General features: G+C 48.7%; 182 protein-coding genes and 1 riboswitch (1 of these 183 cut by a window edge). Of the genes, 66 read left to right on the top strand and 116 right to left on the bottom strand.

Going from position 1 to position 230,686, the window contains the following annotated elements; translation table 11 throughout:
* Window positions 1-476: the end of a PucR family transcriptional regulator gene (locus tag CS562_RS17275; protein ID WP_099857475.1), read on the top strand. It extends 1,213 nt beyond the left edge of the window; the window shows 476 of its 1,689 coding nt (coding positions 1,214-1,689); its start codon lies off the left edge, out of view; its stop codon occupies window positions 474-476.
* A gap of 4 nt (window positions 477-480) precedes the next feature.
* Here CS562_RS17275 and CS562_RS17270 read toward each other — a convergent pair whose 3' ends face one another.
* The 11 genes from CS562_RS17270 to CS562_RS17220 all read right to left on the bottom strand — a co-directional run bounded on the left by CS562_RS17270 (window position 481) and on the right by CS562_RS17220 (window position 12,623).
* Window positions 481-708, bottom strand: coding sequence for a hypothetical protein (locus CS562_RS17270; RefSeq protein WP_076287563.1), 228 nt, complete (start codon window positions 706-708; stop codon window positions 481-483).
* Between the two features lie 5 nt (window positions 709-713).
* Window positions 714-2,153, bottom strand: coding sequence for a dihydropyrimidinase (gene hydA, locus CS562_RS17265; protein ID WP_099857473.1), 1,440 nt, complete (start codon window positions 2,151-2,153; stop codon window positions 714-716).
* A complete protein-coding gene (gene preA / locus CS562_RS17260) occupies window positions 2,150-3,445 on the bottom strand; it encodes an NAD-dependent dihydropyrimidine dehydrogenase subunit PreA (RefSeq protein WP_099857471.1) in 1,296 nt (431 codons plus the stop codon). The genes hydA and preA overlap by 4 nt, the downstream gene beginning before the upstream one ends.
* Window positions 3,446-3,712: 267 nt before the next feature.
* Window positions 3,713-5,080, bottom strand: a complete 1,368-nt coding sequence (locus tag CS562_RS17255) for an NAD(P)-dependent oxidoreductase (protein ID WP_099857694.1) — start codon at window positions 5,078-5,080, stop codon at window positions 3,713-3,715.
* Between the two features lie 60 nt (window positions 5,081-5,140).
* Window positions 5,141-6,022, bottom strand: a complete 882-nt coding sequence (locus CS562_RS17250) for a nitrilase-related carbon-nitrogen hydrolase (protein ID WP_099857469.1) — start codon at window positions 6,020-6,022, stop codon at window positions 5,141-5,143.
* 45 nt (window positions 6,023-6,067) lie between these two features.
* The gene (locus CS562_RS17245) at window positions 6,068-7,348 is read right to left on the bottom strand and encodes a M20 family metallo-hydrolase (RefSeq protein ID WP_099857467.1); all 1,281 of its coding nucleotides are present in this window, start codon (window positions 7,346-7,348) and stop codon (window positions 6,068-6,070) included.
* Window positions 7,349-7,426: 78 nt separating this feature from the next.
* Window positions 7,427-8,800 (bottom strand): aspartate aminotransferase family protein, encoded by a 1,374-nt coding sequence (locus tag CS562_RS17240; RefSeq protein WP_099857465.1) that lies wholly within the window; start codon window positions 8,798-8,800, stop codon window positions 7,427-7,429.
* 88 nt (window positions 8,801-8,888) lie between these two features.
* Complete coding sequence (locus CS562_RS17235; protein ID WP_099857463.1) at window positions 8,889-9,965, bottom strand: ABC transporter substrate-binding protein; 1,077 nt, start codon at window positions 9,963-9,965, stop codon at window positions 8,889-8,891.
* 102 nt (window positions 9,966-10,067) lie between these two features.
* Window positions 10,068-11,018 (bottom strand): ABC transporter permease, encoded by a 951-nt coding sequence (locus CS562_RS17230; RefSeq protein WP_257219519.1) that lies wholly within the window; start codon window positions 11,016-11,018, stop codon window positions 10,068-10,070.
* Complete coding sequence (locus tag CS562_RS17225) at window positions 11,015-11,827, bottom strand: ABC transporter permease (protein WP_099857461.1); 813 nt, start codon at window positions 11,825-11,827, stop codon at window positions 11,015-11,017. The genes CS562_RS17230 and CS562_RS17225 overlap by 4 nt, the downstream gene beginning before the upstream one ends.
* Complete coding sequence (locus CS562_RS17220) at window positions 11,808-12,623, bottom strand: ABC transporter ATP-binding protein (RefSeq protein ID WP_257219518.1); 816 nt, start codon at window positions 12,621-12,623, stop codon at window positions 11,808-11,810. Before CS562_RS17220 ends, CS562_RS17225 begins: the two co-directional genes overlap by 20 nt.
* A gap of 544 nt (window positions 12,624-13,167) precedes the next feature.
* On the opposite strand from CS562_RS17220, the gene CS562_RS17215 reads away from it, so the two are divergent.
* From CS562_RS17215 to CS562_RS33730, 3 genes are all read left to right on the top strand, one after another.
* Window positions 13,168-15,390, top strand: coding sequence for a methyl-accepting chemotaxis protein (locus tag CS562_RS17215; RefSeq protein ID WP_099857457.1), 2,223 nt, complete (start codon window positions 13,168-13,170; stop codon window positions 15,388-15,390).
* A 119-nt stretch (window positions 15,391-15,509) separates the two neighbouring features.
* A complete protein-coding gene (moaA, locus tag CS562_RS17210; protein ID WP_099857455.1) occupies window positions 15,510-16,511 on the top strand; it encodes a GTP 3',8-cyclase MoaA in 1,002 nt (333 codons plus the stop codon).
* Between the two features lie 323 nt (window positions 16,512-16,834).
* Window positions 16,835-17,671: a methyl-accepting chemotaxis protein gene (locus tag CS562_RS33730; RefSeq protein WP_076287553.1), complete on the top strand. Its 837-nt coding sequence runs from the start codon at window positions 16,835-16,837 to the stop codon at window positions 17,669-17,671.
* Window positions 17,672-17,758: 87 nt separating this feature from the next.
* On the opposite strand, the gene CS562_RS17200 is transcribed toward CS562_RS33730, so the two are convergent.
* Window positions 17,759-18,367, bottom strand: a complete 609-nt coding sequence (locus tag CS562_RS17200; RefSeq protein ID WP_099857453.1) for a LysE/ArgO family amino acid transporter — start codon at window positions 18,365-18,367, stop codon at window positions 17,759-17,761.
* A 157-nt stretch (window positions 18,368-18,524) separates the two neighbouring features.
* Between CS562_RS17200 and CS562_RS17195 the strand changes: the two genes are divergently transcribed.
* The gene (locus CS562_RS17195) at window positions 18,525-20,012 is read left to right on the top strand and encodes an aminotransferase-like domain-containing protein (RefSeq protein ID WP_099857451.1); all 1,488 of its coding nucleotides are present in this window, start codon (window positions 18,525-18,527) and stop codon (window positions 20,010-20,012) included.
* A 101-nt stretch (window positions 20,013-20,113) separates the two neighbouring features.
* On the opposite strand, the gene CS562_RS17190 is transcribed toward CS562_RS17195, so the two are convergent.
* From CS562_RS17190 to CS562_RS17165, 6 genes are all read right to left on the bottom strand, one after another.
* Window positions 20,114-20,941 carry a carbohydrate ABC transporter permease gene (locus CS562_RS17190; protein ID WP_076287550.1) on the bottom strand — a complete coding sequence of 276 codons (828 nt, stop codon included), beginning with the start codon at window positions 20,939-20,941 and terminating at the stop codon, window positions 20,114-20,116.
* A complete protein-coding gene (locus CS562_RS17185) occupies window positions 20,938-21,822 on the bottom strand; it encodes a carbohydrate ABC transporter permease (RefSeq protein ID WP_076287549.1) in 885 nt (294 codons plus the stop codon). The genes CS562_RS17190 and CS562_RS17185 overlap by 4 nt, the downstream gene beginning before the upstream one ends.
* 78 nt (window positions 21,823-21,900) lie before the next feature.
* Entirely contained in the window at window positions 21,901-23,181 is a 1,281-nt protein-coding gene (locus CS562_RS17180; protein ID WP_076287548.1) for an ABC transporter substrate-binding protein, read from the bottom strand.
* Between the two features lie 144 nt (window positions 23,182-23,325).
* Window positions 23,326-24,426, bottom strand: coding sequence for a response regulator (locus tag CS562_RS17175; protein WP_076287547.1), 1,101 nt, complete (start codon window positions 24,424-24,426; stop codon window positions 23,326-23,328).
* Entirely contained in the window at window positions 24,423-26,213 is a 1,791-nt protein-coding gene (locus tag CS562_RS17170; RefSeq protein ID WP_099857449.1) for a sensor histidine kinase, read from the bottom strand. The genes CS562_RS17175 and CS562_RS17170 overlap by 4 nt, the downstream gene beginning before the upstream one ends.
* Before the next feature lie 130 nt (window positions 26,214-26,343).
* Entirely contained in the window at window positions 26,344-28,347 is a 2,004-nt protein-coding gene (locus tag CS562_RS17165; RefSeq protein WP_099857447.1) for a beta-galactosidase, read from the bottom strand.
* Between the two features lie 246 nt (window positions 28,348-28,593).
* Here CS562_RS17165 and CS562_RS17160 point away from each other — a divergent pair, with 246 nt between their 5' ends.
* Window positions 28,594-29,568, top strand: a complete 975-nt coding sequence (locus CS562_RS17160; protein WP_099857446.1) for an AraC family transcriptional regulator — start codon at window positions 28,594-28,596, stop codon at window positions 29,566-29,568.
* Between the two features lie 41 nt (window positions 29,569-29,609).
* Here CS562_RS17160 and mobA read toward each other — a convergent pair whose 3' ends face one another.
* Window positions 29,610-30,206: a molybdenum cofactor guanylyltransferase gene (mobA, locus tag CS562_RS17155; protein WP_257219533.1), complete on the bottom strand. Its 597-nt coding sequence runs from the start codon at window positions 30,204-30,206 to the stop codon at window positions 29,610-29,612.
* 96 nt (window positions 30,207-30,302) lie between these two features.
* Between mobA and CS562_RS17150 the strand changes: the two genes are divergently transcribed.
* Window positions 30,303-31,529: an MFS transporter gene (locus CS562_RS17150; protein ID WP_099857691.1), complete on the top strand. Its 1,227-nt coding sequence runs from the start codon at window positions 30,303-30,305 to the stop codon at window positions 31,527-31,529.
* 517 nt (window positions 31,530-32,046) lie between these two features.
* Here the strand turns inward: CS562_RS17150 and CS562_RS17145 are convergent.
* The gene (locus tag CS562_RS17145) at window positions 32,047-33,786 is read right to left on the bottom strand and encodes a glutamine--tRNA ligase/YqeY domain fusion protein (RefSeq protein ID WP_076287543.1); all 1,740 of its coding nucleotides are present in this window, start codon (window positions 33,784-33,786) and stop codon (window positions 32,047-32,049) included.
* Between the two features lie 260 nt (window positions 33,787-34,046).
* Between CS562_RS17145 and CS562_RS17140 the strand changes: the two genes are divergently transcribed.
* Complete coding sequence (locus tag CS562_RS17140) at window positions 34,047-34,304, top strand: DUF2164 domain-containing protein (protein WP_090808970.1); 258 nt, start codon at window positions 34,047-34,049, stop codon at window positions 34,302-34,304.
* Window positions 34,305-34,334: 30 nt separating this feature from the next.
* Complete coding sequence (locus CS562_RS17135; protein ID WP_076287542.1) at window positions 34,335-34,883, top strand: GNAT family N-acetyltransferase; 549 nt, start codon at window positions 34,335-34,337, stop codon at window positions 34,881-34,883.
* Between the two features lie 186 nt (window positions 34,884-35,069).
* Here CS562_RS17135 and CS562_RS17130 read toward each other — a convergent pair whose 3' ends face one another.
* The gene (locus CS562_RS17130; RefSeq protein WP_099857441.1) at window positions 35,070-35,858 is read right to left on the bottom strand and encodes an SDR family oxidoreductase; all 789 of its coding nucleotides are present in this window, start codon (window positions 35,856-35,858) and stop codon (window positions 35,070-35,072) included.
* A gap of 24 nt (window positions 35,859-35,882) precedes the next feature.
* Window positions 35,883-36,386 (bottom strand): GNAT family N-acetyltransferase, encoded by a 504-nt coding sequence (locus CS562_RS17125; RefSeq protein WP_099857439.1) that lies wholly within the window; start codon window positions 36,384-36,386, stop codon window positions 35,883-35,885.
* Window positions 36,387-36,623: 237 nt separating this feature from the next.
* Between CS562_RS17125 and CS562_RS17120 the strand changes: the two genes are divergently transcribed.
* Window positions 36,624-37,895, top strand: a complete 1,272-nt coding sequence (locus CS562_RS17120) for a methyltransferase domain-containing protein (protein WP_099857437.1) — start codon at window positions 36,624-36,626, stop codon at window positions 37,893-37,895.
* Window positions 37,896-38,022: 127 nt separating this feature from the next.
* Here the strand turns inward: CS562_RS17120 and CS562_RS17115 are convergent, their stop codons facing one another.
* Together CS562_RS17115 and CS562_RS17110 are read right to left on the bottom strand one after the other, a co-directional pair.
* Window positions 38,023-41,424, bottom strand: a complete 3,402-nt coding sequence (locus CS562_RS17115) for a GH36-type glycosyl hydrolase domain-containing protein (RefSeq protein WP_099857435.1) — start codon at window positions 41,422-41,424, stop codon at window positions 38,023-38,025.
* A gap of 258 nt (window positions 41,425-41,682) precedes the next feature.
* Window positions 41,683-42,699: a LacI family DNA-binding transcriptional regulator gene (locus CS562_RS17110; RefSeq protein ID WP_076287537.1), complete on the bottom strand. Its 1,017-nt coding sequence runs from the start codon at window positions 42,697-42,699 to the stop codon at window positions 41,683-41,685.
* A gap of 457 nt (window positions 42,700-43,156) precedes the next feature.
* Between CS562_RS17110 and CS562_RS17105 the strand changes: the two genes are divergently transcribed.
* The 3 genes from CS562_RS17105 to CS562_RS17095 all read left to right on the top strand — a co-directional run bounded on the left by CS562_RS17105 (window position 43,157) and on the right by CS562_RS17095 (window position 47,700).
* Window positions 43,157-44,806 (top strand): AraC family transcriptional regulator, encoded by a 1,650-nt coding sequence (locus tag CS562_RS17105; RefSeq protein ID WP_099857433.1) that lies wholly within the window; start codon window positions 43,157-43,159, stop codon window positions 44,804-44,806.
* 96 nt (window positions 44,807-44,902) lie between these two features.
* Window positions 44,903-45,910, top strand: a complete 1,008-nt coding sequence (locus tag CS562_RS17100; protein ID WP_099857431.1) for an ABC transporter substrate-binding protein — start codon at window positions 44,903-44,905, stop codon at window positions 45,908-45,910.
* A 77-nt stretch (window positions 45,911-45,987) separates the two neighbouring features.
* Window positions 45,988-47,700 carry an ABC transporter ATP-binding protein gene (locus tag CS562_RS17095; protein WP_099857429.1) on the top strand — a complete coding sequence of 571 codons (1,713 nt, stop codon included), beginning with the start codon at window positions 45,988-45,990 and terminating at the stop codon, window positions 47,698-47,700.
* A gap of 230 nt (window positions 47,701-47,930) precedes the next feature.
* Here the strand turns inward: CS562_RS17095 and CS562_RS17090 are convergent, their stop codons facing one another.
* The 16 genes from CS562_RS17090 to CS562_RS17015 form a co-directional block, all read right to left on the bottom strand.
* On the bottom strand, window positions 47,931-48,845 hold the full coding sequence (locus tag CS562_RS17090; protein ID WP_099857427.1) for a class I SAM-dependent methyltransferase: 915 nt from the start codon (window positions 48,843-48,845) through the stop codon (window positions 47,931-47,933).
* A gap of 210 nt (window positions 48,846-49,055) precedes the next feature.
* On the bottom strand, window positions 49,056-50,279 hold the full coding sequence (locus CS562_RS17085) for an MFS transporter (protein ID WP_076287726.1): 1,224 nt from the start codon (window positions 50,277-50,279) through the stop codon (window positions 49,056-49,058).
* Window positions 50,280-50,490: 211 nt separating this feature from the next.
* Window positions 50,491-52,554: a molybdopterin-containing oxidoreductase family protein gene (locus CS562_RS17080; RefSeq protein WP_099857425.1), complete on the bottom strand. Its 2,064-nt coding sequence runs from the start codon at window positions 52,552-52,554 to the stop codon at window positions 50,491-50,493.
* 473 nt (window positions 52,555-53,027) lie between these two features.
* The gene (locus CS562_RS17075; RefSeq protein WP_099857423.1) at window positions 53,028-53,882 is read right to left on the bottom strand and encodes a formate/nitrite transporter family protein; all 855 of its coding nucleotides are present in this window, start codon (window positions 53,880-53,882) and stop codon (window positions 53,028-53,030) included.
* Between the two features lie 171 nt (window positions 53,883-54,053).
* Complete coding sequence (locus tag CS562_RS17070) at window positions 54,054-54,545, bottom strand: DinB family protein (protein ID WP_076287523.1); 492 nt, start codon at window positions 54,543-54,545, stop codon at window positions 54,054-54,056.
* Between the two features lie 134 nt (window positions 54,546-54,679).
* Window positions 54,680-56,041 (bottom strand): FAD-dependent oxidoreductase, encoded by a 1,362-nt coding sequence (locus tag CS562_RS17065; RefSeq protein WP_099857421.1) that lies wholly within the window; start codon window positions 56,039-56,041, stop codon window positions 54,680-54,682.
* Window positions 56,042-56,415: 374 nt separating this feature from the next.
* Complete coding sequence (locus tag CS562_RS17060) at window positions 56,416-56,898, bottom strand: glutathione peroxidase (RefSeq protein ID WP_076287522.1); 483 nt, start codon at window positions 56,896-56,898, stop codon at window positions 56,416-56,418.
* A 186-nt stretch (window positions 56,899-57,084) separates the two neighbouring features.
* Window positions 57,085-57,897, bottom strand: a complete 813-nt coding sequence (locus CS562_RS17055; RefSeq protein WP_099857419.1) for a ferric iron reductase — start codon at window positions 57,895-57,897, stop codon at window positions 57,085-57,087.
* 90 nt (window positions 57,898-57,987) lie between these two features.
* Window positions 57,988-58,875 carry an ABC transporter ATP-binding protein gene (locus CS562_RS17050; RefSeq protein WP_063566910.1) on the bottom strand — a complete coding sequence of 296 codons (888 nt, stop codon included), beginning with the start codon at window positions 58,873-58,875 and terminating at the stop codon, window positions 57,988-57,990.
* A 439-nt stretch (window positions 58,876-59,314) separates the two neighbouring features.
* Complete coding sequence (locus CS562_RS17045) at window positions 59,315-62,488, bottom strand: GAP1-N2 domain-containing protein (protein ID WP_099857417.1); 3,174 nt, start codon at window positions 62,486-62,488, stop codon at window positions 59,315-59,317.
* Window positions 62,485-63,744: a TRAFAC clade GTPase domain-containing protein gene (locus CS562_RS17040; RefSeq protein WP_024632789.1), complete on the bottom strand. Its 1,260-nt coding sequence runs from the start codon at window positions 63,742-63,744 to the stop codon at window positions 62,485-62,487. The genes CS562_RS17045 and CS562_RS17040 overlap by 4 nt, the downstream gene beginning before the upstream one ends.
* Before the next feature lie 44 nt (window positions 63,745-63,788).
* Window positions 63,789-64,436, bottom strand: a complete 648-nt coding sequence (locus CS562_RS17035) for a beta-mannanase (protein ID WP_099857415.1) — start codon at window positions 64,434-64,436, stop codon at window positions 63,789-63,791.
* A gap of 20 nt (window positions 64,437-64,456) precedes the next feature.
* Complete coding sequence (locus CS562_RS17030) at window positions 64,457-65,740, bottom strand: vWA domain-containing protein (protein ID WP_099857413.1); 1,284 nt, start codon at window positions 65,738-65,740, stop codon at window positions 64,457-64,459.
* A gap of 226 nt (window positions 65,741-65,966) precedes the next feature.
* Window positions 65,967-68,498, bottom strand: a complete 2,532-nt coding sequence (locus CS562_RS17025; RefSeq protein WP_099857411.1) for a transcription initiation factor TFIID — start codon at window positions 68,496-68,498, stop codon at window positions 65,967-65,969.
* 1 nt (window position 68,499) lies between these two features.
* Window positions 68,500-71,889, bottom strand: a complete 3,390-nt coding sequence (locus tag CS562_RS17020) for a tubulin-like doman-containing protein (protein WP_099857409.1) — start codon at window positions 71,887-71,889, stop codon at window positions 68,500-68,502.
* A 277-nt stretch (window positions 71,890-72,166) separates the two neighbouring features.
* Complete coding sequence (locus CS562_RS17015) at window positions 72,167-73,960, bottom strand: vWA domain-containing protein (RefSeq protein WP_099857407.1); 1,794 nt, start codon at window positions 73,958-73,960, stop codon at window positions 72,167-72,169.
* Between the two features lie 287 nt (window positions 73,961-74,247).
* Here CS562_RS17015 and CS562_RS32985 point away from each other — a divergent pair, with 287 nt between their 5' ends.
* Both CS562_RS32985 and CS562_RS17010 read left to right on the top strand, forming a co-directional pair.
* Window positions 74,248-74,391, top strand: coding sequence for a hypothetical protein (locus CS562_RS32985; protein ID WP_180287164.1), 144 nt, complete (start codon window positions 74,248-74,250; stop codon window positions 74,389-74,391).
* Window positions 74,392-74,393: 2 nt separating this feature from the next.
* Entirely contained in the window at window positions 74,394-75,326 is a 933-nt protein-coding gene (locus CS562_RS17010; protein WP_099857405.1) for a hypothetical protein, read from the top strand.
* Between the two features lie 236 nt (window positions 75,327-75,562).
* Here the strand turns inward: CS562_RS17010 and CS562_RS17005 are convergent, their stop codons facing one another.
* The 23 genes from CS562_RS17005 to CS562_RS16895 form a co-directional block, all read right to left on the bottom strand.
* Entirely contained in the window at window positions 75,563-77,119 is a 1,557-nt protein-coding gene (locus CS562_RS17005; protein WP_099857403.1) for a DEAD/DEAH box helicase, read from the bottom strand.
* 566 nt (window positions 77,120-77,685) lie between these two features.
* On the bottom strand, window positions 77,686-79,137 hold the full coding sequence (locus CS562_RS17000; RefSeq protein WP_099857401.1) for a SulP family inorganic anion transporter: 1,452 nt from the start codon (window positions 79,135-79,137) through the stop codon (window positions 77,686-77,688).
* 749 nt (window positions 79,138-79,886) lie between these two features.
* A complete protein-coding gene (locus tag CS562_RS16995; protein WP_076287511.1) occupies window positions 79,887-81,557 on the bottom strand; it encodes an ABC1 kinase family protein in 1,671 nt (556 codons plus the stop codon).
* A complete protein-coding gene (locus CS562_RS16990) occupies window positions 81,558-81,935 on the bottom strand; it encodes a phasin family protein (RefSeq protein ID WP_053782782.1) in 378 nt (125 codons plus the stop codon).
* Between the two features lie 72 nt (window positions 81,936-82,007).
* Window positions 82,008-82,646: a ThuA domain-containing protein gene (locus CS562_RS16985; protein ID WP_099857399.1), complete on the bottom strand. Its 639-nt coding sequence runs from the start codon at window positions 82,644-82,646 to the stop codon at window positions 82,008-82,010.
* A 35-nt stretch (window positions 82,647-82,681) separates the two neighbouring features.
* On the bottom strand, window positions 82,682-83,404 hold the full coding sequence (locus CS562_RS16980; protein ID WP_256716713.1) for an SDR family oxidoreductase: 723 nt from the start codon (window positions 83,402-83,404) through the stop codon (window positions 82,682-82,684).
* 274 nt (window positions 83,405-83,678) lie between these two features.
* Window positions 83,679-84,515, bottom strand: coding sequence for a uroporphyrinogen-III synthase (locus CS562_RS16975; protein ID WP_076287509.1), 837 nt, complete (start codon window positions 84,513-84,515; stop codon window positions 83,679-83,681).
* 129 nt (window positions 84,516-84,644) lie between these two features.
* A complete protein-coding gene (locus tag CS562_RS16970) occupies window positions 84,645-85,850 on the bottom strand; it encodes a GerAB/ArcD/ProY family transporter (RefSeq protein WP_076287508.1) in 1,206 nt (401 codons plus the stop codon).
* Window positions 85,851-85,895: 45 nt separating this feature from the next.
* Window positions 85,896-86,117, bottom strand: coding sequence for a hypothetical protein (locus tag CS562_RS16965; protein WP_076287507.1), 222 nt, complete (start codon window positions 86,115-86,117; stop codon window positions 85,896-85,898).
* Window positions 86,110-87,357 (bottom strand): Ger(x)C family spore germination protein, encoded by a 1,248-nt coding sequence (locus tag CS562_RS16960; RefSeq protein WP_083678742.1) that lies wholly within the window; start codon window positions 87,355-87,357, stop codon window positions 86,110-86,112. The genes CS562_RS16965 and CS562_RS16960 overlap by 8 nt, the downstream gene beginning before the upstream one ends.
* Entirely contained in the window at window positions 87,314-88,774 is a 1,461-nt protein-coding gene (locus tag CS562_RS16955; RefSeq protein ID WP_373561748.1) for a spore germination protein, read from the bottom strand. The genes CS562_RS16960 and CS562_RS16955 overlap by 44 nt, the downstream gene beginning before the upstream one ends.
* A 302-nt stretch (window positions 88,775-89,076) precedes the next feature.
* The gene (locus CS562_RS16950) at window positions 89,077-90,063 is read right to left on the bottom strand and encodes a siderophore ABC transporter substrate-binding protein (protein WP_076287504.1); all 987 of its coding nucleotides are present in this window, start codon (window positions 90,061-90,063) and stop codon (window positions 89,077-89,079) included.
* Window positions 90,064-90,101: 38 nt separating this feature from the next.
* Window positions 90,102-90,860 (bottom strand): iron ABC transporter ATP-binding protein, encoded by a 759-nt coding sequence (locus tag CS562_RS16945; protein WP_099857397.1) that lies wholly within the window; start codon window positions 90,858-90,860, stop codon window positions 90,102-90,104.
* Window positions 90,854-91,822, bottom strand: a complete 969-nt coding sequence (locus tag CS562_RS16940) for an iron chelate uptake ABC transporter family permease subunit (RefSeq protein ID WP_306554330.1) — start codon at window positions 91,820-91,822, stop codon at window positions 90,854-90,856. Before CS562_RS16940 ends, CS562_RS16945 begins: the two co-directional genes overlap by 7 nt.
* The gene (locus CS562_RS16935; protein WP_099857395.1) at window positions 91,819-92,772 is read right to left on the bottom strand and encodes an ABC transporter permease; all 954 of its coding nucleotides are present in this window, start codon (window positions 92,770-92,772) and stop codon (window positions 91,819-91,821) included. Before CS562_RS16935 ends, CS562_RS16940 begins: the two co-directional genes overlap by 4 nt.
* A gap of 241 nt (window positions 92,773-93,013) precedes the next feature.
* Window positions 93,014-93,349, bottom strand: a complete 336-nt coding sequence (locus tag CS562_RS16930) for a hypothetical protein (protein WP_099857394.1) — start codon at window positions 93,347-93,349, stop codon at window positions 93,014-93,016.
* Window positions 93,350-93,397: 48 nt separating this feature from the next.
* Window positions 93,398-94,099, bottom strand: coding sequence for a pirin family protein (locus CS562_RS16925; protein ID WP_099857392.1), 702 nt, complete (start codon window positions 94,097-94,099; stop codon window positions 93,398-93,400).
* A gap of 225 nt (window positions 94,100-94,324) precedes the next feature.
* Window positions 94,325-94,735, bottom strand: a complete 411-nt coding sequence (locus CS562_RS16920) for a DoxX family protein (RefSeq protein ID WP_099857390.1) — start codon at window positions 94,733-94,735, stop codon at window positions 94,325-94,327.
* 40 nt (window positions 94,736-94,775) lie between these two features.
* Window positions 94,776-95,636 (bottom strand): M56 family metallopeptidase, encoded by an 861-nt coding sequence (locus CS562_RS16915; protein WP_099857388.1) that lies wholly within the window; start codon window positions 95,634-95,636, stop codon window positions 94,776-94,778.
* 1 nt (window position 95,637) lies between these two features.
* Window positions 95,638-96,054 (bottom strand): BlaI/MecI/CopY family transcriptional regulator, encoded by a 417-nt coding sequence (locus tag CS562_RS16910; protein ID WP_076287498.1) that lies wholly within the window; start codon window positions 96,052-96,054, stop codon window positions 95,638-95,640.
* A 242-nt stretch (window positions 96,055-96,296) separates the two neighbouring features.
* The gene (locus CS562_RS16905) at window positions 96,297-97,760 is read right to left on the bottom strand and encodes a catalase (protein ID WP_099857386.1); all 1,464 of its coding nucleotides are present in this window, start codon (window positions 97,758-97,760) and stop codon (window positions 96,297-96,299) included.
* 314 nt (window positions 97,761-98,074) lie between these two features.
* Window positions 98,075-98,881 (bottom strand): winged helix-turn-helix transcriptional regulator, encoded by an 807-nt coding sequence (locus CS562_RS16900; protein WP_099857384.1) that lies wholly within the window; start codon window positions 98,879-98,881, stop codon window positions 98,075-98,077.
* On the bottom strand, window positions 98,857-99,252 hold the full coding sequence (locus CS562_RS16895) for a Fur family transcriptional regulator (RefSeq protein ID WP_076287495.1): 396 nt from the start codon (window positions 99,250-99,252) through the stop codon (window positions 98,857-98,859). Before CS562_RS16895 ends, CS562_RS16900 begins: the two co-directional genes overlap by 25 nt.
* 276 nt (window positions 99,253-99,528) lie before the next feature.
* On the opposite strand from CS562_RS16895, the gene CS562_RS16890 reads away from it, so the two are divergent.
* Window positions 99,529-100,656, top strand: coding sequence for a GGDEF domain-containing protein (locus tag CS562_RS16890; protein WP_076287494.1), 1,128 nt, complete (start codon window positions 99,529-99,531; stop codon window positions 100,654-100,656).
* Window positions 100,657-100,787: 131 nt separating this feature from the next.
* On the opposite strand, the gene CS562_RS16885 is transcribed toward CS562_RS16890, so the two are convergent.
* Both CS562_RS16885 and CS562_RS16880 read right to left on the bottom strand, forming a co-directional pair.
* Complete coding sequence (locus CS562_RS16885) at window positions 100,788-101,726, bottom strand: aldo/keto reductase family protein (RefSeq protein ID WP_063567219.1); 939 nt, start codon at window positions 101,724-101,726, stop codon at window positions 100,788-100,790.
* A 205-nt stretch (window positions 101,727-101,931) separates the two neighbouring features.
* A complete protein-coding gene (locus tag CS562_RS16880) occupies window positions 101,932-103,578 on the bottom strand; it encodes a cellulase family glycosylhydrolase (RefSeq protein WP_099857382.1) in 1,647 nt (548 codons plus the stop codon).
* Between the two features lie 303 nt (window positions 103,579-103,881).
* Here CS562_RS16880 and CS562_RS16875 point away from each other — a divergent pair, with 303 nt between their 5' ends.
* Window positions 103,882-104,895 carry a LacI family DNA-binding transcriptional regulator gene (locus CS562_RS16875; RefSeq protein WP_076287493.1) on the top strand — a complete coding sequence of 338 codons (1,014 nt, stop codon included), beginning with the start codon at window positions 103,882-103,884 and terminating at the stop codon, window positions 104,893-104,895.
* A gap of 49 nt (window positions 104,896-104,944) precedes the next feature.
* On the opposite strand, the gene CS562_RS16870 is transcribed toward CS562_RS16875, so the two are convergent.
* On the bottom strand, window positions 104,945-106,585 hold the full coding sequence (locus tag CS562_RS16870; protein WP_099857381.1) for a hybrid sensor histidine kinase/response regulator: 1,641 nt from the start codon (window positions 106,583-106,585) through the stop codon (window positions 104,945-104,947).
* A 373-nt stretch (window positions 106,586-106,958) separates the two neighbouring features.
* Here CS562_RS16870 and CS562_RS16865 point away from each other — a divergent pair, with 373 nt between their 5' ends.
* The 3 genes from CS562_RS16865 to metE all read left to right on the top strand — a co-directional run bounded on the left by CS562_RS16865 (window position 106,959) and on the right by metE (window position 112,447).
* Window positions 106,959-108,920 (top strand): anaerobic ribonucleoside triphosphate reductase, encoded by a 1,962-nt coding sequence (locus tag CS562_RS16865; protein WP_099857379.1) that lies wholly within the window; start codon window positions 106,959-106,961, stop codon window positions 108,918-108,920.
* Window positions 108,917-109,426 carry an anaerobic ribonucleoside-triphosphate reductase activating protein gene (nrdG, locus tag CS562_RS16860; protein ID WP_099857377.1) on the top strand — a complete coding sequence of 170 codons (510 nt, stop codon included), beginning with the start codon at window positions 108,917-108,919 and terminating at the stop codon, window positions 109,424-109,426. Before CS562_RS16865 ends, nrdG begins: the two co-directional genes overlap by 4 nt.
* A gap of 254 nt (window positions 109,427-109,680) precedes the next feature.
* Window positions 109,681-109,878, top strand: a riboswitch (cobalamin riboswitch).
* Window positions 109,879-110,098: 220 nt separating this feature from the next.
* Window positions 110,099-112,447: a 5-methyltetrahydropteroyltriglutamate--homocysteine S-methyltransferase gene (metE, locus tag CS562_RS16855; protein ID WP_099857375.1), complete on the top strand. Its 2,349-nt coding sequence runs from the start codon at window positions 110,099-110,101 to the stop codon at window positions 112,445-112,447.
* 101 nt (window positions 112,448-112,548) lie between these two features.
* On the opposite strand, the gene CS562_RS16850 is transcribed toward metE, so the two are convergent.
* Window positions 112,549-115,368, bottom strand: coding sequence for a glycoside hydrolase family 3 C-terminal domain-containing protein (locus tag CS562_RS16850; protein WP_099857373.1), 2,820 nt, complete (start codon window positions 115,366-115,368; stop codon window positions 112,549-112,551).
* Window positions 115,369-115,749: 381 nt separating this feature from the next.
* Here CS562_RS16850 and CS562_RS16845 point away from each other — a divergent pair, with 381 nt between their 5' ends.
* The 5 genes from CS562_RS16845 (at window position 115,750) to CS562_RS16825 (ending at window position 120,190) form a co-directional block, all read left to right on the top strand.
* Window positions 115,750-117,294: an FAD-dependent oxidoreductase gene (locus tag CS562_RS16845; protein WP_099857371.1), complete on the top strand. Its 1,545-nt coding sequence runs from the start codon at window positions 115,750-115,752 to the stop codon at window positions 117,292-117,294.
* A gap of 274 nt (window positions 117,295-117,568) precedes the next feature.
* Complete coding sequence (locus CS562_RS16840) at window positions 117,569-117,898, top strand: PadR family transcriptional regulator (protein ID WP_076287486.1); 330 nt, start codon at window positions 117,569-117,571, stop codon at window positions 117,896-117,898.
* Window positions 117,891-118,481 (top strand): HAAS signaling domain-containing protein, encoded by a 591-nt coding sequence (locus CS562_RS16835; RefSeq protein WP_076287485.1) that lies wholly within the window; start codon window positions 117,891-117,893, stop codon window positions 118,479-118,481. The genes CS562_RS16840 and CS562_RS16835 overlap by 8 nt, the downstream gene beginning before the upstream one ends.
* Window positions 118,482-118,483: 2 nt before the next feature.
* Window positions 118,484-119,389, top strand: coding sequence for a DUF4097 family beta strand repeat-containing protein (locus tag CS562_RS16830; protein ID WP_180287163.1), 906 nt, complete (start codon window positions 118,484-118,486; stop codon window positions 119,387-119,389).
* A gap of 81 nt (window positions 119,390-119,470) precedes the next feature.
* Entirely contained in the window at window positions 119,471-120,190 is a 720-nt protein-coding gene (locus tag CS562_RS16825) for a 3-ketoacyl-ACP reductase (RefSeq protein WP_064641804.1), read from the top strand.
* Window positions 120,191-120,409: 219 nt separating this feature from the next.
* Here CS562_RS16825 and CS562_RS16820 read toward each other — a convergent pair whose 3' ends face one another.
* Both CS562_RS16820 and CS562_RS16815 read right to left on the bottom strand, forming a co-directional pair.
* Entirely contained in the window at window positions 120,410-120,958 is a 549-nt protein-coding gene (locus CS562_RS16820; protein ID WP_064641803.1) for a helix-turn-helix domain-containing protein, read from the bottom strand.
* 56 nt (window positions 120,959-121,014) lie between these two features.
* Window positions 121,015-121,380, bottom strand: a complete 366-nt coding sequence (locus tag CS562_RS16815; protein ID WP_179087120.1) for a glyoxalase superfamily protein — start codon at window positions 121,378-121,380, stop codon at window positions 121,015-121,017.
* 224 nt (window positions 121,381-121,604) lie between these two features.
* Here CS562_RS16815 and CS562_RS16810 point away from each other — a divergent pair, with 224 nt between their 5' ends.
* The 4 genes from CS562_RS16810 to CS562_RS16795 all read left to right on the top strand — a co-directional run bounded on the left by CS562_RS16810 (window position 121,605) and on the right by CS562_RS16795 (window position 125,155).
* Window positions 121,605-122,279, top strand: a complete 675-nt coding sequence (locus CS562_RS16810) for an alpha/beta hydrolase (protein WP_099857366.1) — start codon at window positions 121,605-121,607, stop codon at window positions 122,277-122,279.
* Window positions 122,279-123,049, top strand: a complete 771-nt coding sequence (locus tag CS562_RS16805) for a DODA-type extradiol aromatic ring-opening family dioxygenase (protein ID WP_099857363.1) — start codon at window positions 122,279-122,281, stop codon at window positions 123,047-123,049. The genes CS562_RS16810 and CS562_RS16805 overlap by 1 nt, the downstream gene beginning before the upstream one ends.
* Window positions 123,050-123,248: 199 nt before the next feature.
* Window positions 123,249-124,250 (top strand): cation diffusion facilitator family transporter, encoded by a 1,002-nt coding sequence (locus CS562_RS16800; protein WP_099857361.1) that lies wholly within the window; start codon window positions 123,249-123,251, stop codon window positions 124,248-124,250.
* 404 nt (window positions 124,251-124,654) lie between these two features.
* Window positions 124,655-125,155, top strand: coding sequence for an NfeD family protein (locus CS562_RS16795; RefSeq protein ID WP_076287481.1), 501 nt, complete (start codon window positions 124,655-124,657; stop codon window positions 125,153-125,155).
* Window positions 125,156-125,512: 357 nt separating this feature from the next.
* Here CS562_RS16795 and CS562_RS16790 read toward each other — a convergent pair whose 3' ends face one another.
* Genes CS562_RS16790 through CS562_RS16775 form a run of 4 tightly spaced genes read right to left on the bottom strand, consistent with a single transcriptional unit; the run spans window position 125,513 to window position 129,296 of the window.
* The gene (locus CS562_RS16790) at window positions 125,513-126,586 is read right to left on the bottom strand and encodes an ABC transporter substrate-binding protein (protein WP_076287478.1); all 1,074 of its coding nucleotides are present in this window, start codon (window positions 126,584-126,586) and stop codon (window positions 125,513-125,515) included.
* Complete coding sequence (locus tag CS562_RS16785; RefSeq protein ID WP_064641797.1) at window positions 126,583-127,389, bottom strand: ABC transporter permease; 807 nt, start codon at window positions 127,387-127,389, stop codon at window positions 126,583-126,585. Before CS562_RS16785 ends, CS562_RS16790 begins: the two co-directional genes overlap by 4 nt.
* The gene (locus CS562_RS16780; protein WP_099857359.1) at window positions 127,364-128,197 is read right to left on the bottom strand and encodes an ABC transporter permease; all 834 of its coding nucleotides are present in this window, start codon (window positions 128,195-128,197) and stop codon (window positions 127,364-127,366) included. The genes CS562_RS16785 and CS562_RS16780 overlap by 26 nt, the downstream gene beginning before the upstream one ends.
* Window positions 128,187-129,296, bottom strand: coding sequence for an ABC transporter ATP-binding protein (locus CS562_RS16775; protein ID WP_099857357.1), 1,110 nt, complete (start codon window positions 129,294-129,296; stop codon window positions 128,187-128,189). Before CS562_RS16775 ends, CS562_RS16780 begins: the two co-directional genes overlap by 11 nt.
* 257 nt (window positions 129,297-129,553) lie before the next feature.
* Here CS562_RS16775 and CS562_RS16770 point away from each other — a divergent pair, with 257 nt between their 5' ends.
* The gene (locus CS562_RS16770) at window positions 129,554-130,825 is read left to right on the top strand and encodes an MFS transporter (protein WP_175381476.1); all 1,272 of its coding nucleotides are present in this window, start codon (window positions 129,554-129,556) and stop codon (window positions 130,823-130,825) included.
* Between the two features lie 37 nt (window positions 130,826-130,862).
* Here the strand turns inward: CS562_RS16770 and CS562_RS16765 are convergent, their stop codons facing one another.
* The 18 genes from CS562_RS16765 to CS562_RS16675 form a co-directional block, all read right to left on the bottom strand.
* Window positions 130,863-131,330 (bottom strand): NUDIX hydrolase, encoded by a 468-nt coding sequence (locus CS562_RS16765; RefSeq protein WP_076287476.1) that lies wholly within the window; start codon window positions 131,328-131,330, stop codon window positions 130,863-130,865.
* 144 nt (window positions 131,331-131,474) lie between these two features.
* Window positions 131,475-132,680: a nitric oxide synthase oxygenase gene (locus tag CS562_RS16760; protein ID WP_099857353.1), complete on the bottom strand. Its 1,206-nt coding sequence runs from the start codon at window positions 132,678-132,680 to the stop codon at window positions 131,475-131,477.
* Window positions 132,681-132,808: 128 nt separating this feature from the next.
* Complete coding sequence (locus tag CS562_RS16755; protein ID WP_099857351.1) at window positions 132,809-133,288, bottom strand: Dps family protein; 480 nt, start codon at window positions 133,286-133,288, stop codon at window positions 132,809-132,811.
* Between the two features lie 342 nt (window positions 133,289-133,630).
* Complete coding sequence (locus CS562_RS16750; RefSeq protein ID WP_099857349.1) at window positions 133,631-134,368, bottom strand: HAD family hydrolase; 738 nt, start codon at window positions 134,366-134,368, stop codon at window positions 133,631-133,633.
* 224 nt (window positions 134,369-134,592) lie between these two features.
* Window positions 134,593-135,090 (bottom strand): hypothetical protein, encoded by a 498-nt coding sequence (locus CS562_RS16745; RefSeq protein ID WP_099857347.1) that lies wholly within the window; start codon window positions 135,088-135,090, stop codon window positions 134,593-134,595.
* A 192-nt stretch (window positions 135,091-135,282) separates the two neighbouring features.
* Window positions 135,283-137,049, bottom strand: a complete 1,767-nt coding sequence (locus tag CS562_RS16740) for an adenine deaminase (RefSeq protein ID WP_099857345.1) — start codon at window positions 137,047-137,049, stop codon at window positions 135,283-135,285.
* A 119-nt stretch (window positions 137,050-137,168) separates the two neighbouring features.
* Window positions 137,169-138,227, bottom strand: a complete 1,059-nt coding sequence (locus CS562_RS16735) for an ABC transporter ATP-binding protein (protein ID WP_063567191.1) — start codon at window positions 138,225-138,227, stop codon at window positions 137,169-137,171.
* A gap of 18 nt (window positions 138,228-138,245) precedes the next feature.
* The gene (locus tag CS562_RS16730; protein ID WP_024632851.1) at window positions 138,246-139,037 is read right to left on the bottom strand and encodes an ABC transporter permease; all 792 of its coding nucleotides are present in this window, start codon (window positions 139,035-139,037) and stop codon (window positions 138,246-138,248) included.
* Window positions 139,038-139,041: 4 nt separating this feature from the next.
* A complete protein-coding gene (locus CS562_RS16725; RefSeq protein WP_063567190.1) occupies window positions 139,042-139,860 on the bottom strand; it encodes an ABC transporter permease in 819 nt (272 codons plus the stop codon).
* A gap of 199 nt (window positions 139,861-140,059) precedes the next feature.
* On the bottom strand, window positions 140,060-140,998 hold the full coding sequence (locus CS562_RS16720) for a nucleoside hydrolase (protein ID WP_099857343.1): 939 nt from the start codon (window positions 140,996-140,998) through the stop codon (window positions 140,060-140,062).
* A gap of 107 nt (window positions 140,999-141,105) precedes the next feature.
* A complete protein-coding gene (locus tag CS562_RS16715) occupies window positions 141,106-142,176 on the bottom strand; it encodes an ABC transporter substrate-binding protein (RefSeq protein ID WP_076287717.1) in 1,071 nt (356 codons plus the stop codon).
* Between the two features lie 506 nt (window positions 142,177-142,682).
* Complete coding sequence (locus tag CS562_RS16705; protein WP_024632855.1) at window positions 142,683-143,027, bottom strand: Na-translocating system protein MpsC family protein; 345 nt, start codon at window positions 143,025-143,027, stop codon at window positions 142,683-142,685.
* 204 nt (window positions 143,028-143,231) lie between these two features.
* Window positions 143,232-147,062 carry a GH32 C-terminal domain-containing protein gene (locus CS562_RS16700; RefSeq protein WP_180287162.1) on the bottom strand — a complete coding sequence of 1,277 codons (3,831 nt, stop codon included), beginning with the start codon at window positions 147,060-147,062 and terminating at the stop codon, window positions 143,232-143,234.
* Between the two features lie 116 nt (window positions 147,063-147,178).
* Complete coding sequence (locus tag CS562_RS16695; RefSeq protein WP_099857340.1) at window positions 147,179-148,069, bottom strand: ROK family protein; 891 nt, start codon at window positions 148,067-148,069, stop codon at window positions 147,179-147,181.
* A gap of 19 nt (window positions 148,070-148,088) precedes the next feature.
* Window positions 148,089-149,570, bottom strand: coding sequence for a glycoside hydrolase family 32 protein (locus CS562_RS16690; RefSeq protein WP_099857338.1), 1,482 nt, complete (start codon window positions 149,568-149,570; stop codon window positions 148,089-148,091).
* 98 nt (window positions 149,571-149,668) lie between these two features.
* Window positions 149,669-151,276: an ABC transporter substrate-binding protein gene (locus CS562_RS16685; RefSeq protein ID WP_076287466.1), complete on the bottom strand. Its 1,608-nt coding sequence runs from the start codon at window positions 151,274-151,276 to the stop codon at window positions 149,669-149,671.
* Between the two features lie 56 nt (window positions 151,277-151,332).
* Window positions 151,333-152,214 (bottom strand): carbohydrate ABC transporter permease, encoded by an 882-nt coding sequence (locus CS562_RS16680; RefSeq protein WP_024632860.1) that lies wholly within the window; start codon window positions 152,212-152,214, stop codon window positions 151,333-151,335.
* 16 nt (window positions 152,215-152,230) lie between these two features.
* Window positions 152,231-153,124 carry an ABC transporter permease gene (locus CS562_RS16675; protein WP_246318009.1) on the bottom strand — a complete coding sequence of 298 codons (894 nt, stop codon included), beginning with the start codon at window positions 153,122-153,124 and terminating at the stop codon, window positions 152,231-152,233.
* A 506-nt stretch (window positions 153,125-153,630) separates the two neighbouring features.
* On the opposite strand from CS562_RS16675, the gene CS562_RS16670 reads away from it, so the two are divergent.
* A complete protein-coding gene (locus CS562_RS16670) occupies window positions 153,631-154,692 on the top strand; it encodes a LacI family DNA-binding transcriptional regulator (RefSeq protein WP_099857334.1) in 1,062 nt (353 codons plus the stop codon).
* Window positions 154,693-154,857: 165 nt separating this feature from the next.
* Here the strand turns inward: CS562_RS16670 and CS562_RS16665 are convergent, their stop codons facing one another.
* Genes CS562_RS16665 through efeO form a run of 3 tightly spaced genes read right to left on the bottom strand, consistent with a single transcriptional unit; the run spans window position 154,858 to window position 158,946 of the window.
* Window positions 154,858-156,756 carry an FTR1 family iron permease gene (locus tag CS562_RS16665; protein WP_257219517.1) on the bottom strand — a complete coding sequence of 633 codons (1,899 nt, stop codon included), beginning with the start codon at window positions 156,754-156,756 and terminating at the stop codon, window positions 154,858-154,860.
* 14 nt (window positions 156,757-156,770) lie between these two features.
* Window positions 156,771-158,045 carry an iron uptake transporter deferrochelatase/peroxidase subunit gene (efeB, locus tag CS562_RS16660; protein ID WP_099857330.1) on the bottom strand — a complete coding sequence of 425 codons (1,275 nt, stop codon included), beginning with the start codon at window positions 158,043-158,045 and terminating at the stop codon, window positions 156,771-156,773.
* A 4-nt stretch (window positions 158,046-158,049) separates the two neighbouring features.
* Window positions 158,050-158,946, bottom strand: coding sequence for an iron uptake system protein EfeO (gene efeO / locus CS562_RS16655; protein ID WP_099857328.1), 897 nt, complete (start codon window positions 158,944-158,946; stop codon window positions 158,050-158,052).
* A 303-nt stretch (window positions 158,947-159,249) separates the two neighbouring features.
* Here efeO and CS562_RS16650 point away from each other — a divergent pair, with 303 nt between their 5' ends.
* From CS562_RS16650 to CS562_RS16640, 3 genes are all read left to right on the top strand, one after another.
* Window positions 159,250-160,173 carry a zinc ribbon domain-containing protein gene (locus CS562_RS16650; RefSeq protein WP_099857326.1) on the top strand — a complete coding sequence of 308 codons (924 nt, stop codon included), beginning with the start codon at window positions 159,250-159,252 and terminating at the stop codon, window positions 160,171-160,173.
* Between the two features lie 262 nt (window positions 160,174-160,435).
* Window positions 160,436-161,179, top strand: a complete 744-nt coding sequence (locus CS562_RS16645) for a thioredoxin-like domain-containing protein (RefSeq protein ID WP_099857324.1) — start codon at window positions 160,436-160,438, stop codon at window positions 161,177-161,179.
* Between the two features lie 275 nt (window positions 161,180-161,454).
* On the top strand, window positions 161,455-163,173 hold the full coding sequence (locus CS562_RS16640; protein WP_099857323.1) for a methyl-accepting chemotaxis protein: 1,719 nt from the start codon (window positions 161,455-161,457) through the stop codon (window positions 163,171-163,173).
* A gap of 161 nt (window positions 163,174-163,334) precedes the next feature.
* On the opposite strand, the gene CS562_RS16635 is transcribed toward CS562_RS16640, so the two are convergent.
* The gene (locus CS562_RS16635; protein ID WP_099857321.1) at window positions 163,335-164,288 is read right to left on the bottom strand and encodes a nucleoside hydrolase; all 954 of its coding nucleotides are present in this window, start codon (window positions 164,286-164,288) and stop codon (window positions 163,335-163,337) included.
* Window positions 164,289-164,564: 276 nt separating this feature from the next.
* On the bottom strand, window positions 164,565-166,796 hold the full coding sequence (locus CS562_RS16625) for an MMPL family transporter (protein ID WP_099857317.1): 2,232 nt from the start codon (window positions 166,794-166,796) through the stop codon (window positions 164,565-164,567).
* Between the two features lie 180 nt (window positions 166,797-166,976).
* On the opposite strand from CS562_RS16625, the gene CS562_RS16620 reads away from it, so the two are divergent.
* Both CS562_RS16620 and CS562_RS16615 read left to right on the top strand, forming a co-directional pair.
* Window positions 166,977-167,600, top strand: coding sequence for a TetR/AcrR family transcriptional regulator (locus CS562_RS16620; RefSeq protein WP_099857315.1), 624 nt, complete (start codon window positions 166,977-166,979; stop codon window positions 167,598-167,600).
* An 84-nt stretch (window positions 167,601-167,684) separates the two neighbouring features.
* Window positions 167,685-168,266, top strand: coding sequence for a GNAT family N-acetyltransferase (locus CS562_RS16615; protein WP_099857313.1), 582 nt, complete (start codon window positions 167,685-167,687; stop codon window positions 168,264-168,266).
* A 13-nt stretch (window positions 168,267-168,279) separates the two neighbouring features.
* Here CS562_RS16615 and CS562_RS16610 read toward each other — a convergent pair whose 3' ends face one another.
* The gene (locus CS562_RS16610; RefSeq protein ID WP_180287160.1) at window positions 168,280-169,491 is read right to left on the bottom strand and encodes a serpin family protein; all 1,212 of its coding nucleotides are present in this window, start codon (window positions 169,489-169,491) and stop codon (window positions 168,280-168,282) included.
* 289 nt (window positions 169,492-169,780) lie between these two features.
* On the opposite strand from CS562_RS16610, the gene CS562_RS16605 reads away from it, so the two are divergent.
* Window positions 169,781-170,371 carry a hypothetical protein gene (locus CS562_RS16605; protein WP_099857309.1) on the top strand — a complete coding sequence of 197 codons (591 nt, stop codon included), beginning with the start codon at window positions 169,781-169,783 and terminating at the stop codon, window positions 170,369-170,371.
* A gap of 99 nt (window positions 170,372-170,470) precedes the next feature.
* On the opposite strand, the gene CS562_RS16600 is transcribed toward CS562_RS16605, so the two are convergent.
* The 4 genes from CS562_RS16600 to uxaC all read right to left on the bottom strand — a co-directional run bounded on the left by CS562_RS16600 (window position 170,471) and on the right by uxaC (window position 176,259).
* Window positions 170,471-172,351, bottom strand: coding sequence for an ABC transporter ATP-binding protein (locus CS562_RS16600; RefSeq protein WP_076287452.1), 1,881 nt, complete (start codon window positions 172,349-172,351; stop codon window positions 170,471-170,473).
* Entirely contained in the window at window positions 172,348-174,075 is a 1,728-nt protein-coding gene (locus CS562_RS16595; protein ID WP_099857307.1) for an ABC transporter ATP-binding protein, read from the bottom strand. Before CS562_RS16595 ends, CS562_RS16600 begins: the two co-directional genes overlap by 4 nt.
* Window positions 174,072-174,614: a MarR family winged helix-turn-helix transcriptional regulator gene (locus CS562_RS16590; protein WP_099857305.1), complete on the bottom strand. Its 543-nt coding sequence runs from the start codon at window positions 174,612-174,614 to the stop codon at window positions 174,072-174,074. The genes CS562_RS16595 and CS562_RS16590 overlap by 4 nt, the downstream gene beginning before the upstream one ends.
* 202 nt (window positions 174,615-174,816) lie before the next feature.
* Window positions 174,817-176,259, bottom strand: coding sequence for a glucuronate isomerase (gene uxaC / locus CS562_RS16585; protein WP_099857303.1), 1,443 nt, complete (start codon window positions 176,257-176,259; stop codon window positions 174,817-174,819).
* Window positions 176,260-176,463: 204 nt separating this feature from the next.
* Between uxaC and CS562_RS16580 the strand changes: the two genes are divergently transcribed.
* Together CS562_RS16580 and CS562_RS16575 are read left to right on the top strand one after the other, a co-directional pair.
* Entirely contained in the window at window positions 176,464-177,213 is a 750-nt protein-coding gene (locus CS562_RS16580) for an MBL fold metallo-hydrolase (protein WP_180287159.1), read from the top strand.
* Between the two features lie 57 nt (window positions 177,214-177,270).
* Window positions 177,271-177,552 (top strand): hypothetical protein, encoded by a 282-nt coding sequence (locus CS562_RS16575; RefSeq protein ID WP_076287447.1) that lies wholly within the window; start codon window positions 177,271-177,273, stop codon window positions 177,550-177,552.
* 575 nt (window positions 177,553-178,127) lie between these two features.
* Here CS562_RS16575 and CS562_RS16570 read toward each other — a convergent pair.
* Window positions 178,128-179,609 (bottom strand): alpha-amylase, encoded by a 1,482-nt coding sequence (locus CS562_RS16570; protein WP_099857299.1) that lies wholly within the window; start codon window positions 179,607-179,609, stop codon window positions 178,128-178,130.
* 166 nt (window positions 179,610-179,775) lie between these two features.
* Complete coding sequence (locus CS562_RS16565) at window positions 179,776-182,097, bottom strand: helicase C-terminal domain-containing protein (protein ID WP_099857297.1); 2,322 nt, start codon at window positions 182,095-182,097, stop codon at window positions 179,776-179,778.
* A gap of 138 nt (window positions 182,098-182,235) precedes the next feature.
* On the opposite strand from CS562_RS16565, the gene CS562_RS33725 reads away from it, so the two are divergent.
* The 12 genes from CS562_RS33725 (at window position 182,236) to gcvPB (ending at window position 200,318) form a co-directional block, all read left to right on the top strand.
* Window positions 182,236-182,733: an antibiotic biosynthesis monooxygenase family protein gene (locus CS562_RS33725; RefSeq protein WP_099857295.1), complete on the top strand. Its 498-nt coding sequence runs from the start codon at window positions 182,236-182,238 to the stop codon at window positions 182,731-182,733.
* Window positions 182,734-183,100: 367 nt separating this feature from the next.
* Window positions 183,101-185,029, top strand: a complete 1,929-nt coding sequence (locus CS562_RS16555) for an LTA synthase family protein (protein ID WP_099857685.1) — start codon at window positions 183,101-183,103, stop codon at window positions 185,027-185,029.
* 284 nt (window positions 185,030-185,313) lie between these two features.
* Window positions 185,314-187,020, top strand: coding sequence for an amylo-alpha-1,6-glucosidase (locus CS562_RS16550; RefSeq protein ID WP_099857293.1), 1,707 nt, complete (start codon window positions 185,314-185,316; stop codon window positions 187,018-187,020).
* 193 nt (window positions 187,021-187,213) lie between these two features.
* Window positions 187,214-188,959: a sensor histidine kinase gene (locus CS562_RS16545; RefSeq protein WP_099857291.1), complete on the top strand. Its 1,746-nt coding sequence runs from the start codon at window positions 187,214-187,216 to the stop codon at window positions 188,957-188,959.
* Window positions 188,937-190,121 (top strand): response regulator transcription factor, encoded by a 1,185-nt coding sequence (locus CS562_RS16540; protein WP_099857289.1) that lies wholly within the window; start codon window positions 188,937-188,939, stop codon window positions 190,119-190,121. The genes CS562_RS16545 and CS562_RS16540 overlap by 23 nt, the downstream gene beginning before the upstream one ends.
* Window positions 190,122-190,250: 129 nt before the next feature.
* Window positions 190,251-191,513, top strand: a complete 1,263-nt coding sequence (locus tag CS562_RS16535; RefSeq protein WP_099857287.1) for an ABC transporter substrate-binding protein — start codon at window positions 190,251-190,253, stop codon at window positions 191,511-191,513.
* Between the two features lie 24 nt (window positions 191,514-191,537).
* Window positions 191,538-192,524 (top strand): carbohydrate ABC transporter permease, encoded by a 987-nt coding sequence (locus CS562_RS16530; protein ID WP_063567326.1) that lies wholly within the window; start codon window positions 191,538-191,540, stop codon window positions 192,522-192,524.
* Window positions 192,524-193,336 (top strand): carbohydrate ABC transporter permease, encoded by an 813-nt coding sequence (locus tag CS562_RS16525; RefSeq protein WP_076287438.1) that lies wholly within the window; start codon window positions 192,524-192,526, stop codon window positions 193,334-193,336. Before CS562_RS16530 ends, CS562_RS16525 begins: the two co-directional genes overlap by 1 nt.
* Before the next feature lie 31 nt (window positions 193,337-193,367).
* On the top strand, window positions 193,368-196,499 hold the full coding sequence (gene lacZ / locus CS562_RS16520; RefSeq protein WP_099857683.1) for a beta-galactosidase, LacZ type: 3,132 nt from the start codon (window positions 193,368-193,370) through the stop codon (window positions 196,497-196,499).
* The gene (locus CS562_RS16515; RefSeq protein ID WP_099857285.1) at window positions 196,492-197,274 is read left to right on the top strand and encodes an SDR family NAD(P)-dependent oxidoreductase; all 783 of its coding nucleotides are present in this window, start codon (window positions 196,492-196,494) and stop codon (window positions 197,272-197,274) included. Before lacZ ends, CS562_RS16515 begins: the two co-directional genes overlap by 8 nt.
* A gap of 47 nt (window positions 197,275-197,321) precedes the next feature.
* Window positions 197,322-198,722, top strand: a complete 1,401-nt coding sequence (gene gcvPA, locus CS562_RS16510; RefSeq protein ID WP_099857283.1) for an aminomethyl-transferring glycine dehydrogenase subunit GcvPA — start codon at window positions 197,322-197,324, stop codon at window positions 198,720-198,722.
* Window positions 198,723-198,749: 27 nt separating this feature from the next.
* Window positions 198,750-200,318 (top strand): aminomethyl-transferring glycine dehydrogenase subunit GcvPB, encoded by a 1,569-nt coding sequence (gene gcvPB / locus CS562_RS16505; protein ID WP_099857281.1) that lies wholly within the window; start codon window positions 198,750-198,752, stop codon window positions 200,316-200,318.
* Window positions 200,319-200,510: 192 nt separating this feature from the next.
* Here gcvPB and cidR read toward each other — a convergent pair whose 3' ends face one another.
* A complete protein-coding gene (gene cidR / locus CS562_RS16500; protein ID WP_076287434.1) occupies window positions 200,511-201,395 on the bottom strand; it encodes a cidABC operon transcriptional activator CidR in 885 nt (294 codons plus the stop codon).
* A 157-nt stretch (window positions 201,396-201,552) separates the two neighbouring features.
* On the opposite strand from cidR, the gene CS562_RS16495 reads away from it, so the two are divergent.
* From CS562_RS16495 to CS562_RS16485, 3 genes are all read left to right on the top strand, one after another.
* Window positions 201,553-201,924, top strand: coding sequence for a CidA/LrgA family protein (locus CS562_RS16495; protein ID WP_063567332.1), 372 nt, complete (start codon window positions 201,553-201,555; stop codon window positions 201,922-201,924).
* Window positions 201,921-202,601 carry a CidB/LrgB family autolysis modulator gene (locus CS562_RS16490; RefSeq protein ID WP_063567333.1) on the top strand — a complete coding sequence of 227 codons (681 nt, stop codon included), beginning with the start codon at window positions 201,921-201,923 and terminating at the stop codon, window positions 202,599-202,601. The genes CS562_RS16495 and CS562_RS16490 overlap by 4 nt, the downstream gene beginning before the upstream one ends.
* 105 nt (window positions 202,602-202,706) lie before the next feature.
* Window positions 202,707-203,225, top strand: a complete 519-nt coding sequence (locus CS562_RS16485; protein WP_099857280.1) for an AbrB/MazE/SpoVT family DNA-binding domain-containing protein — start codon at window positions 202,707-202,709, stop codon at window positions 203,223-203,225.
* A 179-nt stretch (window positions 203,226-203,404) separates the two neighbouring features.
* Here the strand turns inward: CS562_RS16485 and CS562_RS16480 are convergent, their stop codons facing one another.
* Window positions 203,405-203,791, bottom strand: a complete 387-nt coding sequence (locus CS562_RS16480; RefSeq protein WP_076287432.1) for a DoxX family protein — start codon at window positions 203,789-203,791, stop codon at window positions 203,405-203,407.
* A 424-nt stretch (window positions 203,792-204,215) separates the two neighbouring features.
* Between CS562_RS16480 and CS562_RS16475 the strand changes: the two genes are divergently transcribed.
* Window positions 204,216-204,503 (top strand): winged helix-turn-helix transcriptional regulator, encoded by a 288-nt coding sequence (locus CS562_RS16475; RefSeq protein ID WP_062321783.1) that lies wholly within the window; start codon window positions 204,216-204,218, stop codon window positions 204,501-204,503.
* 115 nt (window positions 204,504-204,618) lie between these two features.
* On the opposite strand, the gene CS562_RS16470 is transcribed toward CS562_RS16475, so the two are convergent.
* From CS562_RS16470 to CS562_RS16450, 5 genes are all read right to left on the bottom strand, one after another.
* Entirely contained in the window at window positions 204,619-205,623 is a 1,005-nt protein-coding gene (locus CS562_RS16470; protein WP_076287431.1) for a Gfo/Idh/MocA family protein, read from the bottom strand.
* 68 nt (window positions 205,624-205,691) lie between these two features.
* A complete protein-coding gene (locus tag CS562_RS16465; protein WP_099857278.1) occupies window positions 205,692-207,350 on the bottom strand; it encodes a glycerol-3-phosphate dehydrogenase/oxidase in 1,659 nt (552 codons plus the stop codon).
* Between the two features lie 392 nt (window positions 207,351-207,742).
* Window positions 207,743-209,230 carry a glycerol kinase GlpK gene (glpK, locus tag CS562_RS16460; RefSeq protein ID WP_099857276.1) on the bottom strand — a complete coding sequence of 496 codons (1,488 nt, stop codon included), beginning with the start codon at window positions 209,228-209,230 and terminating at the stop codon, window positions 207,743-207,745.
* A gap of 23 nt (window positions 209,231-209,253) precedes the next feature.
* Entirely contained in the window at window positions 209,254-209,832 is a 579-nt protein-coding gene (locus CS562_RS16455) for a glycerol-3-phosphate responsive antiterminator (protein WP_076287428.1), read from the bottom strand.
* Between the two features lie 259 nt (window positions 209,833-210,091).
* Window positions 210,092-210,859 (bottom strand): GTP cyclohydrolase II, encoded by a 768-nt coding sequence (locus CS562_RS16450; RefSeq protein ID WP_099857274.1) that lies wholly within the window; start codon window positions 210,857-210,859, stop codon window positions 210,092-210,094.
* A 322-nt stretch (window positions 210,860-211,181) separates the two neighbouring features.
* On the opposite strand from CS562_RS16450, the gene CS562_RS16445 reads away from it, so the two are divergent.
* The 4 genes from CS562_RS16445 (at window position 211,182) to gntK (ending at window position 215,981) form a co-directional block, all read left to right on the top strand.
* Entirely contained in the window at window positions 211,182-212,456 is a 1,275-nt protein-coding gene (locus CS562_RS16445) for an ABC transporter substrate-binding protein (RefSeq protein ID WP_063567341.1), read from the top strand.
* A 129-nt stretch (window positions 212,457-212,585) separates the two neighbouring features.
* Complete coding sequence (locus CS562_RS16440; RefSeq protein WP_076287712.1) at window positions 212,586-213,452, top strand: carbohydrate ABC transporter permease; 867 nt, start codon at window positions 212,586-212,588, stop codon at window positions 213,450-213,452.
* Between the two features lie 21 nt (window positions 213,453-213,473).
* Entirely contained in the window at window positions 213,474-214,301 is an 828-nt protein-coding gene (locus CS562_RS16435) for a carbohydrate ABC transporter permease (RefSeq protein ID WP_099857272.1), read from the top strand.
* A 129-nt stretch (window positions 214,302-214,430) separates the two neighbouring features.
* Window positions 214,431-215,981 (top strand): gluconokinase, encoded by a 1,551-nt coding sequence (gntK, locus tag CS562_RS16430; protein WP_099857270.1) that lies wholly within the window; start codon window positions 214,431-214,433, stop codon window positions 215,979-215,981.
* Between the two features lie 232 nt (window positions 215,982-216,213).
* Here gntK and CS562_RS16425 read toward each other — a convergent pair whose 3' ends face one another.
* Complete coding sequence (locus tag CS562_RS16425; RefSeq protein ID WP_099857269.1) at window positions 216,214-216,588, bottom strand: polyketide cyclase; 375 nt, start codon at window positions 216,586-216,588, stop codon at window positions 216,214-216,216.
* Between the two features lie 125 nt (window positions 216,589-216,713).
* Between CS562_RS16425 and CS562_RS16420 the strand changes: the two genes are divergently transcribed.
* The 3 genes from CS562_RS16420 (at window position 216,714) to CS562_RS16410 (ending at window position 219,026) form a co-directional block, all read left to right on the top strand.
* Window positions 216,714-217,067 carry an ArsR/SmtB family transcription factor gene (locus tag CS562_RS16420; protein WP_373561742.1) on the top strand — a complete coding sequence of 118 codons (354 nt, stop codon included), beginning with the start codon at window positions 216,714-216,716 and terminating at the stop codon, window positions 217,065-217,067.
* A gap of 62 nt (window positions 217,068-217,129) precedes the next feature.
* Complete coding sequence (locus CS562_RS16415) at window positions 217,130-217,948, top strand: hypothetical protein (protein WP_099857267.1); 819 nt, start codon at window positions 217,130-217,132, stop codon at window positions 217,946-217,948.
* 118 nt (window positions 217,949-218,066) lie between these two features.
* Entirely contained in the window at window positions 218,067-219,026 is a 960-nt protein-coding gene (locus CS562_RS16410; protein ID WP_099857265.1) for an MraY family glycosyltransferase, read from the top strand.
* Between the two features lie 187 nt (window positions 219,027-219,213).
* Here CS562_RS16410 and cydC read toward each other — a convergent pair whose 3' ends face one another.
* Genes cydC through CS562_RS16390 form a run of 4 tightly spaced genes read right to left on the bottom strand, consistent with a single transcriptional unit; the run spans window position 219,214 to window position 225,456 of the window.
* Window positions 219,214-221,163: a thiol reductant ABC exporter subunit CydC gene (cydC, locus tag CS562_RS16405; protein ID WP_099857263.1), complete on the bottom strand. Its 1,950-nt coding sequence runs from the start codon at window positions 221,161-221,163 to the stop codon at window positions 219,214-219,216.
* Window position 221,164: 1 nt separating this feature from the next.
* Window positions 221,165-223,039, bottom strand: a complete 1,875-nt coding sequence (gene cydD / locus CS562_RS16400) for a thiol reductant ABC exporter subunit CydD (protein WP_099857262.1) — start codon at window positions 223,037-223,039, stop codon at window positions 221,165-221,167.
* Between the two features lies 1 nt (window position 223,040).
* The gene (gene cydB, locus CS562_RS16395; RefSeq protein ID WP_099857679.1) at window positions 223,041-224,057 is read right to left on the bottom strand and encodes a cytochrome d ubiquinol oxidase subunit II; all 1,017 of its coding nucleotides are present in this window, start codon (window positions 224,055-224,057) and stop codon (window positions 223,041-223,043) included.
* Window positions 224,041-225,456, bottom strand: coding sequence for a cytochrome ubiquinol oxidase subunit I (locus CS562_RS16390; RefSeq protein ID WP_099857260.1), 1,416 nt, complete (start codon window positions 225,454-225,456; stop codon window positions 224,041-224,043). Before CS562_RS16390 ends, cydB begins: the two co-directional genes overlap by 17 nt.
* A 428-nt stretch (window positions 225,457-225,884) precedes the next feature.
* Here CS562_RS16390 and CS562_RS16385 point away from each other — a divergent pair, with 428 nt between their 5' ends.
* From CS562_RS16385 to CS562_RS16370, 4 genes are read left to right on the top strand one after another with little or no spacing between them, the layout of a single operon-like run.
* Window positions 225,885-227,183 carry a hypothetical protein gene (locus CS562_RS16385; RefSeq protein WP_099857258.1) on the top strand — a complete coding sequence of 433 codons (1,299 nt, stop codon included), beginning with the start codon at window positions 225,885-225,887 and terminating at the stop codon, window positions 227,181-227,183.
* The gene (locus CS562_RS16380; RefSeq protein ID WP_099857255.1) at window positions 227,183-228,094 is read left to right on the top strand and encodes a glycosyltransferase; all 912 of its coding nucleotides are present in this window, start codon (window positions 227,183-227,185) and stop codon (window positions 228,092-228,094) included. Before CS562_RS16385 ends, CS562_RS16380 begins: the two co-directional genes overlap by 1 nt.
* A gap of 1 nt (window position 228,095) precedes the next feature.
* The gene (locus CS562_RS16375; RefSeq protein WP_099857253.1) at window positions 228,096-229,529 is read left to right on the top strand and encodes a glycosyltransferase family 4 protein; all 1,434 of its coding nucleotides are present in this window, start codon (window positions 228,096-228,098) and stop codon (window positions 229,527-229,529) included.
* Window positions 229,526-230,197, top strand: a complete 672-nt coding sequence (locus CS562_RS16370) for a class I SAM-dependent methyltransferase (protein WP_076287412.1) — start codon at window positions 229,526-229,528, stop codon at window positions 230,195-230,197. The genes CS562_RS16375 and CS562_RS16370 overlap by 4 nt, the downstream gene beginning before the upstream one ends.
* An 83-nt stretch (window positions 230,198-230,280) precedes the next feature.
* Here the strand turns inward: CS562_RS16370 and CS562_RS32980 are convergent.
* Window positions 230,281-230,686 (bottom strand): hypothetical protein (locus CS562_RS32980; protein WP_218966741.1); only part of this gene is annotated, 406 nt, incomplete at its 5' end.

Below are 230,686 nucleotides of genomic sequence, written 5' to 3'. Positions count from 1 at the left end.
ATGAGCAGGAACAGACCCATCGCCTCTTCTCGGGTCTGTTCGGCATCGGTCACAGCTGCTCTGATCTATCACGTCTGAAAGACAGTCTTGAGGCAGCAAAGGATACCCTGCGCATTCAGAAGGACATCGGTGTGATGCAGCAGCCCTTTTACAGCAATCTTCACTGTTATCGCATTATTGCCAGCATGAAGCAGAGCGGCAGTCTGGATGATTTCATTGAGGAATATCTCGGGCCAGTCATTCGTTATGATGCCGAAAAAGGCGGTCAGTTGTTACGTACGCTTAAACAATATTTTATTCTATGCTGCTCCAAGCAGGAGACGGCCACGGCTTTGTTTATTGTCCGACAGACGCTTTATCACAGATTGCACAAAATTGAGACACTGCTGGGTGATGACTACACCCTCCCCGAGAAACGTGTCGCCATCGAACTGGCTATCTATGCATACGAATACGTTCATGGACCACTCGCGTGACCTTCTACGCTCCTTTTTGCTCCTGAAGCTGCCTGATCAGGATATGACTGAACCACTTCCGCCCAGACGCCGTACCCACATATTGCTCCTGTTTTTCTCCGGGAAGGTCGGGGTGCCCCCACACGACATGAGCACCCTCCAGATGTTCCCGAACGGCATAAATGCGATAACCCTGTGCCACCATTCGTTCAATCGCTATCTTTTCCGCTTCAAATACTTCATGATCAGACATCAGCTTCACCCTCCATTCACTGCCGTCACAGGCTGTTTTACAGGTAATGGTGCATCGGCATCATATTTGTCACGCTTCACATAGCGACCCGCGCCTGCCACTCCGGCAAACTGCCGGTCCCGAATCACATATTCCCCGCGGCATAACACCGTCACTGGACATCCCTGAACCTGCATGCCCTCAAAGGCGCTATAGTCCACATTCATATGGTGGGTAGCTGCCGAAATCACCCTTGAGATCGATGGGTCAAAAATAACGATATCCGCATCTGTCCCCACAGCAAGGGTTCCTTTCTGCGGAAATAACCCAAATAACTTGCTTGCCCGTGTAGAGCATAAATCCACCCACTGATTAAGCGAAATCCGCCCCTTCACTACCCCTTCGGAATATAAAATGCTGAGCCGATCCTCAATGACAGGTCCGCCATTTGGAATTTTGCTGAAATCATCCCGTCCTAGATCCTTCTGTCCCTTGAAGTTAAACGAACAATGATCCGAGCCAATCGTCTGCAACTGACCGCTCTTGAGTGCATTCCACAGCACTTCCTGATGATGGGCTTCACGCAGCGGTGGGGACCAGACATACTTCGCGCCTTCAAAATCCGGTTGATCCATCTTCGATTGATCCAGGGTTAAGTACTGCGGACAGGTCTCGCCCCAGATTCGATAACCCATGTCTCGCATACGCGCGATCTGCTCCACGGCTTCAGCACAGGTGACGTGCACCACATAGAGCTGTGAATCGGCAAGTGCTGCCAATCGGGCCGCACGCCCTGTAGCCTCTCCTTCCAACACGGAAGGTCGGGTAAGTGCATGGTGGATCGGCTCGGTTCTTCCATCCGCCAGCGCCTGCCGGACCAGCAGATCAATAACATCGCCATTCTCAGCGTGCACCATGACGAGTGCACCGTACTCTTTGGCTTTTTGCAGCGTCTGAAAGAGAATGCCGTCATCGGCCTGGAACTGGTTTTTGTACGCCATGAACACCTTGAAGGAAGACACACCCTCTTCTTCAATGATCTGTGGCAGTTCCTCCAGCACCTGATCATTCATCTCGCCAATCATCAAATGAAACCCATAATCAATGGCGGCTTTGCCCTCGGCTTTGGTATGCCATTCCTGTAGGGATTCAAGCAAAGGTCGGCCTTTTTGCGTCAAACAGAAATCAATGACTGTCGTTGTGCCGCCGAAGGCAGCAGCTGCGGTTCCTGTTGCAAAATCATCCGCCGTCACCGTTCCGCCGAACGGCATATCCAGATGAGTATGCGGATCAATCCCGCCAGGGATGACATAACAGCCAGATGCATCCACAACCTCCGTTCGTTCATCCGGCACAAGTCCCATGCCAATCTGCACGATCTTTCCGTTTTCAATGTAGATATCCGCTTCAAACGTATCCGACGCTGTGACCAACATTCCATTACGAATCAATTTGCGGGTACTCATGATATCGCCTCCTTGGTGGATTGATCTCTGGTCGATTGCAGCAGGGCAATCGCAGACTGACGGTCATTCCAGGTTAACGGTTCCTGTTCATGTGCGATCTCTACCATCTCAATTGCGCCGTCCACCGGACAGACAATCGAGCACAGATTACATCCGACGCAATCTTCCTCAACTACCTCCAGATAGGAGCCAAAGGGATCAGACAGCATATCAATACATTGATGCGAGGTGTCTTCGCAGGCGATATGGCATTTGTTGCAGTTGATGCAGACATCGCGGTTGATGCGGGCTACCACTTTGTAATTCAAATCGAGATTGCCCCAATCGGAATAACGCGGAACCGTTTGGCCAATCAATTCAGATACACTTCGCAGACCTTTCTCATCCAAATAATCGTTCAAGCCATCGATCATGTCCTCCACGATACGGAAGCCATGATGCATGGCTGCAGTACATACCTGGACCCCCGTCGCGCCCATAAGTAAAAATTCTGCGGTATCCCGCCAATCGGATATGCCTCCGATACCGGAGATGGGCACACCAACTGCAGGATTGCGCGCACACTCAGCAACCATGTTCAGCGCAATCGGCTTCACGGCCGGACCGCAATAGCCGCCATGCGCCCCTTTACCACCTACATGCGGCACGGTATTCCAGGAATCGAGATCCACACCCGCCAAGGAGTTGATCGTATTAATCAGGGAAATAGCATCCGCACCGCCGCGCACGGCCGCCCGGGCAGTCGCCGTAATATCGGTGATATTAGGCGTTAGCTTCACAATGACAGGTGTGGTCGCCACTTCCTTCACCCACATCGTCTGCAATTCGACCAGATCCGGTTGCTGACCAGACGCTGCTCCCATACCACGCTCAGCCATGCCGTGCGGACACCCAAAGTTCAGCTCCAGCCCGTCTACGCCGACAGCTTCGACTTTCTTCACAATCTCATGCCACTTCTCCCGTTTCGGTTCAACCATGAGTGAAGCAACCACTGCCCGATCCGGGAAACGCCTTTTGGTCTCGGCAATTTCCCGCAGATTCACCTCGAGCGGACGGTCGGATATTAACTCAATATTGTTAAAACCCGCGACGCGCTGTCCGCCAAAATGAACGGCTGCAAATCGCGAAGAGGTATTAATGATCGGCTCGCCCAACGTCTTCCAGACGGCACCACCCCAACCTGCTTCAAAGGCGCGCTGAACCTGGTATCCGGTATTCGTTGGCGGCGCCGAGGCCAGCCAGAATGGATTGGGCGATCGAATACCTGCCAGATTAATAGATAAGTCAGCCATAACGATCCCTCCTTGGTGTGGTTTGAACTCACAATGGTGTTTGTTTGAACTTCACAAGATAGACTGGAATCTCTCGTATGACCCAGGAATCCTGCTTGATCAGGGTTAGTATGAGTGATTGGTGTTGCCAACCTGCTGTTATAAACTGTTGGTGTACATTCTAACGAACCGTGCACCTTCTGTTTGGTGCACATGCGGTAGGTGAGCGTTTTAACGAATCGTAGAAGGCTTGGTGCATAAGATTCGTTAGCTATAACTAAATATATCTCATGCCGTCTCTTCCACCTGTCCGGGCAACGCCTTCATCACCGATGCAGCCGCCAGCTTGCCCTGCTGTGCAGCGGAGACCACCATCGCTTCGCCCTGCCCCTGTCCGAAGATAACATCTCCTGCCGCGTAGATCTGTGGATGGGACGTACGGTACGTCTGTGGTTCCACTTCAACAACGCCCCAGTGATGACGCAGGCCAAATGCCTCAATTAATGGCAGCAAACGGTTCTGTCCAATGGCTCGAACAACAGTGTCACATTCAAGCATGAACTCCGATCCCTCTATCGGCACAGGCAGTGCCCGACCACCTCCAGGTGGAGTAACCAACTTCATTTTCACACACTCTATAGCCTGAACTCGCCCATTCTCGTCTCCAATAATGCGCTTCGGCATAGTGAACCAGCGAAATCCCACACCTTCCTGCTTCGCAAATGTATATTCAAAGGCATAAGCTGTCATCTGGCTCTCCCCGCGTCGATAAAGCATCTGCACACGCTCGGCCCCCAGGCGTACCGAACAGGTCGCTGCATCCACTGCCGTATTGCCCGCACCAATAATGGCAACCTTCAGACCGTTCAGCGCCGGAGGCACACCCTGCTTCGTGGATTCCACTAGCTCAATGGCATCATAGACACCTTCCAGCGTCTCTCCTTCAATGCCAAGCATCGGAACAGCGCCCATCCCGCAAGCCAGAATAACGGCTTCGTGCTGTTCCAATAACTCTTCAGCGGACACATCCACCCCAATACGCACACCATACCGAATCTGCACACCCAGTGCCTGCACCTGTTCGACTTCCCATAAAGCTACGGATTCTGGCAGGCGAAAGGACACGATACCATACGTGTTCAGCCCTCCGCCTTTCGCTTTGGCTTCATAGATCGTCACCTCATACCCTGCACGCCCCAACTCTCTGGCCGCAGACAGTCCCGCTGGCCCTGCGCCTACAACTGCAACACTTCTTCCGTTGGCAGGCGCTGCCTTGAATAACGGTTCATTCTTCGTCCGTGCCCAGTCTGTTGCATATCGCTGCAAATCACCGATTCGAATCGGCTTGGATGACTCATTCAGTACACAAGCTCCTTCACACAGTTCCTCTGTGGGGCAGACCCGTGCACAGCTAGCACCAACCGGGTTGGCTTCCATAATGGTCCGAGCCGAGCCTTTGAGGTGACCTGTCGAGATTTTTTTGATAAACGAAGGAATATTAATGTCGGTTGGACACGCCTTGATACACGGTGCATCATAACAGTACAGACATCGGTTCGATTCCTCCATCGCTTCCTTGCCTGTCATTGCAGGCTTCATTTCGGTAAAACGACTCTCCCATCCGTAATCGGACAACGTTGCTCCTGTGCTGTTCATCATGTCTTACACCTCCAAGGTTGATCTCTGTTATCCCCAAATTTTCATTCCAGGCCACTGCTACAGGTTAACGAGATGTTCGTAGGTCTCAGGCCGTCGATCGCGGTAAAATTGCCACACATTGCGTACTTCCAGAATCAACTCCGTATCCATCACACCAATGATAACCTCATCCTGATCCCTGCTGCCCATGGCAACCATCCTGCCTCGCGGGTCCACCAGATACGACTGACCATAAAACTCACCCATATTCCATGGCGTTTCCACTCCCACTCGGTTAATGGCAGCCACATAATAGCCATTAGCTACCGCATGGGCAGGCTGCTCCAGCTTCCACAAATATTCCGATGTTCCGGCTACCGTTGCGGAAGGGTTGAATACAATCTCCGCACCAGCCAGCCCAAGAAGTCGTGCTCCCTCCGGAAAATGACGATCATAACAGATGTACACACCCACTCTGGCGTAGGCTGTATCAAATACCGGATAGCCCAGATTACCGGGTCTGAAATAATATTTTTCCCAGAATCCATTCGTGCCTTCGCCTGCTTCCACATGCGGAATATGATGTTTGCGGTATTTCCCCAGGTAGGAGCCATCCGCATCTATAACAGCCGCCGTATTGTAGTACGTAGCAATTCCTTCTACCTCATATACAGGCAAGATGATGACTACCCCGAGCTCCTTCGCAAGCTCCTGAAAACGCCTAGTCGTCGGTCCTTCCGGCACCTGCTCGGCAGATGCATACCACTTGGGGCTCTGCTCCGTGCAGAAGTATGGTCCGTAGAACACTTCCTGCAAGCCAATAATTTGTGCTCCTCGAGCAGCCGCTTCACGTACCAGCGCAATGTGTTTCTGAATGGCGGCCTCCTTATGCACTTCAACTGGGGCCGAGCCTTCAACCTCGTGCGAAGCCTGAATCAATCCGATACTGATTTTACCCATAATGTCACATCGCCTCCCTGGGAAATGGTTTGATATGAACAGCTTTTACACGTCCGTCCCGTTACTCGCAATTTCCGGGCTGCACATTTGCCTGATCGTGCGGTACAACACTTCTGTACCGAGAGCAATGTCCTCGGGCGAAGAATACTCACTTGGATGATGGCTGACCCCATCCTTGCTGCGAACAAAGATCATGCCATAGTCACACACGTAAGAAAGGGCAAGTGCATCATGGAACGGACCACTCATCAGCTCTGGTAAAGGCAGGCCGATCTCTTCGGCAGACGAGCGAATGGCATTTTTGATTCGTTCTGCACAATATCGCGGTTCACTGTTGGTATCTTCGGTCAAGGAGTAGGTCAGCCCATATTCCGAGCTAATGTCATCCAAGAGGCTCATTAACCTTCCTTCAAGCCGATTTCTGCGTTCCATCTCCATATCTCGCAAATCAACCGTAAAGCTGACTTGTTCAGGAATGATGTTGCGTGAGTCCGGGAAGACACTGAGGCTCCCCACGGTCCCTACTGTCGGAGCTTCCGGTTCTTCTCTGACCATATCGTCAAAAGCCGCAATGACCTTGGCGCTGCCCACCAGCGCATCATGACGCATCCCCATCGGTACGGAACCGGCATGCCCTGCCATGCCTTTCATTGTCACCGTGAGCCACAGCGGGCCAGAGATGCCAGTCACCAGACCTAACGGGGCGGCCAGCGATTCGAGAACAGGTCCTTGCTCAATATGCAGTTCCAGATAACTGCCAATAGAGCCAGCCGGATAGATCGCTTCGGCAAATTGTTCTGGTGCACAGCCAAAGGCCTCCAATGCCTCTCGTCGGGTCACCCCATTTTTGTCCTTTCGCTCCAATTCTCCCTCTTCCAACTGTCCGGTTATGCCACGTGAGCCAAATAATCCTTTGTTAAAACGCGAGCCCTCTTCATCACAAAAAGCAATGACCTCAATGGGCATCCGAGGGCGAATGTCTTGTTCCATCAGACACTGTACAGCTTCCAGCGCGCCAAGGACGCCGATGGCCCCATCATACCGACCGCCGTACGGCTGGGAATCGATATGTGAACCGATCATGAGGATCGGCAGGGACGAATCTGTACCTTCAAGGCGACCAATCAGATTGCCAAACGGATCAAGCCGAGTCACAAGCCCGGCCTCTTCCATCCAGAGGCGAACCTGGATAATGCCCTCCATATCTTCCGGAGTCAACGCGAGTCGGCAGACACCCGTCTCCACAATTCGGCCAATACAAGACAACTGTTCAATTCGATCATCCAGACGCAGCTGATTGATGATTTTCCCGGTAGTGGTCTGCAACCTCCATCGCCTCCTTACGCATATTCATAAGCACTATATAAATGAAGATCCTGCCTAGATTCCACTTCTCCTCCATCACTACCCTGCATCCAGACTGCGTAGTGCAGCCAGCAAACTATCAGCGATCAGGTCCAATTCTTCCTCAGTGGTGACGAACGGCGGTGAGATGGTCAAAATATTCGCAAATCCCGGCACGGTATCGCCGTTCTTGCCAATCAGGACACCGTCCTGTTTGCAGCTTGCCAGTACTTTCATGACCTTATCCGCATGAGCAGGCGAACCATCGGCTTCAATCAGCTCCACCCCGCAGGCAAAGCCAAATGTGCGGATATCTCCAACCACCGATAACTCCAGCAGCGGCTCCAGCTTATCCCGAAGCAGGTATCCAAGTTCATCAGCACGGCTGACCAGATTCTCTCGTTCCAGAATTTCGAGATTCGCCAGTGCCACGCGGCAGGATACAGGGTTGCCCCCGAATGTATTCACATGACGAAAATGTGAATCGGGTCCGGGTTCTCTGAACGTGTCATACAGATCCGCTCGAACGGCTGTCGCCGATAGTGGAGCGTACGCACTCGTCATGCCCTTTGCCATCGTGACGATATCGGGCTGCACGCCATAATTCTGATGACCGAATTTTTGCCCGGAGCGGCCAAATCCGCAGATGACCTCATCCACAATGAACAGCACCCCATAACGCTCACAAATCTCCTGCACGATACGCATGTACGCCGGAGGCGGGACAATCATGCCACCTCCTGTAATGACCGGTTCCATAATGACCGCAGCTACCGTCTCCGGCCCTTCCCAGCGAATAACCTCTTCATAGATAGTGGCGCATTCCAGTCCGCATCCCTCCTTGTTTCGTCCAAATGGACAGCGGTAGCAATAAGGAGGTGGTACATGAGAAAAGCCTACACCTAGCGGCTCGTATTTGATTTTACGGGCGGCTTGCCCGGTAGCGCCCAGTGCGCCCATGGAGTTACCGTGGTAGGCGCGGTGACGGGAGATGAATTTGTGACGGGTGGGCTCACCATTCTGGTGATGAAATTGACGGGCTATTTTGAACGCCACTTCATTGGCATCTGAACCCGAGTTGGAGAAGAAAATGCGATACTCCCCCTCCAGCCAGTCGTTTAGCTTCTCTGCCAGCAGAATCGCCGGCTCATGACTCTGGGTCATGGGCACGTACGCGAGAGCTTTCATCTGCTCATAGGCACTTCGAGCAATTTCCTCGCGTCCATGCCCGACGTTCACACACCACAGTCCCGACATCGCATCCAGATACCGTGTGCCATCCTGATCCGTGATCCAGCTGCCTTCCCCGCTAACGGCAATCATCGGATGATCATTATGAGGCGAGATGTGATGCCACACATATTTGCGATCCTTTTCCAGCCACTCTTCCTTTGTACCACCAATCGGTTGGGGTTGCTGATCCACTGAGCTCATTCGTCATCCTCCTCTCTAACCTGAACCTATGGACTTTACACTTGACCACTCCGATTGCAGTGCCCCATTCCGAACGCTCCACGCTTATTTATTTCGTCACATCCTTCACCGCTTCTTCATAGACGCTTTTCTCCAGTGCTTCGTCCAGGTTAGCGGCTTTCTTGATCAGGCCATACTTCAGGGCAATATCCGCAGTCCGGGTAAACGATTCATCCACAAAACTGCCCACCTGTTTATCCGTAAACCCTTCCGGGCGAATCAGCTTCGCAATCTCTTCCAGCATGGTCACCTGATGTTCACGGGTCGTACTGCCGTCCGTTACGTTCTTCATCACGATATCTACCGTTTCACTCTGATTGTCGATGGCGTAGTTCCAGCCTTTCAGAACGGCACGGGTCACTTTCACCGCGAGCTCTTTATTACTGTCCACCCAATCCTTCTTGGCGATCAGCGTATCCTCCAGCATGCCTACCCCGGCATCCTCAATGTTGAATACATCCAGGTCGGACTCCTTCGTCCCACTTTCAAGTACCACGTGATATTCGTTATAGATCGTTGCCGTGGCGACATCCACCTGATCGTTGAAGAACTGATCCATCGTGAAGCCCTGCTTCACCAGTTCAATATCCTTCTTTGGATCAAGGCCGTTCTTCTCCATAAAAGCGAGAACCTGAAACTGCTGACTGCCGAACCATGTGCTCACTTTCTTGCCTTTCATCTGGGCGGGATCGGTAATACCCACGGACTTCTTCGCAATCAATCGATAACTGCTCTTCTGCGAAATCTGGGCGAGGGAGACAAGCGGAAGACCGTTATCCCGGCTGACCAGCAAACTGTCCACCCCGGTGATACCCACATCGGCTGCGCCGTTAACCACCTGCTGTTCGATCACGATATCCGGGCCACCCGGAATGATCTCGGCATCAATACCTTCATCTGCAAAGAAACCTTTCTCCTTAGCGGCGTATATCCCGGCGAACTGAGCCTGAGGCACCCATTTGAGCTGAATCTTCACTTTGATTAAGGGCTGATCTGACCCTTCCGCTCCCTCCGAGCTGGCAGCAGCAGGGGTGACGGACGGCTCTGATTTTGCGGAGCACGCTCCCAGCATCGCAACGACCAACAGTACCAACACCAGAAAACCCGGTTTTAACGTTTTGTACATATACAGAACAACCCCCTGTTTATATAAGGATCTTCAATCAGGTACTGTGAAGCCTGCTTCACGAGTCAATCGATCTGTGGAAGGTTGGCATCTTAATGAGCTTTAAGGATCTGTATGTGCACGATTCCACGGGGTCAGCCGTTTCTCGGCCAGAACGACGGCTTCATACAACACAATACCGAGCACGGCGGCGATAACAATACAGGACCAGGCAAGTGGCATGTTTGCCAGTCGGATCTGATCTGAGAGCAAGTAACCCAGCCCCTGGGAGGCGATGAAAAATTCACCCACAATGGCGCCAATAATGCTGGTCGACATATTAATTTTCAGACCTGCGAAGAGGGAAGGTAGCGCATGTGGCCAGCGTAGCTTCAAGAAAAACTGCATCCTACTGGCGGCAAGACCACCCATCAGATCACTGTATTGCGGCTGAATCGAGGTCAACCCCTTGAATAAACTCACAGCCATGGCAGCCATCGTAATTACAGCCACGACGGCAATTCGGGACCAGATACCATCCCCAAACCAGTTGTTCATAATCGGGGCCAGCGCAACAATCGGAACGGCGTTCAGTGCTGACATCACGGCAACCGCCGCCCTGCCGCTCGTCGGGAAGAAGGATGCACCCGCAGCGGCCAAGGCTCCCAGCAAGGAGCCGAGCAAAAAGCCACCCAGCATCTCGGTTCCGCTATACATTGCGTATCGGAAAAGCATCTCTGCATTTTCCCTGATGGACGCTGCAATCGCTGACGGAACAGGCAATTGGTAACTTTCAAGCGAGAATAACTGATGGAACAATCGAAGCTGCCACAGGGTTAGAAATAAGGCTCCGGCAAGCCACGGCAGTAGGCCCAATCCAATTGATCTTTTGCGAACACTGCTGCCCAGCGGCCTCTGTCCGGCTTGTCCCTGATGTCCATCGATATCCGTACTTGAAGCAGATGGTACCCTAACCGAATCCGCGATAGACTCCCCAATAGATGCCGTGCTTGAGACAGCTGCCGTCGCACCCTCCTCACCTTTGCGGCTTACCATCACACGTTCATTCATCATGCAGAATGCCCTCCCTTGGCCCTGAATTCAGGCTGCCATGGGGTTAGCCAGCGCTCAGCAAGGCTGATGGCAAGATACGAGATGAGTCCAATGCCAATGCTGAGCATGATGGTTGCCCAGAACATGCCGATTTGGGCACTGCCGTAATACAAGGAGCTGACCATCAGTACGCCAAGTCCATCCGGCGCTCCCATTAGTTCCACCACAATGGAAGAAGTGACTGCAAGTGGAGCAGCTATTTTCATACCGGAAAACAGACCCGGTAGCGCAGAAGGCAGCAAACATTTGATATAACGAGCAGGCAGGGAAGCTCCACAGGAACGCATAAGCTCCAGATGCTCCGGCGCTGCACTTTTTAATCCTTTGAGTGTGTGGATGATAATCGGGAAGAACGTAACGTAAGCCGCCATTATAATTCGGGCCCACTCGGCGTTATGGATAATGCCATAGACAATGGGCGCAAGACCGATTACGGGCACCATCTGGGAAGAGATGACATACGGAGATAAGGTACGCTCCACCCAAACCGCCACACTCATGAGCAGGGCCAGCAACAGGCCTAACACAGTTCCACCGGCAAAACCAATTGCTGCATTCCCAAACGTTACGGCCCCCTGTTCAGCCAATGTGCCTGAGTAACGAAACAAGGCTGCTAGAACCTCGTGCAGATAAGGAAGACGGGATGCTGCCTGCTGGGGTGACAAGAACAAGTGGAGAATCCAGGCGATACCTTCCCACAGCAGCAATACGGACAAAATCCAGATCACTACCCAGGAGCGAAAACCCAGCTTATTGGTGTGCAGGAACATGGATTGGATCACGCTCCTCATAGAAACAATTGCGGATGGTGGTCATCATGCGGTAAAAGGCTTCGGTTTCCCTCAGCTCTCGATCCCGCTCGGCTGGCAGGTTGACGGAATGAATGGAGTGCACCTGACCGGGGTGTGCGGAAAGGACGATGATGCGGTCAGATAGAAATACGGCTTCGGGGATGCTGTGTGTAACAAAAAGGAATGTCTTGCCTGTAGATCGCTTAATATCAAGTAGTTCCAGTTGCAGCTTCTCCTTCGTGAATTCATCCAATGCGGAGAAAGGTTCATCCATAAGCAGCAATGGCGGATCAAGCGCGAGTGCACGTGCAATGGAAACGCGCTGCTGCATGCCCCCACTGAGCTGCCACGGATAATGGTCAGCAAAGCGGGTCAGCCCGACCATTTCAAGCAGTTCACCACTTATGCGGCGGCACTCCTTCCGGCTTGTGCCGAGCAGCTCCAGAGGAAGCTCCACATTGTGGCGTACCGTGCGCCAATCGAACAGAGCTGGAGTCTGGAAGACAATACCGAACTGGCGCTGCAACCGCGCCCGCTCTGGTTCTTCCCCGGCAACCCAGATACTGCCTGTCGTTGGCTGGAGCAAATCGGCTACGAGTCGCAGCAGTGTGGACTTGCCACACCCCGAGGGGCCAAGCAGAGAGACAAATTCATTGGAATGGATTTGAAACGAAACGTCGGACAGGGCGGTAACTTGTTGCGCTCCACTGCCAAATACAACGGACACGTGATCCAGCTCAATATGGCAGGTGTCGGGGACGATGATTGAGGACATGGGCATTCTCCTTTTCGCGGGAAGCTCGCAATCTTTTCACACCAAGGCTGAATGGAAGGTTTATATACACGAACGTAACAGGTTTTGCTTGTTAGGTAATACTATATATCTTTGGGCGGGGATTACATTATACAGACTGTTTTGAGTATGGGCCTGTTCATGTTACACATTGTAAAATGATACCGATTCTCAGTCCTAAACATGTCAATGTCCGTGTATGTTATCTTACATCTGCTTCACTCACACAGAACTCTTGTAATATCCAAGTAAAGGCGCATAATCATTTGTATTTATTGAATAAATATTCGGAAAATATGACATATACCCTCGTATTCTTGTTGATTTTCTTGTATAAACATTGATAACAGCATTTTGCAAAATGCTCATATAGAAGGACGTGAAATCTCGCCCCGATACGGTGTCTGGTTCTGGGATCATGAAGGCGGTGTCATTGATTCCCGTCCACCACCCATAGTGGCTGGATAATCGCGTTTCCGAACAGTCTCGCAAAAGATTTTTAAAATCAGAAATCGGGGTGGTCCGTATGTTTGATTGGCTGGGATGGAGAAAAGGGTGGCCGCTGTGGCGGTCGTATCGGTTGAATGAAAATATGAAGCAAGACGTAGAGGAAATCTTTGAGGGCATCGCCGAGACCCGGCGGCAGCTCTTGATGGATTGGGCTGAGGAGCAGTGGAATCATCTGGATCGATTGCTTCAGCAGGTACGAGCTGTTCATCCGCAAGGTATGTTACAAGGCACAGAAGATGTACACGGATTGGAGGTATGGTTCTCAGCAAGTTATGTACGCGCTACGGATTGTACTGAGCTTTTTATGCTTAACGAGCAAAATCAGGTTGTATTTTCTACATATAAGAAACATATTGGACAAGTCTACGAAGATGGAAATGCTTTGATCGGGCCAGGATTAAGGTATACCCAAGCGGATATCAACGGACAAAAGTGCCTGTTTGGACCTTATTCTGATCCGCTCACACTAGAAATTGGACCACGTTCTTCCACGTTTCACGATGATGTAACCTTGACGTTTATCGTACCGATCATGGAAAACGGCCGTTACATCGGTTCCCTGTGCAGTCGTGTGCCTAATGATGTATTGGGCGATCTGATCCAGCGTGAATCAGGCCACATCTACCCTGATTCGGGGGATAATTATCTTTTTATGGCTGAATCAAAACTGCGGCCCACGCTTCAACCCGGGACTGCCCTGTCCCGCAGCCGCTTCGAGGATCATACATTCACCCATGGGGAGAATCTGAAAGACGGCGTAACCACCGAATGGGGCGTTGTATCTGTTAAAGAACATACCGAATTGGAACTGATGTTTACCGATCCTTCCACCAACGAACTTCATCCTGGTGTAGCGAATACCATTCGCAATGGCTCCAATCTGTTTGTGGCTTTTCCAGGTTATTCGGACTATCGTCATATTTCAGTTATTGGTAAAGGCATCACGTTCCAGCTCCCCCATTGTCCGGATCTGTGGGGCATGATGTGTGAAGGCGATCTGGAGGAAGTTTATCGTATACGCAGCATTGGCTGGCGCCAATTCAAGCAGCACAGCTTATACATCCTGTTGTCAGGCATTGCAGGAGCAGCACTTGTATATGGGCTGACTGGAAGTGCATGGAGCGCAGCAGCCATCGCTGCCTTTAATATCATCTATGGATTTCTGACCGCAAACCAGCTGCAACGGAAACATGTTCAACGGGTCCATGAGGATTTGCGCCGCATTAGCCGATTTATTCGAATTAACGCAGAAGGCAAGGGCGATCTGACCCAGCGTCTGGATACGTCGGCTTTTGCCCAGGATGAATCAGGTGAACTGGCGAAATGGATCAACAATATGATTGACTCTCTGGAAGGAATTATGCTCAAAGTACAGCTTGCCACCGTGGATGTGATGAACAACCAGCACCAAATGCGGACGTCAACGGAAACTACACAGGGAACAACCGAACGTGTAAATCTCAAACTTGGCTCCATGATTCAGGGGATACGCAAGCAGCTTGAGGATCTGGATCAGGCCAAAGTAGCCGCCGACGAAATGCGCCTCACCCTTCAGCAGCTTGAAGTGTCTGCCACCGAGCAGATTGACGTTGCCCGTCAGGAAGTGGAGCGTATCGGAGACAAAATGACCCAGATCTCGGGAGCCGTGTCCGACACCAACCATACGATTTTATCCTTTATGGCGACCATGCAGGATATCTACCGCGCACTTGCTGTCATTGATGAAATTTCGGCACAGACCAATCTACTCGCACTGAATGCTTCCATTGAAGCAGCTCATGTTGGCGAACACGGACGTGGATTTGCCGTCGTTGCTGGTGAGATCCGCAAGCTGGCCGAATTATCCCGTTCCTCCACGGAAGATATTCATCAGATTCTGGATAATATCTCTGTAGCGGCAGGAGCAGCCTCGCAATCCATCAAGGAAGGCGATCAGGTGCTGGCTGAAGGCACCACGCTTGTTCAGGCTGCTTCGCAGTTACTCCAAAGTGCGACGGCTGAAGAACCTCAAAGAACACAGGTTGTGGATCAGGTCGTGGTATTGATGGAGAATATCGCTGCCATCAGCCACAAAAATCGTTCCACGTCTTCGGAGGTGGAAGCCGAGATGGTCGAGCTTATTAACGACATGCTGCACGTTCAGCATTCATCGCACAATGTGGAAGCCATCACGGTCTTCTTGCAGCAGCTTGTCGGACAATTCCAACTGACCCATCCCGATAAAAACGCGATTATCTGAGGTCATCATTGACGCGGATTGGAGAAATAGCTAAAATTTGATGCAACTGTTCGTTTAGATATTGTCGGTTCATTTCATATAGAAGCTTACCAATTTGAATCAATGAAAGGGTGGTCTGCATGGAAATGCTCCAGGATTCTTTTGGCAGAATACATGACTACATCCGTATTTCTGTTACGGACCGCTGTAATTTGCGTTGTGTGTACTGTATGCCCGAAGAAGGCATGGAATTTGCCCCGCATGACCAAATTATGAGCTACGAGGAAATCGCACAGGTACTCAAAGTGCTAGCTCCAATGGGAATGCGCAAAGTCCGTCTGACCGGAGGCGAGCCTCTGGTACGGAAAGATCTGCATCAACTCGTAAGTATGATCTCGGCCATTGACGGGATTGAAGATATTGCGTTAACTACCAATGCATTGCTGCTGGACAAACAGGCTCAGGCCCTTAAGGACGCCGGACTGAACCGGATTAACATCAGTCTGGATTCCCTGCAAGCGAGCCGTTTCTCCATGATTACTCGCGGCGGGGATGTAAATAAGGTGCTGAAAGGCATTGAAGCCGCCACGGCAGTTGGACTTGCTCCGATCAAGCTGAATGTCGTCTTAATGAAGGGCATCAATGATGATGAGATCAAAGATTTCATTGCCATGACCATAGATCAGCCACTGCATGTGCGCTTCATTGAATATATGCCGATTGGGCAGGCTTCAGATTCATGGCGCAAATCGTATTTGCCGCTGGAAGCAGTCACCGATGTATGCGCGGAGGCTGGCTGGACGGTGGAAAGTACGGCAGGTCCGGCAGGTAATGGTCCATCACGAAACATGAAGATTGCCGGTTCACAAGGAACATTTGGATTGATCCATCCGGTCAGTGATCACTTCTGTGATAACTGCAACCGACTCCGCCTGACAGCAGACGGGCATATCAAAGCTTGTCTGTACTGGTCGGATGAATACAATGTTCGCCGCTTCGTAGATGCCCCCGATGCTATGGCAGCTCTTTTCCTCAAGGCTCTTGGCACCAAACCGAAGAATCATGAAATGGCGCTTGCTCTGGAGAAAAAAATGCAAAGTCATACACCGACGGTACGACGCATGTCCCAGATTGGCGGATAGGCAAGCGTTATCTGGTGGGTAACACATCCATATTTATGTGCATCAGAGCAGGCAGATATAACAAACGTAAGCACCCGATATACTTCACAAAATACAGCCATTATCGATGTACTAAAAGCTGCTGAGGTCAGATGATCCTCAGCAGCTTTTTTATCATGTATTCTTCTTTTGTCTAACCTTGTTGATCAATTTTCCTGATCCCAAAATTAAAATAAAATTAATCTGCTATTTGCCCTCTTTAGGCCTTCAAGAATGACGCAATTCTGACGATGAATATACAATACATCACGATCATACGCACACATATATAGGAGTTGATCCAATTGAATATTGTTGAAGCACTTGTTGCAGCAAGCCCGTATTTTAAAATCATGCTCAAGGAAAATGATTTGATGATTGCTGTTACCGATATGGAGCAGTTCCGGTATTACGTACGGAGCGAAGATCTTGATCTGGGTATCAAGGCTGGAGATCCGATCTCGCTTGAAGATCCTACACTACGCCGGGCACTTATCCATGGTGAGACTTCAGCCAATCGTATTGAAGCGCATCATTACGGGACTCCCATTAACTCTGCGGCTACCCCGCTTCGCGATGAAGCAGGCCAGATCGTAGGCGCATTGGCCATTGGATTTTCACTCAAAAACGAGGAAAAACTGGGGCACTTCACCGAATTGATCGGGGAAATCAGCGGTAAGTTAACCGATATGGTTCAGACCGTAGCGGCTCAATCCCAGCAACTGACCGCTTCATCTTCACAGATTTTGGACAACACACGGATGGCGGTGCAAAATTCCAGTGAAGTCACCAAGGTCGCTTCATTCATTCGTGAAATTTCGGAGCAGACGAACCTGTTGGGTCTGAATGCTGCCATTGAGGCAGCACGAGCAGGAGAAGCTGGAGCCGGCTTTGGCGTTGTTGCTACCGAAGTACGCAAATTATCCACCGGAACCAAAGAAGCTACAGTGAACATTGAACGCTCCTTGAAGGAAGTACAGCATTCCATTCGTCAGATGGAACAGGAGATTACATCCATCGCCCAATCCAGCAACCAGCAGGCCGAACTCGTCACCGAGTTCAGCGAGGTGATTGATCAACTGAACAATGCATCTCAGGATCTCAAAGCTTTTATTGAATCCATGCTATTGAAGGCAGAATAAGATAGAATACTCATTTGGCGCATTAACTATAAGGCCAGCATATAAACAATCCCCACACGTTTACCGTGAGGGGATTCTTTTCTATTTTTACGATACGATCAGCTTCCACAGCATCATGCCTGCCATTCCGACCATGACTACAGCAGACAATCGATTGAAGAAAATACTGATCCGGCCTGTACGATCTGTTCTACCTACTAGCCTGCCTGCACCTGCCAGTCCCAGAAACCATACCCATGATACCACTGCCGCCGTTATTGCAAAATAAAAGCGTGCCACCCCCTCGTATTGAAGTGAACTGGTGCCGATTACGGCTACCGTGTCCAGCAGGGCATGTGGGTTAAGTAAGGAAACGGAAGCAGCAAAGGCAATCTGTCTTCCCGCAGACAGCACTGCTGCTGAACTATTCGCAGGCCCGGAAGACTTCCAAATGCTCCATGCCATATAGAGCAAAAACACACTCCCTCCTGCATACAATACATTCGCCAGCACCGGCCATTGCAGTAAAATGAGGGACACCCCTCCGACGGCTGCTCCAATCAACAACGTATCACTGAGTCCTGCGGTTACTATCGCTGGCAGCGCCCGTGCATAACTTCGCTGACTCATGCCCTGATTAAAAATAAACACATTTTGTACACCGAGTGGCAAAATCAGGCCAAACGCCAGCACCACCGCGTGAATAATTACCCCCATCGTTCATCCCCCTTAGATATGTCTCCATAGTAGTAGAGATAACGTCAGGCGTAACCAACCACTTGGATGGCACTGGACCCAACCAAATGATATAGTGTTCAAAATAAGAGAAAACATAAATCCCATCACTCATTCTATAAAGGAGGCAAACCTGCCCATGAATCGTTCTGATTCTCGACAGGGGGGCAGCTGGAAGCCGGACCCCTCCCATTCCCTACCTCTGTACCGACAGATTGAAGTCTATATCAGCGAGAAAATTACTGCCGGCGAATGGACAGCAGGGTATCGGCTTCCTTCCCAACGAACATTGGCTCAATCCATGGGTGTGAACCGCAGTACGCTGGTCACTGCATTGGAAAATCTGGCCGCCGCAGGCATGATTGAAGGCAGACATGGAGGCGGAACATATGTCTGTGGCTCTGGCTGGCATGCGCTGGCTCACGGAGCCCTGCCCAACTGGGAGGAAGCCATCGAAGAAGGCTGGTATTACCCCAATCTGCCAGAGGTACAGCAGATTAACCGGGCTGAGTTCCAGCCAGGCATCATCAGGCTTGGTACAGGTGAGCTTGCACCTGAGCTGATGCCCCAGGAGGCTTTTAACGACATCCTCCATGCTCTATCCAGTCGTTCTCGTACACTAAACTACCTCGAACCTCAGGGTAGTCTGGAGCTCCGTCTGGCATTGTCCGTTTACTTGCAAGCAAGAGGCATCCAAGCCTCCCCTGACTCCATTCTGATCGTATCCGGCTCTCTCCAGGCACTGCACCTTATTTCAGTTGGGCTTCTGCCCCGCGGATCGGCAGTCCTGCTGGAAAAACCATCTTATCTGTACTCCATTCATGCCTTCCAATCGGCAGGATTGAAAATGAGTGGCATTCCGATGGATGCCGAAGGAATACACACTCCGCGTCTGGAAGATGCCGTACAGAACAATGCAAACAGGGACAGCATCTCGCTGCTCTACACGATTCCGAGCTTCCACAATCCTACCGGCTCCGTCATGAGTGACAGCCGCCGGGAAGAACTGCTCGCCACAGCGCGGAACACCGGCATCTCCATATTGGAGGATGCCGCCTACAGCGACCTGTGGCTGGACGAGCCCCCGCCGCCATCGCTGAAGGCGCGTGATAAAGAAGGACGGGTGCTGCACATGGGCACCTTGTCCAAGGCGGTCAGCCCCGGTCTGCGCCTCGGCTGGCTAGTTGGGCCGGAGCCGGTCATCCGTCGCCTCGCAGACATCAAGATGCAGACGGATTATGGCACTAGTTCCCTCGCTCAGGAGGCTGCTGCACTCTGGTTTGCCGATGGATACCACGAGCAGCATATGGATCGCCTGCGGCCAGAACTGCGCAGACGCAGAGACTTTATGCTTGAACTTCTGCAACGCGATTTCAGTGAACTCGCCGAGTGGAGCGTACCTGCCGGAGGCTTTTATATCTGGCTCCGATTCACCACCAGTCCTCTCTCCATTCGCGAACTGTTCCATGCCTGTCTGGAGAACCATGTGCTGATTCATCCGGGTTATCTCTATGACCGTCTGGATGCAGAGCACATTCGTCTGTCCTATGCCTATGCTTCACCGGATGAGATGGAGCGTGGTCTGCACTTGCTGGTACAGGCAGTCAAGAAACTGATGTCATCATAAAATGAAAGAACCGCCTTGATCGGAAGGAATGACATCCCTCAGATCAAGGCGGTTCTTTTGAGTTTTTGTATTAATAAGTCTAGATCGCAGGCGGGTTTTCCTTACCCTTTTACCGCACCTTCTGCAATACCCTCCATGATGAACTTTTGGAAGAACGCATAGATGAGAACCACCGGAATCGCGGTAAGTACTAGGGAGGACAGAATCAACGGCCATTCCTTATTGTACTCGCCAAACAGCATGTTCGTGGACAGAATCAGCGTATAACGATTCACATCCGTCAGCATGAGCAGCGGCAACAGGAAGTCATTCCAGATCCATAGGAAGTCCAAGATGGCGATGGTGACCGTAATTGGCAGCAACAGTGGGAAGATGATCTGGAAGAACGTCTGGAACTCATTACATCCATCCATCTGTGCCGATTCTTCCAATTCACGCGGGATGGACTTAACAAACCCGTGATACAGGAAGATCGCCATGTTCACACCAAGTCCGATATAGATCAGGGCCAATCCGTATGTGCTTCCTTGGACATGAAGTCCTTTGGCAACCCGTGTCAGCGGAATCATGATCGAGTGAAATGGAACGAGCATGGATGCCACGAACAGGAAGAAAATCAGGTTGCTCAATCTGCCTGAAGTACGCGACAGCTTGTAGCCGGCCAATGAAGCGCAGAATACAATACCGCCAATCCCCAGGAAGGATACAATCGCCGAGTTCAAGGAGCTGCCCAGTAGATTGATTTTGTGAAATGCATCCGAGTAGTTTTCCCAATGAAATGTTGTTGGGAGAGCTATAAAGGACTGGAACATTTCGCCTTGTGTTTTGAATGAGTTCACAATCGCCATGTAGATTGGCAGCATTGCGACGAGGGAGCCCAGCACCAGCAGCAGTCGAATAAGGTAGCTGTTAATTCGTTGCATCCTCATGCTTCCACCTCTTTCTTCTTCATCACCGTAATCTGAATGAGCGTGAAGATGAGCACGATGACGAATAACACAACCGACTTGGCACTGGCATATCCGTATCTAAAATTGTTGGAGAATGCCTCTTCATAGATATTCATCGTAATGACCTGAGTGGCTCTGCCTGGACCGCCACCTGTCAGACCGTACACAACTTCAAATACTTTGAAGGCACCGTTCAGTGTCAGGAAGAAACAGATTGTAACGGCATGAGTAATCATTGGCAATACGACATTACGCAGTACCTGGAACGCGTTGGCTCCATCAATAACAGCCGCTTCCTTCAGACTCTTCGGCACACCCTGGAGTGCAGCCAGATAGATGATCATCATGTACCCCACACCATTCCAAAGCGATACGATCAGGATGGAGTAGAATGAAAATTTCGGATCACCCAGCCACTGTTGGTCCAAAAAGGAGACCGCCAACTTCTCGGCCAGCTGCGGCAGCACCTGGGAGAAAATGAATGTCCACATAAAGGCGCTGATGATCGTACTGATCATGTTCGGCATGAAAAACAGGGTCCGGAATAACCCCTTGCTGCGCGTCCGTGTCTCAATGAACACGGCGAGCAGCAAGGCAATTCCATTTTGCAGAATCAGCATAAACACCACATATTTTAACGTGAACCATAGGGAATTCAGAAAGTCGGGATCTTCCTTGAACAGCTCCACGAAGTTTCCCAAACCGATAAAACTATAATCCCGGTTCAGACCATTCCAGTCCGTCAAGCTGTAGAACAAGCCGCTAAATGTAGGATACAGCAGGAAAATGGCATAGATGATAAAGGCAGGCGCAGTGAACGCTAGCAGCGACAGATACTTCTTGAATACATTCGTAGCCATTGGTTCTCCCCCTTTTCACTATAAGCAGACTCGCGGAAACGGGGGAACGAAGACCGTTCTGCCAGCCGTTTCATCTGCTTACTTGTTGACTTTGTTGTAGGATTTCCACGCCTTGTCGAGCGCATCAATCACCTGCTGCTGATCCAGTTGTCCGGAGTAGTAACCTTGCAGCGCTTTGCCTGATTCATCCTTAACCGCTTGAGGAATGGATGGATCCTGATACGCTTTGCCTTCATTAACATATTTCAGGGCATCGTCTACCCAAGGGAAACTTTTGAAGTCATGAATTTTGGCAACCGGATTGAATTTCAGTGCTTCGTAGAATGCACTTGAATCCTTGTCATCGAGAACATAGTTTACGAAGTCGAGTGCCACTTCCTTGTTTTTGCTGGAGGAAGATACGGCCAGTGAAGTCGATGTGCTCAGGTTGATTTTGGTATCATCCGGGTTGTCATTGATCGGCAGTGGAGCTACGCCGAAGTTGATATCCGGATTGGACTTCAGGATGGTTTCTGCGAACCAAGGTCCTTGAATCCACATTGCTGCTTTGCCTGTTGCAAAGGCTGCCGATCCATCATCGCCGCCCACTTCGAGTGCTTTCTCCGTTCCATTGGCATTGACGAGATCGAAGATGTCGAACAAGGATTTCATATCCGAGAAAGAACCTTGATCCTGATTCATCTTATCCAAGAAGTCTTTATGTTCTGACTGAGTCAGTGCACCTACTGTAAGTGGCAAGAAGAGTTGTGGAATCCAGGCCTCTTTGTAGGACAGTTCAAACGGTGTGATGTTGGCTGCTTTCAGCTTTTCTACGACCGCTTTCATTTCCGTCAAGGTGGTAGGAACCTCTAGCCCCTGCTCTTTGAAAATATCCTTATTGTACAGGTATCCCCAAGACAACGTTTCCAAAGGAACGGCCACGACTTTACCCGACGCATCCGTTACGGAAGGCTTAACGGAATCCAGTAATTTATCGACAAAAGGTTGACCCGACAGATCTTCCAGATAACCCGCTTTGCTGAACGGTGGGATTTCATTGACCGCATGAAGTGCGAACACGTCCGGTGCATCATTGGAGGCAAGTCGTGTTTTCAGAATCTGCGGCGCATTATCTGCTGGCGGCATCTCCAGTTGTACATTAACCTCAATATTCTTTTCGGCTTTCTCCTTGGCTTTGAACTGTTCTATATATTTATCGTAATGTTCTTTCAGCCGCGGCTGTGCAATGAATACTTTGAGGGACACCGTACTGCCCGATGCAGTCCCCTCCTCCTTACCATCCGTACCCGCATTGGAACCGCAGCCTGCGAGCAGAACACTCACAAGTACCGCACTTGCTACGCTTTTCCATACTTTCATCTCTTATGACCTCCCGGTGTAACTGGTTTGTCTTTCATAGGATCATTATATATCACGAAATGAAAGCGCTTCATTGGACATTATTAGACTCGTTTATTGGATTATTTTAAACCTTAATCCAATAGTAAACTCTCTGTGAATGAATTATTTAGGGCTGTTACCTGATATTCGAGGTTGTCCCTTTCGCATCTCTCCAGGTGAAACCCCGAAGTGTTTCTTGAACACCCGGTAAAAGTACGATACATCCTCATAACCCGTCATCTCGGCAATATGTTTGAATGGAATCTGATCATCGAGCACCCATTCCTTGGCTCTTGCCATGCGTAACTGGACAATATAGTCGGTCACATTCACGTTATATTCTTTTTTGAACACCTTGCTGAGATATTCTTTGCTGACAAAAAAGATCTGAGCAAGCTGCTCCAGCGTAATCATCTCCATGCAATGCTGCTCGATGTATTGCTTCACCTCATCCAGGTTCAGCTTGTTCTTGAATTTGCGCTGCGCAATCAGCTGCTCCAACGAAGTATAATAAGGCGCTGATATCCAGTCCACTGCCGATGTGATGGACGCCAGAGCAGTTGGCGGCGGGAGTACAGCTGCTACAGGTTGCTCGCATAAGCCGTTGGAAACACAAAGCTCGCCCAGCAGCGTCTGCAATTCATATGCGATCCGCCCCAGCTGTTGCGGTCTTCGGATATCACTGGTATCAAGTCGGTGCTCCAGCTGCCCGAACAGCTCATGCAATCCCTGAACGTTCAAGTCGTTAAAACGTAGGCGTGCCTGCTGCTGGAACAACGAGAACTCGCCAGAAAAAGCGGAAGGATAAGGTTCCCATGACTCCGGCCCGGACTCGGTCTTTTCCAATTCACGTTTACACTTGGCCAGAACGTTATTCAATTCATCGGGATTTACCGGCTTGAGCAGATAATCAGCGGCACGGTGACGAATCGCATGTTTCGCATAATTGAAATCATCATATCCACTAACCACAATCACTTTGATATGCGGATATTGTGCACTTAGCGTCTGGAGCAGTTCCACCCCGTCTTTACCCGGCATACGCATGTCTGTAATGATAATATGGGGCTGATGCTGCTCGACCAACCGGATCGCCTCTCCGCCATCCTCTGCCTCACCTGTTACCACCATGCCAAGCTCATCCCACGTGCCCAAATTGCGCAAAATATCTCTGTTCCATGGCTCATCGTCCACTAATAGCACTCTATAATGATCTTTGTTCACGTGATCTCGCCTCCTGTATGGCAAGGAATTCGAACAGTGACACTCGTTCCCTGTCCTTCCCCACTCTCCATGTTCATACCGTATGCAGGCCCAAAGTGCATCACGATGCGTGATGCGGCATTGACCAGGCCAATGCTGGTGCTCGAGCTCCATACTCTGTCTCCTTGCTGGGACAGCTTGGACAGTCTCGATTGCATCTCGGCCAACCTTTCTTGATCCATGCCCACCCCATTATCGGAAATGCGGATGGTTACCTCATGATCTAGCCGGACAACTTGAATGTTCAATTTCCACTCTCCCTGCTTTTTCTCCAGACCATGGACAAATGCATTCTCCACAATCGGTTGCAGGGACAACTTCGGAATGTAGCAGTCACTGAGCCCGCCTTCAATCTCCAGTTTATATTCAAGTCTGCTGCCAAAACGCTGCTTCTGGATGAGCATATAATGCTCCAGTTGGTCCAATTCGGACGGCAATGGCACGAGACCATCCGGCGCTCTGACAATATAACGGAACATCTCACTCAATGCACGAATAACTTTGTAACTGTCTGCCGGCTTCTGTGAGTACACCATACCTCCGATCATCTGCAGCGTATTTTGCAGAAAATGCGGATGAATCTGAGACTGAAGCGCTTTGAGCTCGGCCGTCTGTTTCTCAAGATTCATGAGGTAGTTATCCCGGATATGCTCCCGAATGCGACTTGCCATACCATGCAGATTTTTCTCCAGCAGGCCAATCTCATCCACCCGACCACTGCGGACCACTTCCTTGTCCTTGATCAACTGGATTCCTTTCATGGAATTCGCCAGTCTGACAATCGGTTTAGATGTTCGCCAAGCCACAAATGCTGCCAACAACACCGAAACCACGGTAGCCAGCCCACCTACAACAAGACCATATTTCATCGTTTCCAGTGCACTCTCATTGATAACATGGGAAGGAACAATTTTGATCAGACGCATCCCTGACGGATCAATGGCATGATAGAATACATATTCCTTGGCTGTTCGAATGAAGCCGGAACTGTCCTTCGTAGCTGCAAGCTTTTCCAGTGCCTCTGCTGAAGGCTGTATCTCCTTGTTTGGCTGATAAACCGGGCTTCCTGTACTATCCGCGATGTACACCGCATAATCGCCCCGGCTGTCCAGCAATTCCAGCGTTTGATTGAATTCGGCCCACTTGACTTCCAGACTGATTGCGCCGATCTGCGCCTGATCCTCAAAACGGTTCATGCTGCGGGTCATATGAAACTTTTCCGGATCATTCGAATCATTAATAATCGTAAAGTCCTTATGCTGCTCAAAAAGTTCATGGTATGCCGCAGGAATGTCCGGGACCGATCGAATTCGGCTTTCCATTGAGTTGAAGGTGAACAGCGTGTCCAGTTCCTTCAGGTATAATTCCACGCCAAAAACATAGTTACCAGCTGAATAATATACACTGTTCAGCATGTTGAACATAGCCTTCTGCTCATCGAATCGACTGGCAGCTGGAGCATCCTGATTCAATGCCAAATACTGATGCAGCTCATCACTGATCTGAATGGAATAGATGAGATTGTTCATCCGCGCGAATTGTTCACCCAAATAGATGGAGGCCCAATTCATATTCGCACGGTTGGTCTCCATGACCTCTTCTTCCATGGAAGAACGGGTATTTTCGGCTGCTACAACTGTCATGGCAATTACGGGCAGAATGGCCAGAAACGTCATGGTGAGGATTAATTTGTTGCGAATGCTGCGTTTGAACGGATCAGTAAGCTTCCGATATAATTCGGTAAACACGAGGCATCCACTCCTGAGCTATGAGCTAAAATAAGATAAACGCCCCAGCATGAAGCCGAGGGCGCTTTGGTCTTGGTATTCTTTTTATAATCATTGAAAACAGACTTGTCAATTCATTTATGATTTCCCATTATTGCTCAATAATGCAGAACCCCCATGGTTCAAGCACCATATTCTGCCCTCCGGACACCGCTGTTCCTGCCAAAAGTTCCGTTCCGTCCCCGTAAGCATATACGAACGAAGTCGCCTGATCGGAGTAGTTAAAGAAATACCGAATCGTATTCCCTTGCTCATTCACTCCGTTCTTAACGATAATTGGAAAAGCCAATTCCTGATCGGTTCCCCACAGTCCGGCTTCCTTCATGACACGCTCCAACACGTTGCGGATCACCGCGGAGCTGGTATAACATCCAACGTACGTTGCTTTGCCCTTGCCATAGGCATTCTGGGTAATTGCCGCATATTCTCCCCAATGAGGATGATCATACCAGGCCAGCACTTCTGCAGTTGTTGGTGTAATCAGTTCCATCCAGGTGTGAATCTGATTCTGTTCCTCTCCAACCTCGAACGGATCATCTCGAAGCGACACATTTTTCGGCTCAACGAACAGGTTGTAACTGATGCCACAAGCCTCACTGATCAGTCCAGGCTGGCGGGTAGAGCGGACCTTAATATGCTCATTGGCGAATCCGCTCTTGAAGGAGTAAACGACATGCCCACCATCCTGTACAAATTGGTTCAGCCTCTCAAGCAAGGCATCAGAAGCTGCGTACAAAGCAGGCACAACGATCACATCATAGCCTTCATAACTCTCCACGGACGGATCAATCAGATCACAGCCAATATTCATTTTGTATAATTCGTCATACATCCAGCGGATAACGTCGTTGTATTTTTTGTCACTCGTAAAATTAAATCCGAACCACTTGATCGACGTCAACGCCTCATTGCTGAACAGCACAGCTACCCGATTCGTTTTCTTCAAATTCACCAGTTGCGGGCTAAGTCTGGCAAAATCCCTACCGATTGTTTTGGCCTCATTGTAGACCGGATTCGGTTCAAAATCATGGCTCAGCAACCCTTTCCAATACGTCTCGAACGAATTATGCAAGGAATGCCAGTGCCAGTAAGCAACCATGTTTGCTCCCGAGGCCAGGTGGCTAAACGCCTGAAGGCGAAGCTGTCCCGGATAGGGAACCCAATGCCAGAAAGCCTGCGCTTCCGTCTCCAGTACAAGATAGTTCGATTGTTTGGTGGAACGTGCCACGTCACCGCCGAATGAAATCTCAATGCCGGTCAGATCATCCTGCGACGGATGGTAGATGTCCACACTAGTGATATCAAAAGGTTTGGATGCGGCAAAATGGTCCACATCCCCCTGAATGCCGTACGAGTATCCACGCCAGTCGAAGTCAAAGTTCTGGGTGACAAACTGACCTTCCTGTTTGTACTCGTTTACAATTCCGACCTGCCACGCCAGAAAGTTGGTTACCAGTTGGCGCTGGAATTTGGCAAATTCAGCTCCCAGACTGCCGTTGATTGTACCAACAACAGACGGGAAGTCCTCCCAGCTATTGATACGGTTACTCCAATAGTCGAGACCAAATTCCTTGTTCAGATCATCCAATGAGCTGAACTTGTTACGCATATATTTGACGAATTGCAATTGTACATTATCTCCGGCAGTGTTGTAATGCTTCGTTTCGTTATCCGTCTGATAGCCAATCACGGCAGGGTGTTTGCTGACACGGGAGATCAGCTTGCGAATGATGCGTTCCGCGTAGAACAGATATGTTGGATGTGTGATATCCATGATCTGCCGTGCTCCATATTTTCCCGGTCCCTGTGCCGTTGTTGCCAGAACATCTGGGTGCTCCTTGACCATCCACGTCGGAACAGCATACGTAGGTGTACCCACAATAACCTGAATGCCCGCTGCATGCATGGCATCCAGTACACGATCTACTGAGGAGAAGTCGAATACGCCATTCTGTGGTTCATGCGTACTCCAGGTTGATTCCGCAATCCGCACCACGTTGATGCCTGCATCTTTCATCATCTGAATATCCTTGTCCAATCGCTCATAAGGCATATATTCGTCATAGTAGGCTACCCCGTACAATAACTTGTCCATGTTAAAATCCCCTTTTCATCCGGAAGTATGAAGCTCTTGGCATTTATACAAAATGAAATGATGCAATTGAAAAATGATAACGTTTACATTATTATCTATTGAAGTACATCAGAGACTTAGCAATCTGTCGAACGCTCTCCTGTTCTGCGATTTTCAATGTTGGCGTTAAACTGATTATAATGAAGTATACTATGCGTGCCGATTGTACAAGGCGAGTTGTTTTTACCCTTTTCCGAGGTGAATGTCATGGATATCCGATCGCAGCTTCGAGAAATGCCACATCATACATTGGCTCACTGGCTGCCTATTATCGACTGTAACATTAAATTCTATGGAGCGCACAGCCAACAAGTTCCATACGGTTGGGCGATGCCGGAAGAATGCCATCCGGGCTTTGAAATTATGCTGATTATAAAGGGGACTCAGGAGAGTGTAATTCACGGGTATACCTATACGGTTGAGGAAGGTTCGATTCTGCTGATTCCACCAGGATTCAAACATACAAACCAATGTGTATCATCAGAGGGCATGACATATTTCAGTGCTCATTTCAATGTGGATGATCCCGTATTTACCCTGAAGCTGATGTCACATCACAGCCGAATCTATGAGGCAGGCACCACAGATAACATGCAAATGCGCCCTGTCCTGGAGAACTGGATGAACATGATCAGAACATCAGAGGCATACACTTCCACAGACAAATTTATCATGCAGGCACGCATGTTTGAATTGTTTGCCCTGCTGTCCCAGGCAGCTGACCGTGAACCGCTGCCTACCCGATCTGATGCTTCGCCTAATGCTCCAGCTCCCGCAGCCATGCATTATGCAGGGGCCATCGCAGAAGCCATCAAACAGGCGTTCCATACGCAGCTCCGAATCAAAGAGGGCAATGTATCCACCGTCAAAGTGGAGCAGATCATATCCTCATTTGGTATCAGTCCGGGATATGGGCTGCAGATCTTCCGCAGGGTGTACGGACAATCTCCACGGGCCTATTTATCCAGCCTGAAGCTGCAGGAAGCCAAAGTGCTGATCGAACAGCCGCAGCTCTCTTTGGGGGAAATCGCATGGAAGCTGGGTTACACCCATCTGTCGCACTTCAGTCGGCAATTCAAGCGATGGACTGGCCAGAGTCCAATTCAATATCGTAACGCCGTTCAGGATCTATCCAACGAATCGGGTCCAGTGGACCAGAGTTGGGAGATCAAACCGGACTGAGAAAGGTATGAGATAATGAATGAACTGATGGGCTGGCCGGATTATCGGTTACGAATATGCTCGTACTCTTCCGGGGTATTCATATTACTAAGCTGAATGGCCACATCGTGGACACCAGCGCTTTCCAACTCATCGACGTCGACATATCGGCAACCGATCTCTTCAAGCCATTGGGTTACTTTCAATTTATTATCTATTAAGCGCTGTTCAAGTTGGGGAAGAACACGTCTATGATATGCACCTGCAAGCGGATGAACATGCCCTGCCAGTCGCGGAACGATCGCGTGATGCTCTTGACCTGATTCAACGAGCCACTTCATACCTTTGAAAAAGGATGAATCTAGCAGTGGCATATCACAGGCGCAGATGAGGTTCCAGTCTGTTCCCGAGGCTCCCAGCGCGGCATGCAGCCCTGCGAGCGGCCCTTTTCCGGGGTAATCATCCTGAACGCAGTCGTAGGGCAATGCGTTGTATGCAGCTGTGTTGGTTCCTGCGGAAACGATAATACCATTCACAGCTGGTGCCATCGCTTGGATGACCTGCTCCAGCACGCTGTAACCATTCCATTCCAACAATGCCTTATTAGAACCCATACGGCGGGATAAACCTCCAGCCAATATAATACCTGTCCATTCCATCGTGCTCACGGTAATCCTCCTCGTTCAATAAACTTATTCTATACATTGAATACCCTTTCAACAAATGATACATTGAAGAATATGATTCTGAAAGGAATGGCTCTATTGGATAGATATGCACCCGGAAGAGGCAATCCCTCTTTGGTTTCGCTGAAACTATATAACTTTTTCATTTATGGAGCCATTTCAATCTTCGCCGGTTTTCTTCAGTTGTATTTGCAGGAAATCGGGATGACCAAATTGGAGATTGGCAGTCTGATGGCGATTGGTCCGTTTGTATCCTTGTTTGCTAATCCGTTCTGGGGCTTCTGGAGCGATAAATCACGCAATATTCGCATTATTCTGATGATGATGATGGGTGGCACCTTTGTACTTGCTCAGGCCGTATTCTATGCGCCTACGTATGCCTGGATCTATGCAGCCATGATCTTTTTTTATTTTTTTCAAAGTCCGTTGTTTGCCCAAACCAACAGCCTGATTCTCGGTTATATCGATGGCACGAATCAGAAATTCGGTACGTTTCGGCTCTGGGGGTCGCTGGGTTGGGCTCTGACTGCTGCGGCTGCCGGACCGCTGATTGACCGCTTGGGAGCAGGCAGTGTATCGATTGTATTTGCATTCATGATTGTCATTGCCTTTGTCTTTGCCTTGTTTCTACCTAGACAGCCGATCGCTTCAGATACACCTGTTGTGAGCTTTCGACGTTTCGGCAAGGTGATGTTCAATCCGTACTTTATGATCTTTATCGGGCTTGGGGTACTCGTTTCCGTACCCAACGCCATGAACAGTACATTTATGTCATTATACATCGTGGAAATGGGGGGCGATAAACAGATGGTTGGCTGGGCCATCTTCACATCATCCATCCTTGAAGTGGGTGTATTCTTGCTCCTGGACCGTTTTCTCAAACGCAAAATGGGCATGCTTCTCTCGTCGCTCATCCTGATCAGTCTGCTGTTCGCCATCCGCTGGCAGCTCATGGCCCTGGCGAACAATCCGTTAGAGATTGTGTTCATTCAGCTCATGCACTCCATTACGTTCGGCGGGTATTTCTATGTAGGGACTCAACTGACGATGCTGTTCATTCCAAGGCCTTACCGTTCCTCTGGTCAGGCCGTGTATACGATGGCCTGGGGCGGCCTCTCTGGTGTCATTGCCGGTCTGTTCGGCGGCTGGCTGTTCCAGAGCTTTGGTGCTGAAGTGATGTATAACATCGGGGTATTCTTCTCCCTGATCGGTGCTGTTGGCTTTGCAATCATGTGGTTATCGAACCGCCGCAATGGCTATCAGCCAACAGTGCTGACGGAAATGGGTGAAAGATAATCTTTTGTTGGCAAAGGTTGAACCTTTCAAGATTTACACTGGAGCACAACGAGGACAGAACAATCTTTCGATCGCTGTTATCCCCGGATTTTTTTGGTTTCCCTTTTTCAAAGGGTAAAATCCAGGGATAAAGGCGAACGCTACGCTTCTCCAGCTTTANTTACACTGGAGCACAACGAGGACAGAACAATCTTTCGATCGCTGTTATCCCCGGATTTTTTTGGTTTCCCTTTTTCAAAGGGTAAAATCCAGGGATAAAGGCGAACGCTACGCTTCTCCAGCTTTATTCTGTCCTCTCCGTTATGGTGTAAATAAAGTTCAAACAATCAAACAAAAGATTAAGAATAGTAGTAGTAAAAAGAAAGGCGTCTCCATTGGCTTATTGCCCTGGAGACGCCTTTTACGTTTATTGATTGAAGTTTATTGATTGAAGTTTACAGCTTAGGCGTATAACCCTAACTTGTTTTCTCACCCTAAACCTCTAACTTCACCTATTGTTCTACCTCTATGCTTTACCTTAAGCTTTTGGCAGTTGGAACGAGCTTTTCAGGGATACAACCCGGTTAAATACCGGACGGCCTGGCTCGGAATGTTTCGGATCAACGCTGAAGTAACCGTGACGGAAGAACTGGAATTTATCCTGTGCTTTCGCTTCCTTCATCTCTTGCTCCACAAACCCTTGAACGACTTCAAGAGAGTTTGGATTCAATTGATCCAGGAACGTTTTCTCCGGTTGCTCTTCCACAACCTCCACCTCAGCGCCTGCCACGGCAGCTTCTGGCTCGATATCGGCTTCCGGTGCTTCTGCGGCGATCAGAGGTTCATACAGACGGAATTCAGCAGGCACCGCTTGAGTCGCTTCTACCCAGTGGATTGTACCTTTAACTTTACGGCCTGTGAATCCACTGCCGCTCTTCGTTTCCACATCATAGGTACAATGGATTTCAGTCACATTGCCTTCTGCGTCCTTAATGACATCGTTACATTTGATGAAATACGCATGTTTCAGACGAACTTCGTTGCCAGGGAACAAACGGAAATATTTGTTCGGCGGATTCTCCATGAAATCGTCTTGTTCAATATAAATCTCACGAGAGAACGGAATTTGGCGATTACCCATCTCAGGGTTCTCCACATTGTTCTCTGCTTCGAGCCATTCCACTTGCCCTTCAGGGTAGTTGGTAATGACCACTTTGAGCGGGTGCAGGACAGCCATTGTGCGCGGAGCTTTCAGTTTCAAGTCTTCACGTACAAAGTGCTCCAGCGTTTGCAGGTCTATAACGCCTTGGCTTTTGGAAATGCCTGTTTCGAATACGAAATCACGAATGGCTTCCGGTGTATATCCCCGACGGCGCAGACCCGAAATCGTTGGCATGCGCGGATCATCCCATCCATCCACATGTCCTTCATCCACGAGCAGTTTCAGCTTCCGTTTACTTGTCACCATTTGCGACAGGTTCAGGCGGCCAAACTCATATTGATGTGGTTGGTTCTCCATCTCACATTCGGCAATAACCCAATCATAGAATGGACGTTGGTCCTCAAACTCCAGGGAGCAGAGGGAGTGGGTTACTCCTTCAATTGCATCTTCAAGTGGATGTGCGAATGCGTACATCGGATAGATGCACCATTTGTCACCCGTATTATGATGATGTGCATGAGCAATACGGTAAATGACCGGATCACGCAGATTGATGTTCGGTGAAGCCATATCAATCTTGGCACGCAGCACTTTCTCACCGTTCTGGAACTCGCCTGCACGCATCCGTGTGAACAGGTCCAGATTCTCTTCTACAGTGCGGTCACGATACGGGCTGTTCTTGCCCGGCTCGGTGAGCGTTCCGCGCATTGCACGGATTTCGTCAGCGCTTTGGTCGTCGATATAAGCTTTGCCTTTTTGAATCAGCAAGACCGCGCGGCTGTACATTTCATCAAAATAATCGGAAGCAAAACGTTTCTCGCTCCACTCATAGCCGAGCCATTTCACGTCTTCCTGAATCGATTGAACATACTCTACATCTTCCTTGACCGGATTCGTGTCATCGAAGCGCAGATTTGTTTTGCCGCCAAATTCGCCACCCAGTGCAAAGTTAATCCAGATCGCTTTGGCATGGCCGATATGCAGATAACCGTTCGGTTCCGGAGGAAAACGGGTAATGACTTCCTGGACTTTCCCTGACCGGAGATCTTCGGTAATAATATTTTTGATAAAGTTAGGTGGGGTTGTACGATTGTCCACAGGTATCAAACCTTTCATGAATTGATTGGAGCTTTCAGGAATTGCAGCAATTCCGGCTAAAATTCCTTTATAACGAAGTCATTTCCTGAAAAAATCTATTTTCTTGGAAAGTTTCGTACGCGTTTCATTTAAATATACCTTTAACGAGGGAGGAGTTCAATAAATAACGCCCCAAAATCAGGATCAGTTAAACACAAGATAGGCCCAAAACCATTTTGACGGGTTCGCACGAATCATGTAGCATGATAGAAAAACAGAATTTAAGGGAGGGTTTCCCATTGAACGCGCTAAAACTGTCCAAAGAACAACAGGATGAAGCCATACGTACCATCCAGTCGTATTTCGAAGAGGAACGCGGCGAAGAACTGGGCGATCTGGCAGCTTGGGGTGTGCTGGATCTTTTCATGACCCAGTTGGCTCCCTTCATATATAATCAGGCACTGGGTGACGCCCGTACTACGGTGAATCAACGCATGGCCTCGATGGAAGAAGACCTGTTTGCATTGGAGCGCAAGCTACCGAAGAATTCCCGATAATCATTATTTCAAAGAAAGAAGGTTGCACTCATGTTTACCTATTCATTGGATGAATATACCGAACTCCGCCCACTTGCCATGGAGCACACCAAACCGTTGTTCGAACTCACGGACCGCTCGCGGGATCAGTTGAGGCATTGGTTACCGTGGGTGGACAACGTGACCGAGATTGAGCATACTTCGAATTTTATCAGCAATGCATTGAAACAGGGCGCTGACAACGGCGGGTTCACCGCAGGTGTCTGGCTGAAAGGCGATCTTGCAGGCATCATCGGCTTCCACGAAATCAACTGGACCAACCGCTCGGTAAGCATCGGATACTGGCTTGGCAAAGGTTTTGAAGGTCAAGGCTTGATGACCAGCGCATGCCGTGTTCTGGTCGACTACGCTCTCGTCACCCTGGATCTGAACCGTGTCGAGATTCGTTCAGCAACCAACAACAAGCGGAGCCGGGCCATCCCTGAACGGCTTGGATTCGTCCTTGAAGGCGTTATTCGCCAGGCTGAGAAACTGCCTAAGGGCTATGTTAACCATGCGGTGTATGGCATGCTGCAGCATGAATGGGAACTTTTACGCTAAATTAGACTTACATAATTTGAATGGTTGGAGGACTAGCTTCCATTACGAATGACGGCCCTCCACAATGCATACATCAACCCTTAAAGCCCCTCCTACTCCACAACATGTGGAGAATAAGGAGGGGCTTATCTTATTTTGCGCATTTATGCATCCATATAAATTCGAATCTCTAGATCCGACTTCTTCTTAGAGCGCACGTACCATGCCACCATCCACCACAAGGGATGTACCTGTAATGTACGTATTCGCTCCTGATAAGAGGAAGACAACCGCTTTGGCAAACTCCTCGGGTTGACCATAACGTCCCAGAGGAATTTCCTTACGAAATTGTTCGGCAACCTCTTCCTCACTTATTCCGTTCTGCTCTGCACGCGCAGCATCCAGTTCATGTATCCGATCCGTTCCAATTCTACCCGGCGCAACCGTATTGATCAGAATGCCATATGGCGCAAGTTCCTGTGACAAGGTCTTGGCCAATCCGAACACACCCGTACGGAACGTATTGGACAGAATCAGACCGGGAATCGGCTGCTTCACAGAGGTGGAGGCAATGTTCACGATATGTCCGCCATTCTCCTTCATGTAAGGAAGCGCACCGCGAATCAGTCTGACGTAGCTAAGTACATTTAATTCAAATGCACGTTCCCAATCTTCATCCGTCAATGACTCGAATGTTCCTGAAGGCGGGCCACCTGAATTGTTCACCAAAATATCAATCTGCCCAAACTGTTCGCCTGTCTTGCGAATCAGGGCATCAATATCTTCCTTGCTTGTCACATCGGTTGCACAATATTCGATACGTCCGCCGCCACCCAGCGCCAACAGCTCCTGCTTCACCGCTGCAAGCTTCTCTTCGCTCCGGCTGGCGAGCATGACATCAGCGCCTTCTGCCGCCAATTGAGCGGCTACAGCTTTGCCCAGTCCTCGACTGGATGCAAGCACCAGCGCCTTTTTACCCCGAAGTCCCATGTCCATTGTTGTTCCTCCTTCTACTCTGTTCTATCCGTTGGGCTGGATGAAATAACTCATAAGAATATCGTCCACATATTTGCCTGCAATATAAAATTCCGACACCAGTCTGCCTTCCGTCACAAATCCGCACTGTGTATAAAAAGCAATCGCCCCTGGATTGCTTGATAACACCCGCAACCTAAGTTTGATGATGCCTTGTTCAAAGGCATGCTGCTTCATGGCATCCATCAGGGCTGTAGCAATACCACAGCGTCGATCATGGGGATGAACAGCGATGTTAATCTCGTATACATGGCGGTTAACAGGCATTCCTGTCGGCAGATAAAAGCCTACATAACCACATACCCGCTCTCCCTGAACGGCAATCAGCTGACTGCCTGGCGGACAATGCTGCAAATATTGTTGTCTGGATCGCCACTGAAACGGGGCCGGAGAGGTATGCTTATCCCATACCAATGCATCCAGTTCCATCAATTGGGCGGCATCCTTGATCTCGGATGGTCGAATGGTATACGTATGGCTGATAAGCATAAAAATTCAACCTTTCGTGCAATAGTCGATAACACTGCGCACAGCAGCGTTAGAAAAAATGTCTTATACCTTATTCATTTCAACATTTTGCAATTGAATACGATGCAAAATGCTCCTTTGCTTTATATTGTAGCATAGCCTCAGACTTGACTAAAATTTCACCCAGTGGAAAGAAATGAACACTTAACCTTGCCGTAACGTCATCGTTTATACTGAATTGATAAGGAGGTGCGCGTGATGAACATCAAAGAAGCCGCGGACAGACTCGGCATATCGGCAAGAGCCATTCGCTTTTACGAGGAAAAAGGACTGATCTCCCCCGTCAAACAGACAAGTAACGGATACCGTACATACACCGAGAATGACATCTGGCGGCTGCAAACCATTGCAGCTCTGCGCGAAATTGGGATGTCACTTCAGGATATCACCCAAGCGCTCGGAGAGATTGACCAGGGTAATCAGCAGCGGCTGGAAGAATATCTGGAGCTGCAGCAGGCGGTCATGTATGCCCAGTGGGTCGAGCTAAAGCGCATGCTGGATACAACCCAGCGCATGATTGATCTCAACCGCCAGGACGGGCCACTGGATGTCAGCCATCTGCATGATCTTGCAGACAGTTCGCGCCGCCTCAGAGAAGCTCGGCAGAACTGGCATGACCGCTGGAATTACGATATGCAAGCAGCCATCCACGATCAGCGCGTACAGGCGGCGAATGACCGTCTGCCGAGACAAACTGACTCAAACATCAGCATTGATTCGGGACCTGAAGCCATGCAAGCAACGGTTGAGTCGGATCGAAAAGACGGACCAGATCATAACGGCGATGAAGTTCGCAGCCAGAAGAATAGCCGGACAGCACACAGGCCAAACAGCGATACAACGTATCCAGCAGATGCCGGGTCAAGATCGAAAGATTTGAGAGTAGGTGCAGGACCGTTCAATATATATGACAACTATGATGAGGCGCTGGAGCAGACAGCAAGCTGGATATCTCCTGTTGCTGGCGAAAAAGGACTTGATATCGGTACAGGCACGGGAAATTTGGCTGGCAGACTGTTAGAGCGCGGCGCAGCGATGACTGCCATCGATCAATCCCGGGAGATGCTGCGTACATGCCGCACCAAATATCCCGAGATGCATGTGAAGCTTGGCAACTTTCTGGCGTTGCCTTTCGCTGACCAGTCCTTCGATTTTGTCGTATCCAGCTTCGCCTTCCATCATCTGAGCCCAGACCAGCAGCAGTTGGCGTTACAGGAAATGCAGCGGGTGTTAACTGCACGTGGACGGATCTGCCTGACAGACCTCATGTTTGTTGATGCAGCTCACCGCAAGACGTATATCCAACAGGCTGAGGCAGCAGGTCATGAGGACCAGTTACAAACAATAAAGGAACGTCATTTCCCGCTGCTGGACGGCCTGTGCGGCTCGCTGGAGGACGCAGGCTATGTGACGAAACATATACGCCATAATGCGCTTCTGCACACGTTGCTGGCCGTTCCATTGCGTTAGAATGATCATCGTATCGTAACGAGTTCCCCCTGATCTGCCAATAAACCTTCTCAAATAAAAAAAGGTCACCCTGCCTGTTAAGGAGGATGACCTTCCACTCTAGTGAAACATCGAGCTTGTATTGAATTTACATATAAATTTCAACAATCGTGCGCTCCGAAGCATTACGCGCTTGTTTGAACTCATCCAGCGCGATACGAGCTCCACCTTGACGGTAACGGTTCGCCGTTTGCTCGGTGCGGATGTCCTTGCCATTTACCGTTACACGGTTAACCGAACCTTCGTTCAGATGGTAGATAAATGTTACTGGCTCTCCTGCATATTCGAATTCGAATTGCATGCCATTCAGCTCAGCCGGCAGTACCGGGTCAATAACCAAATCTCCGCCTTCCTGACGAATGCCAAGTGCGTTGGAGATCAGTTGGTTCATGTAGATTCCAGGGCCGCTGGAGTAGATTCTCCATCCACCTTTCACCTGTACTGTTCCTTTGCGTAGTTGGTCAAAGTGCTCCTGCGCCTCGTAGCGCGTGTTGAACTTGCCGTCGGAACTGCTGAAATACGCGTTCGCCTGACGAATCTCGGCATTAGGTACAACTTCGCCGATGCCAACCGGGTTGATCATGGCAAGACCATTCCACACCTGATCCGTCTTACCGAGCTTCGCCATCGCTTCAACGTAACGGATATGAGCGTGTACATACTGCAAACCGATCTCGCGACCGAAGTTGGACGCTTGCTCTGCCCGTTTGAAGTGAGTGCTCACACCACCTGCATATTGAGCTGGACGATTCATCAGACGTACCCCGTCCGGGCACAGGAACTGTTCACGAATCAGCGCATAATGCGATTCTGCCTGTCCTGCATTCAGCAATTCACCGATCATGCTGCGCGTCATCGGCAGAAGACGATATTGAATGCCTGTCTCCGTATCTGTTGGGTGAAGCATCAGCTTCGCCTGATCCGCTTCTTCCATGTATACGAAACCTGGGATCACATCTGTACCCAACATGTAACGATTAAAGTCTTCACGGATGCCTTGAGCCAGAACATCCAGTTCTTGTGCAAATCCAGCATCTTTATGCTGCAGCGCCTGTGCGAGCACATTTACGGACTGATAAGTCAAAGCAACGGTCCAGCTGCTCACCATATATTGTTTGAGCTGTGCATTGGCTGGCTGGAGCGTATCATCCCAGTCCCCATCACCGTAAGAAGACAGGAATGTGTCGTGCAGGAAGTGTGAGCGGATATATTCGATCTCTTTTTTCGCGTGATCCAATACAGTCGCTGTTTCTTCCGTGAACCCGAAGCTATGCTTAACGGTATACGGTACTTTCTCATCCAGAATCGCATAGTCACGAGTCGCTGTCAGGTAGTCCGCCAGCACTTTCAGCGGCCATACGATGATATCACCGTGGCTCTCTTCCTGCTGAATTGCAAAGTATTTATCAAACATGAACCATTGCGGCCAGTTGCCATCATCTTCATATTGGTGGGTATATACCATTTTGATGATATCGCGAACCTGCTCATATTTTTGCGTTGCCATGAAGTATTCAACCGGACCTTGGCATACATCCCGAGTACCCCATGCTGCGCCGCCGTACTGCTCCAATCCGTGAGGTACGGAGTAGTGAACCAACATGTTGTGTGTGTACCACCAAGCCAGTGCGTTCACTTTGAACAGATCCTCTGCACTTTGGCCTTCCCCACGAGACAAACGGAAACCGTTCATTACGCCTGCGAAGAATTCGCGGTACGCCTGAACTTCCTCTTCAAAAGTAAGGTTGGATCCTACTGCTACAGAACCGGCTGCTTCATTAGCTTGACCTTCCAATACGCCTTGTACCTTCAGCGTCCATTCTGCACTCTCTTCCAGACTAAGTGTAACCAGCGATGCAGATCCACTGCGGATGCCACTCGCCAGCAACGTTTCGTCCCCAACATTTACGGCTGCTCCATCCACCGACATGCGGTATTGCAGGTCAGGATACGTTCCAGCACTAATCGCTTGCGGATCAGCCTTGAAGATCAGCGTGTTGCCATCTTGCGTCATATGCAGCGGATACTCGTATTCATTTACATTCATCGTAATTTGGTTGGTTACCAGGTAACGATATGCTTTGCCACTTGTCGAGCGTACGTTCATGCTCACTTCAGTGGTGTGTGCTCCAGTGTAGTTGGTCACGATAATGGTATCCGATTCGGTTTTGTAGATCCAACGTACATAGTTGAAGCCAATCTCGAACAGGGAAGGCATCGTCAGCAGACGATATTGTCCATCCATTTCCACATAAATGCGTTGTCCAGCCGTCTTCGGCACGTTCAATGCGTTGCGGGCATTACTGATCATTTTATTAAAATTGGTGTTACCAATAACGAGTTGTGAGTTGAAAATACCGTACATATACGATGTCGTCGTAATAACCTGCGCACCAAGCTGTACATTGCCACCACTCATCAGGATATGGCCGTGCGGACGCTCTACGAGCAATTCTTTCGCTTTCAGGACGATGTGTTCATAACTGCCCGTGAAGAAGGATAACAGCGAATCACCGCTACGCTCTTCCTGATGGCGATCAGGGAACAGATCATTAATCTCATCTTGTGTCAAATCAAGCGCAGCAAGTGGTTCACCCAAGAAGGATGACAGTTTCACCTGTTCCAACGTCTCGCCTTGCTCCACAGTCAATGCTTGTACTTCGTTCCATGCTGCAGTCACTTCATCCCCGAATTCCAGTGCGGAGATTCCGGACGGATGATCTGCTTTGGCCAGCCCGTAGAAGACCACTTGGGCTTCACCGTCCAAGCTTACGCGCTCCGATTGCAATGCTGTGTAAGCAAATTCATACTGGTACGTCTCATTTGCCAATGTATTATGGCTCAGGCTTTCAGGCTGGTTTGTTTCCTTGTAGGACAGACCGAAGAATTGGAATCCATCTGTCGAGTAACCAACTGCCTTAGTCAGAGAACCTTGTTGCATGTAAGGGAAAGCACCGCCCTGAGGCTGGTTTTGACGCGAACATACCACATATCCCTTCGCTTCATCTTCGAACACCGTATGGTCAATATATTGTGACAGATAGGCTTCATTGCTACGTACTGCACCTGGATCAGCAAGACCTACATCTTGTCCATATACCACGTCAACGTTATGTTGTTGTCCTGTGAGCTTCACATCCCAGAACCAGACGCCTTGCGTTGTGGCTGTAAACACAACCTGATAGCCAATGCCTTGTTCTTTGCCTTCAAGCTGTACTGTACCTTCCCAGATCAGTTGATTGCCGGATTGCGCTTTGCTTGTAATCACTTTGCTGTTCGAATGCACACCCAGCAGTGGGAACGAGCTGATTTTCTCTCCCTCGTGTACACGCAGATACAGGTTATTCAAAGATCCATCAATCTGGTTGCTAAGCAATTGATTCAACATGGTCGTACCAGATTTAGCTTGGTACAGGTCCCCACTGTTCAAAAAGGTAAAGGATAAATCCCCGGCAGTCAGCCGGATTGGTTCATTAATCATCGTTGTCATACTATTCACTCCTTCAATTAGTATAAAATCGAAACGTTTCGATAAATCTGAAAAAGAATAGGGGACCTCTGCGAAATGACCTTTGTCGGGCCAATTCGGACGGTGATCCCCATCATTCAACTCTTAATTCAAAGAGGGCCAATCCCTTTTACAACCACGCGAGTTAAAAAAGAACAACTTCACAAATCTATACAGACCGGATATGGTATGACTTCTGTAAGCAGTATCCAAACCATATCCCATCAGACGAGTTACTTCCTAGGCCGGCTGAATTCCTGACTCAACCTGTACCGATCGTACAGACTCGCGTTCAACCAGATCAATGGTTAACGTATACGATGTATTCACAGCTTCACCGTTCAGCATCTGGAAGAGCAAATGCCCTGCCAATGAACCTGCTTCATGCTTGGGCTGCCGCACCGTCGTAAGCGGAGGATGAACATATTCGGACAGTTGAATATCATCAAATCCGATGACCGAAATGTCATTTGGTACCGAAATGCCGCTCTCTTCAAATGCTTTCAATCCACCAATCGCCATTTCATCATTCCCGTAAAATACAGCAGATGGAAGCTCGCCCTGCATAACCATCATCTTGGTTGCACTATATCCACCCTCACGTACAAAGTTACCGCTTAGACGCCATTTGGACTTCTCTTCAAGGCCCGCCTCCTGCATTGCTCGCAAATATCCTTGATAACGCAGAGCATTATCATAAGAATTGGATGGCCCGCTGATATAGGCGATGGTCTTATGCCCCTTCTGAATGAGGTGACGTGTAGCGAGGTAACCACCTTGCTCCCCGTCCACCAGCACGTTGACCAGATGGCTACTCGACAGCTGCCGATCCATCACAATGATAGGGAAACGTTCACCTGCAGATTCCACCAGGATATCATCATGGATGTTATGGGCCAGGATGATAGCGCCATCCACTCTTTTTTCCCGCAAGAAACGAACCGCTGTGGAGTCACGTCCTCCCATAGAGCTGCAAGCAATCAGATCATATCCGTTAGCCAGCGCTACGTCCTGTACGCTGCGAATCAATTCGGAGTAATACGGACCCGACAGATCAGTAAGAATCAACGCAATCGTGTTCGTCCGGCTCCGTTTCAGGTCCATGGCAAAGCCGTTTTTGCGATAATTCAGTTCCCGTGCTGCCGCCAGCACTTTTGCCTTGGTCTTGGCACTTACCTTGCTGTCCCCATTCAGTGCATAGGAAGCGGTCGAGAGCGCCACGCCTGCCAGCTTTGCCACATCCTTAATCGTTGCCATTCCACGTTCGCTCCTTCTAACTTTCTTGTTACCTATCATTTTATACTGTAAATGGTTGCAACAACCACACATTCCTATGCATTATCCATTAGAAATGGCATCAATTCTCATTTATCGAAACGTTTCGAAGTGTTTTCAAAAAAAATTTCTCTTCACGTCTTTTAAGCATCACTGCTGAATCATATACCTTTTTATTGTACATATAGCTTAGTCGATTGACAACATTCCAATATTAGACAAGAGGAAGAATTCATTATAAATCACAATGAACACGCCTGTAAACCATAGATTGAAACGTTTCGACATTTTCATTATAGTCGGTGTTGATAGCGATTTCAACCTCTTTATCCATTTTTCACAGAAATATGTGAAGTGAATGATTCGAAGGGTCCTCATTACACCTTTGTGGTATTATACTGCTTATTAGTCCAATCCTCTATAAGGAGTCCATTATGTTATGAGCAATCTGGATCTAAGCTTTCATAAATCATCCGTGAACAATCCCGGCCTCTTGCAGCAAATCACAACCGTGCCTCCCGCAATGTTCAAACTGTGTCATCTGGTGCAGCTCCATGATCGGGAAGCCTTCTCCCGTATCGATGAACTGTGGAGCAGCAAGCACGTTCTTTATGTCATCACCTCTGGTCAAGCAAGACTGATCAGTTCGAATGGTCAACTGATGGTAAATACCGGATCAGCTGTCGTTCGCCAAGCTGGAACTCTGCTTCAGCATGAAAGCAAGCGTGGCTCCCTTTCCCCGGTTCAGGGTATTGCAATAGCCTTTGATTTTGCAGATAACGAACAAAGGCTCTGGCCATTCGGACATCCTGTTCCCGTTACAAGCCGCCTTATTGCCGAGCTGATCTCCGAATTGGTTCAGTCCAGCTCCAAACGCGATGAGTCGGGACCATTCAAACCTCATATGCTGTTTTATCAGCTGCTGGATACGTTGCGAGATCACGCTGTGCGTTTGGCTCATGAAGATCATTCCTGGCTGGACATTGTCCTCGCGCGTATCCATGAAAGAGTTACTCATTCTTTTACACGTGAGCAATTAGCGAGAGAGGTTAATGTGAGTCCAGAGCATTTTTCACGAGAATTCAAGAAATACACCGGCTTTACATTCGTGGAGTATGTTACCCGGTTAAGAATTCGAATTGCCCAGGAGCACCTGCTGTTTGCCAATCCCACATTGCAAGAGCTTGCGCAGTTGACGGGATACAGGGATACCTTTTATTTAAGTCGAAAATTTAAACAAACGGTAGGTTGTGCACCGACTCTCTATCGGAAAACGCCAAAAAAAATTGCAAGTCTTACATACAACTATACCGCTTCCTTGCTCGCACTGGGCCACATCCCGCATCTGGGTGCCGTTGCAGAATGGATGAAAAGTAGACTTATTGAAAATGGACAAGACCAATTTGATCAGTGCTATGAGCATGATCTTATTAATCATCCGGATCTAATCGCAGACGCTCATCCCGATGTCATCCTTGGTTATGCACCTCATTCCGGCATGGATGAATTACGGCAGATTGCACCAACGATTTTGATGCCTTTTGAAGAACTTGACTGGCAGGAGCAACTCATTCATTTGGGACGCATCACAGGCCTGGAAGCCAAAGCTCGTGCGCTGTTAGACCAATATGATACGCTTCAGCAAGAGGCCAATCGTACACTTGATCAAATGATGGGTGTGCGTGGATCAGCAGTATGCATATTCATGATTGGTGAGAGTGGAGCGTACATCTATGGTCACGGATGGGGTAGAGCTTCTCATATTTTGTATCACTCGCTTGGCTTCGCCCCTCCTGCAAGAATGGAAAAGGATGGTCAGCTGCTCACAGGTTACATCCATGTTCCGCTAAATGAAATTCATTTGTACGCTGCAGATCATATTTTTATTGACTATGCCAGGGAGCCATCGGAGCAAGATGCTGTGGACAAGCTGTTCGCTCAGGAGTCCTGGAACAACTTGAGTGCGGTCCGAGAAGGGCGACTGTACGAGATTGAAGCGAATATGTTTTATGGATTCGACCCCATCTCGATTATGGAGCAATTACAGCACATCATGCACAAACTGACATCACATCTGTCCATGCATTAGTCATCATAGATGTCCATGTACAAATGATACGTCATCCTCTATGTTAGTAATGAGAATAATAATCATTATTGATTAAATAACAGGGGGAACAATTATATGTTTGCTGCAAAAAAACGCTTTTCGGGCTTGCTGCTCATGCTCGCCATCATCATGATCCTGGCTGCCTGTAACAGTGGTACGGGTTCCGGCACAACGGAACCAACAGCGGCGGGTTCAGAATCGACAACAGCTTCGACCGAAACAAATAACGACTCTTCCGGTGCTACGCGGATCTACAAGTCATTAAGTGGAGATGTGGAAATTCCGGCTGAACCGAAACGGATTGTTACGGATATGTACGTAAGTGATCTGCTCGCACTCGGTATAAAGCCTGTTGGCGCTGTTCAATATTATCTGGAAAACCCGTTCTATGCAGATCAGGTGGAGGGCATTGAAAGTATCGGTGATCGGGCAGCGGTCTCGATGGAGAAGGTCATTGCCATGAACCCGGATCTGATCATTACCTACTCCGACCAGGCCAGCGAAATTGAGAGTTATCAAAAGATCGCACCTACCGTAGTGATTCCTTATGGTACATTCACCAATGTACATGACGAAATTCGGGGATTCGGAGAGCTGATGAACAAATCCGAAGCAGCCGAAGCTTGGCTGAAAACGTACGACGAACGGATTGAAGCCGCTCGTGCTAAGGTGAAAACCGTCATCAAACCGGAGGAAACCTTCTCCATCCTTGAAGTATCCGACAAGAGTTATTATGGATATGGAGATAATTTTGGTCGAGGAGGACAAGCGGTCTACAGTGCTTTGCAACTTGCCCCACTCGAGATCACCAAAAAAGAACTGATGGGTGATACCCAGTGGAAAGAGATTTCGCGTGAAGTTGTTGGTGATTATGCAGGGGATCATATCTTCTTGACCGTTGGGGAGAACAATAAAAATTATCAAGGCGACTCCATCTGGCAATCCCTGCCGGCAGTGAAAAACAATCAGGTGTACGAATTGCTGGAAGACCGTTATTGGTACTTTGACCCGATTGCAATTCAAGGTCAGGCTGAAGAATTCGCTGATATGATCGTAGAACGTGCACAGCAAAATCGTAAATAACATATGAAAGATGCAAGTGTCTGGTCAGGCTATGGAACCTGTCCGGGCATTTGCGTTATATGGAGGAGGACTTACATATGCTTCGCCGTTTCATGGCCTATTATCGTCCTTATCGGGGACTCTTTATATTGGACTTCTCCTGTGCCATTCTGGCTGCACTGCTGGAGCTTGCGTTTCCCTTGGCTGTAAACAAAGTTGTCGATCAGCTGCTTCCCGCAGGCAACTGGTCCATGATTTTATCAGCCTGTGCCGGATTGCTGGGCATCTATCTGCTCAGTTCCTTTTTCCATTATGCAGTCACCTACTGGGGGCATAAGCTGGGTATTAACATCGAATCCGATATGCGGCGGGAACTGTTCCAGCGTGTGCAGAAGCAATCCTTCCGCTTTTTCGATAACAACAAGACTGGGCACCTCGTCTCTCGCATGACCAACGATCTGATGGATATTGGTGAGATTGCCCATCATGGACCCGAGGATCTGTTCATTGCCCTGATGACGCTGGCCGGAGCCTTCGGCATAATGCTTGGTATCAACTGGCAACTGGCTGTCATGACCTTCATCATCGTACCGCTAATGATCTTCCTGTCTCTCTATTTCAGCCGCAAAATGTCCAAAGCGTTCAAGCGTATGTTTGCGGATATTGCAGACTATAACGCACGCGTAGAGAACAATGTGAGCGGAATTCGTGTAGTACAGGCTTTTGCCAATGAAAAGCATGAAGTGAAACGTTTTGTCGAAAATAATGAACGCTTCCGTCTTACCAAACTGATCACCTACCGGATTATGGCATGGAATTCCTCGCTCAGCTTCATTCTGATGAAATTTGTCTCGCTGTTTGTACTGGTGTGCGGTACGTGGTTTGTCATTCAGGGCAGCATGACCTACGGAGAATTTATCGCCTTTGTCATGTTATCCAATGTGTTTCTTGGACCGATTCAACAGATTAATTCCGTCATCGAAACCTATCCCAAAGGCATTGCCGGATTCAAAAGATATCTGGAGCTGCTGGAAGCCGAGCCCGATGTGGATGATACACCACAAGCCAAATCCATCCCACATGTGAAAGGCGACATCGCCTTCCATGACGTTTCATTTGCTTATGGGGAACACAAGCCAACCTTGGATCAGGTCAATCTGGAGATTCAGGCAGGACAAACGGTAGCGCTGGTTGGACCTTCGGGTGCAGGCAAATCTACGCTGTGCAGTCTTATTCCACGCTTTTACGATGTGGATGCGGGGCATATCTCTATTGATGGGATTCCGGTAAAAGATATGACACTGGAGTCACTTCGCTCCCATATCGGGATTGTACAGCAGGATATTTTCCTGTTTGATGGGTCAATCCGTGAAAATATTGCCTACGGCAAACTGGATGCACCTGATGAAGAAATCTGGCAAGCCATTCGCAGGGCCCAACTGGAAGAGCTGGTACAATCTCAACCGGAAGGGCTCGATACTCTAATTGGTGAACGGGGCGTCAAATTATCTGGCGGACAAAAGCAACGTCTATCCATTGCTCGCATGATTTTGAAAAATCCGCCGATCCTCATTCTGGATGAAGCGACCTCCGCACTGGATACCGAAACGGAAGCCGCCATTCAGTTGGCTTTATCCGAGCTGGCACAAGGACGTACAACGCTAATCATCGCCCATCGACTGGCAACGATCAGACACGCCGATCGTATTGTGGTAGTGGAAAATGGCGGCGTAGCCGAGCAAGGCAGCCATGATGAACTTCTGGCACGTCAGGGCTCATATAGCCGATTGCATCAAGCGCAATTTGGATAGGTTGCGAATTATTGTGGATTATAAAGTTTAACGAAATACAGTCACGTTATTCCCGCAAAACCAGCGGCAGGATCGCCTAACTGTGGAAATTGGCGCTAAAAATACGCGCTCGGTTCGTTAAACAGTACTAATGCTAAAAAGGGATGTCCCCGTCATGTTCAATGACTTTTGGGACATCCCTTTCTTTTTCAGATCCTAAATTCTGTGATAATCACAGCAGGAATAGGATTTTATTTTTTGACCGCATGGATGAAATGGTTTGTTTCGAAGGCAGATAAGTCATCTGTACGATTGCTAAAATACCGATCCTGTATATCTTCTGGCGATAGATGCTCATATATGAGAAGTCCCACATCCGCCAATAACCGCTCCATCTCCTCGTAAGTGAAGCAGGATTGCATCGGCTCGCCCCCCATTGCAGCCATCTTAACCATATTTTCAACCCGGTTAAACCTTCCTTCTTCCTCAAAGAGATGCTCATCTGCATAATCCAACACAATAGAGCTCCCTGTTGGAAGATCCGAAAATATATGCCGCAGCAAAATGGACAGGTCTTCTTTGGTCAAATAATACGAAACGCCTAATAGAGTAACCATCGTCTTTAGCTTCTTCAAGCCTTCATTAGTCAAACGTTCATACGAAGGCTCATGGGTAAAATCCATTGGCACTAGATGAAGATTGTCCGGAATGATCAGATCGGCCTGATGCAGCCGCTCCCGCTTGAATTGCTGTGTTGCCGGATAGTCCACTTCAAATAGTTCCAAAGTGTCCTTCAATTCCGGATGCCTCAAAGCAAATGTATCCATCCCCGCGCCAAGAATGACAACCTGCTTCAATCCCAACACAACTTCATGCAACACTACATGCTCACAATAGGCAGCCCGAGCCAATGTTATTGGAGATAACTGTACCTGCGTAATCCATTTTAAAATCGTATCCGGGTCGTCCTTGATCAGCTGAGCCATGTCCGGGTTGAAAAAATGGATGCCTTGAATCATATTCTCGCGAATACCCGCAAACTCTTGAGGAGTGATAAGCTCTTTGGCTATATAATCATCGAAAATAAGAGGTGTGTCGTATTGGCAGTGGTAGGCTCGGCCAAAAGCCGAAATCAAGGATGTGATGCTGGACTCATTTTGCTTCATATTTCATCCTCCCGTACAAACAAAAATAAGATTCCCCCTGGCCAGGAGAACCTTAGTATATACGGAATATTTTTATATGTAAATTATAGCATAAAAAGATTTTTTTGTCAATCTAAATCTACAGGATGATCCGACAGATTCAAGTGGCATTCTTTGTCCCTCCACTCCAATCTGCCCTCTTCCTCCTTCATACCACTCAACCCGAAAAGGCTAAGCGTCCAATCCGTACTCCTTCACTTCACGGTTGCGGTTCAGCACCGCATGCAGTACAAAACCAAGCACCGCAATAACCGCCGTGCCAGTCGCCAGCCACGCTACAGGGATCAGTCCCTGTTTGTCGTACATGACCCCCATTGCATACGGCCCGATAACCCGTCCAACCGCACCGATCCCACCGGAGATCCCGATGTAGAAAGGTGCCGCTCTTCCGGCATGCTCTGAGATGAATGCCGGCGTAGCAGGTGAGATCAACATTTCCCCAAAGGTAGCCAGTACCATTGCAAGCACCATACCCGGATAGCTATACATGGTGATCATGACGATGTAAGCCATGCCATAAAACACCGCACTTGCAGTCATCTGAGCGGTCGATGTACGGGCCATCGTACGCTTAACCCAGCTAGTAAAGGGTTGTCCCACAAAGATCAGCACCCCATTTAGGGTCCAGAGCAGACCGTACATTCTTTTCTCCATACCCTCGGAAATAATATACGGAGACACACCCGTATTCCAGATGGAATTACCGAACAGCAGGAACAGCACGCCCAGGCTCATGAACAGATATAATCTGGTGTTTCCTAGCAGCGCCCAGACGCCCGGCCCATCGGGAACCGTTTTGCGCTTGGTCAGATGTACTTCGCCCTGATCGGGTTCCGCCCGCGACAGATAATACCAGAAGAAAATCGCAAACCCGGCAGAGGTCACCCCGTTCAGTACAAAGCTGAGATGATAGGAAAAGTCAGCCAAGAAACCACTGAGCGCCGTACCAATCGCCACACCGATATTGTTGGCGACATAGATCACATTGAACAATTCCCCGCGTCTCTCCGCAAACCGGAAGCCAATAAAGGCTTGAATCGCTGGTAACGACAATGAACTGAATAGACCGATCCAGCCCATGGCACATATAAATACAACCCAATACGCGCTAATCCACGGCAGAGCAAACAGCCCTACCGCATTTAACGCCAGCGATCCGATGATCAGCTTCTTGACGCCCACCCTGTGGTACAATGCACCGCCGAGCAATTGCCCGAAGATGCCGCCCAGCGACTGAATCAGAATAACAAACCCCGCGTTCGCCATCGTGCGTCCAAGCTCGTCAAATACATACATCGTGGTCAGCGGCCACATCAAGGCACTACCTGTCGCATTGACCAAACTTGCCAGCAAAAATATTTTCACTTCTTTTGGATACGTATCCAGCCATCTCATCATCTTGTTTATTCTCCTTAGTACCTTCAAAAAGCATATTGCCATAAAAAATAGACCCTTGCCCTGACGGCATAATTAGCCAGAGCGAAGGCCACTTGAATTTAGAAATTTAGAATGTAGTACTTTGAATTCCGAATTTTGCTCTTTATCATTCTGCTTACGATCTATCCTTTGTTCATCTTACCTGAAAAGATCCGATCTGCAAGCACATTCATTGACGCTTCACTTCGACAGTGGCCGAGAAGAATGTGGCCCCGTTCCCCATGTCAGACAGACGATTGGACGTGAGCGAATTCGCCCGCTGTTTTTTGCCATTGCCATCCCACCATAAGCCTTGACTGATCACCGTTCCTGGCAGCATGGATTCACTCACCTTGGCGGTTAGCTCGATCCGGCCACGGTCGTTCCATACGACCACCGCATCTCCGTCTTTCACCTGTCTGCGGGCTGCGTCCTCCGGATGCATTTGCAATAATGGTATCTTCTCCAATCGTTGATGTTTGGCCGAATTGGCAAAGGTGGAATTCAGGAAATTATGGTTTGGCGGCGACAGAAACATCAGCGGATAGACATCCGCAGGTCCAGCCGGGTTTTCCCCGTCATACCCCTCAACGAGAGCACTATACGTAGGTAAAGGAGGCAATCCCTTCTGTGCCATCGTTTCCGAATACAGCTCAATTTTCCCCGAAGGCGTGGGCAACTGATCCAAATAGGAGTCATGTGCAGACATATCCAGCTTGACGAAATGATGCTGCTTCAGCCCCTCCAAGGTTACTCCGTTCATGTAGGGATTACCCGTATCCTGGAGTGCTTCCTCAATCATCTGTTCCGGTGTCTCCCCGAAAATCTCCGGGTCATACCCCATCGCCTGTCCAAGCAAAGAGAACAATTCAACATTGCTCTTGCTCTCACCCAAAGGCGCAATGACTGGCTCTTGCAAATGAACATACTGATGCCAGTAGGACGTATACAGATCCGTCGTTTCAAATGAAGACGTCGCAGGCAGCACAATATCTGCGTATTTCGCCGTATCCGTCATGAATAGGTCATGGACTACCGTAAACAGATCTTCCCGTGCAAAACCTCGCTCCACCCGCTCGGTATCTGGTGCCACCACCAGTGGATTGCTGCAGTAGACCATCAACGCCCGGATCTGCTGCTCCGCTTCCAGTAGCGCTTCGCCAATCCGGTTCATGTTCACCACGCGCGGCTCCGGGTTCTGCCGCAGCTCAGGACGCTCGAGCGCATCGCTATTCGTGCTCGCGTAGCTGTTGGTACGAATAGCGCCCCCGCCGCGCTTCAGCCACTGCCCTGTAATGGCAGGCAGACAGGCTACGCTGCGGACGTTCATGCCACCGTTGTCGTGATGCTGGAGGCCATTGCCGATATGAATATGGGCTGCCTGTGCGTTGCCATACAGCTCAGCCAGCTTCACGATGTCCGCCTCCGGCACGCCTGTAATACGTGCAACGCGCTCCGGGGTGTAGCTGCGGACATGATCACGCAGTGCCTCATGGCCCACGGTATATTTTTGCATAAAAGCCTCATCCGTCAGTCCCTGCTCGAACAATACATGCATTAATCCGAGTGCCAATGCACTGTCTGTTCCGGGGTAGAGTGGAATGAACCAGTCTGCCCATTGGGCGGTCCGATTGCGATGGACATCAATAACGACGATTTGGGCGCCCTTTTTGCGGGCTTTCTCGGCCAGAACAACCTGATGCATATTGGTGCTGACGATGTTGCCTCCCCACACCAGAATGACATCCGCATGCTCTGTATCCTCGGGCAAGGTTCCCCGGTTCGCACCCATCGTATATTTCCAGCCGGTATTTCCCGCTGCATTACAGATAGTCTGTTCCAGCTTGCTCGCACCTAGCGCATTGAAAAATCGACGATCCATGCCATCCACACCAAGAATGCCCATGTTTCCATAGAAGCTGTAGGGCAGGATGCTCTCCGGTCCGTAGGTATCTGCCAGCGAACTAAATCTCGCCGTAATCTCGCCGATGGCTTCGTCCCAACTGATTCGCTCGAACTGGCCTTCGCCCTTGGCTCCGATGCGTCGCATCGGATATTGCAGCCGCTCGGGGTGATACACCCGCTCCGTCATATTTCGGACTTTGTTACAGATGGCGCCTTTTGTAATCGGATGGTCCGGATTGCCCACGACCTTCACGATCTTACCGTTCTCCTTATGAAGCAGCAGGCCGCAAGTATCCGGACAATCGAGCGGGCAAACTGCCGGGAATACGCCATTCTCCTGATCGATCATATACAAGTTCCTCCCCCTTCAAAGTTATCCTCATATCATATCTTCTTCATGGTAATCGCGTAAAGAGAACAGTCTTTTTTACTGCCACAACCGCTCCAATTTTTTTTCAAAAAAAATCTTTTTCCCCTTGATTCAATCTCGAAATTCAAGGGTAAATTAAAAATAAGGCATTAGGCTAGTGTTTCCCCACTTCCTCCTCATGCCATATCATGGACCACTCCCGAAATTCGCCATGAACAGGTTTCGTTCCCCCGAACCTTGTCATGGCGAATTTATTTTGCGTGCATACTTTTACATAAAAAAAAGCGACTCCTCTCCCGCCCATCACAGCAGACAGCCATGACTTGAACGAGATTAGATTCGCCAATTTCTGTTGCTATTTTGTTTAACTTCCCTGTTCCTGTTTAACTTCGCACTCGTCTTTGCAGGCTTATCGTGGTTACAACGCTACTCGATTACTCGAAAAAATGTCGCTACGCCTGCTTGCTCCACATCGGTCTGGCTTCTGTCTCCACAGGCTGGGCCACCGCCATTGCCACCTCAGGCTTCACTTCCGGCTCATGCTTGCGCAGGTACACCATCCAGTAAGCAGCCGCCACAAATAGCGCCCCTCCCGTCAGGTTGCCAAGCCATACCGGAATGAAATTCATGATGTATTGCCCCCACGAATAATGCCCTTCGAAGATCGCCGCAGGAATCAGGAACATGTTGGCGACAACGTGCTGGAATCCAATAGCCACAAAGGCCATCGTTGGGAACCAAATGCCCAGTACTTTTCCACTCATCGTATCCGATGCGTAGGACAACCATACTGCGAGAGCTACCAGCCAGTTACACCCGATCCCGGATATAAAAGCCTGAAGGAAGCTGTCGTCCAGCTTGTGTCCAGCCATATCCACTACTTTGGTCAAATAGGCACCTTCTGCCGTCAGACCGAGCACATGCCCAAATGCATAGGCCACAAAGAGCGCTCCAAGGAAATTACCTATCGTCACTAAGGTGAGATTCTTCAACATGTTGCCCGCGGACAGTTTACGTGCAATCGTCGCAAGTGGGACGGCCATCATATTACCTGTCAGCAGTTCCCCACCGCCAATCAGCACCAATATTAATCCTACCGGGAACACTGCTGCACCAATCAGATTAACCAAGCTGCCCCACTCGGTCGGAGCAGAGGCAATAACCCGAATATCCAGCAGAAATCCGAGCGCAATAAAAGCTCCTGCCAGAAAACTGAGTATCAATACGGAGGACACCGGATTTTGAGCTTTCTTCATCCCCGTATGCGCCGTATATTGTGCAACCTCAAGAGGTGTTTTTGCTGCCATAACGATCCTCTCCTTCACAGTTCATGAACATCATAATTCAACCTGTTTTGTTGATATGTTCATTGTATCGCGAAGGTTTCAAGAGGTTTGTTACTTTTATCACAAAGTCTGAAAACTACATTTTCACGTTTCGTTCTAGTTTACTTGATGTGCGATCGATGAGGTGGTTACTTACGCCGTCCCCAGATCCTCATGCTCACCGAAAATTTGCTGCAAATGATGTTCCAGATGCTCAACGTAATCTTGTGCCAGCCATTCTAGCGTTACCACACTTCCATCAGAGAGGATACATGTTTGCGATTGACCCATCTCTACCGAGACGGAGAGAACACGAATAACGGACTGGTTCAGACTAATCCAGAGATTTAATACATCTTCAATTGGTGCGCTCTTGTACTGTTGGCTCTCCACCCACTGCTCCTGCTGATACGAAGTTATACTAAAAGGTTCGGTCTGGTGCTGCATCTGTACAAATCTGCTGACATTATGCAGAGCCGAATCGCATAAATGCCCCAAAATTTGAAGACGGGACCATTTTCCTTCCATTCGTGGTGGAACAATCTCGTCCGGATTCATTGCAAGGAACTCCTGAGGTACCGATTGCAAGAGAACGTTCAACCGGGATACGGATTCTGTAAGCACGCCTGCGCCACTCTCCTTCATTTCAACTCCATTGCGTTTATAACGTTACAGTTGATAATATAGCACCATTTCCCAGCCCTAACTACCTCCGATTATTTTAAAAAACAAAAAAGAACTGCCGCATAATGAATGCGGCAGTTCTCAGATATTTATGGTTAGACCATCGCTGGTGTTTTTACTTCTACTGGAGGCAACGCCTGAAGACCAGCCGAGTTCAGGAAGTTCCATGGTTTGTTGTAATGTGGTTGGAAGAAGAAGTCGATGAAGGCCAGCTCATCTACCGTCATGTTGTTCTGGATGCAGACAGAGATCGTATTGATCGACTGTGTCAGATCAGCTTGTGACATGACCTGCGCACCAACAATGCGGCGCGTAGCCTGTTCATAGATTACTTTGAGCAGCAGCTTCTCTGCTGTTGGCATGAACTCTGGACGGTAAGCATCTTCAAGCGTTACAGCTTCAACCACCAAACCCTCATCCGCAGCAGATGCTTCCGTCAGACCTGTACCTGCAATATTTTGCTCATAAATTTTAATACCTGATGTGCCTTGTGTACCCATGTACCGTGTCGTAGGACGAACCAGGTTCCGTGCTACGAGTGTACCCATCCGCACCGCGTTGGTTGCCAGTGGAATGTACGCATCCTTGCCGGTTGGATTGTAATGAATTGCAGAGCTGTCTCCAGCAGCGAAGACGTCTTTTTGGCTGGTTTGCATATATTTATCCACGATGATTGCGCCGTTTGGCAGCATATCCACTTGGCCTTTGAGCAGCTCCGTATTCGGACGGAAACCAATGCACAGAATAACGAGGTCTGTTTCGAACTCTCCTTTGGATGTAATGACCTTGTTCACTTTGCCATTCTCTCCGGTAAACTTCTGAACCGTTTGGCCCAGTGCCAGCTTGATGCCGTGTCCAGTCAACGTTTCTTCAATGGCATCCGTGAACTCGGGGTCGAGATATTTATTCAAAATTCGATCCACGCTATCGATCAGTGTAACTTCCTTGCCGTTCATTTGGAAAGCCTCTACCAGTTCAATGCCGATATAACCTGCTCCTACCACGGTAATACGTTTGGCATGTTTGGCTTTCTCAATAATCGTGTTGGAATGGTTGTAGTTTTTGCAAAGTAAAATGTTGTCCATCTCGATGCCTTCCAGCTTCGGTACGACAGGCCATGAACCCGTGGTCACAATCAGCTTGTCGAAGGTATCTTCGAATTCTTCCCCTGTTTTCAAGTTTTTAGCCTGAAGTTTGTGACCAGCAGCATCTACTGACGTCACTTCATGAAGCATTTTGGTAACGACACCGAGCTCGGCCAGTTGGTTTGGCGAAGAATAGAACAGTCCGTCTGGATCTTTCACCACGCCACCTACATAAAGCGCAATGCCACATGATAAGAAGGAGATGTTGTCATTGCGCTCATACACTGTAATGGTAGCATCCGGATACAATTTGGCGGTGTTAACGATGGCTGCGGTTCCTGCGTGTGTACATCCGATAACTGCGATTTTCATGATAAGGTTCCCCCTTGGAGTATATAAATAAAAAATTGAATATAACGTCATTGTGGTTGTGAAATATTTCACTTCTAAACGAACAGCGCTTATGTGATTTATTTCACTTTGTACACTTATTATAATGTGATATTTTTCACATTGCAATAGGTTAATCAAAATAAATTCGTCGGATGTGGTTTTCTTTACGATCAGGCGAGTCATCGACTCATCTTCATTGACTTCAGTTTTCCCTGCTTATGGCTGGTTTATGCTCAAAATAAGCGTAGTAACTACCGCGGAGACACGTATATGGAGAGGATGTTTCGTACTAAAAATTGTATCAAAAAAAGCCTGTCCTCCAATCTGGAGGCAGGCTTCTTCGTTCATTCATTTTATACGCCAAGCAGCTTTTCAATCTCTGCAGTCATGGCTTCAGGGGATTCTTTTGGTTCAACACGCCCTACAACTTCACCTTCACGATTCACGAGGAACTTGGTGAAATTCCATTGGATGCTATTGTCTTCGCCAACACCAGGTTGCTGCTCACGCAGATACTTGAACAAAGGATGTGCATCTTCACCATTTACGTCGACCTTGGCAAACACCGGGAAATTAACACCATAGTTGATTTGACAGAAGGATTCTGCTTCCTCACTGGTACCCGGCTCCTGGCCGCCAAACTGGTTACAAGGGAAACCCAGTACAACCAAGCCTTGATCACGATAGCGATCATAGAGCTTCTGCAATTCACCGTATTGTGGAGTCAGTCCACACTTGCTAGCAGTATTGGCAATCACCAACACTTTGCCTTGATACAGATCGAGTGGAACTTCCTGATTGGCGGTCGTTACCGCCTGATACGAATATACGGACATGACTGATTCCTCCCATGATTATGATGTAGGTTGGGCTGCTGTATATATGTACCCAATGACCATGCGGCACACAGCCTGTCTCTATATTATAGACCTGAGGCGATTAATTACCAAATCTGTGATTAAACCCTGACCGAGTTCATTGGTAGAAGTACTCTTCATCCATCAACTTGGACATATTCCCTTTTAGCCTGACTTCGCCGCCATAATAGCATCATAACGCTCTTGCCGCTCTGCCTTTGTCAGTTTGGGACAACTGTAGCAATAGTTCTGACCGCCATACACCTGATGGTGTAAGCAGCAGACTGGTTTCATCAGCATGGTTTCTCCAGGTTGATGCGGATTATCAATCTCCACCGGTTTGAAGGTTAGCAGGTTCTTCTTCAACCCCAGAATCTCTGGAGACATTGCGATTACATGCTCATACCCTTGTATAACCGCTTCACGTTCCGTCTCCGTGATGTTCATCTGAAACGCTGTCGTTTTGAACCATCTCAGCATGGATGCGAGTTGTGCCCACATCTGGCCTGGATTTGCTCCTCCAGCAACAGCCACGCTTTCAATCAGTGGACGCAGCTGCTCACCGTAATATGCGGTTAATACATCATTACGCCAGGAGGATGGAACGACTTGAGATCCGTCCATCAGATTTGGATGTGATTGCTCGATTGCATTGTTCAGTTGAAAACCAATCACCGGACGGCCATCCTTTAACTCCAGCTTCATATCTGTATTCTCCAGAGACAGATCCAGATAGGTGTCACATAACGCCGTCATGTAGTGAACCCCAATCATCAGGCCACGAACCGAATGCATAAAATATACTGCCGCTGAGCGAAGAGAATCGGCCCGAAGATGCTCATTATAAGCTTCCAGCATAAGTTTGGCCTGCTTCGGATGTTTCAATGCCGTCAAAGGCATGCCAAAGACCGATTCATCGATCGTCCCGGTTGTTATTCGTCCATATTGCTGTAACCAGGTGTAGTTGATTGCTCCCATTCCTGTAGACCTCCTAGAATGCGAATGAGCCGCGTGCATAACGCACAGCGGCTTCATTCTATAGTTTAGGACCACATATGGCCCGTTTCATTAACTTCCTGTCGCGTGACGAACGCGTTGCTCTGTCCGTCCTCCAGCATGAACCATTGCACTGTTCATGAGCACTTGTTCTGGAGGTGCTGATTGCTGACGTTCACCCGCAAGGGCGTAAGGCAAGCAGAGCGGTACACCGGAACGAGGATCAATCACGATATCAGCTTCAATGTTAAATACTTCGCGCAGCACATCGGAGTTCATAACCTCTACAGGTGAACCTGTAGCGATGGCTTTACCTTTTTTAATACCAATCATGTGATGCGCATAACGGGAAGCATGGTTCAAGTCATGCACAACCATAACGATGGTACGGTTTGCTGTGGCATTCAGTTGCTCCAGCAATTGCAGTACTTCAAGTTGGTGAGCCATATCCAGGAACGTTGTTGGCTCGTCCAGGAACAGAATGTCTGTCTCTTGTGCAAGAGCCATGGCAATCCAGGCACGTTGACGCTGTCCACCGGACAGTTGATCGATTGGACGATCATGGAACTCCGTCATGCCTGTTACTTCGATAGCCCATTCAATCATGCGTTTGTCTTCAGCACGCATCGAACCAAAACCTTTTTGATAAGGGAACCGTCCGTAGGACACAAGTTCGGTTACAGTAAGTCCTTCAGGAGCTGTTGGATTTTGTGGCAAAATCGCAAGCTGCTTGGCTACTTCACGCGTGGACTGCTTATGGATGGACTTCCCGTCGAGCAATACACTACCTGCTTTTGGATTCATGATCCGTGCCATTGTTTTCAGGATGGTAGACTTTCCTGAACCATTGGCTCCAACAAGTGCTGTAATTTTTCCTTGGGGAATTTGAATATTCAGATCTTCAACAATCAGTCTTTCCTCATAAGCGATATCCAACTTGGACGTCTCCAGACGAAACATGCGATCATCCCTCTCTCATTTATCCCGGTTATGTAATTCCGGCTATGACAACGAAAACGAAATTATAGTTCAGCGTATTTCCGGCGCAACAAGATCTTATACTCTAAAGATACTGATAATCATTATCATTTGTCAACAGTAAATACCAAATTCCATGACGATTAAGAGCTATTTTTGAAATGTTTTACTAGAAATCGGTCAGATTGTCCGCACTTTATGTGAGAGCTTTTCTCATCGTGTACGTGCATTTCATCGCTTTGCGTATGTTCATCCTTGCCCAACATCTGAATAATGTGTCCGAATTGTGAAAAATAGACCTGTATTGATTCATTTTTATATTTGTCATTCTCCATCGCTTGAACAAAAACAAAAATACAGCCCCTACGAAATTCTTCGAGGTGGCTGTATTCGAATTAATAACATATTCAATTAATGCCACTTAGAGCTTCGGTTCCGGGACTAGGTTGATCACAGTCGTTCCACTCTGGACACTCACGATGTCCTTCAGATCAAAATCGGCCGGAAGCGCCACTTGGTGCCCATAAGGATACAGACGATCTGCTTCGGCAACAGTCAGGTTTTCCACTGAAGATGAATCTGCTCCCGTAGACTGAGATGGATCTGAAGCCGTGCCATCTGCATCTCCCTGTCCTGTGCCTTCATCCGTAGTGTCAGAGGCGGTGCCAGTACCTGCATCCGTCGTGCTCCCTGCTGCTGGGTCTGAAGTGTTGCCCTCCGTTGAGGCTGAATCTGCCCCCTGCTCGGCTTCTCCGCTCTGCTGAGTATCGTCCACATTATCGGTAGAAGAACCTGCTGAGCTTCCTTCAGGCGTACCCTCTGAGCTGTCACCAGCTGTACCTTCGCCATCCGGCTCCTCATTTCGGTTGAAACTCTCCCATTCACCCTCAGCATTGAGCTTCTGTGTAGTACCATCTTTCAAGTTCCATTGGAGAGTGTCCGTTTGCAAAGCATTGCTGTCCGTTTCGTTTCTGTAACGTATCATCAACTGGGCAGGCGTCTTTGAACCGTCGTCCGCTTCGGATGCAGGAACGAGGTAGGCGATCTGTTCAGCGAGCTCCACCACCGGTTCAGCGGGAACAACGGGCTCCTGTGTTGGTGGAGGTGATGCCGCAGGTGTCCCCGCCTTATCGCTCATCAAAGCGTACGTGCCTCCAGCTATACCAAGAATCAGGATGACAATGACCGATCCTAGAAAAAGGTTCTTCCTTTTACCTGTCAGCATGCGCACCAGTGGGGAAGCCAACTCTGTTTTGGCGCGGTCGTAGGCCGGCTTCATCGTCTTGCTTGCTCTGGCATAATAGGGTTTGAAAGCTGACTTTGACTTGAAAGCTTCGCGATCATGGGACTTGAAATAAGCCACGATTGCATCCGAGTATCCCTTATGTGCGTTGGAGCCGCGAATAAACAAACGTTGATTCCCCGACCACTCCATAAATTGATACAACACTTCTGTACGTCCTGAACTACTGTAGATAAATTCAATCAGGCCTGGATAATCGAGTCTGTTGCTGCCGCTACCACCGCGATAGAAAGCCAGTGGCAGTGCTTCAAATGAAGCCGTATCCGGGCGCTCGCGAAGCTCTCCGGCAAGCCAGCGACGCGTCCAGCGCTGGAGCTCATTACGTTCGGCCAAAGAGAGGGATTCCAGTTCCTCTTCCTCACGCCCTTCACCGCTAAGCCATGCTCTCGCTGCCAGCATCATGTTTGTACGCGCAGATACATCTGAGCCTTGGCGAGCAGCCCAGTCCCGAACCTCGTTTCCGTGCAACAAAATATCAATGCTTAACAGCTGTTCACGGTTAACCCGCTCCAGATCGAGATCCTGGATCATAAACAAGTTAATAACGTAAGCCAGCTTATCTGCGAGCCGGGTTAAATCCTCCTGATACGCTGGTGGTTGGACAGCGGACCCAGGTCCACCTTTCCGGTTAGGGCGAACTGAAGCTCCAGACTGCCCAATTCGGGCGGTAATACCCGTGTCTAGGGAGCCTGCAACTGGTAAACGATCCAATACACTAACCCGCTTAAGTGCCTCATTAGCAGACTGAACAGGGTTGGGTGCAGAACACAAACGTTCACGCAACTCGGTAGCAGTCCGTTCCAGCAAGAAACTATTGTGGATGGCAGACGGGTGAGATGTAATCCATCTCTGGATCACTTCCACAACATCGGTAGCTGATTCTGTGCGTTTCAGCTGATTATCCAGATAGGGCTCGAACAACAGTTTGGTCAGTGATTCGTTCGCGAGCACTTTGTCGAAGAAAGCACGGCTTAACAGGCTGTCCCGATCCAGCAAGCCGTACAGTTCCTGCACGGCACGCATACGTTTCTGCGAACGGGCGTTATTAATGCCATAGATGAAATAATCCACAATTCGGGACTGTACGACTGGCGCAGCGACCTGAAAATACTCCCCGATGCGTGCTGCAACTGATTCATCAGGTACATTCTCCCGTTTGACGCTGTCCAGCTCACGACTAAGCAACGTCAGGAACAACTCATTCAAGCGTGAACGTTGATGCGCTCCGCCTTCCGGTTTCAAGTAGGTGAGCAATCCACTTAGGACATCGCTTTTGTTATCCAGGTACAACTCTTCCATCCCCTGCTCCAGACGATAGAACATAGAAAGTTCCCCGTATGCTTCAATGGAGAGCTCCCGTCCAGGTTCCATTCCAGTTAGCATCTCATCCGCAAAAGCATAAAATGAATCGGCTGCCCCAGGTTCGTACAGCAATGACCCAGCGAATTCCGCATATGGAAGCTTCGCCACAGATGCATCTGCATGGGTAACTCTGCCCGATACCAGATCAAAGGTGAAATCCTTCTCCGTATTCCGATCTTTCGGACGCAACGTACCCCGCTCTACAAACTGAAAGTGAATGCCTTTCTTGGCCTGCGGCTCCTTGGCAAACGTCATGAATCCCAACTGCCGCCGGAATGCGTATGGTAAAGCCGTGTACAGCAAACGTAGCAATCCTTTGGCCCCTGCGGTGACTTCCTCTGCGGGAAGGTCCAGCGCAATGTATACTTTTCTGCGTGTCGCTACAGACTGCATTACGGCGTAGAGCAAGCGCTTGAATACCACCTCGTCCATTTTCAGAGCACTAAGAATCTGGCTTGGGGAGCTTTGTCCAACACCAGCTGCACGTGGCAATTCAGTAAGCGCAGGCAGTACTGTGCCTTGTTCGATGTCATAGGACGTGGCGAACACAGCATCCAGCCAGCCGCCTTGCTTCATCTGCTCTTCCGAGCGTTCAGGAGACAAGACATAGTTATGAGCGAAAAAGGCGCTGCGCAGCCCGGTGAAATCAGCGGACTGGTACACATTTTGCCCAAGAATCGTCTCACCGCTCTCCAGATGCAGCAGATGAATGGACGGCGGGAATTTCGTCTCATCCTTCTCACTCCGCCCAGTCAGCTCCGCTGGAGCGTCATAGACGCAGTAGGGATGAAGCACTTTTTTGATAAAAGAAGGGTCCAGTCCCGGCGATGCGGCAACCGTATCGAACCCCTCCGTTGTGCGGAACACCCCGCGCCGCTCTCGAGTATACAGCTGTTGTTCAATTGGCGGGGTTACGGAAGAACGCATCATCCCACTCTCCCCTCAATGTACTTCAGCTTGTACAACAGCCAGAGGAATGGCTCATCGACACGGATTGGGCTAACCACGCCTTGCAGCTTCATATCCACCGGATTGCTTCCCAGCGCAGACACCGCAAAGTAAGCTGTATCCTTAAAGTACACATCCATCGTGCCTTTAAACGGACGGTCCACCTTCTCGATAAACCGCCGGATCTCCCCGTCGATATTCTCGAATTCGGTCAGGTCAAACCAATCGCGATGCACCATGTTGCGGAACACATTACTGTTGGATTTGATATAATCGCCCTCTTCGTCCTTGAGGGAATGAAGCATGTCACTTTTCGTGAGTACAACAGCTGTCGGAATATTCGTCTTGGCTTTGTCCTGGTACGCGATAAAGTCACCGAACATCGTTAACACCACATCACGCGGCTCATCGTATCTTGGCGTCCACTCGCCTGGCTCGTTGCCGAGGTTGATGCGGATTTTGTCCCGAATGGAACGAATCTGAAGCGGGTCCACCATGAACAGAATACCTGCGGAGTTCTTGATATGCTGCCCGTGAAGTCCCAGATAGTCCTGCTCCACCATACCTTCACCAGCGACGTCAAAGAACACCAGTGTCAGCGGAGCTTTATCTTCATCCTTGAAAACAAATTGGAAAATAAACGGCTCCTGCAGTTTCTCCTTCTGCGTTGAATCCAGCAAATCGCCCCGCTCGAATAGCGGTTCTTCATAATCGGCTCGGAATCGGCGGCTAATCTCCGCGTTCAGCGGCATGCAGGCCGCATCAAAATGATCGGCTGTGTAATGCTGCAATGTATGAATCAATGAAGTCATGTAGACGGATTTACCCACCTGGGATGCCCCGATAATGGAAATGATATTGCTTGGTGCTTTGCCTGCTGTGACAGGCAGCTCGTTATGGCACTGTGGGCACAGCCGACGCCGTGTAACCACACCGTAACGATCGTTCAATCCCATCACAATGTTATCCGAATAAATGCGATGTTCCTCAGGTACATCATGCGGAGCCAGCACGGCCTCCATATCAAACACTGTATCCAGTCCAAACCGTTCGCGATATCGATTGAGCTTCGCATCTTCCCCAAGTGCGTAGTCCTCATCGTCGTCGCGATGATGCGCAGCCCGGAACACAACCTCCTCCGGTGAAAACTTGCTGAAACAATACGGACATACGATATCGTAAAACAACGGCCGCTCTTCCGGCTGCTGTCTCTTCAAAAACCGACTAAAAAAGCTCATAGCCACTCCCCTCCCCTGATCAGTTAGACTATAAGCCTAACCATCTAGTCTGATATAAGCCTAAAGGCGGCTCCATACTTTGGTCCGTCCGTGAAGAATAGCCTCACGTAATCGTCCTTGGCTACCTCGACGGGTGGCATTTCATTTCTCCCGGGAGCAAAATCACTCACAAAAGGGTACACCGTGCCATCTTCCTTATTCAACGGAACTCCGCCTTGCTTGCGAACATAACAGAGCGCCTCCTTCGGAACAGGTGCTTCCGTTGTAACGGTCATCAATACACTTTTTCGTTTCTGAAAAAAACCGCTCTTGTATCGGATCGAAAAGTGAATATCCGCCTTGCCTGCACTGGCAACTACCGTGTTGTCTCCATCACGCTGACGCACCAGAACTGGCCCTTCCTCCTCCATCTGACACACATACACTGTATAACGGATGGCACCAAAACCCGTGATTCGATCCATATATCCATTGCTCGCCTTATATTCTTCTTTTGTGTATAACTTCAGCTTGCCCTGTGCAGCCTGCTCCCCGGTACGATCATCACCCATCATATCGAGCTCCAGCCGTTCAACATATACAGCTTCCACGCTCTCTGGCCAGAGCCAGCGAAGTGTACACTGGCTCTCATCCACTGCAAGTGTCAGTCTGCGAATCAGGGGCGCTGAAGGGTCTGCATCCGTAAAACGCATCTATCGCCTACCTCCAGACGTTAAAATCCTTTGCTGCGCGAATCTCTTGCCCGCTGACCGAATCCTTCCACCGAATTGGTTCCTCCACCAGCATCGCGGCGTCCACGCGTCTTCCGCGGTGTATTTTCCTTGATCGGAATGATCCAGCTGAACAGGGTTAACACACCAGATAAGATGAGCATCGCTCCGAATCTTACAAATGTATCGCCAACCGTTGATCCGTCCAGGCCCCATTCGAGCAGAAGTCCTGCCAATAAACCAGACACGGCCCCACCAATTCCGAAACTGAGTGCGAGATGACGGTTATCGAATACAAGTCCGAGCGACACGCCCAGTGCGACACCAATCAACAGTAAGGCAGCCACTCGGAAAATAGCCAGATACGTACTGTGCTCCATCATGCCTGTACGTTCGGTCACCAGCGTTCGTTCATCAATCGTATCGTAAATTTGCTGGAATGCCAGATTCAGTCCCCCGGAATCCGGTACATCATAGTACATACCGCCCGTTTGCTGTGCGATATGACGAAGCAAGTCGGTTCCGGAAGGGTCCACCAGACTCAGACCTACCGTATTAACGGCAATCTGTTCATTCGCATACTCAGACAAAATGCCGGATGTGTCTGCATCACTGAATCCATCGGATAACAGGATTGCTACCGTTCCGCGTTTCGGGTCCTGTTTGCCCTTAATCTGCTCCATCGCTTCCCGCAGTACTGCATCGAAATTAGTCCCGCCCGAGGTCGTCACGATGCTGTCTATTTTGCTGTACACCTCTTTTTTGGCAGCTTCGCTGTCCAACGGGGTGAACGACTGAAGCAGCTCGGGTTGATCATCAAAGGTAATCACAGCCACCTGTTTATCGCTTTCCATTTGGCTGATCAGTGTTTTGGCCGCTTCAAAGCGACCGTTATCCGGGTCTGTCTCACTCATACTGCCTGAGTTATCGATCATCAGCACGATATCCTTGACTTGCTTCACACCGCCTGGGTTAATCTGATACAGCAATTGCAGGGCAAGTCCGACGACAAACAACAGCGCCAGCGTTGCTGGAACAAGCAGTTTCCAAGATAGTCCCAGATATCGCAGCTTCCAGGAAGCTCCGTTCAGCTTTGGCGAGATCATCTCTGCGAGTAAACAGAATAATCCGACGCTAAGCGCCAACACGCCAAAGTATAGTCCCATCAGCAATAGACGGGGCATTTCCCCGAGCCATTGACGCAGCATGATTTCTCCAGCCGCAAAGCCCACAGCTCCGCCAATTAGGCTGAACAGGACCAGGAGAAGATTAATTTTTCGCTGCATGTTTGCATGCATCCTTTCCAAACCAGCCGATGAACGGCTGAATTAATACGAAACCGGATGAAGAAAAACAAGAAATTTTATGTTCATGAACGGAAAACAGATCGACGACGTCAAGCCACTCCCGGATACAGCGAGCCAATAAGATGCACTTTGCCCGGCTTCAGGCCCCTGGTTCCGTCATCCATCTGTACCTCCCTTCCGTCCATATAAGATACAGCCTTATGTTTTAACGCATGGGTGACAGCTTCTCGGCCAGATCGGAGGGATGGAGCTCGTAACCATTCTCCGTATACGAATCGTAATACACCCGACCATTGCGATACACCATCAGGTCTTCCAGATGGAAGCCTCCCATCAGATTCAGCTTCTCCACACCACTGCTCCGTTCTTCGTATACCACACCCAGCTTATAGATCCGTGACGTTTCTTCGGCATGCGCCGCATAGTCCATGAAGGCACTATGATGATCACCAAAGAAATATTTTTCTTCATAACGATGTTCCTGCGTATAGTCGAATACTCTTACCCGAACGACTGCCTGTTCCTCCAGTGTGCGATACAATCGGCGGAACAGATCATCACGGGTCAGTACATTTTTGTCGCCATACGTAATGGTAACATTCGCCCGTAACAGCAATTCTTCTTCGAAAGGTACCCGGAGCGGTTCTGCTGTAAGCAGCATCACATGACATACCTCCATCAGGCGTTGAAGGAGTCGCTCGTTTCCTTCTGTGGCAAGCCGGTTCATGTCCCCCATATAGCGGTCCTCGAACCAGACATCCCGTCCACGCTTCGCTTCCAAATCTGCGATTAACACTTCCGTCACTTTGCCATAGTACTCCATTACGTTCTGACCGATATATTCATCTGCAGCCGCTATGCTCTCTACCGCTGTCTCACGCAAAACACGCTCCAGCGTTGCCAGAGTATCCGTCACGCTGCGGCTGAACGTATGCAGCTGTTCCATCTCTGTGTCATAGACACGAAGCAGCTGCAATTCATTCTCCAGGCGCAGCAATTCAACTTTGGGCACATACACGCGCTCCAGCAAACAATCGATTAAGTTGCGCACGTTCTGTTTGTCACGGAACAAGGCCCGTTTGAACGATTGATCCTCTACCCGCTCCTGCTGACGCTGCTCAAGCAAGGCACGTACAGATTCAAGCTGCACCGATTTATCACGAATCAGTCCAAGCAAAGCCTCACGCACGCTGCCGAACCCATTGTCACTCCAGGCGGCCCACTGAAAATAGCCAACCTCAGGATGCTCCGTACGTGATTGCTCAGCTTTACGACGAAGGGAGTCTTCTGTGCTGCGCTGACGTACTCGTTCCTCGGCAAGACGGACCACGTTATCACGGAAATACGCCTCTGCGCCTTGCCCAAACAGTGCTCTCTCCGCTTCACGCAGCGAGAGCGGCTTCAGATCGGAGAAGCTGACGTTATGCGTCATAATGCCGCTCATGCCGCTCACCAGATCCTCATCGGTAAGAATCCCTTCCACTTTGCGCTCTACCGAAGCCCCATCCAGTCCGAAAAAGGCGAGCTTGTCCTTGATGCTCCACTCAGGTTCTTGCTGCATCCGCTCAAGCAAATAACGATACAGATGATACAACACCGCGAGTGCAATAGGTTTGTTCGGCCGTCTAATCTCGGCAAAACCTGCACTGGCATAACCATGCTGATCCGAGGTCGTACGAATGTTATTTTTGAACGATGTATTGTTATACGTGTTGGCCCCTGTGCTTGTCACTGAACCAGAGTTATCTCCATCCTGCTTCCGGTTCTTGAGCAGGCAGATTCGGCAGATGATCTCAGCATTTTCGATCCACCCGCCAGGTACGCCAGTTCCCCGCTCGTTTTTGTCTGACAAAATATATACGAGATCGAATAGCGGAGAAGCGGGATGTACAACCGGAATGGAGATACCGTCCTCCGTAACCAGCAGATTGCCACTGAACGTATAGTCCAGCCCCTGCATGTAATCCAGTTCCCGCAGAAAAGCGAGTCCCGCCGCGCTTGCATATCCAAAGGAATCGACCTGCTCCATCTCGCTGACCAGCACATGCAAATCGGTCTGTACCGACTTGAAGGATTGAGCCAGTATCGTCTCAGTTAGCTTGGTAAGCTCCGGCAACAATACATTCAATGGATCATCTGCTCTGGTCACAACGGTCACGTAGATTCGATCGAACGATGAATATAGGCGTCCATATTCGGCAATACGATTACTCACCCGCCGCAAGGTACGATTCAGACCAAAGAGTGCCTGATCTGAATCGTGAAAACTGCGATGCACATCCTTGCGAAGCGTTTTGGAAGGTCGATCTGTCTGTATGGTGGACAAGGGAAGCACGTGACGTGTCACCTGACCATCATCCGAAGTGCTGCCATTCCTTGCATCACTTAAGCCGTTAACACGCGCATATCCTGAATGAGCACCCGCACTGTAATGGTCATGCTTCGTTTGTGCGGGGTCATGGTCACGATGTTGGGCATGCTCCTGATTTTCCGTTCCAATCTGTACATAGACTACACCTTCTCCGTTATCCCACTTCAGCCGGTTGATTTCCTGGACAGCAGACACTGCCGGAGCGACCTGGTCACCCACAAACAGGAACAACGCGGGGTAATGGATGCTGCTGCGACCATCACCCAGGCTGCCTTGACGCTCCTGCTCAGTTGCATACTGTGCTGCATACTTCTCCAGATTGCGTTTCAGAGCATTGTTCGAGCTGAACTCCATCCCGGCCGCCATCTTACTTCAGCCTTCTGCGAATGTCATTCAGTTTCGATGACATCGTTCTGTAGAACTGGTAGATATCTTCCCCGTTCGCCAGTTCCACTCGCTCGTATTCCAGACGATCACGGGACTCCATGAACAATGCAGCCAGATCATCCAATTTCGTAAGCAGTGGCGTGATATCTTCGGAAGCGGTCAGGTCGTTATCGCGGCGGGACGCTTTGCGCAGCAATGTGCTGCGATCCTTCTCTGCCAATCCACGGAAGTTGCCAAACACTTCATATTCGGCAAAGTTGCGGCTCTTCATCAGGTTCGCAAACGGCTCCCACGCGTCTTCTTCCGGATCACGATCATAGACGTACAGCGCGCCTTTCTTCACGATGGTATCGGTGTATAGTGCTTCGATGAAGCGGTCATACCACTGCTCCTCGTCCTGATGCTGGGCGAGAATGCCTTCCAGCTCGGCGACTTTGGCCGAGATGGCGTTCATCTTCGCCAGTTCTTCACGTACCCGCGCGATCAGCTGCGGGGAACGCACAAGGTTTTCTTTGGCCATATCTTCATTAACACTTCCGAAAATGTCCTTCACCGACACCCGTGGCAATCCTTCGGATTGCAGGCGTTTCAATTCCATGACTGCCCGCTTCACTTCACCCAGGTTCGGGGTGGTGGACGTCAGGCGCATGTCGTAGGCACCCAGCTTCGCAGACAGGTCAAACGGTTCCGTTGTCACAATTGCATAGCGGTTGCTTGTATTCTCATCAATGGATTTGGCTGTCACAATGTTGTATCCAAGCGCCTGCTCGAATTCGGTACGTACACGGGCATTGTACTGCTTCACCCGGGCGTTCTCGTACACATCTCCCCATGACTTTTCTGGAATTGGCGACGGCAGATAGGTCCAGTTATTCTTTTCGGTTTGCACCAGATGGCGTCCGATACCTTCTTTGTCCAAAATGGTACGTTCATAACTTTCCTCATATACTTTGAGTGGTGTGTACACAAACAATGGTACCCCGTTGCGAGTGTTCAGCCAGAAGATCCGGTTGCGCACTTCACTTTCCTTAACGGTAAAATGAGATTTGCCCACCGCATTATTCTGATAATTGCGAATCCCTCTCAGAATGCCCGGCGCCTGTGCCGGCACCGATACGAATCCCCAGGATGGGAAATGCAGACTGCCTGTGCTGTTGCTCAGATTGAACACCGGAACTGCCTCATCATCCAGTTTGCCTGCAATGAAGCGTTCCACGAATTTCTCGACCGACTCGTCCTGTCCATATTTGATAACCAGGAAGTCCTCCATCGAGCGGGTAATCAGATCTCCGAACTTCTCGGTCAGGAAATCAGAGATGGAGCTGACGATATCGATCTCGTTTTCTTTCACCCACTGGCTGGAGTTCTCCAGCAATTCACGCGAGAAATCACGGATCAGATCATCCGTATCGCGCTTGTCCAGCAGTCCATCCACCACACTGACGATATCCGGCACACTTACAACGTTCCAGTAATACGTTTTGTTGCCTTTGTGATCGGACTGTTCTTCGCCGCGTGTCAGGATATCCCCGTTTTTGGAGAAGATCGAGCTAAGTGCGTTCAGCGTTTCAGTAAATACGTTATAAATGCGGCTGTTCTCCTGGTTCAGCAATTCGTACAGGTCCTCGTAGAATTCGATCATCTGATCATTGCGTTCCACATCGGCGTGCAGCCAGTACTCATGAATTTTTGCTTCAATATAAGCATTCTTCTTCTTCTCTTTGGAGACAAACGCACTCTTCGCATCGCCCAGCTTCTCTTCGGACTGCTCCTGAGCGGCCTCAATGTCACGCGGAATGCGGAAGGCATTTTCACGCAGGGTTTCAATGTATGACTGAATCATCTTCAGCACACAGAAGCCTTTTTCCGTGTAGATCAGACGGGAGACATAGAATGGACCCTGTTCAGGATGCAAAAACATACGCCGGATCTGTTCGGTGAACTGACCCGCAATTTCTCCCGGCAGTTGCTTCTTCGCCTTGATATATTCTTCACGGGCACGAGCCAGGAAGTTCTGCTCCAGTTCGGTGTCCATGTTCACGACCTGTGATTTCACCACATTGCCATAGGAGAGACGCTCACTGTTCTGATAACCTGGCAGCGGCTCCGGCACACGGGCTTCAAAGGACTTGACCACACTTTCGAGATCAATGCCCAGCTTGCGGGCAAACTTCTCGGTATCCTCCTGGTTCGGTGCTTTGGAGAACATGGTGTTCATTTTGTCGAACATGCGGTAAGCCAGATAAGTCGTCATTTCTTCAATCGGTAGTACCGCTGAGGATGCACCGATAATGTTGTAATCATAGTTGGCCGGATAGGCTTTGTTCATCTGTGCAATGTTCGTGCGAATGTTGCTAATATAATCGTGGATGGCAAACTCCTCGCCGGATTGCTTTTCCTCACTCGCCATAAAGTTAGTGATGTTCTCGGCGGTGACGTTCATGCAGTAATCATAGGCGTTCTCCAGCAGTTTGCCTTCCGTGTTGGTTGCGGAAATCAGATGACACAAGTTGAACGGTGGCAGCGGTGAATTCACCGTCAGAATGTTGCCGTATTTCTGAGAGAAACGCTCCCCCCGGCTATCCACGTTCATCCAATAATCCAGTTCCTTGAGCGCAGCGTATCCATTCTTGCGGATGTACTCACGAGTGTGCTCACTCAAGCTTTTATTGGACAGGTTCACGTCTGGGGTGAACAGATATCCAAGCGTGTTCACACGGTCAATCCCGGCAGAGCCGTGATCGCGTTCGATAATCCCGCGCACAATATAGGAAATATCGAGGAAGCAACCACTTCCCGTACCGCCGGAAAGACCTGTCAGCAGGAACACCATCAGTTTCTTGTTGGTGCCTACAGATAATGTTTTGATCTTTTTGTCGATCGCCTGCACGACCTGGTTAATCTTCGTGAAAAGCAGCAGTCGTCCAGCCTGGCGCACCCCTGCAGCGCCGTTCATGCCATCGGTGATGCTCAGCTCCGGAGACAGCCAGTCCGTAATATACGGCTCCAATACGCTGCGGTTCTGAAGCAATCCACCAATCTCGGCATTGGACAGCAATACGAATTCATTAATTGGATCGAGTCCGATGCCTTTATACTTTTTGGCGCGATCCTGTTCGTTGGTTTCAAAAGCAAGAAACTCCACGTTGGACGGTTTGTCCATTTTTTTCTTGGATACAGGGTCCTGTGGCAACTTGAAACGTCGGTTAATCTGGTATTTAAGACGCAACAGCGCATCAATACCTGTTCCTCCAAGACCGATAATCAGAATCGGGTTATCAATCGTATCGACTCTGATTTTCTCACTGACAATCCCTCCGCCAAGCGATACATCCAGTTGCTGAATATGTTCTCTAACAATCGGTTTCATTCGTTGTCCTCCTTAGATTAACGCAGTCGGAACTACAACATAATTACACTTGCTACTCCGATGACAGAACAACCTTCCGATCGCTGTTATCCCCTGATTTTTTGATTTATTTTACAAAGGTGAAAATCTGGGGATAAAGGCGCAGCATATGCTTACGAAGCAGCTTTCTTTCAGAAAGCTTTTAGCTCCGCTTCTTCAGGTTATTTCTGTCCTCTACGTTCTTGTGTAAATGGTTAGATCAAATTATATAGCTTACATTCACTTAGGCCATAATTCTTCACACCAGATACTCAATTAAAATGGTCTTATCCGCCTGTTGCAGCGGGATGCTCAGTCGGTCACCGTTCTTCAGTTCAACGCCTGAGCTTGCATCAACGGCACGGCCGGATTTCTCCAGCGTTCCGCCTGCGGTGTTGCGGATTATAATTCGATCCCCATTGCTGGGCGTAAATACATATTTCTCGGTTTCCTTCAATTCAGGGTCCAGCTGTAACAGCTGGTGCAGATGGAATCTGCCCCGGAAGGATGCCAGCTTTTTATATTGCGGGTACGACTTGTCCCCGGTATTCTCATCGCGAATTTCGACAACCATCTGTCCGACAAATCCACGGTTTTTGCGTTTCAACCAGCCTAACAGGAACCATACACCCACAGCTACCACGATCAAGGCGATCACGCCCAAAATAACAGGCATCCATGGAAACGGCTTGTCCTGATCGCCCGCAGGAGTCGTTGGCTGAGTTCCGCTACCGGCTGCTCCGCCCGCATTGATCGTAATTGGAGCACTTTCCCGGTAGAAGCTGTCTTCTTCTGCACGGATAACAAGCTCGTAGTTATGGTTGTCCGGCACTTCGAACGTTCCGGCGAACCCGGAGCCCGTGTTTTCGAGCGGCTGCTCTGTGCTTTTGCCTGTATCCTGATCGTTTACGACCAATGTCGCCTTCATATCGGCATACAGATCATTATCCTGTAGAGGCTGTCCTCCATTCTCCAGCTTGGCGGTCAGATCCACTTTGTCGCCCTTCGTATAGGACTTGGTCTTAATTGGGTCCACAACGAGCTGGAGATCATAGTTGAACAACAGGTTGATATCGATGCTGTCTTTCGGAGCCCCTTTTACCCGAAGTTTCCAGTCGCCTTCCTGAGGTTTGAGCAGCTTCACCAAGGAATAACTCTTCGAAGTCGAAAGCTTGGCTACGTCAGAGTTCAGATCTACGGCCTTGCCTGAAGGATCGGTTAATTCAATCTGGACTTGTTTTGAAGACATAATTGAGATGTTGGCTTCAAGTACACTGTCATTCGGTACGTTCACGGTAACTTCCTGATAACTGCCGTTTCCTGTAATGGAGGGCAGCTTCACGACATTCAGTTTGGCATGATCGGCGAAAATCTCACTCAGAATTTGTGGCAGATCATCCGGTGTATCTGTGATAAAAGACTTGCCTCCGGTCTGCTGAGCCAGATCTGCAAGTGCGTCCTTGTTCAGTTTGCCGTCTGCGTTCAGTCCAATCGTATAGACGGGAATCCCCTGATCCTGTGCTTCCTTGACGGCTTTTGCCAGATCCGCATCGGATTGAGACTGGGTGCGACCTTTCGTTTTGTTAAAATCGTTGTTGCCGTCAGCCAGCAGCACGATCATTGGTGAGTGAGTCGCGTCTGCTCCATGGTTCAGCACATTCACTGCTTCAGCCACCCCAACAGAGATATCGGTATATGGACCTCGGCCGAGCTGATCAATAAAATCTTTCAGGCTGCTCTTGTCCGCATCGGACTGAATCTCCAGCAATGCCTTTTCCCGCTCCACCTGATCGGTGTAAGCGACAATCCCTACCTTGTCCCCCTGGACCGGCAGCATATCAATAAACATTTTCATGGCTTCATTGCTGATCTTGTCACGGTCACTTGTATTCATTGAATTACTTACATCGGCTACAAGTACCGCATCGATTCCGCTTGTCTGTGCCTGAGCCGCTGCAGCATGTGGCAGCAACGCCTGAGGTAGCAGCAGCGTTAGAAATGCCAGCAGAACCAGAGTTCCGCTGAGCCAGCGTATTTTGCTTGTCCGCAGCATTGGGTGTACTCCTTCACGTTTGAGATTAAAATGGGAATAGTTTATTATAGGCGTCAAGCCTTAAGGAAATCTTAACAGTCTACTAATAAATTCTGAAAAGCACCCCTATCTTCAGTTACAGTTTTGTAATGACTGACAAAAATCGACGAATCCACGTCATTAACTGGCATGAAAGTTCCAACTATGGAAATATGATATAGTTATTGCCAGCAAACTGCAATATAACGACTTGATCAGTAAACATTATAACTACGCATATTTTAACTATGCCTAGAAAGGAACGGATTATGGTTACATACGGATGCCTCGCCATATTGTTTCTTTTTGTCATTATAAAGGTGATTGCGTTCCTGCTTCATCGGCGCAGACCCGTTTCCCGGGAAGATGCCGATCGAACCCTCTACACTATTCTGAATGGCGAGCGTGATTGAGCATGAGCACTAAACAAGTTGTATCCATCAGACCTTTTATAAGAACAACGCATGCGTTTCAAAAGTTGCGTGTCTGCAAGCGGTGCGGCCAGTATACCTGCCTGTGGGAGGATCACTGTACTGCCTGTGGGCGCGGCACCCTTGCCACAGTGGAAGAACGCGCCTCTTCCCGCGTGAAACGCCGGATCGCACGCGACCTGTTCATCACAGTAATTCTTGGTGCGGTTGCTACCTATTTTGGTGAAACCATAGACCAAACGATGGCGGCTGCCAGCGTCTCCCTGCTGCTTCTGGCTGGATTGATCTTCATGCAAAAGCGATCCTTCCAAGTCGAACAGCAGCGTGAACTTAAACGCATGCTGCGTCAGGATGAGGAAGCGATTCGCCAAGGCATTAACCGGAATTGGGCTCTTGTCGCAGAAGCGCGCAAGCAGGATGAAGCGCTCGCCTATGAAATGCTCAGGGAAATCGGTTCACTCGTCTATAACGACCGGATTCGTCTGCAGCAGGTTGCGCTGCTGCAATCCTTTGTACTGCGCAGTGATATGGATCTGCAGCTCAAACCTCTGCTGCTGCGCAGCTTCGAGCGGCTGCTCGCTGAATATATCGGTGAAATCGCACGGCTGAAGCCCGAATTGGTCCGTGAAGATGCGATCAGGTATATCGCCACGTACGAAGTGAATATTTTGCAGTTGCACAACGGGATTCAGATTCTGACAGCTGTAGCTGCCGCTGCTGTACGGAAAAGTAAATATATTGAGTTGTTCCCAAGTCTTATTACCCGCTACGCGCGCTTTATGCCCAAAGATCGGTTTATGCGGCTCTATCGAACTCTGGAGCTGTATCCTGGTAAGGCACGCGGTGGTCTGGCGGAGTCGGTTGGTCGGGTCTATAACGAGAAATATCGGGATTCGTACGCAGATGTTCGTGTGTAGAACTGTAGTAAATGGTCTCGAAATGTAAATTAGTGCAAACTCAATCCCTGTTATATAGACGAACCAAAATTCATTTACCCCTGCATGCATATTGGATTCACGCGTGACATTGTATAGTTTTTATCATATAAGCTTCGACGAAAAAACACCCCATCCTTAGGTCTAGGATGAGGTGTTTTGATATTTGGAAAATATATGGCGTCCTTCCAGACTACTTGCCATGGGTTTTATCGTTTTTACCGCCCGCGACGAGAATCGCGGCGGTCACTCTTGGCCGGCCCGCGCCCTGCGGAGTCCGGTCGGCGTGAACCTTCACTGCGCCCGGAGCTGCGCTTGTCGGCGCTACGGCCGCCCCAGCCGCTGCTGCGCTCATCGCCGCTGCGACCTGCACCACGTCCGCCTTGACTCGCTGCACCGCGACTGCTGTCGCTGCTGCGCGCGGAACCACGGCCTGCGCTGCGCTCGTCGCCACTGCGGCCGCCACTACGACCACCGCTGCGTCCACCTTCGCCGCCACGGGAACCACCACGACCACCACGTCCGCCTTCGCTGCGGCCGGTACGACCTGCGCCGCGACGGGCACTGCCTGTCCCAGCGGAGCGTCCGCCAGAACGTTCTTCATCACCCTGACTGTTGATGGAACGTCTATTGGCTCCATTTGATGCTACCGGACCTTCACTTGTCCATTGGATACGGGACAGCTTCTGGTTGGTGCCTTCCTCAATACGAGCAAGCTCCGGTCTGTCGTGTTGTGTTGCAAATGTCACGGCAAGGCCCGTGCCGCCTGCACGACCCGTACGGCCGATCCGGTGGATATAGCTTTCCGCATCATGCGGCATATCGTAGTTAAATACATGCGTTACGCCTTCAACATCCAGTCCGCGTGCAGCAACATCCGTAGCAACGAGGATCTGCAATTTCGCGTCACGGAATGCTTTCATTACATTCTCACGTTTGGATTGGGACAGGTCCCCATGAAGTTCATCGCTCGCATAACCTGCTTCACGCAAATCTTCATTCAGCTTGGAGGCACGGCGTTTGGTCCGACAGAAAACAATCGCCAGGTACGGGCGATACGTATCAATCATGCCGCGAAGTGCCTCAAGTTTGCCACGATCCGTGCACTCCAGCACCTGCTGGCGAATCTGATTGATCGGAATCACGGACTTGGAGGATACCTTCACATCTTCCGGGTCTTTCATATAGTTCTTCGCCAGGATACGAATGCCTTTTGGCATCGTTGCCGAGAACAGCATCGTCTGACGTTTGTGTGGCAGTTCACGAAGGATGGTCTCCACATCATCTAGGAAGCCCATGTGCAGCATTTGGTCGGCTTCATCCAACACCAGTTTTTTCACATTATCCAGCTTCAACGTGCCACGACGCAGATGGTCCAGGAGACGTCCCGGCGTACCAATCACGATCTGTGTACCGTTTTGCAGTTTACGGAGCTGTTTGTCCACATCTTGTCCGCCATATACCGCGAGAACATGTAGCTTATCGTCGTTTGCAGTCAGCTTCTTCGCTTCTTCCGTAATTTGCAGCGCCAGTTCCCGCGTAGGGGCAATAATCAGTGCTTGCGGCGAGCGGTCGGATACATTAATTTTCTGAATAATCGGCAGCAAAAAAGCCAGCGTTTTCCCTGTACCCGTTTGTGCCTCAGCAATAATATCACGCCCACCCAGCAATACCGGAATCGAACGCTCCTGTACCGGAGTCGGCACGGCGATACCCTGATGTTTCAGGATCTCGCACCATTCCGGGCGAATGCCCAGTTGTTCAAAGTTTGCCAATCGTTACACCTCTGTATATTCATTTAGATAAGTCCATTTCATAATTGCTTTCACTTGGCTTCAATCAAGACTAGTTTTCCGTATATCAATCATGATTATGAAATGAATTTTTTAAAAAGCAATCGGTCCGTTGCTCTTCTTCTCCATACCCTGTAGTTTACACGTTAGTCAAGCAAAACAAAAGGGGATCGGGCGTTACTTTCCTGCATTTGTCCACAAATGTCCCGGATCGTTGTGTTTAAAGCGTTAACGAATCATACAGACCTTATACCGCAATCATGACACTCTAAGGAATTGTAACGAACTTCAGCCCTGCTATTCCGGCTAGATTTAGCGAAAAAATACAGATAGCGGGCATATAAATCGCCTACGGTTCGTTAGAATATCGGAAGCTTGAAATTACAGGCAATAGGACTTGTAGGGGGCCTTAGACCTCAACTAATTAAGCATTTTGCTACCCTATAACAAAAAAGGGCCATCCCTGTCATGATCCATCATGACTTGCAGGACAGCACCTTTTATCATCTATCAATGTTACTCATTTGGATTCAGCTATAGCTATTAAATTACGAACTGTGCCCTTGCACCGTGGCAAATCCACTTTTTTCAAGCAAACGAGAGCTTTCCTCGTTCAGTCCGCGCAGATGTACCGTTTTGCCTAGCTTGGCATATTTGAATTTAACTTTACCAATGGCAACAACCGCCGTGTTATCCCAAATATGTGAGCCACCAAAATCAATTGTGATTTCCTGCGGATCAGCCTCAGCATTGAACTCATCGACGAAGCGGGAAGATGAACCAAAGAAGAATGGTCCGTGGACACGGTACACCTTCTGCCCCTGCTCCTCATTTGCCTGCACACGAATCTTGGTCTGTTTCCAACCAAAATGAAGCACACTAAGCACAACGCCGACCATTACACCAATAGACAGATCGTGGGTATACACTACAATAGCAACTGTGACTACCATAACAAAGGCTTCCGCACGTGGCACACGCGCAATGTTCTTGATGGAACTCCAGTCAAACGTACCGATGCACACCATAAACATCACACCTACGAGCGCGCCCATTGGCACCTCTTTCACCACACCGCTAAGCAATAACAACAATATGGCCAGAAAAGCGCCAGCCGTAAATGTGGATAATCGACCTCGACCACCAGATTTCACATTAATAACCGACTGTCCAATCATCGCGCAGCCACCCATGCCGCCGAAAAGGCCATTAACAAAGTTGGCAATCCCCTGACCACGTACTTCACGGTTTTTGCTGCTCTTGGTCTCGGTCATTTCATCCACAATCGTTGCAGTCAGCAAAGATTCCAGCAAACCTACCAGAGCCATCGTGAACGAATAAGGCAGAAGGATCATTAGCGTATTGAGAGACCAGTCGATATTCGGCAGATGGAACATAGGCAGGGTACTCGTGAGATTCCCCATATCCCCTACCGTTTTGACATCCAGATTTAATAGCGCCGTAATGATCGTCATGATTACAATAGCAATCAGTGGAGCCGGAACGCCTTTGAAAAAACGTGGCAAAATATAAATGATCGCCAGCGTACCCGCTACCATCGCATACATAATCCAGTTCGCGCCCGTAAAATGGGTAAGCTGAGCCATAAAGATGAGAATCGCCAGTGCGTTCACAAACCCGGTCAATACAGAATGAGGCACAAATGTAATAAACCGACCCACCTTGAAAATCCCCAGAATAAACTGAATAATACCTGTCAGAATTGTAGCGGCAAACAGATATTCCACGCCATAATCCTTGACGAGTCCCACCATCAGTACCGCCATAGCACCCGTTGCTGCCGAAATCATGCCCGGTCTTCCGCCTGCAATCGAGATCACGATGGCAATCGTAATTGAAGCGTACAATCCGACCATCGGATCGACACCCGCAATAATCGAGAAGGCAATGGCTTCCGGAATAAGCGCCAGCGCTACCGTAATACCTGCCAGCACATCTCCGCGAATGTTACCAAACCATTGTTGTTTTAAAGTATTCATATCGTCCTTTGCCGGTCCTCCTACGTATTTAAACTCAAATTTTTCTTATCACCTGAACGGCAATGGAATGGTTCGTCACTGACCAACTACAACAGACAACACAAAACAGCGGAATACCCTCCGCAAAAATTCGTCTATATAAGTTAAATTACATGTTGGATTAACCATGATATTGGATAAGGCATCCGATACCATGTCCGTACATGTCTCATCCGTTCCAGTTTATACCTCTTATTTCCACTCCAACATTCAGGTGTCCTGCCTCCGAGAAATCGTGAACCAATCATGATGTCTCTAGGTTTTCCCCTCTCAGAAAAACCGGGTCCGTTAATGTACTGACCTATTATTATAGTCATAGTAAGCGATATGTACTAATACAAATAAACTAAAAAAACAGAAGCATATCTCGTATTATCTTAATATTGCGTTATTTTCCTCCAACATACTCTCTTCTTAAACAAACTATTCTCATAAAAATCTGTTGCGACTCTATCCTTTAGCCCGACCGTTTTTATTTAATAAATATCTTACCAGATAAAACATAGCCAAAATTCCTGTAATTGCTAGACAAACAAATATGGCATTCATGGTTATGGTCCGAGCAATTACGTAATATGTAAAAATTCCAGTTAAAAACGATGAAATCAAGTTACTGATCATCTTTTTCAAACAAGCCTCTCCCTTTCACAAATAAAAATAACCCGCAAAGATCCTTTTAAAAAAGTCTCTTTACGGGTCTTGTTGTTATACTAAAATCTCCCCGATTTAAATATCGAATAGAGCAGGAAGGCCACCATCAGAATAGCTACCAGAAAACCGATCTCAATGACCGGAATATCCCACAGCATGGTTGACTGGTGACTAATCGAAGAACCGATGATCAATCCAACCATAATGATACAAAATGCGAGCAGTACAATACTGAAAGACAGCCGATTACTGATCTGGTCCATTCTGCGCATGAGCGCGTCCAGTTCAGGGACACTGATCTCCAGTCTCAACTTACCTTTGCTAATAATGGAAGACAATTGCCTTAACTGCCCAGGCAGACCCATGACACTTTCGGCCATATCCGCAGCACTGCGGAACAGACGATTCTTGATCCGCCCAGGATTGAAGCGTTCCTTGATCAGTTTTCGACCAAAGGGTTCTGCCATATCCACGATACTCAAGGAAGGATCAAGATGTTCGATAACACCTTCCATCGTGAGCAGTGATTTCCCTAACAGCAGAATGTCGGCAGGCATCACAACCCGATGACGCTGAGCCACGCCGAACAGATCATTCAATGCTTGACCCACGCTGATTTTGGAAAAGGGAATATCGTAGTATTTGCTGCGCAGCTTGTCCAGATCGCTATGAAGCCCTCGCAGATCCATATCATCCGGCATCATGCCCAGCTTCTCAATCGCCCGAATCATGCTATCCGTATCTTTGCGCATCAAACCAATAATCAGCGAAGCCAGGTGCTGCTTCATCTCATCACTCAGACTGCCTACCATGCCAAAGTCGATAAAGGCAAGCCTGCCATCCTTCAGAACCATCAGATTGCCCGGATGTGGATCGGCATGAAAGAACCCATGAATGAAAATCTGATTCAACAACGAATCTACCAGTCGCTGAGCAATGTTATTGAGATCATGCCCACGTTTAATCAACTCATCACGGTCATTGAGCTTGATGCCTTCGATGTACTCCATCGTGAGCACACGAGAAGAAGTTTGATCCCAATAGATCACTGGTATTTTCACTTTGTTTTCCTGCTGATATTGCTGTGCAATCTTTTCCGTATTACGGCCCTCGACGGTATAATCCAGCTCAGCCATCAGTGCCTGGGCGTACTCTTCTACCATTTGGGGGATCTGATATTGCTTCACCCAATCCCAGCGTTTCTCCGCCATCGCTGTCAATTCTCGTAAAATATCCAGATCACGCTGAACGATACGCGATATGCCGGGCCGCTGAATCTTAATAGCTACGGCCTCACCGCTTCGGAGTTTACCCAGATGCACCTGTCCAATACTAGCCGCAGCCACAGGGGTATCCTCGAACCGGGAAAAGATCTCCTCCAGCGGTGTATCCAATTCCTGTTCCAAAATACCCCGTGCCGTCTCCGAGGAAAACGGCGGGACCTGATCCTGCAGCTTCACCAATTCCCGGATCACAGACTCAGGCAACAAGTCTGCCCTTGTGCTTGCCAGTTGCCCCAGCTTAACGAAAGCTGGCCCCAGCTCCTGCAGCACGAGTCGTATGCGTTCACTCAATGTCTTGGTGGTGTGGGCTTCACGCGACATCCACCGCCGTGGTATGGCCAGCAACTGGAACAAACCCAGCTCCTCGACCATATAACCGAAGCCATGACGCACCAGCGCCATGGCAATTTCCCGGTATCTGCCGACATGTTTGATTCGCACAGCCATCTACTCGATCTCGTTTCCTTTGAGAGGAGGAACTTCAAGTGGAGCTGGGGATACATCAGGTTGAAGCTGTGGTGTGTGACCCAGTTCCGCAAGCTTTTTCTCAAGCACGGCAACACGCTGTTCCAAACTGGTTACATCACTCTCGGATGGAACGCCCACTTCCTGAAGGACGCGCTTGACCTGTTCGTGAATCATTCTTTTGAACTGGCCCTGCTCTTCATCGCCCCGTTCCATCAGGCGTTCAACCAATGCTTTGGATTCACCAGGCGCCAGTTCCCCGCGCTTGACCAGATCATCCACGGTTTTCTCAATTTTCTCCTTGCTTACAACAGTAAGACCGAGCCCTAACGAGATTGCCTTTTTGAACAAATCGCTCATTCTTGTCATCCTCCTCTTCGTTGATCTCTATAGTATAACCCTAATCAGCTGCTCACAAAAGAAACGGTCCGGCTATACGTAACGCGCAGCCCATTTTCCTGCCTGCAGAATTAACTGACGATAGGTTTCATGGGCAAAAGATGGTACATGATGTCCTGGCATAAGGTAAACAATGCGTCCAAGACCATATCTATGCGCCCATGCTGCAGGTTTCGGCCCTTCTTCGGATTGATACTCCAGCAGAACTTTCGTTTCTGCAAATGAACCGAACTCGAACTGATAAGGCTCTTCCTCCATCGTAAATCCCGAAATGCCTTCCGTCACTGGATGGCTCTCTCCCGTTACTGTGAACTCCAACGGGGCATAAGGTGGATGATGCAGGAATTTGGCACCGATCATCTGCTTCAGCTCATAACGATTTTGGAGCGAAATTCCGTTATGTATAATGACCAGTCCACCTCCATTACTAACATAGGACAATAAGCCTGCTGTCTGCTGTGGAGAGACTTTTCCCTTCCAATCATCCATGTAACAGATACACACATCAAATCCGGTTATATTTTCTTGCAGCAGCATGTTGCGATTCTCACTGCACTGCACAGTCATAGTATCGTGAAAAATCCGACTAATTTCCGCATCCACACCTTGCAGCGGATGCCAGTCCGGATGAGTATAATCACCAAGTAACAACGCTTTTTTACGATGATCCATCAATAAAAACTCCTTTCAAATTACCTATAACAGAATTACCAAGGAAGGGTATCCCCCTTGTAATCTACATACGCAGGCTGATCTCCCATGAACTCTTTATGGCGATCGATGAGTGCTGTGATATATTGAGCCGATTGATCTGGTGTGAGGTCTGCATCGGTATTCAATTCCCCGCTCATATAACTCTGTACCCAGCCGGGATGTATCAGCATCACTTGCCCACCCTCATTCTTCAGACCATTGTGCACAAGGCGAGCCTGCATGTTTAACGCAGATTTGGACATACAATAGGCAAACCATCCATCCCGGCTGCACTGTTCAATACTGCCTGCCTCCGAAGATATATCGACAATCAGCTTGTTAGTCCCTTGCAGAAGGAGGGGCAATAGGGCATGAGTCACACGCAATGTCCCCAAGGTATTTACGTTGAATACTTCTGCCATCTCCGCCATATTTAACGGTCCGCGGATATGATCCGTAATACTTCCTAGTATAGCCGCATTATTGATAAGCATATCCAAATGCTCAGTATCCAGCTTAAGTGTCTCCGTGAACAAAGCTACGGACAGATCATCCGCAATATCCAGTTCAATGACGCGTAAATGTTTTGGGTAGGCATCCGTCAAAGTACGAATCCCTTGGGACTCTTCCATGTCCAACCCTGCCGCATAAACGATATAACCTCTCTTCAGCATTTGTGCCGTCAGAGCCAACCCCAGTCCCCGGGCCGCCCCGGTTACACATACGGTTTTCATCATGCTGTCCCTCCCTCACAAGCTTAATCTGTCTTTAATTCATTCCACATTATTATCCAAAAACCTTTAATTATGAATGGGTACAACTAACTTCACGACCAAAGTCTCAGGTCGATTCCCTTGAATCAGAGTCGTTCAGCTTATAGAAAGTGAACCGGTCACAGAGACAAAAACAAAAAAAGTTCTGACCCGTATAGCGGATCAGAACCGGGAACAACGAGGCATCTTAAATGCGTTTTATTCAACGCATCCATATGAGTCCAGACGGGATCACATGTTACTGCAGAAGATGAGCCTTGTCCGCAGATTGGGCAGCGTAATAACGCCCCAACTCAACGATTAGTGCTCCCATCTTCTCATCCTCCGGAACTACGAGCGCCTCAATCCCTTCTTCACGCATCGCGTTTGCCGTAACCCTGCCCACCGAAGCAGGCACCACGCCTTGGCGGAAGGCTTCCTGCATGGATTCGAGTTTGCCCTTTGATGCCGCATACTCAACCAAAAAACGTACTTGCGGTCCACTTGTAAACGCGACAGCATCAACCTCATGCCGCAAAATCTCATTCAACAACTGTTCCAGTTCACCCTCTTCGGGTGGGACGTGACGATAAGGAAGCACCTGACGTACTTGAGCTCCTTGTTCCTCCAGCCAACCGACCAACTTGGGCGCGGTTTCCCCGTGCAGTTGCAACATGACCTTCTGTCCCTTAAGTTCATGAGGCGCAAATTCACGAATCAGCCCGTCTGTGCTACCATCATCATCCCGCACGAGCGGGGTCAGTTTACGTTTTCGGAGTGCATTGACTGTTTTGTACCCTCTTGCTGCAATCAAAGATTCCGATAAAACGTCCAGCAATTGATCAGCAATCTCCATATCCTCAGCCATATCAAAAATAGCGTCCAATCCCATACCCGTGGTTAATACCGTCCAGTCTGGCGGGTCGGATATCCAGGATACGAGACCATCCCGAATATTACGATCGTCCAGAAAAACAGTTCCCTGTGCAGGTCGAACTAGTGGAATCCCGCCCATTTTCTCAACCAGCAAGGACATCTCTTTGGATTTTCGTGGTCCTGTCAATGCTACGCGTATACCTGCCAAATGTTGAGCCATCCATGTTCCCCCCGTTAATTCAGCCGAATGTCATCAGTCTGACTACAGTATACAGGGTACTTCTATGGAGGGAAACCGAGTTTCCCCTCTTTTCAGTGGTTCATCTATAACGATTTTTGATGGGATATATCAGGAAGGCTGTAGTTCTCCACCCTGAAGTCCTTCATGTTTGTCCCCGTCGGAATTCTCTCTGTCCTGTGATGTTTTCCCTTGTTTGTCCTCTTTTGGTTGCTGCTTTTGTTTCTGGTTATCTGTTGTCCGTCGATCATTCGCACCTTTTTTGCGAGGACGAAGAAACACGAAGAGTATGATGGGAAATAGCACCTCGAACACAATCCCTATCCATGTCCATTCACGTGTAAAGCGGAAGAGCTGAACAGCGTTTTTGAAAAACCAGAAGGCACAGACAAATCCGATCAAAGCAACTGGCCCTGTCATGACTTTTCCCGAGACCTTCGGAATCATTCGTTTCAGTCCCCAACAGACAAAATACAGATCAAATGCGATCTTTGTAATTAACGTAGGCAGCGTTACGGCTGCTAGTGCAAGGTCAAATCGATCAAGGAAATCACTAATTTGCAGTTGCCTTGCAAGCTCATAGGAAGGATAAACCAGTCTGGATGCAATGGGTACTCCCACCGCCAAGATGGTTTCGATGACAATCAGCATCATGATCAGTGCTGTGATCGTAATCCCCCACATAACCGATTTGAATCGAAAATCACTGCCTTTAATTACAAAGGGGATGGCAATCATCTCACCAAAAAAAGAAAATATGTACCAGCTTCCCCTGCCAACACCAGTAACATCGATGTCAAAATAGGGCATAAGATTATCCATGTTTATTTGCTGAATGAGCATAAACGGCAAAATCAATGAATTCAGCACAAACAACGTAACATAGAGCTCGGACATCCCTATTAAGGACCCCAACCCTCCCCTCACGATAAAAACAACCATAACCAAGAGGCTCAATACAATGATGGAAATCGGGGTCGTCTCCAGTAAGGTAATACTTACATAGTCACCGATTAGTCGGATATCACGGGCAAATATAAAGAGAAAAAACAGGATATACAACAGACCTGTCACACGACCCAAAAAGGGGAAACGCTCCACTAGAGATTCAAACAGATCCCGATCGGGGAACCGTCGCTGAACACGGCTTAACATCCATAGTGATGCCACCATGACAAGAAACACAGGGATATAAGATAAATAGGCGTGCTGTTCAGCATAAAAAATGGCTTGTGCATGGGGTTGCATCAACGTGCCTGTAGTTCCGAGCAGCATGATGAGCAGCACCAACTGACGACTGGTCACTTTTTGATTCATGGAATACCTCCTTTCTGTCTTATGCTTCAAAATTCGTTGAAAAGCCTAAGGTAACGGTAGCCAACGTTGAATTAACTGGGTTAGCCAAGCAGAAATAAAGACGGTTTTGCTCAAATTAGTCACATAGAACCAAATCCCGGCGCTGATGGCGATTATTCCGTAGGATAACCACCGATTAATGGCCGCTGCCTGCCTCACATGTTTGAAGTCCATGATGATTACGGCAATAACCATACCCAAATAAGTGAACAACAGCGGCTTAATCATGGACAATATCCTCCTCTTGTAATCCAATCGGTTTATTGATAACCCCTACATTTTCAATTATGATGTGTGGTTCAATAATTACCTTTACATCCGGATAGATATCATCCCACCGATCCCTCATTTTTTTCCATTCCCGAGGAAGTTGCTGATGAATGGAACGACCCAGACCCAAGATATCCGCAGGATATTGTTTTTGAATCAGCCTGATCCCTTCCTTAATGTCATCTTCAATTTTCTGGTGAAGGGCCTGAGTAAGGCTCTGCATCTCCTGGTCTCGCAAATCACCATAATTGGATTCGTTATCTACCATGACTCCCTTCGCATACAACTCGATCGTCACCGTGACTTTCCCGTTTTCAACATGAGGATGCAAGGAGGAGTTATTCTCGTTTAATTTAATGAACACATCACCTTTTCCACGCGGAGCCTTTACCATCACTTCCGGCTCATTGGCTTCGCCCATGGCTAAAATAAGCGCATCAGCGGGAGCTTTCTCTATCATGCCTACCAGTTTGTCCTTCTTGAAAATTGCGATCCCATCTAACTTAATGTTCGTCTTAACGTCCTTCCAGTTACTCGGCACATTGTCAGCAGTCGAAGCCACCGGTAGAAATGGATCTACTCCTTCGGAAAGAATCGCATCCGTAAATGTCTTGAGTGAACGTGGTCTGCGCATATTCAGGAAACACAGTTCGCGTACCATTTCAGAAGGGAATTTTTCAATTGGCGCATCGGTATCCAGCACTTTGTACGCAGATCCTTTGGTAACAATCGGTAGCGCAGAGAGTCGGTTAAGCGGGTAACGTGTAAGTAAGTCCAGCATGGGAGCAACACCTTCACGTGCAAGCTCTTCTCCGATCAGCATGGTACGTCGATGTGCATAATAAAGCTCACGGGAAAGTGCCTTTTGGCCTTCAATTGAAGTCCCGCGCAAGGTTTTGGCTGTAGTGGATAACATGAACCACGATTTGTCGCCACTTGTGCCCCCACCACCGCCTTCACTTCCAGAGGAACCGGACTGGCCGGGAAGGGCAATTTGCAGACTGGTTCTGAAATTATCCTCTTCCTTGTCGATAGCGAGACCAATGACAAAAGCGATATCATTAATCTCCTTCCGATCCCAGCAACCTGATATGAAAATAGTACATAGGAGCAGTATGGCTACCGCCCGTCGTTTACGGATGAGAACCATGTGCTCACCACCCTTCTTCTGCTTCAGGCGAACCGTTGATCTTTTCATTCATCCGCTGCTGGTCACGATGAACCGTTGAAGGACGATTGATCATCTTCCACCATGGTGTACGAATAACAATATCCTTGGTATCCGTCTTGCTATAGGGGCTGAGACCTGACAGATAAGGTACTCCAAAAGAGGTCATTTGTGTTAGATGTACCGAGATCAGCACCAGTCCGATTACAATGCCATATAAGCCAAGCGCACCGGCAAGCAACATGATGGGAAAACGCAGCAACCGAACCGTAATGGCAAAGTTAAAACGTGGGATGGTGAACGACGCGATCCCTGTCATCGATACAATGATAACCATGGGCGCCGACACGATCCCCGCCTGAACTGCTGCTTGTCCAATCACAAGTGCCCCCAAAATACTGACGGCCTGACCTACCGTTTTGGGTAACCTGACCCCCGCTTCTCGCAAAGCCTCGAATGATAGCTCCATAATGAGGGCTTCAACCAGTGCAGGGAATGGAATGGCCTCCCTTGCCCCGGCAATACTCAGAATCAGCGTGGTAGGCAACATATCCTGATGGAAGGTTGTAATGGCGATATAGAGTGCAGGCAGAAATAGAGCGATAGCTACAAACAAAAACCGAATCCACCGCACCAGATTGCTGATAAAGAACCGTTCGTAATAATCCTCACTCGCCTGAAGCATCTGCCACATGGTTACTGGGGCAATAAGGACAAACGGACTACCATCCACAAAAATGGCAAATCGTCCTTCCAGCAAGTTGCCCGCCACTGTATCCGGACGTTCGGTATAATGCATCTGCGGAAAAGGGGAATACGGATGATCTTCTATCAATTCCTCAATATAACCGGACTCAAGAATCCCATCGATCTTGATCTTGTTGAGTCGTTTTTTGACATCCTTAATCAGCTTGGGATCAGCAATATCGCTGATGTAGGTCAGTACGACATTGGTTTTGGTCTCAGTTCCAATCGTCATGCTTAACATCTTAAGTGCAGGTGTTTTCAGCTTGAAACGAAGTAAAGCTGTGTTCACCCGCAATGTCTCGGTGAAGCCTTCGCGTGGTCCTCGGATAACCGACTCGGTCTGGGGTTCCTCGACACCGCGCCTTACACCGCCCTTAACGTTAAATAGCCAAGCCTCTTTGCTTCCGTTGATCAACAGCAGTGCAGAGGATTCCAGCACACCCTCCGCTGCGTCTGCCCAGGTATCCACTTTCTTCACCTGCGTCAGAGCAATTCGTGTATCATCCAGAGGAGCCGCAGGTTCATCAGTACGTTGCTCGATCAGACCCCGAATGAGAGGCCGAAGCATATGATCCTGAATGTCCGTCGAATTCACGATGCCTTCGATGTATACAAGCAGTCCTTCCACTTCAGATGAAATCTTGACATTGCGGAAGACCACATCCGAGCAATCCGAGAAAATGTCTTCCAGTGCCAACATATGGCTTTCATGTGAAAGGCTTATCGGTTGCCTCAAAATAGGGGGAGACGGCAGCCCCAAAGGGATGTGTTTCTTCTTTTCTGAATCCCCGGAACCATTTTTCCCTGATGTTTTGTCCGCCATATGCCGCCCTCCGTTCCTGTTTTTTTATACAAGGTAGCTTGTGCCAGAGCGCGCAGAATTATGTGATCTTTTTATAAAAATCCAGATACCTTCTTCAACTAGGGCAACAAAAAAAGGCCTCTGTATGGATAACAGAGACCTTCGGGCCTAATTAAACTAATGCGTCAATCTTCATTCACTTAATTGATACTCTCGTCCACTTCTTTAATCATTTCTTGAATGGATTCCAAACCACCACCGGACAAGTACCAGTAATCCGGGTCAAGATAAACAATGTGTCCATCTTTATAAGCATTCGTATTTTTGACCAAATCGTTCTCAATAACCTGTTTGGCTGGAGTTGCCTCACCACTGCCTGCAACCACCGCACTCCGATCTACCACGAACAGATAATCTGGATTTTTCTCCATAACATATTCAAATGAAACGCTCTGCCCATGAGTGGACACTTCAATATTTGCATCTGCGGGAGTAAAACCGAACACATCATGTATGATACCAAATCGGGAACCTGCACCATAAGCGCTCAATTTACCTTCGTTCGTCAGAACAACCAGTGCATTCTTTCCAGCAGCCGTTACTTTATCTTTCAAAGCTTTAACAGAGGTATCAATTGATGCCAGTGCCTCTTCTGCTTCTTTTTCTTTACCAAAGATCTCTCCAAGTGTCTTCACATTCGAAGTCAGGGAGTTCATATAATCTTCTGTATCTACCGCCATATAAATAGTTGGTGCGATCTCGCTCAACTCTTCATATGAGTCTTGCAGTCGTCCTGAGATGATAATCAGGTCAGGCTTCAGGGCATTTACTTTCTCAAAATCAGCCTCTTTCAAACCGCCAACATTGGCGTACTTTGCATCGTTATACTTTTCCAGATAAGAAGGAACTCCCTCCTGAGGTACACCGGCAACCTCTACCCCGAGCTGATCCAATGTATCCAGCACCCCATAGTCGAACACAACCACTTTCTCCGGATTCTTCTTCACTGTTGTATCGCCAAGTTTATGTTTAATGACGATTTCTTCGTTGGACTGATCTGCTGCTGCATTCGCTTCTGACCCTGTGCCACTGCTGGAACCTGTATTTTCTGCTGTTTTATTTCCACCGCAAGCTGCCAGAACAACCGACAACACGACAAGCAACGTAAACAACCAACCCTTTTTCATAAATAGACACCTCTCGCTCTCTCTATATTGGTTTAACTTTAAGCAAAATACACACAAATCTTACGCCCATCAATCCATTGCACAGGGATGTGCATGTCATATACTTTCTGCAATACATCCGTATTAATGATGTCCTCCGTTTTACCTTCCTGCACGACACGCCCATCTTTGAGTGCCACGATATAGTCTGAGTAACAGGAGGCAAAATTGATGTCATGAATGACAATAACAATCGTCTTGCCCAATTCATCCACCATTTTGCGAAGCACCTTCATAATCTGCACGGAATGTTTCATGTCCAAATTATTCAAGGGTTCATCTAGGAGAATATACTCGGTGTTCTGCGCGATAACCATGGCAATGTAAGCCCGCTGTCGTTGTCCACCGCTTAGCTCATCCAAATACTTTTTGCGGAATGGAGCCAGTTCCATATAATCGATGGCTTCCTGAATCCACTGCCGATCCTCTGCCGTGAGTCTTCCTTGTGAATATGGAAAACGCCCAAAAGCAACCAGATCCTCCACCGTCAACCTGATATTTATGTGATTAGATTGCTTAAGTACTGATATTTTTTTCGACAGATCCTTGTTCTTCCAACCTTCGATCTCTTGCCCTTCGATCAGGACTTGTCCTGCATCCTTGCTGATTAGCCTGGTGATCATGGATAACAGTGTACTTTTGCCTGCACCATTGGGGCCAATAAATGAAGTGATTTTCCTTTTGGCAATATTCAGTGATACGTCATCCACTACCCGGACGCCGCCGTATTGTTTGGTTACATTTCTGACTTCTACCACGACTTATTCTCCTTTAGCAGTAAATAGATGAAGTACACACCGCCTACAAAATTGATAATGACACTTACTGTAGTAGCAAAAGTAAATACCCGCTCCACAATGAGCTGTCCACCGACCAATGAAACCACGGCTATAATGACTGAACCCCAGATCAGCACTTTATGACGATGTGATCGGAATATCTGATGCGCCAGATTCACGACCAGCAGTCCCAGGAACATGATTGGTCCAACAAGCGCTGTGGAGATTGACACCAGAACCATTACAACCAGCAGCAACCTTTTCACAATGTATTGGTAGTCCACCCCAAGATTAACCGCGTGATCTTTACCAAGAGAAAGTACGTCGAGATACTTAGTAAACTTCTGTGCATACAGCAGGATCAAAATAATAGCCACCATTGAGATGATCAGCAGATCCGTATTCACATTGTTGAAACTCGCAAACATCTTGCCCTGCAGCACAAGGAACTCATTTGGATCAATCAGTACCTCCATGAAGGAGGACATGCTCTGAAACAGCGTACCCAGAATAAGGCCAACGAGCAGCAGCAAATAGATATTGCGCCCCCGTTCTCTACGGAACATGAACTGATGCAGGAGTAAGGCAAACAGGGTCATTAACAGGACAGATACCGCAAAGTTAAGGTTTTTGTTCATAAAGCTGATATGCGTGCTCCCAAACACAAACACGGCAAAGGTCTGAAACAACATATACAGGGAGTCGAGTCCCATAATGCCAGGCGTAAGAATTCGATTGTTGGTTATCGTTTGGAAAATGGCAGTGGAGTACGCGATGCAAGCACCCGTGAGCACAATAGCAAGAATCTTTTTTCCTCTGCGAGGCAGAATATAATCCCAGTTGCCCCCGGATTGAATGACCAGAAATACACCAATCAACAGCACTGCCGCTGTAATCAAAATGCCAAATTTCCAGGTATTCGCCGTATACTTCATTCTCATAATTCATAAGCCTTTCTTCGAAGCAGTAAATACAGGAACAACACACTACCCACAACGCCCACAGTCAAACTGATGGAGAGCTGATAAGGATAAATAATCAATTGACCCAAAATATCGCAGACCAGAACAAAAATCGCACCGAGCACTGCCGTATGAGGCAATGTATCCCGCAAGTTGTCACCCTTATACAACGTCACAATATTCGGTACTACAAGACCCAGAAACGGGATTGTACCTACCGTAATAATGACGACTGCTGAAACCATGGCAACCAGAATCAGTCCGAGATTAACCACTTTGCGATAAGCCAGTCCAAGGTTGGTTGAGAAATCTTCACCCATGCCTGCAAGTGTAAAGCGATTAGCGAACAGATATACGATAATGAGCAGCGGAATACTGATATAGATCAGTTCATAACGTCCCTTCATAATCGTGGAGAAGTCACCTTGCAGCCAGGATGACATGTTCTGGATCAAATCGTTCTTGTAAGCAAAAAAAGTCGTGACTGAGCTTACAATATTGCCAAACATCAAACCGAGGAGAGCGATGTATATCGTATCCTTGAATTTGACTTTCTCCAGTATCCGCATAAAGATTAGCGTTCCAGCCAGTGCGAAGGCAAAAGCAACCAGCATTTTCTGCAGTGGAGAAGCTCCAGGGAACCACATCAAAGTAACAAGGATACCCAACCGGGCTGAGTCCATTGTTCCGGCCGTTGTCGGAGACACAAAACGGTTGCGAGTCAGCTGCTGCATGATTAGTCCAATAACACTCATACTGATACCTGCGACAAGGATGCTGATTAGGCGGGGAAAACGACTGACTTGTAACACCTGAAGCTGGACTGGGGTCAAATGAAATATATCCATGGGCGAAATGTCTGAATTGCCAATAAACAGGTATACGATAGACAAAAAAGCCAGTACGATCAACATATAGCCTAACTTCATCTCTCTACTAATCCCCTCACCAATAGCCGTAAAACACTTGTAGTTGTTCTACTTCGTGTCATTTGATATTGATACTCATTATCAATTAGGGTAATTATATCGATATTAATTTCGTTATGTCAACCTTCCTTTGCTTCTCCTTTGCTAAATTTCATGAAACAACCTGAAACACATATAATTCAAAATTAATTGTATATAAGGAAAAAGACCTTCCAATTGGAAGGTCTTTTTAATCATTCGGTTAGTCGGCAAAATAATCTTCAGGAATATAGCGGATCTCAGATTCCGCATATATCGTCAATGTATGGCGTTCTCCATCATACTGCACCCGGTCTCCCTGAACGTAATACCAGTGCTTCACCAAGGGCTGATCTTTACGCTGTACAAAGCGAAACACATTGAGCTCCTGTCTAAGCTCCATAATGCTATCCACCACCTGTTGTTCCAGACCCGTAACGGTAAAAACAAAACCAGTGCCTTCTTTTTGATAACGATAGGACATCGAGTCTGTTTTGCTGTTAACCAGCCCTCGCCCAGTCACTGCATGCTTAACCATGAACCATTCCTGCTGCGTCATAAAAGTTCTTCCTCCTTTGATCTTGGAGTTTCAATCTATTTCGGTAATCTAGGGCAGATCGATCAACATATAGAAAGAGTCCTCGCTTGCATCCAGGTTCATGAATGTCGTCTGTTCCACACGAGCCGTATCCCCTTCATTTAACTGATACTCTCCGTTCAAGCTAAGCTTGCCTTCAATGGCAAAAATGTACATACGGCGATCTGCCGCCTGTTCATATGTTAATGCCTTGCCTGCGGCCAATCGGCCAAGATAGATGGTCATATCCTGATGAATGGATGCGATACGCGCCCCACCTTCAGGGGATACCACGGGTACGAGTGCTCCCGCAAGTGCGTCTGGATCAAAAGAAGTTGTCTCATAAGACGGCTCAAGCCCTTTCGTATGTGGCATGAACCAAAGCTGTAATATACGCACTTCTTCAGAATCCGAGGCATTGTGTTCGGTATGGATCATGCCACTGCCTGCTGACATGCGCTGAATCCCACCAAATGATGTTACAGCTACATTGCCCAGGTTATCTTCATGACGCAGTTTCCCGTTCAACACGATGGACACAATCTCCATATCACTATGCGGGTGTGCACCGAAACCACGACCAGGAGCAATTACATCGTCGTTAGCTACCCGCATGGGTCCAAACGAAGTATTCTCCGGGTCCTGATATTCACCGAAGGAAAAGCTGTGATTGCCGCGCAGCCAGCCCCGGTCGAAGCTGGAGCGGGAATCGGATGGAATGACGTTAATCATAAAGCGCACCCTCCTTTATATCCTCTTATTTTTTCTTAGTTGCATACTTATTCTCATTGTAACAAATCGATGGGCTTGTCGTCCAAAACAAAAAGCCATTTCCCGCTTCGAACGGATCACACGTATAATTACGCGTAATCCGAACTAGCGAGAAAAGGCCTCTATGCAGGATATACCTACTTGAATGAACTTGTTATCTATCCCTATTGGATGGATATAAACCCGTTATGCACGCACATTCTGACGAGCGTTCCCTTGTCTGGAGAAGAAATGATCCACCGCTAGGAAACGGCTGCCTGTGAAGAGCAGTGTCAACGAACCCGCCAGCAGCAGGTAATCAAACTCGGTACCACTCATGAACGGCTGTCCCACTTTGGCAGTGAGCAGAACCCCACCCATCACTACGATGAACAATGCAGCAAATACACGTGTTCCCAAGCCCAGAATCATGGCTGCACCACCCACAAGCTCAATGATCGCTACAACAGATGCCAGAAAACCAGGAATGCCGATACTTTCAAAGAAACCGACTGTACCACTAATTCCACCTTCGAATTTGCTCCAACCATGTAATACAAAGATGAGACCAATCATGATCCTTGAGAAAAACAAACCAATCTCCACACTTCTATTCATATTCATCTTCCTCCTTGGAGTTTAAGTTCAACGTTACCTTTCACCCAATTGACCAAACAAACAAGACAGACAGCAGCAGGATCACTGTGGCAGAAATGAATACCGCATAGCGGGGAAGCGACAGTGAAACATCCTGTTCCGGGTCTAATAAACGGGAAATACGTACATTCACCGAAGTATCGGCAAAAGACGATTGAATAGCTGTCTGTCTAATTCTCCAAGGTTCAGGGCAAGCCCGGATCAGTTTGAGCAGTGCACTACCAATGCCCGCAGCGTTCCCTGTACGTTCAATTGCTTCATTGTCAGCCAGTATTTCTCTAATGATATTGTAATGTTTTGAAGTATGCCTCAACACCGGAATATAAGGCATCATCACGGCAAATACCGACAATAATGTCGTCTTGAGTGGATCACGATGCCACAGATGGTGCACTTCATGATACACAACCGCTCTTTCTTCTTCAGCATCCAGCATCGTGAGCAGCCCTGTGGAAAATACAATACAAGGTTTCCAGAGACCAATCGTAAATGCCACCGGTGACGGCTTGTCCACCACAATGAATCCAGGTTGTTTCAGATGACGGTACCGCGCCTGAAGATCCTGGGACATGGCTCTATCTTCCATTGACCGAAGCTTCCGTATCGCTGCACGTGTCTTCATCATCCGATCGAACAGCAACCAGCCTGTACCTGCAAAAGTCAGGAGAACCAGTGCCATAAGAACATGCCCCATGGATAACCAACCCAGCCTGCTCATCCAGTGGTTACATAGCCAGAGCAGATTAAACGGAATGTCCCAACCGAAAATTTTGTACATCGCGTACATGAACATCTGCATGAACACGAATAACGGAATGCCAAACCCGACGGTAAACAACAGCTTCGAGCGGGCCTTCCACATGTCAATCGCTATCCTTTTTCCATTGCTTAATCTTCTGCTCCAGACGCTCAATCAACCCTGCATCTGCTTCATCCAGCGCATCCAGCATGTGATTCACAGCAAGTACCCCGAATTCATCCACCAACTCATGTGACAATTCCTTGGATTGGTCGTTCATAAACTCCTCCCTGCTCTGTACCGGATGGTACAGTGACGTTCGGCCCTTCTGCGACTTGTGGAGCAGTTCCTTGTCCACGAGGCGATTCATCACCGTCATGACTGTATTGAAATTAACGTCTTTATCTTTTTCTAATGCGGTTTGCACTTCGCGAATGCTGCTGCCTGGACGCGCCCATAAAATGTCCATAATCTTCGCCTCCAGCGGACCGAAAAACCGGTTCAGTCCACGCTCACCCACTTTAAAATTGTGTATTCTCATGTTCAGACACCCCTCACACTACCCATTGTAGTGCCAACAAACGAGAAGTCAACCTCTATGTCAGCTATTTATTGTAAATGATTTGTAAATATGTTTTCCATTTCAGAATATTATTTGGATGCACAAGATCAGCTTAGCGTTAAAAAAACCTAAAGACCGGGCAGGTCTGCTATTCTGCAGTCCTGCCCGGTCTAATTCATAAATCGACTATTCATTTCTGAAATAATGATGAGATCAGTGCTTTATTTACGATCCTGTGAGGGCATAAATGCGGAAATATCCACACCCAGTCCATGAGCCAAACGACCACCGAGCTGTCCATCTGCCTGGAAGAAATGGCACAAGGCACGCAGCTGGGTCTGTTCCGGTACTGCCTTCAAGTCATTGATCAGGTTATCAAGCAGATGTTGCTGCTCCACCGCCGTGAATGAACGGAACAACTCCCCTGACTGCGTATAGTTATCGGTTTTCTCAATTTTCTCACGCGTAACATGGCCCTGTAACGGAACTTGACTTTCACGATATTCAGGTGCTTCCTCCGGGCTGTTGCCTGAGCTATTCGGTTCATAGTTTACCGGGGACGGGTCCTGATTCACATTCATCAATCCATCACGCTGATGATTGCGAACCGGAGCATAAGGGCAGTTCACCGGAATCTGCAAATAGTTTGGTCCGAGCCGATGGCGCTGTGTATCCGGATAGGAGAACAGGCGGCCTTGCAGCAATTTATCTTCGGAAGGCTCGATTCCAGGCACCAAAGCGCTTGGTGAAAAAGCTGCTTGCTCTACTTCTGCGAAGAAGTTTTGTGGATTTCGGTTCAATGTCATGGTTCCGATCGTCTGGAACGGCAGTACATCTTCCGGCCAAGTCTTGGTTGGGTCGAGCGGATCGAAGGCGAAATCATCCATCTGCTCCGGTTTCAGCAACTGTACCTGTAGCTTCCACTGCGGGTATTGCCCGTTTTTGATATGATCGTGTAAATCCCGGGTGGCATGGTTGAAATCCTGTCCTTGCACCTCTGCTGCCTCTTGACGTGAGAAACCTCGTACGCCTTGGGCCGATTCCCACTTGTATTTCACATAATGGACTTGCCCTTGAGCATTAATCCATTTGAAGGCGTGTACGCCGAATCCATCCATTTCACGGTAACTTGCTGGTGTACCCAGATCGGAGAACAACCAGGTCATCATATGAGTCGACTCGGGTGATAGTGTCATGAAGTCCCAGTAGCGTGCAGGGTCCTGGATATTCGTATCCGGCGCAGGCTTCAGGGAATGAACCATATCCGGGAACTTCATGGCATCACGGATGAAAAAGACGGGCAAGTGGTTACCCACAATATCGTAGTTCCCTTCACGGGTGTAGAACTTCACGGCAAATCCACGTGGATCACGCGCTGTCTCCGGCGAACCCGTACCGTGAATTACAGTCGAAAACCGCACCAGTACATCCGTCTCTGTTCCTGGGTCTTGTAAGAAATCGGCTGTCGTATAAGCCTTCATGCTCTTCTCCAGCGTAAATACGCCATGTGCACCAGCACCTCTTGCATGAACGACCCGTTCCGGAATACGCTCACGGTCAAAGTGTGCGATCTTCTCAAGCAGATGATAATCCTCAAGTAATGTGGGGCCTCTTCTTCCTGCGGTACGGGAGTTTTGGTTGTCACCTACGGGTGCGCCCTGATTGGTTGTCATGCGTTCTGTCATATCGTTATCCTCCTCATGTTGGTCTCATGCCTGCTGTATATACTCTATTAAAATCATATTCGCCATCGGATTAAATATACATTTAGACTTGATCTAACTGTTAAATTGATTCTAACATGTCCCACTCGCCCCTTGCATGAGGTTCGTATGAGATTAAGATGAGTTTCTTGCTCATTTCATGAATGAAATATGAACATCAACTTGGAGTAAGATGAGCATTGAGCCATTCCGATTGGCTTGATCTACTCCATCTAGTGGATATACCCGCATACGAGTGACATGAACAGCATTTTGTGTGCACAAAAAAAAGCGGACTAATCCGCCAGGCGGTAGCCCACTCCTCTTACCGTTACTATATATTGAGGCGAAGCCGCGTTATCGCCAAGTTTTTTGCGTAAGCTTTTGATATGAACATCCACCACATTACTTCCACCTGTAAAATCAGTCTCCCAAATATCGCTGAGCATCTCCTCACGGGAAATCACTGCACCTTTGGCATCAATCAGTTTCAGCAGCAGATCATATTCTGTCTTGGTCAAATGAATACGGTCATTATTGCGATGCACACTCATCCGCTCACGATCCAGCCATAGATCCTTGAAAGCGATGCGTTGGCCTTCCTGAGGGAGAAATCCGCGTTTCGGTGCTGCAGGGCTATTGCCAATCATGCGTTGCACACGATACAACGCTTCCTGAGGACGGGCCGGCCAGACCAGCAATTCCTCCTGAAGCATCGGTCCACTGGCACTGCCAATCATCTTCTCCCCCACCAGATACAGACACGGTGTTGCATGTTCTGCTTCACGATTCAATCGGCTGCTGATTCCCGCAAAAGCATCAATGGTTCCAGCAACAGACAGGTCATAGATTAAAAGATCAAATACAAGCCGTTCATGCAAATCAGGCTCCCAGCGGTGGAACACCAGCACATCGAAGCAGCTGTCCGTCAAAGCCTTGACCAGTTCATGTACCTGCCCGGGCATCGGACTGATCAGAATGACCCGTCTCGTGACCGGGCAATTATCCACAAGGGGAGTTGAATCCGCAAGGGCAGGCTTGACCCGGAGCGGCAGACGACGGCCGGACAGGTTGATTTTTACTTGACCCGTTTGTTTCTGCATTCCGCGCAGACACCTCCAAAGACCACATGAGCGTGATCAATCGCATACCCGGTCTCCTCCGCAACTTGCTTCATCCATTGGGGAGGAACTTCCGTCATGACTTCATCTACCTTGCCGCATACTTCACACATAATATGTTGATGTTCGTCCATGCGGGCATCATAACGACTGGCCGTTTCGCCCAACTTGAGCTCCCGAATCAATTCTTTATCTGTTAAATATCGGAGTGAATTATATACCGTACCATAAGCCAAATTATAACCTTGCTCCACCAGACGGTTCATCACTTCTGCTGCCGTTGGATGGTCTTCGGAATGACGGACTACATCGTAAACGGCTTGACGCTGTATCGTCAGATTTAGAGTTCTCACCAGCAATTCTCCTTTATTAACCCATTCAATAGTATATAAGATGACACAGCAATCTACTGATTGCTATGATTCCCTGAAACATCAAAATCAATTTTGATTTAGATTAAGTATAAATCTCATTGTATAATGAAGTCAATATCCGACTATTTTATTCATGAATAGTAATAGCCAAACCATCTTCTACGTGGCCATCACCCCTACTTGGGATAATATGGTTCGCTACTATACTGCTTTTCAGCTAAAATATAGTAATGTGCGCTAAAGGAGGGATGCTTGTTGCTAAGCACGTTTTTCGTCAATCTCTGTGTCATGATCACGTTCATGTATGTGTCCGGAATCATAGCCAAATTCTATCGTATCCGCGTTCCCTTTCCCTCGATGCGTGTTCAGATGATCGGTGGTCTGCTGTTCGGGATCTACGGAACGGTACTGATGAACTATTCCTTTCCTTTAAATGAAACTACCATTGTAGATTTACGTCATTTGGCTATTGTCACAGCAGCCGTATATTTAGGAGGACTGGCTTCGGTCATCTCAGGACTTGTCATTTCCATCCTGCGTATTATCATGTTTGGAATGTCATCCGCTGCCATCGATGCAGCATTCGTCATGACGATCATCGGACTGTCCGGTGTATATTTTGCCTATGCTCCCTGGTCCCGATTAACCAAAATTATTACCATGAACCTGCTGGGTATGACGCTGATCTTTGTGATCCTAATGCTAAATACAACCAGCATGAACTCACTATTGAAAGTATATCCTTTACAGATGACCATTTCTTTTGTCGGTGGAATCTTTATTTATTTCATCGCAGAATTCATTAATAAATCGAATGAGATGTTGTTTCTGCTCGAACGCAAAGCGACCACCGATCATCTTACCAACCTCAGTAATCGCAGACAATTTGAGAAATCACTTGAATTTGAACTAGAACGGGCACGTGAGTACAAACAAAAACTATCGCTGCTAGTCATCGACATCGACCGGTTCAAAAAAGTAAATGACACTTTCGGTCATACTTCAGGTGATGCGGTTCTAAAACAACTCGGACAATTGCTCATTGAGCATGCCCGCTCAGCAGATATCGTCTCTCGGAACGGAGGCGAGGAATTCGCTATACTATTGCTCGATTGTGGTCATCACCAAGCCATGGCCATTGCCGAGTCCATCAGACAATCGGTTGAGAAGTACCATTTCGCGCTGCCTGATGGCAATACGATCCGGCTAACTATCTCTATCGGGGTCGCTGTTTTTCCAGATCACTGTGACGACCGGGATGATAACGATTTCTTTGAACAGGCAGACCGTGCATTATATGAAGCCAAGAATACGGGCCGGAACCGGGTATGTGCCATTCCGTTGCGTTCCAGGTCGCTCTCCAGCGGCCAAAGCTCATTCTAATCTCATACTCAAAAAGGGATGTCCCCATAGCCTACAGGCTAGCCAGGACATCCCTTTCTTATCTCACATTTTGCATCCTTCGAATCAACTCGCTTATGGGTACAAGAACAACCTGTGGAGTTGAGTTTGCCTTAAGCTAAGATTTGTTCGATTTCTTCAACGATGGCAGCATCCAGCTTCACTCCGGAAGCGGCTGCGTTCTCTTTCACCTGTTCAGGACGGCTTGCTCCAACAAGCGCACTGGACACGTTATTCTGGCGCAGAATCCACGCCAGAGCCAATTGGCCGACTTTCAGGTCCAGTTTGTCTGCCACTTCAATTAACTGGCGAACCTTGCCGATCCGGTCAGCGTTAATCTTCCCTTCATCCCATCCCAGCTTCGCTGCCCGGCTGTTCTCGGGAATATCGGACACCGAAGTGTATTTCCCGGTCAACAATCCTTGTGCCAGCGGGGAGTAGACAACTTGTCCAATTCCTTTGCGCTCACCCAACGGGATGATTTCACTTTCGATGTAGCGGTCAAACATGTTGTACACCGGCTGGTTCACCACGATATGATCAAGCAACAGGCGATCAGCGGTACCCAACGCAGCTTCCATTTGTGCCGCGGTCCATTGACTAACACCTACGTAGAGCACCTTGCCTTGGCGCACCAGATCGTCAAGTGCTCGCAGTGTCTCTTCAATCGGTGTTTCGGTATGATAGCGATGGCAATAATATATGTCTACATAATCAACACCCAGCCGTTGCAAGCTGGCTTCGCATTGTTCCTTAATATGTTTACGGGATAACCCTTGGTCATTTGGACCGTCACCCATTTTACCAAATACCTTGGTTGCAAGGACATAGGAATCGCGGGAATACGCTTTCAACGTCTGCCCCAGCAGTTCTTCTGCTGCACCCCGCTCGTACACATTGGCTGTATCAAAAAAGTTGATACCTTCATCGAATGCGGCTTCAATTGATTTCACCGCGTTTTCACGTTCCACATATCCTCCATATGTCAGCCAGCTTCCCAGGCTAATCTCGCTTACTTTCAGTCCGCTTCCACCTAATCTACGGTATTCCATTGAATGCACATCCTCCTCTAAACTGATTAATGATGAAGTTCCCTTTCTATTGTATCGTATTCGGCTCGGATTAAAAGGGCTTTGGAGCAGAATTTGGGAAATAGATAGGGTTGAATATGAAAAGCTCCGCTAAATAGCGGAGCCACGATACAAGTCACTATGTTACGGTTACTTCATATTATTTATGACTGGGCGCTAGTTTGTCTTAGTTAGCTGTTACGATAAATTGTTCCCATGCTCCGCCCACAGCGTTACGATTGGCATACAGCACGCCTCCGTTATTCAGATCCGCACTGACATATTTACCGTTCGCCACGGATTTGAAGGCAACCAGTCCTCCGCCCAATTCTTCTCGGGTAAACTTCTCCCATGTGGATGGGTATGTGGCCGAGGCGATCAAACGCCCGCCATTATTCAGATCGGCTTGCACATATTTAATATTGCTCATCGACAGCAAAGATACCGTACCATCCGAATTCTGGATGATTTTGAACCTTTCCCAATGTCCGGCAGTATCCCGATTGGCTACCAGCGCATCTGCACCGCCATTCTCTGCGCTGACAAAAGTGCCATTGGCGTTGGCTTTCAGATTGGACCATGTCTCTGTAAAGGAAGCCGTTCCCGTATGTTTCTTGACCACATTCTGGAACGAGGTATTAGAGGCAAAGTTCGCCGTAGTGAACTTGCTCCATTTTGAAGCAATTGTTGCCGCGCTGTCGGTATTCAGGTTCGGCGCCGGGTCGTTGTTATTATTGTAATAGCCCCAAGTTCCGCCCCCTTTGACCTTATAACTCCAGTTCGTCCATGAAGCATTCAGTGCATTCAGACCGGATAGCCACTTCTCGGTCAGATCATCCTGACCAAACGAGAACTCGCCCGCTAACACCGGAACGTTCCAATTCTTCTGATAGGACGCCATATCTTTCAGCCAGCGATCCATCTCCGAATTGGTCAAATCCCAGTTGTTATAATCCGTGAATTGATAGTGGTGCGTCTGATACATCACATTCGTCCACCCATAAGTCGTTGGTGGAGAAGCTGCCCACCAGTCGAAGAATGCCGCGATGATGATCATGTGATCGGCATCCTTGGCACGGACGGCTTTGTACATCCGGTCATAGAAATCCATCTTTTGCTTGATTTGAGCAGCATTTTCACCCGTTCCCATGGTCACAAGAGGTTCATTGAGCAAGTCGTACGCAGCAACGGTTGGATTGCCTTTGTAACGTGTTGCCATCCGTTCCCAGATCTGAATAGTCCAGTTCTGGTATGTAGAATTGGTCCACAGTTGGTTGGAATTTTCCTGCCCGCAGGAATGCCATGGACAAGCTGCTCCCGGTGCACCGTGCAGATCGAGAATGACATACAGGTTCCGTTTGCCCGCTTCATCAATCAGCCAATCCAGTTTGCGGAACGTAACCGAATCAGGCTTCATGACACCGCTGGTGTTCATAAAATCCTCCCAATAGATCGGCACACGCACAACGTTCATGCCCCAGTTCTTGATGTTATCCAGATCACCAGCCTGAATCCAGGTGTCCTGATATCCATTGATCAGACTCTGTGCACCCGATTCCCCAAAACGATTCGTCAACGTGCGACGCAGCGTGTACTCATCTACCGCTCCAGAGGGCGTCATCCATTCTTCCTGCAGCAGCCAGCCACCCAAATTTGTTCCACGCAGATTTACCACATTGCCTGTTCCCGAATTATTGCGGACAACCGTCCCGTTAGCCTTCAGGAAATCCCCTGATCCAAAAGCCGCACTGGCCTTCGGTGAACCTACGGCCGAAGCCAGCAGGCCCAGCAGCAGACAGCTGCACAACAGCATGATAGTGCTCTTCTTCAACATGTTGACGCCTCCCTTAAATGGTCATATCTTGAGGTATGACTGAACCAGGATGCAGCACTCACGACGGGTAACGATAATGCTATATAAACAGCGGGTATACGGAGGGTACGATCCATGGATGTCCGCTATTTATCACAAGTGAAGGGGTGGTGAAATCGATTACATTTTATTGAATATTAAACTCTTTATCTCTCCACTATCCCCAATTATTGTTTCAAACGGTTATAACTTGTAATCGTTTTCAATTGGAATTATAATGAATTTGAATTAATTGTCAATCACTTATTTGGAGTTGTGAAGAATATGGATGTCAAAATCATTGATGTAGCTGCCATTGCAGGTGTGTCCCCGGCAACCGTATCGCGGGTCATTAATCAGCACAGCAAAGTAAGCACCAAGACCAAAGATAAGGTGATGCGCGCCATAGAGCAACTGGGGTATCACCCCAACGCAGCAGCCAAGAATCTTCGTTCACAGAGAACCATGACGATTGGCGTCATCGTTCCGGATATTAACAACTCCTATTATGCCGAAATTATTAAAGGCATTGAGAACATCGCCTACGCTCGCCATTACAAGGTCATTATATGTGATGCCCATAACCTGAAAGAGCGAGAAGTCGATTATCTTAATTTGTTACTCGATCGGACCATTGACGGTGTCATCATTATCACTCCCATGCTGGCGGATGAGGAATTATTCCAGCTTGCAGATAAGGGGTATCGTATTGGCATCGTTGGTAAATACATTGAACATGATCAGATCCCGTGTATATATACAGACAACGTGAAATTTTCCCAGGAAGTTGTTCAGCATCTCGTTGAGGCCGGACATCGGAATATCGTTTTCCTAAACGGTTATCCTGAAGCGATCGACAGCTATGAACGGCTAGAAGGCTACTTGAAGGCCCTGCGCAATCATCAGATTCCGTTCCGTCCCGAACTGATCGAGAATGGGAACTTCAATGAGGAAGGTGGGTACGAGGCCATCAAAAGATTGTTTAACAAAGGCCTGTCCTTCTCCGCTGTATATGCAGCAAATGATGAGATGGCGCTAGGTGTATACAAAGCATGTACGGAATACGGAATACGTATTCCCGAGCAATTGGCTATCGTAGGTGTAGATAACAATCGAATCAGTAAATACATCCATCCTACGCTAAGTTCGGTGAACCAGCCCAAGTATACGATGGGGGCTATTCTTATGGAGAAGATGATTGATACGATGAATACGAATGAATTTCAGGATAAACGTGTATTTAAAGTCGACTCGGAGCTGCTTGTTCGAGCTTCATCTTCCTTCAAAATAACAACATAAAAGCGCACCTGTGACAGGTGCGCCTAGTTTAATATATTTTCTCATGTTCTTAATGCACAATGATGCTTAACGCATTCAACAACTCAGCCTGCTTCACCGGCTTGGTCAGGACCGCATCGAAGACTTCCGCTTCATGCGGATCGATATGCATACCATACGGAATCAGAACAATGACCGGTGAATCTGTAACCAGGCGCTTCAGCTTGTGTACAAAATCCACAGCACCGCCCTCCAGAAGTCCCATATCCACAACGGCCACGTCAGGCTTAAAGCCATCCTGTATCCAGTCGTACGCTTCTGTCGTAACCGAGGTCATATGCACATCCATCTCCCATCTGCGCATCAGGGACGAGGCCCCTTGCAGAATGTCAGGGTCCTTGGCAAGCAGCACCTTTTTGCCCTTCAGTCGATGCTGTATATTGGCAAGCTGAGGCAGTTCCCAATGTCTGCGGAGCGGTAGGCAGATCTCGAATTCTGTCTCCTTGTCTCCCATGCCATGCACCTGAATACGGCCATTCATAAGGATGGCGAGGTTTTGGCTGACCGCCAGTCCGAGATTGGTTCCAACCAGCTTCTGTGTACTTATATTTCCGTCCAAATTGTTAATTACTCTAAGCTTATTGTCCGAAGACAACATGCGTCCGGTGTATTTCACTTGGAGTTGAAGGATACCCTCATCCTCTGCATCTCCACCATCTACGGTTGCCGTAATCAATACCGAGCCTGTCCGTGTTGAATCTATAGCATACTGAATGACATGGGCCAATAGTTGCCCGATCTTGATTTCATCCCCGACAAAAACCTGGGACACATTCAGATCAAGGTTCAATCCCAGCTCAATGTTCTTGCTCAGCGCCAGTCCCGCATAGAGATAAACGGTGTTCTCAATCGTCGCTACCAGATCAAATGGATCATCATGTACGACCGTTTTGCCTGCGTCATTGACGTTATTAAAACTCATCATGTTATTCAACAGGGAAAGCAGAATGTTACCGCTGGTTTCAATCATATTCACATATTCTGTCTGCTCGTCCGACATATCCGGTGTACGCATCAGGTCGGTTAATCCCAGAATGCCGTTCAGGGGATTACGAATCTCGTGGCTCATCAGCGACAGCATCTGCGTCTTGGTCATCGCCTCAGACTCCGCACGTTCCTTCTCTGCCTGCAATTGCTCTTGTAATTGCTCCGAATCATTCAGCTTCTGTTCCTGAACTTGAAGCGTATCTTCCAGATCCACCACATACCCGAGAAAAACGGCCATGGCTTGCAGTGTTTTCATATCCGTTTCACTGATCACATAATCAGGATCATCCATCAGACAGATCGTACCGAACGTTTCCCCGGACCTCCGCATGATGGGAATCCCCACAAAGAAACGATTGCCCAGTCCGCTTGTTACGTCCATTGATTTCGTTAGAGGATGTTCACATGTATCCGTGATGATCAGACTGCTGCCCTTATCTCTTAAAACCAGGCTGCAATATGAAGCTTCAAATGGAAGTTCACTACCTTTGGCGATCAACTCTTCCTCACGGTTAAAAGCCTCGATAATAACATTGGTCACGCCATCATTCGTGGCAACGAAGATGGTGTTTACCTTTAAGATTCCGCTTAATACGTCAACAATATGGGACGCGGCTTCCTGTATATTTTCATAGAAGCCCCTTGTAATGCTTACCGTTCCCATGACTCACCCCTCTTGTCTTAGCTGCATTTCAAATCCGTATTCCACAGTATGATTCAATCGATTAACGAGGGTTCAAATATTCCGAAACAGCTGTCACAAACTATTCATATATGAAGTTTTCTATCCTTTTTTTCAAGCATCGTCAACTGAACTTGCACAGTAAATAGAAATTATACGCTTACCCTCCAGCTTTGAAAACCTTTATCACTCAGGGCTATAAATCATGACAGTCGACCAGCCTCTCCCATGTGATCATTATCACACCTAAATAACAATATATAGTTTATAAATGGATAAAGAAACTCTACATGTAGTGTTCAATGAATGGACATTATCCCATACATTTCAATTTTATTATTTAGGAGGAACTGATATGAACATGCTTGAGTATGCCTCTCCACCGGCATCCGATCTGCTATCTGACCTGGGAAGACGAATTATTGGTGCTGAAGATGCCGATACGCTGAGGGAGAATGCCAATCTGAACGGAGACTCATTCAGCGGCAAGATGAGCAGGCTCGGTTCGGAGACCGCCAAGTGGCATGCTTTGCGTCATGTGCTGCCTAAGGGCCTCGCTACAGCTGTGGAGAACGGCGATCTGTATGTACACGATCTGGATCAGTATGCCCTTGGTACGACCAACTGTATCTTTATTCCGTTTGACCGGCTGCTGGCCTCCGGATTCAATACCGGCAACGGTTCGGTTCGTACACCACAGACAATCATGTCTGCCATGGCACTGGTGGCCATTATTTTTCAATCCCAACAGAACAGCCAGTACGGCGGGGTATCCGCCAATAAAATCGACTGGGATCTCGCACCTTATGTGAAGCGTTCGTTCCGTAAGCATTACCGGAAGGGACAACGGCTGTTTGGGGAAATCACCCCAATTGAGGATGAGCAACTTCATCTGGATAGCGATGAAGCAAAGGAGAAGTGTCCTCGAGCCTTTGCCTTTGCCTGTGAAGAAACGGAACTGGAGACCGAACAGGCCGCCGAATCCCTGATCCATAATCTGAACACCATGAGCAGTCGTGCTGGGGGACAGATTCCGTTCACTTCGCTGAACTACGGACTGTGCACTTCAGCCGAAGGTCGACTCGTGTCTCGATCTTTGCTGGAAGCGACCATTCGGGGACTGGGTAACGGAGAAACTCCCGTGTTCCCACAACATATTTTCCAGTGCAAGCATGGAATTAACCAATCTGAAGGAGAGCCGAATTATGATTTGTTCCGGCTTGCTGTGACCTGCTCCTCACGGCGCATGTATCCGAACTTTGTCAATGTGGATGCTTCCTTCAACCTGCCCTATTATCAACCGGAAGATCCCGATACGATCATTGCGACGATGGGATGCCGGACACGTACACTGGCTGATCGCTTCGGACGCAATCGTCAGAGCGGCAAAGGGAACCTGTCTTTTAATACCATCAATCTGGTCAAGCTCGGCATTCGATACGGGATCTGCCAGGGAGCAAGAGCCATTGCTGACCGGGCTGGCTTCTATACTGCGCTGGAATCGGTCATGCACAATGCTACGGACGGTCTGCTACACAGGTATCGAATTCAGATGAACCAACCTGCCAAAGCATCGGACTTCATGATGCGGGAAGGAGTATGGGAAGGCGGTGAACATTTGGCTCCGAATGAACCGGTGGCCGATCTGTTGAAACATGGTACGTTATCCCTTGGTTTTATCGGACTTGCAGAATGTATGACCGCTCTATATGGCCGTCACCATGGACAAGACCTCCATGTACATCGAGAAGCCTTGAATATCATTCGTACGATGAGAGAGTTCTGCGACCGGGTGAGTGAGCAGCATAACCTGAATATCACCTTGTTCGCTACGCCCGCTGAGGGCCTATCCGGCAAATTCACCAAGATCGATCGAGAGCGATACGGCAGCATAGCAGGGGTCAACGACAGGGAATACTACACCAATTCATTTCACATTCCGGTCTATCATTCGCTTCATGCCTATCGCAAGATTGAACTGGAAGCTCCCTTCCACTCCCTATGTAATGCCGGAGCGATCTCATATGTCGAACTCGACGGGAATGTACGGGCCAATACCGCCGCTTTCCAACGAATCGTTCAATACGCGCTTGCCCAGGACATCGGGTATTTCTCCATTAATCACCCGATTGACCGTTGTCCGTCCTGTGGCTATGAGGGCGTTATTGGAGATGTATGTCCCGGATGTGAGGCTCATGAAAACCATGTGCATTTCCAGCGACTGCGCCGGGTTACGGGATATCTGACCGGTGACTATAAAGTGCGCTTCAATGGCGCGAAGCAGGCCGAAGTGAGAGACCGGGTGAAACATCGGTGAATCTGTATGGTTACATCCCGGAATCAGTGAATGAGGGGCCTGGCCTGCGTGCCGTGTTGTTCATCAGCGGATGCCGCCACGCTTGTCCGGGCTGTTTCAGTCCCGGCTCATGGAGCTTCCGGGCAGGCGAACCCTTTACGGAGAAGAGGCAGCAGCAGATTTTGCATGAAGTGACCTCACATCCCTTGCTGGAAGGGGTAACGTTATGCGGAGGTGATCCTTTTTTCTCTGCCGCAGAATGCGCCTCCTGGGTTCGGCAGCTTCGGGCTGCTCGACCTGATCTGACTGTATGGGCCTACACGGGGTTTGTGTATGAGGAACTGATTACAGACCCGTCGCGGGCGGAGTTATCCCGGCTATGCGACGTCATTATCGATGGGCCTTATATCGCAGCTGAGCGTGATGTGTCTCTTCCTTTTCGCGGCAGTCGTAATCAGCGCATCGTTAATGTGGGTGCAACAATGGCAGACCAGACAATCGTTACCATGCAGTTAGATGCATGGTAACGTTTTTTTATTTAGGGGAATCAAGCATAGCGTGGGCGATGATTTGCTTCATTTTAAGGAGCCAAATCTGCCATTAAATCAAGGTTTAATAGAACATTATTTTATTTCCGATCGGATTAATGATATATGTTGCAAGCCCGTTGGTTATCGTCTATGATTGGTAGCAGAAGAGCAAGTATACGACGATTGCATCATGATACAATCTATCATCTATGCTTGGTCGCCAATTTCATAGCCGGAGATGTGTACGCACATTTCTGCACACGGAAACAGGTGCCGACCGCGCTACATGCGTGGTCAGGCTTAAAAGGGAAGCACGGTGTAAGTCCGTCGCGGTCCCGCCACTGTATACGGGGAGTCTATGCATATAATCCACTGGTGCAACCACCGGGAAGGAATGCATATGGCCATGATCCGCAAGCCAGGAGACCTGCCTGTTTCGACAGCATCGCATGACCTACGGAAGATAGGGAGGTGTTAGAGCAGCCGCTACAACTACTTATAGCAGGTGTTCTTTCCCATTCTATCTTTGTGCACAGTCGTCATTCATGATGCCTGTTTCTCGGGTTATGGAATCGGAAGGAATGCCTTTTTTTGATGCTTTCAAAAGAAGCACACCACAATAGCTTCAACTTGATGGGTTCACTTATTATAAATGAGGAGGAATTTTACATGTCGCAATCACAGCAACAACAGCCACAAGTACTGACAGGCAACCTCGGTTACCCCCGCATCGGTGCGGGACGCGAATGGAAAAAAGCACTGGAGTCCTTCTGGGCTGGCCGGATCGATGAATCTACGCTTCATCAGGAGCTAACCACGCTTCGGTTGCAGGATCTGAAGAAACAGCAGGCACAGCAGCTCGATCTGATTCCTGTAGGCGACTTCTCCTACTATGATCATATTCTTGACGTATCCGCGATGTTTGGCGTCGTTCCTGAGCGCTTTAACCATTCAGGCGGACCCGTATCCGTATCTACCTACTACGCCATGGCCCGGGGTAATGATCAGGCAACAGCCTGTGAGATGACCAAGTGGCTAAACACGAACTATCACTACATCGTACCTGAGATTCATAATGATACTGCATTTGCATTGCTTGAAAATAAACCCCTTGCCGCCTATCGCGAAGCGAAGCAGGAGCTTGGGCTGGAAGGTAAACCAGTCGTTGTCGGTCCGTACTCGTATGTACGATTCGCCAAAGGCTATGACGCGGAACGCTTCGCAGAAATCGTCACTCGCCTCGTTCCCGTATACGCCCAGCTTCTGTCTGAGCTTCAAGCAGAAGGCGTACAGTGGGTACAGATCGACGAGCCTGCTCTGACGCTGGCCGTCTCTTCCGAAGATGAGGCTTTGCTGCAACAGGTGTATGCTGCCTTGGCACAAGCTGCACCGGAGTTGAAGCTGCTGCTTCAAACGTATTTCGAATCGGTGGAAGCTTATCCGGTCGTCACAGCTCTGCCTGTTGCCGGAATCGGCCTGGACCTGGTCCACGGCTATGAAGGCAACTTCGCCAGCCTGCGGGAGCATGGCTTCCCGCAGGATAAATGGTTGGGCGCCGGTGTCATCGACGGGCGCAACATCTGGCGCGCCGATCTCGCAGAGACGGCGAAGCTGCTGGAGCAGGTAGCTGAATTCGCAGCCGAAGGCAAGCTGATCATTCAGCCTTCCTGCAGCCTGTTGCATGTACCGGTTACTGCCGCTCAAGAGAGCGCGCTTGATCCGGTACTGCGCAATGCCCTGGCCTTTGCCGACGAGAAGCTGGAGGAAATAGCGACGCTCGGCACGTTGTTGTCCGGCGGTGCGAAGCAGGCGGACCAGGCAGCGGCTTTGGCGGAAGCCAGCCGCCGCGCCCAGGCGAGCACCGAAGCGGTGCGCCTGCTGAGCGAGTCCGAATCACGGACACGCCTGAGTGGTGCGCCTGCAGGGGTGCATGCTGATGAGCAGCTGCTTCGCGACGCGTCATTCCAGGAGCGACGTGAGCTGCAGCAGCAGAAATGGTCGCTCCCACTGCTGCCAACAACAACCATTGGCAGCTTCCCGCAAACGGCGGATGTGCGCAAAGCACGTGCACTCTTCCGTAAAGGGGAGTGGAATGCGGAGCAATATGATGCCTATGTTCGTGAACAGATCCAGGAGTGGATTACCATCCAGGAGGAAATTGGTCTGGATGTGCTGGTACACGGTGAGTTCGAACGTACCGATATGGTCGAGTTTTTCGGTGAGAAGCTGACCGGATTTGCCTTCACCAAAAATGGCTGGGTACAATCCTACGGCTCACGCTGCGTGAAGCCACCTGTAATCTATGGAGATGTGCTGTTCAATGAACCGATGACGGTAAAAGAAACAGCCTATGCCCAGACACTGACCAGCAAACCGGTAAAAGGCATGCTCACAGGTCCGGTAACGATCCTGAACTGGTCCTTTGTCCGCTCGGATATACCACGCAGTGAAGTATCCTACCAGATTGCTCGCGCCATTCGGGACGAGGTTGAAGCGCTAGAGCAAGCAGGCATTGAGATGATTCAGGTCGATGAGCCAGCTCTGCGTGAAGGACTTCCTCTCAAACGAAGCAAGTGGGATGAGTACCTGCAATGGGCCGTGGAATCCTTCCGTTTGGCTACTGCAACCGTAAAACCAACAACGCAGGTGCATACCCATATGTGCTACTGCGAGTTCGATGATATTATTGAAGCCATCAGCGACCTGGATGCAGATGTGATCTCCATCGAGACATCCCGTAGCCATGGGGAACTGGTAGGCAGCTTCGAGCAGAATACGTATGACAAAGGCATCGGACTCGGTGTATACGATATCCACAGTCCGCGTGTTCCAGGCAAGGACGAGATGTTGAATATGATCGAGCGTGCACTTCAAGTGCTGCCAGCAGATCTGTTCTGGGTGAACCCTGACTGCGGACTGAAAACACGTGGTAAAGCCGAAGTTGTAGATGCATTGAGCATCATGGTGGACGCTGCTCGTACAGCAAGAGAACGAGTAACCGCTGATTCCTCAATCTAAACGAAGCCTGTGAATGCAAATAAAAGCCTCCGAATTCCTTCGGAGGCTTTTTTCATTTACCATCATTCTATTTGTTTATCTTGAAAGGCTTTTTATCCGACTTAATGAATCTCGAAATGGCTGACACGTACTCCTGCGGACAACACAAGGTATACATCCTGTTGACCTGATACGCCTTTCAGGTCTGCCTTAACCGTGGACCACTGCTGTGCCTCGCCATGTGCCAGTTCCACGCGTCCTGCCAGTGTACCGTCAGGTGCACCCAGTCGAACTTCCAATACCGCATCTGCCTGCTCTGATGATACACGAGCTTCAATCGCTGCTGCATTGCTGCCCAGATCTGCATCCTTGAAGGCAATCCAGCCTTGTTCACCAATCACACGGACAGAAGTTCCGCCTTCTTTGCTCTCATCCAGATCTACACCGAAGTATGCATCGTAATTCTCGGCGCGCGTAGCCACACCCAGATTACGTGCAGGAATGGTCTCCCCTTGTACTGTCAGGTCAGCAACAAGCTGAACATCGGCAGAAGATTTGCCCACCATAATGGAGTAGGTGCCGCTTTCGACCACATAACGATCACGGGTTACATCCCAGATCGCCAGTTCCTGAACTGGCAGTGTGAAGCTGACTTTTACTGTAGCTCCAGCTTCAATATGAAGACGACGGAAACCTTTTAACGTTTTGAGTGGACGTTTCACACGGGACTGTCCGGCACGCACATACAACTGTACAACCTCATCACTGGCGATCGTACCTGTATTTGTCACGTCCACATGCACAGTAATGATCTCTTCGACTCCAGCTTGGGCCGGGTTCAGCTCCAAATTACTGTATTTAAACGATGCATACGTTAATCCATGTCCGAATGGATACAGTACATCACCTTCAAAATACTGATACGTACGTCCGGATTGAATGATATCGTAGTCTCTGATATCAGTCAGCTGATCTGCGGATTGTACCCACGTCATATTCAGGCGGCCTGCTGGTGCATAATCGCCATATAATACGTCAGCTATAGCGTTCCCCAACTCTTGTCCTGCATGGGATGTATACAATACAGCCGGAATATTCTCCTGCACCCAGTTGGACGTGAACGGGTAACTTCCCACGATAACTACAACGGTATTTGGATTCGCTGCATACACGGCTTCAACCAGACGCTGCTGGGATTCAGCCAGGTCCAGACTTGGGCGGTCGATCTCTTCTTTACCATTTACAAGCGGATTGTTGCCGACAAATACAATCGCCGTCTCCGCTTCCTTCGCGGCCGCAACCGCTTCTTCCAATCCATTCACCACAATATCCTTTTTGAACGTTTCCGTAGCACCGAAAGATTTCAACTCTTCGGATACCGCAAACGCATCGTTTCCATTATTGGGTGCCGTTACTGTTTTACCGTTCCAAGTCGTCAGCCCCACGCTTCCGTCTTGTTGTGGCAACAGATGGAATACTTCCTTCACAAACCAGCCATATACTTCATCCGCTGATGCCGTAACCATTTCTTCATCCGTCGTCAGGTATTTCCCATTACTGTCTGCCTTCAGCGTGTAACTGCCAAAGCCCCAGTCACTTAGTGTAAATGTCTCCGCATTTCCCGAAGCAATGATGGATGATTTCTCATCCTCAGCCAATCCGACAGCCTTACCGCTTGCCACTGAAGTCAATGTAATGCGGTCATTGCCATCCTTGAATGCAACCTTGTCGCCGCCTACTTTGCCACTGATCGCTTCAAGCGGGGATACGCTATATGGCATGGTGCCTGCATACCAGTCACGATAGACTGTTCCGCCCAGTTGGCCAATCACAGCCACTTTGCCGGATTTTGTTTTATCCAGCGGCAGTGTGCCTTTATCATTTTTAAGCAGTACCACTTGTTCTCTCGCTGCTCTCAGTGACAGGGCCTTCGCCTTCTCCGTCATCATTGCTTCTTCACCGATCGAAGCATATGGATTGCCCTCAGCCGGATCGAATTCACCCAGACGGAAACGCACACGGAACGTATTGAACAACGCCAGATCGATGTCTTCCATTGTGAGTGTGCCTTGCTCCAGCCCTTCACGCAGTGCCTGTTTCGAAAGATCCGCATCATCGGTAATGCTGTCAATTCCGGCTTTGACGGACTCTACTGTTCCTGGTGTGTGGGAATCATAGTATTTATGATCGTTCTTGATCCCCATGACATCCCCTGCATCACTCACGATGAAGCCATCCATGCCCCATTCGCCCTTCACAATCTCGTTTACAAACGGATGCAGCAATGCTGGTGTACCGTTAATTGAGTTGTACGCGGTCATCATTGACTGTGCGCCGCCCTCTTTAAACGGTTTCTCGAATGCCTTCAGATAATATTCACGCATGTTGCGTGGATCAATGCTCGATGAACCACTGCCACGGTCCACTTCATTATTGTTAGCAAGGAAATGCTTCAACGTGGCAACTGCCTTGTAATACTTCGGATGATCGCCCTGAATTCCCTTAACCAAGGCCGTTGTCAGCTCAGCAGTCAGTTCCGGGTCTTCACCATAAGCCTCTTCGTTCCGACCCCAACGTGGATCACGCTCCATATCAACCGTAGGTGCCCACAGAGTCAGACCGTTTACTGCTGGATTGCGTTTGTAAAATACACGTGCCTCGTCTCCGATCACGGAGCCGATCTCTTTCATCAGATCCGCATCCCATGTGCATGCTAGCCCTACCGGCTGCGGGAAGGAAGTCGCTTCGCCAAGCCAGGCCAGACCATGAGCTGCCTCTGTACCGTGTTTATATGCTGCGATACCCAAGCGTTCTACTGCGGGTTGATATTGCAGCATCGATTCGATTTTCTCATCTTCCGACAGACGGGACACGAGGTCCTTTACACGTGTATCCAGTTCGAGCGTTGTATCCTGGAAAGGATATTTCGTTTGGTTGGTCATAATATGGAATCTCCTTTGGTAATTCATTGATTTATTTAAAATGATAGCGGATACATAACCGATAAATTAATACGAGGTAATTCTTGATGTATCCGACCTCAAAATTCGAAGATTTAACCTTTTAGAATAAGCACTTTATGAGTCATCGTTAACTCTTAATTCCGTTTACTAAAACGGTTTCGGTAAATCTATCATATAGCATGTTTAGTAAAAAAAACAGGGGGGCTTCACAGGAAAATGTGAACTTTCCTCAGGAAAGTATGCGGACAATCGTTTTATTCTGGCACAGTATGGTAATCATGGATAGGAGTATAGATATGACGTACTTATTGAGCTAGGCGTAGTCCTCAATGAAGAAGAATATTGAAGGAGGAAAATCGAGTGAGTGACCATCAACAACCCCCGTCAGGTTTGCCCTCCATCCCGGAATCGCTGTGGAGAGCAACAAACCCATTCAATGAATATCCGAAACTGACAGAAGATACAACCGCCGATGTAGCCATTATTGGTGCAGGAATTGCAGGTATTACAACAGCCTATTTGCTGGCCCAGAAGGGCATGCGTGTGGTCGTGCTTGAAGCCGGAAAAGTACTGGATGGCACAACAGGCCATACAACGGCCAAGGTATCGGCACAGCATGGCGTGATATTTGATGAATTGCTTCATCATTTTGGAGAAGAACAGGCCCGCATGTATTATGAAGGCAATGCAACAGCTGCCAAGTGGATGCGTGATCTGGTAAAAGAGAAACAGATTGATTGCCAGTGGGCTGAGGAAGATGCCTATGTCTACATTCAATCCGAGGAAAATCTCAAGAAGCTGGAGATTGAGCTGACAGCCTATGGCAAGCTGAATATTCCTGGTCAATGGGTTGATCCCCTTCCCATCCCTGTTCCGTCCAGGGCAGGGATTAAGATGCCGGGACAAGCTCGCTTTGACCCGCTCAGTTATTTGCATTACTTACTGGAATCCGCAGTCAAGCAAGGTGTACGCATCTACGAACATACAACGGTAACCGATGTAGAAGAAGATGCCTCGCTACATGTGCGTACATATGAGAATGGTCCATCCGTAACAGCCGAACATGTCGTTGTTGCCTCCCATTTTCCGGTCTATGACCCCGGATTTTATTTTTCACGGCTGCACGCTGAACGTTCCTATGCTGTCGTTGTAGAACCTCAGAAACCTTTCACCGGTGGCATGTATATCTCTGACGATGAACCCTATCGATCCCTGCGTACTGTCATTCATAAAGGGAAGGAACACATCCTCTTTGGCGGGGAAAATCACAAAACCGGACAGGGCATCTGCACTGTCGGTCATTATGAAAATTTGGAGCGCTATGCAGCAGAAACATTTGGCATTCGCAACATCCCTTTCCGCTGGTCAGCCCAGGATCTGATCTCCATCGATAAGGTCCCTTACATTGGGCCAATTACAGGACGACATGAACGTGTCTATGTGGCTACCGGCTTTGCCAAATGGGGAATGACCACAGGAACGATGGCTGGGCATATCCTTACGGACCGGATTACCGGACGCGACAACGCTTACGCTGCTGTATTCGATCCTGCAAGATTCAAGGTAGACCCTGGTGTGAAAAACTTCCTTGTAGAGAATGTCAATGTAGCCGCGGAGCTGATCTCTGGCAAAGTCGGCATTATTCACAAGAACACGGGAGAACTCGGCAATGATGAAGGGGCTGTGGTTCGCCATGACGGTAAACGTGCTGGCGCCTACAAGGACCCGACCGGCAAACTCTTTCTGGTGGATACCACCTGCACCCATTTGGGTTGTGAAGTGGAATGGAATGCTGGGGAACGTTCCTGGGATTGCCCATGCCACGGCTCACGCTTCGATTACGCAGGCAAAGTCATTGAAGGCCCTGCTGTTAAAGACCTTAAGATGCTGGAAGCACAAGAATAAACTAAGCTGATACCCCCATCGTTGTATACCTTCATCCCATAGACCCGGATCGGAATCCGTCTTCAGACGGAAGTAACCGATTCGGGTTTTGCGTATGCTGATCTATAGATTAATTAGCGAGAAAACGAAGTTAGTCCAACTCAGCGGGACATCGTGATACGGAACTATTTTAAAATCACTATCTTGCATTAAACAGTACCGGGTGCTATGATGAATTCACGACTACTGAACAATACACACTAGTGATTGGATAGAGCAACAAGGAGGAACCCAAGTGAATGTTAATATTCAATTCAAAAAAGGGGTGCTGGAACTATGCGTCCTCGTGCTGATCAACCGCCAGGATCGTTACGGCTACGAACTGGCTCAGGCTGTATCCCAGCATATTGAAGTGGCGGAAGGTGCGCTGTATCCCCTTTTGCGGAGATTGGTCAATGACGGCTATTGTACGACTTACCTGCAGGAATCCAGTGAAGGCCCACCACGTAAGTACTACAAACTGTCTGATACCGGCCGTGACTATATGAAGACTCTCACGAATGAATGGAATAGTTTTGTGCGCAATGTCGCAAATCTTATAGAGGAAGGTACCCCAAATGAATAGACAACAATTCATGCAGGCAATGGAGATTCATCTAAGACCGATGGACCCGCTGGAACGGGCCGAATTGCTCGCTGATTATGAACAGCATTTTGAGATGGGATTAAGAGAAGGAAGACTAGAAGAAGAGATTGCGCGGGAACTGGGGCATCCGATCGAGATTGCCAAAGAAGCGTTAGGTGACCGATATGATGCACACACGCCAGGATCTGATCCGTTTTATGCGCCAACATTCGAAGAAATGCGTTCACAGCAAAAGAAGGGGAATCGGGCTGCACGCAACTTCTTCACGGCCATCGGACTTTTTTTCTTGAACATCATACTCGCGATTCCGCTAGGACTGACTCTGTGGTCGGTATGGCTCACCATTGCCAGTTTGTCGCTGCTGGTAGTAGCTCCGGTCGCTGCTGCTGTGGATTTCTTATATCTCGGCCATTTTGAGTATTCTGAATTGTTCGTTTCGATTGGAGTATTCGGTGTAGGCATTCTATTCGCCATTGCAACAAAATCGGTGTTTAAAGCCTTTAAGTCAATCACTCTTCAGTATATAAGATGGAATCAAAAGACGATGAAAGGGGATGTCTAGTCATGAGCACCAAAAAATGGATTGCTTTAGCCATACTATGTATCGGTATCGGTTTGCTCGGAACCTCCATTTACGGAGTTCAGTTCGGAGACAAGAGAGAACCCTACTCCAAACGTTGGGAATTCAAAAATGATGAGCTGCACAATATCATGATGAATGCCAACTTAAGCGCAGATATTGAATTCGTTGTCAGTCCGGATTCCAATGGCTACATTGAAGTCGACGGAAAGTGGGACCCGGCCGTAATTGAAGGTTTTAAACAGGCTTCGATCAAGGATGGAACCTTTACGTTAAATCAGGAAGAGCGTTTGCGTTTGCAATTTTTCACCCTTTATTGGAATAATCAGCAGCAAACGATCACAGTAGCGTTACCTGAAGGACATCAGCTGGATGAAGTTAACATCGTCTCTTCTTCCAGTGACCTGGATCTGAAGGGTCTGCATGCCAATACTTTGGACCTTAACACTACGTCTGGAAGCATTCACCTTCAGGACATTACCGCACCAACCATTCAACTCGATCTAACTTCAGGAGACATTAAAGCTGCAGCAATTGCAGGAGATATGGAAGTCAAACAAACTTCCGGAAGTTTCACGCTGAATGGCATTGATGGCGATGTGACCCGAAGTGTACAGTCGGGAGATACCAAAATTACGCAATTGAACGGTGCAGCAAATGTTAAGTTCACTTCCGGTAGTGTGAAAATTGAGCAAGAAGTTTCCGGTCCAATTGATGTATCGGGACAGTCAGGAGATATTTCCATACAGGCGGCGCCTGATTTTGACGGTATTTACGATGCACAGGCCACATCCGGTGATGTGAATATTCCAGATTCCCCCATGGTAAGCCGTGAGGTCATCAAAGCGCGCACTACCTCAGGCAGCATCAAGATCAAACAATCATCATAAATCATGATGAAGCAAATATTCGAACTGTGGGTAATATAGTATAATTAAATGCTAGTCCAATTCTAAGGAGGAGTTACCCACATGGAACTTAAAAATAAAACGGCTGTCATCACTGGCGCCGGTAAAGGTATTGGCCGTGCCATTGCTGAAGCACTTGCCAAGGAAGGTGTGCATCTCGGACTGATCGCTCGGACGGCCTCCGATCTGGAGGCTCTCCAGCAATCGCTGAGCCAGGAATATGGTGTAAAAGTAACCAGTGCCATTGCGGATATTTCCGATCGTACTCAGGCTGAAGCAGCCGTAGCTGCGATTGAGATGGAGCTTGGCGCAGTCGACATTCTGATCAACAATGCAGGCATTGCAAGCTTCGGCACACTGTTGGACATGGACCCGGAAGAGTGGGAACGTATCCTGCATGTTAATGTCATGGGTACATATTATGTAACTCGTGCTGTACTGCCAAGCATGATTAAGGAAAGCAGCGGCAGCATTATCAACATCGCCTCCACCGCAGGCGAGCGTGGATTTGCTACAGGCTCAGCTTACTGTGCTTCCAAATTCGCATTGCTCGGCATGACCGAATCCCTGATGCAGGAAGTGCGCAAATCCAATATCCGGGTTACTGCGTTAACACCAAGTACAGTGAACACGGAGCTGGCAACGAATGCCGGACTCAAAATTGGAGACGAAGACCGCATGATGCAAGCGGAAGACGTAGCTGAACTGGCTTTGGCGACACTCAAACTGTCGGACCGTGTATTTGTTAAAGCCGCAGGCATCTGGACAACTAACCCACAGTAAGCAGGAGTAGTCAGACCATTTATAAAGAACAATGAATGACGAAGCAACCATTTCTAATGATGCACTCCGTCGCCATCCGGCCGCCCGAGAAACCTCTGGGCGGCCTTTTATATATTCAGTAGCCGCCAAAGTGTCCGAATACGATTCATCACGCTGATTCTCTATCCTTATGATTAATGCAGCGTTACTTCTCTCCTTTTCCATTCCAAGATCCTCTGCTTATGCGTTCCACAAATGATCCAAATCCAACTCCTTGGACACGGCGATCAGTACTACCGCGGGCTCCTCCCCAATATTGGTTACTTCGTGGGGAACGATGGCATTCCAGCTGAATGAATCCCCCGCTTCCAGAATCTCTACATCCTCACACTGCTCTGCGCGAATTCGGCCTTGCAGAACCAGATGGCTTTCTTCTCCGGCGTGCTTATTAACTCCAGTCGATGCACCTGCTGGCAGCTCCACAATGGACATACGCATGGCGCCCTTGGCTGTTAGATGCTGTACTTTGATCTGCCCACTTCCGGCAGTCGTCTCCTTGCGCTCATCCTTACGCACCACGTTCATCCGCTGTTCCGGTGACAGCAGCAAGTATGGCAGTGGCACTTCCAGATAATCCGCGATACTTTCGAGCGTCGCGATGGACGGTGATGTCTTATTATTTTCCACGTTGCTGATAAATCCCTTGGATAGCCCCGTACCTTCGCACATTTGCATGATCGTGATCTGTTTTTGTTTGCGGATCGTACGAATGGCTAGACCAATATCCATGCTGCAATCCTCCCCCTTTGATCTGTATATCCGATCTGTATATTCATTACTCCATCTTATTCTGCGTTTGGTTCATAAAAAACAATCCGGTTGCCAAACGGATCAATCACTGTCATTTCCCTGAGATTCCACGGCGTGTCGGTAATGCCAGGTCTGGAATGCTTGTACTTTTTCCGATTGAGCGCCTCACATAATGCATCAAGCGCATCCGTTTCTATTCGTAAAGCCGCTCCAGGCGTACAATCGCCATGATGTCCGGATAGATGCAATTGAATGGAATCCAAAGATACCTGCATATATAACGGCAAATCTGGCTCAAACCGATGTTCCCAATCCAATCGAAAACCCAGATATTCCAGGTAGAACTCTTTCGCCTTGTCTTCATCAAATATCCTCAGAATAGGTACGATTCCGTTGAGCATTATTATCACGTCCTTGGGAGTAATATATGGATTACTTTGCCGATCCGCCTGCTACATCGTTATAGATCATTATAGATTTCTTATACGGAACATATTTTCATAATACAAAAAAAATATTGACCCTACAATGGAATCATGATAAATTTTGTTCATTAATAAGAATATTAATTTCATATTAGTGAACTTTATTTTGATTACTTATTTCTTATCAGGTGGTGGTTGCATTGAATTATTCATTGACTTACGAGGTTCGGCTTCCTTCCAATTACAATACAGAACAACAATATCCCGTTATCTTTGCCCTGCATGGCATGGGTTCGGATGAACAGGATATGCTTCGCTTAATGGAGCCTCTTCAGTCCGATTTTATTATCGTCGCCGTACGTGGGCCTATTGGTCAGGGGAGCGGCTACGCCTATTTTCAAATTAAAAGCATTGGCAATCCCGTCCGTGAATTATTCGACGCCTCTGTTCAGGGACTGCAACAGCTAATCGTTGACCTGTCTGCCAAATATACCATTGAACCCGCACGGCGTTATATCGCTGGGTTCAGTCAGGGAGCCATTATGGCGATGACGCTCTCGCTGATTATGGGAGATGCTATCAAGGGAATTGTAGCTATGAGTGGTTACATTCCGCAATTTGTGAAAGACGAATACAAGATAAAGCCCAACTCGGAGTTATCTGTATTTATATCGCATGGCGATCAGGATCATCTCTTCCCGCTGCAACTTGGTGAAGATAACGCCAGCTTCTTCCGTGAACAGACCAATAACGTTACGTACGTTCCATATCACGGTGGACATCAAGTCACCCCCGACTTATATCAACAATTTCAACAATGGCTTCGGACGGATGCCAAGCTGACTGCCGAAGACCCGAAAGGACTGAATTCATAATGATGCCATCCCTGTTTATTGCTCACGGTGCGCCATCACTTGCACTGGAGGAAAATGCATACACTGAATTTCTGCAAAAACTTGGACAGGAACTGCCGAAACCCAAAGCGATCGTATTGTTCTCTGCTCACTGGGAATCTACAACTCAGTTGGTTTCTTCAGTAGCCAATTACGAAACCATCTATGATTTCGGCGGCTTCCAGCCCGAGCTGTATCAGATCAAATACCCTTCTCAAGGACATGAAGAGACAGCAGCGGAAATCCAGCGCCTGTTCGCGAATGCTGGGATTCCTGTAGAAAGTGACTCCGTTCGCGGTCTGGACCACGGTGCATGGGTCGTCCTTCGTCTGCTCTATCCGAATGCGGACATTCCGGTCGTTGCTTTATCCGTGAATCGATATCTGTCCAATGAACAGCAATATCAGGTAGGACAAGCGCTGGCTACATTGCGTGAGCAGGACGTTCTAGTGATTGGCAGTGGAGGAACGGTACACAACCTGCGTCAGTTAAACTGGGAAAGCGCAGGCGTTGACCCTTGGGCCATGGCGTTTGACAACTGGCTGCAAGACAAACTGGTGAGTTGGGATACAGAGTCCCTCTTCGCCTATGACAAACTGGCGCCATCAGCCCAAGCAGCCGTGCCAACGCCAGAGCATTTTGTACCATTGCTGCTCGCCATGGGTGCGGGAGATCAGAACAAGCAGGCATCACTCCTGTTCAAAGCCTATCAGTATGGCAACCTGAGCCTGTCTTGCTGGAAATTTGATTGATTCATTGATATAACACCTTATATAAAAATAACCAGACACTCGTGCGAACTCGCACGGGTGTTTTTAGTGATATGACCTTTTTTGCATAATGCTGGGATTTGTAAAGCAAGCTATAATAACATTTAGTGGAAATGACCAAGCTGTAATTAAGGAATACTCTTTCTACACCTATCACATCTTTCTGGGAGGAACATTCGAAGTGGCTGAACAACCAAAGTCTGAGAGCTTAATGTCTCTCGTCAAAAAGGGGAACACATCCTCGGCTGTAGCTATGGCAGGAAATGCTGTACTTGCACTGTGCAAAGGAGGAGCCTTTCTATTCAGTGGCAGTGGCGCCATGTTCGCCTCGGCGATGCACTCTCTAGCCGATGCCATCAACCAAGGGTTTGTCTTTGTCGGAAGTGTGTTGTCCGAGAAAAAACCTACACGCCGCTTTCCGACCGGATTCGGGCGGGTCATCAACATTTTCTGTATGATTGCCGTTATCGTTGTTACTATTATGGCGTATGAAACAATCCATGAAGGGATTCACTTGTTACTGCATCCGGCTGCTCATTCCGGCGGTATCTGGATTAACATCGGTGTGCTGGTGCTTAACATTGTGATTGATGGAGCCATTTTGATTAAAGCGATGAAAGAAATTCTACACGAAGCACGCGCGCCCAAAGCGACAGGCCTCGCCCTGTTCCCTGCTGCGATCAAAAATGTAGGACGCGCCGCACCGCCAACACGCCTTGTATTTTACGAAGATATTGTAGCGGTACTCGGTGCGACACTCGCACTAGTCTCTGTCGTCGTCATTGCACTGACCAATTTTGCATTGCTCGATGGAATCGTGACGACCATTATTGGATGCTTGATGATTGCTGTCGCTTTCCGTGTCGGTTATGACAATATGATCGGACTGATTGGTGTAGCCGCTCCACAGGATGTTGAGGATAAAGTATCCCAGACCATTCTGGCAGACTCTCATGTTGCAGATATCCAGATGATGCGCATTATTCAGGAAGGTCGTTATTATCACGTAGAAGGTCTGATTGAACTGACCAAAGGATTGAGTCTTGCCGATGCCGATGATATCAAGTTCCGTATCCAAGAGAAGTTAATGACAGATCCGGACATCGCTGATGCGGCCATTTCGATTATCGAAGATGATGGCGTGAACAGCTGGGGCAAGAAGCATTCTGATGTATTGAAATAACGGATTGTCCTGTTTTAATAATAGAAAAGGGCCCACACTTCGCGGAGTGGGCTTCTTTACATAGCAAACAACGTGACATAGCTAATATAACTCCATGGCTGCTAAAGTTGAGCTAAACTTGTTGGTTAGCATTCGTTGAGTGACAGGCATGAGGTTTACTTCTGCCACCTTGCTTCATGCCCATCTTTATCAATTTATCCAGCCATTTCAGACGGAACGTTTCAGTGGAGCCTTTGATTGGACTAATCTCGATTGCATGTTTTTAACCTAGACTTTAGTCTAGGTTCAGTTTAACTCCAAAGACCGAGGATACCCTTTTGCGGTTCATGGTATGCTGTGAATAACGAGAAAACATACTCCATGACCGTTCGGGAATTGATCTTGTATTGAAAAGGAGAGATATTATGGCTAAACGCACCATCCTTGCGCCTGTGCTTATTTTGCTCGGCGTATACCTGATTTTGAACCAGGGAGGTTCACTCGGTCCGGGTACGATCTTCGCCACGTTCTGGCCCACCCTATTTGTGATTCCACTGGGGCTATTCTTCCACTGGCTGTACTTCTCCATGATTGGACGAGGGATCGGATTGCTGGTTCCCGGGGGCATCTTGCTTACGGCAGGTATTGTCAGCCAGATCGCCATGCTCTTCGGTAACTGGAGCACGATGTGGCCTGGCTTCATTCTTGCGGTAGCGGTAGGTTTGTTTGAATTGTATTGGTTCGGTGGCCGTAACAAATGGTTGCTGATTCCAATCAACATTCTGACGGTTATCTCACTGTTATTCTTCTCCGTCATGTCGATTGGCACGATGCTGAACAGTCTGTCCTTTGTCCAGCCGTTCGTGGCCATTGTGCTGATTATGGGCGGGGCATGGATCATTGTGGGTCGCAAAAAGCGCATGTAAATCTTATGTCGTTTACACTTGACCACTGCGGTGACAGAACAACTTCGGATCGCTGTTATCCCCAGATTTTTTTGAATCCCATCTAGAATGGTAAAATCTGGGGATAAAGGCGAGCGCTTCGCTTCCTTCGTTTGTTCTGTCCCCTCCGTTAACGTGTAAACAAAGATAAGAAAACCATCTGAGCTATTTGCTCTGAGGTAGGGTAAAAAAATAAAGGGGTGCAGCTCGTCATTTAATTGAAATGACGAGCTGCACCCCTATTTATTCTAACGAACTTTACACGGCTATTGGTGATCATTTATTCCCATTTGAGTTTTAACGAATCAGAGAGACGCTGTACATCTCACTCGAATACCTTTATTTGCTATGCATTTTAAATTCGAGGAACAAATCGTTATAATGCGAGAGCATTTTTTTGCCCAGATTATTGTATACTTCCAGCTTACCCGTCAGCGTCTCATCTGGATAGAATCGCTCATCCTCCGAAATATCCTCTGGCAGCAGCTTCAATGCCTCGGCGTTCGGTGTAGAGTACCCGACATATTCAGCATTACGAGCCGCATGATCCGGGTCCAGCATGAAGTTAATAAACTGATGAGCGCCTTCAATATTACTCGCGGTCTTCGGAATGACCATGTTATCGAACCAAAGGTTCGAGCCTTCCTCCGGAACCACGTAATCCAGCTTGTCGTTCTCATCCATAATTTCTGACGCATCACCGGACCATACGAGTCCAACCGCCGCTTCCTCGTTTGCCAGCAGCATTTTGATCTCGTCTCCGACAATCGCTCTGACGTTAGGCGTCAGGGTGGACAGTTTCTTCAAAGCTTCCTGCAGATGATCTTCGTTCGTATCGTTCAACGAATACCCGAGGCTGTTCAGCCCCATACCGATGACTTCACGGGCACCGTCGAGCAGCAAGATTTGATTTTTCAAACGTGGGTCCCACAGGTCGTTCCAGCTCTCAAATGTTAACCCATCAACCAGTTCAGGATTGTATACAATACCTACCGTACCCCAGAAGTAAGGGATGGAGTACTTGTTGTCCTCATCAAAGGATAGGTCCATGAACCGAGAGTCGATGTTGCTCAGATTGGGCAGCTTGCTGTGATCCAGCGGAATGAGCAGGTTTTCCTCTTTCATTTTGCTAATCGCATACTCGGAAGGAATCGCCACATCAAACGTCGTTCCGCCCTGCTCAATCTTGGTTAACATCGCTTCGTTCGAATCAAACGTCTGGTAGATCACCTTGATGCCGGTCTCTTGCTCAAATTCCTTCAGCAAATCGGGGTCGATATAATCGCCCCAGTTGTAAATCGTCAACGTGTTGCCGCCGGAATATCCCTGACTCTTGTTCAGATACGAAGCGAGAATCATCAAGGCAAAGGCAGCCACAAATACAATTGCAAATGTCCGTACCAGTTGCTTCATGGACGCAGCCCCCTTCCGGCAGGCGTACGCGCGGCACGGCGGTTAATGAAGTAATACCCAACCACCAGCAGCACCGTCAGCAGGAACAGCAGCGTGGACAGCGCATTGATGGACAATGACACACCCTGCCTTGCTCTTGAATAAATCTCCACAGAGAGTGTGGAATATCCGTTCCCTGTAACAAAGAACGTTACTGCGAAGTCATCAAGCGAGTAAGTCAAGGCCATGAAGAACCCGGCAAATATACCCGGTTTGACGTATGGCAGCACCACACGAGTCAGAATCTGCCACGATCCGGCACCCAGGTCGCGTGCCGCATCCATCAGCGTTGGACTCATCTCCTGAAGCTTTGGCAGCACCATAATCACGACAATCGGCACGCTGAATGCGATATGAGACAACAATACCGAAGTGAATCCAAGCTTGATGCCAATCATGGTGAACAGAATCAGAAAGGATGCACCAATGATGACATCCGGACTAACGATCAGCACGTTATTGAGTGACAGCAACGTATTCTTGGTCCGTTTGCGCCGCACATGATAGATCGCCAGTGCCCCTGCCACACCGAGCATCGTCGAGATCGCCGAGGACAGGAGCGCAATAATAAACGTATTCAGTACAATGATCAGCAGCCGAGTATCGGCAAATACTTCCCTGTACCATTCCAATGTAAATCCTTCGAAGCCGCGCATATGCCCGCCACTGTTGAAGGAATAGAAGATCAGATACGCGATCGGTGCGTACAGTATGGCGAATACAACGGCCAGATAGACGTTAGACAGCTTTCCGTTTCTTCCCATTACGCACCTCCTTTTTGCCTGATCCGGTCAGGAACATAATGATCGCCATCGCAATAATCAAAAAGACGGCAATCGTCGAACCCATCCCCCAGTCCTGGGTGACGAGAAAATGCTGCTCAATCGCTGTTCCCAGCGTAATTACCCGGTTTCCCGCAATAAGGCGGGTAATCATAAACAAGGATAGCGCCGGAATAAATACGGCCTGGCAGCCGGATTTCACACCGCTGAGCGTCAGTGGGAAGATAACCCGGCGGAACGTCAGCCATGATGATGCCCCGAGATCCCGTGCTGCATAGATCAGCGATGGGTTCATCTCTTCCAACGCGTTGAAGATCGGCAGGATCATGAATGGAATGAAGATGTACACCGAAACAAAGATAAAGCTGAAATCGGTGAACAGAATCTGTTGTGTGCCAATGCCCACTACTTCAAGCAGGGAATTGGTCAAGCCATACGTGCCGAAGAGGCCGATAAAGGCGTACGCTTTTAACAACAGATTGATCCAGCTTGGCAAAATAATAAGCAGCAGCCACAGCTGCTTGTGCTTTGTACGAGTTAGTAAATACGCCGTCGGATACGAGACCAACAGCGAGAACACCGTGATCAGAAATGCATACCAGAACGAGCTCAGCGTCATCTGCATGTACACAGGTGTAAAGAACCGAGCGTAGTTACCCAGCGTGAAATTGCCCTCCACATCGAAGAACGAGTAATACACCACCAGCAGAACCGGAGCAACTACAAACAACACCATCCATAATACATATGGAATCAGATACGCATTGCGTGTACTCGCCTTAGCCTGCATGAACGGCCTCTTGATAGGCTTCCAGACGTTTATCGAACTCTTCTTCCGTCTCGTTAAAGCGCATGACGTGGATGGCTTCCGGGTCAAAATACAGTCCAATACGAGCACCTACAACGGCTTTCTTCGTGGAATGCACCAGCCACTCATTACCCGCATCATCGTAGGTCGATATCTCGTAGTGCACCCCACGGAACAGCTGGGAGTCCACGTTGACCTGCATCTTGCCCTGTTCCTCGGTTGTAATCTCCATATCCTCTGGACGAATCACAATCTCCACAGGCTCGTCCCGCTGCAAACCCTGATCGACACACTCGTACTCTGCGCCAGCGAATTCCACCACAAAGTCCTGCTTCATTTTGCCGGATACAATGTTCGATTCACCAATAAAGTCCGCCACAAAACGGTTAATCGGCTCATCATAGATATCATTCGGTGTTCCGCTCTGTTGAATGACGCCGCCGTTCAGGACAAAGATCTCATCCGACATCGCCAAGGCTTCTTCCTGATCATGCGTGACAAAAATAAACGTAATGCCCAATCTCTGTTGCAGCTCACGCAGTTCATACTGCATTTCGGTCCGCAGCTTCAGATCGAGCGCCGAAAGCGGCTCGTCCAGCAGCAAAATCTCGGGCTCATTCACAATCGCCCGCGCAATGGCGACACGTTGCCGCTGTCCGCCGGACATCTCGCCAATTTCACGGTTTTCATAACCGGAGAGATTGACGAACTTGAGTGCTTCCAGCACTTTGCCGCGAATTTCAGCGGTTTTCATTTTTTTGATCCGCAAACCAAAAGCTACGTTCTCAAATACGTTCAAATGTGGAAATAACGCGTAATCCTGAAATACGGTATTCACCTGCCGCTGGTGAGCTGGCACTTGGTTAATCAATGCACCGTTAAAATAAATACTGCCCTGTGTCGGCTCCGCAAAGCCAGCGATCAGGCGCAATATCGTTGTTTTCCCGCAGCCTGACGGGCCGAGTAGCGTATAAAATTTACCCCGCTCAATCTCGAAGCTGACTTCCTTCAATACGGCTTCATCCTGATCGTATTGCTGGGTCACCCGGTCGAACCGGATAATCGGTTGTTGTTCTGACATGCTTCATTTCGCCCCCTTTAAACTTGAGGTATACCTTGAGCCTGTACACTTCTTTTCATGCATGCTTCATTACAAATCCCATCTATTATATATGATTCAGCTATATCCGCAATGGTTTTGATGTAAACGCCATGTGTTATTTCTTCTTATTCTCACAAATACAGCATACATTACGGGTATATGTCGATATCTACGCATCCAAGTAGAGCGATTTCATGAGGATTTCGGAATCAAGTCATGTGAAAGGAGTCCTGTTCGTGGATATTCGCCGTAACCTGCCTTTGCTGATGATCATTTGTTTTCTGAGTCAGATGGGCGGTTTCATGATCCTGCCCCTGTTCCCTTTGTTTATTGAGGAATTCGGCCTGTCCGGCTGGATGATGGGGGTTATTTTTGCACTCTTTTATGTCGGCAAAGTGATTGGCGGGGTGCCCGCTGCGGCACTCTATCGAAAAATTGGGGGCAAGCGGGCACTTATTGCCATGCTGCTGCTGCTCGCTGTTTGTATGGGCGGTTTTGCTGTATCTTCTGCGGCGCTCGTATTCGGTCTGCTGCGACTGCTGCAAGGGCTCGCTTCTACCGGACTTACAGTCGTCGTGCGTTCCATCATCGGGGATGAGGGGAATGTCGACAACCGGGGGCTGTACAACGGTTACATCAGCAGCAGTGAAGGCGGGGGCATGGTGCTGGGTCCGGTCATCAGCGGCTGGCTCTCGTTGCATTGGCCTTTATCGGTGCCTTTTTTACTCGTTACCGTGTGCTGCCTGATGGCTGTGGTTGCAGCAATGGGGATGAAGACAGCCGCTAAGCCCAATCCTGTATCTGAAAATGTGGCGGACGGTCACGCCTCAAACGAGTCTCCAACGGATGCCAAACCAACGCAAACGCCTGCCGATTATACAGTTTCTCCAGGAAACACTACTCCTAGCCCAATCACTCCTAAACCATCCACCGGACTTACCCGGAGGCAGCAACTGATTGGCTACGGTACGGTTCATTTCCTGGAGATGAGCGCTTATGCCGTGTTTCTGACTTATTTTGCATTGTATGCGGCTCATATCATGCACTGGGACCCGTTTGCGATCAGTCTTGCCTTTACCGTCGTTGGTATCTCTACACTCGCGGCTGCTCCGGTAGCCGGTTATCTGTCTGATCGGATGGGTGATCGTCTGCTGCTCTGCATGTTCGGCATGCTAATGATTGGTATCGAAGTGGTCGTTTTTCTGAGCACATCTTCATATGTGCTGGTTTACGTGGGCATGCTGATCGGCGGTGTAGGCGGTGCATGTTACATGGATTCGTTCTTTGCTCATATCGGGGATCATATCCCGGACGAGGGTAGAAGCTCCGTCATAGGCAAAATTGTCTCTGTGGCAGAGATCGGTTCCATCGTGTCCCCTCTGGTGGCTGCTCTGCTTGTGGAGCGTGGATCGCTGTATACCGTGTTTGTGTTCAATCTGCTTCTGATTGCTGCTGCCATTGCCGTTCAGGCTGTGATGCGCAGCCGTTACAGATCGAAACGAGTGTAGACGCACAAAACTGCCCACATCAGTGGGCAGCCTCCAATCATTTTTTACCCAATAGCGCTGCGATATGTAGTGCATTTTCTTCGATTTTACTTTTTAAATAAAGGTCTGTGTTCTCAGGCAATTCCGTCGGCTTGTAAAACTTCGCTTCAAGAACTTCCACCCCATCGGGCTTCAGCTCGCCTTCAAACTCCGTGCAAATATAACCAATAACCACATTATAATATTCATGTCCATTTCTTAATTTCGTATATAACTCTTTCCCCGAAAAGACGCCGTACAACTCAAGTTTCTTGATCTCTATTCCAATTTCTTCTTTGACCTCTCGCCTTGCAGACTCTTCTACCGATTCGCCCAACTCCATAAATCCACCCGGTACTCCCCAGGTATGATCCACATGTCGAACCAACAACATTTCACCTAATTTATTCAATATCAAAATACTCGGTCTCACCAGAATAACTGGTGCATTGCCAACCATTTCTCGAAGCGATTCAATGTAACCCATGGGTAGGCCTCCTATATTAAGTCATGATCCTTATTATAGAAGTTCAATTAATTTCCATATAGAGAAAGAATATTAAGTTATATTTCCTATTTTAGAATCCGTGCTTTGATGAAAAAAACAGCAAAAAAACAACCCGTTCACACATCAGTGTGCAAACGGGCATTTCATTGGTGGGTTCTCAGCATGAGGCTGCTGATCCCCCTCGGTGTGTTGTTTTTCCCTGTCCATCCGTTCAGCTTCCGTTTTCTCTGTATCCAGTGTGTAGGAATGATCTCCATAGAAAAAGTTGGGCTTCACAATCTCATTACGGTATGAACTGTGAAAAATATGCGTCGTTGCCGGCGACACCGGCGGAATCAGCCAGACCCAATCACCTGTCAGTTCGCGCCCGGCTTTCTCTTCCCGCTGCTCAAACAAGGCAAATTGCGCTGCCGCTGTGTGGTGATCCACAATGCTAACGCCTGCTTTCTTGAATGAATGCAGCACAGCTACATTCAGCTCTACCAAAGCTCGATCCTTCCAAAGTGTCGTTTCACTCGACGTATTCAGGCCAAGTGCTGCCGCTACCGCTGGTAGTTTATTATAACGAAACGTATCCGCCAGATTGCGTGCGCCAATCTCAGTCCCCATATACCAGCCGTTGAATGGTGCTGCCGGATAGGATATGCCGCCAATCTCCAGCCGCATATCTGCAATCATCGGCACACCGTACCAGCGCATGTCCAGCTCAGCAATCTCGGGACGCTCCGGGTGTTCGATCCTCACTTCCACGATGTCTTCCTCGGGCACAGGATACCACTCTGGAGCTTGTCCCTGAGCCTGGATAATCAATGGCAGCACATCATAAGGCGTGCCTTCCCCCTGCCAGCCAAGCGACATTGCTGTCTTCGTTAGCTCAACGGATGCAGGATCACCTACAATGCCTTCCGTCGTCTCATATCCGGCATAACGGATCAACTGGTGATTCCAAATCCGCACGGGGGCTCCATTTGGTCCATCAGGTGGAAGGATCGTAATCATCGGAATGATCTTCCCTTTGTTGGAGGCCGCTCTGATGTGCGTCATCACAGCATCCGCTGCCATTCCAACCGTATCTGCATGACGGGCATCAACGATGCGCAGTTTATCCCAGAATAGCCGCCCGATGCAGCGATTGCTGTTCCGCCATGCCATTTTACAGCCATGCTCCAATTCATCTGCAGTATGCACATATGTGCCTGTGTGCTCAATCTCGTTCAAAACTGCAACAAGCCGGGCCTGCGCGTCTTCACGCGAATGGCCCAGCTCTTCATAACATCTATATATAAACCGTTCAGCTTCATCCCGCAGTTCTTCCAGGTCTGTCCGCATTATTCACTCCACCAATCTATACATCTTGAATGCCATCATTATACGGCAAGCACACCGGATTTGTAAGCGAACGGGCACTTTGTTCACGGACTCTACATATCGTTGTTCAGGATGTAGGTTAACTTAGCTTATTTGCCCAGAAATGCGTTTAACATCCAGACCTCTTTATCCAATACAGCGATGAAACCAATCAACATATCTTCAGTTGCATTATCTTCAGCTTCGCCAGCTGCTTGAATACCCTGGTTAATAACACCCACCATCGCTTGCAGATCAGCAACTACGGTTTCTACCATTTTTTCAGCCGACAACTGTCCCTGTGCTTCCTCAATAGGTGACAACCGTAGTTGTTCAGCCATCGTTGCGACCGGACGTCCACCAATGGCCAACAGACGTTCTGCAGCTTCATCCATATTCGCCGTAGCCAAGTTATATAACTCTTCGAATTTGGCATGAAGTGTGAAGAAATGAGGACCTTTCACATACCAATGGAAGTGGTGCAATTTGGTGTACAATACAGACCAACCTGCGATCTGGCCGTTCAGGACCTCTTGAAGTTCAGTGGCGTGGTTTGCAAAAGTATTGTTTCTAGTTTGGATTGTGCTCATGGAATTTATCCCCTCTCGAATACGATATAGTTTTGATTTTGATCACGTAATTTAACTTGCTTCCGGTTTTCTTTAATTTAGACTTAATCTAAATCTTGTTTTAATTATAGCACTGCCCTTATCCTTTGTGAAGGCTTTAGCCTACTCTTTCGAATGAAGATTCCATGAAGGTGCCTTCATGTTTGGACAGTGTGAGAAGACCGCTTTTAACACCTCTTACACTTAGTATCTATACCTCTATTTTCGCCAGTGTACAATGACAATCCTCACGTGGTATATAACAAAAAACAGCCCTGATCCTCACGGAGGATCAGGACTGCACCAACGCACATAGCGCACGCTTTATTGTTGAATCAACTCGGATGTAAGGATACAGCTTACCTCTTCATAACTACGAGCAACGTGATGAGGCTGATGCTCTGATTCTGGCAAAGCATCACGATGGTTGAACCAAATCACTTTCCATCCGGCATCCACCGCACCAACAACATCATTGCGCCAGGAATCGCCGATATAATAACTGGAACCGGAATCCGATCCCGTCTGCCTACTTACATGCTCAAACAATCTGCGATCCGGCTTGGCGTAACCAAGGGTACCCGATATGAAAATGCGTTCCTCGGGAATAAGACTGAGTACATCCAGCGCTTCGAGCTTCCGCTGCTGATGTTTTCCTTCTCCGTTGGTAATCAATCCCACCACATGCCCTTCTGCAAGAAGTCTTCGGATAAGTTCATATGCTCCATCAAAGGGCTGAATCTGAAACTGTCTACTCAAATAATGTGCTTGCAGTTCTTCAGCCTGTCCCTGTTCCAGGGGATATCCAAATTCCGCCATGGTCAGCTCAAATCTGCGATAACGCATCCGTTCCACCGCTTCGGGTTCGGGTACAGCAGACAAGTCCTCTTGAGCAGACAGCCAGTCGCTATAATAACGGAAGCGATGGTATGCCTCCCCATACGGGAAATCATCTGGTAAACCAAGAACTTGCTGTAAAGCGCCACGAAGCGGCTGCAAGTGGTCATACAAAGTATCGTCTACATCGAAAAAGATGGCTTTAGCTGCATTTGTTATTTCCATAATCGTTGCTTATCCTCCTGCTGTTGCTCCAAACATTCTCTCTACTTAATATATATGTTTTCATTTGCCCCGTCCGAGAAGTGAATTGCTTGTAGGATCTCCTCCGTTAGTTTTAAATCCTATAACTTTATGGACAAGAAGAAAGCACGAACAACCCTTTTAAAGATCTATTCGTGCTAAACAAACTTCTCGAAATTCACTTTCATTTGAGAATTATTCAATCCCTAACTTTGTCTCATCATACCATAATCAACGACTTTCCATTGCCCATCCTGATAAGCTAATTTCATTTCCAAAGCGATTGCCCCCTCGTTTGCACGATACTTACTGACCTCTATAGTCATCTCATTCCGGTTGTCCGAATGCTTCTGCTTTTCAATGGTTAGAAGAATGCCTTTAAGCATAGTTTGGTCCTGCTCGTATAATTTCTCTTCTATTAATTGTTCATAGGTGTAGTTATAAATTTTTACGTTATATTTTTTTTGTAGGTATTCTTCAATAACTTGCTTATCAGAATTTTTTAAAGGAACCCCTTCATTCAAAACCAGAGAAATGTATTCCATATCGGCATTAAGAGCTGTATCAGTTGAAATCAATTCTTCCAACGCTACTCGATAAGGTTCAGCAAGCTCATCCTGCGATGCTGAGCTAGTGACGCCGCTGGCGCAAGCTGGAGTTAGAAACAACAGCATAATGCTGATTATAAAATACAAATATTTCACTTTTATGATGATTCTCTCCTTTAATGTAAGTTACCTAAATAAACGCAATTGAAATACAAAATGTTGCAAATAGCAAAACAAAAAGCAGCCCACAGAGCTGCTTTCTACACCATACCGTTTCAGTTAGATGTTGCTTTCTTAACCTTCTGGAAGATATGATTTTGGAGTTTCATTTGACCCCATTTTTTATAATTAACACGATTCCACAATCAACGGTACAACCTTACCTGCATTCACATCAATCAGGCCGTGATCCGTAATTTTCAGAGCCGGACTTACCGCAAGAGAATGGGTACTGATGGACATGATTGGGTTATAGTGCACGTAACCAAGAGACAACATCGCTGCACGCAGTTCTTTCACTTGGTGTGACACTACCGCCAGCGGTTCCTCCGTCAAAATGCCACCCACTGGAAGTTCGAGATGAGACAACACTTTGCCGTCTTCGACCACACAGAACCCACCCTGGCTCGAAATTACCTTGTTAGCTGCCAATATCATATCTTCACGATTGCGCCCTACGACCAAAAGGTTGTGGTTATCATGTGAATATGTTGTCGCAATGGCACCACGCTTAATCGTGTCTCCACCAATCAATCCATGTGCTCGGTTGCTGTTCACTCCATAACGTTCAAAGGTCGCAATCTGTCCATATTCGCTCTCTTCCCAGAGCAATTCACCATTCGCAGCCTGAACCTGTGCAATATGTTCTTCCACAAAGGTTGAACCATCCTTCACCATCATAACCCGGCAGTTGTTTAAACCATTTTCAGATAACTGTGCGTCTGAGTCAGATGCTTCACTTTGCCCATTCACCTTTGGATCAGACAAACGGATTGCGAAATCCTCGGCTCCCAGTAGATTCAATTGTACGCTCTTGTAAAAGTGAGGTGGGAACTGTCCACTAATTCGGTCCTGCTTGTACGGTTCGTAGTCGTCATAAGCTTTACGGCCATTTTTGTATACCTGCTCTACTGCAAGTGTATCTAAGTTGGACAGCAGCACATAGTCCGCCACTTTGCCTGGGGCAATGCTACCGCGATCAGTCATTTTCATACGGGATGCAGGGGTTGAGGTTGCAGCGTAAATCGCATCTTCGGGGCGCATACCCATCCGAATAGCTTTACGTACGATATGATCCAGATGTCCCCGTTCCACCAGCGAATCCGGCATAACATCGTCCGTTACGAAGCAGAAATGCTGAGCGACATCATGCTGAATCAGGTATTCCATGACTTCTGGCGTCATCGATTTTTCCTGAATTTCAATGAACATACCGGCCGCAATTCGCGCCTGCAAGCCCTCAATGCTCTGATGTGTATGATCCGAATCGATGCCCGCATAGATCAGTCGGTGCAGATCCAGCCCAAGCAATTTCGGTGTATGACCTTCGATCACAAGATCTGGATAGTTTTTGCGAATATGCTGAAGAATCTGATTGGTCTTGCATTCCGGATCACGGATGACGTCCACATAGTTCATGATCTCACCGAGACAGATGATCTCTCCAGTAGCGAGCAGCACATCCATGTCTTCGATTTCGATTGAACCACCTGTTGTTTCCATCGGTGTCGCCGGAACGGAGCTTGGGATAGCGTAGAACATGTCCACCGTTGTCTCACGACTTGCCGACATCATCTCCTGCACACCTTCCAGCCCAAACACATTCGCCATCTCATGCGGTTCCGCCACAATGGACGTTACTCCGCAGCGGATCAGGCCATGGGAAAAGGTTGCTGGTGTCACCATTGTACTCTCAATGTGCAGATGAATATCAATAAGGCCCGGAATCATGTAACGTCCGCGTGCATCAATCACTTCATCGGCTTCAATCATCTCCGGTCCGCCTGGACCAACATACATAAATCTACCGTCCAATACAGCCACGTTGTTCATTTCGAATCGTTTATAATAACTGTTATACACATGTACATTCTTAATTAGTTGATCTGCACGCATGGGGCATAATCTCCTTCTTCATGAGCATCTTACAGCGATCCAGAGCAGCAGCTACAACTAGCTATATTGCTCTGGATTCAGCTGATAAATGCCTCTTTTGCTACTTCTGCTTCCTGCTGCTATTCCACAAGGACAAGTTTATCCTGCGGGAAAATCAGATTAACCCGCTGTCCGCTGAGATAAGGTGTCTCCATCTCCTGATTGGCTGTGAAGTCGCCAAGTTCTGTCTCAATGACGTACTGATAACTGCGTCCAAGGTACGTGCTTACTTTGATAATCCCTGGCAAAGCATTCGCCATGTCACCAGAGGTATCTCCACTAACCATCAGATCATCCGGGCGAATCGCACCTTTGCGTGCACCGGGACGTGCTGTTCCGGGATGCGCTGTTGCCGTGAACAAACGACCACCCGCTTTCAGCGTGATCACCTCTCCTGCATCACTGCGCTCTGCGAATTCAATAAAATTGTGGAAGCCGATAAATTGGGCTACAAATTCCGTCGCCGGGTATTTAAAAATGGTTTCCGGACGGTCGAGCTGCTCGACAACGCCTTTGTTCATAATCGCTACCTGATCCGAGATGGAGAAGCACTCCTCCTGATCATGAGAGACATAAAGTGTCGTAATGCCCAGTTCCTGCTGAATCCGGCGGATCTCCACCCGCATATTCAGCCGCAGGTTGGCATCCAGGTTACTGAGTGGTTCATCGAACAACAGCAAATCCGGTTCAATGACGAGTGCGCGGGCAATCGCCACACGCTGACGCTGTCCACCGGAAAGTTCCTGCGGGAAGCGTTTCTCGAAGCCGTTCAGGTTCACCACTTCAAGGATGCGCATTACGCGTGAAGAAATATCCTTATCTTTTACCTTGCGCATCCGCAGGCCGAAGGCCACGTTGTCATAGACAGACAGATGCGGGAACAACGCATAACTCTGAAATACAAATCCGAAATTCCGCTTGTTTACCGGAACCTTCGTGTAATCCTTGCCGCCGAACATAAACTTGCCCTGTGTTGCTTCCAGGAATCCGGCGATGAGGCGCAGCGTAGTTGTTTTGCCGCAACCGCTCGGTCCGAGCAGGGAGAGCAGCTTACCTTTTTCCAGCTCCAATTGAAAATCCTTCAGGATCGTCTGGTTATCGTAAGCCACCGATACGCGATCCAATGTCAGCAATGCCATAGCGTTCTGCGCCTCCAATTAACGTTTAGTAAAGTATGAGAATCCGCCCATGATCCGTTCGATCACGAACATTAAAAGTCCAGTTAATACCATCAAAAGCACGGAAATGGCTGCAATGGTTGGGTCAAAATAATTTTCTACATAGGTCAGCATCTGAATTGGCAATGTGCTTACCCCTGGTCCGGTCATAAACACGGAAATGTCCACGTTGTTGAACGACTCCAGAAAGGCAATCAGCACCGCTGCGAGAATCCCTGAGCGAATGTTAGGCAGCACGATCTGGAAGAACGTTCTAACCCGTCCTGCGCCGAGACTCAGGGCTGCTTCTTCTACCGCAAAGTCAAAGCTCGACAGACTCGATGCGATAACGCGAATGATAAATGGAAGCATAATAATCGTGTGACCGATTAGCAGACCCAGATACATCGGCAAATGATAGATCACGATCAGGTATTTCATCAATGTAAAACCAAGCACGATTCCCGGAATGAGTACCGGAGACAGGAACAATGCATTCAGCACCGACTTGCCTTTGAAATCATAACGACTAAGTGCGTACGCAGCCGGAACCCCGAGCAACAGCGCCAACAAGTTTCCCAGTAGGGAAATGATGATGGACGTCTGGAACGTGCGGAGGAAACCGCCTGTGTTGAAAATATTCTCGTACCAGCGGAGGGAGAAGCCCTCCGGCGGAAATTTGAGTACCGTCCCCGGTTCAAACGAAGTCACCGAGATGATCAGAAGCGGGCCCAGCAGAAAGATAAAGACCAGCAGACTGAACAGGCCCAGCCCGATATGTTTCTCCCGCATATGTCTACCCCTTCGGATTTAAAGTTTTGGCCATTTTGTTCATGACACCGACCACGACAAACGTAATGACAATCATAATCGCAGCAACGACCGAGGCCAGATACCAGTCGTTCAGGGTCATGGCGTTCTGATAGAGGAACGTCGCAATTACGCGCTGTTTGCCTCCCAATAGTGCAGGCGTCGTATAAGCCGTCAGGCTACCGACAAAAACAAGTACGGCTCCGATAACAAGCCCTGGCACAGCCAGCGGGAACACCACCCGGCGGAATGCCGTGAAGCGGGATGCACCCAGGCTCTGTGCTGCCTTAAGCAGATCACCATCGATGTTCTCAAGCACACCGACCAGGGAAATGATCATAAGTGGCAGGAACAGATGAGTCAAACCAATCATCATGGCTGCCGGCGTATACAGAATATCGAGCGGCTTGTCCACGATACCAAGCCCAACGAGGGCGTTGTTAATCAGCCCTTTGCGTCCGAGAATAATCATCCAGCTAAACGAGCGCACAACCGGGCTCGTTAATAGCGGGAAGATTGCCAGCGCGAGCAGAATGCCTTTGCGGCGCGGCGCTTTCTGTGAAATATAATAAGCTGTCGGGAATCCGAGCACCACGCAGACGATGGTGGTGACCACGCTGACCTGCAGCGTCGTAAGCAATATTTTCAAAAAGTAAGGGTCTCTGAAAAAATGCATGTATCCTTCAAACGTGAAGGAGTTTTCCTGAAAAAACGTCGATCCGATCGTCAGGACAATCGGAATGATCATAAATGCCGCCAAAAACACAAATCCCGGCAGCAATAGCCAGTATACTGATTTCTTCATCGCGGTACTCCTGACATAAGAATTAGAGATTTATACTCGGATACTCCGATTGCAGTACCGTCCTTCGATCCCTGTTATCCCCCGATTTTTCTGATTCCTTATCAATGGAGAAAATCGGGGGATAAAGGGGAACGCTTCGCTTCTCCAGATCGGTTCTGCACTCTCCGCAATCGTATAAATATCTTATTGGGTCGAGCAATTAAGAATTTAATGCGTTAATAAATAACTCAAGGAATGCCTCGGCATCTACCGTTTCGCATACCAATGTGTTGGGTTGTTCGCCCAAACGATTTTGGAAGTCACATACCATCTGACCATCACACAGGCGGCTGGCTGTCTCTACATCGACGTAATACGATTTGCGTCCAACCAGTTCCGGGGCAAGAGCGACGCCAACGGCCAGTGGATCATGCAGGGCACAGGCGCGTATGCCGTTCATTTCTTCATACCGCTTGATGTAAATCTCTGTGCTCTGTGCCACGTAATCGCGCAATACCGGATCAGTCAATCGTCCGATGGCTTCTTCATTCAGTAGCGTTTGGCGGGTAACATCCAAGCCCACCTGCGTTAGCTTCTCGAAACCAGCATGCAATACAATGCGTGCGGCTTCGGGATCAGCGTACGTGTTGTACTCCGCAGTAGGGGTAATGTTGCCATGCCCACGAACGACACCACCCATGAAGATGACTTCCTTCAATAATGTAGGTAGTTCAGGACACTTCATTAACGCCAGAGCCAGATTCGTTAACGGCGCGGTCATGATCAGTGTTAGTTCGCCTGGGTACAACTTCGCTTGTTCAACGATAAAGTCGGGGGCAAAACCTTCATCCGCCTGCTTGGACACGGCCGGATCGGGCAGCGCACCACCCAATCCGTCCTGTCCATGTACCCGGTGCTCATAGTGAGATTTGCGTGTGAGTGGCCCAGCCGCTCCGGCAATGACCGGAATGGAGGGTGCTCCCACCAGCTCGAGAATTTTGCATGTATTATCCGTTGCCTGCTGAAGTGATACGTTCCCGCAGACGGTGGTAATCCCGAGAATGTCCAGCTTCCGACTCTTGACGGCCAGCAAGATCGCCAGCGCGTCATCAATACCGGTATCCACATCCAGAATGATGCGATTTCCTGTTTCACTCATACATGCCCAACTCCTCTGCCGTTAAAATATTGCTTGCTGCAAATTTTTGTTTGTCGAGCTCAATCTATAACTGTCTCTAAACCTTATCGTTCTAACGCTAATTATGCTTATTGTGCAATCTCGCGGTTCCAACGATCTGTCCATGCTTTAGCCTGTTGATTCACAAATTCCATATCCAGCTTGTTCAGCTTGCCAACGACGTCCGCACCATACGTTACACCTTCAGCTTCTTCGGCATTCAATTCAACTTTTGTATTTACCGGGGAATCCACTTTAGCTTTGGCGGATTTGGTTTGTACATCCTGGCTCAACTGCCAGTTGATGAATTCTTCGGCGAGTTCTTTGTTCTTGCTGCCTTTCACAACATTGATCGTATTCATGACGGCATACGCACCTTCGCTAGGTGTAACAAACTTCGCATTTGGCACTGCCGCTTTCAAATCTTTGAAGTACATTTCCATAATCGGTCCGCCAGCAATCTCTTCCTGGGAGAACATGTTCACGAATTCGGAGGTTTGCGTGTAAAATTTAACAACGTTGCTGCTTAATTTTTTCAGTTCCGCAAAAGCTGCATCTTCATTAAATGTTTCGTTTCCGGCTACACGTGAAGCTGCATCCAATACCATTGGGCCTGCTGTTGCCGTAATGTTCGGAATGGTCAGGTTACCCGCAAACGCTGGATCCCACAGATCAGCCCATGAAGTGACTTCTTTGTTAACGAGGTCCGGGTTATAAGCGATACCGAGCTGTCCAACCGTGTAGGCCGGGCCATAATCTTCACCAAGTGGTGCTTTGGCAATATCATAAATGTCATTTACATTTGGAATTTTGGAACGGTCAATTTTCTCAAACAGACCTTCATCGATACCTTGTTGTGCATAGTAATCGGACAAATAGATCACATCAACATTGGATGTACCTTGGCGGATTTTGTTCAAACGCTCAGCGTTGTTACCCACTTCAAGCACGATGTCTACATTATGTTCTTTTTCAAATGGACCAAATACTTCTTCATTGAAGAAATCTTCCGAGAACCCCCAAGTGGAGATGACCAGTTTGTTTGGCGCCGTGCCTCCGCTGCCTGATCCGCCTGTTGCGTTGTCTGTACTGCTGCCGCATCCTGCAAGTAATACTGATGTCATTGCCACTGCCGCCAAACCGCTAATCCACTTTTTCATCATGATCCTGATTCCCCCTAATATGTGTGTTTTAACAACCCAAACCATTAAGTTGAACTAGCTTGATATTCGCAACTAAAAATTTCACACAATAACGTAGAGGACAGAAAAAACCTGAAGTAGCGGAGCTAAAAGCTTTCTGAAAGAAAGCTGCATCGAAAGCATACGCTTCGCCTTTATTCCCGGATTTCACCTTTTCTAATTGCAATCAAAGAAATCTGGGAATAACAGCGATCGGAAGGTTGTTCTGTCATCGGAGTGCCAGTGTGAATATTTGTTAGTTGGGCTCATATAGTTCAACTTAAAAAAACAAAAAGAAAAGCATTCTTGTATAAACAAGAACACTTTTCTTCGTAAACAAAGGAAAGCGACACCCGCTGCCGGTACATCATCGGTTTCTGCTTCAGAATCAATCCGAAGTCAGACGCCATCATATGAAATTGTTCGGAATCCGAATGATGAATAAGAATTGTGTGCAACGCATGCATCGAACCTGTCGATCCATCCTATGCTTGTTCCAATATCACATTCGTAATGGCCCACTGCGTGGACGCATCGTAATCCCGTAATACAGCTTCGATTGGCAAACCCATGTGCTGCTCCAACTTCTCCCTGAATTTCTTCTTATATAAGACAGACATGCGGAAGTCCACTTCCAGCTTCAAGCCGGGGGCCTCCCCTTCCAGGGCGTCAGAGCGCGGTGAACGTCGGTGCTTCGCGTAGAAGGTCACAATGTTCTGATCAATGGTCACTCTCAGGAGAGTGGTGCCAAAGCCGAACAGTTCCTTCGAAATTTCGTTATAATACTGGCACATCTTCTTCTTGCTCTCATTGCTGTCCAGCAGTTCCATGAACTCACCCACATCATTTACTACCGTACGTTCGACGTGTTAACACGATTGATTATACATATATCTACGATTTTAGGCAACCCAAAAGATATAGTTAACATGTAAATAACACATAAAAGCGAACGATAGGCATAAAACTAGCGAAAACAATTCGTAAATGTTCACCGTGAGCGTGCTTGGAGATAACTGCACCCCTTTTCTCTATTATTGTTGCTTAATAACCCACTTTTGATACTCATTCTCTTGACGATACTCATCCATTACCAGCTCAGCCCCATCCTCGGATATGCCAAGTGCTTTCCCGTTATGAGAACTTGTAATGCGCATCGTCCCGTCCTCATTCTTTGAAATGTTCCAGCGTTGATTCGCATAACCAAGATACGAATAGAGCTGAATGCGATTCTGTCCTACATCCCAATCAAGAGACATTCCACTCAAGGTTCGAATGGAATAAGAGCCGGAATCATCGCCTGTCGGTACAAGTACCCATTTGAAGCCTTTACTCGCACTCTCTGCCTCGTCGGCAACTCTTATCACTTCTCCTACTTCAGATGGAACAGCCTGCAACGCAACGGGACGTCCTGCGTTATGAATCATCACCTGCTCCAATTCTGCGTTCTTCCTATGGATTGCATTCACATTCTGGAAAGACGCATTCCCACCGAACACATGAAGTCCAAGATGTCCTTCGACAAACGTTCCATCCTGAAGATCCAGAATTCGCTCACCATCTACATCAACCTGAATTCGAGGACCGTCCGCCTGAATCCGGATGTGATACGTATGATCTTTACGAACGAATCTCGGGATTTGAGCAAGTACCTGTCGATTTTCGATTTTTCCATTCACTTTATAAAATAGTCGGATGGACTTCAGGTTTGGATCCATATTCAAATAGTAGCCGCTTCGTCCATCCTCACTTGCACGGAATACAATAGACCCTGCTCCACCCTGTGCTCCCAGCGTCAGATCAGCATCATATTGAAAATCCCCTGCCGTTTCCTGTGCGATATATTGTGTATCTCCACTATAGTTGCCCTGTATGCCTTGTTTGGAAATAAGCCATTGGGCAGATGATTTATCCGACTTCCAGCCGGACAAGTTGGTATGGAATATGCCACTGGATACCGTTATCGGTATGTGGGCAGAAGCTTTGCCGTCTGCCGTTGATACCGTTAATAGTGCTTCGCCTCCACCCACAGCTCGAACCGTCGCTTTCGTTTTATCAGAATGAATGATTTGCACCACTTTAGGATTGCTTACCTTCCATTTCAACGCTGGAGCGACGCCTTTTCCGGGTCTGCCTTCCACCGTGGCGTATAGCGTTTGTGTCTGCCCAACATTCGCCGTTCTTCTTTGTATATCTGCAATAACCTGAGACTTGGAGGAAGTGCTCTTTCTCCAGATGTTATCTAAGGCGTACACCTTCATGGAGCTCACCTTCACTTCCCCACCAAGGCTATAAAAAGCCATTGCCCTTCCCGCCGGATCTGGAAAAATGACATCCGAGAAGACCACCTTGCCATCATTGCCAAAGACCTCTATAGAGGATTCATCGACGAATATACGTAACTTCACCTTTCGATTTTCAGGTTGTAACGGGGCCTCGTGTACCTTGGTGAATAAGTCGGAGAAGCTTACGTCCCCCGAAGCGGTGCGATCCACGAACATGCTCTGCGTATTTACTCTGTATCCTACAGTGGTCTTCTGCCCTTCTCTTTGACGCAGTTGAAAACCAAACTCGGTTACAGAGCTGTTAGCTGGGATTTCCACTTCAGCTTCAATCTCATACGCCCCTGCCGTTAGGCCATCAAGCGGATTTTTTGTTTTTGGTCCCACCACCATTTGCTGTGCACTATACAGGTTATGCCGCAGTGTCTGGAGTTCAGTGATTGGTGTTTGCACCAAACGTATTCCTTCATCCGTGGTTCGAAGAGAGACTTCTCTCGGTATGGTCAGTTGTCCCTTCCATGAGGAAGTTGGGAATTCAAACGGATAATCCCAGTTCGTCATCCATGCAAGCATGACTTTCCGCTGATCCGGCATATTCGCAAAGGACATCGATGCGTAGAACTCCTTACCGAAGTCCGTTCTCAACACTTGACCAGCCCGATGATCGTTCAGGAATTTCCCATCAGCTGTTAGCTGGCCTACAAAATATTCCGCATCTGACCCTTGGGTCTTCGGATTGGCCCCTGTACTGATCATTAGCACCCACTTACGTTGACCCGTTCCATCTACAGGCAGTTGAATCAGATCGGGACACTCCCACACACCACCTCGAACATAATCGCCATATCCGAAGTTATCGGTTAAGGTCCAATCGAGCAGATTGGTTGAAGTAAAGAATCGGATGTGATCCCCGCCGGACACCACCATCACCCAACGGTTGTGATCTTCATCCCGGACGACCTTCGGATCACGGAAATCCCAGCTTCCCGGATCATCACCATTCTTGCCCGGATTCTCAATGACAATCGGACGATCTTTGGCGTATTGCCAATTCCGGCCTTGATCAGTACTATAGGCGAGGCCGATACGCTGATTGCCACCAGGTTTATCTGGATGATAGGAAGTGTAGTACGCAATCAGACCTTTTCCGCCCGAATCCGTGAACAGACCGGAGGCATTATTCAGATCAGCAATTGCTGATCCCGACCATACATGGCCCTGATCATTCCAGGGCAACGCGATAGGTAAACGCTTCCAATTTATTAGATCAGAACTGACTGCATGAGCCCAGGTGCCTCCATCCTGATGAAACAGATGATATTCTCCTTCGTAATAGACTAGCCCGTTTGGATCACTTGCCGATCCTCGAATCGGAGAATAATGGTACTGGGGACGATAGTTTTCTTTATAGTACACCGACTCTTCCGTTACATAGATATCCTGAAAATAAGCGATGCCTTGCTGAACGACAAGTCCAGCATTTCCATTAGCGTAGCTTTTATCTGTCACCTCAACAGCCGCAGGCGTGTACCCATCTACATAGACCTGAATCAAGCTGCCAGAGGCTATAACTTCGATGTGATGCCTCGCTCCCGGTTGGCTTGGAAACTTGCGATTCGAGCTGGCGAGCACGGTACCGTCCGCTTTTCGAAGTTGTACCCGAACTTCTTCCCCTTCCCGAATCAGGGCTGCTTCATATCCCTTCGTTCCGTCTGCATTTGCCCTAAATAGCAGCGCTGCTGAGGTACTCGCACTGGCAAGCGATATATTTCCTTTATATACAAAATCAGATTCTGCTTTCTCGTAGATGACTCTTCCTTTCCCCTGCGCGTTTGCTTTCCCTTTATAGCCTTTCAAATCCGGCTGCCATTCACCTACGCTGCTAATCGTTTTGCCGATATTACCATTCATGGTACTAACCTGCACATTCTGGAACAAAGCCGACCCATCCCACACATGAAGCCCAAGATTCCCTGATGAGTAGGTACTGTCTTTCACATCAATCACCGGGTCATACCGATTATCCCAATATACCTGAAGACTCTCTCCGTCCGCTTTCACTTTCAGATGATAGATACCTCCAGATTGAAGGTTTGCTTTATGTTCTACATTTAACGTTCCCGGCTTTCCACTGGCATCTCTTAGACGTATCACACCAGCCTGGGGAACCACTTGCAGCATATATGAAGACCAGCCTGTATCATTGGATCGAAAAATAAGACTCGTATCCGCTCTCATATCCTGAATCATCAAATCAGCTTCATAGATAAAATTATCGGCTCGTGTGGCCGATATGGCCATCACATTCTCCCCGGCGTCCGAAGTCAGACGAAGTCCTTCATCCGTATCTTCCAGATTACCTCTACCTTGCAATGTCCAGTCTGACAAATTCGTTATTGCCTTAGACACTTTGGTTAACATTTGAACCGTCTCCCCCTGTTTTGCTGATTCCTTGGAGGTCTGCTCTATCCTTTGCGAGGCATTTGTCTCCTTAACAGATGCTGTGGAATAGGCTCCAGCAGAAGAAGATCCAAGGACACATGATAATAGAACATAACCAATGGAACGGAAGATGATTTTCATGAGCATTCCCTCTTTTCATATTAGTAGATGAACAAAAATCCCACAAAGGACGGCGCAGTCTCTTGGATAAGTGAACCTGCATCCGCCCCTTCTGGGACGTCCATACATATCAAACGCTATAAAGCATATGTTTCATGCTGCAATGCTTCTAAACCTAATGCGAGGGCGCCGCATAGTCCTGCGTGCTGGCCCAATCCCGGATGGACAATATATTGGTCGATATGTTGCGTTATTGCGGCTGCATTCACATAACCATTCAGATTCCGTACAACCTGATCCCGGATCATGGGAAACAGATGACTTTGCTGCATCACCCCTCCGCCCAAGATGACCTTTTGAGGGGAGTGAAGCAGAATGGCCGTTGTGATGGACTCCGCAATGTAAAAAGATTCGATCTCCCAGGCCAAGTGGTCTGTCGGGAGTTCGCTTCCAGGGCTCTGCCAGCGGGCTTGAATGGCTGGGCCCGCAGCCATTCCCTCCAGGCAATCGCCATGATACGGACATAATCCGGCAAAATGATCTTCCGGGTGGCGTCTCGTCCGGATGTGTCCACCCTCTGGGTGCAGCAATCCATGCACACGTTTGCCTCCCGCCACAAGTCCAATCCCAACACCTGTGCCGATCGTATAATACACACAATTGTCCAGTCCCTTCGCTGCTCCCCACGTGACTTCTCCAAGGGCCGCTGCATTCACATCCGTATCCCATCCGAAGGGAACCGGGAATTCGCGCTTCAATGATCCAATAACATTACAGTTTTCCCACCCTGGCTTGGGCGTTGTTGTAATGTAACCATAGGTGGGGCTACCCCGTTGCAGATCAATCGGACCAAAGGAGCCGATCCCGATCGCCGCCACTCCTTTGTCCCTGAAATAGTCGATGACCTTCGCCAGTGTGGTCTCGGGATGTTCCGTTGGAAAGCTGCACCAATCTTCAATTTCCCCTCGCTCGTTACCTACACCACATACAAACTTCGTTCCACCGGCTTCTATTGCTCCTATACGCATCTTACTGTCCCCCTCGCGATTATTCCGACTGACCTTCAACTCGGATGGGGGATAGCTCGTAGATATGAAGCGAAGAAAATACTACATCCTTATTTTCGGACTGAACAGAGATTCCCTCGGAACCCGCATCCGGATAGATCAGATCCGTAATAACCGCTTGACCGTCATTGGCAAATACCTCTACGGATGAGTAATCCACATAAATACGCAGATGTTGGTTGCCGTCCACTGCTTTTAATCCCGCTGCATGGCGGCCCAGGAAATGTTCATGGAAATCGCTAATACCCGATCGACTGCGATCAACATATACCTCATTCTGGCTAGCGTCCACACCGATGAGCGTTTCATTGTCTGAACCACTTCGTAATGCAAATTGAACAGATTGATCAGAAGCCCATTCCGCATCAATCTCATAGTTTACAAGGCGCAAGGTGTTCAACTGCTCACTCACTTGTCTGATGGAAGCATTCTGTAAGGATAGTACTGGTGTGCGGGCGTGCTCGAGCTCGCGTGCAGGACGCTGAACCAGCAGGACTTCCCCGTCCCTTTTCTCCAATGTCAGCTCTCTCGCAATGGTCATGGCGCCGCGGTAACCTTCGGTTGGTGTCTGATTGGCATACATCCAGTTGCTCATCCAGCCCATAAACAGGCGTCTGCCGTCTTCTGCCGGAATGTCGGACCAACTAACCCCTGCGTAGTTATCCCGACCATGATCAAACCAGCGAACGGTATGGGAAGCTTCATCAGGAACAAATGTAATCCCATTAAAATCTCCGGTGAAGTATTGCGTTCTGGAGCCTTCCTTGAAGGCCGGATCTGCACCAATGCTGACAAGCATCACCCATTTCTCCTGGCTCGCATCCCCATCCACGGATAGCGGGAACAGATCAGGGCACTCCCAGACGCCATCATGCGAACCGATCCCGGCGCCGAATTCACTGCCCAATGTCCACTCCTTCAGATCGGGAGAATGGTACAGACATACCGTCTGACCACAAGCGATAATCATAATCCATTCCTTGGTCTGCTCATGCCAGAACACTTTGGGATCACGGAAATCCACGAACGACTCATGCTCCAGTACCGGATTGCCCTCGTATTTCACCCATGTTCTACCACTATCCTTGCTATATGCGAGACTCTGCCGCTGAATCGGATGATCGTTTGGCACCTCCTGATGATGGGTAAAAATAGCCACCAGTCCTGGCTCATCGTCAAAGAATCCGGACGTATTGTTCCAGTCCACCACGGCACTGCCGGAGAATATCATGCCATGTTCATCCGGCGCCAAAGCCACAGGAAGCTCTTCCCAGGTCACCAGATCCTTCGTTACCGCGTGTCCCCAATGCATCGGCCCCCATGTTGTGCCAAACGGATGATGCTGATAGAACAAGTGATACTCACCTTTGAAAAATACCATGCCATTGGGGTCATTCATCCACTTCTCCTTGGGTGAGAAGTGATAGACGCCCCGGTAATCGGTTGTTGAAATGGTAGACATATTGGTTTACTCCTTTGATTCAAACCGTTGAAGAGGAAACTTTGCTTCACTCACGCACCTTAATGCTATGTACGGCAAAGCTCCTCATTCCGTTTGTTTTATTGGGTGTTGCGGTCATATCCCGCTTGTTTAATCTGCAGCCACTCTTGCAAGCCAAGACGATCCAACTCTTTCAGATAAGCATCCCACTCCTGATCGATCTTTCCATTCTGATACCATTCCGTGCGCATACGCAGCACGTAGGCGAACAGATCAGTCTCAATGGTGGAAAGGCGGTCGAGTTCATCGATTGAGAAGAACACGCTTGGATAGACGTTTTCTGCTTTCATGTGTGGAACCATATATTTATCGAGCAGTTCCATACGCCACGCAGCATCTTCCGGTTTGGTTGTGTATTTGTCATAGTAACTGTCAAGAATAGCCAGCGGTCCTGCAATACTCGTTTTCTGTCTGAGCTCAACAGGTGCTGCGCCTTCCAGCGGAAGATGCTTCAGCATGCCTTTAGCTTCATCCAATTCAAAAATATTCTGTTGTGTCTCATCACCGTAAGTTCCCCAGTTGTTCTGCACGGACTGGAGCGGATCGTACAATTGGTCCACCCACTTCGCTGTGGATTCCAGATTTTTATTGCTGCTCGTAACAACCATGCGTCCCCGGTCTAGACCGATACCGTTTGTACGTGCGACATTAATTTCTCCATTCGGTCCGGCGACAGGAGGCAGAACATCATAGGTATCATTCATACCTGTAATGTTGGCCTTATCCCAAGTGAAGTACATGCCATACTTGTTGTCTTTGCCCTTGGCCAGATACGTATTCCAATCCTGCTGATATGCTTCCACATCCACAAGACCTTCCTGGACCAGTTCGTGAATGTATTTGACCGCTTCTTTGTAACCTTCATCAGCTGCAGTGAAGACCACTTTTCCATCGTTGGTCACCACCGTGTGGTCCCAGTTCTCCCCGAGTCCAAATGCTGCAAATAGAAATGTCAGATCTTCTCCGCCCGGCTTGTTAATGAAGGACAACGGAATTTCGTCAGCCTTGCCATTGCCGTTCGGGTCCTGAGTTTTGAACGCAATCAGCACTTGTTTCAGTTCTTCGGTTGTCGTTGGCATCTTCAGTCCGAGCTTGTTCAGCCACTCCACGTTGATCCAAGGTAAGTCATCCACCGCCTGTATGCGCTGCTTGCCACTTCCGAGCTCCTCAATCCAGGGAAAGGAATAAATATGTCCGTCTGGAGCCGTAATCATGCTCTTGTATTCAGGAGCTTCCTCCAGCACCTTTTGCAGGTTCGGCATGTATTGCTCAATCATGTCCTCCAGTGGAATGATGGCCCCATCCTTCGCCAGTTTCAGGAGATCATAATCCCCATAACCTGCGTCAAAGATGGCATCAGGCAAATCACCGCTGGCTACCGCCAGGTTTCTTTTCTCTGCAAATACGTCACTCGTATAGTTCTTCCAGTTGATATGCACATTGGTTTTCTCTTCGAGTCGTTTGTTAATCAGCTTCTCGTTCGGATCAGCAGGGGCCAGCGGAGAACTCTGTGTTATAAAATTCAATGTCACTTTGCCATCAGGTGACTGGGCTTCACTTGCCGCACCGCCTCCTCCCCCACCACACGCCGAGAGCAGGAGCATGGCTGACAACATGGAGATGGATGCCGTTGTAGCGGCTTTTCTGGACTTGTTCACTTTTTTCATAATAATGACCTCCGTGGATTGTGTTGGGTCGAACGTGCTTTATTTCAGGCTGTTCACTATTTAAGTGAACCTACCATGACACCTTTTTCGAAATATTTCTGAAAGAATGGATACATGATGATGAGTGGTAGACTCGAAATGACAATGGCTGAATATTTGATCATTTCCGAGAGCCGTTTCAGTTCCGCCATCGCAAGCTGATCACTGATCATGCCCGGCGCAGCCTGATTCTGAATCAGAATGGAGCGCAGTACGAGCTGTAAAGGATGGAGGTTTGGATTATCCAGATAGATCATGGCGTCAAAATAGGAATTCCACTGCCCCACAAACGCGTACAACGCGAGGACAAAAATGATAGGTTTCGACAACGGAATAACGATCTGGAAGAAAATCTTCATCTCGGAGGCACCATCCACATTGGCGGCTTCTTTCAGTTCTCGCGGTACCCCTTTGAAGAAGGTTCTGGAGAGAATGATGTTCCAGACGTTGACTGCGCCTGGGATGATAATGGCCCATACCGTGTCCAGCATGCCGAGATTACGAACAAGCAGATAGGTCGGGATCAAACCGCCACCGAAGAACATCGTGATGATAAATATAATCATGAAAAATCCTCGCCCAGCCAGCCTTTCATCAGACAAGGCATACCCTGCAAATATCGAAACGGTCACCGTCACGAGTGCAAAAGAAACCGAGTACAGCACCGCATTAGCAAACCCTCGAATCATGGCTGGATTGGACAAAATCATCTGATACCCATCCAGACTCCAGTCGGATACATTGAAGGACAGTCCACGGTTCAGCAGCACCGTTGGGTCCATGAATGAGGCAACCACGATATAAATCAGGGGGACAACCACAACCAGTACGGCACAGGTAAGAAAAATCGCGTTCAGTGCGAGGATCAGACGATCCAGTCCCGTATGTTTGACAACCATGGATAACACTCCTTTCCTAATAGAGGCCTTCGCCTTCATTCAATTTCTTCACGATCAGATTCACAGTCACCAGCAAAATGACATTGATGACCGAGTTGAACAATCCCACTGCCGCAGAATAAGCGTAATCTCCGGACTGCAAGCCCACCTTGTAGACATACGTGGCAATGATTTCGGAGGAAGGCAGGTTCATGGACGTCTGCATCAGGTAGGCCTTCTCAAATCCAATCGACATGATCCCGCCAGCGGCAAGAATAAATACGATGGCCATAATCGGTCGAATCGTCGGAAGGTCGATGTGGCGAATACGTTGAATGAGATTCGCTCCGTCCAGATTGGCTGCATTGTGAAGTTCCGGATCAACATTGGCCAAAGCAGCGACATAGATAATGGAAGCCCATCCCGCCCCGGTCCAGATATCCGACAAAATGTATATCCAGCGGAAATATTCCGGCTCGGACATGAACATGATTGGCTGACCAGTAATCGCTGTGGCTATCTGATTGATCGGCCCTGTCGGGGATAGAAAGATGAACAGCATACCTACAACGACGACCACCGAGATGAAGTTGGGGGCATACAGAAACAATTGGATGTTTTTCTTCACTCCGGCTTTACGTACCTGATTGAGCATGAGAGCAAGCAAGATCGGGACCGGAAAGCTAAAGATCAATCCGAAAAAGCTGAGTTTAAGCGTATTCATAAAAATGACATCAAAATTGGGCGAAGCTAAAAACTTCTCAAAATGCTTCAAGCCTACCCACTCACTGCCCATGATACCTTTGATCGGACTAAAATCCTTAAATGCAATAATGGCTCCGTACATCGGGATGTATTTGAAGATAAGGGTCAGGATCAGAGCTGGTGCGAGTAACAAGTACAAAAAATAATTCTTTTTGAACTGCTGCATCCTGTGACCGGTTGATGTCCTCTCTTTCAACGCCCTTCCTGTACCCTTTTTGGTATCCACCGTGTTATCCAACACATGACCTCCGTTCATTCCTGAAGTTGACAATTGTTTGTAGTAAGGGCTTTCAATATTTACAATTGCTCATTTAATAATTTACAATTTAGCAGGTAATCTAGGCATTAGTCAATACATTATGTAAAAAATAATTGTGCATTTGATCTCATTTTGTATGTTTTTCGAGTTCGAAATGTACAGTAAATTGTATATACAACGTTTATTTATTCCTCTTCAACCTGTCACCCCTCTTATCATCAGCAGGATACTTCGAACTAATTATCATTTGCAACGAAACTACTGAATACAAATAATAGCGCATTATCTGAATTAAAAATGTAAACTAAATTGTGCATATGTAAAATTGCGATTGCTATTTGTTCCGATCTATTATACATTTGACTAAGATAATACTATCGACGACCATATGATCATTAGAGGTGAAGCACTAGATGGCAAAAGAAAAAGTCACGATACAGGACATCGCGGATGCTTTGGGCATCTCCCGGAATACAGCTTCCAAAGCCTTGAATGATAGCGGAAATATCCCGGATGAGACACGTAATCGTGTAATTAAAAAAGCAATTGAACTTAAATATAAACAGTTTGCCTATATGGAAAATGAGCATGTTCTAACCAAGGCTCCAAGCAATATCGCCCTGTTAACGGAAAATCTGCCCAATACATCTCACTTTGGTTCGATGTTAATCAGTGGTCTGGAGAAAAGAATCAGCGCAGAGGGCTACAATCTCTCCATTCATATCGTGCGTGAGGTTGATCAGGATTCACTTACACTCCCCAACAATTTTGATATTTCCAACGTGGACGGTATCATTTGCATTGAATTGTTCGATCTCAAATATACTCAGCTTATTACCGATCTTGGAATTCCCACGATCTTCATCGATAGCGCTTCCGACATCTGTTATCCGGAATTTCATGCCGATTTGCTGCTAATGGAGAACGAGCACAGCACGTATCAGTTAACCAGAAAATTAATTGAGAGTGGCTACAACCAAATTGGATTTGCCGGGGATTACAATCATTGCAAGAGCTTCAATGAACGTTGGGTAGGATACCAGCGGGCCATGCTGGAAGCGGGGTTGCAGGTCGATCCATCCCAATGCATTGTTGATGATGACCGCCTGTTCTTCTCGAAGCCAGGCTGGTTGAACGAGCGAGTAGCTGAGCTGAAGTCGCTGCCTGATGCGTATGTATGTGCCAACGACTTTATCGCAGTCGAACTGATCAGAGCATTGAGAGCGAGGAATGTTACTGTTCCGCAGGATATTGTCATATGCGGATTCGATAATGCGCCTGAATCACGGATTATTGAGCCTCCATTAACAACTGTGCATATTTACAGCAACGAAATGGGTATCAAAGCTGCGGAGATGCTGTTGTCCCGGATTGACAATCCATCCCAGCCTTATCAGGTCTCGCATATCGTGACCAAACCGATCATACGGGAGTCCACACCCACAATGATGAAGTCCAATCCACAGACCGTTTAACCTATCTCATAGATCTCTTAAAAATAAAAAGCCATATCTTTCACGCAGAATAGAACGTGAAGGATACGGCTTTTTTTTATAGGGACTTATAGATCCCTTCGATTATAGCAGTCACAATATGATGCGAACAGGACGCAGCCTCTTATCGGGATTCGTAGCTCCGTGCTACACGGATGCCTTGGATGATCCTTTAGCTGAACGTACCTCTGTACGAATCAAATTGAAGATCATAAAGACCAGCACAACGAGTTGTGGAATAAAGGTCTCCCATGTCGGATACATGCCAAGCCAGCCCATCGTCGGCAGACTCGGTTCGACATGGGCCCCAAGGGTTGCCGAAACTTGAAGGGAGTGTATGCTCTCTCCAAGGAAACGAAATACCAGATAATAAATCAGCAGCGTAGCGGTCAGGAAAAACCATCGTACAGGCAGACGTACACTGAACTGAATAATGGCCACAGCCAATACAATCAGGATGAGCAATGCTGCCCCCATGCCGATCAACATCTGCGAGGTCTCAATTGCAGGCGCCATACCAATATAAAAGATCGCAGTCTCCGCACCTTCTCGCAATATGGCGAGTCCCGCCACGGCAAAGAGTGACCACAGACTCCCCCTTGCCAGTGCACCACCTACCTGTCGCTGTACATAACTATTCCAGGAGCGGGTATTTGATTTGCTATGCATCCAATGCCCAACCGTCAACATTAGTACAACGGCTGCAAGCCCCGTATACCCCTCAATCATCTCCCGTGTGCTACCCGATGATGCCACAGCAAGGGTCAGCGACAGTACAACGGCCAGCGCCGCACTAAGCAGCAGACCACTACCGGCACCAGCCCAGATCCAGCGCCGGGCCGCAGTCTCGCCACTCTTCTTGGCATAAGCGAGCAATGCAGCCAGTACCAGAATGGCCTCCAATCCTTCGCGAAGCAGAATCAATGCTGCATCCCATGCCGTGTATGAGGTAGTAGCCGTTAACGGCTCCAGCCGATGGATCATTCGGGTTACAACCTCGGTTGCCTTCACCGTATTTGGCGGATTGGAGACGACATATCCGGATGCTTCCGCCATTTCATTCTCAATGGCCGTATATGAAGCTGGAGATGATATCTGTACCTGACCTTCAACCAAAGGCCAGGACACAATAAACTGCTCCAATCCCGATGCGGCAGAAGTCGTATCCCCCGCTTGAATCTGCTGCTCTACTTGCTCCAGTAATTTCAGCAGGTCGGACAAAGAAGAAACACCAGAGGATGCTGACGTATCCTCAACTTCCCCTTCCTTGAGTGTCCCTGCACTATAGTCTGTGAGCAACGTGACCAGTTCCTGCATACGCTCTGTTGCCTGTTCTTCCTTGCGGGGTTCGGCCTGCATTGAAATACGAATTAGGCTGATGTCTTTCTCCAACTGGCTGTATACACCAAAATGATCCTGGCGGATCGGAGCTTCGGTGCCTTTCCAGGCCGTAACAATCCGTTTATAGGCAAGCTCTGCCTGGGTCCAATCGCCCTGTTCCATTGAACTCAAACTTTTACGTGCGTCCGGCAGCAGCCTTTCGGCCGCTTTACGGCCTGCGTCGCTGCTCTCTTCCGCACCCTGAAACGCCTCAATGTACTGATTGGTCGCACGGGCAAGATCAGCCAGTGCTTTCTTGGCAGCATCAGAATCCTTGCCAGACAGTGCCTGTTCCGTTTTGGACAGGGCATCACTTACAACGCTGGCGGCCGTCGCAACCTGATCTGCGTTCTGCTCCGGCACCAACGTGCTGTCAGTATCCCACAGTTGCCGGAATTCAGCGACATCCTCCGTCGCTTCTGCCAGCTTGCCCTGTCCGACTTCAACCAAGGCGCTGCCCACAGGCGGCAACAGACTATCCAGTTGTTTTTGCACAGACTGCTCTTTGTTTTGGAGCCCCTCAGCAGAAGCGTGTGACATGCCCGGTAAACGAATCACCCCGGACCCCACCATCAGGAACACCAGCAGCATCAGCAAGGAACGCATCAACCTTCCTTTGTACAGCAGCCGCTTCTGCGCCTTCCGATCTGCGATCCTGCCCATCATTGTCATCCTCCCCATTAAATTAAGGTGTCCCCAATATATCCGCCATTCGTAATCCCAGGAAAACAGGCAAATACAGCACTGCCTGTGTGCACGGTATATTCATTCAGCTTATCGTTCTTTGCCAGTCGTTTCTGAATCGGAATAAACTGTTTCTCCAGGTCCCGTTGATAGCTAATGAACAGCAAACCTGCATCCAGCTGTCCGGTCTTGGCATCGAGCCCACTCGAATACGAGTAGGAGCGGCGTAAAATTTGCTGACTGCCATCTCCCTTGGCGAGACGCAGATGTGACGTTGCAGGAATGACAGGCTGCCCATCGGCAGACTTGGCCTTCAGATCTACCGGATCGAACTCGCCGTGGCTGCCGAGCGGCGCTCCACTGTCCCGATGGCGTCCAAATGTCGCCTCCTGGTCCTTCAGTGTGGAGCGGTCCCACACCTCCACACGCATGCGAACCCGGCGGACGGCCATATAACTGCCGCCGGCCAACCACCCCGGACCGTCAGCCGGCTGCGCCCAGACGGTCTGGTCCATCAGCACGGTATCCGTTGTATCCGGATTGCCGGTGCCATCCTTGAAGCCGAGCAAGTTGCGCGGTGTTCCACCCGCAGGGTCAGCTCGGCCTGTGCGCTGGAAACCTTCCTGCGTCCAGCGCAATACCGCATGCCCACGTGCGATACGCGCGAGATTGCGGATAGCATGGAAGGCGACCTGCATATCGTCTGCGCAGACTTGCACGCACAGGTCGCCACCACACCACTGCGGGTCCAGCGCATCTCCGGCGAATGCCGGCAGATCGCGCAGGCCCTTGGGCTTCCGGCCCTGCAGCCCGAAGCGCCCGTCAAACAAAGATGGCCCCACACCAAACGTCAACGTAGTTCGTGACGGTGTCAGGCCTGCCGCTTCGCCCGTATCGGTAGGGGGCGTATTCAGCGTTGTATTATGTTCGCCAATCATCGCTCCGGCGGCCATGGCAGCGGCGGCCGCCGTCCAGTTCTTGAACAGACGGCGGAGGTCATCCGCACTTCCCGCCGTCACATCAAAGGCGGCAAAGCAGATGAAATCTTGAGCCGGGGTAATAATGCCTGCCTGGTGCTTGCCATAGAAGGGCAGTGCTTTGTCCGGCGTGTTCACATCCAATGCCGCCGAACTGCTTTTGCGGCCCAGCGCCATCAGACCGCTGGCACCGCCTCCGCCCAAGAGCAGACCCAATCCGGCCACGCCGGTCAGCTTCAGCATTTCACGCCGTGACAACGGCTTTTTCAGCGAATCCTTTTTCTGCTCGGTCATCGTTCTACACTCCCAGTACCTGTCCCATGTTCGACAGTGGCTCAGCCAATGCATCCAGGTTCTGACTCAGCTTCTTCACGTCCTCATCCTTCAGCTTCTCATAGGAAACGTACCCGTCTCCATCCTTGAATGGAGCAAGTTCTTTCTCGAGCGCATCGAATCGGTCCGCAATTTGCTGATTCAGATCTTTGTCTTTGGCAGCCAGATCATCCTTAAACAGGTTATATATCTCGCGTGCTCCCTCTACATTCGCTGCAAAATCATACAGATCCGTATGGGAATAACGTTCTTCTTCACCCGTTACCTTGCTGGAGGAGACCTCATTCAGCAGTTCTACCGCACCCGTTACCATTAGACTCGCATCGATGTCCATCGTCTCGACTTTGGCACGCAGGAGCTTCGCATCACTTAACAATGTATCCGCAAAGTCAGTCATGCCTTCGGTCGTCTTGTCTTCCCAAAGTGCTTTCTCAATCCGGTGGAATCCACGCCAGTCGGCAGCCTCCACATCCCCGTCACGAGCATCGATATTCGGGTCCAGATCCCCAAGTGCTTCGGCTACTGGTTCAATGCGTTCATAATACATACGAGCTGGTGCATATAATGATTTGGCAGTCTCCAGATCACCAGCTTTCACGGCATCGGTGAACTTCTCCGTTTGCTTCACGAATTCATCGATCTGCTCGATTGCAAACGCGCGATAGCCATCCACTGCGGTTGTATAATCACTCCCGGCCGCTTCCTGATCTGCTGCATCCGTGGTATCTGTGGAAGTTTGATTTTCGCTTTGAGCAACGGGCGTTTCCGCCTGCTTGTCCGAACCAGCTTCATTATTGCCGCAAGCGGCGAGTAAAACCGAAGTTGCCAGCACAACAGCCGGCAGTGCCAATATTTTTTTCAACACGATACACTCCCCATTGATTAAACTGATATGGTTGTACACCTACGATAAATATGTCGATGAGTACAAACCCTTAGATTAACGTTCATTTAATGATAATGATTATCAATTTCGGTAAAGACATCATAATTCCGGCGCATACTTATGTCAATATGAAAATAAGGGGACCGGTTTAACCACATACTCAGGTGGAAAATACCGGGTATTAATTCCCTTGAAAACATAGACAAACTTCGTCATCAACCGTTAAAATGAGACAAAATGTCTATATTATCTTAATTTATGAAATTGGAGGCTTATGCCATGAAATGCCCAGTATGTAATCATGAAAATGGAAATGCTAGTTTTTGCGAGAGGTGCGGCTCTAATCTAACCCCTTCCTCCCCTACTGCAGATTCCGCTCAGGATCAACAATCCGCTGCTGCCGAACCTGAATATACCCGTTGGTCGAGCACACAGGCGACACCTTCTCACGCTCCCATTTCTTCCAACACACCTTCTGCTCCCAGACCTGTACAACATGTTTCCGAATCTTCAGACTCTTCCGGCACAGAGGGCGCTTCAGCTTCAGGAGACAACAACACCAATCAGTGGAATAACATCGTACAAAATGAGAAAGTTCAGCAAGCCAAAGAAGTAAGCAAACAGTATCTATCCTATTTCCTTAGTGTGCTCACCCGTCCTTATCAAACTATGAAAACTGTTGGTGAACAGCATTCTCTTAACGGCTGGATCACGATGGCTCTGATTGCGGTTCTATCCTCTACATACTTTTTGATTACTTTCGGCCGGATGGATATGGACGGATTGTTCATTGGCGGGTTTATCAGACCGCTGTTGTTCACCGCCATTTCTTTGGTCGTAGCTATCGCATTGATGTATGCTATATTGAAGATTGAAAAAATAACGTTCCGCCCCAAAACGCTGGTTGCCCAGTTTGGTACATTACTTGTGCCTGCTGTAGCGTCGCTCGTTCTGGCGAATCTGTTTATTGTTATCTCGTATTCCATCGCTATCTTCTTCCTCGTTGTCTCGTATTTGATTATCTTTGTATCTCTTAACACGGTGCTGTTCCAGTATCCGCTGAATCGTACGAAGGCAGCCATCGATAGCATGTACAGCGTGTTGATTGCCAATGTTGTATTGTTTTTTATTCTATCTCGCTTTCTGGGCACTACAATCATTGGATTGATTGGCCTGATGTTTTCTCCATACGGTCGTATGTAGCATCTAATTTAAAAGCTCTTACGAAGGCTCTCCCTGCTCATGCGAGGAGGGTCTTCTTTTGTTTTCAACGTCAGCAGATTGCACTCGTTACGTTCCATACACTATAATGTGTAGTGTAAAAGGTATGTCCTTTTTTACGTAAGGATATGAGGTAAGAAGCGCTCCATGCTTATATCTGATCTGCACCATTGTCATCAACACTACATTGTGTAGTGAATCGTTGTGATCATTCATTTTATTAAGAAGGGTAGAGGGAATCGATATGGACATGAATATGAATCATATGCAAATGGAGCACGAGGCAGGCACATCCTACCTATGGCTTATCGTTGGAGCAATCCTTCTATTGTTCTCCATCGCAGCTTATATCTGGACTGCACGCACCCAGAAGTCTGTACTGGCACATATGAAGAAGAATGAACGAGCTGTGATTAAAAAGAAAACCCGATCCATCCGCCTGGGTGCACATGCACTACTGGGGGTGTCAATCATTGCGTTTGTTCTTTTCTTCATGCAGGGCGCACTTACCAAGTATGATGTTGCGGATCTGAATGCCGGTGCTGCGATCGAAGTGACTGACGATAAATACTACGGAGCTGATCATACAGAAGAGCCGATTCAATATGAGATGACCATCCCAACGTCAGGGCCTCATAACCCGCATGATATCAAGTTTGGATTTTACACCGATTTCCCCGGCTATCCATATCTGGTACATAATCTGGAGCATGGAGATATCATCATTTATTACCGTGAGAGTGCAAGTGATGAGCTGAAAGAGCATCTGAAATACCTTGCCAAGTTCCGCAAAGCTGGATCAGGTATCCTGGCAGTGCCGAACAAGGACATCCCTGAGGGTAGTGAGGTCGTTGTGACGGCATGGACCAAAACCATGAAGCTGGACCAATTCGATGATGCCAAAGTAGGCACTTTTATTAATAAATATATTAACCAAGGACCAGAGAAGATCCCTGCCTCCATCCGCCAGGGTGGCGGGACGATGTAAAGCCCCCATCTTTGTAGTAATAACAGCAAAGGGTTCCTTCAATCAAGGGGAGTCCATGAGATGAGATATCCATTTATACGTTTCAAACAAGATAAGCTCCTGGATCTACTTGATCCGGGGGCTAATTCTTTATCATGCAGATGCCGATATTTTAAATAGAAATGAAATACATATGTACGTTAGCAAAGTAGGAAACGCATTCCCAATAAGACGATTCATCCAACTTCAATACAAGAATTCATAGTCCTACATATCAAGGGGGAACATTTCTACTAATGAACAGTTTGTTTATGCGTATCTTTTTATTTTTTTCCTGTCTGATGCTGGCGGCAGGAGCCGTTCTTGGCATTACTATGTATCGCTCATCTGCACAGCTGGTTGAACAATCGATGGGCATGCAGGCACAGGCTGTTGCCGAACGAGCAGCACAATCCATCGACACCTCCCTGTATGCGCCGCTCAGTACAGGACAGGATCAAACCGAGTATTACGATACCTTGCGCGAACAACTCAGCCAGCTTCGTCAGGCCAATGGATTGAAGTATCTATACACGCTTGGTAAGCGTGTAGAAAACGGAGCCGAATCGTATTATTACGTAGTGGATGGCGCTGCTCCGGATGTGGAAGAGGATGATTTCTCTCCCTACGGGTCCCCTGAAGAGAACCAATATGCGGGAATGCTGCAAGCCTTTGCGCAAAACGAACCTTTCCGGGGCGATCTGACCCAGGATGAGTACGGCGCAACGATTACAGCCTATGTACCAATTCACGGGACTAATGGGGAACTGCTTGGTCTGGTTGGCGCCGACCTCGACTCCACTGCCGTCTACGAGTTAATGACACGCAATCGGATGACCATGATCTGGACTGCCCTTGCCATCGTATTACTCAGCGTGCTGCTGGTCTATGGATTTGCTCATTATTTGACCCGTCCTCTGGTGAAACTGAAGAAGATCATTGCTGAGGTGGGCAAAGGTGATCTGACCGTCGATGTCGAGCTTGGACGGAAGGATGAGGTTGGACAACTGGCTTCGGAGTTCAAACATCTGGTCACAGATACAAGAGATGTCATGACAGGCATCCGCAAAAGCTCCGATTCCCTGCTGCAAGCAGCCGAAGGGGTATCCAGACACTCGCTGGCGACAGCGGAAGCCAGCCAGCGCATTGCTGAGCACACAGACCACACAGCCAAAGGCGCTGCGGAGCAGGTTGCACGGGCAGGCGAAGTTACTGTAGCAATGGAGAAAATTACACGCAGCATGCAGCATATTGCGAATTCATCTTCCATGGTGGCTGATGTATCCGAGGAGACGACCCATAACGCGATACAGGGCCAGACCAACATCAACACAGCCATTGACCGCATGGACAAAATCCATCAGGCCAACGCCCAGATGGAGGCATCTACCTCCCAGCTCACGCAATACTCCAGCAAAATTGAATCGGTAGCCCACATGATGAAGGGCATCGCTTCCCAGACCAGTCTGCTGGCATTGAATGCAAGCATTGAGGCTGCTCGGGCCGGGGAACATGGCAGCGGATTCGCCGTTGTTGCTTCCGAGGTTCGGAAGCTTGCGGGGGAATCCGAGCAATCGTCCCAACATGTGACTGAACTGATCGCCGAAATGACGCGACAGACTGCTGTATTATCTTCGCATATGTCGGCCAGTACCTCAGAAGTTCAGGCCGGTCTTGCTGTTGTTCAAGAAGCAGGACGTTCGTTCACGTCCATTCATTCCGGCATTGAAACGATGAATGAACGTTTGCACGAAGTGTCCGCCGCTTCCGAGCAGCTCTCCGCCAGTGCCGAAGAGGTATCCGCCTCCGTTGAGGATATGGAACATATTTCGCGCAAGTCTTCTTCCAGCATTCAGGAGGTTTCCGCCGCAACTGACGGGCAGCTGAAATCGATGGATGAGATGAGCACATCTGCGGAATCCCTTCGTGTGTTGTCCAGTGAATTGAATGGGTTGATAAGCCGATTCAAAATATAAGTCCGATTGTAGATGGGCAATCCATGGAGCCCACCGGATGAATACAAAAAAAGCCGCAATGCAGGGAACAGGAACATGGGGTTTACCCCATTCCTGCTCACTCTGCCTGCGGCTTTTTATTGTTGTCAATTTAATGGAGGCTGGCCTTGCGGCTGCCTGAATTAATAACGCTGCGGAGCAGCTTTTTTGCCCAAATCCGTCATGTATGTGAAGAACGCTTCTGGATCAGTATCATACACAAGTTGTACTGGACGTCCGTCTGTTTGTTCCACCGTACGGCCTTGGCTTGGACCATCCGGGATAACAATACAGTTTACCGTTTTCTTCTTCACGATGTCCTCACGTCCAACTGAAGCCGTAGTCAACACATCCCACAGATAGTACGTGGAATTCGTTTCGCTGTATACCAGTGGCGGACATCCTGCATAACAGTTACCCAGGAAGTCAACGCCTTCAAAGCGGCGCTCTGCAGCCCAACGGTTACGTACAGCAGGTGTCAAAGGTACTTTGTTCGTGCTTTCCAGGGCTACCAGATCAATCTGGATGCCGCTCTGCCATACACGGTAAGCCGCTTCCGGGTCCCAGAATACGTTCCATTCTGCTGTACCATCATGCTCAGGCTCTTCGACGTTCCCTCTTTCGAACGTACCACCCATCCATACCAGCTTGTCGATTTTCTCTTCAATGTCTGGTGCTTCGTCCAGTGCACGCGCAAGGTCAGTCAGCGGTCCTGTGAACAGGAGCAGCGTTTTGCCTTCGGTGCTGCGCACTTTCTCAATCAGATGCTGGTGAGCCGGAACGGCAGACAAAGGAGCTTCCATTTTGCCGGATTCGTTCAATACTGGAAGTGCATCTACATAGAAGGAGTGCAATCTCCACGCCGCAGGAAACGGATTCTTCCCTCTGGAGTTAGATTTCGCCACCTCTACGGAATATGTGCCGAAGCGATCGATAATTTTACGGCTGGCATCTGTAGCTGGCTCCAGATATCCGTCTGCCGGAATAACCGATACACCGGTTACATTTACATTGTCCATTTGCAGAAGCATGAACAGCGATACGAGGTCATCTACGCCGCCGTCATGGTTAAAATACACATTAAGTTGGTTCGTCATGCTTGATTTCATCCTTCCCCCTGGTTGTCCCATTGATGTTCATCCCATCCGTCTGCCTAAGGCTGACGTTACCTCTATTATGTCCCAAAACCCTTGGCCACGTAAACCTTCCTCGTACAAAGAAAATAGCGACCAGGTTTGTTTTTGCGGATATTTTACAGTTCCTCCATTCCATCTCAGCATATACCCGGATCAACCTGCACTCCAATATAAAAATGGTAAAAAAAGGACAGTAGGCTTGAGGTCCCCACTGTCCTTGTCTGAATCTATCCATAATTACATGGATTGTTTTTGTTTCTCTTTGGCTTTCTCTGCAACAGGCACATACTTGCCTGGCCAGAAAGCCCATTTGCCCAGCAACGTAGTAATGGCTGGCACCATGAACGGTCGAACAAGGAACGTATCGAGCAAGACACCCGCAGCCGTGATAATACCGAACTGCACCAGCACCTGTATAGGCAGTGTTGCCAGTACGGCGAATGTACCTGCGAGAATCAGACCTGCGGAAGTAATTACAGATCCGGTTTCACCCACACCTTCCTTGATCGCTTGGCGAAGTGGCATCGTTTTGCGTTTTTGCCAGATGCTTGAGATCATGAAGATGTTGTAGTCTTCACCCAGCGCCACAAGGAATACGAAGGAATACAGCGGAATCGCTCCCTGAATGGCGTCTGCCCCCAGTCCATAGTGGATAATGAGCCAGCCCAGGCCCAGTGCGGAGAAATAGGACAGTACTACTGTGGCAATCAGATACGCCGTCGCTACGACGGAACGCAGGTATAACAGCAACAGCAATGTGATCATTCCGATTACCACTGGGATAATGATACTGGCATCCCGCTCTCCAGTGACTTCGATATCATACTGCTCAGCCGTCTGACCATCGATCCAGACATGGCTGTCCACGCTTGTTATTCCAGCATCTTTCAATGCCTGTTCAGCCGTTGCCCGCAGATCCGGGATATGCTGCATCGCCTCCATCGAGTATGGATTCAGATTGAATTCCACATCGTAAGCGGTGATGTTTGCATTCTCAGCACCCTGCTGCGCTTCACCTACCTTGCTTACGTAATCCAGCGATTCCAGACGTTGTTTCAGATCTGTCTCGCTGCCTTCTGTATCGATAATCACTTTCGCCGGAGCGAGTTCACCTTCCGAGAACTGTTCTCCAATGACTTTGAAACCTTCACGAGATGCAACATTCTCCGGGAAGGACGATAGCAAGTCATACGTGAATTTTATTTGGCTAGAGAAAGCAGCCAGTCCACCCAACAACACCAGTGTAATCGCCAGTACTGTCCACGGTTTGGTTACTACTGTACGGCCAATCCAGCTTTCCTTGATTTTACGTGGAGCAGGCGCTGGTTTGCCTTTTTTCTTCGAACGTTCTACTTCCATATCATGCGTACGCGGTACAAACGGGTAAAATGAACCCCGACCGAAGATCGCCAGCAAAGCCGGAACCAGCGTCAGGCTCGCAATAAACATGATGAAGATGGATAAACTGAATGGTACGGCAAAACGGTGATAGGCACCATATTCTGCGAACAGCAGTACAAGCAGTGCTGCAACAACTGTAAATCCACTCATGGCAATCGCACCGGACGATCCAGTAATCGCCTGGAAGAGTGCTTTCTTTTTATCCGACTCATGATAGAGAATTTGACGGAATCTGGAGATCATGAACAGACAATAGTCCGTACCTGCACCGAACAACAGCACTGTCATAATCGAGATGGACTGCGCGTCCACTGTAATCCAGCCCTGATCCGCCATAAATCCGAGAATTGGACTAGTGACCATATAAGCGAACCCAACTGCAATAATCGGGATAATCGCCAGTACTGGGGAACGGTAGATCAACAGCAACAGCACGAGTACCAGCACAACTGTTGCAATCAGCAGGGATACATCCGCAGATGAGAATAATCCACTTGCATCAATTGATATCCCAACCGGGCCTGTAACCCGCGCGCTTAGTGCGCTGGCATCATCAATGGCAACGTCAAATGGGTCGGAGCCAAAAATGTCTTTCGTTTTCTGCTCCAGCGCTGCAATGCCCTCTTTCAACTGTGACGAATCAGCTTCCTGATTGAAAAATAGCGGCATAACCAAGGTGCTTCCGTCTTCCGAAAGCTGACCTTTCAGAGCCTGTGGCGGCAACTGATATAGCGGCACCACAGATTGCTGCTGCTCCACCGGATCTTGATCCAGTCGCTCCGTTAACGCCTGAATGTTCTTAATCTGTTCATCCGTCAGACCGCCGGCTTGACGCCAGACGATGAGGGCGGGGACACCTTCGCCGCCGGGAAATTCTTTCTGGACAACTACTGCCGCCTGCACCGATGGCTTGGAATCACTCAGATCCTGCGCGTTGTTCGTTTCACGATCACCAACAGCAGGCCACACCACACCAAGTACAACCGCGACGATGATCCATACCAACAGTGTAATCCATTTGCTTCGTTTGCCGGCAACCCAGCGGCCGTAGCCCGAACCTTCTTGCATTGTCTCTTCATCTCCCTATTTTGGTTCTATGAAGCCGTTTTTATGTGATAAATATAGAAATGAACCACGGGTCATAGTATAATTGACTTAATTATATATACCGGAAGGTTAATATTGCAAATACTAATTTTGTGAACACTTTTGTACAGCCAACATGAATAAGTAAAGAGGTATGCAACCATGAGCAAAAAAACGAACCCTCCCCGCTCGCCGGGCAGGCCCAAAGCCGGTGCCGATCAGGCATCAGTCCAGTCAAAAATACTGATGACCGCCTCGCGGCTATTTATGGAATACGGGTATGAGCCCGTCTCTCTCCAGCAAATCGCCTCGCTATGCGGCGTGACCAAAGCATCAATTTATTATCATTTTTCCAGCAAGCCGCAGCTATTCACCGTCGCCATCACCAGTATGATGGCCATGGGCATGCAGCAGACAGCTCTTCGTATGGATGCACCCGGTACATTACAAGAAAGACTGGAGAAAGTTGCGGAAGGACGGATGCAACAATCTCACGTCGATACCGAGACCATGATGCGTGAAGCCAATACCTATTTGGATGCAGATCAGTTGGCCCAGATCCGTGAAGCCGAAGTACGCATCTATGAAGTCCTCGCCACCCACTTTAAGCAGGAGATGGACAACGGTTATTTGCGATCTGCCAATCCGATGCTGCTTGCCCATGCGTTCACGTCCTTGCTGATGCTGGCAAACCGCGAAGGAGTACGCGACATGCATGCAACGATTGCCGATCTGGCACGTGAGCTGGTAGCTTTATTTTTGGACGGAGCTGCTCACAAGGCTTAAAGATCTCTCCATGCTTTTGCCAATGCCGCGACATCAGCTCGATCGGTCCTGCATGACGACTTGAACTCACAGGAGGAATAACCCATGTCCCAACCAACACCATCCCCGCGCATCCCACGTCTGTTGGAAACGAAGCGCATCTATCTTCGTCCATTTGAATCGACTGATGTTGATATCTATTTTCCCGGATTGTTTGACGCCGAGATGCGCAGACTTACTGGAACACAAAACAGCTTCACCCGTACCCAAGTAGAACGCTACATCGAAAACGCGGCCCAGGATGACTCACGCTTGATGCTGCTGATCGCCTTGCAGGAGAATGACCAGGTCATCGGGGAGATTGCCCTGATGGACCTACATACCAAAAATCTCAGTGCACATATTCGGATCGCCATTGATCATACAGAGCATCAAGGAAAAGGCTATGGTAGCGAGGCATTGCTGCTTATGTTGGACTACGGCTTCGGTATCTGCAATCTGCACCGAATCGAGCTTGAAGTGTATGCCTTCAATCAACGTGCGATTCGTACATATGAGAAACTAGGATTTCAACGTGAAGGTGTACGGCGAGAGGCCTTGTATTACAATCATCAATATCACGATGCCATTCAGATGAGCATGCTCAAGAATGAATTTCGAGAGCGGCATGTCAGCAGACTTAGATAACGAAGACTACGTGCTACCGGGAGGGGATTTCTTCCGGTTGGTTTACGTTCCCGGCAAATAACCATGCTCCAGTGGATTTATCCACTACAGCGACCATAAATGGACGATTCACATCCATCCTCACCAGATCCGTTGGTGGAGCACTTCCAGCCGCCATTCCCACTAATGTTGAAGCAGCAGCTACAGTCCCTTGCTCGCTCACTTCCATCACGGCACGATGCAGTACCTGACCAATGTATGCTTGCAAGTTCGGCCCGGGAGAAATCATTTCCGTGAAATTGGCGGCATACGGATCAAAGGCTATTTCCATCCCCATCTGCTGCAACGTTTCTTTCAGGTTCATGCCATACTCCGCACGAAAACGTGGCAAGGACAGCTCAACTAAGCTATATTCGGAGCCGCGATCAAGCCGTTTTGGGTCATCCAGCAACTGCTGCTGAACCTCATCCAGCGTACGCCCCTCTCGCGGCAAAACGACAAGCAGATGCATCTGGCCATCTCCGTAAGGCAGTCTAACCGCCTGCCAATCCTCATTCTCAGAGTATTGGAACTGCTTTGTCTGATGCATCATCCGCACAGACAGGTCCTTTCCATTGGCCAGCCTGAACTCTTCGTCCGTCGTGTAATCCGGGTCAAACTCATCCATCCAATTACCATCAAATGCAATGGCATTCACCAGAATCATCAGAGCTTCCTTTTCGGGCGGCTCCTGCATCAAATTTGGAATCATGCCGTTGGTGTGCTGCTTCACCCATTGATTAATCTCTTCCTTTGCTTGTGCTGGTTGTCCATTGAGTGTCCTGATTTCGGCTTCATACGTTTGCTGTACGGCTGTTTGGTACGTTTCCTCTACCGGGATTCCGTCCTTCACCCACATGGAGTTCGCAATACCGATCTGTATTCCTTTTCCCGGATGGGTCAACAACTGCTGCAAAGCCGCTTGAAAAGCATTTACTTGCTCCATTTCTAGCCCCGACCAGCCCATGACCTTTGCCATCTCTTGCCTAGTCTCACCTACACTGCCGTTATATGCCATGCCAATTGCCGCCGTAATACTGTAAGGAGAGATCAGCAGATTATTCCCGTCAGCTTTTTCTTTTGTACCCATCTGTTGAAGAATATGCAGCCCTATGGTGTTCATGGCTTGGATTCTTTCGGGTTCGATCTCTTTCAGAGCAGCTTTTCGTTCTGACTCGGATAACTCCTGATTCGAATTAGATTGCATCTTGTTTGGGTCCCCCTTTGCTGAACAGCTCGTAATGATCAGCCCACTTATACAGCATAATAACAGTAATACTCCTAACCGTGCATGCATCGAAATCCCCCCTCATCCGTAATACTCAGATACCCGTCATAGCAATGCACTGATTTCCTTTTTTTACTAGACGTACGGTTGAGGAAAAAGGTTACTTTACACTCATATGCCAAGGTCACCAATTTCTACTGAAGAAAACACCATTCAAAACGAGTCAAAACGGTTATATCTATACCATATACGAATGGAGGGATTCCCTATGATTCCGGCAACGTTGGAACAATTGGAGCAAGTTCGCAAGGAATGCCGCACCATGGTCAAAAAGAGAGCTACCGCTTCCGCCGGTACAACACTCGTTCCTCTTCCAGGCACAGACGTCCTGGCTGATGTGGGAATGCTCATGCAGCTACTGCCTGCCATTAACAATAAATTCGGATTATCGCAAAAGCAGCTCGACGGTATGGACCCTGAGACCAAATCCATGATCTACGGATTCGTCATGTCCATCGGAAGTAAAGTCATCGGACGTATGGTAACCAAAGAACTGGTCGTACAGGTTCTGAAAAGGGTCGGAGTACGCGTAGCTACCAAATCAGTCGCCAAATTTGTCCCTTTTGCAGGTCAGGGATTGGCAGCCGCGCTCAGCTTCACGGCCATGCGATATGTTGGCAACAAACATGTTGAGGACTGTTATGAGGTCGTAAAACGCATGATTGAGCAGCGTGAATTAATACCGGGCGAACCGGCACCTTCTGCGCTTGAGGAAGCAGGCGAAGATCCGAAGCTGGAAGTAAAGACGTCATCCGGCGTGAACGAAGATAAAGCTCCAGAAGATTCGAAAGAGGGTTAAGGAAAGAAAAACGATACCGTGAGACTAGCCGCGGTAGCAAACAAATAGCCGGGTGTACCCAATGGGTGCACCCGGCTATTATGTTAACGCCATTTAGGATCAGATCGCCTGTGGCTGTTGCTCCGTAAACTGACTGTTGTACAGATCAGCATAGAAGCCTTGTTTCTCCATCAGTTCCTCATGATTACCCTGCTCAATCACGTTACCATGATCCATGACAAGAATCAGATCGGCTCCGCGAATGGTGGACAATCTGTGGGCAATGACAAAGCTGGTGCGATCCTTCATTAGATCATTCATCGCTTTCTGGATGAACACTTCGGTCCGTGTATCGACACTGCTCGTCGCTTCATCGAGAATCAGAATGGCCGGATTTGCCAGAATCGCTCTCGCAATCGTCAGCAGTTGCTTCTGGCCCTGTGAGATGTTCGAGGCTTCTTCATTCAGCACCGTATCATATCCATCAGGCAAGGTACGAATGAAGTGATCAGCATGGGCTGCATCGGCTGCTTTAATGACTTCCTCTTCCGTTGCGCCCTCTCGACCATAGGCGATGTTGTCACGGATCGTTCCGTTGAACAGCCATGTGTCCTGAAGTACCATCCCAAACAGGCTGCGCAGCTTGCCGCGTTCCATGTCCACAATATTAACGCCGTCAATCGTAATTTGGCCGTCCTGAATTTCATAGAAACGCATCAGGAGGTTGATCAATGTTGTTTTCCCCGCTCCAGTCGGCCCGACAATGGCTACCGTCTGTCCCGGTTTTACATCAATATTCATATTTTGAATGAGTAACTCATCCGCTTTATATCCAAAATTTACACCATGGAATGCAACGGCACCCTGTGGATGCTGCAATTGTACTGGTTTCGAAGACTCTGGAACCTCTTCCTCTTCATCCAGCAATTCAAATACCCGCTCCGCTGAAGCGATAGTGGACTGAATGATATTCGAGATGTTGGCAATTTGGTTAATCGGCTGAGTGAACTGACGGGAGTACTGTGTGAATGCAAGGATATCCCCGATGGAGATGGCACCACGTGTAACAAAGATCCCGCCGACCACACAGATCAGCACATAACCAAGGTTACCTACAAACGTCATCAGTGGCATGATAATCCCCGAGATAAACTGGGCTTTCCAACCGGATTCATACAGCTCTTCGTTCACTTTTTCGAACTGTTCTACCGAATGTTCTTCCCGTCCAAAGGCTTTAACCACTTTGTGTCCGGTGTACATTTCCTCGACATGACCGTTCAACTCACCAAGTGATTTCTGCTGGCCTGCAAAGTGTTTTTGCGAACGGGATGCCACCAACATAACTACTACCACGCTTAATGGCAGTGTCAAAATGGTAATGAGGGTCATCCATGGACTTATGGTCAACATCATGATGATAACTCCGACAATGGTAACTACAGACGTAATGAATTGCGCCAAACTTTGCTGGAGTGTATTACTGATGTTGTCCACATCGTTTGTCGCCCGGCTTAATGTTTCTCCGTGGGTACGGGAGTCAAAATATTTCAGCGGCAGACGTCCAACCTTGGCACTGATCTGTTCACGCATGTCGTACACAACTCGCTGAGCTACACCAGCCATCAGGTATTGCTGAATGTACATGAAAGCTGCACTGAACAGATAGAGTCCCCCAAGCAGATACAAAACCTTCATCAAGGCAGGAAAATCAATCCCGGCCCCCTGTACACCCTGAAGGATGGCAATAGCACCTTTACTGAGAATATCCGTCCCTTCTGCCATAACCTTAGGACTGATAATGCTGAACACGGTACTTAGAATTGCAGCAACCAGCACACCCAGCAAACGATAGCTGTGGGGTTGAAGATAACGCATCAAGCGCCGCAGTGTACCTTTAAAGTCTTTCGCTTTCTCCACGGGAGGCCGCATGCCCATTCCGCCTCCGGGATGACCCGGCCCGCCAGGGGGACGAGATGACTTGCGTTCTGTACGTTCACTCATGCGATCTCCTCCTCTGTCAGCTGGGAGGATACAATCTCGCGATATACTTCATTGTGCTCCAGCAGCTCTTTATGTGTTCCCGAACCGACAATCCGTCCCTCATCCATAACCAGAATGCGATCTGCATCCATAACCGTACTTACGCGCTGAGCCACAATAAGCACTGCTGCTTCAGTCGTTTCGGACTTCAGGGCAGCACGAAGTTTGGCATCGGTTTTGAAGTCAAGTGCCGAGAAGCTGTCGTCAAAAATATATACTTCCGGACGGCGAACCAGTGCGCGTGCAATGGACAAACGCTGCTTCTGTCCACCGGATACGTTGTTACCTCCCTGCGCAATGACGCTGTCGTAACCGTCTTTCATCTCCGTAATGAAGTTCTCTGCCTGAGCCGTTTGAGCGGCTCGAACAATTTCCTCCATGGTCGCGTCTTCCTTCCCGTGCCGGATATTCTCCGTAATCGTTCCGGTGAAAAGAACCGCTTTTTGCGGTACAAATCCGATTTTGGCACGCAAATCTTCCTGCCGCAGCTCACGTACATCTATTCCATTTACCCGTACACTACCCTCCGTTACATCATAGAAACGTGGAATGAGACTGAGCAATGTGGATTTACCTGAGCCCGTACCCCCAATAATGGCTGTGGTTTCACCCGGGCGTGCCGTAAATGAAATACCTGACAGCGCAGCATTTTCTGCACCCGGATAACGGAATGTCACGTTATCGAACTCAATCGTACCTTGCAGAGATTTCATATGACGAGGCTGCTCTGGATTGCTAAGATCTGGATGCATATCCAATACCTCGTTGATCCGTTCTGCCGAAGCCGAAGCTCTTGGAATCATGACAAAGATAATGGAGACCATAATGAGAGAGAACATGATCTGCATCGCATACTGAATAAAGGCAATTAATGAACCAATATTCATATTTCCACTGTCAATACGCTGTCCACCGAAATACAAGATGGCAATCATTGAAAAGTTCATAACCAGCATCATGACGGGCATTAGTGTTGCCATGAGCACATTCACTTTAATGGAAACATCTCGCAGATCCGTATTGGCTCCATTGAAGCGAACACGCTCATGTTCCCCACGATTAAAGGAACGCACCACACGAATTCCTGTTAGTTGTTCACGCAGGACCAAGTTGAGTCGGTCGAGTTTTTTCTGAATTTGTTTAAACAAAGGCAGACCTTTCGCACCAATCAGGGCGATAGCCCCAGCCAGTACAGGCAAGACCACCAGGAAAATGGTCGATAATTTGGCATCCTGGGATACCGCCATGAAGATACCACCGATACACATCATCGGTGCCATAACCATCATGCGCAGCATCATCGTTAATACGTTCTGAACCTGCGTAATATCATTTGTGGTACGGGTAATCAGCGAGGCTGTACCCAATTTATCAAATTCCTGCAGCGAAAAGTTCTCCACATGGCGGAACACTCTGCTGCGCAGCTGTTTGGCAAATCCACCCGCTGTACGGGAGGAAAGATAACTGGCTGTTACAGAACAGGCCGTGCCTGCTACAGCAATTAACAGCATCCAGCCACCAATCTGCCAGATGTACGGAACATCTCCTTTTACTATGCCGCCATTAACGATGTCCGCCATCAGGGTTGGCAAATACAGTTCAGCTAGCGACTGTAACAGCACCAGACCCAATATGAAGAAAATGGGGATTCGGTAAGGCTTAAGCATGCGAAACAATTTCATCATGGCTTATCATCTCCTTGTGTGGACGCATCCATCTGTTGGGAAACCTTTGTATCAAAAAAGGTGTACACCTTGGTCAACAACTCCGCTAATTGAAGACTGTCTTCCTCACCCAGATGCTCAACGAGCTTATTGAATATCTCCATACGCTCCTGATGAGCCGCCCGAATAATTTCACGACCTGCTTCAGTAATGGTAATACGGACTGCGCGACGATCCTCTGGGTCCATCGTTCGTTCGACCAGGCCTTCGTCTTCAAGCCCCCGAATGACAGGAGTAATCGTAGGCGATTTCACACGCAACAAAGCACTAATTTCTGATACTTTCAGTCCTGGATGATTCGATTGTAGCGTGTCATTGAAATTAGGAGGATTATCCTGCCAATTCAATCGTTCCCCCGGATGCATGCCGTGGAGCAAACAACCCAGAACCATAATTTCATTGTGATTACGCCCGTGTGGTTTATGTTGCCTCCATTTGCCTTTATTAAACTGCATAATGGAATACAAAAGCTTCTGGGCAACCGGATCTATGCCAGTCATTATTGTCCCCCCTTTAATTTCATTATCATTCCATAGACGTCCAACACCATAGGACATCTATTAAATAGCATTCCAATTAAATAGCCAATCAATTAATTAGGTGCACTAAGTATATTCCTGCAAAAGTTGAAAGTCAAACAGCAAATGCACAACAAAAAAACCGTGACTTTAAAGCCACGGTTTTGAACCAAATATAGAAGAATCAGGACTGTGAAGCAGAAACAGTTTTGAGTGCGGAAGCAAAAGGGAAATACTCCTTAGCATTGTTGTAGGCAATGCCCTGTACGATCTGTCCAAGCAGCTCCATATCATGCGGTACCTCGCCCTGTTCGGCCCATTCACCGATGAGGTTGCAGACCAGACGGCGGAAATACTCATGTCTTGTGTACGAGAGGAAACTGCGGGAATCGGTCAGCATGCCGACAAAACGGCTGATTAGACCGACATTCGCCAGCGCCTTCATTTGAGCAAGCATACCGTCCTTCGTATCATTGAACCACCAGGCTGCGCCAAGCTGAATTTTGCCTGGAATGCCGCCGCCCTGGAAACTGCCGATAATCGCTGCAAGCACTTCATTATCCCGAGGGTTTAGGGAATACAGGATTGTTTTCGGTAACGCCTTCTCCTGATCAAGTGCATCTAGCAGGCCGATGATTGCTGAAGAAAGTGGCGTATCATTCACCGCATCATATCCGGTATCCGGGCCAAGCTGTGCGAACATCCGACTATTATTGTTGCGGGCAGCATTAATATGGAATTGCATCACCCAACCCCGATCTGCGTACAGTTTACCGAGGAAAGTCAACGTTACCGTCTTGTACTTGTCCTCTTCCTCACGACTGACCTTCTGCCCAGAGAGAGCTTTGGCAAATATAGCCGCTGCTTCCTCCCGTGTAGCCGCACCAAAAGGTACATAATCAAGTGCATGGTCAGACACCCGGCCTCCTACGGAGTGGAAGAACTCTACCCGTGATTCCAGAGCGGAGAGGAATGAGTCATAATCGGAAATCTCCGTACCGGCTGCCTGCGACAACTTGCCTACCCATTCCGAGAAGGTGTCACGGTTCAATTCCAATCCTTTATCTGGACGGAATGAAGGCAATACTGCGGCATCGAATCCTTCAATCTCCTGAATCTTCAGGTGATATTCTAAAGAATCACATGGATCATCCGTCGTGCATACCACGGTAACATTGGATTTGGTAATAAGATCACGTGCACCGAATCCGTCACTGTTCAGCTTGGCATTTACTTTTTCCCAGATGGCCGGGGCGCTCGTCTCATTCAACACTTCATAGACACCGAAATAACGCTGTAATTCCAGATGGGACCACGCGTACAGCGGGTTACCAATCATCATCGGTACGGTTTTGGCATACGCCAGAAAACGATCGTAATCGGTTACGCCCTCTCCACCCGTAATGTATTGCTCCTCAATTCCGTTTGCGCGCATCAGCCGCCACTTGTAGTGATCACCGTATAACCAAGCCTCTGTAATATTGCCAAAGGTTTTATTCTCGTAGATCTCCTGTGGACTCAGGTGGCAGTGATAGTCAATAATCGGCATGTCCTTCGCATAGTCCTCATATAACTTGATCGCTGTTTCATTGTGCAGCAAAAATTGTTCATCCAGAAAAGACTTCATTCGCCTCGCACGCTCCCTTTAGGTGAGTTTACGTTCATATGGGTTTACTTCCCAATCTTTACGCTACACTGTTTGCTCACAAAGTTCAATATAAAATGATAGCGTTATCACAAAAGGTTGATTTAGGCATATTTACTGGAACAAGGTATACTGGTTTTAATCTAATTGATGCTGATCTGAAGATGATAGAAGGAGATGAAATGGATGAAAATTACATTTCTCGGTACAGGGGACATGTTCAGTGTAGAGCAACACCACAACAGTATGCTGGCCGAATTCGGCGATACACATCTGGTGATTGATTTTCCGGAATCCAACGCAAAAGCATTAAAAGAATTCGGCTATCCAATGACGGATATTCACAATGTGTATATCACCCATCTGCATGAAGATCATATTAACGGAGTACAGATGCTCGGATATTATTCACAGATTGTGGGCGACCGCAAGCCACGCCTGTTTATCCACGAAGAACTGGTTGATCCGTTATGGAATATTTTATCCCCAGGCATGCGTTATACAACCGATGGGGAGCGTACGATGAGCGACTATTATGATATTGTACCTTTACCGGATGGAGGCACATTTGAGCTGGGGGGCGTAACATTTGAGACTTTTCGAACACAACACGTGCCGGGCATGGTCAGCAACGGCCTTCTTGCAAAGCCCTACTTCTACTATAGCGCAGACAGCACGCTCGATCAGGAACGGGTAGAGCAGGCCGCCACAGACGTACAGCTCATTTTCCACGAATGTCATATGCATGATCTGGTGATCAAATCACACACCTCGCTGAAGGATCTGCAACAACTGCCTGCCGAAGTGAGACAGAAGACCGTGCTCATGCATTATCATGATGAATACGCGGATGCGGATAAACGGACACATTTCAACCAAGAACATGATCTAAGAATGGTGGGCACGCTGGAGTCGTTTGAACTGGATAATGCGTAAATAGAGAGTATTGGATAGGTACCGTAATTGTTCTGTATTCTAATGGAGGTAAGTGCTATGGAGTATCGATTTGAACAAGGTTACTTTTTGATATATTCTTCTGCAAGAAGCACAAGTAGTGGAGACATCATGGTTGTTAAATTATTGGACAGACCCTTTAAAGATAGATTTGAATTTCTTGTCAACAGCAAAAACTATGAATGTACTACACACACTGAATACTTAAACTTTGAGCCTACTTCTCATCATAAACCTGAAAAGCCTGGAGCATTTTCACTGGAACGAAGTGAGTTCAATCGAATGTGGGATACAATGAATCAGTATTTTGAAAGTACATGATTAATGTTTAGTTACCTGAACAGGCAGTACCTGCTCAACTTCCTAACTTGGAACTGGTGGGTGCTGCCTTTTTTTATTCTTCTTTCTACCATGACTTTATATATATATTCTTTTGCCCTCGGAGACGGCTCAGCCTGCATAAAAATAATCTTCTGTTCGCTGATCATTCGGCCCATAGGATATTTTTTATATACATATCTGTATAACTATGGCTTATATTGTTGTCAATCTCTGCCTTTAGCCTCTAACGAACATGAGAAGCCTTATCCGAGTTAAATTCGAGGTTTCGATATTCTAACGAATCTCAGACACTCTAGTCTAATGGTGTTGCTCCAATTGGGACTATTTTAATCGTTTTCATGAATAATAAAGTTACTGAGATTCGTTAGAATTCCCGTAACGCTAATTTAGTGGAAATAAGGTGCGCTGAGTTCGTTAGGATGGAGCTTTAGTCGTACTTGAGAAAATGCAAACCACCTGAACATATGAGCCTGTTCAGGTGGTTTAACGATCTGTATACTGTTTTTCATATTTATCTGTACGTTTCTGCAGTTAACTGTCGATATTTCATTCTATTACTCAGCGTCTATACGATCCTCACCCTGATCCGGGAGAACCCACACGGAGACGCCCCCACCACATACATGGAAAGTGGCCCAACCGTCTTTCTCAATAGTAATGCTATCCTCACAGCTGTGCGTCAGATCGGTCCAGACTTCGCCAGCACGGTGTTCACCAACAAACATTCTTTTCTCACCATCATCACCATTCGAGATAACTACTGCACAACCGGAGCCTTCGATTTCGTCCACCCCGCGGCGTACCCACCCAATCGTGTTCGCGTGATCGAAGTAATCCTCTTGCTCTCCATAAGCTTTGTCGTAACGGGCTGACATCAGAATGTCCAGAATGTCCTTCTTACCCTCAACAGGTTCGGGACCTCCAATGCCGTAATAATCACCGTAAAAGACAACCGGGTAACCGTCACGACGCAGCAGCGTCAGCGCATAGGCGCTCGGCTTGAACCAATCGCCAACCCAGGATTCCAGCGCTTCATGCGGCTGGGAATCATGATTATCGACAAACGTTACGGCATGCGTTGGATGTGTCTGCACCAGGGTGTCATCAAAAATCTTGGAAAGATCGAAATCCCGCCCAGCCAGAGAGGCTTCATGAAGTTTGTAATGCAGGGACACATCGAACAGATCAATCTGATAGTCCACCGTATCCAGAAATTCACGGCATGCATCGAGATTGGAGTTCCAGAACTCGCCCACAATGTAGAAATCCTGCCCCCGTTTGCGGATCATCTCAGCAGCGAATTCCTTGATGAATTCGTGGTTGATATGCTTGATCGCATCCAGTCGAAAACCGCTGCATTGCAGCGTATCGATGAGCCATTTTCCCCATTGGAGCATTTCCTGCCGGACATCCGGGTGATTGTAATCGATATTGGCGAACATCAGGTAATCATAGTTGCCGAACTCATCGTCGACATTTTGATTCCAGTTCTTGTTCTCCCCTGCAATGCGGAACACACCGCTCCGTTCTTCCTTGGCATCAAAGTCTGTACCGTTGAAGTGTTCGGCGTTCCATTTGAAAGAGGAGTATTGATCCCCGCGACCCGGAAATGTGAATTTGGTCCAACCCTCAATCTCGAACGGTTTGGAGATTTCCTTCAATCGATCATTGGGATCGACCTCAATTACCTTGAAGACTTCCGTCTCATCCGCACCCGCCTTATGGTTCATCACCAAATCCACATAGACGGCAACACCATTCTTCTGGCACTCGGCAATCGCATCCACCAGTTCCTGCTTGGTACCGTATTTGGTGCGCACGCTGCCTTTCTGGTCAAATTCGCCCAGATCGTACAGGTCATATACGCCGTAACCGGTATCCTCAGGAGATACGGCTTTGGTCACCGGAGGCACCCACACGGAGTCAATGCCTTTGGCTTTCAGTTCTGGCGCCATTTCGGCCAATCGTTTCCAGTGGTTTCCGTCTGCGGCCAGGTGCCATTCAAAAAACTGCATCATCGTATGATTTCTCTTCATTCCCAACCGACCTCCTTGATTGCTTTCGAAGCGGACCACGGCACGCATCTGTATCGTCCTTGTTCGTTCGTATGCTATCCAAGTAATACCCTTTTCGGCCTATCCTTCAATCATGCACAGAAAAGAAAGCTGAAAAGTCTACGATCGATCTTTTAGCTATAAATCGTTATTTGGGTGAAATCCGTGTGTAGTCTTGCCATTCCTCGGGTAGCAATGATCGATACGGTTCCTCGGTGAAACGATCGTCAACCAGCACCAGTACGCCCTTGTCCTCTTCCGTACGTATCAGCCTTCCACCTGCCTGCAATACCTTGTTCATACCGGGGAAAACATAGGCATAATTGAATCCGTTGCGCCCTGTCCGACTATAATAATCGCGGAGTACGTTGTTCTCCAGACCAATCTGGGGAAGTCCGGCCCCGACCACCACAACTCCATTCAGACGATCACCCGGCAGATCCACACCTTCGGAAAATACACCGCCCATAACGGCAAATACCAACCGTGTTCGTTCAGGATGTGGCTGGAACGCGTTCAGGAACGCCTCCCGTTCCTCTTCACTCATGCCCTGCTCCTGCATCACGACTTCTGCCTCGCCAGGCTGTTCCATATACGTGCCATGTACTTCGCGCATATAAGGATAGGATGGGAAAAAGACGAGCAGGTTGCTATGCGGCCACTCGGCAACCAATTGGCGCAGCATATTGGCAATAGGCTGTCTGGATCTTTCACGATCCCGGTAGCGAATCGATAATGGCAGCAATCTCACATCCAGCTGCTCCCGCTGGAAAGGCGAAGCAATACGCAGGGTATAATCCTCTTCCTCCGCACCTAGCATATCCCGGTAATATCCAAGAGGTGACAATGTCGCAGAGAAATGAATGGTAGAACGGAACCCTTTGGCAGTCTGGCGCAGCAGCACAGATGGATCCAGGCAGAACAGCTTCACTCGCACTTCACTTCGTACACATTCCGCATAGGTAATGAAGCGTTCATCGTAGAGCTTGGCAATACGCAGGAAATTCTGTGCGGTGAAATAGGCTGCCAGCAGCAATTCATCCGTCTCGGCATTTCCCGAACCGCCTTCAACAAGGCATTGCTCCGCAACCATGACAAAAGGTTCCAGCAGTTCAATCAGTTCCTCCGGCGCCTCCTGTTGCAGCAATTTGCCCTCATCTCCACCGTTTTTGCGGAGCGTAATCAGGTATTTGTCTATGTCGCCCGTTCGATCCGCAATAGCTTTGGCGGCGGTCACACTGCTGCCCAGCGTTTGGAATTCCCTTTTGACATCCAAAAAGACGGCCTTCTCCAACTCTGCCGAAAACATCATCCGTCCCCGATCGACCAGATTATGTGCCTCATCGACCAATAATACCGTCTTGCGCTTCTGCTCCTCCAACATGCGTTTGAGCGAGATACGCGGATCGAAAATATAGTTATAGTCGCAGATCACCGCATCGGCTGCATACGCAGCATCCAGTGAAAATTCAAACGGACATACCCGATGCTTACGTGCGTACTGTTCAATAACCGGGCGTGTCATTAACGTCTCATGTTCCAGCATATCCAGCACAGCTCCGTTAATACGGTCATAATATCCTTCACACATGCCACACTGTCCCGTATCACAGGCTTCCTCTTCCTTGAAACAGATCTTGTCCTTCGCGGTCAGACTGATCACATGCATCTTCAATCCTTCCGCCTGCATCCGGGCAAAAGCCTCTTCTGCCGCCACTCGCGTCGTCGTTCTTGCGGTCAGATAGAACAATCGTTTGGCTTCTCCTTCACCAATGGCCTTGACCGTGGGAAACAGTACGGACATCGTTTTGCCAATACCTGTTGGCGCTTTCGCCATCAGACCCTGTCCCTCGCGAATTGTCTTGTATACGGCTCCTGCCAGCTTGCGCTGTCCCTCCCTGTATTTGCGAAAAGGAAAAGGCAGCTCTCGCACGCTTATATCGCGCTTCTCTTCGTACGCCACAATCATCTCTGCATATGGTGCGTAACCAGCGACCAACTCTGCTGCAAACTGTTCCAGCTCCTGCCGTTCCAGCATCCGCCGAAACCGTCTTTCCTCATTATTCACGGTGTGCACGTATGTAAGCTGTACCTGCATACGGGGTTCATCATGCTGAACGGCGTACATATAGGCATACATCATGGCTTGCGCCCAGTGTACTGGGGCCCCATCGCCCAGATCGTCCAGGTTGCCCGCAGTTGATTTGATCTCATCCACCGTCAGCTGACCATCCAGACGAATCAGTCCGTCACATCGTCCCTCCACCACGTAGGTCAAGTCTCCATGCTGCAGTTCCACTTCGAGAACCACTTCTTTCAAATCCTCTTCTGTGTAATCCTTCTGCACCCGCTGGTGTATCCGAGTTCCCTCCTGCATCGATGCATTGGTGCGGAACCCTGGACGTATGCTGCCACTGCGGTACACATATTCCACCAAAGGCCTGACTGATATTCGAATTGCGGTTGTCATGCGATCACCCGTTCTGTTTGTAGTGACTATACTTTATCACGAAAAGCAGTGCTCAAACCAGCCAATCAGCGGATTGGACTCGTCCCTTCCCATATGCTATGTTGAAGTGGAATGTACTTAAATGAGGAGGCATCTTCTATGTATATCTATTTGGTTCCTTCACCAATGCCGGATGCACTTGCTGCATATCCACATCTGGCGTTGCGCAGTGAGGAACAAGTTCGTTTAGCTATTGAATCGACAGAACGTCTGATGAACATCGAGTCCGATGACAACGTAGCGGCGTATGAAGCCTTCGATGCCGCAGGCTCCTGGACAGGCGGCGGTTATGCCGTTCTCAACAATATACCCGTAACCGAAGATGGACGGAATGACTTTGAGGAACGTTTCAAGAACCGTGCACGCAAAGTGGAAGACGAACCCGGCTTTGTCGGCATTCGTGTGCTTCGTCCTTTAAAGGACGATACGTATGTCGTACTTACACTTTGGCAGTCCGAAGATCATTTCAAAAACTGGCAACAGTCTCAAGCCTATAACCATGCTCACCGCAACCGCAGTACGAGTGAAGGGCTAACCGCACAGAAGCCCACCATGTTTCCAAGACCTTCATTCGTCACGACCTTCACTATAGAGTAAACGAACGGGAGCAAACCGGATGTTATGCTCCAGGACCTGTATGCAAGTCTACAGATATACTGTGATTACATTTTGGGTAAGCATCATTTAATTAAGTTCACTTTAAAATGCAACCCCTTCCGCCTCTTCCTCAATGGAAGGGGCTTTTTGTATATGTGAGGTCATGAATGACCCCAAGCGCCTCTCTCCTTTTTCCAATAATTGAAAGAAATGAGCAACCAAGAAGTTCGGTGCTTTTGACACGACATACCATGAGATAGCATAATACTTGTTAAATGAAACTTCGGAAAGGAAGGAAGGCGGTAACTTGTCACGCAATTCACTCACCCGGTTTCTAAGCGGACCGTTTATAGTGTTCACCGTTATTATGATGATCAAAAGCTCTCTGGCCTGGATTGTGATCTTCGATGACATCCCCGTCTGGAAACCGCTGCTGACAGAGTTACCGCTGATCTGGATCTGCTTCTGTCTGATTGAGTGGTTTGCAGCCAAGCGTCGGATGTGGCTCTATCTAGGGCTAAATCTGGTGCTATCGGGCATCTTCTTCGCAGCGATCATGTATTACAAATATTATGGGGTCATTGTTAATTATCACGCACTCGCACAGGTTAATCAGGTAACCTCGGTCAAGAGCAGCATGTTCTCTTTGCTCGATCCGTATTATTTGTTTATTTTTGCAGATATTCTGGTTATCGTGGGGATTCTGATTCGTCGGCGGATCAAGCTCGGCGGGACTGAACGTCCAGGCAGAGTGCCGCTTGAACGAAGGGTCAGAAGACGGATTGCCTCAGTCATTCTGATTCTATCGATGATGCTGTGCATGCTCAACATATACCCCAATCGGGCGAGTATGAGCGAGATTACACAGGCGGAGCAGATGGGTATTCTTGGTTACGAAGCGTACACCATCCTGGCTGATCGGCCTGACAAACCCGTGCCCCTCGATCAAATCGATCAGAATCATATCGACGAGATTAAACAAACGACAGCACTGCCCGCTGTTGTGAAGGAGGGTGCAGCCAAAGGACGCAACGTCATTGTCCTCCAGCTCGAATCATTCCAGAACTTCCTGATCGGATTGCAGGTGGACGGACAAGAAGTTACCCCAAATTTGAATAAGTTGGCGGGACAAAGCCTGTATTTCCCGAACTTTTATCAGCAAGTCGGACAGGGAAATACGTCGGATGCCGAGTTTGTGGTAAATACATCGTTTTACACGCCGCCCAACGGGGCTGCAACTACCGTCTATGCCAATAAGGAATTGCCAAGTCTGCCCAGGCTAATGTCCGCGAACGGTTATCAGACAGCCACATTCCATACGAATGATGTGCACTTCTGGAATCGGGATCAGTTATACAAGGCGCTTGGATTCGACCAGTATTATGACATAAATTATTTCGGAACAGAGGATTCCATCGCCTTCTCGGCATCGGATGAAGTGCTGTACAGCAAGACACTGGATAAACTCGAGGCCATGCAGGCATCAGGGTCACCTTTCTATGCACAAATCATATCCATGTCTGCACACCATCCTTACCATTTGCCAGAATATAAGAAAAGTCTGACGTTGCCGGAACGCTACGTTAATACGTTGCCTGGGGATTATCTTGTTTCCCAGCATTATGCCGATCAGGCGGTTGGACAATTTATTGAGGGACTTAAGGAACGTGGACTATGGGAAAATAGCCTGCTGGTCATTTACGGTGATCATCTGGGTCTGCCTATATACTCGCTGAATCGGACTGATGAGAAGCTGATGCAGGAAATCTACGGTCGGGAGTACACGTCTGCGGACATGATCAATATTCCACTTATCGTCACGGCTCCTGGCATCACGCCGGCAGCTCAGCTGGAAAAGATCGGAGGACAGGTGGATATTCTGCCAACGATCGCCGGGTTGACCGGTTCCTCTCTCCAGAACCAACTGTATTTCGGGCAGGATTTGCTGCGTGAGGGAAATAATCTGCTGCCAGAGCGCTATTATCTGCCCTCCGGTTCCGTACTGAACGATGCTTCACTGTTCGTTCCTGAGACGGGGTACGGTGATGGTACTCATTACTCTCTTGCGGATGCCGGGAGACAGGATGTCGTTTCGGCAGAGCCTGATCAGGAGAAGGCGACGATTCCGGACAGTCTAGAGGATGAACCGGCCGTGCCCGCATCTGCCATACCAACCGAAGAGGGCTCGACCTCTTCCGAATTTATTACGAAAGAACAGTACGAACGGGCTTTGGATCTTCTCCACTTATCCAACAGTTATCTGAGTCAGTTACCGAATCGAAATGCAGTGAAATGATACAACATGCACAATGAAATTATCTTTCACTTTTAATTCATGATGAAAAAGACAAGAGCCCATGAAAGGTCTGAAATGACCTGATTCATGGGCTCTTTCCATTCCTTTTAACCTCTATATCTAACACCTTTCTCCCCAACTTTCTAACAAAAAGACACCTATAACCACCCGAATCATCCATTGCCAACAAATTCCCCTCTTTAGCGAAGACACCTGGACGTTCCTGTTCCTTGAGCAGCGGTTTACAATGAAAGCGTATTATTCCTTGTTGAAGGAGGAGAATTATGAAATTCGATCTGAACTTTGTACCCTTCAGCCGCAGAGAGTCGTTCCTTGCCGTCTCTCTTCTGCCTGAAGGCAAGAATAGACAGCAGGGCCTCTACCTACGAACTGTGCGGGGTGGGGATGATAAATTTGGCGAGGCGTTCCGTATCGAACTGTTGGATCAGCAGAATCAGACGATTCCATTCACGACAGAAGCTTCTCCAGAAACTGTCCAGCTGAATTCACCAGAGCCCGCAATCTTTGCGGAAATCTGTATTTCGGATAGTCGCACGGTCCGATTCCGTTCGGAAGGGTGCGGGATCAGATTGACCTTTATCCCGTCAACTTATGATTATGCGTATGAGGTGAATAAGAACAGCTGGGAAGTAAATAGCTTCACCCATGAATGCCGCTTCATGCTGACTGGAATTGTAGGTGACATGAAGCTGGAAGTGCCGTGGGATAAAATCAAGAGCTCACGCGTAATCGCAGAGTTCAATCCGGATACAGACACGAATACAGCTGAGTTTGCCGTTGAGGAGTTCCGCACAGTATGGGAGCCTCGCCCACAATGGGAGTCCTTTGATGATGACGTAGAAGCGGTTCGGACTGAATTCAGCCACTGGCTGGACAGCAGTCTTGCGATCCCTGATCGCTGGCAGGATGCGCGGGAGCTTGCGGCTTACATTACTTGGTCCTGCCTCGTTCCGGCGGAGGGTTGTCTGACGCGTCCAGCTATGTATATGTCAAAGAACTGGATGACAAATATATGGAGCTGGGACCACTGTTTCAATGCGATGGCGCTTGTTCGCCATGATCCAAAGCTTGCGTGGGACCAGTTCATGATCTTTTTTGATCGGCAAGATGAGAGTGGATTAATCCCTGACTTTGTGAACGATAAATATGAGCTGTGGAACTGCAACAAACCTCCTATTCATGGATGGACACTGGCTTGGATGATGCAACGTACGGATTATATCCGCGAGGCGCAGCTTCGCGAAGTGTACGGCCCATTGTCCAAGTGGACGAAATGGTGGTTCCGGTATCGTGATGATGATGGTGATGGGATTCCCCAATATAACCACGGTAATGATTCCGGTTGGGATAACAGCACCGCATTTAATCATGGAATTCCTGTAGAAAGTCCAGATTTGGCTGCCTTTCTGATTATCCAGACAGAGCTTCTGGCTGAAATTGCTGGATTGCTTGGGCTTACCACGGAATCTTCTGAATGGAGAAAACTGGCGGATGATACGCTGGAGAAGATGATCAGCCACTTCTGGAAAGAGGATAGATTTATCTCCTTACGCTCAGGTACACATGAACCTTCAGCTGGAGACAGTCTGCTGTTATTCATTCCGATTCTACTGGGCAAACGCCTGCCTGAACCCATCAGAGATCTTCTTCTGGAAGGGCTCAGGGAGGAGAATCGCTTCCTGACGGAAAATGGTTGGGCAACCGAGAGCATAAGCAGCCCTTACTATATACCAGACGGGTACTGGCGTGGACCGATCTGGGCTCCATCAACCATGCTGCTCGTGGAGGGCGTAGCTGCTGCCGGTGACCTGGAGCTGGCTCGAGAAGTATCCCGCCGCTTCTGCAATATGCTTAGCCGGAGTGGTATGGCGGAGAACTTCGATGCGCTGACTGGTGAAGGCCTACGTGACAGGGCATTCACATGGACATCGAGTGTGTTCCTGGTTCTGGGGCACGAGTACACAATCTAAAACCAATATTGCACGTCCCTGGCTGCTGTTTTAAACAGCTTTCCGGGGAGGTGCTTTTCCCGTTTCCTCAAAAAAATTTATTTGCAAACAACAAATTGAAAGCGTTACCATTAGATGATTAGATTCTTCTATAGGCTACCTGTCCATGCTAGAATGCAGGTAGATGTAGTTATAGCGAGAGGGGAAACCGTTTATGAACATCCAATGGATCAGGCAGCTTAATAAACGCATTTTCTCTGGTTCCTACCGCAGTATACGGACCAAGCTGCTCTTCTGTTTTCTCATCGTGACTCTGATTCCGTTGCTCTCGCTTGGTGCGTTGTCCTATTACCAATCCGCCAAAATCATTAATTCCCAGTTTGGCAAATATGGTGAAAATGCTGTAGCGCAGTTGGAACAACAAACGAGCTCATCTTTAGGCCGAATGAAACAAATGAGTGAAACGATCTACTCGTATTTGCTTGATCCCGCCCATACAGATCTAAGGAACCAGGCACCTGTAAGCTATAGCGAAATCATTGAGAAGAATGACTTTGAAGCACTACTGAAATCGCTGTGGACGGACCAAACTGCAGGAATCTATATCATTACGCCCTCAGGCTATTATTATGGAGAGAACAATTTGGACGTTGCCAAGCTGAGAAATATGCCAGAATGGAAGACAAAACCTGCTTCTTATAAAGGACTATACTGGCTAGGCTTTTATATGCAAAATCACGCAATGAGCAGCTCGGACGATTCGAATCTTCCCGTTCTTGGGCTCGCTGTTCCGATTCATAATTCCAACGGAACGCAAAACGGCAGCACCATACTCATAGAGGAGAATGCGCAGGAACTGATCCATATGTTCAAGCTGTTTGAGACAGATACGAAGTCGCATCTGACCATTAAAGCTTCGGACGGAAGAATTATATATGAAAGCGCACCCAATTTCACGAAGAAGGATAGTGATATTACATGGATTCGGACGCTTGCCGTGAACCAGTGGACCATAGAAGCGAGATTACCTGCCAAAGCCTTCTACCTGTCCTCAGGCATTATTCGGTCGAATACCATTGTCGTGGCCGTTATTTCATGTCTGCTTGCCTTTGGATTCGCCTATCTGTTCTCGTCGAGGTTTACAGCTCGTATTCGCACGCTAAAGGATTCGATGCAGAAAGTCAGCTTCGGTAAGTTGGATACACGAATGCCGATCGAAGGCAGAGATGAGCTAGGTAGCCTTGATATGAGTTTTAACCGGATGGTAAGTGGCGTTCAATCGCTTGTACAAGAAGTGGAACAGAGCGAAAGACTCAAGAAGGAAGCAGAACTGAAGGCTTTCCATTATCAGATTAACCCCCACCTGCTGTTCAATACGTTGAACTCCATTCAGTGGAAGGCCCGTCTGGAAGGGGCTGATGATATCCGTCAGATGTTATATCACTTAACGATGGTGCTGGAAGGAAATCTGGATATATCGCAGGAACTGATCACGGTGGGCAGAGAACTACGCATGATTGAGCATTTCCTGAAAATTCAGGAGATCAGGTACGGAAATGTGTTCAGCTATGAGCTGAATTGCGAGGACTCACTGAAGCAGTATCTGATCCCGCGTATGACTCTACAACCGCTGTTTGAAAATATATTTTTCCACGGCTTCACGGATGGAATAGGTGTAATCAAGCTCGATGTCACCGTGGAAAAAAATGAACTTCTGCTGACTCTCCGGGATAATGGAGCAGGTATGACAGAAGAAAAACGGGAGCGTTTGCTTGTTCCAGATCAGAAACGTCGTGGTCGCGGAGGATTAGGCGTCCAGAACGCAGACCAGAAATTCAAACTGCATTTCGGCTCGCAGTACGGACTTACAGTATTTTCGACTAAGGGTGAAGGTACAGCGATTGTCATTCATTGGCCCAAAGAGGAGGAGCGTCCGGATGGATACAGCAAAGAGAATTAAGGTGCTGATTGCAGATGATGAGAGCATTGTACGGAAAGGCCTACGTTCGACCGTAGCTTGGGAGAAATTTGGAATGGAAGTTATAGCTGACGCGCCCAATGGACAAAAAGCCTGGGAAGCCTTTCTGGAGCATCGGCCTGAAATTGTAATAACTGATATTGTAATGCCAGAGATGGATGGCATCGAGCTGTCTCGCAAGATAAAGGAGACGGCGGCGAAGACCAAAATAATTCTGCTCAGTTGTCACCGCGACTTTGAATACGCACAGCAGGGAATTCAACTTGGGGCATCCGGATATCTTTTAAAGACCGCTTTTGAGGACGAAGAACTTGAAGACATGTTAAAGAAGTTCCAGCATGAACTATCTGTCTCCGCTCCCCCCTCTCTAAAAGATGAAGAACGTATGGAAACACTGCTCTTTGCATGGCTGAACGGACATAGCTGTAAATTTCCAGAGGAGCTGGAGAAGCTGCATGGCGGTCAATCTCATGTTAATGGTCAGCCGTTGTTGATATATCTGATTCGAACGGCAGAATGCGGAGCATCTTGGACCGAGCTGCTACAAGAAGCTGAGAAAAATGACCGCAGCATGCGCGAGGGTACGATCATTCCTTATGGAGAAGAATACTACTATTGGATCGTTCCTGATACGCTGCGAGGGTCTGCAGACAGCCTGCTGGTAGAGAGTAAGAGCAAATGCAGTCAGTTGAAGTGGACTCGTAAAGAATCCTTGGTCCACAGCGATGATCTGAAGCAGGCTTTCCAAAACCTTCATAAAGAAGCTGAGCTAGAGAAGCTGTATGGGATATCCGTAAATCATTGGCCAGATCCGATCTGGAAAGCCGTGAATCTACTGTATGCTAATCCCGCAGCTGACTGGTCAGCCAGCGAACTGGCGGAAGAGGTTGGACTGAGCCGCAGTCATTTCTCTATTCTCTTTAAGAAGGCTGTCGGTGATAGCTTCATTGCCTTCCAATATAAACGGAAACTGCGCCTTGCTTATGGTTTATTGCGGGATACACATCTAACTATGCAGGAAATTGCGGAGCGAACAGGACTAGGAGATAGCAAATATTTTAGCAAATGGTTCAAACGCTGTACGGGTCAGACACCGAGTCATTACCGTTCCCAACAAAAAGACGAAGGGTCCCGAACAGATTGACACCTGCTTCAATAATTCGAACAAAATCACAACAACATTCGAATAGATACACGTTTTGAACCGCTTTCATTCGCGTTACGATGAAAGCGGTTCAATTATTATAAACCTCACTGACAGGGAGCTGACAATATGAAAAAAAGAATTTCACACATTGTCCTTGCAACGACGCTGATGGTATCTATACTGTCTGCATGCAGCGGTAACGCTGGAACAGCCAATCCGGAGAACGGCGGTTCGGATCAGACGAAGACGCTTCGTTTTGCAACCTGGGATACGGGAGACGCGCTCAAAATTGAGCAGGATATCGCCAAGAAGTTTGAAGCAGAACATCCCGGTACTAAGGTGCAGGTTGAGGCCTATGCGGACGGATTTGACCAGAAGCTTGCCGCAGGCTTTGGAGCGGGCAACCCGCCAGACGTCATGTACATGTGGGACTTCCCTACTTACCATCAATCTCTTGAACCACTGGATAGCTTCGCAGAAAAAGATAAAGACCTGAAGATAGATGATTTTTACAAAGGATTGTTCAACTACGGAAAAATTGACGATAAGCTATACGGCATTCCCGCAGGCTTCACGACTCGTGTCGTCTATTATAACAAAAAGCTCTTTGATGCTGCGGGTGTCCCTTATCCTAAAGACGGATGGGAATGGAGCGATTTCCAGGATATCGCTAAAAAGCTGACGGATCCATCTAAGAAGCAGTACGGTTTCGGTGCACGTGCCGAGAATGATACGTATGACTTGCAGGGCTTTGTCTGGAGCAACGGTGGCTCCTTTATTTCCCCGGATGGTAGAACCATCGAAGGCTACATGAACAGTAAAGAAACCGCTGAAGCTATCCAAATGTTTGGTGATATGGTGAAGGACGGCACTGCCGTGCTCACAGGTGGTAAAGGCCAGCAAAGCGGTGATGATATCTTTAAAGGCGGTAAGATCGCCATGTGGGAAAGCGGAATCTGGCCGCTCGAATCATTCAAACAAGCGGGAGTTGATGTAGGTACGGTCGAAATTCCGGCTTTTCCAGGCAAACCGGTTAAAGGTGTACTTGCAGAATCTGCCCTGTCTATTGCCAAAGACTCCAAGAACAAAGATCTGGCATGGGAATTCGTTAAATTTTATGTTTCTAATGAATCGATCAAAATGCGTGTTGCTGACCTGCCAGTACGACAAAGTGTTGTAAACGAACTCAAGAAGGATCAAGATCCGCTCTACAAACCTTATTACACCATGCTTGAGCGTTCGGACAATACACCTGCATTTCTACTCAATCCGAAGTGGAATGAAGTGAACCGACAGCTGTCGGCTGCAGTGGAAGCAGTTATGCACGGCAGCAATGCCCAAGAAGCGCTGAATCAGGCGGTTAAGGACAGCGAACGATATTTGAAATAACACTTGTAGAAAGAAGGTTAGGAGATGGCTCAGACCTACCTGCAGAATACATCAGAACCGACAGCTACCCTTAAGGCCTTGAAAAAACGTAGATGGGGTGGGCTTGCACCCTACCTCTTTATCTTCCCTTGGATATTTGGATTTGTTTTCTTCACTTTAGGCCCCCTGCTGTTCTCATTGGTCATTTCATTTTTTGATTGGCCAATCGTCGGTAAGGTAACTTTTATCGGGCTAGACAACTATGTAGAGATGTTTTCGAATGATCCACTTTTTTGGAAATCTTTATTTGTCACACTGAAATTTGCAGCCCTCTTCGTTCCGCTCAATATTATAGTCGCACTCGGACTTGCCATGCTGCTCAACCAAAGGGTTAAAGGAAGCGCCATTTTCCGTACGGCATTTTATCTCCCCTCTGTAATTTCAGGTGTTGCGCTTGCTATGATCTGGTCCTGGGTATACAGCGGAGACTATGGAATTCTGAACTACTTCTTGTCTGTCCTGGGCATTCAGGGACCCGATTGGCTGAATGATACAAACTGGTCGCTTGTTGCAATGGTCGTTGCCAGCCTCTGGGGACAAGGATCGATGATGCTTATTTTCCTAGCTGGACTTAAAGGCATTCCTAAGGACTTGTACGAATCGGCATCAATCGACGGAGCAGGTAAAATCCGAAAGTTCTTGAGTGTAACCATTCCGATGATTACGCCAACAATTCTATTCAATCTCATCACATCAATTATTGCAGCATTTCAGCAGTTAACTCTCGCCCTGCTACTTACGGGAGGCGGGCCAATGAAATCAACCTATTTCTATGCGATGTACATGTATGAGAACGCTTTCAAATACTTTAAGATGGGTTACTCTGCCGCCAACGCCTGGTTTATGTTTCTGATCGTGCTTACCTTGACATTTCTGGTATTCAAATCTTCGGAAGCCTGGGTGTTCTATGAAGGTGAAATGAAAAAGCAGCCGCAGAAGAAACTTAAGGCCAGTACAAGGGGGCGGTCCTGATGAAAAAAATAGTTGCATACACGTTGCTGATTGGGTTCTCACTGCTGTTCATCGCCCCACTGTTCTGGGCGGTAACCACGGCACTGAAATCACCGCAGGAGCTCTATCTGTTTCCTCCCAAATGGATTCCATCCGTCTGGAAATTCAGTAACTTCGCAGAAGCATGGAACATCCAGCCCTTTAATTTATTTTTGAAAAACACGCTGATCGTTACGGTTTTATCCACCCTGGGTCAGCTGATATCCTGTACGCTCGTCGCTTACGGCTTCGCCAGATTCCAGTTCAAGGGTCGTGATTTCCTGTTTCTTGTCGTTCTGGCTACCATGATGATCCCTTGGGAAGTAACGATGATTCCGCAGTATATGGAGTTTAACTATTTGGGTTGGATTAACACACTCAAACCGCTGATTATTCCATCGTGGTTCGGCTCTGCCTATTATATCTTTTTGTTGCGGCAGTTCATTATGACCCTCCCTCGGGAGCTGGATGAAGCAGCGACAATTGACGGCGCTAGTAAAATGACGATTCTACTGCGAATCATCGTACCGCTAATGGGACCTTCGCTGATCCTGGTCTCCGTATTCCAGTTCATGAGTTGTTGGAATGACTATCTGGGGCCTCTCATTTTCCTAAATGATCAGACGAAATATACGTTAACGCTAGGCCTATCTCAATTTAAGGGCATGTACGGTGTTGATATGCAATCCATCATGGCCATCACCTGCTTAATTTCGATTCCGCCACTTGCGATTTTCTTCTTCGCCCAGCGTTACATTGTCGGCGGAATTGCCACGACAGGTATTAAAGGATAGGACACACAGATAGAGGAAAGGAATGACGATCATGACTGTTATGAACATTGAGCGCGACTGGGATAACCTCAGCGTGCTGGAGAGAAACCGTGCGAAGAGTCGCTCCTATTTTATTCCTCATTCCAATAAAGAAAGTGCTCTGAGCTATGACAGAGGAAGCTCTCCATGGTTCAAATCGCTGAACGGTATTTGGAAGTTCCAATTTGCTGAGGGGCCAGATCTGGCCACCCCGGATTTTTATCAAAATGAATATGACACCTCAGGTTGGGATGATATTCGTGTCCCTGGCCACTGGCAGTTGCAAGGCTACGGAAATCCGCATTACACGGATCTCGAGTACCCAATCCCTGTTGATCCTCCTCATGTACCTAATGATAATCCAACGGGCAGCTATATAAGGGAATTTACGCTGCCAGACCATTGGGACGGAAGAGTTGTTTCACTTAAGTTCGACGGTGTAGATAGCGCCTTTCATGTATGGCTGAATGGTTCATTTGTCGGCTACAGCCAAGGCAGCCGCCTGACATCAGAGTTCGATCTGACCCCTTTCCTTCGGGCGGAAGTTAACCGATTGGCGGTCCGGGTATACCAGTGGTCTGACGGTAGTTATTTGGAGGACCAGGATATGTGGTGGATGAGTGGCATTTTCCGGGATGTCTATCTGGTTTCCGAGCCTTCAGCATCCCGTATTACAGATTATCGAATTGTAACGGAGCTAGATACAGAGTTTACCAATGCGGTACTGTCGGTCCGCTTAGATCTGGATGGAGAAGAAGTTCAGGGCAAGGTACAGTTGCAACTGCTGAATAACGTTGGCGAGCAGATCCTGTCTGCTGAGAAGAATCTAAACCATCCTGCAAGTGTCGAGTTCAATCTGCCTGTGGCGAAGCCTTTTTTATGGAATGCTGAAGTTCCTTATTTATATCATCTGATCATTTCAGTGGTTGATTCGAAGAATCAGGTTATAGAAACGATTGCCCAGCGAGTTGGGTTCCGCCGTGTGGAAGTCAAGGATGGACAGTTCTTGGTGAATGGAGTACCGATCCTTCTCAAAGGAGTAAACCGGCATGACCACCATCCAGATACGGGACGAACCGTCACGGTAACCACCATGTTCGAAGATATTCAAATGATGAAGCAGCACAATATCAATGCGGTGCGGACAGCACATTATCCGAACGACCCGCGGTTCTATGATCTGTGTGATGAGTATGGGTTATACGTTATGGAAGAGACGGACCTGGAGACGCACGGCTTTGAGCCGCTGGGTAATATTTCACGGCTTAGCGATGACCCCGCTTGGAAGGATGCTTATGTTGACCGCATCCGCCGTATGGTGGAGCGCGACAAGAATCACCCTTCCGTGATTTTCTGGTCACTTGGCAATGAATCGGGCTTCGGCTGCAATTTCCGTGCGATGTCTGAGTGGTGCAAAGCCAATGATTCCACACGTCTTATCCATTATGAAGAAGACCGTGAAGCGGAAGTATGTGATGTGGTGAGCACGATGTATTCTTCGGTGGAGAAAATGGAAGGATTCGGCCAGCTAACCGATCATCCGAAACCGCATATTCTATGCGAATTTGCCCATGCGATGGGTAATGGACCCGGAGGGTTACGGACGTATTTTGACACCTTTGATGCTTATCGGCGTCTTCAAGGCGGCTTTGTCTGGGAATGGATCGATCATGGGCTTAGCAGAAAATCAATCGATGGCAAGGCTGACTACGCTTACGGTGGAGATTACGGGGATGTACCGAATAACAGTAATTTTGTTATTGACGGACTGGTTCGCCCAGACCGCACCCCCTCTCCGGGACTCATTGAATATAAGAAAATCATCGAACCTGTACGGGTCGAAATGATAGACGCAGGAAAGATTCGCGTAACGAACCGGTATGACTTTGTGACATTAGATCATCTGCAGATTCACTACAGCGTCACGGCTGATGGAAGAACCATAAACAGTGGTGCACTCGTACTTCCTCAGATTGGTCCGGGTGATAGCGCAAACGTATTGATTCCACATTTGAATTTAACAGATCAACAGTCGATTCATCTTGAGCCGGGTACGGAGATGTGGCTGAATGTCGGATTTACGCTGGCAGCAGACTGCGCTTGGGCGGAACAGGGGCATGAGGTGGCTTGGGCGCAGTTTGCACTGCCGAATCATTCCACCTCAGCCGTATCTCCCTCATCCCTGCTGTCTGTAGAGCAGAAGTTGTCAGTTTCCGAAGAAGGGAGAGAGCTAATCCTTACGAATGACAGTTTCCGTATTTCTTTTAATCGTCTACGTGCAGGGTTCACCTCACTTCACCTGAACGGAAAGGAACTCATTCAACATGGACCACGACTGAATTTCTGGCGTGCTCCCATTGATAACGATATGTATGTGCTCCCGGATTGGCGCAAGGCACACCTCGATCGACTGACCGAGCGAATAGATCACTTCCGCTGGAATCGATTGACTGAAACATCTGTGCGTATGACTTGGACTTCACGCATAGCACCTCCTGTCTACGATTGGGGCTTCCGCTGTGAAACGTCCTATACGGTTACTGCAGGCGGACTAATCATTATAGATGTGAAGGGAATGCCGGAAGGAACACCACCTGCTATGCTCCCGAAAATCGGTCTTCAGATGAAAGTTCCCGGTGATATAGATCGCGTGAAATGGTATGGCCGTGGGCCGGGAGAGAGCTATTCGGATAGCCGGGAGGCCGGACGCTTCGGCGTATATCAGAGCAGTGTAGATGGATTGTTCACGTCGTATATTTATCCCCAAGAGAATGGAAATCGGACAGATGTAAGATGGGTTTCGATTGCCGATGGAGCAGGAATCGGTCTGCTGGCGGCAGGAGCGCCAACGCTTGATTTCAGTGCTAGACGTTACACGGATGGTGATCTGGAGAAGGCGCAGCATATGAGCGATTTGGCACCTCGTGATTTCATTACTCTGAATCTGGATTACCGACAGAACGGACTGGGAAGTAATAGCTGCGGCCCAGCACAGTCGCCTGAGAATACAGTTAAACCGGAAGCGTTCCGGTTCCGCATCTTGCTTCAGGCGTATATGGCGGAGGATAGCTCTCCTGAAAGGCTGAGCCGCCGAATGAGTACAGAAGCGATGCAATATGAAATGGAGGAAGATAAAGATGCTTAATACACAGGACGTTTTGAATTTATCTGGCAAGGTAGCCGTCGTTACTGGTGGGGCATCAGGCATTGGGCTGGCCACCGCTGAGCTTCTGGCGAGCTTCGGGGCACATGCTGTCTTGATTGATATTAATGAGGCTGCGGGTAACGAGGCAGTCGCCAGTATCCGTGAACAGGGAGGTCAGGCCAGCTTTTACTGCTGCAACGTGACCTCTGCCGCAGATTGTGAACGCACAGCTTCAGAGATCAAATCGACTCTTGGAGGAATTCATGTCCTGTTCAATAACGCAGGGGTTATTCGCCGCAAAACGGTTACCGAGTTGGATGAAAGAGACTGGGATCTTGTACTAGATGTCTCACTCAAAGGTGTCTTTCTCCTTTCTAAATATGTAATTCCCATTATGGAGTCTAGCGGCGGAGGCAGCATCATTAACACAGGCTCAGGTTGGGGACTGAAAGGTGGAGACCGCGCAGCAGCTTATTGCGCAGCAAAGGCAGGCGTTGTCAATCTGACACGTGCCATGGCTATCGACCATGGAGCGGCGAACATTCGAGTCAACTGTGTATCACCAGGGGATACGGATACACCTCTCCTGCGTGACGAAGCGAAGCAGCTGCAGCAGGATGAGTCAGCATTTCTGGTTGCCTCTGCAGGAGGCAGACCGCTGGAGCGTCTAGGTACACCGCGTGATATCGCGAATGCCGTATTGTTCCTAGCGAGTGATTTATCCTCATGGGTAACAGGCAGTGTTCTCGTTGTTGACGGAGGCGGAATCGCTTAGGACGATAAGAATTACATTTTCCCAACATATGAACGGAGGCGTTAATTGTGGCTGACAACAAAACATATGCCCATCCCTATATCCCAAATACCGTTCCGGAGGTCCGGGACGCGATGCTGAAAGAGATTGGTTTAACGTCTATGGAGCAACTCCACGACGCAATCCCTGACAGCCTGAAGCTGAAGCGGGAGATGGACCTTCCGCCAGCCATGAACGAGTATGAACTGCGCCGACATATTGACGGACTGTTAGCGAAAAACAAGCACAGTGGAGATTATCTTAATTTTCTGGGTGCAGGATGCTGGCAGCATTTCATCCCGGCTGTATGCGATGAGATCAATCAGCGTTCTGAATTCGTGACGGCCTATGCCGGTGAACCTTACGAAGACCATGGTCGGTTCCAGGCCCTATTCGAATATCAGAGCCTGCTTGCCGAGCTCGTGGACATGGATGTCGTGAATGTTCCAACCTTTGACTGGGCTCAGGCGGCTTCCACCGCGATTCGGATGGCGGGGCGTATTACAGGGCGCAAAATCGTGCTGCTCCCGCGTTCCGTAGACCCGGATAAGGCGGCGATTATTCGTAATTACTGTACTCCAGTTATGGATATTCAGTATGTTGACATCGATCAGGTAACAGGACGAATGGATCTGAATGATCTGCGCAGCAAATTAAGTGACGATACGGCGGCGATTTATTTTGAAAATCCCGGTTATCTCGGAATCATTGAGGATCAGGGGGCTGAGATATCTGAACTGGCTCACAAGATAAATGCTGTTTCCATTGTAGGTGTTGATCCCATATCACTTGGAGTTCTGGAGCCTCCGGGCCATTACGGGGCCGATATCATTTGCGGAGATTTACAGCCGCTGGGTATGCATATGAACTTTGGCGGTGGGCAGGCTGGCTTCATTGCAACACGTGATGAGGAAAAATACGTCATGGAATACCCTTCCCGGTTATTTGGCATCGTGCCAACCGAAGTGGAAGGCGAATACGGCTTCGGAGACGTTGCCTATGAACGTACATCATTCGCTCTTCGGGAGAAAGGTAAGGAATCGGTAGGAACCCAGACCGCATTATGGGGCATTACAGCAGGAGTATATCTGGCCCTCCTCGGTCCTGCCGGAATGCAGGAGGTTGGTGGCACTATTATCCAGAAATCGCATTACGCTGCGAAACAGATATCACGAATTCCAGGTGTGTCACTCCGCTTCGAAAATGGCACCTTCTTCAAAGAGTTTGTTGTTGATTTTAATGATACGGGTCTAACCGTTGAGGAGATCAACCAGAGATTAATGGAGTCAGGAATTTTCGGTGGTAAGAATCTGTCATTATCCTACCCATCATGGGGTCAATGTGCACTGTACTGCGTCACGGAAACGCATACCCAGGCCGATTTGGACCGACTCGTCGATACTCTTCGTTCCATTGTCAGCACATCATAACGATCATATAGAGGAGGACTGAATGCCATGAAACGGATTCGCAGAGATCATAAGGTTCGTAATTTTCATCAAGCTAAATGGGATGAGCCCGTTATCTTTGAACTTCACCGGCCCGGAGAGCGGGGTGTCGTTCCACCGGGAACGGAAGCGGCTGTAGCTGCTGAAGTGGGCTCCGCAGAAGACAACATACCGGCATCCATGTGGCGGCGCACTGTTCCCGCTTTGCCTGAAATCGGGCAGGCAAAGGTACTGCGGCATTATCTGAGATTATCCCAGGAAACGTTGGGATCGGATATGAACGTGGAGATTGGTCAGGGAACCTGCACGATGAAATATATTCCACGGATCAACGAAATGCTTATCCGCAATCCACGTATGACCGAGCTTCATCCGCTGCAGGATGTGGATTCTGTTCAGGGGATGCTGGAGATATTCCACAATCTTGATTTGGCAATGCGAGAGATTTCCGGTATGGATGCGTTCTCCTTTCAGCCAAGTAGCGGAACCCAAGCACTTCTGGCTATGGCCTCCATCGTTCGCGCCTATCATGATTCGCGCGGTGAAGGTGAACAACGTGATGAGATCATTACAACGATCTTCTCTCATCCTTCACAAGCTGCTACAGCTGCCGTGAAGGGATATAAGATTATTACGTTGCATCCAGACCAGGATGGATTCCCGGACCTTGAGAAGCTGAAGAACGTTGTCTCCGAGCGGACTGCCGGATTTGTTGTGGCTAACCCAGAGGACACAGGCATCTACAATCATCGTATCCGCGAATTTACGGATGTGGTGCACGAAGCTGGTGGTGTCTGCTACTATGATCAGGCTAACGCCAATGGCCTGCTCGGGATTACACGAGCGAAGGAAGCGGGTTTTGATATGTGCTTTTTCAATCTTCACAAAACCTTTGCTGCGCCCCATATGTGCGGCGGTCCTGCTACGGGCGCTCTCGGTGTGACGGAAGAATTGAAGAATTTCATGCCTGGCCCTTTGGTGGATAAGGAAGATGACGGACGTTATATTTTGAGAGATCAAACGGAAGTCAGCATCGGTAAAGTACGGAGTTTTCACGGTGTAGCCCAAACTGTACTCCGCTCCTACGCCTGGATTATGAGCCTCGGACCGGACGGTCTGAAAGATGTCGCCCAGGTGGCGGTGCTGAATAACAACTATCTATATCATAAAATTGTTCAAATACGTGGAGCGAGTGCCCCGTATGTCCAAGGACGCCGTTTGGAACAGGTACGCTACAGCTGGAAACAGCTCACGGATGAGACTGGAGTGACGACGGAGGATATTACGCGCAGAATGTGTGATTTTGGCTTGCATTACTGGACCTCTCATCACCCGTATATTGTTCCACAGCCGTTCACACTGGAGCCAACGGAATCCTATTCCAAGGAAGATCTCGACGAATATATCCATGCGCTGGAGCATATCTCGAATGAAGCCTATACTCAACCAGATATCGTCAAATCAGCTCCGCATAACAGCACGGTGCATCGCAATGACGAATCCTCTTTGGACGACCCAAAACAATGGTGTATTACCTGGCGTGCATATTTGAAAAAAACACAGCCAGAGCTTCATTAACTGCATTAGCATGTACGCTGTAGCTACTCTTATTGTTCATATAGAGGAGTATTAATATTACTCGTTTTACAAATAGACGATAAAGTAAAGATCCTCAACACGTGTTGAGGGTCTTTTTAATGATTCTATAGCTTTCAGTGGAGTTAAGATAACGATTTATCCCGTCCCCTCTTCCCCATTTATACCGATTTCCTATTCACTCAGCATGGACTGTGTGAATCCGATCCACTCCCGGGTTGCGAAGGATAAATATCGATCCTTCCGCCAAATCATGCCGAGCTGCCACGGAATCACAGGTTCCATCACAGGTATAATGCGCACACGCATATGATCCACCTCACGGCAGATCGTTTCTGGCAGCAATGCCACGCCCAGATTGGCCGCTACCATCGCACTGAGCAGGTCCCACTGGGAGCTTTCATACACCACCCGAGGCTGGAACCCCGCATGCTGACAGGCGGCGATAATCCGGTCATGCAGCGCAAAATCTTCCCGAAACAGCACAAATGCATCATGCTCCAGCTCGCGCAGCGCGACAGACTCTTTGCTCGCAAGCGGGTGTGAAGGATGTACGATCAGATTCAGTTTCTCTTCCACAAAAACAAAGTGGTCCACAAGTTCATCCACAGTAGGCAGAACGGCGACACCAATATCCAGTGCACCACTAATCACATCGGCCTCTACTTTTTTGGCACCGTCCTCGAAGAGCTGAATGGTTACCTGTGGGTAAGCTTTATGAAATTCACCGATAATCATCGGAAAAAAGCTTGAACCTATCATCGGTGGCAAACCAATCCGAAGGTGTCCTTTCTTCAGATTCATCAGGTCGTCCAGCTCGGACGATAAGCTGCGAAATGACTTTTCAATCTCCAGCGCCTGCCGAAAAAAGACATGCCCTGCATCCGTTAACGCTACCTTCTTGCCATAACGATCCAGCAGCGTTACGCCCAATTCGTCTTCCAAGCTTTTGACGGTTTTGCTAATCGTCGGTTGTGTAATGAACAGCACTTCGGCCGCTTTGGTGAAGCTTTGCTGCCGAGCAACTTCCAAAAAATATTGCAAATGGCGGATATCCATCGTCTGATCCCCATCTCTCATAGATAAATGGAATGGTAAACATTCTTAATATGCATTTTACTCATGAAAGAATGCGATGTAAAATTTGTGATATCAAGTGAATCATTTTCATAAACAACTCAAAATCATCACGTTCATTATACAAGGAGGGATTGAAGTGAAGAAATGGGGCCTTGGCATTTTGCAAGTTGCGCTCTTGATGGCCTTTTCACTGCTCATGGACCAGTTGGCCCGTGCTCTCCATCTACCTGTACCAGGTTCCATACTCGGTATGATCGTGCTGTTCATTTTGCTTCAGACCCGGGTCGTGAAGCTGCGCTGGATCGAAATTGGGGCTGCCTGGCTGCTCGGTGAGTTACTGCTATTTTTCATCCCGTCAGCCGTTGGCATTATGAACTACATGCCCATGCTGGAGCAAGACGGACTGCAAATTCTGTTTATTGTTCTGCTTAGCACGTTCCTGGTCATGGCCTGCACAGGCCTTGTTGCCACCCGAATCGCCAAACGAAAGGAGCGTCACACCGGATGATTGGATTCCTCTGTCTCTTGTTAACCGTCGGTATTTACTTGGTCGCCAAACGCATGTATCGCAACCTGCCCAAAGTGTATCTGTCTCCGCTGCTGATTACGCCGCTTCTTGTCGTTGGTGTGCTGCTCGCAACAGGCACGGATTACGCAGCTTACAGCAGTGGCGGTAAATGGCTAAGTCTGCTGCTTCAACCGGCAACGGTGGCCTTTGCCATACCGCTCTATACGTTTTTCCATGTACTCAAAAAACATATTTCCGAGATCGTCTTCAGCGTTATGACGGGTTCCGTCGTGGCGGTCCTCTCTTCTGCCCTGCTCGCCAAGTGGTTGCGCCTGGACTCCGGACTCATTCATAGTCTGATCCCGAGATCGATCACGACCCCTATTGCCATGAATGTATCGGCGACTATTGGAGGCATTCCGGCGGTTACGGCGGTTTTTGTCATCATGACAGGTCTGCTGGGGGCAATAATGGGACCATCCATTGTGAAAATGCTGCGTATTGATGGCGAGATTGCGCGTGGAACGCTGCTTGGAACCGGTGCCCACGGAACAGGCACATCCAAGGCTTTTGAGCTCAGTTCACTGACAGGAACCATCTCCAGTATCTCCATGGTACTGGCCGCATTGTTCACATTAGCGGTTGCACCCGTGCTATCTAAACTTATTTTCCCATAATAGATGGAATTAACCCTATTTCTTGAAATATTATTGTTGTATTAAAGCCCTTTCTTCCTTACAATAAGGACAGGTTTTAATTGTGAATATTGCGGGGGAGATGCGATGAAAAGAACCGGAATGAAGAGATCTCTGGACCGCCTTGGACGAATTGTCCTTCCCAAAGAAATGCGGGATACGATGGAAATCCATATCGGCGATCCGCTCGAGTTTTTCATTGAAGGGAAAGAGTTGATTTTGAGAAAGTATAAATCAACATTGTGTGTGTTTTGCGGTGATGTGGATACGGAAATGTATTTCAAAGAGCAATTCATCTGCCGGACTTGTGCAATTCAATTAAAACACCCGGATGACACTCCCGATTGGTTCGTTCCTCAGAACAAACAGGCTCCTGCACCCGTGGAGCGTCCTGCTACCGAATCCGCCACAGTCTCGTCTCCCACTTGGGTAGAAGGGGCTACAGCTGCCAACCAAGAGTATCCGGACCTGCGGCCGAAGACGGCACGCATGCTGCAACAGATGAAGGAAATTGTTGAACAGAATCCCGGTTTGGCTCAACAGCAAATTGCGGAAAAGCTTGGCATTAGCCAAGGACGCGTCTCCCAACTTAAAAAACTACTATAATAGGAATTTATTCGATTATTTATAATCAGGAGACCTTCCGTTTTAAGAAGTCCCGTTGCAAGAGAACCCTTTGAACTCCGTGGGTTCTTCTTTTTTTTGAGATAAACCACAAAAAAGACGACTACCGCTTAATCACAGTGGTCATCTTTTTCAATATTCTTAACTCCAGCGTTTAACTCTTAGACCTGCACGAGATCCATATCCATTTCTTCTGCTTCCAATTTACGCATCCCCATAATAAGAACGATAATGTTGGCAACCAGCAACACCGCCGGGAAAGGAACAGCTGCGTATTGTCCGTAAATTAGATGACTCCCCACAGCCCCAATCAGAATGAACGTCAATACTCCTGAAGCCAGAATACGAGTACGAGGAATCAACAGACCTACCGCACTGAGCAGCTCTACTACCCCAATGAGATACATCGTCCATGTAGGATAGGAGAACCCTTCGAAAGTCTGCACCATCATCTCTGCTCCACTAACCTTGTTAAAGCCTGCCATTACAAACATACCTGCAAGAACAACCAACGCAATATATCCTAAAATTCTTATGCCTTTGTTCATATGTATAATCCTCCTGAAAATGAATGTCCATATTCATCTGTTGTATAAAAAGCAATCTATGTAAAAGTTACAACGTAACTCTATTTTTAAAATGGGCAGTTTGTACTGCAAAATTGGTATGTGCTGATATTATACATATTAATAATCATTAACTTACTTTTATGAAGTGAGTATATAATAATAACATTATTTATTCAAGTAATTTTTTGACGAATAGTGTATAATACATACAAAAGGTATGTTACAGTACATTTTGTAGTAACATGTTTGACTTCATTGTCCCTTACTTTGGTCAGAGCGGCAGAAAGCCACGCACTTTTATATATACGAATATACGAAGAAATCCATCAATACTTGAATCGAGGTGAACACGTTGAAGCTGAGAAAAGTAAAATCACCAAGTCCCTGTCTCATTACTCAGGCCATGGATATCATCGGTAAGAAATGGGTACTGCTCATCATGTACCAACTGTTATCCGGACCCAAACGATTCACAGAGCTGGAAGCAGAAATGGCGATTAGCGGTCGGTTATTGTCCGAACGTCTGAAGGAGATGGAAATGGAAGGTATCGTAACCCGGCATATGTATCCTGAAATTCCTCCCCGCGTTGAGTATGAATTGACGCCCAAAGGCAGAGCCATCGAACCCGTCATCAATCAGATTTACAACTGGTCCTCAGACTGGTTGAAACAGCAGCAGTCTACTAAGTAGCCAGATTCTGATTCATGTACAACACAAAGACGCCTGAATTGAACTGATCTTTGGATCAGTCCAGATTCAGGCGTCTTTTTCACGCGTTTATATTTCTGGTTACGTCATAAAAGGATTAATGCGAGAGGTGTTTGGATGGCTGAAGCTGTACCGGTAATCCCGAATCTGCCGAAACCAACGCCGCCGTTGTAATTTCCTGTGTACGGCAGGCATCCGCATAATCGGACAATATCCGTGAACGATCTCCGGTACGAAGGGCGTGAATGAACGCTTCATTTTCCCGCTCATAAGGGTTATGCCCTGCGGGAATCTCCAGACCTGCCATCGCATGAGGGGCAGCACTTGGCAGAAGAAGACGTTCAGGTGTCCAGTCCCATACTCCGGCATCCGTGTAGAACTGGAGCCCTGCTCCGCCCTCACCATCTGGCAGCAGGCAGGTGTTGGCAATGCTTGCAATCGCTCCACTCTCCAGCTTAAGCGTTACATTTGCCACATCAGCTACCGTGACATGCTCATGCTTTTCATGCATACTGCGTTGGGCCGCTACAGCGTATACCTCTGTCACTTCACCAGCACAATACCGCAGCAAATCCACGATATGGGTCGTCTGTTCCACAAACTGTCCCCCGGAGCCTTCCTGGCGACGCCACCAAGCGACTCCCGGCATTCCGCCCATCCAGCGTCCAAGCGCCATGCCGACGGTCTGCTCTTTCATCGCTTCTTTCAGTACCTGTGCAGCCTCCTGATAACGGAAATGATAACCTACCGATGTCAACAATCCGGATTTCTGTACCTGATCCAACACCTGACGAGGAATATCCATGCCTGTACTCAACGGTTTTTCCACCAGGAACGGGATACCCCGTCGAATCAATTCAGCTTCAATCGATCCATGAGACATCGGAGGAATACAGATATAGACTGCGTCCAGCTTTTCACCATCCAGCATATGTTCAAGTTCACCGTAGCCAACAGCATCATAGACGGAAGCCATAGCCTCTGCCTTCTCCAACGTTGTTCCGCAGACAGCTGCTACACGAACACCTTCCATTCGTGCCAGAATATCTGCATGTACCTTGCTGAACCAACCTGTTCCAATGATTCCGATCTGTAAAGTCATAGATGTAAACCCCTCTCCTTGTTACACGCTTACATGTTCCATTCGACCCCCAGATGCGAAATCCTGCATTACATTTTGCCCGATGCTTCCAAGAGCAACTGATCCAGTTCATTCGCAAACCGTATCGCTTGTTCCTCCCGCCAATCCAAGTGTTCAGCCATATACTGAATAACCACTGCCTTATACTGGCGGACTTCATCAATGCGGAAAAACAGGTCTCCGGTGCGTCTCACAAAAAAGTCTGCCGGTGTCACAGCCATCTCCTCGTCAATGGCATAACGCAGCATTATCAGCAGCTCCTGTGACATACCATGCAGGTCGGCCTTTGTCCGCGGATCAGGCATCCGCTCGTACAGTGCGTCCACATTGGAACCATACACTCTGGCTAATCGTTCCGCAGTAGATCTGTCGAGTCCAAGTGCTACTCCATCCTTAATCTTGCGTTCAGCATACGCACCAAATGCGGCGGAACCGCCAACATGGCCTCCAGAAATCGGCATCTTTTTCGTAATACATGGTCCAGCGGATCTCCCCGTCTCCTGCTCCAATTGGCGAGCAGTCAGATCAACAACCATCTCTGCCATCTTGCGGTACCCGGTTAATTTTCCCCCGGCAATCGTGATCAACCCCGAAGGGGCTACCCACACTTCATCCTTGCGCGAAATTTCGGAAGGCCCTTTACCCTCCTCATGGATCAGGGGGCGTACTCCAGCCCAACCGGACTCCACGTCCTCAGCTCGGATCCTAACGTCCGGGAACATGCCGTTGACGGCATCGATGACATAATCCCGGTCTGCCTCAGAGATTAACGGATGTGCGGGATCATCTTCGAAGACGGTATCCGTGGTTCCCACATAGGTTTTCCCATCCCGCGGGACAGCAAAGACCATTCGTCCATCCGGTGTATCAAAATATACAGCCTGCCTTAACGGGAAACGCGTACCGTCGAATACCAAATGAATACCTTTCGTCATCTGCAACGTTTTGCCTTGGCGGGACCCATCGATCTTGCGCAGCTCATCCACCCATGGACCGGAAGCATTAATCACCTTGGTTGCCCGCAAATCATAAGATTGACCGCTGATCTGGTCCACAGCCTGAATTCCGGTAATGACCCCATTCTCCTTCAGGAATGCTGCTGCCTTCACATAGTTCACTGCCTGTGCACCGCGCCGCACCGCTTCCTTCATCACTTCAATGGTAAGCCGGGCATCGTCCGTTCGGTATTCCACATAACGTCCACCACCCAGCAGTCCTTCCTTGCGCAGCAAAGGCTCACTGTCTGAGACGGCACCGGCATTTAACATTTGGCGTCGTTCACTACGCTTCACTCCGGCAAGCCGGTCGTACACCATCAGACCAATGGATGTGCTGAAGCGACCAAAGGTACCCGCCGTATAGATGGGGAGAAGCATCGGTTCGGGTGTCGTCACATGTGGCCCATTCTCGTACACCACCGCTCGCTCCCGTCCCACCTCAGCCACCATTTTCACTTCAAACTGCTTCAGATACCGTAGACCGCCATGCACCAGTTTGGTCGAACGACTGGATGTGCCTGCCGCAAAATCCTGCATTTCCACCAGTGCTGTCTTCAATCCGCGGGAAGCTGCATCCAGCGCAATCCCGGCTCCTGTGATTCCCCCACCAATAATCAATATGTCAAAATGTGCATTCGCCATCCGATCCAGATATTCGGTTCGTTTTTCCGCTGAGAACGATGTTGTCATCCCGATTCCTCCCATTGATTACCTTTGTTTTACCCACAAAAGCAAAAAAAAAGACCACGTCATTCGCTTCAGCAATTGCTGAGCGGTACGTGGTCTCTCCCGATCTCCAGACATCATTTTTTTAACTTGTGACTTAATCCTATCACACATTTAAGGCGGCGTGAAGGCCTGAAATGACACATTATTCAAAAAAATTTCAAAAAGTTGTTCTGCCTGCGGATGGAATTTCAAACTGATCCACTAATCATTTATTTTTCCTTATAGTGGGTATATGTTTTCTCTTCTCCAGGAAAATAAACCCTGTAAGTTATGCATCATTTTCCACCAATAAATATCATTTATTGTAGAACTTTATCAAAAAAGTACAAATGCCCATTTGAAATATAATCCACTCATTTGAACACCATCGCTGCCTTCACTGCACGTTGCCACCCTGCATACAGCTCTGTACGCTCTTCTTCAGCCATAACCGGCTGGAAGACACGCTCCGTATTCTCGTGATTCGCCAATTCATCCGCGCTATTCCAATAGCCTACTGCAAGTCCTGCCAGATAAGCCGCACCTAATGCTGTCGTTTCGTTCACATTGGGGCGCTCCACAGGGATATTCAGAATATCACTCTGGAATTGCATCAGAAAATCATTGGCCGCTGCTCCCCCATCTACGCGCAAGGCATTCACCGGAATACCTGAATCGGATTCCATTGCCTCCAGTACATCCTTGGTCTGATACGCCAGTGCTTCCAGGGTTGCACGGATAAAGTGTTCTTTGGTCGTTCCTCTTGTCAAACCAAACACCGCTCCCTTAACCTCACTGTCCCAGTAAGGGCTTCCCAGACCTACAAATGCAGGAACCATATAAACTCCGTCTGTAGAGGGTACACGTGCCGCATAGTCCTCACTGTCTTTTGAGGAACGAAGCATCCGTAAGCCGTCACGCAGCCACTGTACCGCCGAACCTGCGACAAAAATACTGCCTTCCAGCGCATACTCGATTTTTCCATTAATGCCCCATGCAATAGTTGTAATCAGGCCATGGTTGGATTGTACGGGTTGTTCACCGGTATTCATAAGCATGAAACAGCCGGTGCCGTACGTATTTTTCATGCTTCCCTTTGTATAACAGCCCTGACCGAATAATGCCGACTGCTGATCTCCTGCTGCTCCGGCAATTGGAATCCGATGACCAAAGAAATGGTAGTCAACCGTATGTGCGTACACCTCGGATGAACCGCGCACTTCTGGCAGCATCGCTTCGGGAATGTCCAGAATATGCAGCAATTCATCATCCCATTGCAGATCATAGATGTTGTACATTAATGTGCGGGAAGCATTAGATACATCAGTGACATGAGTACCACCGCTCAGCTTCCAGATCAGCCAACTGTCGATCGTACCAAACAGAAGCTCACCCTTCTCTGCACGCTTCCGGGCGCCAGGCACATGATCCAGAACCCATTTCACCTTGGTTCCCGAGAAGTAAGGGTCAATGAGTAAGCCCGTTTTTCGATGAAAAAGATCACCCAATCCCTTCGCCTTTAACTCATCACAAATATCAGCCGTTTGTCTGGACTGCCAGACTACTGCATTATAGATGGGACGGCCCGTTTCTTTGTCCCATACCACAACCGTTTCCCTCTGGTTCGTAATGCCGATGCCGGCAATCTGGACCGGCTTAATTCCACTTTCGGCCAGACATGAAGCCATCACTGCCAGAATGGAGCTCCAAATTTCATTGGCGTTCTGCTCCACCCAGCCCGGCTTGGGAAAGTACTGCGGAAATTCCTGCTGTGCAATATGCACAATCTCACCGCTCCGGTTAAACAGAATAGCCCGGGAGCTCGTCGTCCCCTGATCTAGGGCCAGTATATATTTTTCCATACAGACAACCTCCTGTTGTGGGATTACTGCTTATATTCTGTATGCGATTTCTTGTAGTGCCGAATCAGGTCCATGTTGGAAGTGGTTACTGCGGTAGCTCCGGCTTCCAGCGCCAGTTCAACCTCTTCCGTTGAGCGGATCAACCCACCTGCAATAATGGGTATACCTGTCCGTATGGATACTTCTGCAATAATATGCGGGATAACACCGGGCAGTACTTCAATATAGTCCGGTTGGGTCTTGGACAGCAAAAGATAACTTTTCTCCAGCGCATTTGTATCCAGCAGAAAAACACGCTGAATGGCTGTAATCCCTTTCTGTTTCGCCTTCTGAATTACACTGGCTCGCGTCGAAATCAGTCCTGCCGGACGAATATGCTGGCATAAATACTCTGCGGCATATTCATCGTTCTTCAGCCCCTGCACCAGATCGGCATGCAGAACTATTTTTTTGCCACGTCGCCGTGCTTCTTCCAGAAGACTATGAAGCTGCGCAATATGCGTATCCAGCATAACCCCATAGGTGTATGGGCCTTCAATCATTGCTTCAAACTGCTTCATGCTCTTGGCAGCCGGTAACACATACTGTCCCTCAAATGGCACCTTCGTTCCTCCCGCATAAATCAGATGCCTATATTGTATAGTTCGTATGGTATGAACGGCAAGCAAAGTCAGGACCGTCAGATTAATTCTTGGCGTGAGACGGGGCCATTCCATTCCCTAAACTCAAAAAAGCTGTTCATGTTTACCCCAGAAGGAGCATACACAAACAGCTTAAATTGTCCTGTCTATTGGACAGTATGGCAAACAGGCGTTATGCCAAAATCATATTGAACGATCGATCGGGATCGGGATCAACCTTTTAGGCTTGGGCGTGTGGAAGCAAGGTCTCTTCACCAGCCCATGCATCATTTTCTGCCAAGTGACCCGAACGGCTCACTTTGGTCTGCAAATATTTTTCGTTAAAGGACGAACGATCTCCCCACAGTGGCACACGTCCACCCACATTCAGTCCCGCTTCCTGCAAAGCAGCGAGCTTGCGTGGATTGTTGGTGATCAATGTTACGGGAGCTGTACGAAGTGCCCGCAATACGGCAATGGCATCATCATAATTACGAGCATCGTCTGTAAATCCAAGCTGCAGGTTAGCATCAACGGTATCCAGACCTTCCTCTTGCAACAGGTATGCCATCGCTTTGCTGAACAGACCGATGCCACGGCCCTCATGGTTTGCCAGATAGAAGAGTGCGCCTGCTCCATGGGCAGCAATCATCTTCATCGATTGCTCCAGTTGGAAGCCGCAGTCACAACGTTTGCTGCCAAAGATATCGCCCGTATGACAGATGCTGTGCATCCGAATCAACGCTTCCTGTGCTTCGGCAAACTCACCGTACACCAATACGCTGGATTGCTGACGTTCAGCCAGTTCGGCGGTAGCGAGAGATTCAATCAGCTCGCGGCTTTCCATAGCTTTCTCAGAATTCATCCAGCTGTACCACTGGAAGGTATGTGTCTCTCCATCGAGATTCACCGGAAGTTTAATCGGTCCAACGAGGTGAATGAATTCTTTTCCACTCGGAAAAGTCTGAATTTTGGGGGCAAGCAGTTGAATAATATGTGAATTAATCATTAGTAATTTCCTCCTGTTAAACCATCTTGGTTATGAATTGATTCGCATCCAGACGTAAAATGGATCACTGGATTGCATATCATACGTATCTATATTATTGTCATCATCATTAGTTACTTTATGTAAGCAAGTTTAAAATAAAAATTATATTGTGTCAAGTAACTTTTGTTTCTAAAGTAACTAATAAATTTATGATACGTAACCGACACAAATTTGTGTTTCATTTCAGGAATATTGGGTATGAGTTTATAAACTGCTCATACACTTATGTTGTAGTCCATCGCACTTCATGCCTCGAACTTAACGATGAGGGGGTTATCACATGATCCGCCGGAAAAGAACATGCTGGACAGCCATTCTGCTAGTCTGTGTCATGCTGGTGAGCGGATGCTCCATATGGCCGGGACAGAACGATTCATCGAGCAACAAAAAGGTAGCGCTTACATTGTGGTACTGGAACCGTTCCATCGATGATAAGCTGATTGCCAAGGCCAAGGAAAAGTTCCCCAATATTGAACTGACCGCCCAGAAAATCGGTGGTGATTTCAAGGCAAAACTCAAAACGACACTCGCTGCGCGCTCAGGTGAGCCCGACATTGTCGCATTGAACGATTGGATCATGGAGCTCTTTCCCAGCGAGGACCGTTTCTATAATCTGTATGATCTCGGCGCAGGTGACGTCGAAGACCAATATCTGGATTGGAAATGGAAGCAAGGCGTTACACCGGGTGGACAAATGATCGGCTTCCCTATGGATACGGGACCGACAGCCCTCTTCTACCGTGCAGATCTATTTAAAGAGGCCGGATTGCCTTCCGAGCCTGAAGAAGTGGCTCGTCAGATCAACAACTGGGATGCCTATTCTGCTGCAGGAGAAAAGATCAAGGAAAAGTTCGGAGGCAAGGTATTTCTAACCGACAATATTGGAACCGTTTACAATCAAGTGTTATCGCAAGGAACCGAACGGTATTTCCGTCCTGACGGCTCGTTTATCGGCATGGATTCTCCACTCGTCAAGCAGAGCTGGGATACCGCCGTATCCTTCAAGCAAAAAGGGCTGCTCGCTAATGCAGACGGCTGGACCCCTGGCTGGAACGCAGCGATGAATAATGGTGAGATCGCTTCCTTTGTGGGAGCCGTCTGGATGAAGCAGGTACTGCAGGAAGCCGCGCCGGATACCTCTGGCAAGTGGCGAGTCACTCGCGCTCCTGGTGGAGACGGCAATAACGGTGGATCATTCCTGTCCATTTTGAAGTCAAGCAAACATCCAAAAGAAGCGTTCGAAGTCATCCAGTGGCTGCAAAGCCCGGATAACCAGCTTGAACAATATAAGACGTTGAACCTGTTTCCTTCGGCACCTGGTGTGTTCGATACACCGGCGATGAAAGAAGAAGAACCCTTCTTCGGCGGACAGGCAACAGGGCCTGTATTTGCCGAATCGGCACAGCATGTGCCCGAGGCTTTCTTTGGTGAACGATACCCTTCGGTGCACAACATCATTACTCGGCGGCTGAATGATATTGCGAAGCAAAATGCCAACCCGGAGCAGGTCTGGCCTGATACGGTTCACCGTGTTGAGCGGGAGTTACAGCGTTAATTCAGACACTCTAATGAGATGGCAATCCGCAAAGGAGGAATTCATATGGCTGTAACCGAACCTCGCCTCACTCCGGATCCGGGGAAGGTAAGTCCGGATTTGGATCGGCAGAAATCACTCTTGTCCCGGATGTGGGAACATCGTGCACTCTATGTGGCGATCTCCCCGTTTTACATTCTGTTTGCCGTGTTTGGACTGTTTCCAATCGGTTTTTCCTTATATCTGGCCTTTCACAAATGGGATGGCATTGGTGTGATGACCTATAACGGACTAAACAACTTTAAATATATGCTGACCGATGCTGAATTCTGGCAAGCGGTGGGCAACACGTTCATGATCTGGATTTATTCCACCATCCCGATGTTGTTCTTTGCCCTAATCATTGCGTTTCTGCTGCATGCACCTTTTGTGAAGTTCCGTACTCTGTTTCGGGTAGGGTATTTCTTGCCGAACGTGACGTCCATCGTGGCCGTCGCCATTATCTTCGGTGCCCTATTTGCCAACAACTACGGGTTTCTCAACTATTTGCTCCAGTCCGTCGGGCTTCCAGTGGTGGAGTGGCTGAACGCGCCATGGGGCATCAAAGTGGCAATCTCCTCCATGGTGGTCTGGCGCTGGACAGGATACAACGCAGTCATCTATCTGGCCGGACTTCAGAGCATCCCGCAGACATTGTACGAGGCTGCCAAGATTGACGGGGCATCCGGGATACAGTCTTTTTTCCGAATTACGATTCCAATGCTGCGTCCCGTCATTCTGTTCACTGTGATCACATCAACAATCGGCGGCATGCAGCTATTTACCGAGCCACAAATTCTCGTGGGTAACGATGGCGGCGCAGGCGCAGCCGGGATGACCATTGTACTGTACCTTTACCGCGAATCTTTCATTAATAACTACTTCGGCTACGGTGCTGCGGTTGGTTGGGGCATGTTCCTCATTATCGCCCTGTTCTCGATTGTGAACTGGAAGCTCGTTCAAGGCAAGTCATCCTGATGTGACAAGGGGGGAGCGCTCATGACGTCCAAATCTTTCAAATCGCTGGTGTTGTATATCGGTCTTATCGGGGGCATGCTCATTTCCATGTTCCCGTTCTATTGGCTGATTGTAATGTCTACCCGGACGACGTCCGACATTTATAAGTTCCCACCTCAGCTCTGGTTCGGTGGCGAACTGTGGAACAATATCAGTCGGGTGCTTCAGCAGATTGATTTCTGGGGCGCATTCATGAATACGTTGTTTGTATCGGGCTTGGTGACGGTACTGGTACTGTTTTTTGATTCACTGGCAGGGTTTGCGTTTGCGAAGTTTGAATTCCCGGGTAAAAAATGGCTCTTCGTCCTGCTGCTCGCCACCATGATGGTACCTTCCCAGCTGTCGCTGGTCCCTTCCTTCGTGCTCATGGCCACGTTCGGATGGGTCGGTTCCTTCAAAGCCCTCATTATTCCGGGCATGGTGAACGCCTTCGGCATCTTCTGGATTCGCCAATATGCCACGGAGTCCATACCGAATGACCTGCTGGACGCCGGGCGAATCGATGGCTGTAATTTTTTCCGGCTCTATTGGAATGTAGCGTTGCCCATTCTGCGGCCTGCGTTTGCTTTCCTCGGTGCGTTCACATTTATTGGCGTATGGAATGATTATCTCTGGCCCCTGATCGTCCTGACGGATGCACGAAAGTATACACTGCAGATTGCGTTGTCTCAATTAAACGGACTGTACAATACGGATTACGCGATGGTTATCGCGGGTACACTGCTGGCTGTTATTCCGCTGATCGTGATGTTCCTGTTCATCAGCCGCCAGTTTATCTCCGATATTGCCGCAGGAGCTGTAAAGGATTAGGGATAGCGCATTTTGATCCATCCCTCAAGTCTGATATTCTTATCTATAGATAAATACCAGATGCCATATAAGTTGGATGAATAAACAGCATTCATTTAACTTATATATTCAAGAAAGAGGGATGACAAAATGGCTTCTTCACCCTATATGATCGGCGTAGATATCGGCACCACCTCCACCAAGGCCGTCCTGTTCGAAGAGAACGGAACCATTGTGGCTCAAGGCGGTGCCGATTACCCGCTGTATACCCCTACTCCTGCGATTGCAGAGCAGGATGCAGAAGATATTTTCAAAGCGGTAGTAGACTCGGTTAAACAAGCGACCTCCAAGGCCGGCATCAAACCGGATGAAATCCTGTTTGTATCGTTCAGTTCAGCCATGCACAGCATTCTGCCTGTTGATGAACACGGCAAACCACTGATGCGGGCGATGACTTGGGCAGACAATCGCAGTGCCGAGTGGACAGAAGCACTCAAAACCGAAATGAACGGTCACGAAATCTATTTGAGAACCGGTACACCGATTCATCCGATGTCACCTCTGACCAAAATCATGTGGCTAACCAGAGATCAACCGGAACTGTTCAAACAGACGCACAAATTTATTTCAATGAAAGAATACGTATTTTATAAATTGTTCTCCGAGTATGTAATTGACCACTCCATGGCCTCTGCCACAGGGATGATGAATCTCGAAAAGCTCGACTGGGACGAGGAAGCTCTCCATGTCGCAGGCATCACTCCGGATCACCTGTCCCGCCTCGTGCCGACGACACATGTACTTAAGAAAGGCTTGAATCCTGAGTATGCCAAGGAGATGGGTATTGCAGATTCGACACCATTTGTCATCGGGGCAAGTGACGGCGTGCTCTCCAATCTGGGCGTTAACGCCATTGATCCAGGCGTCGTAGCGGTTACCATCGGGACCAGCGGAGCGATTCGTACCGTTGTGGACAAGCCGGTCACCGATCCGAAAGGGCGTTTCTTCTGTTATGCGCTCACTGAGGATGCGTGGGTGATTGGCGGTCCGGTCAACAATGGCGGGGTTATATTCCGTTGGATTCGGGATGAGTTTGCGGCATCCGAGGTAGAGACAGCGAAACGACTCGGAATTGATCCGTATGAAGTATTAACCCGTGTCGCCGAAAATGTACCTCCAGGCTCGGAAGGCCTGCTGTTCCATCCGTACATGACGGGTGAGCGGGCCCCACTCTGGAATCCGAATGCACGTGGTTCATTCTTCGGCCTGACACTGCATCATAAGAAGGAGCATATGATTCGCGCTGCTCTTGAAGGTGTCTTGTTTAACCTGTACACCGTCATGCTGGCGATTGAAGAGAAAATCGGGCGTCCCAAAAAGATTCAGGCGACAGGCGGTTTCGCCCGCTCTGAGCTGTGGCGCCAGATGATGGCAGATATCTTTGACCAGGATGTCATCATTCCCGAGAGTATCGAGAGCTCCTGCCTTGGGGCAGCCGTGTTGGGGCTTTATGCTCTTGGCCGCATCGATTCCCTCAGCGCTGTCTCCGGCATGATTGGATCGACCCATCGGCATCAGCCAGACCCAGATAGCGTTCGCATCTATCGTGAACTGCTGCCGATCTTCATCCGCATCTCCCGCAAGTTTGAAGAAGAGTATGCCGATATCGCTGCTTTTCAGAATAAAACGATGCAGAAGTGACTTGCTACGGCAACGAATCGCTGCACGTTAAAGAGGGTCATCCCACTATGTCTATGACATATGGGTGGCCCTTCTTTAATGTACTTTTTTTGTTACAAATACCCCAAGTACCATAGATGCATTGCCCACCACACCATCAGCAATGGTGACATGATATACAAGATAGATAATGAAGTATCTCAATAAGAAGAACCAGAAAAGAATGTATGCATCCATATGCTAATTATTGCAATCATCCATTATATTTGCTGAATGCATCCTTATCTGCCTGCACATTTTCCAAATATACAATCTTCCCCACCTCATTTACACGAGCGATATCGATGCCTGTTTTGGCATACACCGTTCCGTCCGCAGCTTGTCCGCATACCGCCCAGTTTGTTTGATAGCTACCGTCCGGCTGAAGCTTCCATTGGTCCCACATATGTTTCACATCGCTATTGTATTCATAGAAAGCTTTCATAAAACCATCGAATCCTGTTCTGCTGGTTCCATTAAGCACAATCTCTGCATCCGGTGTAAACAGGGACAATAGATCCTGCATCGCGCGTTCGTCAGTACGGGAAGCGTCAAATAGACGGAAATAGTTGTTTAACAAGGTAGTCATGGGTATTCCTCCTGAGGTATATAAGCCGATTTCGATTTAAGTTCGAAAAATTTCAAACTAACTGAGATGAAATGTAACATACTTTCTGCATCAATAACAACCCTCAGTTCGAAAAAATTCAAACATTGAAAGAGCTTGTCGAATATGCTACCGTCATAGATATGAAAACTCCAACGATACCTATGGCTTCGGAATTGAATCTGACCACGGTTTGCAACGCACTCGGTGATCCGGTACGGATGAAAATTGCACACTGTCTGGCCAGCTCTGGCGAGAAAAACTGTTCCGCCTTCGAAGTAGACCATATTTCCAAATCAACGTTGTCTCATCACATCAAAATCTTACGTGAAGCAGGCCTTATCCGGCCTCGCATTGAAGGTAAGCAGCACTTCTATTCTCTGCGAAAAGAAGACTTGAACTCCCGTTTTCCAGGTCTTGTTGAACTGATTCTGAATACAACCAAGGAATATGTACATTAAGGAAAACGAAGCTTAATCATGCGATCCATCATCTTATCGATTGTATAAAGGAGGTTTATTTCTTGGATAAAAAAGCAGCAAAAATCCTGCTAGGCACCTTTTGGGGAAGCGGCGGCTGGAAAACAATATCTGCTCCCTTATCAGGGGATGACTTTGAATATGCCAAAAGCAGAGGTGTCATGTTCGATCCACTGACCATTACCCATGATGAGATCGTCGCGCGTTTGCATGAGATTCATCAGGACAACTCTATCAAGCGACGGGTAGTATCAGCATTTTTACACAGTTTATCTACCAAAAAAGGTTATCTGCGCAGCGCCCTTTCCAGCTGGGCTTTAACATCGCAGCTGCCTTTGCATAACTATGAGGAACGCCGAGCACTGCATGCCAACACCAGCTCCTGTGGGGATTGTAACTTCCTGCGCCTGCAATCGGACAATACGTACACGGACGTCGATCTGAACGTATTGAACTTTGAACGGGTTAAATGGGGCGGGGTCCGCCACAACAACCTGTTATACTGCCTGATGGATCTGGATCTACTGCTGGCTAGCAAGGAAGCCATCTATGAAGTGACTGACGCAGACATCGCTATACTTGTGAGCATGCTTGAAGCAGCGCAAACCTGCGAGCCTCACGACAGCGCACGCGGGTTGGAGAAACGCTGGAAAGGCTTATTTCCTTCGAGCAAACAGGAACGCGACGCCATCCTCGAAATCTGGGGTGCATCCGGTCTGCTTGTGCCGCAGGATACGCCACGAAAAAGCAGAGGCGGGTACAGCGACTTCCACTTTGCTGCAACCTGGCAGGGCGATGATGGTTATAGCGCAGATGCGGCGATTTCCCTCTTTGGCTCCTATCTGCCCCAGACTCTAAGCTAAATTTGGTTCTCATACAAGTTTGAATGAAGCTTAGGTTACAATAATGACATCGACAGATTTCCTGTTTAGCTCGTATAATAGGGGGAAATTGGTAGATAGGAGTGAATCAAGCGAATTTATGGTATACATACCGGCTTTTATGCTGTCTTTTGCTGTCGTGGTTCTGCTTATTCCGCCGCTTGGTCGACTGGCACATCGGCTCGATTTTGTGGACAAGCCCCGAGAAGATGTGGAGCGTAAGCTGCACAGGCAGCCCATTCCACTGACGGCGAGTTACGCGATATTTACTGGATTCTTCCTGACATACATTGTTCTTACGAAAGAAATTTCTTGGGAAACGGCGGCCCTGGTCGCCGGCGGAATGCTTCTATTAACGATTGGTACAGTCGATGACTGGTACAAAACGAAAGGCAAAGACTTCCCTGCCCTGCCTAAAATGATCATTCAAGTCTCGGCGGCAGTACTCGTTTTTGCTTCCGGCATTGCGTTCACAGGATTTGTGAATCCCTTCAACTCCGAATACATTATGCTTCCGATCTGGCTGCAATTCATTTTGACGATCCTGTGGATCTTCGGTGTAACGACAGTCATTAACTTCACGGATGGCATGGACGGACTGGCAGGTGGTTTGTCCGCCATCTCAGCCATTACACTGTTTATCGTTGCAATAACCAAAGGCCAAACCGATTCTGCCCTCATGGCCATTACGCTGGTGGGTGTAACCCTTGGTTATCTGAAATATAACAAAGCTCCAGCCAAAGTGTTTATGGGAGATGCAGGGGCTACGTTTCTCGGCTTTATCCTGGCGGTAATCGCCCTGGACGGTGCATTCAAACAAGCGACCATGTTGTCCATCTTCATCCCGATTCTGGCACTCGGCGTGCCGATCTTCGACAACATTTTTGTGGTCATCAAACGTTTCATTCAAGGCAAAGCCATCTATCAAGCAGATGCAAGTCAAGCTCACTATCGCTTGCTGCGTGCAGGTCTGAATCACAATCAGGTGGTTGGCGTCCTGTATCTTATCAGTACCTGCCTTTGCCTCTCGTCCATTATTTTGATGCTGGTGGAGATGTAATATTAGTAACAAACGTTTCAACAAAAGGTGTAAAAAAAAGAGACGAGCCCACTGATCCTGTGGCTCGTCTCTTTGCTATGTCGCTGATGAATTGAACTAACATTTAAGAGGGTAACAGCTACAATGTCGTGCACAAGCCTCTGCAAACGCCCCATACCCTGCCTGCACCTGCACCTTATATTCGCTCTTATCTTGAGGCTACAGGTGGTAGCGGGACCGCAGGTTGCTGCCCATCTGCCCAACCCGGTCGATCAAGTTCAACGAGACGGCGATAACGCTCTTCCCGGGCTAGCAATTGTTCGTGAGAACCCTGCATGGTGATCTGTCCATTTTCCATAAAAATAAGTTCGTCCATCCGTTCTGCTCCCATCAGGTGATGGGTAACCCAGATCATCGTTTTGCCCTGCATGCTGTCCAGAACGGTTCGCATAAGCGCTCGTTCCGTCACAGCATCCAGACCTACCGTTGGTTCATCGAAAATAACGACAGGCGTTTCGCGAAGCAGTACCCGGGCCAAGGCAATTCGCTGCCTTTCTCCACCGGAAAAACGAAGACCTGTCTCCAGCATCGGGGTATGATAACCCTGTGGCAAAGATTCAATGAGATCGGATAAACCTACTTGCGCAGCCACTCGCTGGATTTCTTCGTCTGTTGCATGCGGACGGCCGATTCGCAGATTGTTGGCTACCGTTGTATCAAATAGATGTGGACTTTGGTTCAGCACCGCAATGACATCCGTTATATTTTCGCCCACCGTTTGTACCGGAAGATCATTGATGAATACGTTCCCGACGGATGGGAGCAATGCTCCCTGAATGAGCTTCAGAAGGGTTGATTTCCCACCGCCACTGCGACCGAGAATAGCCAAACGTTTACCCTGAGGTAGATGAAGGGATACCTCCTGCACCGCACAAGGAGCATCTGGCGTATAACGATAACTCACCTGATCGATCTGAATGTCAGCTCGTAGCCTGGGCGGAATGCGTAAGCGGATGCGTCGATCCGAAGCTCTTTCCGTGCGATTCAGGGAATCCAGCTGCTCTCCAGCTACCAGGTTACTACCTGATACACCTAAAGTCATATCCGCTTTGGCTCCGGCTGCTGCATTCGCCCCTTCGGTTCCACACTGTTCTGGCTTATGCTCTTCACCTTCCAAGTGCTGCAAGCGTTCCAGCGATTCACGATACTGCGGGATATGCTCCACCGCATCTCCTACGGGCAGCAGTGCTTCCGTAAGTGGAAACAACACCAGCACAAATGCAGCAATCATAACCGCAGGCAGCTGTCCAGCAGAAGCCGCACTTCCCGCCCATAAGGTCACGGATACTACCATTAGTCCGATCACACATTGGGCAACCAGATCACGCCAGCGCGTCCATTGCCGCAAGCGGAGGCGAATCATATCTGCCTGGCCTTCAGTCTCTTCCTGCCGACGCACAAATTCTTCAGCTCGTCCACTTGCTATCCAATCTCCGAGGCCAAGCACACCATCGGTCAGACGAGTGTACAACTTGGCGTTTTCCCGCTTCAGCCGCACTCGCAACTTCCAAGTCACTCGGAGGGAAATGGCTGGCAGCACGGCAACCAGAAACAGCATATACAACCCCATCCACATTACAAAACCCAGATCAACGCTGCCAAAGGCCACAACAGCTCCACCGTACATCATGAGCGCCGTAACCGCCGGAAATACTGTACGCAGGTAAATATCCTGCAGTCGTTCTACATCCTCTGCAAGAGCAGCAAGTACGTCTCCCGTCTGCATACGAGAGCGCAGGAACAGTGCCTGCGGCTCCAAAATCCGATACAGCTTCACGCGCTGATCCGCGAGTATACGCAAAACCGCATCATGACCCGCCAGACGTTCGACATACCGGAATACGGCACGGAAAATCCCAAATGCACGAACACCCACGATAGGTACATATACCATCAAAATATTTTCAGGACGGAGCGCTGACTTGGAGATCAGAAACCCGGAGGTGAAGAGCAGCAGCACAGCACACAATGTAGCACATATCCCCAGCGCAATGACTGCAAAGAGTCTCCAGCGGTACTGTGCCACGTACGGAGTGATCCAGCTATTCTTTTTGCCCCCGCTCCGAGCTGTTTCTGTCAGCTCATAACCGGCTTTCATCTTACACCGCCTCCATCTGGGCCTGAATCATCTGGTAATATACGCCTTGTCGGGCCAATAATTCCTCATGTGTTCCTGTCTCTGCAACCGTGCCGCCATCCATCACGATAATGCGATCCATATGCGGCATCCAATGCAGTCGATGTGTTGCCAGAAACACCAGCTTACCCTCAAACAGCGGTAACATGGTCTGTTTCAGTTCATACTCGGTCTCCACATCCAGATGCGCAGTCGGCTCATCCAGCAGTAGGATCGGGCGCGCACTAAGCAGAGCTCTCGCCAAGGCCACCCGCTGTTCCTGCCCGCCGCTGAGCTGCCTTCCCCCAGCCCCAATCGGTTCCTGCAACCCATTCGCCAAGGAGGAGGCAAGCTTATGCAGACCTGCTGTGTGAATGGCGTCAGCCACCTCCGCATCCGAAGCTTCAGGCATATAGAACCGAACATTATCCGCCAAGCTGCCACTGAAAATAGTTGGATGTTGCGGAATCGCCGCCGTTTGTTTTCTCCAATCTTCCATCATCTCTGGAGATAGGGGCTGGCCGTTATATAAGATCTGACCTGAAGTAAGCTGCTGGAAACCTGCCAGCACATCAATGAGGGTTGATTTCCCTGCTCCGCTCGCTCCGATAATCCCTACTTTACCAAGACCAGAAACCTGAAACGTCACATCATTCAGCGAACATGGCCCGTCTTCCTGATGCCGTACCTGTACGTTAGTGAGCGCCAGTCTGCTTGTCGCCTCCCAAGAGGGTTTGGATGAGAAAGCAGCCACGCCACTTCGGGCATCCACCTCACGTAAAACCACCCGTATGGTGGATGGAGCCACACCGCTTAGGCCAGAAGAAAGCTCACAAGAAGAGGATTCTCCGTTCTTTTCTGACACACCATGCAGAACAGCACTTGTGTATGCTTCCTTTTGCTTACGTTCGGCCATTTTCCCTCGTTCAATCATCTGGCTGATCGCTTCCCCGGCCTCTTTGCCGTCCAGTGTAGCGTGGTAATCTGCGCCTACCATTCGTACAGGCAGGAAGTATTCCGGTGCGAGAATGAGTACGGTCAGCGCTGGTCCAAGCAGCATATGTCCTTCCGTCAGGCGCAGCCCCAATTCAACCGCTACCGAAGCCACCGACAGCATGGTGAAGAAATCAAGTGCGAAGGAGGACAGAAAAGCCATACGCAGCGTAGACATCGTAGCCTTGCGATAACGTTGACTGACCCGAATGATCGTTTCCCCATGCTTACCGCTTTGTCCCAGTGTTTTGAGTGTTTCCAGCCCACGGAGCGTATCTACAAAATGGTTGGCCAGCGCTTTGTACGACTTGAACTGTCCATCGATCTTGCGTTGTGCAGCCAACCCCACCAAAATCATAAACACAATCAGGATCGGCAGCGTCAGTGTCAAAATAACCCCGGACATCATATCCAGCTTGAAGACATAGAACAGAATAACGATTGGCGTGAACCCCATCCCCAGCATTCGGGGAATAAACAGTTCAAGATACGTCTTATACTGGGCTGTTCCTTCGCGTGCCAAGGTTACTAGGTGCCCTGTTCCTTCCGTTTTGGCAAAACGCGGCCCCAGCCGGAACCACTGCTGCACCATCTGTCTACGCAGATCGTTTCCTGTCTTCTCCGCGTACCGCGAAGCGATGAGCTGCAACCAGAATGACAGGGCATAGCGGGCGGCAAAAGCGGCCAGGAACAACAGCAGTACCGGGTACTGCTCCGTTACGGGTGAACCTTGAAACAATGCCGTAATCGCCTGTGCCAGCCATTTCGCCTGCATGATAATCGTCATCGCCTGTAACAGTACTAGCGCTGAGGCCAGCGCCAGTACTGGCCGGATGCCCGGCAGCTTCAGCAGCCCCCGTCCCATATCAGTACTCCAGGTGATGCTGATCGTTCAGACGTTTGCGGAAAATGTAATAACTCCAGATCTGATAGCCGAGTACAAACGGAAGCAGCGTACAAGCCACAATCGTCATCACTTTCAGCGAATATGCACCGGATGAAGCATTATAGACTGTCAGGTCAAACGCCGAACCCATTGAACTCACCATGACCCTTGGGAACAGACCGATAAATACAGAGGCAAACGCGATTGCAATCACGGCTCCCGTCATACCGAAGGCCCAGGCTTCACGTTTCTGACGCACAAAGTAAGCGGCCAGCCCCAATGAAGCAGCGCCGAGGACAACCATAATCCAGAGAGCCCAGCCGCGTACGGCAAACACATCGGTCATGAAGTATGTCATCACAGCGTAGATCGCGAGGATCGCGGCCAGCGGCAGCATCAGTTTTTTGGCCATATTCAGGGCACGTTCTCTAAGATCTCCGACGGTCCGCAAGGAAGCAAACAGCAGACCATGCACCAGACACAACAACGTTACGCTCAACCCACCTACCACCGTATACGGATTGACGATGTCCAGGAAGCTGGGACGAAGCTGCATCTGCGCATCAATAGGCAGGCCTTTCATCAAGGTAGCGAAAACAACGCCGAACAAGAATGGTAGTAACGCACTGGAGACTACAATGATGATGTCCCATGTTTTGCGCCAGCGTTCATGTCTCATTTTGCTGCGGAATTCAAAGGCAACTCCGCGTCCGATCAAGGCCAGCAGCACGACGACCAGCGGTAGATAAAACCCGCTAAACAGCGTGGCATACCAGTGCGGGAAGGCTGCAAACATTGCACCCCCTGCCGTAATCAGCCATACTTCATTGCCATCCCAGAACGGACCGATCGAGTTGATCAGGGTACGACGTTCACGATCCGTTTTTCCAATCATTGCAGTAGACATGCCCACACCAAAATCAAAACCTTCCAGAAAGAAAAAACCAACAAACAAGACGGCAATCAGCAAAAACCACAACTCACTTAGTGACAACAGAATAACCCCCATCCACGCCGAACGGATCGGCCGATTCATCATGCTCCTCCGGCTTTTCGACTGCATATGGCCCTGCCTTGATTTCACGAACGAACAGGTAGACCATCACAATGCCGAGAACCGTATACGCTGCTGTAAAAGCAATGGTGGAGAACAAAATCTGGCCTGCGCTTACGTTCGGAGATACCCCGGCTGCGGTTGTCATATAACCAAATACTGTCCACGGCTGCCTTCCCACCTCAGTCATAATCCAACCCGACGTATTGGCGATAAACGGAAGGGAAATGGCAAACACCATCAAGCGCATAAACCATTTTCCTGCCCCCTCCAACTTGCGGCGCATCGCCAGATAGGTACCGTATAAAGCAAGCAGAATCATCAAGCCACCCGCAGCAATCATGATGCGGAAGCTCCAGAACGTCGTCCGTACCGGAGGAATGTAGTCTCCTGGACCATACGTCTGCTCATACTCCGCCTGCAATTCCTTCATGCCTTTGACACTGCCAGAGAACTTGCTATAGGACAGATAACTGAGCAATCCAGGGATTTTGATTTCGCCGGAATTCTCCTGTTTGTTCGGGTCGATAAAGGCTACCACGGTCCATGGTGCAGGGTCTTCCGTCGTCGTCCATGTTCCTTCACTGGCTGCCATTTTCATTGGCTGCGTCTCCACTAGATATTGCGCCTGGAAGTGACCCGAGAAGGCAACCCCCAGTGAGGAAACCAGGCCAATAATGATGGCAATGTTGAACGATTTGCGGAATATTTCCACATCCTGCTTCTTCATTAACTTGTAGGCACTAATCCCGGTTACGACGAATGCACCTGTCATCAGGGCACCAAAAATCGTGTGCGGGAACTCTACCAGCAGTTGACCATTCGTAATCAGTGCAAAGAAGTCATTCATCTCGGCGCGGCCATTATTAATCTCAAAGCCAACCGGATGCTGCATGAATGAATTGGCTGCCAGAATCCAGAGCGCAGACAGGAATGTGCCGACAAATACCAGCCAGATACAAGCTAGGTGCACTTTTTTGGACAAACGATCCCATCCGAAAATCCAGAGTCCAATAAAGGTAGACTCCATAAAAAACGCCAATAAGGCTTCTACAGCCAGTGGCGCACCAAATACATCCCCGACAAAACGGGAGTACTCCGACCAGTTCATGCCGAACTGGAATTCTTGCAGAATGCCTGTGACTACACCAACGGCGAAGTTAATCAGGAACAGCTTGCCCCAGAATTTGGCCATCGTTTTGTAAACTTCCTTACCCTTCACTACGTACAACGTCTCCATAATGGCTACCAGCAGCACAAGACCGATGGACAGCGGTACAAAAAAGAAATGGAAAATCGTTGTGAGCGCATATTGGATACGCGATAACATGATCGGATCCATACCGTTACCCCTTCTTTCTGTTCATATCGCAGTTTTCGTATTTGACATTGAAGCCCCTTCTTCCGTTTCTGTCAGCCAAACACGTATTGATGAACGTATTGTGCCAGATAGACTATTTTATACATGTGACAATTATCACAAACCCTGCCATGACAGCAAAAAAAAGTGACGATGGTCACACAATAGAAAAAAATAAACCTAATCTTTGAGCTTGCCAGCTTCGTCTATTCACGGAAGATGCTCATGTTTGGGACGGAACGCCCATATGTTAGTGTCAGGCATAAAATACGCTGGGCAAAATGGGCATTACATATTGAATTATTGGATTCATTGATATCATTCAAAGCAGCGCCAATCTGATGTTTATCAGGTGGTGATGCTTCAATCCGTGAACGGACAAAATGTAAATCAAGTGAGGTGATTCATCGATGGAAGAGCTGTCTCCGATCCCGGACCCGGAGCCTCATCAAGGGGTAGATGCAGAAGAGCCAAGTACGGACCTGTCTGCCTTTCGTTATATTCTTTTCCCCCGGAAGGGAGGATGGTCTGCTTTTCCCTATCCAGACATCGCTGCTCTGATGGTTGCGGAAGGGCCTGTCTACTATGTCAGCAGTCTGGAGCGCTCCGAGGAAATGCCTGCGAATATCACCGTCATCACGCTTCCCGAAGCAGAACAATTGCTGCAGGAGCCCCGTACGGTTGCTGTGGTTGCTCATCCCTACTGGCTTACCGCCACAGCCTCGCTCCATCCGGAGCTCTGTATTGTACTTCTTCCCGAGCCGGTTGGTGAAGAAGCCGAGTCCCCCTTATGGGAGAGCTGTATTTCAAGACTGGTCGGTATCGCCGATCTGGTGGGCACCACTTCAGAAACACGCTACATGAAGCTGGTATTCCAGGGTGTACGCGCCATCTGGCTGAATGGAGAGGATACCTCTCCTGCTGGTGTCATGCAAAAGGATGACCTCGAGGTCCCTCTCCGGGACTATGAACTGCTATTCCTGCATGCGCTGCGACAGACCCTCTCGGGTGTTCAGGATACGGTCACCCAGCTGCAATGTAGTGTGCGGGCCGACTTCTATCGTCAGCTTCGGTCCAAAGCTGGAGCGCATGAGACGATTTCCTTTTTGCTGGCAGCCTATGAATATGTGCTAGAGGATTCCAGAGCGGCTGCTTCACTCAAGGAGGCCTTCTCCCACGCGGTATTAAACGGGCGCAATGATTGTGTAAGCTCCCACTATCGATTCCTCTCCGCCATTCATGCAAGGGCCGGGGAAATCGAGAATGCGTTGCAGGTGTATGGAATCAGCGCAGGCAACGAGCAGGAACGGCACCATTATGAACAACTCTGTCGCTGGCTGGAGGCCGGAGAGGAACAGCTTGTCCGGGCAGAACTGCTGCGTCTGAATGATGATTATGGAAACGCATTGCACATTTTGGATGAACTCGGAGGCGAAACGGCACGGCATTGGAAATTTCGTATCTATCAGGAGACTGGACGTGTGGAAGATGCATTAGATTTGGTGCATGCAGTGGATATTCAGGATAGCCCCAGCCGACAGGATTATCGGCAATTATCGGGTCTAGCTCTGGCTTTGCGCGGAGAACGTCACGGGGCGGTGAGACAATTTCTGGAGACGGCACTGGAGGATGAAGATGCACTTGCACGAATCGTCGAGATGGATTTGTTGGATCAAGCCGTCCAGCAATTGCTGGGGGAGGTGCCATGATGCTGGACCCAAAGAAGCGTAGACAACATGTGAATGGACCGATGGTGCATAAGGATATACGATCCGAAACAACTCATACTCCTACGGAAACGCTGGAATCGCTGCATGTTGAAACAGAGGGGCAAGGGGATCAGCAGCATGCTGCAAAACACCAGGATACAGACCTATTCAGAGAGCCGTTTTCCGTTCGTCGGGTTCGTAAAAGTCAGGGCAATAAACTGACCGCCATGCTTCAGGTACGTAACGAGCGAGGGCGATATCTGGAGGAAGTGCTGGACGATTTAAGTGAATTTGTGGATGAGATCGTCATTGTGGACGATGCCAGCACAGATGGAACACCCGATATATGCAGAGCCTATCCCAAGGTCGTTCGTCTGGAAGTGCTGGAAAAGCCGTTATTTGCGGAGGAATGGCGATTACGCAATGCACTATGGCAAGCAGCAGCAGGTACCTCGCCGGATTGGTTGCTCTCGGTTGATGCCGATGAGCTATACAGCACGGAAGCGAAGAAAGCGATACGCGCTCTGATTAACCAGGACCATGCGGACTGGATCGCTTTCCGCTTCTACGATATGTGGGGCGGACGAACTCACTATCGGGAAGATGAGCTTTGGGGACTTCACCGACGGCATACCGCTTCTCTGGTTCGATATATGCCGGGTTATCCTTACTTTTATCCTCAGCAAAATCATCATGTGCCTCGCCTTCCCTTACCCTGCACTGTACTGCCCGGAATCAGCACAGAATTGAAAGTCCAGCATCTTGGCTGGGCAGGAAGTTTGGAGGATCGGGTTCGAAAATATTTGCGTTATAAACGAATTGATCCACACGGCGAGTGGGGCAGCCTGGAACACTATGAATCAATTCTTGATCCGGAGCCCCGACTGATTCCGTGGAAGGAGGAGCAGTGAGATGGGCGTGGTCAGCATATTGACACACAGCTTCACCGATGGATATAACCGGGAATTCAGCCGGGTGTTCGGGGGCGGTCTGGAGCGTTACGTTCTTGATTTGTGCAGTGTAATCCGCGGATTGGGACATATCCCCGAGGTTCATCAGTTGTCCTATTTTGAAGCTTTTCATACCCGCACGGAACAGATCGATGTATATGGGTATGCCTACGATATGAATGATGTGCCCGAAGCTTTTGCCCGAATGGCTGCCGCAGCGCGAGGGCCTGTGATCTATGCAAGCTGCCTGTGGCAGCCCATTGCCTACAAGCCGGGCAGCCTCGGTATCTGCCATGGCATTAACTGGGATCGTCCCGCGCTGCCGCTCGAAACCAAGCAGCAAGTTGCTGAGCATATTCAGCTGGCACTGGATGGACTTGTACGCATCGTGTCGGTCGATTCCCATTTTCAGACCTTTTGCCGTGCTGCTTGTACGTTTGCGGATGCCAGTCAGGTCGTGCTCATTCCCAATGCGGTGGATACCTCCTACTTCACACCTGCTCCGCCAAGGCGTACGTTTGAGCCTGAACAGGAAGAAGAATGGCTGGCGGCATGGAAGAAAGATCTTGCAGGCCATGAAGAGCATGCTGAAGCTGCCATCTCGGGGTTGAATGCTGCGTCATCCGTGGGGGAAAGAAACGTTGGAAACGGCATAGTGCGGGCGGACAGATCCGAGGTGACAGTAATCGCTGAAGAACTGGACTCGAGGGATATCCGACAGGGCCACACTGGTCGGCAGCCAAATGAGCTGATGGATGAACATTTGAAGGATCAAGGCGACGACACACCGGCTGCAACTAATGTGAACCCCTCACGTCCTCTGCGCATTTTATATCCACGCCGCATCAGCATGGAACGGGGAATCATTCCGATGATGCTGGCTGCAGACCGACTGCTCGGTGCCTTTCCCGATCTGGAGGTCGAATTTGCGGGAGAGCTGGTTGAAGGCAGTACGGTGGGTCGATCCTTCCGATATTGGCATCGCATGCACCCCCATGCGGATCGAATTATACAGCGCACGTATGATTTTAGGGATATTCGCGAGGCCTACCATCAGGCAGATATCGCGGTGATCCCGACAGTCTTCTCGGAAGGAACATCCTACGCTTGTCTGGAGGCGATGAGTTGTGGGCTTCCGGTTGTTGCTTCCAATGTTGGCGGATTGAATGATCTGATTCAGGATGGCTTCAACGGACTGCTGGTACCTCCAGGGGAAGAAGCGCTGATCGCCGCGCTGGTGCGTCTCGTTCAAGACCGGGCCGAGCGGGAGCGTCTGGGTATCTATGCCCGCGAGACGGCGCTATCCTACGACATCTCCCACTGGCGGCGCAGATGGAGTACGGTATTGGAATCTTTTCTGGCAGAAGCAGGATTAAAGGAGGGAATTCGGGGATGATGGATACGCCAAATGCAACGGATTTCACGGAATCAAGATACATTCGGGAGGGCGACCCCAAAACGGATACATTGGTTTTTCCACTGCATCCTGCGTGGTGGAGCCGTCCGTACGAGTACGAATGGGCACGCCAGTTTGCACGTCAAGAAGACGTCGTACTCGACGCCGCCTGTGGTATATCCCATCCATTCAAATTTTGGCTGGCAGAGCACTGCCGGGAAGTTCATGCCTGTGATTGGGATGAGCGTATTTTGTCCAGAGAAGCGATCCGGCTGGATATCGCTTCTGATTTTGGTGAACAGGCCGCACGCGACCTGCCGGAATTGAGCCTGGACCGACTGCATCTTGCGCAGGCCAATCTGGCTCAGCTTCCGTATGCACCGGAGATGTTTGACAGCGTATTCTGCATCTCCGTGTTGGAGCATCTGGATACAGGCACGATGCTGCGCGCCTTTCGCGAATTCGCCAGGGTGCTGAAGCCGGACGGACGGTTGATAGCCACGTTTGATGTACCCGAGATGCGCCCTGATCTGCTGGAGACCATTATGGCTGTCACTGGACTGACGATCGAAGGTAAGCTGAGCGTGAAAGAACCGGAGGATGCCATCTGGTCTGACATGTATGGCCCGGCAATCCGTTGTTTTCGTGCTGTTATTCGTAAGGAGTAATTGGGATGGATAAATGGGATCACTGATGAGGGCATAGATTGAGATTAACTCCAAATCCTTAAACCTTTTGGATACCGAAGTCATTAGAGATGAACCAGCAGCATGCTGCACTGGTTGACGTATGCTTCGGTGGAGGCTGCGCCGGGTGATGTCAGGCGCAGCAGGGTGTGCAGGCCCGGTGGAATTGTCGCCGGGCTGCCGGAGGCGGCAGGTTGCCGTGCAGTGACTTGGGCCCATTCGGCCCAATCACGCGCCGTGCGCTGCCGCCCGGCGAGCAAAGCGAGCGTGCCCGCCAGTAACATGGCGGGCACTTCGTGCGTGAAGGGCTGCTGCGCGCCATGCGGCGTGCCGAACAGCGCAAGCAGCCCTTCACGCACGCTCGCGGGCGCGCGCAGCAGGCCGCAGCGGGCCGCAGGCGGAAGCGCCGCGAGCAGCGCCGGCGCCTGGCCGGGCGGCAGGGCCTGCAGCAGGCGCAGCCATGCGGCCCAG

Source organism: Paenibacillus sp. LK1 (assembly GCF_002750415.1).
GTDB classification, from domain to species: Bacteria; Bacillota; Bacilli; order Paenibacillales; family Paenibacillaceae; genus Paenibacillus; species Paenibacillus taichungensis.
The sequence above is the reverse complement of the archived record's forward strand: the minus strand, read 5'-3'. Positions and strand labels throughout refer to the sequence as shown.

Bases quoted from the DNA above. Each gene is read 5' to 3' on its own strand.
- CS562_RS17270 (WP_076287563.1), bottom strand. From the start codon at position 708: ATGTCTGATCATGAAGTATTTGAAGCGGAAAAGATAGCGATTGAACGA.
- hydA (WP_099857473.1), bottom strand. From the start codon at position 2,153: ATGAGTACCCGCAAATTGATTCGTAATGGAATGTTGGTCACAGCGTCG.
- preA (WP_099857471.1), bottom strand. From the start codon at position 3,445: ATGGCTGACTTATCTATTAATCTGGCAGGTATTCGATCGCCCAATCCA.
- CS562_RS17255 (WP_099857694.1), bottom strand. From the start codon at position 5,080: ATGAACAGCACAGGAGCAACGTTGTCCGATTACGGATGGGAGAGTCGT.
- CS562_RS17250 (WP_099857469.1), bottom strand. From the start codon at position 6,022: ATGGGTAAAATCAGTATCGGATTGATTCAGGCTTCGCACGAGGTTGAA.
- CS562_RS17240 (WP_099857465.1), bottom strand. From the start codon at position 8,800: ATGAGCTCAGTGGATCAGCAACCCCAACCGATTGGTGGTACAAAGGAA.
- CS562_RS17235 (WP_099857463.1), bottom strand. From the start codon at position 9,965: ATGTACAAAACGTTAAAACCGGGTTTTCTGGTGTTGGTACTGTTGGTC.
- CS562_RS17230 (WP_257219519.1), bottom strand. From the start codon at position 11,018: ATGATGAATGAACGTGTGATGGTAAGCCGCAAAGGTGAGGAGGGTGCG.
- CS562_RS17225 (WP_099857461.1), bottom strand. From the start codon at position 11,827: ATGTTCCTGCACACCAATAAGCTGGGTTTTCGCTCCTGGGTAGTGATC.
- CS562_RS17220 (WP_257219518.1), bottom strand. From the start codon at position 12,623: ATGTCCTCAATCATCGTCCCCGACACCTGCCATATTGAGCTGGATCAC.
- CS562_RS17215 (WP_099857457.1), top strand. From the start codon at position 13,168: ATGTTTGATTGGCTGGGATGGAGAAAAGGGTGGCCGCTGTGGCGGTCG.
- moaA (WP_099857455.1), top strand. From the start codon at position 15,510: ATGGAAATGCTCCAGGATTCTTTTGGCAGAATACATGACTACATCCGT.
- CS562_RS17200 (WP_099857453.1), bottom strand. From the start codon at position 18,367: ATGGGGGTAATTATTCACGCGGTGGTGCTGGCGTTTGGCCTGATTTTG.
- CS562_RS17195 (WP_099857451.1), top strand. From the start codon at position 18,525: ATGAATCGTTCTGATTCTCGACAGGGGGGCAGCTGGAAGCCGGACCCC.
- CS562_RS17190 (WP_076287550.1), bottom strand. From the start codon at position 20,941: ATGAGGATGCAACGAATTAACAGCTACCTTATTCGACTGCTGCTGGTG.
- CS562_RS17185 (WP_076287549.1), bottom strand. From the start codon at position 21,822: ATGGCTACGAATGTATTCAAGAAGTATCTGTCGCTGCTAGCGTTCACT.
- CS562_RS17180 (WP_076287548.1), bottom strand. From the start codon at position 23,181: ATGAAAGTATGGAAAAGCGTAGCAAGTGCGGTACTTGTGAGTGTTCTG.
- CS562_RS17165 (WP_099857447.1), bottom strand. From the start codon at position 28,347: ATGGACAAGTTATTGTACGGGGTAGCCTACTATGACGAATATATGCCT.
- CS562_RS17160 (WP_099857446.1), top strand. From the start codon at position 28,594: ATGGATATCCGATCGCAGCTTCGAGAAATGCCACATCATACATTGGCT.
- mobA (WP_257219533.1), bottom strand. From the start codon at position 30,206: ATGGAATGGACAGGTATTATATTGGCTGGAGGTTTATCCCGCCGTATG.
- CS562_RS17150 (WP_099857691.1), top strand. From the start codon at position 30,303: ATGGCTCTATTGGATAGATATGCACCCGGAAGAGGCAATCCCTCTTTG.
- CS562_RS17145 (WP_076287543.1), bottom strand. From the start codon at position 33,786: ATGAAAGGTTTGATACCTGTGGACAATCGTACAACCCCACCTAACTTT.
- CS562_RS17135 (WP_076287542.1), top strand. From the start codon at position 34,335: ATGTTTACCTATTCATTGGATGAATATACCGAACTCCGCCCACTTGCC.
- CS562_RS17130 (WP_099857441.1), bottom strand. From the start codon at position 35,858: ATGGACATGGGACTTCGGGGTAAAAAGGCGCTGGTGCTTGCATCCAGT.
- CS562_RS17125 (WP_099857439.1), bottom strand. From the start codon at position 36,386: ATGCTTATCAGCCATACGTATACCATTCGACCATCCGAGATCAAGGAT.
- CS562_RS17120 (WP_099857437.1), top strand. From the start codon at position 36,624: ATGAACATCAAAGAAGCCGCGGACAGACTCGGCATATCGGCAAGAGCC.
- CS562_RS17115 (WP_099857435.1), bottom strand. From the start codon at position 41,424: ATGACAACGATGATTAATGAACCAATCCGGCTGACTGCCGGGGATTTA.
- CS562_RS17110 (WP_076287537.1), bottom strand. From the start codon at position 42,699: ATGGCAACGATTAAGGATGTGGCAAAGCTGGCAGGCGTGGCGCTCTCG.
- CS562_RS17105 (WP_099857433.1), top strand. From the start codon at position 43,157: ATGAGCAATCTGGATCTAAGCTTTCATAAATCATCCGTGAACAATCCC.
- CS562_RS17100 (WP_099857431.1), top strand. From the start codon at position 44,903: ATGTTTGCTGCAAAAAAACGCTTTTCGGGCTTGCTGCTCATGCTCGCC.
- CS562_RS17095 (WP_099857429.1), top strand. From the start codon at position 45,988: ATGCTTCGCCGTTTCATGGCCTATTATCGTCCTTATCGGGGACTCTTT.
- CS562_RS17090 (WP_099857427.1), bottom strand. From the start codon at position 48,845: ATGAAGCAAAATGAGTCCAGCATCACATCCTTGATTTCGGCTTTTGGC.
- CS562_RS17085 (WP_076287726.1), bottom strand. From the start codon at position 50,279: ATGAGATGGCTGGATACGTATCCAAAAGAAGTGAAAATATTTTTGCTG.
- CS562_RS17080 (WP_099857425.1), bottom strand. From the start codon at position 52,554: ATGATCGATCAGGAGAATGGCGTATTCCCGGCAGTTTGCCCGCTCGAT.
- CS562_RS17075 (WP_099857423.1), bottom strand. From the start codon at position 53,882: ATGGCAGCAAAAACACCTCTTGAGGTTGCACAATATACGGCGCATACG.
- CS562_RS17070 (WP_076287523.1), bottom strand. From the start codon at position 54,545: ATGAAGGAGAGTGGCGCAGGCGTGCTTACAGAATCCGTATCCCGGTTG.
- CS562_RS17065 (WP_099857421.1), bottom strand. From the start codon at position 56,041: ATGAAAATCGCAGTTATCGGATGTACACACGCAGGAACCGCAGCCATC.
- CS562_RS17060 (WP_076287522.1), bottom strand. From the start codon at position 56,898: ATGTCCGTATATTCGTATCAGGCGGTAACGACCGCCAATCAGGAAGTT.
- CS562_RS17055 (WP_099857419.1), bottom strand. From the start codon at position 57,897: ATGGGAGCAATCAACTACACCTGGTTACAGCAATATGGACGAATAACA.
- CS562_RS17050 (WP_063566910.1), bottom strand. From the start codon at position 58,875: ATGTTTCGTCTGGAGACGTCCAAGTTGGATATCGCTTATGAGGAAAGA.
- CS562_RS17045 (WP_099857417.1), bottom strand. From the start codon at position 62,488: ATGATGCGTTCTTCCGTAACCCCGCCAATTGAACAACAGCTGTATACT.
- CS562_RS17040 (WP_024632789.1), bottom strand. From the start codon at position 63,744: ATGAGCTTTTTTAGTCGGTTTTTGAAGAGACAGCAGCCGGAAGAGCGG.
- CS562_RS17035 (WP_099857415.1), bottom strand. From the start codon at position 64,436: ATGCGTTTTACGGATGCAGACCCTTCAGCGCCCCTGATTCGCAGACTG.
- CS562_RS17030 (WP_099857413.1), bottom strand. From the start codon at position 65,740: ATGCAGCGAAAAATTAATCTTCTCCTGGTCCTGTTCAGCCTAATTGGC.
- CS562_RS17025 (WP_099857411.1), bottom strand. From the start codon at position 68,498: ATGGCGGCCGGGATGGAGTTCAGCTCGAACAATGCTCTGAAACGCAAT.
- CS562_RS17020 (WP_099857409.1), bottom strand. From the start codon at position 71,889: ATGAAACCGATTGTTAGAGAACATATTCAGCAACTGGATGTATCGCTT.
- CS562_RS17015 (WP_099857407.1), bottom strand. From the start codon at position 73,960: ATGCTGCGGACAAGCAAAATACGCTGGCTCAGCGGAACTCTGGTTCTG.
- CS562_RS32985 (WP_180287164.1), top strand. From the start codon at position 74,248: ATGGTTACATACGGATGCCTCGCCATATTGTTTCTTTTTGTCATTATA.
- CS562_RS17010 (WP_099857405.1), top strand. From the start codon at position 74,394: ATGAGCACTAAACAAGTTGTATCCATCAGACCTTTTATAAGAACAACG.
- CS562_RS17000 (WP_099857401.1), bottom strand. From the start codon at position 79,137: ATGAATACTTTAAAACAACAATGGTTTGGTAACATTCGCGGAGATGTG.
- CS562_RS16995 (WP_076287511.1), bottom strand. From the start codon at position 81,557: ATGGCTGTGCGAATCAAACATGTCGGCAGATACCGGGAAATTGCCATG.
- CS562_RS16990 (WP_053782782.1), bottom strand. From the start codon at position 81,935: ATGAGCGATTTGTTCAAAAAGGCAATCTCGTTAGGGCTCGGTCTTACT.
- CS562_RS16985 (WP_099857399.1), bottom strand. From the start codon at position 82,646: ATGGATCATCGTAAAAAAGCGTTGTTACTTGGTGATTATACTCATCCG.
- CS562_RS16980 (WP_256716713.1), bottom strand. From the start codon at position 83,404: ATGATGAAAACCGTATGTGTAACCGGGGCGGCCCGGGGACTGGGGTTG.
- CS562_RS16975 (WP_076287509.1), bottom strand. From the start codon at position 84,515: ATGGCTCAACATTTGGCAGGTATACGCGTAGCATTGACAGGACCACGA.
- CS562_RS16970 (WP_076287508.1), bottom strand. From the start codon at position 85,850: ATGAATCAAAAAGTGACCAGTCGTCAGTTGGTGCTGCTCATCATGCTG.
- CS562_RS16965 (WP_076287507.1), bottom strand. From the start codon at position 86,117: ATGATTAAGCCGCTGTTGTTCACTTATTTGGGTATGGTTATTGCCGTA.
- CS562_RS16960 (WP_083678742.1), bottom strand. From the start codon at position 87,357: ATGAAAAGATCAACGGTTCGCCTGAAGCAGAAGAAGGGTGGTGAGCAC.
- CS562_RS16955 (WP_373561748.1), bottom strand. From the start codon at position 88,774: ATGTTGGCACTGGAAGACATTTTCTCGGATTGCTCGGATGTGGTCTTC.
- CS562_RS16950 (WP_076287504.1), bottom strand. From the start codon at position 90,063: ATGAAAAAGGGTTGGTTGTTTACGTTGCTTGTCGTGTTGTCGGTTGTT.
- CS562_RS16940 (WP_306554330.1), bottom strand. From the start codon at position 91,822: ATGAGAATGAAGTATACGGCGAATACCTGGAAATTTGGCATTTTGATT.
- CS562_RS16935 (WP_099857395.1), bottom strand. From the start codon at position 92,772: ATGAAGTTAGGCTATATGTTGATCGTACTGGCTTTTTTGTCTATCGTA.
- CS562_RS16930 (WP_099857394.1), bottom strand. From the start codon at position 93,349: ATGACGCAGCAGGAATGGTTCATGGTTAAGCATGCAGTGACTGGGCGA.
- CS562_RS16925 (WP_099857392.1), bottom strand. From the start codon at position 94,099: ATGATTAACGTCATTCCATCCGATTCCCGCTCCAGCTTCGACCGGGGC.
- CS562_RS16920 (WP_099857390.1), bottom strand. From the start codon at position 94,735: ATGAATAGAAGTGTGGAGATTGGTTTGTTTTTCTCAAGGATCATGATT.
- CS562_RS16915 (WP_099857388.1), bottom strand. From the start codon at position 95,636: ATGTGGAAGGCCCGCTCGAAGCTGTTGTTTACCGTCGGGTTTGGCATT.
- CS562_RS16910 (WP_076287498.1), bottom strand. From the start codon at position 96,054: ATGAGAATACACAATTTTAAAGTGGGTGAGCGTGGACTGAACCGGTTT.
- CS562_RS16905 (WP_099857386.1), bottom strand. From the start codon at position 97,760: ATGACAGAACGCATGACAACCAATCAGGGCGCACCCGTAGGTGACAAC.
- CS562_RS16900 (WP_099857384.1), bottom strand. From the start codon at position 98,881: ATGCAGAAACAAACGGGTCAAGTAAAAATCAACCTGTCCGGCCGTCGT.
- CS562_RS16885 (WP_063567219.1), bottom strand. From the start codon at position 101,726: ATGGAATACCGTAGATTAGGTGGAAGCGGACTGAAAGTAAGCGAGATT.
- CS562_RS16880 (WP_099857382.1), bottom strand. From the start codon at position 103,578: ATGTTGAAGAAGAGCACTATCATGCTGTTGTGCAGCTGTCTGCTGCTG.
- CS562_RS16875 (WP_076287493.1), top strand. From the start codon at position 103,882: ATGGATGTCAAAATCATTGATGTAGCTGCCATTGCAGGTGTGTCCCCG.
- CS562_RS16870 (WP_099857381.1), bottom strand. From the start codon at position 106,585: ATGGGAACGGTAAGCATTACAAGGGGCTTCTATGAAAATATACAGGAA.
- CS562_RS16865 (WP_099857379.1), top strand. From the start codon at position 106,959: ATGAACATGCTTGAGTATGCCTCTCCACCGGCATCCGATCTGCTATCT.
- metE (WP_099857375.1), top strand. From the start codon at position 110,099: ATGTCGCAATCACAGCAACAACAGCCACAAGTACTGACAGGCAACCTC.
- CS562_RS16850 (WP_099857373.1), bottom strand. From the start codon at position 115,368: ATGACCAACCAAACGAAATATCCTTTCCAGGATACAACGCTCGAACTG.
- CS562_RS16835 (WP_076287485.1), top strand. From the start codon at position 117,891: ATGAATAGACAACAATTCATGCAGGCAATGGAGATTCATCTAAGACCG.
- CS562_RS16830 (WP_180287163.1), top strand. From the start codon at position 118,484: ATGAGCACCAAAAAATGGATTGCTTTAGCCATACTATGTATCGGTATC.
- CS562_RS16825 (WP_064641804.1), top strand. From the start codon at position 119,471: ATGGAACTTAAAAATAAAACGGCTGTCATCACTGGCGCCGGTAAAGGT.
- CS562_RS16820 (WP_064641803.1), bottom strand. From the start codon at position 120,958: ATGGATATTGGTCTAGCCATTCGTACGATCCGCAAACAAAAACAGATC.
- CS562_RS16815 (WP_179087120.1), bottom strand. From the start codon at position 121,380: ATGCTCAACGGAATCGTACCTATTCTGAGGATATTTGATGAAGACAAG.
- CS562_RS16805 (WP_099857363.1), top strand. From the start codon at position 122,279: ATGATGCCATCCCTGTTTATTGCTCACGGTGCGCCATCACTTGCACTG.
- CS562_RS16795 (WP_076287481.1), top strand. From the start codon at position 124,655: ATGGCTAAACGCACCATCCTTGCGCCTGTGCTTATTTTGCTCGGCGTA.
- CS562_RS16790 (WP_076287478.1), bottom strand. From the start codon at position 126,586: ATGAAGCAACTGGTACGGACATTTGCAATTGTATTTGTGGCTGCCTTT.
- CS562_RS16785 (WP_064641797.1), bottom strand. From the start codon at position 127,389: ATGGGAAGAAACGGAAAGCTGTCTAACGTCTATCTGGCCGTTGTATTC.
- CS562_RS16780 (WP_099857359.1), bottom strand. From the start codon at position 128,197: ATGCAGGCTAAGGCGAGTACACGCAATGCGTATCTGATTCCATATGTA.
- CS562_RS16775 (WP_099857357.1), bottom strand. From the start codon at position 129,296: ATGTCAGAACAACAACCGATTATCCGGTTCGACCGGGTGACCCAGCAA.
- CS562_RS16765 (WP_076287476.1), bottom strand. From the start codon at position 131,330: ATGGGTTACATTGAATCGCTTCGAGAAATGGTTGGCAATGCACCAGTT.
- CS562_RS16760 (WP_099857353.1), bottom strand. From the start codon at position 132,680: ATGCGGACAGACCTGGAAGAACTGCGGGATGAAGCTGAACGGTTTATA.
- CS562_RS16755 (WP_099857351.1), bottom strand. From the start codon at position 133,288: ATGAGCACAATCCAAACTAGAAACAATACTTTTGCAAACCACGCCACT.
- CS562_RS16750 (WP_099857349.1), bottom strand. From the start codon at position 134,368: ATGGAAATAACAAATGCAGCTAAAGCCATCTTTTTCGATGTAGACGAT.
- CS562_RS16740 (WP_099857345.1), bottom strand. From the start codon at position 137,049: ATGCGTGCAGATCAACTAATTAAGAATGTACATGTGTATAACAGTTAT.
- CS562_RS16735 (WP_063567191.1), bottom strand. From the start codon at position 138,227: ATGGCATTGCTGACATTGGATCGCGTATCGGTGGCTTACGATAACCAG.
- CS562_RS16730 (WP_024632851.1), bottom strand. From the start codon at position 139,037: ATGCGGGAGAAACATATCGGGCTGGGCCTGTTCAGTCTGCTGGTCTTT.
- CS562_RS16725 (WP_063567190.1), bottom strand. From the start codon at position 139,860: ATGAAGAAATCAGTATACTGGCTATTGCTGCCGGGATTTGTGTTTTTG.
- CS562_RS16720 (WP_099857343.1), bottom strand. From the start codon at position 140,998: ATGAGTGAAACAGGAAATCGCATCATTCTGGATGTGGATACCGGTATT.
- CS562_RS16715 (WP_076287717.1), bottom strand. From the start codon at position 142,176: ATGAAAAAGTGGATTAGCGGTTTGGCGGCAGTGGCAATGACATCAGTA.
- CS562_RS16705 (WP_024632855.1), bottom strand. From the start codon at position 143,027: ATGGAACTGCTGGACAGCAATGAGAGCAAGAAGAAGATGTGCCAGTAT.
- CS562_RS16700 (WP_180287162.1), bottom strand. From the start codon at position 147,062: ATGAAAATCATCTTCCGTTCCATTGGTTATGTTCTATTATCATGTGTC.
- CS562_RS16695 (WP_099857340.1), bottom strand. From the start codon at position 148,069: ATGCGTATAGGAGCAATAGAAGCCGGTGGAACGAAGTTTGTATGTGGT.
- CS562_RS16690 (WP_099857338.1), bottom strand. From the start codon at position 149,570: ATGTCTACCATTTCAACAACCGATTACCGGGGCGTCTATCACTTCTCA.
- CS562_RS16685 (WP_076287466.1), bottom strand. From the start codon at position 151,276: ATGAAAAAAGTGAACAAGTCCAGAAAAGCCGCTACAACGGCATCCATC.
- CS562_RS16680 (WP_024632860.1), bottom strand. From the start codon at position 152,214: ATGGTTGTCAAACATACGGGACTGGATCGTCTGATCCTCGCACTGAAC.
- CS562_RS16675 (WP_246318009.1), bottom strand. From the start codon at position 153,124: ATGCAGCAGTTCAAAAAGAATTATTTTTTGTACTTGTTACTCGCACCA.
- CS562_RS16670 (WP_099857334.1), top strand. From the start codon at position 153,631: ATGGCAAAAGAAAAAGTCACGATACAGGACATCGCGGATGCTTTGGGC.
- CS562_RS16665 (WP_257219517.1), bottom strand. From the start codon at position 156,756: ATGATGGGCAGGATCGCAGATCGGAAGGCGCAGAAGCGGCTGCTGTAC.
- efeB (WP_099857330.1), bottom strand. From the start codon at position 158,045: ATGACCGAGCAGAAAAAGGATTCGCTGAAAAAGCCGTTGTCACGGCGT.
- CS562_RS16650 (WP_099857326.1), top strand. From the start codon at position 159,250: ATGAAATGCCCAGTATGTAATCATGAAAATGGAAATGCTAGTTTTTGC.
- CS562_RS16645 (WP_099857324.1), top strand. From the start codon at position 160,436: ATGGACATGAATATGAATCATATGCAAATGGAGCACGAGGCAGGCACA.
- CS562_RS16640 (WP_099857323.1), top strand. From the start codon at position 161,455: ATGAACAGTTTGTTTATGCGTATCTTTTTATTTTTTTCCTGTCTGATG.
- CS562_RS16635 (WP_099857321.1), bottom strand. From the start codon at position 164,288: ATGACGAACCAACTTAATGTGTATTTTAACCATGACGGCGGCGTAGAT.
- CS562_RS16625 (WP_099857317.1), bottom strand. From the start codon at position 166,796: ATGCAAGAAGGTTCGGGCTACGGCCGCTGGGTTGCCGGCAAACGAAGC.
- CS562_RS16620 (WP_099857315.1), top strand. From the start codon at position 166,977: ATGAGCAAAAAAACGAACCCTCCCCGCTCGCCGGGCAGGCCCAAAGCC.
- CS562_RS16615 (WP_099857313.1), top strand. From the start codon at position 167,685: ATGTCCCAACCAACACCATCCCCGCGCATCCCACGTCTGTTGGAAACG.
- CS562_RS16610 (WP_180287160.1), bottom strand. From the start codon at position 169,491: ATGCAATCTAATTCGAATCAGGAGTTATCCGAGTCAGAACGAAAAGCT.
- CS562_RS16605 (WP_099857309.1), top strand. From the start codon at position 169,781: ATGATTCCGGCAACGTTGGAACAATTGGAGCAAGTTCGCAAGGAATGC.
- CS562_RS16600 (WP_076287452.1), bottom strand. From the start codon at position 172,351: ATGAGTGAACGTACAGAACGCAAGTCATCTCGTCCCCCTGGCGGGCCG.
- CS562_RS16595 (WP_099857307.1), bottom strand. From the start codon at position 174,075: ATGATGAAATTGTTTCGCATGCTTAAGCCTTACCGAATCCCCATTTTC.
- CS562_RS16590 (WP_099857305.1), bottom strand. From the start codon at position 174,614: ATGACTGGCATAGATCCGGTTGCCCAGAAGCTTTTGTATTCCATTATG.
- uxaC (WP_099857303.1), bottom strand. From the start codon at position 176,259: ATGAAGTCTTTTCTGGATGAACAATTTTTGCTGCACAATGAAACAGCG.
- CS562_RS16580 (WP_180287159.1), top strand. From the start codon at position 176,464: ATGAAAATTACATTTCTCGGTACAGGGGACATGTTCAGTGTAGAGCAA.
- CS562_RS16575 (WP_076287447.1), top strand. From the start codon at position 177,271: ATGGAGTATCGATTTGAACAAGGTTACTTTTTGATATATTCTTCTGCA.
- CS562_RS16570 (WP_099857299.1), bottom strand. From the start codon at position 179,609: ATGAAGAGAAATCATACGATGATGCAGTTTTTTGAATGGCACCTGGCC.
- CS562_RS16565 (WP_099857297.1), bottom strand. From the start codon at position 182,097: ATGACAACCGCAATTCGAATATCAGTCAGGCCTTTGGTGGAATATGTG.
- CS562_RS33725 (WP_099857295.1), top strand. From the start codon at position 182,236: ATGTATATCTATTTGGTTCCTTCACCAATGCCGGATGCACTTGCTGCA.
- CS562_RS16555 (WP_099857685.1), top strand. From the start codon at position 183,101: ATGATGATCAAAAGCTCTCTGGCCTGGATTGTGATCTTCGATGACATC.
- CS562_RS16550 (WP_099857293.1), top strand. From the start codon at position 185,314: ATGAAATTCGATCTGAACTTTGTACCCTTCAGCCGCAGAGAGTCGTTC.
- CS562_RS16545 (WP_099857291.1), top strand. From the start codon at position 187,214: ATGAACATCCAATGGATCAGGCAGCTTAATAAACGCATTTTCTCTGGT.
- CS562_RS16540 (WP_099857289.1), top strand. From the start codon at position 188,937: ATGGATACAGCAAAGAGAATTAAGGTGCTGATTGCAGATGATGAGAGC.
- CS562_RS16535 (WP_099857287.1), top strand. From the start codon at position 190,251: ATGAAAAAAAGAATTTCACACATTGTCCTTGCAACGACGCTGATGGTA.
- CS562_RS16530 (WP_063567326.1), top strand. From the start codon at position 191,538: ATGGCTCAGACCTACCTGCAGAATACATCAGAACCGACAGCTACCCTT.
- CS562_RS16525 (WP_076287438.1), top strand. From the start codon at position 192,524: ATGAAAAAAATAGTTGCATACACGTTGCTGATTGGGTTCTCACTGCTG.
- lacZ (WP_099857683.1), top strand. From the start codon at position 193,368: ATGACTGTTATGAACATTGAGCGCGACTGGGATAACCTCAGCGTGCTG.
- CS562_RS16515 (WP_099857285.1), top strand. From the start codon at position 196,492: ATGCTTAATACACAGGACGTTTTGAATTTATCTGGCAAGGTAGCCGTC.
- gcvPB (WP_099857281.1), top strand. From the start codon at position 198,750: ATGAAACGGATTCGCAGAGATCATAAGGTTCGTAATTTTCATCAAGCT.
- cidR (WP_076287434.1), bottom strand. From the start codon at position 201,395: ATGGATATCCGCCATTTGCAATATTTTTTGGAAGTTGCTCGGCAGCAA.
- CS562_RS16490 (WP_063567333.1), top strand. From the start codon at position 201,921: ATGATTGGATTCCTCTGTCTCTTGTTAACCGTCGGTATTTACTTGGTC.
- CS562_RS16485 (WP_099857280.1), top strand. From the start codon at position 202,707: ATGAAAAGAACCGGAATGAAGAGATCTCTGGACCGCCTTGGACGAATT.
- CS562_RS16480 (WP_076287432.1), bottom strand. From the start codon at position 203,791: ATGAACAAAGGCATAAGAATTTTAGGATATATTGCGTTGGTTGTTCTT.
- CS562_RS16475 (WP_062321783.1), top strand. From the start codon at position 204,216: ATGGATATCATCGGTAAGAAATGGGTACTGCTCATCATGTACCAACTG.
- CS562_RS16470 (WP_076287431.1), bottom strand. From the start codon at position 205,623: ATGACTTTACAGATCGGAATCATTGGAACAGGTTGGTTCAGCAAGGTA.
- CS562_RS16465 (WP_099857278.1), bottom strand. From the start codon at position 207,350: ATGACAACATCGTTCTCAGCGGAAAAACGAACCGAATATCTGGATCGG.
- glpK (WP_099857276.1), bottom strand. From the start codon at position 209,230: ATGGAAAAATATATACTGGCCCTAGATCAGGGGACGACGAGCTCCCGG.
- CS562_RS16450 (WP_099857274.1), bottom strand. From the start codon at position 210,859: ATGATTAATTCACATATTATTCAACTGCTTGCCCCCAAAATTCAGACT.
- CS562_RS16445 (WP_063567341.1), top strand. From the start codon at position 211,182: ATGATCCGCCGGAAAAGAACATGCTGGACAGCCATTCTGCTAGTCTGT.
- CS562_RS16440 (WP_076287712.1), top strand. From the start codon at position 212,586: ATGTGGGAACATCGTGCACTCTATGTGGCGATCTCCCCGTTTTACATT.
- CS562_RS16435 (WP_099857272.1), top strand. From the start codon at position 213,474: ATGACGTCCAAATCTTTCAAATCGCTGGTGTTGTATATCGGTCTTATC.
- gntK (WP_099857270.1), top strand. From the start codon at position 214,431: ATGGCTTCTTCACCCTATATGATCGGCGTAGATATCGGCACCACCTCC.
- CS562_RS16425 (WP_099857269.1), bottom strand. From the start codon at position 216,588: ATGACTACCTTGTTAAACAACTATTTCCGTCTATTTGACGCTTCCCGT.
- CS562_RS16410 (WP_099857265.1), top strand. From the start codon at position 218,067: ATGGTATACATACCGGCTTTTATGCTGTCTTTTGCTGTCGTGGTTCTG.
- cydC (WP_099857263.1), bottom strand. From the start codon at position 221,163: ATGAAAGCCGGTTATGAGCTGACAGAAACAGCTCGGAGCGGGGGCAAA.
- cydD (WP_099857262.1), bottom strand. From the start codon at position 223,039: ATGGGACGGGGGCTGCTGAAGCTGCCGGGCATCCGGCCAGTACTGGCG.
- CS562_RS16390 (WP_099857260.1), bottom strand. From the start codon at position 225,456: ATGGATCCGATCATGTTATCGCGTATCCAATATGCGCTCACAACGATT.
- CS562_RS16385 (WP_099857258.1), top strand. From the start codon at position 225,885: ATGGAAGAGCTGTCTCCGATCCCGGACCCGGAGCCTCATCAAGGGGTA.
- CS562_RS16380 (WP_099857255.1), top strand. From the start codon at position 227,183: ATGCTGGACCCAAAGAAGCGTAGACAACATGTGAATGGACCGATGGTG.
- CS562_RS16375 (WP_099857253.1), top strand. From the start codon at position 228,096: ATGGGCGTGGTCAGCATATTGACACACAGCTTCACCGATGGATATAAC.
- CS562_RS16370 (WP_076287412.1), top strand. From the start codon at position 229,526: ATGATGGATACGCCAAATGCAACGGATTTCACGGAATCAAGATACATT.